The sequence below is a fragment of the Tessaracoccus flavus genome (genome assembly GCF_001997295.1).
GTDB lineage: Bacteria > Actinomycetota > Actinomycetes > Propionibacteriales > Propionibacteriaceae > Arachnia > Arachnia flava.
In genome coordinates this window covers 2,399,287-2,629,972 of record NZ_CP019605.1, presented here as the reverse complement: position 1 = coordinate 2,629,972, position 230,686 = coordinate 2,399,287, and the positions used below count along the sequence as shown (strand labels likewise).

Below are 230,686 nucleotides of genomic sequence, written 5' to 3'. Positions count from 1 at the left end.
CGCCGTCGCCGAGGACTATGCCGACGCCTATGGAGGGGTGGCGAAGCCGTTCGAGCGCTGGCTGCTGACCCGCGTGGCGGAGCTGGCCGGGCCGCATCAGCTGGCCGACGTCGGCGCCGGCCCCGGCGACGTCACCGCCTTCCTGGCCGAGGCCGGAGCGGCACCGACGGGGTTCGACGTGTCGCCGCGGATGGTGGAGGTGGCCCGGCAGAGGCACCCGGAGTTGGACTTCGAGGTGGGCGACCTGCGCCGCCTGCTCCGCCCCGGCACGGCCGCCGGGTGGGGCGCCGTCGTCAGCTGGTTCTCCCTCATCCACCTCGCGCCCAGCGAACTCACCCCCGCGGTCCGCGGGCTGGCCGAGACTCTTCTCCCCGACGGCGTGCTCGCGCTGGCCGTCAAGACCGGCAACGCCGTCGAGCAGCGCAGCCAGTGGCTGGGCCACGACGTGCGGATCGCGCAGGTGCTCCACGATCCGTCGGCGGTCCTCGGCGCTGTCCGCTCAGCCGGACTGACCGACCTGGAGGTCTACCTAACCGGTGAGGGGCAGGACCGGCTCTACGTGATCGGCCGACGCGAGTGAGCCCGACCATCAGACCGGCCACCAAGGATGATCTCCCGGCGGCCTCTGCGCTGTTCGGTGCAGCGTTCGAGACCACGCCGCAGTGGCGCTGGATGATCGAGGACGACGAGGCCAGGCACGCGGTGCTCCCGTCACTACTGCGCTCGACCCTCGCCCAGGGCCTCGCCCGCGGGCGGCTGGTGGTGGCCGACGACGACGGCGCACTGGCCGGCGTGGCGTGCTGGATGGCGCCGGGTAAGTGGCGGGTGCCGGCGTGGCGCGGTGCGACGTCGGTGCGCGAGGTCATCCCGCACGTCCGGTCGGGGGCGCTGCTGGGCTTCATCGAGCGCGGCAGGGTTGTCGACGGGGCGGCCAAGGCCGCCCATCCGGCGGAGCCGCACTGGTACCTCGGTGGGGTGGCGGTGGCGCCGTCGGAGCAGGGGAGAGGGCTCGGCGCACAGCTGATCCGCGAGGGCCTCAGCCACACGGGACAGCTCCCGGTCTATCTCGAATGCGAGGAGGGACTGGCGCACTACTACGAGACGTTCGGATTCCGCCGACGCCACCGCATCGATCCGGGTGGTGGGGCGCCCGCGCAGGCCGGGATGTGGCTCGAACCTGACTTTGGTACCTAGCGGGAGCCTGAATCGCCACAACCGACGGCTGTCGGGGCTAGCCTGAAGGCATGAATACCGTTCGCTGGGGCATCGTTGGGACAGGCGCCATCGCCCACGGCGTCGTAGGCGACTTCCAGTTCGTGCCGGGGGCTGAGCTGGCCGCCGTCGCTTCGCGGACCGAAAGCAAGGCCAAGGACTTCGCAGACCAGTACGGCATCCCCGGGGCGTTCGGCTCCTACCGTGCGATGCTGGAATCCGACGACGTCGATGTGGTCTACATCGCCACCCCCCATCCGCAGCACCGGGATATCGCGCTGGCAGCTATCGACAACGGCAAAGCCGTGCTGGTGGAGAAGGCCTTCACCGCGACTCTCAAGGGCACCCAGCAGGTGGTGGACGCCGCTCGCGCGAAGGGCGTGTTCGCCATGGAGGCCATGTGGACCCGGTTCCTCCCGGTGGTGGCGGCCGCCCGCGAGGTGGTTGCCTGGGGCCGCATCGGCGATGTGGTCGGCGTGCAGGGCGACCTCTATGCCTACCGCGAGTACCAGGCCGACCACCGGCTCTTCGCGCCCGAGCTGGGCGGCGGGGCGATCCTGGATCTGGGCGTCTACGTCGTCAACTTCGCGCAGGCGTTCCTGGGGGATGTCAAAGAGATCGACTCCCGCGCTCGTCTCTACCCCACTGGGGTGGACAAGGCCGTCACGATGAACCTCGTCCACGCGGCGGGCGGGCTGTCGTCGCTCACCTGCGGCTTCGACGGCCATGGCCCCGGCCGCATGATCGTCGTCGGGACGAAGGGGTGGATCGAGGTCGAGCCCCGGTTCCACCATCCGTCGATGATCACGGTGCACCGCAACGGCGTCCTGCCGCGCATCATCGAGGCGCTGCCCACCGGCCGCGGCTACAGCCACGAGTTCGCCGAGGTGACCGCCCGGATCGCGGCGGGCGAGACCGAGTCGCCGACGATGCCCCTGCGCGACACCCTCGAGGTGATGAAGGTCCTCGACAAGTGCCTCCACCAGGCGGGGATCACCCAGCGCGAGGCCGACGTCGATCTCGGCCCCTAGTTCCCTGAGCTTGTCGAAGGGTAACGGCCCCGTCCCCTTCCGCCGCCCGTGACACAAGGGCGGCGACAACGGGCACGGCCGTAACCCTTCGACAAGCTCAGGGAACGAGGACGACAAGCTCAGGGACCGATTCGACGCGCGCCGAGCGGCGTCAGGCCTTCGCGAGGTGGATCGTCAGGCCCAGGTCCTCGTCGACGTCCGTCGGGTCCGCCACGGCCGCCGTCTCCAGCTCCACCGCGAGCACCTCGTCGGCGATGAGCTGCCGGTGCGTCTCCACCGCCTCGGCGAGCTGACCGTCGGCCTCCACCGTCAAGACGATGCGATCCGAGACGTCGAGACCGTGCCGCTTGCGCGCCTCCTGGACGAAGCGGATCACCTCGCGGGAGAGGCCGGCCAGGATGAGCGCTGGGGTGAGCTCCAGATCGAGCGCCACCGTCTCTCCCTGCTCGTTGACCACCGACCAGCCCTCGCGGGGGCGCTCGCTCAGGATCACGTCGTCGGCGGTGAGCTCGATCGTCTCCCCGTCGAACTCGAACTCGGCCCGGCCCTTGTCCCGCAGCTCGCCGGCCAGCCAGGCCGCGTCGAGCTCCGCGATGGCGCCCGCCACCAGCGGCGTGCGCTTGGCGAAGCGCTTGCCGAGGTTGCGGAAGTTGCCCTTGGCCGAGTAATCGACGAGGTCGCCGGCGGACGCGAAGGATTCCACGGTCTCGACGTTCAGCTCCGCCTTGATCTCGTCGGTCAGCGCGGGGGTCAGCTTCTCGAAGATGGCGGTGGGCACCAGCATCCGGCTGAGCGGCTGGCGGATCTTCACCTTCGACTCGGCGCGCGCAGCGCGACCGAGCTCGACGGCGCGGCGCACCACCTCCATGGACTCGATGAGCGAGGCATCGATCAGCGACTCGTCGGCCGTCGGCCACGAAGCCAGGTGCACGGAGCTCGGACCCTCGGGGTTGGCGGCGTGGAAGAGGTCCTGCCAGACGCGTTCCGTGGTGAACGGCATGATCGGCGCGAGCAGCCGCGTGACGGTGTCGAGAGTCTCGTGCAGCGTCCACAGGGCGTCGTCGTCGCCGGCCCAGAAACGGCGACGGGAGCGGCGAACGTGCCAGTTGGACAGGGCGTCGACGAAGTTCGCCAGCAGCGTGCCGTAGCGCTGCGTGTCGAAGTTCTCCAGAGCGTCGGTGGCCTCCAGTACCAGCTGGTTCGTGACCGACGTGAGCCACCGGTCCAGCACGTGGCGCTCGGCGACCGCGGGGGCGTCGCCCGACGGCGTCCAGTCTGCGGCCCGTGCGTACAGGGAGTGGAAGGCGACGGTGTTCCAGTAGGTCAGCAGGACCTTGCGGACCGTCTCACCGATCGCCTGGTGGCCCACGCGACGGGCCGCCCAGGGCGATCCGGAGCACGCCATGAACCAGCGCACCGCGTCGGCTCCATGCTGATCCATGAGCGGGATGGGAAGCAGGATGTTGCCGAGGTGCTTGCTCATCTTGCGGCCGTCGTCGGCCAGGATGTGGCCGAGGCACACCACGTTGCGATAGCTCGACTTGCCGAACACCGCGGTGCCGACGGCCATGAGCGAGTAGAACCAGCCGCGGGTCTGGTCGATGGCCTCGCAGATGAAGTCCGCCGGGTAGCGCTCGGCGAAGACGTCCTCCGAGCCCTCCGCGTGCGGGTAGCCGAACTGCGCGAACGGCATGGCGCCGCTGTCGAACCACGCGTCGATGACCTCGGGGACGCGGCGCGACTCCTTGCCGCAGGTGGGGCAGTCGAAGGTGATGTCGTCGACGAAGGGACGATGGGGGTCCAGCTGGCTCTGGTCGGTGCCGGTCAGCTCCGACAGTTCGGCGCGCGAGCCGACGCACACCTGGTGGTCGTCCTCGCAGCGCCAGATCGGAAGCGGCGTCCCCCAGTAGCGGGTGCGGGACAGCGCCCAGTCGATGTTGTTGTTGAGCCAGTCACCGTAGCGCCCGTGCTTGACGTTGTCCGGGTACCAGGTGGTCGCCTCGTTCTCGGCGAGCAGCTCGTCCTTCAGCTGCGTGGTGCGGATGTACCACGACGGCATCGCGTAGTAGAGCAGCGCGGTGTGGCAGCGCCAGCAGTGGGGGTAGCTGTGCACGTAGTCGAGCACCCGGAACATGAGCCCGCGTCGCTCGAGGTCCTCCACGAGCACCTTGTCGGCATCCTTGAAGAACATCCCGCCCACCAGCGGGACGTCTGCCTCGAACTCGCCGGTCTTGGTGATCGGGTTGACGAACGGCAGGCCGTACGCGCGGCACACAGCCATGTCGTCCTCGCCGAAGGCGGGGGCCTGATGGACGAGGCCCGAGCCGTCCTCGGTGGTGACGTACTCGGCGAGCACGACGAAGTGGGCCTCGCCCTGGAACTCGACGAGCTCCAGCGGGCGCTGGTAGCCCCAGCGCTCCAGTTCCCTGCCGAGGAAGGAGTCCGTGAGCGTCCACTCCTCGCCCAGCACCTGCTCGGCGAGCGGTTCAGCGATGAGCAGCGACTTCTGCTCGGGATGGGTCGCCACCCGGTAGGTGACCTCGGGGTGCGCGGCGACGGCGGTGTTGCTGACCAGCGTCCACGGCGTCGTCGTCCAGACCAGCAGGTCGACGTCGCCGGCGAGCGGGCCGGAGGTGAGCGGGAAGCGCACGTAGATCGAGGGGTCGGTGACCTCCTCGTAGCCCTGCGCCAGCTCGTGGTCGGAGAGCCCGGTGCCGCAGCGCGGGCAGTAGGGCGCCACCCGGTAGTCCTCCTCCAGCAGCCCCTTGCCGTGGATCTGCTTGAGCGCCCACCACAGCGATTCGACGTACTGCGGCGTCATCGTCACGTAGGCGTCGTCGAGGTTGACCCAGTAACCCATCCGCTCGGTGAGTTCGGTCCACTCGTCGACGTGGCGCAGCACGGAGGAGCGGCACTTCGCGTTGAACTCCTCGACGCCGTACGCCTCGATGTCGGCCTTGCCGGAGAACCCGAGCTCCTTCTCGACGGCGAGCTCGACGGGCAGCCCGTGGCAGTCCCAGCCGGCCTTGCGTTCGACGTGGTAGCCCTGCATCGTCTTGAACCGCGGGAACATGTCCTTGAACACGCGCGCCTCGATGTGGTGGGCCCCCGGGGTGCCGTTGGCCGTGGGCGGGCCTTCGTAGAACGTCCAGGGCTCGCCGCCCCGGCTCTGCTCAAGGGACTGCGCGAAGGTGCCGCGCTCTTCCCAGAGCTTCAAGATGTCGTGCTCAAGAGCCGGGAAATCCACTTGCGCGGGCACGGCCTTGTAACCGGGGGAGCTGGTCATGGCGGTCCTTCTCATCGTCGTCGTCGCTGATGAGGGACGAGCTGGAAGCCCGCGGTACCACCCTCGTTGGGCGCGGCTGCGCCCCACTTGATTGCTGCCGCAGCCGGGTCTAGTGAGCGAGGTTCCCTCGCCGTTCTTCCGGCAGCTCCGAGGTGATGGCCTCATCGACGCCGTGCGGACTGGCCCATTATGCGCCAAGCCGACGCGGCACCCCAAACGGACGCCCGCGCGGCCGATAGCCTGACCGCATGGCCATCTTCAATGTTCCGCTCACCGAACTGCAGCAGCGACGCACGATCAAGTGGCGACGCTTCGAACCGGACGTGCTGCCGATGTTCGTCGCCGAGATGGACGCGCACCTCGCTGCACCAGTCCGGGAACGACTGGAACGGGCTCTCGCGATGGGCGACACCGGGTATCCCCAGCTGCCCGACTACCAGGAGGCGTTCGCCGACTTCGCTCAGTGGATGTGGGGCTGGAGCATCGAGCCGAAGCAGTTCAAGCTGGCCACCGACGTCGTCACGGGAATGCGCGAGGCCGTGCTGGGGCTCACCGCGCCCGGCGACGCCGTGGTGATCAACCCGCCGATCTACCCGCCGTTCCGCATGGTGAGCCCCGACCGCCACCTGGTGGAGGTGCCGCTCGGCGACGACGGCCGGCTCGATCTCGACGGCTTGGCCGAGGCCTTCGCGCGCCCTGAGACCACCGCGTACCTCCTGTGCTCCCCGCACAACCCGGCGGGCACGATCCACACGGTCGACGAGCTCACCGAGGTGGCCAGGCTGGCGAGCGAGCACGGCGTCGCCGTGATCTCGGACGAGATCCACGCGCCGCTGGCCGGCTCAGCCCACACCCCGTACCTGCAGGTGCCGGGTGCGGCCAACGCGCTGGTCGTGACGTCGGCGTCGAAGTCGTGGAACCTGGCGGCTGTGAAGGCCGCTCTGGTGATCGGCGAGCACGAGCTGCTGCGGAAGCTGGCGGGCACGATGCAGGACGGCGCCAGCTACTTCGGCATCCTGGCCCACTCCGAGGCGCTCTCGGAGGGCCGCGCATGGCTGGCGCAGGCGCAGTTGGAGATCGACGCCAACAAACGGCTCTTCGCCGACCTTCTCGCCGCGCGGCTGCCGCAGCTGTCGCACGAGCCGTCCGAAGGCACGTACCTGGCGTGGCTCGACTGCTCCGCGCTGGGTCTGGAGAACCCCGGTGCCCACTTCCACGAGGTGGGGCGGGTGCGGTTCAACCTCGGCAGCGAGTTCTCGCCCGCGCACCAGCAGTTCGTCCGGGTCAACCTCGCAACATCCCCGGCCATCATCGAGGAGGCCGTCGACCGCATGGCCCGCAGTCTCGACGGCGCCCCGCTCGGTCGCAGCGCCAACGGGTAGCCCCAAACGCCAACGGGTAGCCCCAAACGCCAATCGTTAGCTGGGAACGCCAACGGATAGAGGCAAACGCCAACGGATGCGGGAACACGCCAACCGCTAGACCGAGACGCCCCCGAGACTCAGCGACGCCCCGGATATATCGTCGGCGTCGCTGGGTCTTGGCGGCGAATCGCCTTATCAGTTGGCGTTATGGGCTGCGGGTTGGCGTGTTCCCCTATCCGTTGGCGTTTGTGCGCTTGTGGTTGGCGTTCCCGGCTACCGGTTGGCGTCGGCGTCTCCCGGTGGCGTTTCGTCTGTCGTGTTGGCGTTCGTGAGGTGAGGGTTCCCGTGCGGATGAGCGCTCGGGCTCGTACGCTGGCAGGGTGCGGCCCACGTGGGGCCGCACCGTCGCGAAGGAGGAACGACAGATGGTGCCCATCGCAGCTTGGAGGGTGACGTACACCCCGGGTGACTGGCTTGTTCTGGCCGGACCGACCACGGCGGTGGTCATGCTCCCGGCACCGTCGCGCGCGACGGCGGTCATCACGGAGCTGTGGGAGGACATCGTCCAGGCACGGTCGCTGGATGCGTTGCTCAAGTGCGTCGCCGACCTGGGACTCGACCGCATGCCCGACTTCGCGGCCTTCCACTGGGACAGCGACGGTCTGCACGGACTCACGCGCGGACTGGTCAAGGTGCTCGACGATCGGTCGGGCGAGACAGTCCTCGACGGTCGGGGCACCGTCACCTGGCGCGAAGAGCATTTGGGAGGGGAGCGCCGACTCCGCGTTGATCTGGGGTCGGGGGAGTCGCCCGATTCGGTGCAGCTTCCGCTCCTGGTGGGGGCCGCGACCGTGTCGTCGCTCACCCTCTCCACAGACTCCGATGACCTCGTGCGCTTTCCGTCCGCGGAGGGCACCGGGCTTCTCACACCCCTGGCGATACTCGACGACGCTGGCGATGAGGGGCAGGACGCTGACGAGATGGACCTCGCCGAGGCCAGCCCCGCAGCTGTCGACGACGATGCGTTCGACCACGAGCACGATCCGTACGACGACGACCATGATCCGTATGGCGACGAGGTCGATCTGTATGACGACGAGCCGATGTCCCAGCCGACCCCCTTCGCCGGCTTCTCGCCCATCCCGCCGCCGGCCAGTCCCGACGCCGACGAGCCCTTCCTGGCACCTCCGTTCGCGGCTGGGCTGAGCCCCGTCGCCGTGTTCGACGAACCGGCATCGCTCTCCTCGCCCTCGGCCGAGCACACCCTTGCCGCGCCCCAGTCAGATGAGGAGGACGACTCCGACCTCATCTTTTCGCTTGGCAGGTCGGCCGCAGCTCCCGATGCGCCGTTCAGCTCGGGCACCCCGGCGGACGCGCCCGCGCAGCCGGGCGGAGTGCTCGTCGTGACGTGCCTCAACGGACATCCGAACGAGCCTGGCGCTCGCCTCTGTCGGATCTGCATGGGTCCGGTGGACTCGAGCCGGGCCCAGCGGATGCCCCGTCCGGAACTCGCCGCCGTGCACACCACCCAGGGTCAGTTCGCCGAGGTAGGCGAGGGGGTCATCATCGGTAGGGCACCCGATCCGGCCAAGGGCCCGGCGGGGGCGACCGTGCTGAGGGTGACCAGCCCCAGCAACGACATCTCCCGCAGCCACCTCCTCGTCACGACCAGCGGCTGGTCCGTGCACGTGACGGACCTCAACTCGACCAACGGCACCACGGTGCTGCCGGTCAGCGGGCAGCCGTTCGCGCTGCGTGAGGGCGATTCGGTCGTCGTGGAACTGGGGACGGTGCTTGATCTGGGCGACGGGGTGTCGGTGCGGATCGAGCCGCCACGCGCCTGACCCAGCGCATCCCTTTCGGCTTCCGTTCGTCCTGAAGAATTGACTCGCCAGGCTCGTATAGCCGTCAGGACCTCATTTTCTCAGGATGAACGGGAGACCGCAGGGCTGCGGGGCGTTCCTTAGACCTCGGTGCGGTGGAAGTTCTGGAACGACCTGGACGCCGTCGGGCCGCGCTGACCCTGGTAGCGCGATCCGTACTGCGCCGAACCGTACGGATGCTCCGCCTCGGAGGTGAGCCTGAAGAAGCACAGCTGGCCGATCTTCATACCGGGGAAAAGTTTGACCGGCAGCGTCGCCATGTTGCTGAGCTCGAGCGTCACGTGCCCGGAGAACCCCGGGTCGATGAAGCCCGCCGTCGAGTGGGTGAGCAGACCCAGCCTGCCGAGCGAGGACTTGCCCTCCAACCGCGCCGCCACAGAGGTGCCGAGCGTCACCAGTTCGTAGGTCGACGCCAGCACGAACTCCCCGGATGGAGGATGAAGGGCTCAGTGGGGGACACCTCGATTAGGCGGGTCAGTTCGGACTGCTCCTGCGACGGATCGATCGAGGGGTAGCGGTGGTTCTCGAACACCCGGAAGTACTTGTCGAGCCGCACATCGATGCTGGCGGGCTGGACCATCTCCGGGTCCCAGGGGTCGAGCCGGATGTGGCCGTCGGCAACGTCGGCGCGGATGTCACGATCGCTCAGAAGCATGGAACGTGAGCCTAATGCCCCAGACGCTCCGCGGCCGCTGGTCTCGCGGGCATGGCGCGCCCAGCCGATTCGGGTGCCCTGGCCCAGGGAATAGACTCGGCCCGGGCGTGGTTGTACTCCTGGTCGGCGCCGTTGTTGACCGGGCGGCCCCAGCCCCAGCAGAAGGGGCATCCAGGAGCGGCTTATGAGTGTCGGACGAGGCATGGGCGGGGGCCGGATGATCGGCCGTCTCGCCGCAGATCCCGAAATCACCCACCACAAACTTGACCGCGGCACCGCCCGCAGAGTCATCGCCTATGGCGCACCCTTCAAGGGCCTCATCATCATCTTCATGCTGTCGGTCATCGTCGGCAGCGCGCTCTCCGTAGCGCCTCTACTTCTGTTCCAGCGCATCATCGACGACGGCGTACTCGCGGGCGACATCGAACTAATTGTCTGGCTCGCGCTCGCTGTGGCCGGGATGGCGCTCGGCTCCGCGGCGATCAGCCTCGTCGAGCGGTGGTGCTCGGCGCGCATCGGTGAGGGCCTCATCTACTCCATGCGAACGCAGATCTTCGATCACGTCATGCGCATGCCCATCGCCTTCTTCAGCCGTTCGCACACGGGCAAGCTCGTCTCCCGACTGCAGTCCGACGTCAACGGCGCGCAGCAGGCGTTCACCTCGACGTTGTCGACGCTGGTGAGCAACTCCGTCACGCTGGTCCTTGTGCTCGGTTCCATGCTCGTGCTGAGCTGGCCGCTCACCCTCGCCGCGCTCGTTCTGCTGCCGTTGTTCATGGTCCCGGCGCAGCTCGTGGGCCGGCGGCTGGCAGATCTGTCCCGCAACCGCATGCAGCAGCAGGCGGAGATGTCGGCGACGATGACCGAGCGCTTCTCCGTCTCGGGGGCCCTACTGGTGAAGCTGTTCGGCGACCCCGCCACCGAGCATCAGCAGTTCGCCCGGCAGGCACGTGACGTGGCGGACTCAGGGGTCAAGATCGCCATGGTGTCGCGGACCTTCATGACCGCGATGGCGCTGGTGGGAGCACTCGCCACCGCCATGTTCTACGGTTTCGGCGGCGTCGCCGCGGTGCGCGACCAGCTCACCGTCGGAACCCTCACCGCACTGGTGGCCCTGCTCGCCCGTCTCTATGGACCGCTCATGCAGCTCAGCAACCTGAGGGTCGACATCATGACGGCGTTGGTCAGCTTCGAGCGTGTCTTCGAGGTGCTCGACCTCGAGCCTCTCATCGTCGACGCACCGGACGCCGAAGAGGTCGACGGCCCACCAAGCGTGGTCTTCCGGGACGTGTGGTTCACCTACCCCGATGCCCACCAGGTCTCGCTCGCCTCACTGGAGCCGACGGCGGCGCTGGGGGAGTCGTCGCCGGACCCCGTGCTCCGCGGGGTCACGTTCGAGGCGCTGCCTGGGCAGACCGTCGCACTGGTCGGCCCGTCCGGCGCGGGAAAGACGACGATCACCCACCTGCTGTCACGCCTCTACGACGTCGACTCAGGCGTCGTGGAGATCGCCGGGAAGGATGTGCGCGGGGTGCAGTTGCAGTCGCTGCAGGAGCAGATCGGCTACGTCACGCAGGACGCGCACCTGTTCCACGACACCATCGAGGCGAACCTCCGCTACGCCAAGCCCGGAGCCTCGCAGGAAGAGCTCTGGGCGGCCCTGGAGTCCGCGCAGATCGCACAGCTGGTCCGTCGCCTCCCCGACGGTTTGAACACCGTGGTGGGGGAGCGCGGCTACCGCCTGAGCGGGGGAGAGCGTCAGCGCTTCGCGATCGCGCGGCTGCTGTTGAAAGCCCCGCCCATCCTGGTGCTCGATGAGGCGACGGCGCACCTGGATTCCGAGTCGGAGTCGCTGGTGCAGGACGCGCTGGACAACGCGCGGGAGGGGCGCACGTCCATCGTCATCGCGCATCGGCTGTCGACGGTCCGCCACGCGGACCAGATCCTGGTCGTCGAGGCGGGCAAGGTCGCCGAGAGCGGCACGCACTCCGAACTCCTCGCGACGGGCGGCCACTACGCGACGCTTTACGCCACCCAGTTCGCCGAGTGAGCCCGGATCAGCGGGTGAGGGCAACGGGTTCGTCCTGGGAAAATGACGTGCCAGCGCACATAGCGGCGTGGAGGCACATTTTCTCAGGGCGAATCACGAGGTTCCGCGAAGTTCAGTAGCCGCCGTCGCCCTCGTCGTCGATCTCGACGCCGTCTGCGCCGTCGAGGACCGCGCGGGTGCCGGAGAGGCCCAGGCGGGTGGCGCCAGCCTCGACCATCTCATTGGCGGAGGCGAAGTCGCGGATGCCGCCGCTGGCCTTGACGCCGAGACGTCCGCCGACGGTGTCGGCCATGAGCTTGACAGCGTGGGCTGAGGCGCCGCCTGCGGGGTGGAAGCCGGTGGAGGTCTTGACGTAATCGGCTCCCGCGGCCTCCGCGGCTTTGCAGGCTGCCACGATCTCGTCGTCGGTCAGGGCCGCCGACTCGATGATCACCTTCAGCAGCCCGGTGGTCGCCTCTCGTACGGCCCGGATCTCCTCTTCGACGGCGTCCGCGCGACCCTCCTTGAGCAGACCGATGTTGATGACCATGTCGATCTCGTCGGCGCCCAGCTTCGAGGATTCCGCGGCCTCGGCGGCCTTGGCGGCCGCCGTGTGGTTGCCCGACGGGAAGCCGCAGACGGTGGCGACCTTGACGTCGCCGAGTTCGTCGGTGATCGGCAGCATCGAGGGCGACACGCACACGGAGAAGACCCCCAATTCGCGGGCCTCGGCGACGAGGGCCGAGACCTGGGCGCGGGTGGCGTCGGTCTTGAGGAGCGTGTGGTCGACCATCTGCGCGAGCGCGGAGCGGGTGATCTGCATGGGAAAGTCCTTTCCAGGTAGAGCGACGATGCTACTCCGGGCAGCTGACGTTGGAGGGGGAGTGGCTGCGCAGACGCCCAGTCAGTGGAAGCTCCTCCCGCTTCCGTCCCGCCTCTGGGACAAGAAGGCGCAAGGACGGCAGGAATTCTGACTCGCACCGAATATTCCGGACGTTCTCCACTGGCGAACGGATTAACAACGCCACGCGGAGAAACGGTCAACCCGGGTTGTCCACGCGGAATTGGCGTCGAAACTCGATCGCATCATGTGGCAGCATTCTGCGCATGAGCTTGATTCCGGCCCGCGCCCGTTGGTTCGGCCGCGCGTGCAGAGACATCTGCGGATGTCGCTGTTGTCGTCGCTCGATGCGCTGACCCCGCGAGGGTCAAGGCTGCGGGGCACTCACCACGACGCGTGAGCCCCCCAGTACCTCCGGGGTAGATCTTCCCCTTTTGCTTGGCATTGTCTTCAATGCGAATTCTTCACGTCGTTTCTTCCATGCCCTTTTCACACTCAAGGATTTCCCATGATCATTTCTGGTCTCGCTATCGGGCTTCTGCTCGGCTTTGTTTTCCAACGGGGGCGCTTCTGCGTCACCGGCGCGTTCCGCGACGTCTGGCTGAGCGGCTCCAAACGCTGGCTGACAGCGTTCCTCCTCGCGATCCTCGTTCAGGCTGTCCTCGTCCAGGGGCTGCTCGGTCAGGACCTCATCGTCGCCAAGGTGCCGGCGATCGCCTGGCTCGGGGTCATCGGCGGTTCGTTCCTCTTCGGCATCGGCATCGTGCTGGCGGGTGGCTGCGCCACCGGCACCTACTACCGCTCCGGGGAGGGCCTCATCGGGTCGTGGATCGCCCTGGTCTTCTACGCCCTGCTCGCCTCATTCATGAAGTACGGGGCGTTGCAGCCCGTCACGACTGCGGCGCTGGCCGACAAGACCGAGCTCACCACCATCCACGACTCTCTGGGGATCAGCGCATGGCTGCTCGTCCTCGTGCTCGCGGGCGTCGTCGGCTGGCTGGTGTGGACGCAGCGGGTTGCGCGCCAGGTGGTGGCCCGTCCGGCGGCCCGCCGGTCCGGCCTGGCTCACCTCCTGCTCGAGCGTCCGTGGAGCCCCTACGCCTCGGCCATCCTCGTCGGCGTCATCGCCGCGGCTGCCTACCCGCTCTCGAACGCCACCGGCCGCAACTCCGGTCTCGGCATCACCACCCCGTCGGCCAACATCGTCAACTTCCTGGCCACCGGAGACGCGTCCCGCATCGACTGGGGCGTGCTGTTCGTCCTCGGCCTCATCCCCGGCTCCTACATCGCGGCCAAGCTCGCGGGCGAGTTCCGGCTCCGCGCTCCCGACGCGCCGACCGCCATCCGGGCCATCGCGGGCGGCTCCCTCATGGGCGTCGGTGCCGCGATCGCAGGTGGCTGCACCATCGGCAACGCCCTGGTGCAGACCGCTCTGTTCAGCTACCAGGGCTGGACCGCGTTCCTGTTCACCTTCCTCGGCGTCGGCTTCGCCGCCCGCTTCTTCGTCCAGACCCATCGCCGCGCTGGGGCGCAGGCCGTCCCCGTGGCCCCCAGCGACCTTGTCCGCGCCAACTGATCCGACTCATCCCAAGGACACGCCATGAGCATCTTCTCCCGTTTCACCAAGCCCCTCATCGCCCAGCCCGCCGAGGCCCCGGGAGGGTCCGTCACTGCCGTCGAGGATCGTCCGGACGGCTCCGGCCGTCAGTACCGCCTCGACACGATCGGTCAGGTCTGCCCCTTCCCGCTCGTCGAGGCCAAGCAGGCGATCAAGAGCCTCGACGTCGGCGACGAGCTGATCATCGACTTCGACTGCACCCAGGGAACGGACTCCATTCCGCACTGGGCCGCTGCCGCGGGCTATCCCGTGACCAACTTCGAGCAGGTCGGCGACGCCACGTGGACCATCACGGTGCAGAAGGCCTGATCTCAGATACCCCTCACCAGAATCGTGCAGGGCGCCCCCGACCCATCAGGGTCGGGGGCGTTGATTCGTGCCAGCGCCGCGAGTCGCTCCAACTGCTTGAGCCATCTCCCCGCTGAGCGAGAGCATTCACCGAACTAAGCGGGCTGCTTCGTCGATCGCGTGGAAAGGGCCTGTGCGATCAGCCAGGCGAATCCCACGATGGTCAGCAACCCAAGGGGCACGAAAAGTAGCATTCCGACTGCCCCTCCCACAACCAACAGCATCGGACCGACGACCCTTGCCTGGTCGTGTCGTCCTCGAGCGTGGGCAGACGTGACGAACACCGCGGCCAGCAGCAGGAGTCCCGAAAGTCCGGCGAGAGCCCACGGCCCCACAGCCAGGATGCGGGCGAGACTCCCGGCGCCCCCTCCTGACTCCGATGCCGCGTCGGCAGCGTAACCCGCCGCCACACCAAGGATCAGAGCTCCGAGCCCGGCTACTCCAGTGGCTACCCACAGAACGACGCTTCTTCCTCGAGTCATTTGCCCATCTCCCTAATTGCACAACGCAGCTGAAACCCCAATATCCCTTGTCGCTGCGCCAATTCTCCAGGTTCCACGAGGACTTGAAGGTTGTCACCGGGCGAGTGTCGTAATGGCAGTAGAACTGATTCCTCAGTGACGAGTTGTCCCAAACGCCCTTGCTTCGGGCTTCACTCCAGGCCGACCAGCGAGCCGCCGCTCCTGCCCCTCCGCGGCCCCACCACGTTGGATACACGTAGAAGCGACTGCCTCCATTGACAGAGTCGTACTTCCGCGTCACGCTGCTAATGAGCGCGATGCCGAGCCACGGATCCGTCGTCACAGGATACGCCGTGGAATCACCAGTGATGACATGTTGCGTCACCTTGGCACCTTCAAGGCTGAAATACGTTTTGACGTCAGCACCAGTAGCATCCACCGCCCAAGGGGTCGCCAGGCCGCCCAGCAACGAATCGTCCGCTCCGAAAACGAGAACGGTGCCATTCTCTGACAATTCGACCCGAGCCTCTGCGGGAACGCCAAGCTGGTACTCAAGGTCGTGGTCAGCTTCCGGCCCGCCAAGAACTGTCTGAAGCTGCACGGAGCCGTCGTCCAGCGCCTCTACCACGACGCCCTCGGTTCGTCCGTCAACTGACTCAAATACCACAGATCCATCATCCGTCGGAACACCGTCACTGAAGACAGCATTCTTCGGCAAGGAGATGGAAATCCCCTCGTCCTGGTCCGATACGGAAACCCCTGATCGGGGGTCCACTGGGACCTCAACATGGGCTACGTCTCCTTCGGCAACGAATGCCTCGGAACCCAGGGATCGCGTTTCCACAAGGATCATCTCGGTGCCGTGATCGGGCTCAACAGCCTCCCACCAGTATCGCAAGGTCGACCGGCCGCGCCCCCTCGTCGGCCTCAACCGCAGGCGATACCCCCACCAGGATCGCCACGCTGACGCTGAGAGCCGCTCCGAGTTTCAGCATCCTTGACATACTTCTCCGCAACAATCTGGGACCGCCTTCGGTCGTCTCGGGACAAGGTGTACCAGGCGAAGCGTTCAGTGCACGGGGCTGTGCCAGGGTGGAAGTTGAAGGATGACGCGAAAGTCTTCCTAGGTCGATTGGACGTTGCCAACAAGTGTCGGGCCCCTTAACGCGCCCCGTGACCAGTTCCCTCACCCCAACGAGCGGCCCCCGTCACCGCCGTTGAGGATCGTTCCGACGGTTCGGGCCGTCAGTAGCGTTTCGACACGATCGGTCAGCTCTGCACCTCCCAGTCCGTCGAAGCACAGCTGGCGATCGTGGACCACCACGGTGTGGAGGCCTGCGCATCGTTCAGCGCAGCTCAGCGAGACGCTGCTCCAACTGCTTGAGCCATCGCTGCTGAAAGGCATTTGCCCGATCGGGCAGGAGCATGGCTGCTTCCAGTCGGCTGACGGTTTCCGTGTGATCCCACACCCCTGACTCGACGAGGTGGCAGACCAGGTCCTGGACCTGTCCACCGCTCTGATGGTCGAGTGCGGCAGCCCCCAGGCCTGGCTTGACGGCCGCCTGGAACAGCAGCGGGAGCGTCACGACGTAGAGAGCGGGACACGCCTGGGGAGTGGGCACCGTCCAGTCCTGCGGCTCGCCCGCCCCCGGGGGCGACAGCGGATGCACGATGCGGGTGGCGAACTCCAGCCAGAGGTTGACTGCTCCGTCGTGCACGGGCGCGGGAATCAGACCCCGGCCCACCCACTCGAACATGATCGGATAGTGACCGTTCCGGTCCCAGTTCCTCGGGTTCCGCTGGTAAAGGGAGGCCCAGCCATCGACTATCGCGGCGAGCTCACCCTGGAAGATCTCGGGCAGGGTAGATGCCGCGCGTCGTGATACCGATGAGACACCGGCAGCTTTTGAGGCAGGCAACGACGCGAGGTGAGCGACCGTCACCGCATCCCAGTGCCCATCGCTGAGCTCGCCCTCCCAGTACGCGGAGGACTCTCCGGCGGGCGCCTTGGCCATCTCTCGGCGGAGTCGGCCGACGGCGGTGGCCGTCGCCCTGTCAATCTTTGGCTCAGCGAGCAAGACCTGACGTGTCTGCTCGAAGTCCCCTCTGACGATCAGCTCCAGGAGAGCAGGCCTACTCATGGGGGCAATAGTGGCTCACGCGGAGGTCACGGGCGCCCAGCCAACGGCAAGGTAATCCGGAATCGCGTGTCGCCGGGAGCCGAGTGGACCGACGCCGTGCCGCCGAACCCCTCGACGACTGCCTTGACGATCGCCAGCCCCAGGCCGGTCGAGTGGGCCGCGGAGTGTGCCCGGGAGTCGTCGGCACGCGCGAACCGTTCGAACACGTGGGGGAGGATCTCGGGAGGGATGCCGGCGCCGTCGTCGGCCACTTCGACGGTGGCCGTCGCCCCGTCCACCCACACCGAGGTCGTCACCGTGGTGCCGGCGGGGGTGTGGGTGCGGGCGTTGGACAGGAGGTTGACCATGACCTGCTGCAGCTGGTCGGCGTCTGCGAGCACCTCGACGGCGTCGTCGGGCAGGTTGAGCAGCCAGCGGTGGGTCCGCCCGGCGGCCTGTGCGTCGCTCACGGCGTTCAGCACCACCTCGACGACGTCGACCGGCCTCGGCTCGGGTGTGACCTCCGAGTCGAGGCGGGCCAGCAGGAGCAGGTCCTGAACGAGCTTCGTCATGCGCTCCGACTCGGCGCCGATGCGCCTGGTCGCGAAGGCGGCGTCCTGGGGGGTCGGGGCGCGGCCGGCGAGTTCGGCGTATCCGCGGATGGCGGCCAGGGGATTGCGGAGCTCGTGGGAGGCGTCGGCGACGAAGCGGCGCAGTTTGGCCTCCGACGCTTCGCGGGCGCCGAGCGCCTCCTCGACGCGCCCCAGCATCTGGTCGAACGCCTCGCTGAGCCGGGTCACCTCGTTGTTCTCTGGAAGCATCGGGCCCTGCATTCTGGGCACCTCGACGGTGCCGCGCGCGAGCTCCAGCCTGCTCACCTCGTCGGCGGTCTCGGTGAGCGCGACCAGCGGTTCGGTGGCCCGATCGATGACCGTGCGCGTGACGAGCGCCGTGGCCGACACCGCCACGAGGCTCACGCCCACCGCGAAGAGCGACAGCCAGAGCAGCGAGCGGTTGATGTCGCTGGTAGGGAGCCCCACCACGAGCTGGCCGGCTGGGGTGGTGTGGGCCTCCACCCGGTAGCCGCCGTACCCGGGCAGTGCGACGGTGTGCTTCTGATCGTCCGCGGGCACCTCCAGCAGAGCCTGGCCCGCTGCCGAGCTGATCGGCTCGAAGGCGCCGTCCCCGACGAGGCTGCCTAGCTCGGTGCCGTTGGGGAGCCGAAGCGCCATGATGGTGCCGCGCTGGATGCCTGGCGTCTCGATCCCGGGCACCGCGCCGCCGCCACCGGCCTGGCCCCCGAGCCCTTGGAGCACCTGGGTGGCTTCGAGTTCGGCGTCGAGCTGGCCGTAGAGGATCGACCGCGCCGCGACGACCGTGGCGAGGCTGACGAGCAGCGTCATGACGGCGACGGTGATGACCACCCGCGGCTGGAGTTGCGAGGCGAGCGTCCCCTTGGATCGGGTCATGAGACCGCGGGCCGCAGCACGTACCCGGCACCACGCATCGTGTGGATCATCGGCTCGCGGTTGGCGTCGATCTTCTTGCGCAGGTACGAGATGTAGAGCTCCACCACGTTGGCCTGGCCGCCGAAGTCGTAGTTCCAGACCCGGTCGAGGATCTGCGCCTTGGAGAGCACCCGCTTCGGGTTGCGCATGAGGAAACGCAGGAGCTCGAATTCGGTGGCGGTCAATGAGATCGGTTCCCCGGCCCGCGTCACCTCGCGGGACTCCTCGTCGAGGATGAGATCCCCGACGACGAGCTGGGTGTCGGGCCGGGCCGTGGTCGCGCCCGACCGGCGCAGCAGCCCACGCAGCCGGGCGATGAGCTCCTCGAGCGAGAAGGGCTTGGTGACGTAGTCGTCGCCGCCGGCGGTCAGGCCCGCGATCCGGTCGGTGACCCCGTCCTTCGCGGTGAGGAAGATCACGGGAACGTCGGGCTGCTCGGCGCGGATGCGGCGCATCACCTCGAGGCCGTCGAAGTCGGGCAACATGATGTCGAGGACCAGCGCGTCGGGATGCGTCTCGCGGGCCGCGCGGACGGCGTCGCCGCCGGTCGCGGCGGTGGTGACGTCCCAGCCCTCGTAGCGCATGGCCATGGACAGCAGCTCGATGAGGCTCGGTTCGTCGTCGACGGCGAGCACGCGGATCGGGGTGCCGTCGGGGCGGGTGAGGCTAGCCATGGTGCCACTGTGCCACGGGATCCACGGGCCGCGCTATGAGTCAGCTGTGAGGCGGCTGTGTGTCGTCGTCGGCGGCGGCGGGGGGCGGTTGCCGTGGCGGCGGCGCGGGGCTGATGAGCACGCCGTCCTCGTCGCGGGGCCGGATGAAGAGGTGGTCGAGGCCGGCGCGGCCGGAGCCGAACGCCAGGAGGATCAGCCCGACCCCTGCCTGGACGGCGTTGTACTCCCACCCGTTCTCGTGCGCGTAGAACCCGCTATCGGCCTTCGTGGTGAGGATGATCGCGGCGTTGAGCACCAGCATGCCGAGCCCGACCAGAGGAGTGGCCAGACCGAAGATGAGCAGAATGCCGCCGATGATCTCGAAGGCGACCGTGGCCACGGCGAGGCCGTAGGCGCTGGGCAGGCCGACCTCGGCGATGATGTCCATCTGTTCCTCGAGCCCCGTGACCTGCCAGCGGTGCCAGCCGTGGGCCACCAGCGTGACGCCGACGATGATCCGCGTGACCAGCAGAGCGAAGTCTCGGATGAACCTGAGGAACGGTGCCATCATTTGTCTCCCGGGGGTTGTTCGTCGGCGGTGCTGCCGCGGAACAGCTTGCCAGAGCTGCGGGCTCCGAGCCTCTCGAGGGCGAGGCGTCCCACCATCTGCTGGTTGGTCACCACACGCTGCGCCCGCCCGCCGGAGATGAAGGTGATGGCCCAGCTCACCAGCGTCGTGATGCGCTGCTTGAAGCCGGCGATGTAGAGCAGATGCAGGAACAGCCACGCCACCCAGGCGATGAAGCCGGTGAGCCGCAGCTTCCCGATCATCGCGACGGCGGCGAATTTCGAGATGGTGGCCATCGATCCCTTGTCGCGGTAGCGGAACGGGCCGGGGTCCGGGGCGCCCTCGACGCGGGCACGGATCTTCTTGACCGCATGGCGCGCGCCCTGGATGGCACCCTGCGCCACGCCGGGCACGCCGGGGACCGACATGAGGTCGCCGACGACGAACACCTCGGGGTGTCCCGGCAGGCTGAGGTCCTCATCGACGACGACGCGACCCGCGCGGTCGAGCGTCGCCTCCGACTGGTCGGCGAGCACCTGGCCCAGCTCGCTGCCCTGGACGCCCGCGGCCCACACCTTGCAGACCGAGTCGATCGTGTGGAGCTCGCCGTCCTTCGTCTTGTACGTCACCGACGTGCCGTCGAGGTCGGTGACCAGCGCGCCCAGGATGATCTCGACGCCGAGGTCCTCCAGCGTTTCCTGGGTGGCCGCGCCGAGCTTGGGCCCGAACGGCGGTAGTACCTGATCGGCGCCGTCGATGAGGATGACGCGCGCCTCGGCGGGGTCGATGGAACGGAACTCGTTGTTGAGGGTGCCGGCGGCAAGCTCACGGATCTGGCCGGCCATTTCGACGCCCGTGGGGCCAGCGCCGACGACGACGAAGGTGAGAAGGCGGCGTCGCTCGTCGGGGTCGGTGGTGAACTCGGCCACTTCGAACGCGTTGAAGATCCTGGCGCGCAGCTCGAGGGCGTCGTCGATGGTCTTCATGCCGGGCGCGAAGGTGGAGAAGTGCTGGTTGCCGAAGTACGACTGCCCGGCGCCCGACGCGACGATCAGCGAGTCGTAGGGGGTCTCCTTCTCGTCGTCGTGGAACCGCCACTTGACCACGCGGTTCGCCAGGTCGATGTCCTCGACGAGACCGAGCAGCACGGTGGTGTTGCGATGGCGGCGCAGCAGTTCCCTCGTGGCCGGGGCGATGTCGCCCTCGGACAGCATGCCGGTGGCCACCTGGTAGAGCAGCGGTTGGAAGAGGTGGTGGGTGGTGCGCGCGATGAGCGTCACATCCACGTCGGCGTGCTTGAGCGCCTTCGCGGCGAACAGGCCCCCGAAGCCGGAGCCGATGATGACGACGCGGTGTCTGGTCATGCGCTCGCCCCTTCGTGCAGCTGGATCAGGTTGCCGACGCCGTCGTCGAAGTTGATGGCGGTGCCGGACGGGTCGCTGAACCGCTCGCCGACGAACCGCACGCCCGCCGCCTTGAGCCGGTCGATCGCTGCGTCGAGGTCGTCGGTGCCGACCACGAGGGCGGGGAGGTTCTCCGCGCGCAGACCGTCCATGTAGGCCCTGGCGACGGGGTGGTCGCTCGGCTCCAGCAGGAGGCCGGTGGTCTGACCCTTGCCCGCCACGACGTAGACGTGGTGCTCGGGCATGGCGATCATCGTCTCGAAGCCCAGCACATCGGTGTAGAAGCGGTAGGCGAGGTCGGGATCGGTTACGTGCAGGCTGCACATCTTCAACTCCATCTGATCAGCGTAGCTTGCGGACCTCGTCGCGGACCCCGTCGAAAGTAGTCAATGCGGGAGAGCGTCGTCTTCGGCGCGTGCTGGGCAGGGGCTCGGCGGTACGCTGGTGCGGCTCAAGACAACGAAACGAGACCCCGTGCGCGTTCCCTCCGTGAGATCGGCCCCGAGCGGCCCGACGGCCCCCTGGCTGTGGGTCGCGGTGGGGCTCTGCGCGGTAGCGCTGCTCGTCGGAGTGCTGGCGGCCGACGCCGACGGGCTGCTTGAGACACCCGCCAGTTGGTGGCGGCCGGTGGCGACGTTGCCGTTGCACGCTGTGCTGCTGCTGGCGTGGTGGCAGTTGGGCCCTCGGTGGCGCCGGCCGCTGGTGACGGCGGCGCTGTGGTCGCTGCCCATGCTGTTCGCGCTGCCGATGCACTCGCGCGACGCCTACGCCTACGGGGCGGCTGGATGGCTCGTCAACCAGGGCCGCGACCCCTACACGACGCCGATCGGTCAGGCGGGGGAGCCGGGGCTGCTCGTCGGCGTGCACTGGCACGAGACCACGTCGGTCTACCCCGGGCTCTCGCTGGACCTGTTCGGCTGGCTCTCGCGGCTCACCGACGCCGACCTCTACTGGACGACGGTGGCGCTCCGGCTCCCGAACGTCGCGGCGCTGGTGATTCTGGCTCTCGTGTTGCCGCGGTTGGCGCGTCGCTTCGGGGTGGACGAGCGTCTGGTGCTGTGGGCAGGTCTGCTGAACCCGATCATGCTCGTGCAGTGGGTGGGCGGCGTGCACAACGACGCGCTGATGGTCGCGCTGGGCGTCGCCGCGTTCCTGGCGGTGACCGACCTCGGCTGGCGCGGGTGGCGCGGCCTCGTCGTCGCCGGTGTCCTGCTGGGGCTCGCGATGGGTATCAAGCAGTCCGCGGCGCTCTTCGGCCTCGGGGTGGTCGCGGTCGCGTGGTCGCTCCGGTATCCGCGGGTGGCGGGCTGGTGGCGGTTGGCCGCAGTGGCGGTGGTGCCAGGCTCGGTGACGGTGGCGACCTTCGTGCTGACGTCTCTCGGTCATGGCTTCGGCTGGAGCAATGACACCGCCGGCAGCCCGATCGAGGCGACGAGCAACGCGCCGTTGTCCTGGCTGGCGTCGTTCCTCCGTTACCGCGAGATCGTCTCGGAGGAGGTCGCCAACGGGTCGGTGGGGCTGCTGTCGACCATGCTGATCATCGTGGGCGTGATCCTCGCGTGGGTGAAGTTCGGGCCGAAGGGCGACGCCCGGGGCCGTCCGTGGGTGTTCGCCGCTGCGGTGGTGGCGGTGTTCTGCCTGGCCGCGCCAGCCCTGCAGCCGTGGTACCTCACCTGGCTTCTGCCGCTCTACCCGTTCGTGCGGGTGGGACCCCGCTGGCACCGCTGGTGGCAGGTGGCCGTCGCCGCTTTTGCGCTCCTGCCCGCGCTGCAGGACCTGCTGCCGCCGTACGTGTCGATGCTCATCGTCGGCGTGCCTCTGCTGCTTCTCTGGAGGCTGATGGTCCGCCGCGACGTCTCCCCGCTGCCGGCTTGACGCCTCCCCGAGTAGGGAGCGAGGGACGAGCGACCGTTTCTACGTCTCCCCGAGTAGGGAGCGAGGGACGAGCGACCGTATCGAGGGTCGTGCCGCGACGCCGCGCTGACTGGAGCCGGGCGCGCCGTGCGCGATCCCTTCCTGACGGGGGGATACTGGACACATGCCCAGTCGGTCCAACCTGGTGCTCGGCGTGGTTGCCGCGCTCGTCGTCATTCTCGCCGTCGTTGCGGCGGTGATCGGGACCTCCCGCTCGCCGCGGACGGCCGACCTCTCGACGCCGGCGGGCACCACCGAGGCCTACATCACGGCGGTCGTCAGCCAGGACCACGACGTAGTCGAGGACCTGCTCGACCCCGCGCTCGGCTGCACCTCCGAGCAGCTGTCGCAGATGTATCGGCCTTCCCGCGCGTCGCTGTCGATCGTCAACGCCGAGGCGACGGGCGAGACCGCCACCGTCGTCGTCGAGATCACCGAACACGGGCAGGGTCTCTTCGACGCCTGGGCTCACCGCGAGTCCTTCACGCTGCGGTTCGACGACGGGCGCTGGCTTGTCACCGGCGAACCGTGGCCCATCTACATGTGCAAGTGAGGCCACCATGATTACCGGCGCACTCGTCATCATCGTCGTGCTGGGGCTCGTGCTCGGCCTCGGCGGTTTCGCCTCGTCCGCGGTCCGCCACCGCTCCGCGGGCGCGGGTCTGGACCCCCGCAGCGTGCGCCGGTTCTTCCAGTACCTCATCCTGTTCGCTCTGGTGATCGTGTTCGCCGTCGGCGCCGCCGAGCTGATCGGCAGGCTGCTGGGCGCGCGCCCCGAGGGCTGGGAGGACAACGAGTACCAGCTGGCCCAGGCGTGGTCCTTCGTCGTGGTCGGAGCGCCGGCCGCGGGCCTGCTGGGGTGGTATAGCTTCCGGCAGCAGCGCTCCGAGACCGAAGAGCACGCCTCGGCGTGGGCCGCGGTCTATGTCACGCTGATGAGCCTCGTGGCGCTCGTGGCGGCCGCCGTGTCCCTCCAGGGAGTCCTTCGAGAACTGTTGGGAGAGCTGGCCTTCGACGCCGACGCCGCGGGAGCCCTTTTCGTGTGGGGTGCCGTCTGGTTCCTGCACTGGGCGTGGGCGCGCTGGCTGCTGGCCGACGGCCGCGACGGTCTGCACATTCTCGGCGGGTCCCTCGTCGGGCTGGCGCTGGCTGCTGGCGGCGCGATCTACCTGCTGGGGTCGGCCCTTGATGTCCTGATCCTGCGCACCGCCATCATCGGCAGCCCCGCGCTGACGCTCGCCGAGGCTGGAGCGGTCTTCGCATCGGGCGCTGCGGTCTGGGCGTGGTACTGGCTGCTCCACGGCGCCCGGCGTCCGCGGGAAACCATCTGGCTCACGCTGGTCCTGCTGTTCGGCGTCGGCGGGGGACTCGTCGTCGGGCTCGTCGCTGGCACGATGCTGCTGTGGAGTGTGCTGGTGTGGTTCCTGGGGGAGCCCGCGACGGCGACGGCCGCGCACCACTTCGCTTCGGCCCCCACGCAACTCGCGGCGCTCGTGATCGGCGCCGTTCTGTGGTGGTACCACCGCACGATCCTCGGGCAGGTCACCGGGCGGCCGGAGGTGCGTCGGGTCTATGAGTACCTGGTCGCCGGGCTCGCCCTCGTCGCATCCGCGGCAGGTGTCGGCACCGTCGTCGTGGCGCTGCTCGAGGCGGTCACGCCGGGGGTGGACATCGGCATGTCGATGGTCAACACCCTGCTGGCCGCAGTGACGCTGCTGCTCGTGGGCACGCCTGTGTGGTGGCTCCACTGGGCGATGGCGCAGCGCGCCTACGTGGCGGACCCGCCGTCGGAGGCGTCGTCCCCGTCCCGGCGTGTCTACCTTGCGGTCGTACTGGGCGTCTCCGCCATCGCGGCGATCGTCGCGCTCATCATGGTGGCTTTCACGGTGATCCAGGACCTCATCGCGGGGCAGCTCGGACTCGCGACGCTCAGGTCGATCCGCTACGGGCTGGGGGTCCTCCTTGCCGCTGCGGCAGTGGCGCTGTACCACGCGGTGCTCGTGCGGGGTGAGCGTGCGCTCAGCCGGGCGACGTCGTCGAGCACCGCCGTCCCCCGCTCGGTCCTGCTCATCGGGTGGTCCGGCGCGGATGTGACCCGGGATCTCGGAGCACCCATCACTGCGTGGCGGATCCTCGACGAGGAGGGGCCCGAGTGGGACCCCGAAGCGCTGGCCGCAGCCCTGGACGGCCACGCCGGCCAGGACGTCGTCGTCGTCCCGGGTCCCGACGGCCCCCGCGCCTTCGCCGTCGACAAGTCGGGGTGAGCGCCGCGGTTCCGGCCTGGGCGGGAAAGGGAGTTGAGCAAATGAGATGGGTGAACGAATCGCAACGCTGTTGCACCGGCGTGTCGCGACGTTGACCCATCTCACTTGCTCAACTCACCCCCCCCCGGGTGACCAGGCGCTGGGTGACCACGGCCGGGACCATGAATCTCAGGTCCGTGGAGGGAAACTAGACTGCGCCCATGCGCTACATCTCCACTCGCGACACCGAAGGCCGTGCCGGCAAGGGGTTCAGCGACATCCTGCTTGAAGGGCTCGCCGCCGACGGCGGCCTCTACCTGCCGGAGTCCTACCCCCAGGTTGACGCCGCGACGCTGGAGACCTGGCGCGAGCTACTCGCACACCAGGGGTACTCCGCGTTGGCGTTCGAGATCGTCCGCCTGTTCGTCGACGACATCCCCGAGGCCGACCTGCGCGGGATCGTCACCCGGGCCTACGACCCCGTCAAGTTCCTCGACCCCGCCGTCGTCCCGGTCACCCGACTGAGCGACGGGCTGTGGCTGGCCCACCTCAGCAACGGACCGTCGGCGGCGTTCAAGGACATGGCGATGCAGCTGCTCGGGGAGCTGTTCGCCTACGAGCTTGCCCGGCGCGGCGAGACCATCACGATCGTCGGCGCCACCAGCGGCGACACCGGCTCCTCCGCGGAGTACGCGCTCAAGGACAAGCCCGGCGTCCACGTGTTCATGCTGTCGCCGCGCGGCCGGATGACCCCGTTCCAGCAGGCGCAGATGTTCTCCATCGACGACGAGCGCATCGTCAACATCGCCGTCGACGGCGTGTTCGACGACTGCCAGGATCTGGTCAAGGAGATCAACGCGGACGCCGCGTTCAAGGCCCGCTACCGGATCGGGGCGGTCAACTCCATCAACTGGGCCCGGCTGATGGCCCAGGTGGTCTACTACTTCGCGGCCTGGCTGCAGGTCTCGGACGGGGGCCCGGTCAGCTTCTCCGTGCCGTCGGGCAACTTCGGCAACATCGCCGCCGGCCACATCGCGAGGCAGATGGGCCTCCCCATCCACCGGCTGATCCTGGCCACCAACGAGAACAACGTCCTGGAGGAGTTCTTCCGCACCGGGGTCTACCGCGTGCGGGGATCGGCCGAGACGCTCGCGACCAGCTCGCCGTCGATGGACATCTCCAAGGCTTCCAACTTCGAGCGGTTCGTCTTTGACCTGCTGGGCCGCGACGCCGCCCGCCTGCGCGAGCTGTTCGTCGACGATCTGGCCGACGGCGAGTTCGATCTGTCCGGCGCCGACGAGTTCCGGGGTCAGCTCGACCGGTTCGGGTTCGTGTCCGGGACCTCGACGCACCAGGACCGGCTCGCGCAGATCCGCCGCGTCTACGAGGCCGACAAGGTGACCATCGACCCGCACACCGCCGACGCGGTGCAGGTGGCGCAGACCAGCGGAGTTCAGGGCCCGATCGTCGTGCTGGAGACAGCGCTGCCGGTGAAGTTCGCGGACACCATCGTCGAGGCCATCGGCATGGTGCCCCCGCGACCGGCGCGCTTCGACGGCATCGAGGATCTACCGCGCCATGTCGTCGACCTGCCCTGCGACGTGGACGCCCTACGCAGCCTCATCGCGGAGCGGATGCCAGAGTTCAGCGGAGGCGCCAGCGAAGAGCCGGGGCGATAGTGGCAGGATTCGTACCGTCGTGACGATAGGGGGGACCTCAGATGTTCTGCGATTTGTGCGGTCAACGAACCTCGCCCGGTGTATGCCAGCATTGCGGACAAATCAACGGTGTGCTCGCCACGCCGACGATCCCAGAGGCCTCCTCGCCGGGGAGTCTGACGCCCAAAGCTGGAGATTTCCAACAGGAGACCCAGCTTCACTCACCCCCACCTGGCGATCAGCCGCCGATTCCGGCGCGATCGGAGACTCTGAGACAGGAACACGCAAGGCGACTCGCTCCGCGATTGCTAACTGCTCTCACGATGCTCGCCGTGGTGGCCGCCTCAGTATGGCTGCTCGTGCAGGGGCGGGCAGATCCCGACCTCGCCGCGCCTCTGCCCAGACCATCGGCTAGCAGCCATAGCGCCACGCCGTCCACGCCGGACGAACCCGCCAGTCCGACAACCCCAGATACGGAGGTCACAGCTACGGTCCCACCGGTCGAGGCACCGCCCCCCGTCGTTGAGACGGTCACGGTGACGGCGGCGCCAGCCACCGCGCTCCCCAGCACGGCGGCGTCTGTGGCGGCGCCCAGCTCTGCCAGCGGGCCAATCGGCCACGATGAGGCAGTTGCTTCCGTCCACTTGTACCTTGCCACGGCTGCTGGAAACCCCCGCGCAGGGTGGGATCTACTGACTACAGCTCGACAATCCCGGGAGGACTGGGCGAGCTATGAATCGTATTGGGGAGGGCTTTCGTCCGCGCGCGCTTCGGATGTTGTCTTCGATGCAGCGAAACAGAAAGTGCAGTTCACGCTCCACACCACGTCGGCCAGCGGTAGACAGGAAGCTGCCACGGCGGGATGGTGGGTCGCACGTCAAGACGGCCTTGTCAGGGTAGATGTCGCGGGCGGATCTGGTGGGCAGCAAGTAGCGGCGGAAGAAGCCTTGGAGGCGTACCGCCGCTTGGGCCTGGCAGATCTTCGCTACGACGAACGGTGGGTCCTTGTGCTTTCGGCGAAGTACCCAGGAAGTAGCGACCCGCTCCAGACAGCGGCCAACGGCTCCAATACGTTCTACTTCTCGGACATCCTCACGTTCCACGAGGATCTTGTTCAGCGCCTGTACGACGTGAACGTGAAAATGCTCCGCACGGCAGACTGGGGGAAACAAGGCGGAAGAGACCTATGGTTCACGGTCGCCGATCCTGGGGGGCTCACCTCTGCGGCTGAAGCGGAGGCATGGTGCGCCGCGCGGTTCCCCGAGCTGTCTGGCGAGGTTCTGCAAAACCAGTGCCTGCCGCGGAGGATGCGAGCACCCCACCACTCATGATGGTGCGCCCTACATCCACTTTTGGCCATTATTCGGGGCCGCGCCCTATTGAGCATCGCCGTTCGCTACGCTGTCAGGCGTCAGCGATGCGCCATGGGGGCTGCCACGCTGAGGGGAGAGTTCCATGCAGAGCGAGCACCCGTACGATCCGTTTGACAGCGGAGTGTCGGATGATTCCACGGACCCCTTCGCCCGGACCAGTCAAGAGGAACCCCTAATCGCGGAGGACCCCCTCGTTCTACAGCGTCGATCAGCCGGCGTTGCACGGAGTTCCTCGTCGGGGCCCAAAGCTCAGACCGCGAGTCCGTCGACTGGCCGAGGCTCTGCGCTTTTCCTGGCCGTGGGCGTTGCAGCGATGTTCTTGGGAGTCGTCACCTACGGGACGCTGGCGTCCGTGCGGCTGCACGGGAATGCCATCGATGACATGACTTTGATGCTCGCTCTGATGTCGGTCGCGCTCGTCGGCGTCCTTGCGGCGTTCGTGCTCTCGATCCTGTCGGTCGCTCGTCGTCGTGATGCCCGCTCCGGCATCGCTTTAGCCGCTTCGGTCGTGCTCCCCGTGGCGGCTACATCGCTTGGCATCGCCATCGGGATCCAGGTTTTGCAGTACAACATCGGCCACAGTATCGAGGCCCTCACATCATCGGCGGACGTGGCGGGCAGACTGATCACGCGTCTCCTTGAACTATTCGGCTGAAAAGGAGTCCGATGAGTCATGATCCGTTCGGTACCGATGATGGTGCCACAGCCGACGCCGTCAGCTTTGACGTAGGGCGCACCCCGCTGGTCTGGATTGTCAGTGCATTGGTAACTGCGGTTCTAGGGGGCGTTCTGGCGTTCATGGCGCAGGGCTGGGTGCTGTTGGGGGCTTGGTTCTTGGCTGGTCCGGCGTCGTTTGGGCTGATTGCTTTCTTTGTCAATCGCGATACACGTCAACGCCTCAAGCCTGTCTACGGTCAATCAACCCTGTTCCCAGCGCTCTACTGGATAGCGATTGGCATGACCATGGTCGCCGTTGTGTGGTGCGCCTACCAACTCGCGCTGTTTGTAGGGAAACTATGAGCCGAAACTGGCCGCAACTTCTCACTCTTGTGCTTGCTCTCGGCCTCGCGCTAAGCGCAGCCGTTTCACACGCCGACGAACCGGCCGATCGTGCGATAGATCGTTTTACGGCCTGCATGGCTGGGACAGGGCAGGGACAGCTAGTTCTCCTGTTCGACGAGTCGCTTAGCCTGAAGGAGTCTGACCCAGACGCGGGGCGAGTGCTCGCCGGCCGTTACCTGGTACAGCGATTGGCGAACCTGGCGGATCGATCAGAGCTCGACCTTCAAGTGATGCTTGCAGGGTTTGGGACCTCGTACCGTGACTATCAGTCGCAGTGGCGAACCTTAGCTGGAGCGGACCTGAACGGGCTCTTGACTGATCTGGAGTCCTTCGCGGATAGAAACACTGACAGCGGGACCGATTACTGGCTCGGGCTCGATGGTGCACGCAAGTCACTGGCCGACGTCAGGCTCACGGACGGAGCGGGTTGCCAGGCCATCTTCTTCTTCTCTGATGGCGAGCTGGACGTGTCTCTCAGCGCGGACGAACGCGCTGAGGGTGAGGCCAACCCACGACGGCCGTTCGCCCCCGACAATGACATGTCAACACGTGAGCGCGAACTGGCTGCCACGGCGGCCGCGGCTGAATCGCTGTGTCGCGCGGGCGGGCTGGCTGACCAGATCCGCTTGCAGGACATCGTCATGTTCGGGGTGGGACTCCACGGGGACGACCAGTCTGCCGACGCATTTGACCTCATGAGGAGGGTGGTCACAGGAGGGCGTGGGCAGGGAACCTGTGGGGCGCAGACTCAACCCGTCCCAGGAGACTTCGTCACTGCTGCCGATATCGACTCACTGATCTTCGCCTTCGACTCGGTGACGAGGCAGCGACCCGTCAACGAGACCGAGATCTGCCAAGGCGATGTCTGCCTAGCAGGTACCCATAATTTCGTCCTCGACGCGAGCGTTGAGAGAGTCGAGTTGCTGGGCTCTGCCGACGCTGACGGTATTGAGGTGCAACTCACTGCACCCGGGGGGGCGCAGGGGGACTCGTCAGGGGAGACCTCGAGAAACCACAGGCGCTCGATCTTTCAGGGGCGAGAGGCGAATACACCTGGCTCAGTGATCGCTCCTTCGTGGTCACGCTCGAAGCAGAGGACTCCGAGCAATGGGTTGGACAGTGGACGGTTACTTTCGTCGACCCAAACTCTGCCTCTGCGGGAAAGAAGGCTCGCACCAGCATCTACATTGCAGGCGACCTTACTCCGAGATTCGTGGAGCAAGACGAGCCTTTTCGCACAGGGGACTCCTACCCACTTCGGTTCGAGGTGATCAACTCAGCGGGTGACGCAGTTGATCCGAGCACCCTGCTAGGAGAGGTGGCACTGGACGTCTCGATACTGGGTGAAGACGGTGATCCACGCTCCCTTGCAACCCTCGGGGCCGACACCTTGAACGATGCGGTGGAACTGGACACAGAGGGCCTTGAGCCGGGCAAGCAGACGCTCAGAATGCGGCTGAATGTCACGACGGCCGACGCTGTCCTCAACAGCGGTGAATCCGTTTCGGGAACCGAGCTGACGCCCCAGGTGGTGGACGTGCCCCTCGTCATCGAACCTCCTCTTGGCTACCCAAGCTTGGATGGAATGGTGGACTTCGGGGCGGCGGAGGGGCCTCCGGCACTGTCAGCGACGCTGAAGGTCAAGGGACCGGGCTGCCTGTGGCTGGTCCCAAATTCAGCGGTGGTGGAGGCCTCGCCTGTTGAAGTCACTCAAGCATCCATCTCCTCGGCAAACTCCACGCCGGACTCGTGCTTCAGCGTCAGCGACGGTTTAGATGCGGAGTTGCCTCTGCTGCTCACCAGCGACGATGCTGGGAACGGCGCGCTGCAAGGTACTTTCGACGTCTCGATGATGCCGCTTGAGGGTGGCGAGACGCAGACTCTGCCAGTCCGGTTCACCGCCGAACTGAGCAAGGACCTCAACCCGACCTCCTTCTGGCTCACACTCGTAATCGCCGCGTTGTTCGGCCCAGGAATACCAATCCTTCTTGCGTACCTACTGAAGTTCCTGTTGGCCTCGAAGATCCCGCCAGGCGGCTTGCTCGCTGTTTCGATGGACGTCGAAGTCCACGATGGATCTGTGCTCCGCGATGGCAGACGCCTAGCCTGGCGGGCGGAGGACGCGCGGGAGTTCAAGTCGGTCACCGGCGGCGGCACGCGTCGCCTTGAGGTGGGTGGCGCCGTCCTCGTGGCAAGAATGGGCGCCTCCCCGTTCGGCTCAGGCTATGTTCTGGTCGAAGCCGGCGACCGCATCGGCGTGTCCAAGCATAAGCCGATGCCTCACGGCAGACGGCGCCAAGCCCTACTTCCGCTGGCTCTGACCGGCCAGTGGGTTGCACTGTTTACCCCAGGCGATCGCCAACACGTCGAGTTGCTCGTCTTGACCGCGCCTGGTGCCCGGCCTGAGGCTCGGGACGCACTGCTCGAGGACGCTGAGCGGCGCGTCCCTGCGTTGATCGACGAACTGGTTGAGGACGCAGGGGACACCGATACGCCCGGCAACGCGACAGCTGCAGCCGCAGGCGATCCCTTCGGGCTCGACGGAGGCAGTGCGGGATGGACACCTTCAGCGAGCCCACGCCTGACTGAAATCAAACGTGCCACAAGCGATCGTCCCAGCAAGCAGTCACCGCCGATGGCACCGCCGCCGCAGGCATCCGACGATCAATCGGGGTCATGGGATCCCTTCGCCAACTAGTTGAGGAGACAAGTCAATGGCATTCCTTCGTAGGTTCCTGGTCGTCGGATGCGGCGGATCTGGAGCCGCCACCCTGGCCCACATGATGGACGAGTTGAGTTCGGAGCTGGGCGCCCACGGCGTCGAGAAACTACCGGAGGGATGGCAGTTCGTCGAGGTCGACGTGCCCGTCACTCCGCAGGGCAACGCCTCCGGGATTGAGGGGGTCCAGGCGCGCGGCGGAAGCTACATCGGGTTGGGAGTCCAGGCCGGCCTGTACCCCGCCCTCGACAGCGCGATGGCCACCGGCCCACTACTCGACCGGTTCGCGCCGTGGGCGGTCCGCGACCCGGCGAAGTATCCAGTAGCCATCTCGGCTGGCGCCGGTCAGGTCCGGGCCATCGGACGGATGGTCACGCTGAATCGCTACAGCTACCTCCAGTCGAATCTGAGCGCAGCGTGGCAGCGGCTCAATTCATCCGCCGCACACACGGACATGTCCGGAGTGGCCGATGCTATGGGCTTCGAGTACCAGATGGGCGCCGATCCGCTCGTGTTCATAGTCTCCTCCATGGCGGGCGGGGCGGGCGCCTCTATGGCGCTCGACGTTGCACGGCTATTGGGCAACCTGCCCGGCTATCCGCACGGGCTAGTGGGGATGTTTATGGTGGCTGCCGACGTATTCAACTCGCTCCCGCGCAACGAACGGGCTGGCGTGAGGCCGAATTCCCTGGCCATGCTCGGCGAAATCGTGGCCGCGCAGACCAAGGCCTCCGTACCCACTGACACCACGGACATGCGCTCGGCTGGAGTGGTGGCCGATTCTGGTGCGGCGAGTCCTTTCATGAGGGTCTTCCCCGTGAGCGCCCACGTCGGGGCAACCCAGGCCCCGTTCGGAGACGGGACACCGAAGGACGTCTACAGGGGTCTAGGCCGGGGGCTGGCTGCTTTGATGCGATCTCCAGGTGCCTTGGCGCAGTATGAGGCGTTCGATCTGGTGAACCACTCATTCCTCACGCCTACGGTGCAGGCTTTCGGCTGGGACGAGTCGCCGAACCTGTTGGACTGGGGCTCGTTCGGATACAGCGCGCTCAGTATGGGCCGGGATCGGTACGCCGAATACGCGGCGCAACGATTGGCGCGCGGTGCCGTGGATCAGGCGCTGGAAGGGCACCTCCGCGACGCGGGTCCCGGCGACGATCCGGGCACCGTGCTCAAACGGCTCAACGCCCGTCTGTGGCCGCGGACCGCTGCGGCACTACAGCTACACGATCCCGAACAGCATCCTAGTTTCGGTTCGTGGCTTTCGACGTACGTGTGGCCCCAGAGCGCAACCCGGGCCCTCGCCGCAGACGTCGCCCAGGGTGCCGTTTCCAACATTCCGGCCGCCGACGGTCAGGACCCGGTGCAGTGGCTGGCGGAGGTCAGGCGGCACCTGAGCTTGGGATCGGACGAAGCCAAACGCTCCGTGTCGCGCCAGGTGAGGTCGTTCCTCTGGACCTATCAGGGCGAGTTGGTGAGCCGGGTGCAGGAGCAGGTCTCCACGGCGCTGGCGACCTACGGTATCCCGTTAGCTCTCGAGCATCTCAATACGCTGAGCTCCGAACTGGGACGGATGTCCCAACTCGCGAGCCAGGCGTCGGTATCCGCCCCTATTCTTGGTATGCCGGAGAAACTCAACCATTTAGTAGGAGCGATCCGCGGCAGAGTGGGCGACGGTGCGGCCCTCGGCGAAAGCCTCAGGGACGGATTGCTGGCCTCGGTTCAGCCTCACCTCTACGGAGAACTGGCCGCGGGGCTCGCGGAGATCTGGCGCGACTTCCGTGAGCATGTGCTGGACCCGATCGGCAAGGAGCTGACAGAGCGGCTCAGGATGCTCCGCTCGGCGGTTGACAACGCACGGGGTGGGCAGACCAGCCTGGCAGTGCTCGCTACCGCCGAATACGGGCAGTGGCCGGCTCCTGGGGAATCCAAGGTTTCTGAACGTTTCGCCCGCGCCTTCAACGAGATTCTCGTGACCTCGTCCGATGAGTACCTAGATCAGTTCTCAAGGGATGTGAGCCGTGCGCTGACTGAGGGTCCGTCACGCGAATTCGACCTTTGGCAGGCGGTGCTCTCAGGCGTGTGGGAGACGGCGGACGGCACCCAGCCCCCCGGCGGGCTGATTCGGGAGAGATCCGAATGGGTACCGGAGTACTTCGACGCGGACCCCGCGGGCAAACCTCTTGTGGCGCGCCCCCTGAACGTGGAAGCGACGTTGTCGCCCGAGGAGATCCTCGAGCGGGCCAGGGAGTTTGTGTGGCGTCGAGGTTCGTCTTTCCAGCAGTTCGCCAACGAGTCCCTGGCGGATTACGTCAACAACGCGCCGCTGGCCGATCAAGCGGTGCGTCGCAGCTTGATTGTGACGAAATTCCGGCAGGCGTTGAGCGCAGCGATGCCGTTGGCGGCACCGAGTCCGGAAGTGGTCGCAGCCCTGTACGGGGAGGCAGTGCTCTTCCGTTACAAGATCTCGGACATACCCTTCGAGCACGACCCGATTCTTCCGGATGCGTTGCGCAAGGTGGTTACTACGGATGCAACGATCGACCAGCCGACGACACTGGGTAACCTCAACGCCTCACTCAAGCCGCCGTCTTCGGTCAAGAAGATCGACATCTTCGGCTCGTATCAGAACTACCTGCCTATCTGCTTCAGTTCCGTTTTGGACCCCATTCGGGAACAGTGGGCGGCATCGACGAGCTCGACGCAGCGCATGCACTTCTGGGATGGCCGGCGAGCGCGTCCGCTACCGGCCGGGTTGCCCATGGGCGACCACGAGCGGCGCGCGATGGTGGCGGGCTGGTTCGTGGGACAGATCGTCGGGAAGGTCCGCTTCCCTGACGTGCAGCACCACGCGCAGAGCGAGTCTGTTGAGGTGTTCGACAACGTCACCAGCAAGTGGCTGCCATTTCCGTCTCCGATGCTTACATCATTCGCCCAGCGACGCAGCGTCGGTGATCTGCTGCCGTCAGTGCTAGAGGCCTACCTGGTGGCTATGCTTCAAGCGGGGGCCGGTGGCGAACCATTGTCGTCGTTGAAGCCGTATCACGCACTTCGCAGCCTGTACGACTCCTACGAAGTGCGGACCACGCAGGGGTGGATCGCCGCTGAGCTGGAGCTCGCACAGGTGCTCAGAGGTGAAGCGGACTTCCCCGGTACTTCAAGAGTGAAGGACCTGGCCACGCTGGACAGCCTTGACGAGCGGATCGAGGCCATTCGAGACTTCCTGACCCGGGCGCGGGGCAGTGTCCTGAAGCTGCGCGACTTCAAGGTTGGCAACAGGACGGATGCTGCCGCTGTCCCCGTGATCCGTGACCTCGTGAGCGACATTCTGTGGGCACTTGGCGACCTGGAGGAGCGCCTCGGGTCGGCAGCGGCCATCCCCTCCGAAACCCCGGGCACAGCCGCCGGGGCCGACATGTTCCAGGACGTACTCTAGTGGCGCGCGACATTTCGATCATTCTGGCCCCGCGCTCCTGCCTCGGTATCCAGTCCATCCTCACGGACTGGTCTGCGATGGGTCTGCTGGGCGACGTTCTTTGGGTGGATGCGGCTAGCGCGTCTTCACGTGGAGCGATACCTTGTTTGCGCATCGTCGAAGGTCGCCTAGAGGGGCTCTACCTCCAGTCAGCGTTGCCGGATGGCAACGCCTTGGTACGCCTAGGATCGCTTGTGCCGCTGGAAGGGGAGTCCACGGGCGATGATGCGGAATCTGCGCTGCTCCAGGCGATGCAGAGCTCAACCCAGGCCAGAGTCGTCCCAATCCGTATCTGCCTGCCGCGCCCGGCCAGAACCGGCTTCGCTCCCGCCGCGCGGTACGGTTGGCATAACTTGCTCGTGTCACCGGAGACGGCTCGAGGGCCCAGACGGGCTGTGGTTCCAGTCTCGCTGGACGATCCCTCGGAACGCGAGCGTCATGAAGCTGCGGCGGTGGCTGGGCTGCTCGGGCTCTGGGTTGCCACACCGGAGTCGCCCTTGGACCACGCTCAATCGCCAACCGGGCATGGGGTCAGGCTGGCACGCGTCGAGGCGCGCAGCTGGGAGACGGAAACGGCGGATCGTATTCTGGCGACCAGCACTTTGGAGTACGGGCAGAGTTTTCCAGCCGCCCGCACCACGTCTGGACCGATCACTTATGTCTCCAGCGACACAGCAGCCGCTGGTCAGATGGCCGATAAGGTGTGGGACGCTCACCGTGCCTCCTTCTCGAGTCCGCGCAAAGCGTTGCCCAGCGGGGTGCGTCGGCTGGGGATCGTCGACACCCTCAAGCTCTTCTGGTCGTTCCTCATCAAGGGGCTTGTGAACCCGCGGGCTTGGCTTTCAGCGAGGCTGGATGCGGTGAAGACCGAGGCAGCGGACCGCGTGGGCCGCGTACTCCTCGGCGACGATTCTGAGATCGAGGTGGTATGGGATCCGAAGCGGACACCGTCAAATATGGTCCTCCAACTTGAGGCGGCCGAACTATCCTCACGTCTGACCGCGCGGCTGGAACTGCCCCCGCTCGAGCCTGCTGGCACTTTTCCCGACGTATGGAACGACTACGCGGCCGGTGCGCTTACCCTCGGCGACGGCTTGGATCGCGGTCGGTTCGAAGCGATCCGGCTCGGTGCGCAGCTGGGCGTCGTGCGCTCACCAGCGAGCGTCGTCCCGACGTCCGAGCAGGCGTTCCGAGATGTCGATCCCGCGCTTGACGTCGACGCCTCCCTGCGCGTGGTACACGCTTTCGACCCGATCAGCCAGCGCAGGCTGGCTGAGCAACTGGGTGGCTTGGCTGGGGCAGAACACTATGGCTCACTCGCGCTGAAAACTCTTCGGCAGCTCGAAGCCTGGGTCGATGAGGTAGGGAACAACTCTTACGCGGCGCGATTTGGCCGGAAGCTTGCCGACCAGTTGGACCACCATCGCGGTGAGGTGGCCCGTATGGCAGAGGAGTTCACGGCACTTGAGCGCCTAGACGTGGGCCAAGAGCTCGCTGGCCGACAGCGGAACCTTGCTCGTGCGATCCGTCGGATTCTCGGCGTTGGCGTCTTACTGGCAGTGGTCGTCTCGGCGCTCGCCGTTTTCTCTGCGCTCGCGGCTCCGCTCTTGTGGATTCTTCTTGCCGGCATCTTTGTCTCCGTCATGGTCGCGGCCTTGGCTGCGTTCGTGAAGCGGCAGCGGCAGTTGTTCGAGGCACTTCATAAGCGTCAAGACCTCGCCGCCCATACGGAGGTGCTACGGGAAAACCTAAGGATTGCGCTGCGGGATGTCACACGCTGCAGTGAGGCCTACGAACAGTTCCTCTCCTGGAACCGAGTGCTGGGCGAGTTCCTGCACCGTCCATTCGGACGGGTTGCCAGCCAGGCGACGAGCTCACCGCTCCCCTCGGACCTGCCCGGCAACGTGGTGGTAGGTCAGCTCCAATATCAAGAGACTGATGTAGCCAGAGTGGTTGCTCGGCTCAAGGACCATGCCTACCCCTTGGGTTGGCTCGACCTTCCCTGGCGGGCGGCGCTCGCCTCCGCTGGGGAGCGGGTCGGCCCGGAGGGCCACAGCATCACGTCACAGCCGAAGCTGTTGCTGCGCGAACGTGCAGGAGTCCCGGAGTCGATGTTGGACAGGTGGGCCGACGTGGTGACATCTGACGGGGTGGGTTCGAGCGGGGCCGATCAGCTGTGGGCAAAGCTCAGCTCAGGACCCAAACAAGAGGCGCTGGCGCTCTCCGAAGTGCAAGGGCTCGTTCTTGACTACTCCGGTCGGCTCTCCACTACCGCGTCCGTGCTCGATGGGGTTGACGACCCTGCAGTACGAGGAAACGACATGGTCGGCGCTGTCCTTGATGATCAGGCGCGCGCGCAGGGCCTGAATCGGGTTGGTGGGGAGCCTTGGATCCGTGAGAGCTCCAACGGTCTACACCAGGTGGTGAGGATCGAATTCAGCGAAGGGCTCGAAACGACCGACCTCGCTTATCAGGCAACTCAGGAAGAAGCCCACGCCACCCCCCCCTGGGCTATGGACGACGTCCTGTGATTCACGCCATCACCTCACCCCGAAGTACTCAACGCTAGGAAGTGTGCAATGACTCAAGAGCTCGCCGGTCAGATCCTGTCTGAGCTGGAGCGGTATTGCGACCAGAACGATCTCGACGGCATGCAGCCGGCCCAACTCAAGCTGATGGCCATGGACGCGGTGAAGAACAACGGACTGCCGACGGAGGCCGTCGCGGCGCGAATCCCGCGCACGTACACCGACCATGCGCTACCCCTGTCGATGATCATCAACAGCGCTCTCGCACGGACTGGCACAGCCGAATCGGCGGCGTCATCTTCTTCAAGTGCGGGGAGTGCGCCGCCCCAGAGTTCTAATAAGCCCTCGACGGCGACGCGACAGGAACACTCCATTCCGGTGGCACTGCCGGACGCGAGTGAGGATCGGCAGTTCTTCCCGACACACGGGTCGGCTCTCCCCAAGTTTGTCAGCAGTGATCGGACTGTCCGGCATGAGGCGCGGGAGGAGTTGAGCCTTGAGATGATGGATTCCGGGTTTCTTCTGCGCTGGGATGCTCTTTCTGCCCCACACGTCATATATCGCGTGACCCGTTCTGAGGGTCGCGTCGACTTTCCCGAGTACAGCTCCTACACGGCGATAACCACCGATGCATCGTTGGTTGACGTTACCTTGCCTGACTGGCCCCGACTCCATTATCAGGTGTGGGCACACGGTTCGAACTCGACGGAGGAAGCACCTCTCACCCAGCCCGTGCTGTTGGCCGAGAGTTCTGTCGTGGTGCCGCCGCAGGATGTCTCGATTGCCCCCGATCAAGGTCGGGTCGTCGGCACTTGGCGAGACATCGGGGTTCGGCACGGTCGGGTTCAGGTGTACCGCAAACCGTTGCACGGGGCGCCGGGTCTACCCACGGACCCGCAATTCAGGGTTAACAGCGGTTCAGACAACGTCGCTGGGTTCGTCGATTCCGACGTGGAGAGTGGCAAACAGTACATCTATTCCGTTGGCGTCGAGCTGCTGAATGATGGCGTGGGCGAGATTTCTCCCTTCATCGAGCGTGTGGTCGAAGTGCCGCACAAGATTGAGCCGGTGCGCGACCTCGAGGTACAAGAGCGCCGCGACGAGAGGGGGGGGATTGTACTGGACATCCTGTGGACCCCTCCGGGGGCCGGCAGGGTCGACATCTACGTCACCAACGACCAGCCTGAGGCTGGCATCGACACGCAAGCGTATCCGGCGTCCACCCTTCAAGAGTTCAAGCTGGGCGAGCGGTTGAACTATCCCGTCACTGACCGCGTGGGGGACAAGGTTAGGATTCGCGACATTCCCTGGTATGAGGGCTGGAGTCGGGTGCACTTCACCGCCCTGACTAGCCTGGGAGATCGAATTCACCCATCGAGAACAGTCACCAAAGTGGCAACGCAGGTGGCGATTACCGAGGCGAAACTTCACCAGCGTGTTCGGCATCAAGTGGTCACGCTGACGTGGCCCACCAACACGGAGAAAGACGGGGGCGAGTACACTTTCGAGAAGGTCCAGGTGTTCCGATACCCTCTCGGTATCGATGCAGAAGCCGCGATCCAAGGCCAGCACCTAGCCAGCATCTCCGCAGACCACTACAACCGCGAGGGTGGGCTCGTGGTCGTGCTGGGGTCGCAACCATGCAACGTGGCGCTTGTCCCCGTGTCTATGCAGCAAGGACAGCAGGTCCAGGGAAGGCCCTACGTGCTCACCTACCCAGGGCTCAAGGTGGTTCATTACCAGATCAAGGGAGCCAAATCCATGGTCGCCTTCGGTAAGACCAGGAAGCTCAGCCTCAAGCTCCGCAGTCCGCAGCACCTGGGCACTCTGCCACCCCTGGTACTCGTGCACAATCCCGAGCGCCTTCCCCTAGACGCGTTGGATGGCCAGCGGGTGCAGGTCGGCGTAAAAGACGACGCCGAGGCCGTCGCGATGCCGAGCATCCGAGCTTCAGAGGTGGGCGAAGGCTGGACTGAAACGACATGGGAGGCGACGGTTCCCGCAACCGGGTACGTGCGGCTTATGGCAGACATCGGCCTTGACGAGCTGAATCAGTTCGCTGTGATCGATCCAGCTGTCGTTCAACTCAGGCTGGGCTAGGTCCATGAGGAGCGTCCAACTCCGTGCCCAACTGACCTACGCGTCGTATGAGTCCGAGGGCAGCGGAGGCTGGCAGACAAAGGATATTGTCGGCCAGTTGTTGCCAGAGGAGCAGTCCGTCCTCCTAGCAAACATCCCCACACGGCTGCCGAGCCCTGAAGCTGGAAGGTTCGTCACGCGTGAGGAGGCCGCGCTTTGGCCGCGGCGGCTCGCCCATCAGGTGCTAAAGGCCAGCGAATTCGCCTTTCCCGTGCTGATCCACAGTGTGTCAGCGGGCCAGGACCGCAGCGGTAGGCCCGGGAACGTCTTCACCCACTGCGCCATTCCAGCGCGGCCTCTTGAACGACCAGCTTTCGCGTGGCGGTCGAATTCCTGGCTGACGCCATTTGGGGCAGATGCGGTTGATGCGTCGTCGCTGACGGAGGGCGGAACCCTAAACATGGATATGTCCCCCAGCACCGTGGGTGTCTTCCTGGGGCAGGGCAAAGTCTGGCGCCCTGGGGTGCTCGCGGTCCTGCTCGACGCCCTGCACGCGCGGTTACGAGGGACCGGGCCACTTGTGGTGCTCATCGCTGGAGAAACCGACGAAGCAGCTGGATGGTTGCAGGCGGCTTCCCTGTGCATGTCCGGTCGAACGTCGCGCTCGTTTTACTTCTCCACGCTGGAGACTGCCCCCGTTGGAGACGAACTCGACGCGCAGGGTTTCCACTTAGTCTGCCTGCTCCCGGAGTTGCGCAAGACCGTCGAGCAATGGGGCAACGCAGTCGTGATCGATGCTGAAGAGAGCCCGAGCCTCGGTGTCCTTGGCGAAGCTCCGCACCTTACCACCCGCGGTGACGAGGTCGAGGTGACGCCGTGGTCAACGCTCATGTTCGAGGAGGTTGCGATGGCCCCCGACCTCGAGGCCTACGTGGCTGATCTCAACGCGCTTGAGCTTCAGATACCGGGCCGTGACTCGAACGATCCGGCGTGGTGGCTCGCGCTGCGCGCCTTTCTCCGTCCCGGGGCCGAGCTAGATGCGGCGCTGGTCCGTGTCGTCGCCCAGGCCGCCCCTCCCGGTGTGGCAGATACACCAGAACTGGCCGACGCAGTGCAGCGTGCCCTGCTCCGTTCCATGGGCGCCACAACCCAGGAGCGCTGGTCCGCACTTCAGAGCCTGGAGAAGGAGAGGTGCAGCACGCACATTCTTAGGCTGGCGACCGCGGCCTACCTGGACTCCGTATTTGCAGACCCAGCCTGGCTGGCCGACGCGCCGGACGTGGTGCCATCCTATAAACCCGGACTCCCATCCGGTGGCACCGCGCTGCGGGCCCGTGATCTCACCGCCAAGCTCTCCCGGCTCGACTCAGAATCAGCAACTCGCGCAGCTCTACGGTTCGTGGACCTCGTCGACCACCTGGGATGGCAGACCGTTCCCGACATTGCGGCCAGCGTCGAGGAGGCGGCCGACAAGGCGCTCGTTCCGGCTCTCCTCAAGACAGAGGGATTCGTGAAGAGTTGGGATGCCCACGCGCCGCGGAGGCCCTTGACCATCGCCCTGACTCAAGAAGTAGCATTGATCCTCGCGCCGACGACCAGGCTGCCAGGCCGAATACTAGATCGCTTGAAGATTGCTACGTTCGACTTCTTAACCTCGAACCGGGCCCTTGAGCCCGACAACCGCCGGTTTAACGCTCTCGGCCTCCAAGCTCTCGACGGTCTGGCAGGTAACAAAGCTGCGCTTTCAGAGGCAGATCGGCTGCGCCTCGACTTCATGGAGGTGTGGCGGGCGTGCCAGGAGCGCAGTCAAGGATGGCGGTCTAGCCGTTCGGACCCGGTCACGCTAACGCCGCAGCAAAGTGGAGAACTCCTAGCTGCCTGGGGTCGCTTCGTGCCGCGTCAGGTTCTTGATCGGTCGATTCTCAGCGCCGATGTGCAGGATCCAAAGCTTCGGCTGCTCCTGCAGCAGGTACTGCAATCTAGCTCGCAAGGTCACCGAAATCGAGTGGCCGCAGCGTACGAGACATTGGTCAGCGGCGACTGGAACCAGCCTTACCAACTGGCTAGCGTCCGATCGGTTTTCGATACGTTGACTACTTCAGCCGCGTCTGTGGGCGTCGTTCTCAATGAACAGATCCAAGGAATTTTGCTCGTCATGGCTACGACTGCGCTCGTCTCGCGTGCCGACAAGGATTTCGCCGTGCAGGTAAGGAATCGCCTCACCCAGCCCAAGCCCTCCGAGTCCATAATCCAGGATGGAGCGCAGTTCTTCGCTAGGTCGCTGCCCGGTGGAGACACATCGACCTTCGTTCGCTCTGTTCTTCCATACGTCGTAGATCAATCTCTGATCGGGCAAGATCCAGTGCGCTCCCTCCTTCTCGACTTTAAGCCGAGCGATGGCGACAGTGTCGTCGAGAGGCTCATTCGGGTCGCCTCGCTCGACCAGGAGGTTACTGAGGGTGCCATCGTTGAGGCGCTCGAATGGTATACCGCGAAAATGGGCGAAAAGGCCGCACAGGCCATCCACAGAAACGCCCTGCGTTGGTTCCGCCAGCGTGGCGTGATCAAGTCGGCCGGGCTCGGCGCAAAGCTCATGAAAGGACTAGGGGGCAGCAAATGAGACAGAGAACTGTGGGTCCGGGCGCGAGTCTTGTAGTGATTGGCACTGGGTTCGACGTAACCCTGAACCACGTGACGGACAGGGCGAGACTGCTGATCGCTTCAGCGCTGGGAGCACCAACCTCGTACGAGGTCGGACGAACGATCTACGTGGAGCCTGACGTCGACGGCGTCACGCTCCAGGTCGAATCCACAACCGGCCAGGACATGTCGCCGTCGGCGAAGGCGTTCATCACTCTCGCTCCGGTCGGCGGTCGGGAGCGCATCCTGCTGACCGATCTCGATGTGGGTGGGCACCGGGTGGTTGAAGTGGCGTCGCTGCGGGCTGTCGGTGACGGCAAGTCAGAGTTGTCCACGATCGGCGGAGCCAACGTGGAGACTCCGCCGCTGGTCCGTCAGGCACAGCTCTCAGCGGCGGGTGCACTGGGGCTCAGGGGAAACAAGCTTCGCTCGAGGCAGAGCATTGACATTGCGATAGTGATCGATGGCACAGCATCCATGCGCACATGGCTTCGAGAGGGCGCGCTGACGGCTGTCGCACAATGCATCTCCGGGGTCGATCTCGTGGTCGGGCACGATGAGAAGTTGGACCTGAGGGTAGCCGGCTCCCGCGATCCCTGGCGCTCAGTTGCCGCGATGGAGGTCTCGCAAGAAATTGAACGCCAATTCGCGTCAATCGGTCAGATCTCCAGAGTGGAGCTCTACGAACCGATCCCGTCAGGAGGACAGGCGTGGTGTGTAGTGACCGACCACGCCCCAGACGTCATCCCGGAAACTGTCGCGCTCATTATCGTGCTCTGCGGGCCGGGAGCGGACCGCGTTATCTCTGCGGTTAGCGGCGACCCACGCGTGTTCTGCTTAGAGGTGGACCCGTTCAGGCCAGCCAGCGTCCCCGCGCTCGACGAGGCCTCCGTGCATCGTCTGGTGAGTGCCACTTTGATGGCCTACCGCCTCGAAACTGAAGGAGAACAACCGTGAGCCAGTGTCCCCAGTGCTTCACACCGATCGGCGCGACACCCGCGCTCTATGTCTGCAAAGGCTCGTGCCCGGAGATCATCGATACGCAGTACACGGCATGGTTCGGCAGGGAGCGTAGATCCCGTCCGTTGACGGTCGTGACTGCGCCGGATGATCCGAAACTGGCGAAGAGGTGGCGGGCCGAGGAGAAGATTTCGTGCCGCAAGTGCAAACAGTCCGCCGTTAGGGTGTGCCCAACCTGCCACTTCGTGTTGCCGAGCGGATGGATGGATGCACGTGTGGTGTGCGTCGCACTCGCCGGACCTCGGTCCACAGGGAAGAGCGTATATATCGCTGTCATGGTGCAGAAGCTGGAGCGTCTCGTGGAGTCGCTGCGGTCCAAACTGACCCCGGTCGGAAGCACGCGCCACACCTATGACGAGAACTATCACAAGACCCTCATCGTTGCGCGCCAGATGATGGAGCCGACAGGGAGCGCCACAACCGGGAATTACCAGCAAGAACCACTGATCTATAGCCTCGGCAGGATTGGGCGAATGGAGCAGGAGTCCTATCTCGTGCTCCGCGATGTCGCAGGGGAAGACCTGGAGCGCAACCACCGCGAGTCGTATTTACAGTTCTTCCGCAACGCCTCGATGGTGCTATTCCACTTTGATCCCACTCAGATCGCGGAAGTTCGCAATGAGTTGAAGGGTCACTTGACGGACCTGAACGATGTGGGGATCAGGCCCGGCGCCGTTCTGGATAATCTCCTGGACATCCTTGGGGCCGCGCGGCCTAGACTCGCTGTCGTCCTGTCGAAGTTCGACACTCTGCAGCTCATCGGGGAGGGTGGGGCTACGGGAGACCAAGGCAGCGCCGGATCTTGGACCAAGCGCCTCGCCAACGTGGGAGCAGCCTTCAATCGCGAGGCGCCTGAGGATATGAGATACGACGAGGCTGACGGGCAGGTGCTTCACGAAGAGGCTCGATCACTACTCACCATGCTCGGTGCAGTCGGCATAGTCAATCAGCTGGAGCGTCCCGCGAAGGGAGGTCCAATGATTCACCGCTTCTTCGTGTCGTCTGCGCTTGGCGAGCCGCCTTTGAATAGGAGGACGAATCCCCGCGGGATCGCTCCGTTCCGGGTCCTAGACCCGATCAAGTGGGTGTTGGCTGCTGAGGGAGTTATCGAGAGGGTCGGGGGCGAGTGATGACGTCACAAACGCGCAACTGCGGTTGGTGTGGCCAGCGCAGGAGCGGTTCAGAACTTGCTTGTGAACTGTGTGGGATGGAGGGTCCCGCGAAGGGTGTTGCTCTTTCCGAGTCGACTGGCGGAACCATCGACGAAGGCCCCAAGCAGTTGCTGGGAGACCACTCATCGAAAGCGGGCAGAAAACGGGGAGTGCTAAGGGGACTGACACTTCTGACACTCCTCGGCGTTGGTTATTGGGTCTGGTGGGCCTGGGGCGACCAACTGATGGGAGCCGATGAGCCCGAGCCCACGCCAACCACCACGGCTGTTGCATCGCCCACCTACTCACCCCCGTTCCCCGGCGTGCCGGAGGAGGCGACAGACTGCCAGAACGGCACTGCTACCACGGGTAAGTCGAGTTGCGAGTTTGCGCAGGAGATACTCAAAGCTTACGGTGCAGTGCCGGCCGCGGACCGGCCGCAGGGAGCCACCGTCACCCTGCCCGCCGTGCCAGACCCCGTCAGGCAAAGCGCGTTTGACACGCAGTGCCTGGTCGGCAAACCCACCGTCACCTGTTTCGTCGGCCCAGAGAAGGTGTACATCCACGCCGGCTGAGGCGTAGCCGGCCGGCGCATTCTCGCCGGTTTCCGGCCAAGGCTTGATCCGCTCCACAAGAATGGCCGGATGGACGCTTACGAATTTCGAGGGGACTGGTCGGGCCAGCTGATCGCATCGGCGATCCACGCCGGGCACGACCTGCGCCCGGAAGTCGCCGACCTGATGATCCTCGACGAGGCCGACCGCCTGCGGGAAGAGGACCCCCACACCGACCGGATCGCCGCCCGTGCCCCGGCGCAGATCGTCGTGCACCGCTCCCGGTTCGAGATGGACCTCAACCGGGTGCGCGAGAAGACCGTCTACCGCAGCCCGGCCGACTGCTGGGACCTGGACGTCTGGAGTTCGGGGTCCCTGCCCGACGACGTCGTCGAGCGTTCGATGGAGGAGTACGACTCGTTCTTCGCCGCGCTCGCCGAGCGGCTCGACGAGGTGGCGGCCCGGGGCCCGTTCGTCCTCTATGACATCCACTCCTACAACCATCGCCGCGACGGGGCTGACGCCGAGCCGGCACCCGCGGAAGAGAACCCCGAGGTGAACCTCGGGACAGGGTCGGTCGACCACGTGACGTTCGGCGCCGTCGTCGGCGCGTTCCGTCAGACGATGCTCGACGAGGGCTTCGATGTGCGCGACAACGTCAAGTTCCTCGGCCAGAACCTGGCCTGGTTCGTCCACGGCCGCTATCCCGGCGTCGGCTGCGTGCTGGCCATCGAGTTCAAGAAGACCTTCATGGATGAGTGGACCGGCGAGGTGGACGAGGATCATCTGACCAGGCTCGGTGATGCGATCGAAAAGTCCTTCGGCCCCGTGCTGGAGGCCATGCCGCGATGACGCCCAACCCGCTGGCGAAGCTGGACCAGGCCATCGATCTGCAGCTGTCGCAGCTCAGCACCAGCTTCCGGTTCATCCTCGACGTCACGCCCATCGACGCCGAGGACGTCAAGGAGGCGTTCCTGGCCGGCGACGTCGTTGAGCCGACGTTCACCTACCGCGAGTACATCATCGACCCCGAGGTGCTCCAGACCGTGCTGCACAGCATCGACGTGGGGCGGGTCCAGGACACGACGGTGGCGTCCCTGCTCCGAAACAAGCACCGTGAGCTGGACCTCCAGCTGTCCATGCTGCGCTGCCGCAATTCAGCGGACTTCCGCAACCTCAGCATCGAGCTCTTCGGCGGCGTGCACAACGACCTGCTGACGGCGGCGGAGTCGATCCTCGAACGCGTCGAGCCGGCGCCGTGGGCGGGGGAGCGGCTGACCGCCGAGCAGTTCCTCGCGCTCGCGAACGAGGAGCTCGACTACTACCGCGAACTCGAGCCCGACGTCGACATCCACGCCGAGGTGCGTCACGACTCCACAGGCGTCATGGTGTCGGACAACCTGCTCATCATCGGGCCCGAGACGTTGGTCGCCGCCAACCGCGCCAACGCGCTCGTCCAGCATGAGGTGGGCACCCACCTGGTCACCCAGGTCAACGGCTCCCACCAGCCACTGCAGGTGATGGGCACCGGTCTCGCCGGCTACGACGAGACCCAGGAGGGTGTTGCGGTGCTGTCCGAGATCGCCGCGGGCGAGCTCACGGCGTCGCGCCTGCGTCAGCTCGCGGGGCGTGTCGTCACCGTCCACCGCATGCTTGTCGGCCATACCTTCCGCGAATGCTGGGAGGGCCTCGTCGACGACGGGTTCTCCCGCGGCGGTGGCTTCACCACGGTGATGCGCGTGTTCCGGTCGGGCGGGCTCACCAAGGACGCCTGCTACCTGCGCGGCCTCCTCGATCTGCTCGACCATCTGCGCCACGGCGGCGAGATCGACGCCTTCTTCCTCGGCAAGTTCTCCCTCCAGGATCTGCCTCTCATCGAAGAACTCAACGCCAGAGGCGTGCTCCACGAGCCCGTCATCCTGCCGCGCTGGTTCGATTCCTCCGCGGGTCGCGATCGACTCGACGCCGCGGCTCACCTCACCGACCCCGTCGACCTCATCCAAGGAGAAGCAGCATGAAGATCGGTTTCGTCGTCAACGACGTCATGACGGAGAAAGCCGTCTACACCACCACCCGCCTGGCCATGCAGGCCACGAACATGGGCCACGACACGTGGCTGCTGGGGATGGGCGATTTCGCCTACGAGCCCGACGGCTCGCTGAGTGCGAAGGCGAGGGGGGCGAAGGGGAGTAACTACCGCTCCCTCGAGCGGTTCCTCGAGGATGTCCAGAAGCCGGACATGGAGGAGTACATCACTCTTTCTGAGTTCGACGTCGTGATGCAGCGGGCCGATCCCGCCGACGACGCGAACCAGGCGCCGTGGGCCAACAACGCGGGGGTCGCGTTCGGTCAGCTCATCGCCTCGACCGGCACCCTCGTCGTCAACGACCCGGGGTCGCTCGCCAATGCGCTCTCCAAGGCCTACTTCCAGCACTTCCCGGAGGTGGTGCGCCCCCGGACGCTCATCTCGCGGGATGAGTCGCAGATCACGAAGTTCATCAAGTCCCTCGGTGGGAAGGCCGTCCTCAAGCCGCTGCAGGGGTCGGGCGGCAGCGGGGTCTTCCTCGTCAACACCGACGAGTCGCCGAACATGAGCCAGATCATCGAGGCCATCGGCCGCGACGGCTACATCGTCGCCCAGGAGTACCTGGAGGAGGCGAAGAACGGGGACGTGCGCATGTTCGTCATGAACGGCAAGCCGCTCAGGGTCAACGGGAAGTACGCCGCGTTCCGACGCCGGAGCAGCGGCTCTGACCTGCGGTCGAACATGTCGGCTGGCGGCAAGGCCGAGTCGGTGAAGGTGACCGACGAGATGCTGCGGATGGTCGAGGTCGTCCGCCCGAAGCTCGTGGCCGACGGCATGTTCCTCGTGGGCCTCGACATCGTCGGCGACAAGCTGATGGAGGTCAACGTCTTCAGCCCAGGTGGTCTCGGTAGCTGCCAGTCCCTCTACGAGGAGAACTTCGCGGCCCCGATCATCGAGGACCTCGAGCGGAAGCTGGAGATCCGTCGCCACTACAACGGGCAGCTCCGAAACATCGACCTCGCGTCGCTGTAGCTGGCCTGCTCCGGTGAGAGCGACCGTGAGGACGAGCGGTGACGCCCCTGCTCTGAAGGGGTCAGTTTGGTGACACGCGCGACCACAGTGGTCGTACATGTCGCTGAATGGCACCTTTCGGGACGTGCTGCCTTCCCTCACCCGCGGTGCCGGAACGGCGAACTGCCGTCAGCGTCAGCTCAAGCGTCGCGGACGACGTAGGTGGGGGCGGCGCTCGGCAGGGGAGAGGTGCACGTGAGGAGCGCGGGGTCGGCGCGCGCGACGTCGACCACCTCGACGTAGCGCGACTCCCCGACGAACACCTCGACCTCCGCCCAGCTCGCCTCGCGTCGCAGGACGTGGGTGCGCACGGCATCGAGCCGCGTCTCGCCGAGACGTTCCCGGACCGCGGCTTCGGCGGCCTGGGCCACCCAGGGCCGGATCGAGCGGCCGCGATGGAAGCGTGGGGTGAGATGCCCGGAGAGGTGCCGTTCGACGACATCGACGGCAGAGTCGGGCTCCATCCGCCCGTAGTAGTGACCGTCCGGCAGGGTGACCAGGTTCGCGGCGAACCGGTCACCACCCAGGTGCGACGATTCCCACACCAGGTCGGGCCACCGCCGGGCCAGCTCGGCCGCAACAGGCCGGCCTCGCTCCGCACAGCAGGCGTCGTGCCGACCGTGGGTGCAGACGAGAAGGACGGGGTCGACGTGCGGGGTGAGACCTACCCCTGCGCTGGACCCGATGCCGGACAGATCCAGTGAGGCCACGTCGTCGAGGCTCTCGACGGTGGTGGTCTGCGCCCAGCCGTGCGCGGCGTTGACGACGAAGATCCGACGGGGGGCCGGAGCCGAGCGGCCGGGCCGCCGGATGAGCAGGGGTCGGATACCGAATTCGCGCTCCCAGCTCTCCGCCAGCTGTCGCACCGGGTCGGGCACGCGGTAGCAGTTGAGCACCGCCGGGCCCCACGGCCCCGGCTCCTCCATGAGGAGGAACCTCGACACGGTCGACGCGGTGGCCGTCAGCGGCTCGCCGCGCTCCCTGCTGCCCGTCGAGCACCGGTAGCCACGGTCGGTCGAGGCGGGCTCGACCGACAGCGGAAGGCTGGAACGGGTCAACGCACCACTTCCAACAGCCCCTCACGAATGAGACGCTTCACGAGCACGACGGCGCTCCCGTCGTCGAGCTGGTCGCCGAGAAGTGCGGGGGTGAAGGCGCCCTCCTGGGCGAGGACGAGCTCGACGGTGTCGCGGAGATCGGCGGGCACCGTCACCACGCGATCGCCCAGGTAGAGGCCGAGACGGTCGCCGTCCTCGCGCAGCTGGCAGGTGCTCCCGGCGCGGCGGCGAATGGCGGAGGTGAGGCCGACGTCGGGGAGCGACAGCCTGTCCATCAATCCGCCGCCGAGCACGCTCTGTCGGCCGGACAAGAATGTCTGCTCGAACTGTTGAACGGCCTGCTCGGTGTCCGACCAGGCCAGCTGCCGGGCCACCTCGTCGAGCTTCTCCCTGAGCGTGGCGGCGATGGATGCGGAGTCACCGAAGACGTTGCCGGGCAACGGGTCGTCCATGGAGTTCACGATCGGGTCGACGATCTTCTTGACGAGGTCTCGCCAGAGGTACCGGTTGATCCCGAGGGTGACATGGAGCGACGCAGTGTTCTGGGTGCGGGCCATGTGGGGCGTACCGGTCGGCAGATACATCGAGGTGCCGGGCACCATCAACACCTGGCGGGCGCCGTTGTCGTCGTGAACCTCCCACTCCTTGGCGCCGTAGGTCTGGAAGACGATGACATCGTGGGAGTCGGAGTGAAGGGCGAAGCCCTGCGATCCTGGCGGGGTGAGGTAGGCGTTGGCCTGGCACGGGTGACCCAGCTGCTGCTCAAGTCCGCGAACGAGCTGGCGGAGGGGTTCCCAGTAGCGCTGGAGCCCCTGGAAGACGATGGTGGCGCCGTCGGCGAAGAGATCGAGGACCTTGCGTGAGTCGATGAGGCCGGTCATGGGTTTACCGGCGATCGTCGCCTGGCGGGTGTACCGCGATTCGGCCAGCACGGACCCGTCCTGCGCCATCCGGATCTGAGGCGTGCGAATGGCCGTCTGGGTGATGAGGTGGTCGGCCTGCTCAATGTCGAAGATCCCGGCCAGCTCGGTGGCCGGGATGGTGTGCACGTGGATCCGGCGACCCCACGCCTCCTCGAGGAAGGCGTGGGCGTCGCCGGTCAGCAGATCCAGCTGACTCATCGGTCAGGCGTCGGTGGCGTCCGCGTCGCCGCCGTCGGTGCTGTCGCCATCCACCACGTCGGTGCTGTCGCCGTCGGTGCCGTCGGCGTCGCCGCCGTCATGGCCGACGTTGCCGGCAGGGTTGTTGCGGTCAGAGGTTGATTCGAGTTCGCCGCCCGCGTGCGCGTCCGGCACGGTGCCGGCGGGGTTGTTGCGGTCGGAGGTGAGGATCTCGTCGTCTGAAAGGTGACGCTTGTCGGTCATGTGGACTCCTTCGGTGAGAGGTTGTGCGCCCATGCAGGCGCGCCGCCGGTCCAGAGGCGGCGTAATCGAGGCTAGTCGAGGGATGATCGCCGCGCAGCCGAACGCACGATCGCGACGGCGTCGCCAACGCCAGCGAGGGTAACCAGACGCCAACGAAGAGAACTGAACGCCAACGACGCCCGCGAGATCTCAGGGGCGTCGCTGGGTCGGGTTGGCGACGAGCTATTCGCGTTGGCGTTCGGCCGTCTCGGTTGGCGTTGCGTGCGGCGGGGTGGCGGTCAGGAGAAACCCAGGCCGATCAGGTGGTCGACGGTGAGGGCGACGCCGTCCTCGCTGCGGATGCGCTCGCCCACCTGCGCGGCGCGGTCGCGGAATCCCTCGTCCTCCGGGAAGTCGCGGAGCAGCGCGCCCAGACGCTCGGCCGAGAGCTTTCGAACGGGCAGCGGCGCCGGTCCGACGCCGAGGCGCTGCAGCCGCCAGCCGTGGTAGGGCTGATCGACGCCGTGCGGCACGGCCATACTGGGCACGCCCGCGCGAAGACCGTCGTGGGTTGTCCCCGAGCCGCCGTGGTGCACCACCGCCGCGCACCGAGGGAAGAGCCAGGCGTGCGGGACGGACCCGACCGCAAGCACGCGCTCGGAGACAGCACCGGGATCGACGCCGGGCGGGGCAATCGTCACCACCTTCCGGTCCGCGATCCGGGCCGCTGCCGACAGCATCGTCAGCGAGTCGAGATCGGCGCCGCCGGTCATGCTGCCGAAGCCCACGTAGACGGCTCCGGACCCGAGCCAGTGTGCGAGGTGGTCGTCGGGCTGGAAGTCCGGCACCGGGGCGGCGAGGAATCCGGTCTGGTGCACGTTGGCTGGCCAGTCCGACGCCGGCGGCACGAGGGTCGGGCTGGCCGCGACCACGATGGGGTGGCGGTCCGCCTCGACCGCCGCGCGTCTGACGCCGAGCCGGGGGAGCCCGAGCCGACGGCGCATCTCGCGCCCGAACGACAAGCCCACGCTCGAGCTCATCGTCCAGCCGAGCGCTGATCCCCACCGGTTGTAGCTGTCCAGCCGGGTGAAGTAGTTGTGCAGGAAGTGGCTCTCGGCGTGCCTGGTCGGCAGCAGCCCGCTGAAGACCAACGTGCCCACCTTGCGGTCGCCGGCCAGCGCGCTGGCGACGTCGCGGGTCAGCACACCGCTGAGGAGAGACTCCCCGGGCTTCAGAGCCGCGAGCACCGCGTCGCTCACGGCACCGGCGATCGCGGCGCTCCAGCTGTGCAACAGCACGGCCTGGCCAGGGCGGGAACCCGCGGCGAGGCGGCCGAGGTGGCCTCGCGTCGAGCCGATCGCATCCGCGATGCTCGCGTCCACGGGGACGAAGTCGGCGCCGAGTTCGGAGGCGACGTCGGCGTACTCCTTGAGCCCGACGACGCGGGCGCCGACCCCTGCCCGCTTGAGCGCACCGGCGAGCACGGCCGCAGGTTGGACGTCGCCGCGAGATCCGATGGCGAGGATCAGCATTGTGCCTCCTGACGCTGGATGCTGGCCAGCGTAGATCACCCGGAAGAATCCCAGCCCGCATGCGCCCTACGACAGAAAGAACCGGCGCGCGGCGTAGGGCCGCGCGCCGGTTCTTCTGGTGATCAGCTGCAGGCGGGCATGCTGACGGAAGTCCAGCTCGTCGTCTGGCTCGGCCTCGCCGTGGCCTCGATCGTCAGGCTGCCGGCTTCCTTGGCGGGCTTCCCGTTCAAGCGGACCTGAGCGGTCTGACCGGCTGCGAGAGTCACGTTGCGGTGGCCCGAAACCGAGTCAAGCCGAACGCTCTGCCTCTCGTCCGTCGGATTCGTCACGGTCACAATCACTCCAGCCGTGCACTGGGCGGACGTCACCTCGGCCTCCATCGCCTGGGCGCCGGTGTGGACACTCGGGGTGAGCGGCGTCGCCACCACCGAGACGAACCGGGCGGTGCCTCCCTCGCTGACGAGTGAGAGCCCCAGCGAGTTGGGATCGGGGAAGATCTGACTCGTGATCGTGCGGAGGCCGCCGTCGGCGAACACCTCGACCGACGACCTGTCGACGTAGACCGTGAAGGTCTGCCGTCCGTCCTCGTGGACCAGAGGTGCTGAATAGGCGGCCGCGAACTGGGGGTGGAACGAGTCCTCCCCGGCGCTCGTGCGGTCCACGACGAGTCGTCCCGCTGCAGTATCGATTCCGATCAGGGTGCCTTCGCCGCCCTCGTCTCCGAACGCGCTGTTGGTGCGGACGGCGACGCCGGCGAAGGTGGCGTCCTGCGGATCGACGGTGACCTCGAGCTTGTAGGCATCCGAGGACCAGGGCAGTGCGGTGGCAGTGTCTGCCACCGTGACGTTGGTGCGTCGTAGCCTGTCGGACTTCACTTCGAGAGACGCCAGTTCACGAACGGGCGCCTGCTCCAGTTCGTAGGCGCCGTCCACCAGTTGCAGGGTCAGTTCGCGGGGCAGCGCGTTGGCGCTACGCCACGGAGCGGTGGGGATGGCGTTGGCGTAGCGCCAGTCGTTCATCCACGCCATCATGATGCGTCGTCCGTCCGGCACGTTCGCGAACGAAATGGCCGCGTAGTAGTCGGGGCCCCAGTCGAGCCAGTCGTAGCTTTCGATGCGGCGGGGCTGCGCAGCATCGCTGGCGACGATGTCATCGACGAGGATGTGGCCCCAGCCGAAGCGGTTGTTGTCGACGATCATGATCTCGGCTTCGCTGCCGATGAACTCGGCGACGTCCCATGACGCCCAGTCGAGCGTCTCGGAGTTGTTGCCGGTGGCGCTGCGCACGACTTCACCGTCAACCACCAGGTTGACAGTGGTCTCGGATGAACGGGGCTGAGCAGGCTCGTCCCCGACCACCACGTGGTCCAAGGTCAGGTGGCCCCAGCCCCCTCCGACTTCGTCGACGATCCGGAGTGTGCCCTCGAGTCCGCGGAACTCCGCGACATCCCACGTCGTCCACTGAAGCGCGCCGGCGTCTTGGCCGGCTGCGGTGCGCACCACGTCACCGTCGACGATCAGCTCGAGTGCCAGACCCGGCCTTTCATGACCGCCGCCGATGAGGAAGGAGATGTAGTCGCCGCTGATTTCAAACGACGGCGAGGTGAGCGTGCCCTTATTGTCGTCGCCGTTGGGCCCGCCTTCCCAGGTGTTGATGCGGGCGTCGCCGATGTAGTAGTCGCCGCCGGCGGAGGAGGGGCTGCGGGTGGCCTGCAGATCGCCGGTACCCACCCAACCGATGTCGGCGAGGCTGGAACCGTCACGCAAGCCCTCGAACCCATTCCAGAGGAGGCTGCCGGCGGGTGGCTCATTGCCCATCTGGCCGCCCTCGACACGGGGATGGTTGCCGCCGCCCACGAGGAGGTTCAACCACGGCTGCTCAACCTCGAAGGGTGCCGACGTCATGGTGCCGGTGGGCCAGTCCCAGCCAACGAAGCTGTTGACCAGGCTGTCGCCGCGGTATCCCGCGACCTCCTGCTGATCACGCCAGGCCCCAGCCTGGGGGCCGTCGCCGAAGGGCCCGTTGAAGTCGCCCGACTCGTTGACGACGGTCCAGTCCGATTCGGCCCACGACCCGAACTCGAAGTCCTCGATGACCGTGCCAGGCACGGTCTCCTCGCCGGTCACGACGTTCTCGGCGGTGAAGGTCTCGCCGTCGAACTCGCCGACGAAGTACTGCGCGCCCGAGCCGCCCGCCGGCGAGCCGGGGTTGAGGTTGACGATCATGACCCACTTGGTCTCGTCGGCCCCTTCGACCGGGAGCGGGAACAGGTCCGGGACCTCCCAGATGCCGCCCGTAGCGTTGGCGGGCCCGAACGTGGAGAGGTAGCTCCAGTGGAGAAGGTCGTCAGACCGGTAGATCAGGACCTCGTGCGCCAGCGCCTCAACGGTCACCATCACCCAGTACGACTCCCCGGTCTCGGGTGACGTGTAGCGGAAGACCTTGGGATCGCGGAAGTTGTTCGACCCCCGGTCGAGCACGGGATTGCCCTCGTACTTCTCCCAGGTGTAGCCGCCGTCGAGCGAGTAGGCGACCGACTGCGCCTGGATCCCAGCCAGGGTCGGATGATCACCGGTGTACGCACTTGTGTAATGCGCGACGAGCGGGGGGTTGTCAGCCGTGCCGAGGCCGCTGGTGTTCTCGGTGTCGACCACGATGGAGCCGGAGAAGATGTCCTCGATCGATTGTCCGGCGTCGTTGAACGTCTGACCGATCGCCAACGGCTGCTCCACCCAGTTCACGAGGTCGGGGCTGGTGGCGTGGCCCCAGGACATGTTCCCCCAGGTGGCTGCCTGCGGGTTGTACTGGTAGTAGAGGTGGTACACCCCGTCGTGGTAGACGAGCCCGTTGGGGTCGTTCATCCAGTTGGTCTCCGGGCTGTAGTGGTACGCCGGACGGTAGGGCTCCTCGCCCAGATTCAGATCGGCCGCAGCCGGGACGGCAGCGGCGCCGATTGCCACCGCCAGGCCCAAAGAGGCCCGTAGGAGTCTTCGTAGCACGTGGGTTCCCTTCACTATGACAACGTTGTCAATTGGAGGTTAAGCGAGAGCGAGCTCCTTGTCAACAGCCTTTCCACCTTTCTGGCACTATGTCAGCATGTCAATGCACCTTCGTCGTCCCACCATGCGAGAGGTGGCGAGCGTGTCCGGGGTGGCGATCAAGACCGTCTCCCGCGTGATGCGGGGCGAGCCGAACGTGGCTCCGGCCACGGCGGAACGCGTGCGGAAGACAGCGAGGGATCTGGGCTACGTCATGCATAAGCAGGCGTCGGACCTCCGGCGGTTGGACGGCAGCCCCGGAGCCATCGGACTGCTCCTGTCGAGTGTGGGGAACGCCTTCGACTCCAAGGTCCACCGGGCCATTGAGCGGGTCGCCAACGAGGCCGGGATGATCACGCTGGCTGCCAGCACGGAGGACGACCCGGCCGTGGAGCTGGAGCGGCTGGAGGGATTCGTCGCGCGTCGGCTCGATGGGTTGGTTCTCATGACGGTGCGGGCTGATCATGATCTCCTGGTCCGAGAGATCGAGCGCGGTTTCCCTGTTGTGCTCGTCGATCGTCCGGCCAACGATCTGGACTGCGATACGGTCACCTCTGACAACGCCCAGGGAATCCTCGCCGCGGTCGATCACGTGAGATCCCGGGGTCACGAGCGGATCGCTTTCCTGGCCAACGTGCAAACCATCAGCACCTCGCGGGAGCGAGCAGCCGCCTTCCGCTCCGCCACTCAGGATCTGGTGGGGTGCAGCGCAATCACTGGTCTCACGACGGAGACGGAGGTCATCGCTGCAGTTGAGGGTCTGATGTCAGCAGAGGCTCCGCCAACCGCGATCATCTCGGGCCGCAACGACATTTCCATCGCTACGGTCCGGGCGCTGCAGAGGTTGGGACTGGAGGAGACGGTCGCTCTGGTCGGTTTCGACGAGGTTCCCCTGGCGGATCTGATCCGCCCCGGTCTCACCGTGATCGCGCAGGATCCCGACGCCATGGGCGAGTTGGCTGCACGGCGGCTCCTCGCGCGCATTCGTGGTGAGGAGTTGCCCGCCGAACATGTCACCGTGCCCACGCGTCTCATCGCTCGGGGGTCCGGGGAGATCAGGCCTCCCGCCAGGCAAGCCGACGACGGCCTTGCCGCGCAAGCTAGCGGGGCTTCGGGTATCGGGTCGCCCCTGTGACGGCACCAAGGACGTCCTCGTAGCTGACCTCGTCTGCGCGGAACGACCCGTTGTTGCGGCCGTGGCGCAGTACCTCGATTCGATCGGCTACTGCACGCACATCGTTGAGGTTGTGACTGATGAGGATGACGCCCAATCCGAGGTCGCGAAGGCCCTCGACGTGACTCAGCACCTCCGCAGTCTGGCTGACCGAAAGCGAGGCGGTCGGCTCGTCAAGGACAACGATGCGCGGATTGGCGACGAGGGTGCGGGCGATGGCGACGCACTGGCGTTGCCCGGCGGACAGACGGCTGAGTGGGGTGCGCAGATTGGGGATGCGGCTGTTCAATCGATCCAGGTAGTCGCGCGCCAGTTCCTCCATCCGCGCCTCGTCGAGAAGTCCGTCGGCGCGGATCAACTCGCGACCCAGGAAGAGATTCGACGGGACGTCGAGGGTCTCGACGAGTGCGAACTCCTGAAACACAGGTGCGATTCCCAGGTCCAACGCCGCTCTGGTGGACGGGAGGCTCACCGGCTCGCCGCCCAAGCGGATGTGGCCGCGGTCAGGTTGGTAGACGCCGGCGAGGGTGCGGGCAAGGGTTGACTTACCCGCCGCGTTATCGCCCACCAGGCCCACGACCTCGCCGGCGCCGACCGTGAGGTCCACGTCGACGAGCGCCTGTACGCCCCCGAAGGATTTATCCAGGGCTCGCACTTCCAGTAAGGGCTCGCTCACAGTCGTCCACCTCCCCTCGCCGTATCCGGCATCGGTACCAAGGACATCATGTCGAAGACGTAGGCGGCGGCGCCGAGAGTCTCGGCGGATTCATTGAGGTGACCCGCGCCGAGGAGCCCTTCAGCGCCGCGCAGCACTGGACGGGCCTCCAATGCGTCACGGATCGGGGAGAGAAGGATGTCCCCGGCTCTGGCCAGTGGGCCCCCCACTGAGATCCGATCAGGACCGAGCGCAGTCGCCAGGTCAGCCAGTGCGGAGCCGATTGCGGCACCCGCGTCAGAGATCACCTGCTGGCAGCCTGGGTCGCCGCCCTTGGCCGCAGACACGATGTCACGCAGAGACATGGGGCCGTGGCTGATCCGCAGCGACTCACGTAACGAGTCGATGGAGACCTCCGTATTCAGGCACCCGCGGCCGCCGCAGCGGCAGATGGCGCCACCTGGAGACACCCGCACGTGGCCAATGCCAGCCGCGGCGTGGGTCCCCACCCGAAGCACTGAACCTCGGATCACGATCGCGGAATCGGTCGTGTCCCCGACTCGCACATAGATTCCGCACTCCGTCCCCCTGAGGGCCCCCAGGCGAGCTTCGGCCGAGGCTGCGGCGTCGATCTCCCGGGTCACGAACACAGGGCGCCCGAGCCGCCGGCCCAGGGTGTCGGCGACGTCTACCCCGGCCCACGAGGGCAGACCAGGATCAGCGCCCACCCTGCCTCCGGCCGGCATCGCCACCCCCACGCCGACGAGGTCGTGGAGTCCTATTCCCCGTTCGCTTGTCAGTTCGGAGACAAGCAGTGCGGCACGGTCCAGGGTGGTGTCGAAGCGGTGAGCAGCGGGTAGAGGAAGGTGCTGGCGGGCGACCTCTCTGAGATTGGCGTCGACCAGAGTGACGTCCAGCGAGCGCGGCCCGGCATGGATTCCTGCGGTCATGGAATCGTTTCGCGCCAGCGTCACCAGTTGCGCGCGCCGCCCGGACCGGGTGGTCACGGAGGTTTCGACCGCGCCGTCCGCGACCAGTTGCCGAACGATGTTCGAAACCGTCGCGGGGGATAGCCCGGTGGCAGCAGCCAGTTCCACCTGGGTCAGCTGACCGTAGCGAGTGAGGGCGTTGAGAAGGCGCGCGCTGTTGGCTTCACGCAGGGACGCCTGCGATCCCGGCGCCTCGCCGTTCTCGGTCATCTTCAAACCATAGCAACCCCGCGTTCATCTGGTGAAGACATGGATCATGAGGTGATCGATCAGTGCGACGGCATTATGCCTTGTCAAGTCAAGTAAGTTCGCTCCGTGGATCGAGAGCGGGGCATGTGATGGGGCCAGATTCAGGCGGAGGCCGAAATTTCTTGGATTCAAGGGTTGACGCCAAGGGGTCGCGGATGTACTGTGATGACATCGTTGACATTGAGGCAGCGATGGTCGAAGGAGACACACATGATCGCTGAGAAGCCGCTACTCGAAATGCGCAACATCACCAAGCTGTTTCCTGGCGTGCGGGCACTCGACGACGTGAGCATGTCGGTGCGGCGCGCCGACGTGCATGCCATCTGTGGAGAGAACGGTGCGGGCAAGTCAACGCTCATGAAGGTGCTCTCTGGGGTCTACCCGCACGGCACATACGAGGGCGAGATCCTGCTCGAAGGAGAGGAGATGCGGTTCAACGGCATCAAGTCCTCCGAGGAGCAGGGCATCGTCATCATCCATCAGGAGCTGGCGCTGATCCCCGAGTTGTCCATCACGGAGAACATCTTCCTCGGCTCCGAGGTGATGAAGGGGGCGCTGATCGACTGGGAAGCTGCCCGGACGCAGGCAGTCGAACTGCTTGCCCGCGTCGGTATGGACATCAGCCCGGACACCCAGACCAAGACGCTGGGCGTCGGCCAGCAGCAATTGGTCGAAATTGCCAAGGCGCTGTCCAAGAACGTCCGGGTCCTCATCCTCGATGAGCCGACCTCCGCACTCAACGAGGATGATTCGGCTCATCTCCTCGACCTCATGCGAGGGCTGAAGGCGCGTGGCATCACCTGCTTGATGATCTCCCACAAGCTGAACGAGATCGCGGCCATCGCGGACGCCGTCACGGTGATCCGGGATGGGCGCACCGTCGAAACCTACGACGTCGTCGCCGGCAAGGTCGATGAGGACCGCATCATCCGCGCGATGGTGGGGCGTTCTCTCGAGAATCGCTACCCCCATCGCACCCCGAACATCGGCGAGACCCTCGCTGAGGTCCGGGGGTGGCGGGTCGAGCACCCCAGCATCCCTGGTCGTCTGATCGTGAAGGATGCGGACTTCACCGTCGCCCGCGGTGAGGTTGTCGGATTCGCCGGGCTCATGGGCGCCGGGCGGACCGAGCTGGCGCGGAGCATCTTCGGCCGCTCCTACGGCACCTACCTTTCTGGCGAACTGCTGATCGACGGCGTTCCCGTCGACAACAGCACGGTCGAGAAATCCATCGCTGCCGGCATCTCGTACGTGACCGAGGACCGCAAGACCCTTGGCCTCAATCTGATCGACGACATCAAGACCACAATTGTCTCCGCGAACCTGCGGGGGATCGTGCGTCGCCTACTGCTGCAGCCCCAGCTGGAGAACGCCGTCGCGGAGGGGTACCGCAAGGACCTTCGCATCAAGAGCCCGTCGGTCGACGTCGGGGTCGCGACGCTATCGGGTGGAAACCAGCAGAAGGTGGTCCTCAGCAAGTGGCTGTATCCGTCCCCGAAGCTGCTCATCCTCGACGAGCCCACCCGCGGCATCGACGTCGGTGCCAAGTACGAGATCTACAAGCTCATCCATCAACTCGCCGACGAGGGCAAGGGCGTCATCGTCATCTCGTCTGAGCTGCCCGAACTCCTGGGCATCTGCGACCGGATCTACACGATCTGCGAAGGCCGAATCACCGGCGATCTACTGGCCTCCGAGGCGGATCAGGAAACCCTGATGCGCCGCATGACAACCACCTCCACCGCGCCGGCGCTCCCGGCCCAACCCGCCTGACGGCCCAGCAATTCTAGGGAAGAACACCACGATGAGAGCTCTCAAACAAGTCTTCGGAGGAAACCTCCAGCAGTACACGATGGCGCTGGCACTGATCGCGCTCGTCGCTGTCTTCGACATCATCTCGGAGGGTCGCATGCTGACGTCCTCCAACTTCCAGAACCTGATCTCGGGCAACGCCTACGTTCTGATTCTGGCCATCGGGATGGTGATGGTCATCGTCATCGGCCAGATCGACCTCTCGGTTGGTTCCGTGGCGGGTTTCGTCGGCATGAGTGTCGCGATCTCGATCGCGCAGTACGGCTTCCCGTGGTGGGCAGGGCTCCTGCTCGGACTGCTGGTCGGCGTCGTCGTCGGCATGTGGCACGGGTTCTGGCTGGCCAAGATGGGTATCCCGGGCTTCATCACGACCTTGGCCGGAATGATGATCTTCCGCGGCCTCGTCATCTGGATGTCGAGCTCGATCTCCGTGCCGGTTCCTTCCGAGTTCTCGTTCCTCGGCGCCGGCTATCTCCCTGAATGGGGCCCAGCCTGGACCGGACTCAACAACTCGACCCTGTTGCTCGGCCTGCTGGCGCTGGCCTGGTTCGTCTACAGCGAGTTGAAGCGGCGCGGCCATGCGAAGGCACGCGGCGCGGAGATCCCGATGTGGGTGACGATCACCCGTTTGGCGCTGATCGCGCTCGTCATCGGGTACGTCACGTGGCTCTTCGGCAGCGGTCGGCCGGGCACTTCCTTCCCTGTCCCCGGTCTGATCCTGGTGTTGCTGGTGATCGTCTACCACGTCATCACGCAGCGCACACGTTTCGGCCGCCACATCTACGCCGTCGGCGGCAACAAGGCGGCAGCTGCCCTCTCCGGCGTCAACACCCAGCGGACGTACTTCCTCGTCATGACGAACATGAGCTTCCTTGCGGCGATCGCGGGCATCCTCTTCATCGGGCGCTCGACCGCGGCCGGGCCCTCCGACGGCACGATGTGGGAACTTGACGCCATCGCCGCGGTGTTCATCGGCGGAGCGGCAGTGTCCGGCGGCATCGGTACCGTCGTCGGCTCGATGATCGGCGGCCTTGTCATGGCCGTCCTCAACTCAGGACTCATGCTCATGGGGGTCGGCGCTGACCAGACGCAGGTCATCAAGGGTCTCGTCCTCCTCGCCGCCGTCGCGTTCGATGTGTACAACAAGAACCAGGGCAAGCCCTCGCTCATCGGCACGCTCATGCGTAACTTCGGCAAGAAGCCGGACCCCGCCGTGCAAGCCCCGACCAGGAGTGCGGTAGTCGCCGACTCAACCACCGACGTGCCGGTCGAAGGCCCGGCGGTCGACAGCAGGGACACCGTCCCGTCCTGAACCCGGTCGCCGGACGTCGGCCACCGAACCACTCATCTCACTCTCACCACCCTCACCCTGGGCAACCCTGCCCAAAAACTCCGAAAGGACCATCATGAAGCTCACCCGAACAACTGCGGTACTTGCTGCAGTGCTCGTCTCCACCCTGGGCCTCTCCGCCTGCGGCGGGGGCCGTGGCGCCGAGACCTCCGCTCCGGCGGCTCCGACCACGCAAGCCTCCGGCAGCCAGGCCGCAACCGACGGGGCCAGCGGCTCCGAGGGATTCGCGGCAGACGCCACCATCGGTGTGGCGTTGCCCTGGCTCGGCACCCAGAACTGGAAAGAGGCTGAGACCATGTTCGACGCCCAACTCCGCGAAGCTGGGTTCACCCCGCTGATCCAGACCGCCGACCAGAAGGTGCCGCAGCAGCAGCAGCAGATCGAAGCGATGATCGAGCAGGGCGCCAAGGTGATCGTCGTCGGACCGGTCGACGGCACCCAGCTTGGCTCCGTCCTCAGCAAGGCAAGCGATGCGGGCGTTGCGGTCATCGGCTACGACCGTCTCATCGAGAACACCGAAGCCGTCGACGCGGTGGTCCAGTTCGGCTCCATCCGCACCGGCGAGCTGCAGGGCGAGTCGCTCCTTGAGGGACTTGAGGCCACTGGCCCCGGCCCGTACAACATCGAGCTCTTCGGCGGTGGCCCGGCCGACCCCAACGCGCCGAACTTCTTCGAGGGTGCGATGAGCGTGCTCCAGCCCAAGATCGACGACGGCACCCTCGTGGTCGTCTCCGGCCAGACCGACTTCACCCAGGTGGCAACCCCGGACTGGGACAACGCGAAGGCGCAGGCCCGCATGGACTCCCTGCTCTCGGGCTTCTACGCCGATAAGGAGATCCACGGCGTGCTCTCGCCGAACGACGGCATCGCCCGTGCCATCCTCACCTCGGTGAAGCAGGCCGGCCAGACCACCATCCCCGTCGTCGACGGACTGGATGCCGAGAACGAATCCATCGTTTCCATCGCCAAGGGTGAGCAGTACTCCACGGTCGCGAAGCCCACGGACGCTCTCGTGGCCAAGACCGTCGAGCTCATCCAGGCCCTGCAGTCGGGCTCCGGTCTTCCTGCCGCCGATGCCCAGGAGCCCAACGGCGCCAAGGACGTGGACATCTACCAGCTCGACCCGGTCGTCGTGACCAAGGACAATGCGGCTGAGGTTTTCGCGGACGACGCCGATCGCCTCAAGCTCTTCGAGGACAACCTCGCCGGCTGACGCCTTCCTGAATACCGCCCGGATCTGGGCCGCGCCTTGGCGTGGCACACGATCCGGGCGGTTTCGCATGTCCGGGGGAGTTGTGCCCCCGTTCCCGCGTCGTGTGTCCGGGAGGAGGCGTAGGTTGGGGCTATGAGCCGAGATCTTCCCGAGCGTCGGATGCGGGCCGGCGACGCTGACCGTGACCAGGTACTCACCGTGGTGCAACGCGCCTACGAAGCGGGTCGGCTGGATCTCGAGGAGATGCGGGACAGGCAGGAGAAGGCACTGAAGGCCAGATTCACCGACGAGTTGCCCGCCCTCGTCGCCGACCTTCCAGAGGGCGTCGCGTTGGCAGTGCCCGACGGCGCCCCGGTGGTGCCCCGCCCGGATGATCTGCCCGACACCGGGCTGACCGACGCCGGGTTCGGTGTGTCCATCATGTCTGGCCGCGACGTCACGCTTCAGCGCGGCACCCGAGAGTTCTCAAACCTGGCCTTCTGGGGTGGCAACAACATCGATCTCACCTCCGCCATGGGGCCGGGCCGCATCGTCACCCTCACGTTGCACGCCATCATGGGCGGGAACGACGTCGTCGTTCCGGAGGGGGTCAGGGTGATCGATCAATCGGTGGCGATCATGGCCGGCAACGGGATTGCGGCGGAGGCACAGGGAGACGGGTCCAACGGAACCCTCGTGCTCAAGGGTTTCCTGTGGTGGGGCGGCAACGACGTGAAGCTCCGAGCCGCCAGGGACCCGCGCGGCTGAGCGCCTCCTCCGGCACCCCGGCTGGGGGACGTGTTCGCGGCGGCGTCGGTGCTGGGCGTGCTCGCCGGCTGGCCGTTGGGGCACCGGTTGGCGTTCGCGTCGCTGTGTTCGTCGTTGGCGGTGCAGCAGTTCGGCGGGTCGCTCGCGGCCCCCGGCTGGGGTGACATCTCCGACTGGTGGAGGTGCGTGAAGCTCCGCGCGGCCGACGGCGACGTGTCGGCGGCGGGCAAGCTCGAGCGCTACGGCTTTCTCGACGACCTGGTCCCGAAGCACCGGGTCCACGGCGTCCGCCGCGCGGAGGGCACCTTCGCCAGCGCCTCCGACGCCCACTGACCGCAGCCGGTTCCTGAGGGGCCCCCGCGCGAAGCCGGCGCCCCACGAAGGACGCTCAGCGGATGCCCGACGTCGTCAGCCCCTGCACCAGATAGCGCTGCAGGAACAGGAACACCGCGAGCATCGGCAGGATCGCGACCAGCGACCCCATGAACAGCTCCGGATAGCGCACCCCCTGGCTGGTCATGAACTGGCTCAACGCCACCTGGACCGTGCGGGTCGCGTCGCGGCCGATCAACGTGGGCCACAGGAACGCGTTCCATGACCCGATCAGGATGATCGTGCTCACCGCCGCGATGATGCCGGTGGAGTTCGGCGCGACGATCCGCCAGAACGCCGTCCACGGGTTGCACCCGTCGACGAGCGCCGCGTCCTCCAGTTCGACGGGGAAGTCCAGGAAGAACTGCCGGAACAGGTAGGTCGCGAACGCGGAGAACATGCCCGGGATCACCAGGCCCCGGAAGGTGTCGACCCAGCCCAGCTGCGCCGTCATGATGAACATCGGCAGGAACGTCGTCGTCGCCGGCACCATCAGCGTGAACAACGTCAGCCCGAGCAGGAACTTCGCCAGCCGGTGCGTGTAGCGGGCCAGCGCGTAGCCCGCCATGACGGACACGACGACGGTGCCGCCGGTCTGCAGCACCGCCATGATCCCGCTGTTGAGCATGGCCCGGCCGATGCCGATCGAGTCGTTGGCCAGCAGCGAGTCGAGGTTGGTCAGGTTGAACTGGTCGGGCAGCCAGTTCCAGCGCGGGGCGGTGATGTTGCCCTGCGTCGAGAACGCGTTGCGGACGATCACGTAGAACGGCAGCAGGAACAGCAGCGCCAGCGCGACCAGCACGCCGTAGCGCACCGACGTCAGCACCCGGTTGCCCTTCATCGCGCGCCCCTCCGCTCGTTGCGGCCGAGTACCCAGTTCTGGCCGAGGCCGAACACCACGATGATCGCGGTGAGGATGATGGTGCCCGCGCCGCCGACGCCGAGATCCTGCTGGCCGCCGCCGAAGGCGATGAGGTACAGATGCACCAGCGGGGGGCGACCATAGGGCGGGTACTGGCCGATCGAGCTCAGCATGTTGAAGAACTCGTCGAAGGCCTGGAAGGCGTTGATGAACAGCAGCATGAGGACGGCGACGCTCGCGGCCCGCAGTTGGGGCAGCGTGATCCAGCGCAGCAACCGCCAACCGGAGGCGCCGTCGAGGGCTGCCGCCTCGTACGTCTCGCGGGGGATCTGGTTGAGGCCGGCGATGAACAAGATCATGTAGAAGCCCACCTGCAGCCACAGGCGGACGCTCACCAGCGCGACCCAGTAGAGGTTGTTCCCACCGCCGAGCCAGTTCACCGGGTCGCCGCCGGCGCTGCGGATGAACGAGTTGATCATGCCGAAGCGGGCACCGTTGAAGAACACGAAGCGCCAGATGATGGCGGCGATGACGTAGCTGACCGCCGTCGGGATGAAGAACACCGACCGGAAGAACGCCTGACCGTACTTGAGGTTGTTCAGCAGCAGGGCGAGGCCCAGCGAGCACACGTAGGTGAGCGGCACGATGAAGATCGCGAAGATCGCGAACACCAGCAGCGAGTTGAGGAACAGCTTGTCCTGCAGCAGGTAGGCGTAGTTGCCCAGCCCCACGAACTTGGTGGGGGTGACGGTGTTGCGCGCGTCGAAGAACGACAGGTACGCGCTCCACGCGATGGGCACGTACACGAACGCCGCGAGCCCCAGGAAGAACGGCGCGACGAAGGCCAGGAACCACAGGTTGCGTCCCTGGCGTCCGCGCAGCCGCTTCAACATCGGGCAGGTTAGCCCTTCAGCTTGGCCAACTCGGTCTTGGCCTTCTCGGCGAAGCCGGCGAACTCGGCCTCCGGGTCGGCGTCGTTCTTGATGACGTTGCTGACGGCGGCGTTGAACGCGTCGCCCAGCGCACCCGACCACATGATGTCGTTGGTGAAGCCGTTCTCGGCGACGTACTTCGCGGCGTCCGCACCGGCGCCGTCGGCGAGCTTGTCGGCCTTGGGCACCAGCGCGACCTTGGCGGGCACGTGGGTGCCGTAGGCGTTGGAGAAGTCGACCTGCTTGTCCTCCTGGTCGATCCACAGCCACTTGACGAAGTCCTTGGCGGCCTGGACGTTCTTGCCCTTCGCCGCGACGCAGGCGCCGAACGCGCCGAACGGCACCACCGGGCGTCCCTTGGCACCGATCGCGGGGAACGCGATGACGCCGACGTCGTCGCCGTGGGCCTCCTTGATCGCGGGCAGCGACCACAGGCCGCCCCACTGGAACGCGGCCTCGCCGTTGACGAAGGCGCCCGGGTCGTACCATTCGGCCGACGCGGCCTGGAGGACTCCGCCAGACTTCGAGAAGTCGCGGTAGGCCACCAGCGCGTTGTAGAAGTCGTCGGTGAGGAACGCGGCCTCGGTGCGCTCCTCGTTGAGCTGCTCGTGGCCCGAGGCCCACAGCAGGATGGTGCCGAGCACGCCGACGCCGCCGTCGTTGCCGGCGAAGAAGCCGCCGATGTCGGAGGTCTTGACGGCGTTGGCGGCCGCGACGAGCTCCTCGAAGGTGGTGGGCACGGCGATGTTCTTCGCCTCGAGCAGCGAGGGCCGGTAGTACAGCAGCTGCATGTCGATGGTCTGCGGGACGCCGTAGATCTTGTCCTCGAACGTGAAGCGCTTGATGACGGCGGGGTTGAACTGGTCCTTGACCGGATCGATGATGTCGTTGAGGGGCTCAAGCTGACCCGAACGGATCATGTCGAGGCTGCCGCCCTGCTCCACCTCGAAGACGTCGGGGACGTCGTCGGTGAGCAGCTGGGCCGCGAGGATCTTGGCGTACTCGCCGGGGGTCCACTTCACCTCGACCTTGGCGCCGGTGTACTCGGCCGCGTACCTCTCGACGGCCTCCTTCACGCCGGCCTCGCCGTACTCGTGGTACCACTGCGTCAGCGTGACGTCGGAGGCGGGGGCCGAACCTGACGGGCTACCCGAGGGGGCGGTGCCGGTGGGCGATTCGGACGAAAGCGGGTTGTTGTTGCCACAGGCGGCGAGGACGGCGGCTGCCGAGAGACCGCCACCGGCGAGCAGGAGGGTGCGACGATTCAGGTTCATGGTCGAACTGTGGCACGGTTCGGGGTTGCAGGAAGGCCGCGTTCCACCGATTTCTCTCCTGGCGTACGGCTACCGGAACAGCTGGAGGATCAGCGGGGCCGCCGTCGACCCGCCGCTGTCGCCCACCTCGACGAACGACGCCACGGCGTACTTGTCGTTGTAGGCGATCATCCAGGCGTGGGTCTGCAGGGCGCCCGCCTTGCCCCACTGCGCGGTGCCCGTCTTGGCCCCGGTCATCACGCCCTTGAGTGACTTGTCGGTGCCGGAGTCGACCGTGGCCTTCATCATCGTCTGCAGCATCTCAGTTGCAGAGGACCGCAGGAAGAGCGACCAGCCAGGAACCACCCCGCGCACGTCGCTACGGACGCGCGCGGCTGAGCGCCTCTCTCCGGTAACCGGGGCCAGCACCTGGGCGGCGACCAGCCAGTTGAACGATCAACATGTGCAGGCCGTCTGGGCGCCCTGAATGCCATGAGGGTGTTTCCGTGCTCGTGAGCGCGAAATCGTTGCAGATTCGCTGCAAGCGCTTGTAATTTCTTGCAAGCGCTTTACAGACCGTGTTTTGCGTGGTTATGGTGTCCGGACCAGCTCTGGCGCACGGTGGCGCACGGGCGACGACACATAGCGACGAGGGAGTCACATGCAACCCATGAAGCGCCTGTTAGCAGCAGGTAGCGCTCTCGCCTTAGCGGCGAGTTCTCTGGTCATCGGTGTAGCTACACCGGCGGCCGCCGCAGTCAGCCCAGTGGTGGCTGGAAGTTTCCAGACACTGGCCGGCTGCGCAAGCGACTGGGACCCCGCCTGCACGGACACGGCATTGACCGATCCTGACGGCGACGGCGTCTACACGGGTACCTTCACGGTCCCCGCTGGCGAACAGAAGTTCAAGATCGTGCTGGACGGCGACTGGGACCAGGCTTACGGCCCCAACAACAACCGCGGTGGTGACGCGATCATCAATCCCGCCGCCGAGGTTGAGCTCACGTTCTCCTTCGATTCGGCCACCAACCGCGTGGGTGTCTCCGCGCCGTTGACGGACACCGGCACCGCCGTCGCAGGCGATGACGCGATCGCGCAGCCCGCCGTACGTCAGGGCGACGTGGAGAACTTCTACTTCGTGCTCACCGACCGCTTCGCCAACGGTGACCCCTCCAACGACACCGGCGGCATCGAGGGCGGCCGCCTCGACCACGGGTTCGACCCCACGCACAACGGCTTCTACCACGGCGGCGACATCGCCGGACTGGTGGATCAGCTCGACTACATCGAGGGGCTCGGCACCACCGCCATCTGGCTCACCCCGTCTTTCACCAACCGCGCCGTGCAGGGCGTGGACGCCGGCTACCACGGCTACTGGGTGACCGACTTCACCACCATCGACCCCCACCTGGGCGGCAATGAGGCGCTCACCGAGCTCACCACCGCCGCCCATGAGCGCGGCATGAAGGTGTACTTCGACATCATCACCAACCACACCGCCGACGGCATCGACTACGAAGAGGGCCAGTACACCTACATCGACACCGCCACCGAGCCGTACCGCAACGCGGCGGGCGAGCCCATCGACGTCGACGCGCTGGCGGGCTCCGACACCTGGCCGGCCCTCGACCCCGAGGTGTCGTTCGCGTACACGCCGGTCGCCCGCGAGGGCGTCGTCAAGACCCCGAGCTGGCTGAACGACCTCACGCTCTACCACAACCGCGGCAACTCGACCTGGAGCGGCGAATCCGTCACGCACGGCGACTTCGACGGCCTGGATGACCTCATGACCGAGCACCCGACCGTTGTCGACGGCATGATCGACATCTACAAGGCGTGGATGGACATGGGTATCGACGGCTTCCGCATCGACACCGTCAAGCACGTGAACTTCGAGTTCTGGGAGGAGTGGACCGACGCGATCAGCGATCACGCCGACGCCATCAACCCCGACTTCTTCATGTTCGGCGAGGTCTACGACGCCGATCCGGGCCTGCTCGCCCCGTACGTCCGCAAGACCGAGATGGACGCCACCCTGGACTTCGCGTTCCAGAGCCGCGCGACCAACTTCGCCAAGGGCTTCACCACCAAGGGCATGTCGGACCTCTTCACCGCCGACGACCTCTACCTGACGGCCGACACCTCCGCCGCCACGATCCCCACCTTCCTCGGCAACCACGACATGGGCCGCATCGGCTACCTCCTGGCCGGAAGCGACCAGCGTGAGGACCGCTCCGTCCTCGCCCACCAGCTCATGTACCTCACCCGCGGCCAGCCCGTCGTCTACTACGGCGACGAGCAGGGCTTCGTCGGCATCGGAAACGACAAGAGTGCCCGCCAGGACATGTTCGCCACCGAGGTCGACGAGTACGCCACGCAGCCCCTGCTCGACGGCACCATCGCCGGCTCGCAGGACCGCTACCTGACCGACGCCCGCCTCTACACCGAGATCGCCGAGCTCGCGCAGCTGCGTGAGGACAACCCGGCCCTCGCCGACGGCGCGCAGATCGAACTCCACATGACCGACGGTGCGGGCGTCTACGCCTTCAGCCGCGTCGACCGTGAAGAGAAGATCGAGTACGTCGTGGCGCTCAACAACGCCACCACCGACCAGACCGTCGACGTGAACACCCTCACGCCGTCGGCCGCCTACGCGCCGGTCTACAACGGCACCGCCGTCACCGCGACCGCTGACGGCGTCGTCGGGCTTACCGTCCCGGCCCTCTCTGCCGTGGTGCTGAAGGCCGACCGCACCGTCGCCGCCGGCGCCGGGGTGCCCACGCTCGGCCTCGCCGACGGCGCCTCGCTCTCGGGCGACACCGCCCCCGTCAGCGCCACCGTCACCGCCGACCGCTGGGCCGAGACCACCTTCGCCATGCGCGAGCTCGGCTCCACCGATTGGCAGACCATCGGCGTGGCCGAGGACGACACCCCGCGCGTCTTCGCCGACGTCTCGGCGCTGGCCACCGGCAGCCTCCTCGAGGTGCGCGCCGTGACCGTCGACGCCGCAGGCGCCATCGGTGGCGACTCCGCCCTGGCCGTCGTCGGCCAGGACCTGTCGCTGACCGCCACCGGCACCGATCCCGGCAACCCTGGAGACCTCGTGATCAGCGTGCCCGGCAGCATGAACGCCGCCATGGGTTGCGCCGGCGACTGGGAGCCCGGCTGCGCCGAGGCCCGTCTGTCGCTCGACGAGAACTCCGGCCTCTACACCGGCGCGTGGGACCTCCCCGCGGGCGCCTACGAGTGGAAGGTGGCCTACAACGGCTCCTGGGATGAGAACTACGGCGTGGACGGCGTCCCCGGCGGCGGAAACTTCTCGCTGACCACCGGTGGCCGCAACGTCACGTTCTTCCACAACCCCGACACCAAGCTGTCGTGGGCCGTCCACACCGACGACATCGTCACCCTGCCCGGTTCCTGGCAGGCCGCCCTGGGTTGCCCCGGGGACTGGCAGCCCGAGTGCCTGGCCACGGCGATGCGCCCCGTCGGCGACGGCACCTGGGTGTTCGAGACCGATCAGCTGCCCGCCGGCTCCTACGAGCTGAAGGTTGCCATCAACCGCAGCTGGGCCGAGAACTACGGCGTCGACGGCGCCCCCGACGGCGCCAACTACCAGCTCACCGTCAACGCCGGTGACGTGATCAAGGTCACCTACGACGAGACCACCCACGTGCTCACGTTCGAGCAGTCCAACCCGCCGCTCGCGGGCGTCGGGCAGGCGTGGGCGCAGTGGCTGACGCCGACCACCATCGCGTGGCCGCGCACTCTCGTCCAAGGCGATCCGGCAACGCTCAGCTTCGCGCTGCACCACTCCGCCGACGGCTCGGTGGACAACGACGCGACCGGCGGCGAGACCATCGATCTCACCTACGGTGGCGCTCTGCCGGCGGACCTCGTCGAGCAGTACCCGCACCTCAGCAACTACGTTGCGCTGACCCTCGCGGAGGCTGACGCGGCACGCGCCGCCGAGCTGCTCGAGGGCGAGCTCCTGGTGAGTGCCGCCGACGGCGACGAGCTGAAGGCGGCCACCGGGGTCCAGATCCCGGGCGTGCTCGACTCGCTCTACGGCGACGACCTCGCCGACGCGGATCTCGGCCCGGCCTGGGACGGCGACACCCTGACGCTGAGCGTCTGGGCGCCAACCGCCCAGGACGTGGCGCTGCTGCGCTGGCCGGCCGACGGCACGGGCGATCCCGTCCGCGTCGAGGCCACCCGCGCCGACGACGGCTCCTGGTCCGTCTCGGGCGACCGCACCTGGGAGGACGCCCAGTACCTGTGGGCGATCGACGTCTACGTGCCCAGCCTCGACGAGGTTGTCACCAACGAGGTGACCGACCCCTACTCGCTGGCGCTGACGCTGAACTCCACGCGGTCCGTCGTCGTCGACCTCGACAACCCCGAGCTCGCCCCCGAGCAGTGGGCCAGCACCGAGTCGCCGACCGTCCTCAACGACGCCTCGCGCGCGATCTGGGAGGTTCACGTCCGTGACTTCTCGATCCGCGACGAGACCGTCCCGGCCGAAGACCGCGGCACCTACAAGGCGTTCACCCACGCCGAGTCCGACGGCATGACCCACCTAGCCGAGCTGGCCGACGCCGGCATCGACACGGTGCACCTGCTGCCGACCTTCGACATCGCCACGATCGAGGAGGACCGGAGCAAGCAGCTGACCCCGGACATCCCGTCCGACGCCGGACCGGCTTCCGAGGAGCAGCAGGCGGCCGTGGCCGCGGTGGCCGATCAGGACGCGTTCAACTGGGGCTACGACCCGTTCCACTACACGACGCCGGAGGGCTCCTACGCCACCGACGCCAACCAGGTGGGCGGCGACCGGACCTACGAGTTCCGCCAGATGGTCGGGGCGCTCCACGCGACCGGCCTGCAGGTGGTGCTCGACAAGGTGTACAACCACACCGCGCAGAGCGGCCAGTCCGAGAAGTCGGTGCTGGACAAGGTTGTGCCGGGCTACTACCACCGCCTCAGCCTGAGCGGCACCGTCGAGACCTCGACCTGCTGCCAGAACATCGCGACCGAGCATGCTGCGGCCGAGAAGCTGATGGTCGACTCCGTGGTGACGTGGGCGAAGGACTACAAGGTCGACGGGTTCCGCTTCGACCTCATGGGTCACCACTCCCGCGCCAACATGGAGGCCGTGCGCGCCGCGCTGGACGAGCTGACGCTCGCCGAGGACGGCGTCGACGGGTCGTCGATCTACATCTACGGCGAAGGCTGGAACTTCGGCGAGGTGGCCGACAACGCCAGGTTCTACCAGGCGACGCAGGGCCAGCTCGACGGCACCGGCATCGGCGCGTTCAACGACCGGCTGCGTGACGCCGTCCACGGCGGCGGCCCGTTCGACGAGGATCACCGTGTCCTGCAGGGCTTCGGCACCGGGCTGTACACCGATCCGAACGGGCTCAACCCCGCGACGTCGGACGAGCAGCGCGCCTCGCTCATGCACGCGGCGGACCTCATCCGCATCGGCATGGCCGGCAACCTCGAGGACTACACCTTCGAGGCTGCCGACGGCACCGTCAAGCGCGGCGATCAGCTCGACTACAACGGCTCGCCCGCCGCCTACGCGACGATGCCGCAGGAGTCGGTCAACTACGTCGACGCGCATGACAACGAGACGCTGTACGACCTCGGCATCATGAAGCTGCCGGTCGACACGTCGATGGCTGACCGCGTGCGCATGAACACGGTCTCGCTCGCCACAGTGACGCTCGGACAGTCTCCGTCGTTCTGGCACGCGGGCACCGAGATCCTGCGCTCGAAGTCGCTCGATCGCGACTCCTACAACTCCGGCGACCACTTCAACGAGGTGGACTGGAGCCTGGCGGAGAACACCTTCGGCTCGGGCCTGCCGAGCGCGGAGAAGAACAGCGACAAGTGGCCGATCATGAAGCCGCTGCTCGAGAACCCCGACCTCAAGCCCGACACCGAGGCGATGACGGAAGCCAAGGCCCAGGCCCTGGACCTCCTGCGGCTGCGGAAGTCGACCCCGCTGCTCACCCTCGGCTCCGCCGATCTGGTGCACGAGCGGGTGACCTTCCCCAACGCCGGCGACGAGGCCATTCCCGGCCTCATCCTGATGGCGGTGGCCGACCACGGCTTCGAAACCGACGTCGACCCGGCCCTCGACGGGGTGCTGGTGGCCATCAACGGCACGCCGGACGCCATCGACGTGGCAGTGCCCGACCTGGCCGACTGGGATCTCGTCCTGAGCGACATCCAGGCGGACGGCTCGGACGAGGTGGTCAAGGCCACCGCGTTCGCCGACGGCACCCTGAGCATCCCCGCCCGCACGGCGGCGCTGCTCGTCGCGAAGTCGGCCGACGTCCCCGTCGACGACACGACCGGCCCGGTGATCACCCCGATCGCCCCGGTCCACGCGACGCAGGGCAAGAGCGTCACCGTCGAGGTCAAGGCCACCGACGACTCGCTCCCGCTGGTCTACTCGGCCACCGGCCTCCCCGCGGGGCTGGCGATCGATTCGGCCACCGGCGTCATCTCCGGCATCCCGACCGGGTACGGCACATTCCACGCGACGGTCACCGTGACGGATCAGGCGGGCAACGCCTCGTCCACGACGGTCCGCTTCAACGTGGCCCGGGCGCCGTACGTGTTCGTCCCGTCCGCGCCCTACACGAAGCCGGGAACGCACTTCGTGAACGGTCGCCAGTGGATGACCACCTGTGAGCCGTACTCGCAGACCGTCCGCTGCCGCACCCTCATCTGGGCGTCGGTGGTGAACCGGACCGGCAACACGTTCACGATCGAGCGGGGTTGGGCCTTCAACAACCTGACCTACCTGCCGTTCATGACCCGTCAGCAGTGGGCCAACAACCCGCTGGGACACACGGGGGAGTGGACTGCGGATGACGGCTCGAAGTGGCGCACTGAGTGTGACACTGCGCTGACCGGGGCCAACGGGTGCCGCACGTTCCGCTGGACCACTGTGTACAACGCGGTCAGGTCCGAGAAGAGTGGAGATTACGACTTCACTCAGGAGAACAAGTGGGTGTTCAACAACATGGTCATGTTCCGGCCGTGGTGATCAAACCCTGATTCGGGGGGAATAGGGGCCGGGGCCCCGTCGCTTGATGAGCGGCGGGGCCCCGGCCTTTTCTGTCGTCGGCAGTGGACATGGGTTCCCCCGAAAGGGTGGGATTTCCCACTGGGCAGGCAGCGCGGGCGGGGCGGCGTAATGTCGGGATCGCGGCCGCAGGTGGGCGCCGCCGACCACGAGAGAGGAGAGCGGACATGCTCAACGAAAGTGCCCTGGAAGCGATCATCAACGCGACGGTCTTCGACCGCAACGGCGAGAAGGTGGGGAAGGTCGGGCACCTCTACGTCGATGACCGGACGGGAAAGCCGAGCTGGGTGACGGTCAACACGGGCTTTTTCGGCTTGTCGGAGAGTTTCGTGCCGGTGGACGAGACGCTCACGGCCCACGAGGAGCGCATCGACGTGCCCTACGACAAGACCCACATCAAGGACGCTCCCCGGATTGACGCCGACGGTCACCTCGACCCCTCCCAGGAGGAAGAGTTGTACCGCTACTACGACCGCCACTACACCGACTACGACGGCATGGACCGCGACACGGTGGGCACCGACAGTGACGACGCGCACCGCCTTGCGGAGCCGTCCGCCTCTGCCGGGACCCTGCTAGCCGACTCAGGGCAGCCGAGCGACACCACGCTGACCGAGGAGGTGGAGACGCTGAAGGAGGAGCGGGCGGAGCACGACGAGATTCTGAGCGAACACATCGACCCCGACCGAGAGCGTGAGCAGTATCGCGGTGAGGTGTACCCCGACGATGTGCGCGCCGAGGACTTCCCTCCCAGCGACGCCTACGCCGACGACGTCCGCCGCGAGGTGCTGAGCGATGATGGGGGAGACTCCACGGCTGGCCACCTCCCGGGACCGGGCGACCACACCCGGTCGGACCCCTATGGGGACGAACCGCGTAGGGACGGTGTGCTCACCGACGACACGCGCACGGAGGACTTCGCCCCCGACGCTGACCTTCCACGGGGTGGCGTCGACGCCGATGACGTCGACTACTCCGGCCGGGACACGGTCACCCCGCGCGCTCGGCTCCGCCGCTACGAACGCAATCCGCGCCTCGGCGAGCCCGGCCTCGAGGACCTCCGCTGACCCCAACTCCGTTTCCTTGAGTAGCGGCCGTCTTCATCGTCCCCTCACCTGGAAGTGGGGCTTCTCCTTACCCACTCTGAAGGGGTCAATTTGGTGACACGCGCGGCCATAGTGGTCGTGCGTGTCGCTGAATGGCACCTTTCGGGACGTGTCGCTCGTCCCTCGCGGCCGCTACTCAGGGAGACGTCAGCGAGGGTTCACCCCGCTCCCGAATGTGGGAATAATCTATCCGGCGCAAGGGTTGAGTCTGGTGTACTCAACTTCAAACTTGAGCCGGGCGGGCTCAAGGCGCTAGGCTTGAGTGCAGCCCGCTCAAGGGAAACCACAACTTAGACATTCAACGTGTGAACAACACATTCCAACAGGAGGAACCCACATGGCTCGTGCAGTAGGCATCGACCTCGGCACCACCAACTCTGTCGTCGCCGTCCTCGAGGGCGGCGAGCCCACCGTCATCCCGAACGCCGAAGGCGCCCGCACCACCCCGTCGGTCGTCGCGTTCTCGAACTCCGGCGAGGTGCTCGTCGGCGAGGTCGCGAAGCGTCAGGCGGTCACCAACGTCGACCGCACCGTCCGTTCCGTCAAGCGCCACATGGGCACCGACTGGAAGGTCTCCATCGACAGCAAGGACTACCGTCCGCAGCAGATCAGCGCGTTTGTGCTGCAGAAGCTGAAGCGCGACGCCGAGGCGTACCTCGGCGAGTCGGTCACCAACGCCGTCATCACCGTCCCGGCGTACTTCTCCGACGCCGAGCGTCAGGCCACGAAGGAGGCCGGCGAGATCGCGGGCCTCACCGTCGACCGCATCATCAACGAGCCCACCGCCGCCGCGCTGGCCTACGGGCTCGACAAGGCCGACATGGAGCAGACCGTGCTCGTGTTCGACCTCGGTGGCGGCACGTTCGACGTCTCGCTGCTCGACATCGCCGACGGCGTGTTCGAGGTCAAGGCCACCAAGGGTGACAACCGCCTCGGCGGCGACGACTGGGACGCCGTCGTGGTCGACTGGCTCGTGACGCAGTTCAAGAACAAGCACGGCGTGGACCTGTCCAAGGACAAGATGGCCCGCCAGCGCCTCCAGGAGGCCGCTGAGCGCGCCAAGATCGAGCTGAGCTCCGCCTCTGAGACCTCGATCAACCTGCCCTACATCACCGCGTCGTCCGAGGGCCCGCTGCACTTGGACGAGAAGCTGACCCGCTCCGAGTTCCAGCGCATGACCCAGACGCTGCTCGACCGCTGCCGCGCGCCGTTCAACGCCGTCATCTCCGACGCCAAGACCTCCGTCGACAAGATCGACACGGTCCTGCTCGTCGGCGGCTCGACGCGCATGCCGGCCGTCGTGGACCTGGTGAAGGAGCTGACCGGTGGCAAGGAGCCCAACAAGGGCGTCAACCCCGACGAGGTTGTCGCTCTGGGCGCATCCCTGCAGGCCGGCGTGCTGAAGGGCGAGGTCAAGGACGTGCTGCTCCTCGACGTCACCCCGCTGTCGCTGGGCATCGAGACCAAGGGTGGCGTGATGACCAAGATCATCGAGCGCAACACCACCATCCCGACCAAGCGTTCCGAGGTGTTCACCACGGCCGAGGACAACCAGCCCGCCGTGATGATCCAGGTCTACCAGGGCGAGCGCGACTTCGCCCGCGACAACAAGAGCCTCGGCAACTTCGAGCTCACCGGGATCCTCCCGGCGCCGCGTTCGGTGCCGCAGATCGAGGTGACCTTCGACATCGACGCCAACGGCATCGTGCACGTCGCGGCCAAGGACCTCGCCACCGGCAAGGAGCAGTCGATGACTGTCACCGGCGGCTCGGCCCTCGGCAAGGAGGACATCGATCGGATGGTCAAGGACGCCGAGGCTCACGCCGAGGAGGACCGTCAGCGCCGCGAGGCCGTCGAGATGCGCAACGAGGGCGACGCCCTGGTGTTCCGCACCGAGAAGCTGCTGACCGAGCACGACGAGACCCTGACCGACGACGTCAAGGCCCCGGTCGTCGAGGCCACCGAGGCTCTCAAGGAGGCCCTGAAGGGCGAGGACAACGACGCGGTCAAGGCCGCCATCGACGACCTCAACACCAAGGCCGCCGCCATGGGCCAGTCGATCTACGCGGCCGCGCAGGCCAAGGCCCAGGCGGCCGAGGCCCCGGCAGACGGAGAGTCCGCAGCCCCCGAGGGCGAGGATGATGTCGTCGAGGCGGAGATCGTCGAAGAAGACGGCCAGGAAGGCAAGGACAACCAGTGACCGATTCGCAGTTCGTTCCGGACGGCGAGGCCGTGGATGAGGGCGTCGACCAGGCGCCCTCGTCCGAGGCTGCGGCCGAGACCCCGACCGACCGTTCCGATTCGACGGAGCAGCCCTCCGGCGACGACCGGACGGCCGAGCTGGAGGCTCTGGTGGCCGAGCGCACGCTGGACCTGCAGCGTCTCCAGGCTGAGTACGTCAACTACAAGAAGCGCGTCGACCGCGACCGCGACCTCGCCCGTCAGGCGGGCGTCGAGGCCGTCGTCAGCGACCTGATGCCGGTGCTCGATGCCATCACGCTCGCCAAGCAGCACGATGATGTTGCAGGCGGCTTCAAGATGGTCATCGACGAGCTGGAGAAGGTGACCACCAAGCACGGGCTGGTGACGTTCGGCGAGGTGGGCGAGGAATTCGACCCCAACCTGCACGACGCGCTGATGGCCGTGCCGCTGGACGAGCCGGTGACGGTCACCACCGTCAGCCAGGTCATGCAGCAGGGCTACCAGCTCAAGGGCCGGGTCATCCGCCCCGCCCGCGTCGCCGTTGCCAACCCCTGATCGCACAGAAAGGAGATGACCACAGATGAGTACTAAGGACTGGCTCGAAAAGGACTACTACAAGATTCTTGGCGTCTCCAAGACCGCGACCTCGGACGAGATCAAGAAGGCGTTCCGCAAGATCGCCCGGGACAATCATCCCGACCAGAACCCTGGCAACAAGGCGGCCGAGACGCGCTTCAAGGAGGCGTCTGAGGCCAACTCGGTGCTCAGTGACGCCGACAAGCGCAAGGAATACGACGAGGCCCGCAGCCTCTTCGGCGGTGGCTTCCGCTTCAACAAGCCGGGACAGCCCGGGGCCGCCGGGTTCGAGGACATCTTCCGCAACGCGGGAGGGGCCACGAACCCGGGCTTCGGGGATCTGTTCGGCGGGCTGTTCGGCGCGCACGACGGACCCACGCGTCGGGCCACCCAGCGTGGCCCGCGGCGTGGGGCCGACATCGAGGGTGACGTCACGATCAGCTTCGAGCAGGCCGTCGAGGGCGCCACGGTGACGATGCGGACGGTCTCCGACCGGCCCTGCCCCGGCTGCCGGGGGACTGGCGCCAAGGCGGGTACGCTGCCTCGAGTCTGCCCGACGTGCGAGGGGTCCGGCATGCAGTCGTCCCGCTCGGGCGGCGTGTTCCAGATGAGCGAGCCCTGCGTTGACTGCCTGGGGCGAGGACTGATCGTCGACGAGCCGTGCCCGGACTGTGACGGGTCCGGCCGGGGCCGCTCGACCAAGACCATGCAGGTTCGGATCCCGGCCGGTGTGTCCGACGGTCAGCGCATCCGAATCAAGGGCAAGGGCGCGGCTGGTGAGAACGGCGGCGCCCCCGGGGACCTCTACGTCGGGGTCAAGGTGACTCCGCACAAGCTGTTCGGCCGCAGCGGCTCGAACCTCACCCTCGAGGTGCCGGTGACGTTCACCGAGGCCTCCCTGGGCGCGGAGATCCAGGTCCCGACGCTGAGCGGCACCAAGATCAGGCTGCGCATCCCGCCGTCGACCCCCAACGGTCGCACGATGCGGGTGCGCGGAAAGGGTGCCCGCAAGCCCGATGGAACGATGGGTGACCTCCTCGTCACGATCGATGTGCAGGTGCCCGACGATCTGAGCGAGGAAGCGAAAGCGGCGCTGCAGGAGTACGCGGAGAAGGCCCACGAGACGAATCCGCGCGACGCCCTGTTCGGGTAGGTGAGCCATGACCTCTCTGCCACAGCCGTTCGATCCGGACGCCGCGGTCTTCACCGTCTCGGTGGCCGCGTCGCTCGCCGACATGCACGCGCAGACGCTGCGGGGCTACGACAGGCTCGGCCTGGTGGTCCCGCAGCGCTCGCGTGGTCGCGGTCGTCGGTACTCGCTGCGCGACATAGCGAAATTGCGGCACGTGCAGCACCTCAGCCAGAACGAGGGGATCAACCTCGAGGGAATCCGCCGCATCTTGGCGCTCGAGGAGCAGGTCGACGGTCTCCGTGATCAGGTGGAGCGGCTGACCGAGATGGTGCAGCGGCTCCAGGCCCACGGGGCCGGCGCACGACTGTTCACCGCGGAGAGCAGCGGCGCCGTCCACCGCGGACGTTTCCGCCCGGCCCCGCGGCTGGCGCTTCCGCCGTCGTCCCGCTGACGCGATGCCCCGCCCCCGGCTGCCATAACGCCAATCGTTTGCTGAGAACGCCAACTGTTTCACCGGTACGCCAGCGGTCCCGAGGCAGACGCCAACGATTCTCGAGAACGCCAACGGCTTGACCGGAACGCCAACGGTTTGACCGGTACGCCAGTGCGCCGTCCAACACGCCAACCATACCCATCGACGCCCCCGAGATCTCGCGGGCGTCGATGGGTATAGTCGGCGTAATGCCTTGTCGGTTGGCTTTTGGGTCTGTCGGTTGGCGTTCGCGTCTGTCCGTTGGCGTTCGCCTCTATCCGTTGGCGTGCCGGCCAACCCGTTGGCGTTCGCCTCTAGAGGTTGGCGTCACGGCCAACCGTTGGCGTTCCGGCCAAACCGTTGGCGTCACTACCCTGCCGTGGGCGTTCGCCGCAACAGGTGGGCGTTACCCCACTTGATTGTCGACGTCGGGCGCTTCTGCGCCTCTGGTCGCAGCTCAGCCCGCGAGCCGGCCGGCCTGTCGACGAAGGGCGCCGGCTAGCAGCACGGTCAGGGCAGCCTCGTCGTTGGCGGTCTGCCAGTCCCAGTGAATCACCCAGAGGCCGAGGGACCGGAGCGCCTCGTCGCGGCGCTTCTCCGCCATGATCGCCTGGGTGGGGGTCTGACCGGGGCGAAGTAGCTCCTCGTACTTCCCAGCACCGTCGACCTCGCCGACCAGTCCGTACTCGGGCCAGAAGAAATCGCTGCGGGCGACGAACACCCCGTCGGCGTCGAAGTGGTCGTACTGGAGCTCGGGAAGTGGGAGACCGGCTGTGCGCATGTGGTAGCGGCTGATGGATTCAGCCGGCGACTCGGCGCGGGCGTCACAGATCCGGATGATGTGCCGCGCTCGCCGGGTTCCGCGAAGCTTGGGATGAAGGGCGAGCGACGAGTAGAGGTCCGCCTCCGAGGTGCCCAGACGTAGCGCTGCGTCCACCGCCGCTAGGCCCCATCTGGGCTCGAGTGTGCGGGCGAGGTCTGACGCTGTTCTCGATAACGAGGTAACGGGACCATAAGAGCTGAGGCGGACTTCGTCGTCGTGGATCGGCGTGTGCCGAACGACGAGCTGCTTGCCGTGATCGCCGTGGCCGGGCGAACGCCTCGTCATCCAGACCCGGTCCAGGTACTCGGCCGGGACGGGGAGGCCGTGCAGGACCCCCGCCGAGGCGTGACTGATGACATTGCCGGCGTCGACGATGGGCACCGTCGCCCGGAGCAGCTGGAGGTGAGCGTCCATCCCCGCGGGGCGGTCGTACGAGTAGACCCCGTGGCGGACCCTGTGCAGACGACCGCTTCTGACGAGCGAACGGATCTCGTTCGGATCGTGCCCGCGGGCAACGAGGTCGGAGTGCCTGATCAGCGGCGCAATGCTCATGCCCGCATCATCTGCAGCGGCCCCACACTTTTCCCACGCCCCCGCACGCCTGTGGATAGCTCACCGGGGGCGCGCCCAACGGGTGTGGCAGACTTCTTGACATGAGCAAGCGCGCGAGTACGAAGTTGGCCGTCGTCGGGGCTGGCGCGGTGGGCACCTCGCTCGCCTACGCCGCACTGATCCGGGGCGTGGCCAGCGAGGTGGTGCTGCATGACATCAACGAGAAGAAGGTGCGAGCGGAAGCCCTCGATCTCGCGCACGGCAGCCAGTTCCTGCCCTCGGTCAGCATCGACGCGTCGGCTGACGTCGCCGTCACCGCAGGGTCCGACGTCGTCGTCGTGGCCGCCGGAGCCAAGCAGAAGCACGGCGAGACTCGGATGGATCTCGCCGAGCACACCGTGGATCTGATGAAGAAGATGATTCCGCCGCTCGTCGACGCGTCGCCCGAGGCTGTTTTCGTGATGGTGACCAACCCCGTCGATGTGACCACCCAGGCCGCGCTCAAGATCTCGGGTCTACCGGCAGGGCAGTTGTTCGGGTCGGGGACCGTCCTCGATTCGTCGCGCCTGCGCTGGCTCGTGGCGAAGGAGTGCGGGGTGGCGGTGGGCAACGTCCACGGCTACATCTGTGGGGAGCACGGCGACAGCGAGACGCCGCTCTGGAGCACCGCGGCGATCGGCGGGGTGCCTCTCAACGAGTGGGAGCATCAGACGGGCCAACTGGGCGAATCCAAGCGTGACGAGATCGCAGATCGCGTGGTGCGCGCCGCCTACGAGGTGATCGACGGCAAGGGTGCCACCAACTACGCCATCGGCCTCGCCGGCACCCGCATCATCCAGGCGATCCTCCGCGACGAAAACGCGGTGCTGTCCGTCTCGTCGCTGCTCGACGATTGGCACGGCATCAGCGACGTCTGCATGTCCGTGCCCCACATCCTCGGTGCCGGCGGCGTCCGCCAGGCGCTCCGGTTGCCCGTCTCCGACGACGAGCTCGACAAACTGCGCGCCAGCGCAGACTCGATCCGGAGCGTGGTGCGCCGCCTCGGGTTCTGAATCAGGGTCGAATGGGGGGAGTTCCGCCTGTGGCTGGCACCGATAGGGGGCAGACTAGGGAGAAAGCCGGAAGGAGCTTGCACATGACCGACTACAACACCGATAAGCCGCAGGGCGAGGGGATGTACGAGGACGCCGTCCACGACGCCGAATTCGTCCAGCCCGACGAGCAGCCGCGCCACGAGGACGTCGACAAGTCCGAGTCGCACCGCCCCAACCCCGATCAGCTGGGTGAGAACTTCAAGAAGCTGGCCAACGAGGCCGCCTATGCGGCCGTCGGCTTCGCTGGTCTGGTGGGCGAGAAGGCCAAGGAGTTCTACGAGGACCAGAAGCGCCAGTACGCCGAGACCCACCCGGACGCCGACCACGATCCCGGCGCGAAGGACTTCCTCGCGCAGTTGAGGGAGAAGATCGACAAGTTCGTCGACGAGCTGACCAAGGGCTACAAGGACATGGCAGACCGTGGCCGCGCCAAGGCCGATCGACCCGCCGACGGCAGTGCGCCGTCGGGCGATCCGGTGGACGTTCCATCCCAGCACGCGGAGGCAGACGCCTCGGTCGACCCCGAAGCCACGAACTACCCGGAGTGACGCCCGCCTAGCCGCCTGTCGAGCGACGCCAACGCCAACCAGACCCAGCGACGCCCGCGAGATTTCGCGGGCGTCGCTGGTTTTCGGCAGCGGTGGCTCTTCTCTGTTGGCGTTGGGTCCAAGCCGTTGGCGTCGGGTCGGAACCGTTGGCGTTGAGTCCAAGCCGTTGGCGTTTGGTCGAGACTGTTGGCAATGAGCGTGAAAGCCCACCCCGGCGGATACCTCGGGAGGGTCACCGATACGGTTTCAGCATGGAGATTGGTGTGCCCAAGGAGGCTGCCGACACGAGAGTCGCAGCCACCCCCAAGACGATCGAGGGGTTGCTCAAACTCGGCTACGAGGTGCTGGTGGAGGCGGGTGCGGGTGCGCTCGCTGCGTTCGACGACCAGCAGTACGCCGACGCCGGCGCGCGGGTCGTCGATACCGCCGAGGCCTGGGGTGCCGACATCGTCTTGACGGTCAACGCCCCGACGGCGGACCAGCTCGCGCTGGTCAGGCGCGGTGCGATCCTCTTCTCGTTCCTCTTCCCCCGGCAGAACCCCGACGTCGCCGACCAGTACGCAGCGCGGGGCATCACCGCCCTCAGCATGGACATGGTCCCGCGCACGTCGCGCGCGCAGTCACTCGACGCGCTGAGCGCCTTCGCCAACATCTCGGGCTACCGCGCCGTCGTCGAGGCGGCACACGCCTTCGGACGCTTCTTCACCGGGCAGGTGACCGCAGCCGGCAAGGTGCCCCCTGCGCGGGTCCTCGTCGCCGGGACGGGCGTCGCGGGCCTGGCTGCGATCGGGGCCGCGAACTCGATGGGCGCGGTGGTGAGCGCCACGGATGTGCGCCCCGAGACGGCCGAGCAGGTCGAATCGATGGGGGCCACCTTCCTCCACGTCGCGCAGGCCGATCAGGGCGTCAGCTCCGACGGCTACGCCAAGGAGGTGGGAGCCGACTACGCCGCGCGCGCCGCCGAGCTCTACGCCGAGCAGGCACCGGTCACCGACATCATCATCACGACCGCCGCCATCCCGGGCCGCCCGTCGCCGAAGCTCATCACCGCCGACATGGTGGACTCGATGAAGAACGGCTCCGTGATCGTCGACCTCGCGGCGCTGGGCGGTGGCAACTGCGAGCTCACCCGCCCCGGCGAGGCCTACACCACCGCCAACGGCGTCACGATCATCGGCTGGACCGACCTCGCGAGCCGGCTCCCGGGCCAGTCGTCCCAGCTGTACGGCACCAACCTCGTCAACGCGCTGGGCCTCATGACGCCGGAGAAGGACGGCCGCGCCGTCGTCGACTTCGACGACGAGGTGATCCGCACCATGACGGTGGCGCACGAGGGCGCAGTGACGTTCCCGCCGCCCGCGGTGCAGGTGGCGGCTGTTCCCGCGCCCGCCGCGAAGGAGGTGGCGCCGCTGCCCGCCGCGCCACCGAAGCCGCCCAGGCCCTGGTGGCACCAGGTGCTGGCCGTGGGGATCGGCTCGCTGGCCATGATCGGCGCGCTCACCTTCGCGCCGCCCGGATTGGTGGGTCTCTTCGGCATCTTCGTTGTCGCGGTGGTCGTCGGCTACTACGTCGTCTGGAACGTCACCCACGCCCTGCACACGCCGCTGATGAGCGTCACCAACGCCATCTCGGGCATCATCATCGTCGGCGCCATGACGCAACTGGCCAGCGACAGCTGGACCGTCAAGATCCTCGCGTTCATCGCCGTTCTCATCGCAAGCATCAACGTGTTCGGTGGCTTCACCGTCACGGCGCGGATGCTCAACATGTTCCGGAGGGCCTGACGCCATGCTGAGCAACTTCATCGACGCCACCTACATCGCCGCCGGCCTGATGTTCATCCTGGCTCTGGCCGGGCTGAGCCGGCACGAGACCGCCAAGAAGGGCAACGCCTTGGGCATCATGGGCATGGCGTTCGCCCTGATCGCGACGAACTTCGCCATCGCCTACACCGACTACGCCAACCACAACCTGCAGCCCGAATCGGCGGTCATGCTGTACGCGGCCATCGGCATCGGCGCGGTCATCGGCATCTGGCGAGCCCGGAAGGTCGAGATGACCGGCATGCCGGAGCTCATCGCCCTGCTGCACAGCTTCGTCGGCGCGGCCGCGGTGCTCGTCGGCTACAACGTGTACCTCGACAACCCGAACTCGGACGCGTTCCACTCGATCGAGGTCTACCTCGGCGTCTTCATCGGTGCGGTCACGTTCACCGGCTCGATCGTGGCGTGGGGCAAGCTCAACGGGCGCTTCGCGTCCAAGCCGCTCACGCTGCCGGCCCGGCACTGGCTGAACCTCGGGATCGTCGTCGCCCTCGCTCTGCTGGGCTGGTGGTTCGTGGCGAGCCATTCGATCCTCCCGCTGATCATCGCCACAGTTCTCTCGCTGCTGCTCGGCATCCACCTGGTCGCGGCCATCGGCGGCGCAGACATGCCGGTGGTCGTCTCGATGCTCAACTCGTACTCCGGCTGGGCCGCAGCGTTCAGCGGGTTCATGCTCGACATGAGCGTCCTCGTCATCACCGGCGCGCTCGTCGGCGCGTCTGGCGCGATCCTGAGCTACATCATGTGTCGCGCGATGAACCGCTCGTTCATCTCGGTCATCCTCGGCGGCTTCGGCGACGACACGTCCGGCTCCCAGGGCGCCGAGGACGGCGAGCACCGCGAGGCCTCGACGATGGAGGTCGCCGAGATGCTGGCCGACTCCAAGAGCGTCATCATCGTGCCCGGCTACGGCATGGCGGTCGCCCAGGCCCAGTACCCCGTCGCCGAGCTGACCGAGGCCCTGCAGGCGCGCGGCTGCCGGGTGCGCTTCGGCATCCACCCCGTCGCCGGCCGTCTGCCCGGGCACATGAACGTGCTGCTGGCCGAGGCCCACGTGCCCTACGACATCGTCGAGGAGATGGACGAGATCAACGACGACTTCTCCTCCACCGACGTCGTGCTCGTCATCGGCGCCAACGACACCGTCAACCCCGCCGCTGAGGAGCCCGGCCTGCCGATCTCCGGCATGCCGGTGCTGAAGGTGTGGGAGGCCGAAACCGTCGTCGTGTTCAAGCGCTCGATGAGCGCGGGCTACGCCGGCGTGCAGAACCCGCTGTTCTTCAAGGACAACACGGTGATGTGCTTCGGCGACGCCAAGACGAGCGTCTCGGCCATCAACGCCGCCCTGCCAGTCGCGGTCTGACTAGCGGCCTTACTGCTGCCCGGCCTGCCGCCGCGGCCGCTCGGGCTGGGGCTGGGGGAGCACGCGCAGGTAGGGTGGCCCCATGACCGAGCCGAGGCGCCCCAGGGAATCGGCCGGCCTCTTGGCCGGCCGGTACCTTCTGCACGAGCGCCTGGGGCGAGGCGGGATGGCGACGGTCTACCGTGCCACGGACCAGGTCCTCGGCCGCGCGGTGGCCGTGAAGGTGCTGGAGATCGTGCGCGAGGACGCCGACACCGCGGCGGAGCGATTCCGCAGGGAGGCCCGCGCGACTGCGGCGCTCAACCACCCCAACATCATCACGGTCTTCGACTCCGGCGTCGACGACGACCGACCGTTCATCGTCATGGAGCTGCTTCCTGGCGCCACCCTGGCCGAAGAACTGCGCGACCGCGGGCCGCTCCCCATCGACGAGGTGCGGGCGATCGCCCTGCAGGTCTGCGACGCGCTCGGGGCGGCGCACGACGCGGGGCTGGTCCATCGCGATATCAAGCCCGGCAACATTGCGCGAGCCGACACCGGTGACGTCAAGGTGCTCGACTTCGGGATCGCCCAGATCGTCGACGACGTGCTGGCGGCGGGCCACGCCCCGCTGACCGTCACCGGTGCGGTCCTCGGCACCTCCACGTACCTGGCCCCCGAGCAGGGCCAGGGGCAGCGGGTGGATCACCGCGCTGACATCTACGCGTTCGGTTGCGTGCTGTACGCGCTCCTGACGGGCGTGCCGCCCTACCAGGGCCCCACTCTCGTGGCGACGCTGCTCGCCCACCTCACCGACCCGATCCCCGACGTCGCTGCCGCGCGCCCTGATGCGCCTCCGACTATGGCGCGCGTCATCTCGGCGATGCTGGCCAAGAACCCAGACCACCGTCCGCAGAGCGCGGCTGACGTGGCGGCCGCGCTGGCAGCCTCGTCACAGCGCGAGGTCACCGCGATCCTGCCGGTGGTCCCGTCGCGGCAACCGGGGGACGAGGAGGAGACGTCCATCCGCGCCCTCGGCGGACTCTCGATGGTGGCACCCCAGCAATGGGGTGCCGCGGCCGAGGAGACGGGGGTCTACCGCCCGTTCGATGACGACGTCGAGCCGTCCGACGACAGGGATCGGCGGCGGGGCCTCCTACCGGCGCTCGTCGCCCTGCTTCTGGTGGCGGTGGCCGGTACCGCGCTGCTCCTCAACCGCGATGATCCGGGCGAGGCCGTCGGCGAACCTCTCGGTGAACCGACGCCCGTGGCCACCACCCTCAGCTCAATCCCCGGCGCGAGTCCCTCCTCGGCAGGACCTCCGTCCTCCACGGCGCCGGCGAGTCCAAGCCCCACATCCCTCCCATCAACCGCCTCTGCAGCGCCGCCCGCAGCGACGACCGCCCCCGTCGCGGTGGTCGAGCCGCCGGTCGAATCCCCGAGCGCTCCGACGGCAACGCAGGTGGCGGCGCCGGAGCCTGAGCCCGAGCCGGAGCCGGAGCCGGAACCGGAGCCGGAGCCCGAGCCAGAACCCGAGCCGGAGCCGGAGCCGGAGCCGGAACCAGAGCCCGAGCCGCCGGCGGTGGAGGAGAGCCAACAGCCGCAGCAGGTGGATGGGTCCCGCGTGCAGGCGGCCGCCGACCGGCTGAGCTCGGCCGTGCAGGACGCGACCACCAGCGGACAGTTCGACAAGGACGCGCGCAAGAGCGTTGATGCGGGGCTGCGCGACCTGGCCCGGGCGCTGCGTGAGGGCAACGATCAGGCGGCCTCTGACGCGCTCTCGTCGGTCGACGAAGCGCTCATTGCTTCAGGCCAGAAGGACGAGTTCGATGGGCTTCTCGCCTCATTGCGCAACTCTGTCGACGCCTGGAAGCGGTCGCTCTGACCGTCGCGCAAGCACACGCTGCTGCGCCGACACTCCACAGTTGCGCTCGACGCTGGCTCTGAGCGCGGCTTACCGCTCAGAGGTGTCATCGAGCGCAACTGTGGAGGGTTGAGCGGTGATGCACGATGAATTGAGTCAGTCCGACCGACAGGACGACGATCGCCGCCCCCTGATGTGGGGGCGGCGATCGGCTGCAGGGTCGTTACCCTTCGACAAGCTCAGGGAGCACGACGGACAAGCTCAGGGAGCACGACGGACAGGCTCAGGGACCAGTTCAGATCATGGGCTGGGTGTGCCAGATGCGCTGGATGTAGTCACGCATCGAGCGGTCCGAGCTGAAGAAGCCGGTGCGGGCGACGTTGAGGATCGACGAGCGGGTCCACGCAGCCTGGTCGGCGTACTTCTCCTCCACCTTGGCCTGGGCCGCGACGTACGACTCGAAGTCAGCCAGAGCCATGAAGCGGTCCTGGTGCAGCAGGTTGTGCACCACGGAGCCGAACATGTCCTGGTCGCCGTCGCTGAAGGCGCCGTTCATGACCATGTCTAGGGCGGCGCGGAGCTGCGGCTGCGACTCGTAGTAGGTGATCGGGTTGTAACCCTTGGCGCCGAGTTCAGCCACCGCGGGCTCGTCCATGCCGAAGAGGAAGAAGTGCTTGTCCCCGACCAGCTCGCGGATCTCGACGTTCGCGCCGTCGTCGGTGCCGATGGTCAGCGCCCCGTTGAGCGCGAACTTCATGTTGCCGGTGCCCGACGCCTCCATGCCGGCGAGCGAGATCTGCTCCGACAGGTCGGCGGCAGGGATCAGCTTCTCGGCCAGGGTGACGTTGTAGTTCGCGGGGAAGGCGACCTTAAGTCGACCCTCGAGCACGGGGTCGTTGTTGACCTTCTCGGCCACCTTGTTGATGAGGTGGATGGTGTCCTTGGCCATCTTGTACCCGGGGGCGGCCTTCGCGCCGAACACGACGGTGCGCGGGGTCAGGTCGGAGGCGGCGATCTTGCCGGAGACCACCTGTTCGTACAGCGAGATGATGTGCAGGAGCTTCAGCGACTGGCGCTTGTACTCGTGCAGGCGCTTGACCATGACGTCGAGCAGGTGGCCGTCGGGCAGCACGATGCCGTCGCGGGCCTCGAGCAGACTGGTGAGACGACGCTTGTTCCAGGCCTTGATCTCGCGGAACTTGTCCTGGAACTCCGGATCGTCGGCGTACGGCTCCAGTTCGCGGAGCCGCTCGAGGTCGGTCACCCAGCCGTTGCCGATGGTGTCGGAGATGAGGTCGGAGAGGTGCGGGTTGGCCATCTTGACGAAACGCCGCGGGGTGACGCCGTTGGTGACGTTGGTGAACTTCTCGGGCCACAGCTGCGAGAAGTCGGGCAGCACCTTGTCGCGGAGAAGCTGCGAGTGCAGCGCCGCAACGCCGTTGACCTTGGTGCCGGCGACGGTGGCGAGGTAGGCCATCCGCACGCCGCGCTCGGGGTGCTCCGCGATCATCGACATGCGACGGGCGCGGATCTCGTCGCCCGGGTAGGTTGCGCGCACCTCGGCGAGGAACTCGTCGTTGATCTGGAAGATGATCTCCAGGTGGCGCGGGAGCAGGCGGCCCAGGAGCTCGGTGGACCACACTTCGAGTGCTTCGGGGAGCAGGGTGTGGCAGGTGTAGGCGAAGCAGCTCTTCGTGACCTCCCACGCCTCGTCCCACTCGAAGCCCTGCTCGTCGACGAGGATGCGCATGAGCTCGGGCACCGCGATGACGGGGTGGGTGTCGTTGAGCTGGAAGATGATGCGATCGCTGAGGTTGTGCAGGTCGAAGCCCTCTTCGAGCTCGTTGTTGATGAAATCACGCAGCGAGCAGGCCACGAAGAAGTACTGCTGCTGCAGGCGCAGCTCCTTGCCCTGGGGCGTCGAGTCCTCGGGGTAGAGCACCTTGGAGATATTCTCTGCGAAGGTCTGGGCGCGCACGGCCTGGGCGTAGTCGCCGGCGTTGAAGATGCCCAGATCGAAGGCCTTCGTGGCCTGCGCGCTCCAGAGGCGCAGAGTGTTGACGCGGCCGTTGAGGTAGCCGGGCACCATGTAGTTGTAGGGCACCCCCAACACGTTCCAGGCCGGCACCCAGCGCGTGCGCTCGCGGCCGTCGTCGTCGGTGTACTTCTCGGTGTGACCGCCGAAGTCGACCTGGACGGAGGCCTCGGGGTGCGGGAACTCCCACGGGGAACCGAGCGACAGCCACGTGTCGGGCTGCTCCACCTGACGGCCGTCGACGAAGGTCTGGCGGAAGATGCCGTACTCGTAACGGATGCCGTAGCCGATGCACGGCACATCCATGGTGGCCAGCGAGTCGATGAAGCAGGCGGCGAGCCGTCCGAGGCCACCGTTGCCCAGCCCCGGCTCAACCTCCTGGGAGCGCAGGGTGGCGAGGTCGAGCCCGCAGAGCTCCAGACCCTTGTGCGCGATCTCGCCCAGGTCGGTGGCCAGCAGGGCGTTGCCGAGCTGGCGTCCGAGCAGGTACTCCGCCGACAGGTAGCCGACGGCCTTCACCTTGGCGTCGCGGGTCTTGCGGTTGGTCTCCAGCCAGCGGGCCATCAGGTAGTTCTTAACCGTGCTGGCCAGTGCGAGGTACTGGTCGTTGACGCTGGAGAGCGACAGCGTGACGCCCTGGTTGGTGTTGAGCTCGTGGAGGAACTCCCGCACGAAGCCGTCGACGGAGTGAGCTGGGGAGCTCACGGGCGCTGTGGCGAGGGGGTGCGTCGGGGTGGAGGCGGGCCCGTAGGTCCGCACATCGGTGTTGGGGGATTCGTCGGCGAGGAACGATCCGCGGAGTTGCGCTTGGTCTGGCATGGACTCAGACTAGTTCGGTCAGGGCGGTGAGTCACATCGGGGTCTGGCTCTTTCGCTGACTAGGGGCGATGTTGATTTGCTCGTTCAAAGTCGGGGTCGGTTCCGGGGGCTGCGGGGTCCAGCGCGAGTGGGGCGGACGGGTGCGGAGCACGTCGGCAACGCTGGGCTGGCGGCTGGGCCGCACCTGTGCAACGCGATTGCGCGCACAATGAAGGCCATTTGTCTAGGGGTTGCACCCCTGTGCAGACGGTCTTCGAGGAGTAGAATGATGCTTGGGCGGATGCTCATGGGGGGCGCGCCCGGAGGTCACAGAGATGACTGGACAAACGGTGAGACCGCATCTCGTCGAACGTCACGATCTGGCAGCTGACGCATTCCTGTTGGCCGGCCTGATCTTCCTGATTGGCATTCTGATTCAGACCTTCGCGGTCTTCGGCTTCGACGGCGAGGCCACCCTCTCGATGTGGACCGAGCTCATCGGCATGGCGGCCATCGTCGTCGCCGTGATCGGCGCCCCGCTCGCCGTTTGGGTGCTGCACGGACACCATCTCAAGATCCGCGACGCGCTCGGCGCGCTGCTGGGCCTCGTGGTCGGTGGTGTGGCCGGCATCGCCGTGTTCTTCCTGGTGTTCCAGCTCTGGCGATTCGTCCCCGCGGTCTTTGACCGTGACCAGTACGGACCGCTCGATCTCGGCATCCTGATGGCACTGGCCGCGGCCGGCTTCCTCGTCTGGCCTGTCAAGCGCGCGATCGTGGATCTGCGAGGTGAGCGTCGGCAGGTGCGGGTCGACGGGGTCCGGATCGGCGCATTGGCCGCCCTCGTGGCGGTCGTCCTGGTGAGCGTGTTCCTGGGCCAGGCCGAGGTGGGACTGTGGCTGGTGCCCATCGGTGCCGGGGCGGCGATGGCGATCATCGGGGCCGAACTGATCGAAGGACGGCTCGCGCGAAAGTCGGTGGCGACGGTCTGACCGCATGGTCACCCCCTTCAGGGTGACTACGCAGCCGGGACGCAGGGCTAGGCTCGCGGAATGGCCAGGTTGCTGTTTCTCGCCGTGGCGGTGGCGCTCGCGCTCACCGGTTGCGGGGTCCCCCGTGATCCCGACGGCACGCTTGAGCGGGCGCGGCAGCGCGGGCACCTCATCGTGGGGGCGTCCCACTCCGAACCTGTGCTGATGGTGGACGGCGACGACGTCAGTGGCCCAGAGGCCGAGCTCATCGAACAGTTCGCGGAGAGCCAGGGCCTCTCCGTGCGGTGGGTCCCGGGCGGCGAGGAGAAGCTCGTCGGGATGATCGAACACGGCGATGTCGACCTCATCGTCGGCGGCCTGACCGCCAAGTCTCCGTGGTCCGACAAGGTCGGGCTGACCCGCCCCTGGACTGAGGACGTCGACGACTACGGCAAGCCCAGCAAGCGGGTCGTGGCGGCCCCGCTGGGGGAGAACGCCCTCATCTCCGAGGTGGAGCGGTTCTTCGATGCGAGGCGGCAGCGATGAAGACATTCGGCGCCACCACCCTGCCGGACGAACAGCGCGAGGCGCTGCACAAGGCCAAGCGGCTGGAGTGGATCTCGATCGCCTACACCGTCGTCGCCGTCGCGCTGATCTATGCGGTCATGGGCAGTTCGCAGGCCATGAAGGCGGCCTGGATCGAGGACATGTTGGCCTTCCTGCCTCCGATCGCTTTCCTCATCGCCGCGCGGGCGGCGCGCCACGACCCTGACCACGACAACCCGTACGGCAAGCACCGCGCCGTCGGGGCGGCACACCTGGCCGCAGCCGTGGCGCTGCTCGCCATGGGTCTCTTCCTCGTGGCGGACTCGGCGATGACGCTGTTCACGGCGGAGCACCCCACGATCGGCACGCTCAACATCTTCGGGTACACGGTGTGGCAGGGCTGGCTCATGATCGGCGCGCTCATCGCCACCGGCATCCCCAACGTCCTGCTGGGCAGGGCCAAGATGAAGCTCGCCGAGCCGCTCCACGACAAGGTTCTGTTCGCCGATGCGGACATGAACAAGGCGGACTGGATGACCGCGTTCGCCGCCGTCGTCGGCGTCACGGGCATCGGGCTAGGGCTGTGGTGGTTGGACTCGGCGGTTGCCATCCTCATCGGCGCCGACATCGTCAAGGACGGCTTCAGCAACCTCCGTGGCGCCACCGGGGACCTGATGGACCGCCAGGCGCGGACTCACGACGACAAGGACGAGCATCCCCTCGTCAGCGAAGTGCGCGGGGTGGTGGACGGCCTGGCATGGGTGGCGGAGGCGCAGGTGCGGATGCGCGACGAGGGCCACGTGTTCCACACGGAGGTGTTCGTCGTGCCGCACGCTGAGCCGACGCTCGAGCTGCTGGAGTCGGCGCAGAAGGTTGCGTCGTCGCTGGACTGGAAGCTCGATGATCTGGTGATCGTCCCTGTCCGGGAGCTGCCGCGCCGCGAGGAGTGAGCGACGCACGCAGCTACGCTGTCCCCGATGCTCACCGCCCTCATCGTCTCGCTTCTTGCAGGCCTCGCCACCTCGGTCGGCGGCCTGCTCGTGGTCCAGCGTCGCGAACTGGGGCGCGAGTTCCTGGCAGTCGCGCTGGCCTTCGCCGCGGGGGCGATGCTGCTGATCTCCTTCATGCAGGTGTTGCCGCTGGGCATCGACTGGATGGCCGAAAGCCACACCTTGGCGACTGCCGAGGCCCTGGTGTTCGCGGCCTTCTTCGCGGGGATCGCTCTGGTGCTGGTCATCGACCGGCTGCTGCCGGCCTCCTTGAACCCAAGCGAGATCGAGGGCCGCGAGGGCGCGATGGACTTCCACGACGCCACCCGTAACAAACGGCTGCTCCGCAGTGGTCTCCTGGTCGCACTCGTGCTTGGCCTCCACAACTTCCCCGAGGGCATGGCCACGTTCTTCACGAGCTATCACGACCCCGCCGTGGGCGTCGCCCTGGCCATCGCCGTGGCCATTCACAACGTCCCGGAAGGGATCGCCGTTGCCGCTCCCGTCTACGCGGCCACGGGATCTCGGTCCAGGGCGTTCTGGTGGGCCACCGTGTCGGGGTTGACCGAGCCGCTGGGTGCGCTGCTGGCCGCGGCGTTGGTGAGCTGGCTGGTCCCCGAGTCCGTCCTCGGGATGTTCTATGGGATGGTCGCCGGGATGATGGTCTTTCTCGCACTCGACGAGATGCTGCAGGCGTCATGGCGCTACCAGACGGCCAAGCACCAGACGATCTACGGAATGCTCGCCGGCATGGCGACGGTGGCGACCAGCCTCGTGCTCTTCGCTGCGGCCTGAGCCCGATCGTGCGCCGCGGGCCCGCGGGATGGTCGATCGGTCCCCGCGATCAGCGTGGAACCGGTGACCACCGCTCGCCCGCGTAGGAGCGCCCCCAGAAGAGCTCCTCATAGTGCGTCGCGTTGATGAAGGCGGTGAGCATCGCTTCGCGGGTCGCGTCATCGGCGGAGTCAGCCGCCTCGTCGAGCAGCGAGATTGCTCTCCTCGTGTCCGCCTGGAAGGCGGGGTCGTTGTACGCGGCCACCCATGCGCCGTAGGGGTGGTCGGCCACATGTGCGGCGCTGGACGCTAGGCGATGACCGACGTCGGCGTACACCCAGAAGCACGGCAACACCGCTGCCACCCCGACGGCGTAGGGCTCGAAGGCCGTCGCCGCGAGGAGCGAGTTGACGTAGGCGCGGGTGGTGCCCGACGCCGTCGTCGACCGCGGCAGGTCCCGCAACCGTTCGTCGCTGAGCAGCGAGGCGTGCATGGCCACCTCGGCCGCCACTGCGCCGCTGGCGCTGGTGGCCCAGAACTGAGCTGCAGCCGAATGCGGGGCGCGCGCCGCGAGCATTGCCACCGCGCGGGTGTAGCCGCGCAAGTAGACGTCGTCCTGCGCCAGATACTCGACGAAGCGCGCCGGCTCCAGCGTGCCGTCGGCCAGCTCCAGGAGAAGGGGCAGCCGGTCGATCCGCTCACGGATCTGCGCGGTGGCGGCCCAGGCCCGCTCGGAGAAAGTGCCCGTCGGCCAGTCCATCTCAGCCCTCCCGCTGATCGACGGCGTGGTCCACGGGTCCGTGGCCGGAGCCAGGGGTGCGGCTGAGTTGCCAGCTCGAGCCCGACTCCAGCGCGCGCATGAGGTAGTCGCGGGCCTGCTCGACGGCCTCGAGGCTCACCCCGCTCGCGGTGGTGTCGCCGCGCAGCGCCGCGAAGGCAGCGATCGCCGAGCTGAGCGTGCACCCCGTCCCGTGGGTGTTGCGTGTGGCAATGCGGGGTCCGGTGAGGATCGCGATCTGATCGCCGTGAGCGAAGGCGTCGGTGAGGGTGGTGTCCGTGAGGTGACCGCCCTTGACCAGCGCGGCGCGGGCGCCGGCGGCGACCAGACCCCTGGCCTGCGCGATGATCCCCTTTTCGTCCGTGGCGGGTGCGCCGCCCAGGAGCACCGCGGCCTCCGGGACGTTCGGGGTGATGATGTCGGCCAGGCGCATGAGTCGGCCGCGGACCACGGAGGTGGCATCGTCGTCGAGCAGCCGGTCGCCCGATGTCGCGACCATCACCGGATCGAGCACGACGACGCCGAAATCCTCGCGTCGCTCCTCGAGCAGGTCGGCGACCGCGGAGGCCACCGCGGCGTTGGACAGCATCCCCAGCTTGGTGGCGGCCACCGGCAGGTCGTCGAGGACCGCTGTGACCTGGGCGCGGACAAACTCCGGCTCCACCGGCCGGGCGTCGAGGACCCCCTGCGTGTTCTGCACGGTGAGGCCGGCCAGCGCGGCGGTGCCGTAGACCCCGAGCGCTGCGAACGTCTTGAGGTCGGCCTGGATGCCCGCGCCGCCGCTGGGATCGGATCCGGCGATGCTGAGGGTGACGGTGGGGTTCATCGGTGGCTCCAGAGGGCGAGTAGCTGCTCCGCGGCGTGGCGGGGATCGGGGGAGGACGTGATGGCGGACACGACGCACAGGCCGTCGACGCCAGTTTCGATCACCGAGCCCGCGTTGACCAGGTTGATGCCGCCGATGGCCAGCGTCTTGGCCGCGCCCCGTGCGGCGAGGGTCAGGCGCGCGACCCCGTCAAGGCCGAGGGCCGGTGCCGTGTCTTCCTTCGTGGGCGTGGCCCAGACCGGGGACAGACCCAGCGCGTCGGCGGTGGGGTCCGCGAGTTCGGCGGCCAGTTGCTCGTCGTCGGAGATGCTGAGCCCGATGAGGAGCCCCTCGCCGAGGACGCGGCGCGCGCGCCGGACGTCGCCGTCGTCCTGGCCCTGATGAAAGTGGAGTCCGAGATCGGCTGCGACGGAGAGGCGGTCGTTGACCACGATGGCCGCGCGCCTTCCCGTCGCGTCGTGGGCGCGTTCGTTGGCCGCGACGCACCGCACGACGAGCTCGCGGTAGGCATCGTCGGGGAGCTCCTTGTCGCGGATCTGCACCACGCCGGCGCCGCCGGCGACGGCAGCCTCCACGAATCCCGGGACCTCATCGGGTCCGCCGGAGAGCGCGGTGTCCGTGACGTAGTAGAGACGCCAATCGACTGCGTCCGCGAGCCCGGGCCGTGCCTGCATCAGGCCTCCTCGACGCTGACCAGCGTCGCGACCTCGTCGGGGGTCAGCGTGTGGAGCGCGTCGATCCACGCCACCTGGAACGACCCGGGGGCGTTGGTCTGCTGGGCTGCGCGCGACCCCGCCGCCCCGAAGAGGGCGTGGGCGGCGACGACGGCCTCGTGGGCGGAGTGCCCCGAGCCGGACACTGCGCCGAGCGCAGCGGCCACGGTCGCGCCAAGGGCGCAGCCGGTTCCGATCACGAGCGGCATCAGCGGGCTGCCGCCGCTGATCCGCGTGACGCGGCCGCCGCTGATCACCACGTCGACGGGTCCGGAGATCGCGATGACGGCGCCGGTCTGCTCGCTCAGCTCACGTCCCGCGGCCAGGGCGTCGTCGGCAGTGTCGGTGGCATCTACCCCGCGCCCACCCGCAGAAGCCCCTGCGAGGCCGAGGATCTCTGACGCGTTGGCGCGAATGGCGGCGGGGCGGTGAGCGAGCAGATCGCGGGCCAGTTGGGTGCGGACCGGCAGGGCGCCCACGGCCACCGGATCGAGCACCCACGGAGTCCCCTCGCGCTCGGCGGCGGCGGCCGCGAGGCGCATGGCCCGGTGCTGCTCCGCCGATCCGTTGCCGACGTTGATGAGGAGCGCCGACGCCACCCCGGCGAAGATCTCTGCCTCCTCCGGCAGGTCGATCATCGCGGGGGCGGCGCCCACGGCCAGCAGGACGTTGGCGGTGATCTGCGGCACCACGGTGTTCGTCATGCAGTGGACGAGCGGCGTGCGGCTCCGCACGGCGGTGAGGATGGGGGAAACGGTCATGATGGCTCCCTTCGCTAGCACAACCTAGATCAGGTACTGCGGGTGTGTTCTCAGCCCCTCCGTCAGGGCACCCCGGCTCCACGAAGACTAGCAGGGCCGTCGTGAGCGACCGCCAGTCAGGTCACCAGGTCCGTACGCCCTTCCCGAAGCGGAGCGACCGGCGAACCGGCCGCGACGCGCTCGAGGCTGACGAGGACGTCCTCCAGAGCGACGGCGCCGTCCCGGAACCGCAACGTGAGCCCGGCTGTGCTCATCCGGGGCAGCACCGCGGCGATCAGGTGCGCGACGTTGGCCCGGGAGGTGGCGCCGTGGGTCACGTGGTCGCCGACGTCGAACTTGCGGGTGGCCTCCTCCTCGGTCAGCTGTCCGGGCGCGAGGATGGTCCACTGCAGCGGTGACGAGCGGAGGTGGTCGTCGGCGGCCGCCTTCGCGACAGCGTAGTGATGGAAGGGATTGTCCTGCGGCACCTCGTCGCGCCCAGAGCCGACGTAGGACACCATGATGAAGCGCGGGATGCCGCGGGCTGCGGCGGCATCGATGCTGCGGATCGCGGCGTCGCGGTCGACGGCATACGTGCGCTCAGGGTTGCCTCCGCCGGCACCGGCGGACCAGACGACGGCCTCGCTGCCGTCCAGCACCTCGCCGAGGGCGTCGGTATCCAGGGTCTCGACATCGGCGACGACGCAGTGGGCGCCCGTCTCCTCGACATCGCTCCGGTGGTCCTCGTTGCGCACCACCGACCTCACCTGGTGCCCCGATTCGCTGAGCATGGCTGCAGTGAGCAGTGCGATCTTGCCGTGTCCGCCGATGATGGTGATCTTCATGGCTTCGACGCTACCCGAGGTCGCCGGGCGTCGCCGGTCTTCGCAGAGGGCGGTCCGTGAGCTTGTCGTCCTCGTTCCCTGAGCTTGTCGAAGGGTTGCGGCCGTGACTGTGGTCGCCGCCCTGGTGGTCGGGGGCGGCGGTAGGGAGCGGGGCCGTGACCCTTCGACGGACGGGCTGCTCGCTGCGCTCGCTGGCCCTGCTCAGGGATCAACCCAGGTCCCTGAGCTTGTCCCTCCGTGTTCCCTGAGCTTGTCCCTCCGTGTTCCCTGAGCTTGTCGAAGGGTTGCGGCCTGGGCTGTGGTCGCCGCCCTTGTGGTCGGGGGCGGTGGTAGGGAGCGAGGTCGTTACCCTTCGACGGACGTTCCTCGCGCAGGCGCTCGTCACTGCTCAGGGACCACCCTTCGACGGACGGGCTGCTCGCTGCGCTCGCTGGCCCTGCTCAGGGATCAACCAAGGTCCCTGAGCATGTCCCTCCGTGTTCCCTGAGCTTGTCCCTCCGTGTTCCCTGAGCTTGTCGAAGGGTTACGGCCGTGACTGTGGTCGCCGCCCTGGTGGTCGGGGGCGGCGGTAGGGAGCGGGGCCGCCACCCTTCGACGGACGGGCTGCTCGCTGCGCTCGCCGGCCCTGCTCAGGGATCAACCCAGGTCCCTGAGCTTGTCCCTCCGTGTTCCCTGAGCTTGTCGAAGGGTTGCGGCCTGGGCTGTGGTCGCCGCCCTGGTGGTCGGGGGCGGCGGTAGGCCGCGGGCCGTAACCCTTCGACGGACGCTCGCTCGTTCCTCGCGAGCTGCTCAGGGACCGCCCTTCGACGGACGCTCACTCGTTCCTCGCGAGCTGCTCAGGGACCGATTCGACGGGCGCTCGCTCGTTCCTCGCAAGCTGCTCAGGGATCAGCGTCTCCTAGTAGCTGAGGCCGTAGCCGAAGGGGTGGAGGACGCCGCCGTCGGGATCCGGGATGTCCACCGGCAGCTTGCCTGTCGGGTTCACCTCGCCGGTGATGACGCGCACCAGGGCGCCCGTCGTTACCGGGGAGTAGGAGTAGGTGGCGATCTCGGCGGAGGCCTCGTAGTACGCGACGTCGTACGGGTTACGCACGGCCACCGCGACGACGGGCTTGCCCGTGGCGACGAGGGCGTGGACGAGTCGGGCCAGGGTCGCCTGTCGGCTGGAAACCTGATGGGTGAGCACCACGACCAGGTCGGAGGTCTCGGCAGCCGCGACGGCTGTGGCGATCTGGGCGGCGGTGGGACTCGTGTAGTTGAGCCGCGTGGTGGTCGCGCCGGCGGCGTCGAGCGCAGCCTTGACGTTGGCCGTCGTCGACACACCCCAGCCGGTGACGAGCACGCTCTTGCCGTCGACGGACATCGGCAGCGTGCCGTCGTTGTTGATCAGCGTGACTGTGCGGTCGGTGATGGCATCGGCAATGGCGAGATGCTCGGGCGCGCCGACGATGTCGTCGACGGCCGCCTGGTCGCACAGCGGCGCGGAGATGATACCGCGGCGGTGCTTCATCCGCAGGATGCGCTCGACCTTCTCGTCGATGAACTTCTCGCTCAGACGGCCGCTCCTGACGGCCTCGAGGATCGCGTCGCGGGCCAGGAGAGGCGCCGGGGACATCAGCAGGATGTCGACCCCGGCCTCGAGGGCGCGGACGGCCACTTCCTCGTCGCCGTACTTCTCCCGGACGCCGGCCATATCGAGGGCGTCGGTGATGATGACGCCGTCAAAGCCGAGCTCCTCGCGGAGCACGCCCGTCAGGATGGGCTTGGAGAGCGAGGCGGGGTCACCCGAGTCGTCCAGCGCCGGCATCAGCAGGTGCGCGGTCATGATCATGTCGACCCCGGCGTCGATCGCTGCCTTGAACGGCGGTGCGTCGAGCTGCTCCCACTCGTCACGGCTGTGGGTGATGAGCGGTAGTCCGTAGTGGGAGTCGACGGCGGTGTCGCCGTGGCCGGGGAAGTGCTTGGCCGAGGCCGAGACGTTGCCGTCCTCCTGGTAGCCGCGCACCTGGGTGGCCACCATCTCGGCGGCCAGGTGGGGGTCGGAGCTGAAGGACCGGACACCGATCACCGGGTTGTCGGGGTTGACGTTGACGTCGGCGACGGGGGCGAAGTTGGTATTGATGCCGACGGCGCGCAGCTCCTCACCGGTGATGGCCGCCGCGGTGCGGGCGTCGTCCACGGAGCGGCCGGCGCCGAGCGCCATGGAGCCCGGGAACTGGGTGGCGGGCGGGCCGAAGCGGGTGACGATTCCCTGCTCCTGGTCGGTCGCGATGATGAGCGGCACTCCGGTCTTGGTGCCAACCGGCTTGCCCTTACCGCGGGTGGTGCGGGTCTCCATCGCGGCCCGCTGGAGTCCGTTGGTCAGCTCGCAGACGCCCTCTGGGCCGTTGGCGTAGCTGTTGGTCCAGGCGAAGTAGATGACGCCGCCGAGGTGCAGCTCGCGGATGACGTCGGCCGCCTTCGCGATGCCGAATCTCTCTGCGTTCCTCGCGTCGTCCGCGTTGGGGTCGGTGCCGTAGACCGGTTGGACCTGCAGTTGGCCGACCTTCTCTTCCAGGATCATTCGCGCAACCGTTGAGCGAACGAATCCCGTCACGTTGGCGCGCGCGGGGACGACCCCCGCGACCGCGCTGGCGGCGAGGGCTCCGGCGCCCATGCCGATGAGTTGACGACGGGTGAAGTTGGGCATTATGTGCTCCCTTCTCGGTGCGCCCGTCCAGACGCACCTGGCCAGCTTCGCACTGCGAATCGCATTTGGCTAGGCCTTCGGCGGAATAGTCGTCGAAGTACAGCTCATCTCCCACGGAGCCACTAGCGTGGTGGGTGACCCGAGGAGGAACGATGAGCGGCGCCGCCGAAGTGCATCCCAACGCAACGCTGACCCCCACCAAGATCGAACTTCTGCAGCGCTGGCTGCCGACCCAGGACTGGTTCCGGGGCGACGCCGAACGGGTGCGGCAAGCGACGCGATTCAGGCTCGTCGACCCCGACGGGGCGGTGGGCCTGGACGCGATCATCGCGGCGGCAGGGGAGGCCGCCTATTTCGTTCCGCTCACCTGGCGCGACGCCCCGCTGGAGGGGGCCACGCTGGTCGGCACCCTCGAGCACTCCGAGCTCGGCACCAGGTACGGGTACGACGCCACGACCGACCCTGTGTTCCGTACCGAGGTCGAGCGGGTGATCAGGGAGGCCGACTCGCACTCCGAGATCCACGACCAGGCCGGCAACGCGCTCCCGCTCGACTCAACGGCATCGGGGAGCGGGGTGGTTGGTGAGCCAGCCGGTGAGATATTGGACTTCGTCCGGGTCCTCGACCGGGCCGCCGACGTACCCATCGACGCCGTCGGCACGCTGACCGTGGCCTGGACCGACGACGAGGGCCCCCGCAGCGACGTCGTGGCGCTGCTGCGCTGAGCCGGGCCCGCCTCGAGGCGGAGGGCCGGCCAGGGCCGGGGGTCAGTCGGCGTAGCTGGCGACGGTCTCGCGGAGGGCGTCGATGCTGCCCTGGTAGCGGGGGAGGGCGCAGGAGTCGAGGTCGTCGAGCATCAGCTGCAACCGCCTCAGCACCGGAGGAATGTCGCGGGCGAAGTGCGCGAGCTCCTGGACGCTCAAGGTGAGCAGCGTCTCGACGTCGGAGCCCTGGGCGACCACGCGGACCACGCCGTCGTCGTCGGCGATGTACGGGCTCGGCACAACCCGCTGCACGATGACGCGGAGCAGCCTGTGAAGCTCGTTGATGACCTGGTTCGCCGTGGTCGGGTCGTTGGTGCCGGGGGACAGGGCGCGGTCGCCGATGTCGACGAGCTGTCGGAAGCCGAAGGAGACGTCCTGCCGGGTGGTCCGCTCCGTCGCCAGGCGCATCGCGGAGGCGAGTCTCGACTGGGCATCCTCGTCCCACCCTTCGCCCCAGAAGGTCGCAAGAGGCTGGCCGTGGGTGACGAACGCGCCCAGCGACCTCTCCAGCACGATGACCCCTTCAAGCTCCCCGGCCAGCCTGACGAGCTCTGGCAGGTCGATCTCGTCCAGGTGACCGTGGCGTTCGCCGACCTGGATCCTGGTGGAGGGGGTGCCCGCCGTGGGCGACCAGGTGGGGCCGGCCCCGCCGTTCTCGTCCTGTCCGGGGAGTACGCGCTCGATCAGCCGCAGTGTGCGGTCGCCGATCCTTGAGATCACCTTGCTGACCTGGATGGACTCGGTGATGTGGCGCACGAACGCGAGGAAGAGACCGACGCAGCCGATGGCCATGAGGAACGCAAAGGTCACCGACACCCGCGGCACGAAGCCGGACGAGTCGTCGGTCTCGTTCAGGATCGCCCGCAACGCGATGAGCGAGAAGACGAACGTGGCGATGAACATGCCGAAGGTGGCCTGCACCACCCGGCTCTCGAGGAACGAGCCCAGGATCCGCGGGGTGAAGCTGCTGGAGGCCAGCTGCAGGACGACCATCGTGATGGAGAACACGACGCCGACGGTGGAGATGGTGGCCGACGCGATGGTCGTCAGCGCGCCCCGTGCGGCGTCCGCACCTCCCGGGAACACCCAGAACATCCAGCCCCGTAGCTCCTTGTCCAGCTCGGGCAGCACCAACGCCATCGCCAGCGCGCCCAGCGTCATAGCGACGGGCAGCACCCAGAACGGTTGCCACATCCGGTCCCAGAGGGTCGCCTGCTCGATGGCGTTGACGGAGCCGCGAGATCGTGAGGTAGCCATACCTGATCTTGGCACGACGCCGGGGGTGCGCGGGCCGCCGCGTCTCGGGTTGGCGACGGCTACCTAGTCAGTGCTGCGCGCAGACGAGCCGCGTACTCGGCCGCCTCCGTCTCCGCGTACCGGGTCCTGGGCCAGAAGAAGCCGCGGAGACCGTCGCCCCTGGTCCTGGGCACCACGTGGACGTGGAGGTGGGGGACGGATTGGCTCACCACCGTGTTGATGGCCGTGAAGCTCCCTTGCGCACCGAGAGCCTCCTCCATCGCGTTGGCGACGCGCTGCACGACGCCGAACAGGGGCGAAATGAGTTCGGCCGGGAGGTCCAGAAGAGTGTCGACGTGGGTGATCGGGCAGACCAGCACGTGTCCCTTGAAGACCGGTCGATGGTCGAGGAACGCGATGACGGTGTCATCTCGGTAGACGACGTCGGCGTCTACGGCCCCCGCGACGACGCCGCACACCACATCGCGATCCCCGGGGTCCATCGCCCAAGTGTGACAAGGTTCACGGTCAAAAATCCATAGGCGTTGGACCGGCGTTCGCCAGCCGTCCTGCTGAGCGAGTCCCCGTGTCCCCTGAGCTTGTCGAGTCCCGTGCTCCCTGAGCTTGTCGAGTCCCGTGCTCCCTGAGCTTGTCGAGTCCCGTGCTCCCTGAGCTTGTCGAAGGGTAACGGCCGTGCAGGTGGCCGCCGCCCCTGCGGCAACGGGCGGCGGTAGGACACAGGGCCGTTACCCTTCGACAAGCTCAGGGACCAGGTGACAAGCTCAGGGAACGGGCGGCGGTAGGACACAGGGCCGTTACCCTTCGACAAGCTCAGGGACCAGGTGACAAGCTCAGAGACCACCAGGTCAGTCGCGGATGATCATCGCCAGACCGCCGAAGGCGGGCAGTTCGATGTTGAAGCCGCGCAGCGCATCGACGGTGCCGACCTTTCTGCGCGTGCTGAGGTCGAAGACGCGCCCCTCGGGGAGCAGCTCCGACTGGATGCGCGCGTCGATCTTCTCCGCGCTGAAGTTGACCGCGGTCACTTGGATGGCGCCGATCTCCAGCTCGTTGACCAGCACGAGCAGCGACTTGTGGCCGACCTCCGGCACGTCGACGAGCTTGGCCGAGTCGATGCCGTTGCGCTTGCGCACCCGCAGCACCTGCGCGAGCCGGTTGGCGAAGGAGTTGTCCTTCTTCAGCTGCTCGGTCACCGAGCCGTAGAGCGCGCGGGCCCGCGGCATGCCGGACGCTGAGCGCTTCGCGTCGGGCGCCACGCCGAGGAGGTCGTAGGCGCCGCGCTCGATCCAGCGGGTGTCGCCCGAGGCGATGAGGCTCTTCACCTCGTCGCGGGCCAGCGGCAGCGCGCCGACGAGATCCCAGCCCGACAGCGCGAAGACCCCGGGCTGCCAGGCGTTGTACATGCACAGCAGGAGGTGCGCGTTGGTGATCCGACGGACGTCGGCGTCGGTGATCTCGTCCAGGTCGGTGATGCCGAGGGACGCGGTGATGATCGACGCCGTGGTGCTCGCGATCCCGTTCTGGGTGAAGATCGCGTTGTAGGGGGCGGCGTCGCCGGTCAGTGTGTCGCGCATGGTCTGCCGGATGTGCTCGGCGAGGTCGGCGCCCCGGTACTCCTCCCCGCCCAGCGTGTAGACGTCGTCGCGGTGCGCCGCGGCGAAGTGCACGAGCTCGTAGGTGAGCTCGTCGTGGTTTTGGAGCGCGTGCACCAGCGATGCCTGGTCGACGCCGATCTCCATGGCCTCACGCAGCACCAGGCGCAGGAACTCCGTGTCGCCGGTGGCCAGCGCTACCTGCGCGGCGGGACGCGTGATGAAGTCGTAGCTGAGGTCCGGGCCGACGGCGCCGGTTCGCTTGATGTCGTCGATGGCGAGGTTCAGCTCCTGGAACGTGAAGCCGCCCACCTTGCGCACCAGCGACCCGATCATCTGGTTGGCCGCCTGGGACAGGGGGTGCCCCTCCGACCAGGCGGGCTGGCGGTTGAGTGTCTTCTCGACGCCGAGGAAGCCGTTCGCGTCGAGGCGGAGCCCACCCGACCCGAGATCGAGCAACGAATGCATCGCATCGCCCATGACGAGCCGCATCCCGGCGCACGTGGGGTCGAGCCAGTTGATGGTGGGCTGCCCCTCCTTGAAGTAGTGGAGGTAGACCCAGCGGCGCATCACTCCGCGGAAGTCGCGGATCGGTGGGGTGACCGACCAGTTGGTCTCCTTCACGCCGGGCTCGTAGAAGATGACTCGCTGGAGGGCGCCGATGATCAGGCCCTCGTCGGCCAGCGCCTGCTCGACGTCGGGCGTCAGATTGATCGAGTCTCGCCCCTCGGGGACGTCGGGCAGCAGGTGCCAGGACGACTCGGGGATGTCGATCATGTGATAGACGCCGGGGTAGTCGCGGTAGTTCAGCTCAGCTAGGCGGAAGTCCGCTCCCTTGCCGGTGTGGCCGGGGACGATGTCGTCGATGATGGTGCCGTTGTGCTTGGCGGCGGTCTCGCACATCTCGCGGTACTGGTCTTCGGTGCCGAAGAGGGGGTCGATCGCCATCGACATCCGGTCGAAGTGGCCGTCGACGCTCGGCGTGGGCTCCCAGCCGTGCAGTCCTCCCGCCAACTTCACTGGGCCGGTGTGGACGGCGTCGATGCCGATCTTCGAGAACGCCGCCCACAGCTCCGCGGAGCCGAGCGCGCCGAGGAACGATTCTCCCGGGCCGGTGATGTGGGACAACGGGTAGGCGGTGTACCAGACCGACGCCCGCTGCAGGGCCGCGCGGGGGTTGGGGTGCGCGTAGGGGTTGGACCACATCCGGTGATCGCCGGCCAGCTGGCGGGAGACGCGCTTGGCGTCGTGCAGCATCGACTGCTCCTCGAGCCACTCGACGTAGGCGCGGTTGGAGCTGCTCGGTTCGAGCGGCGCCACGATGGGGCTCGAGTCCAGCTTCTTCCGGCGGGCGTGGGGCCGCAGACGCGCCGGTCGCGCAGCGAAGCGGGCTTCGTCGAAGCTGAGCTCGGGGAGGACGTCGGCTGATTCCGGGTCCGTCGCAGGTTCTGGTTGTTCCGTCACCTCGCCGGGCTGTTCGGGTGCCTGCGCCGTCAGCTCGACGGTGGGCTCGGTTCCTTCGCTGCGGGTGTTCATTTCAGAAAGGTTACTGGGTTTGCAGCGGCCATCAGGCGTGCGGACCTAAGCCGCAGAGAGCCGGGGCCGGGGGAGGCCGCAACAGCGGGAATACCGAAGGGTCTTCTGGGGTTGAGTGAGATAGACTCAACTTTGAAAACCATGCACGAGGAGATCTGAGTGAACACCGAACGTCTAACGACGAAGTCGCGCGACGCCGTCACTGCGGCGGTCCGCCAAGCTCTGACCAACGGAAACCCCAACACCGAACCCGTCCACCTGCTGCACGGACTCCTGCTGACGCCCGACAACACGGTCGGCGGGCTCATCGACGCCGCCGGGGGAGACGCGCAGCGCGTCGACGCCAGCGCCGTCGAGGCGATCGGGAAGCTGCCGTCCACGTCGGGCAGTTCCGTCAGCCAGCCTGCGATCTCGGGGCCCTTGGCCCGGGTACTCGCGTCCGCAGAGACGCTGGCCGACACCCTGGGCGACGATTTCGTCGCCACCGAGCACCTGCTCATCGGGTTGGCGACCGTCGCCTCCGACGCCAAGACCATCCTTGAGCGGGCGGGTGTGACCGCCGACGGACTGAAGGCCCAGTTCGAGGCCTCCCGCGGGGGTAAGCGCGTCACCTCGGCGGAGTCCGAGGGTGGCGAATCCGTGCTGGAGAAGTACTCCATCGATCTCACCGAGCGCGCCCGCAGCGGCAAGCTCGACCCCGTCATCGGCCGTGACTCGGAGATCCGCCGCGTCGTCCAGGTGCTGGCGCGACGCACCAAGAACAACCCCGTCCTGATCGGCGAGCCCGGCGTCGGCAAGACCGCCGTCGTCGAGGGGCTCGCCCAGCGCCTGGTCGCGGGGGATGTTCCTGACTCGCTCCGGGGACGTCGGCTGGTCTCGCTCGACCTTGCCTCGATGGTCGCCGGCGCGAAGTATCGCGGCGAGTTCGAGGAGCGCCTCAAGGCGGTTCTCGCGGAGATCCGCGACGCCGAGGGCCAGGTGATCACCTTCATCGACGAGCTGCACACCGTCGTCGGGGCCGGCGCCTCCGGGGAGGGTGCGATGGACGCGGGCAACATGCTCAAACCCATGCTCGCCCGGGGTGAGCTCCGCATGATCGGCGCGACGACGCTGGACGAGTACCGCGAGCGGATCGAGAAGGATCCGGCGCTGGAGCGGCGCTTCCAGCAGGTCTACGTGGGGGAGCCGTCGGTCGACGACACCGTCGCAATCCTGCGGGGACTCCGCGAGCGCTATGAGGCGCACCACAAGGTGCGCATCACCGACTCGGCACTGGTGGCCGCGGCCACCCTGTCGGACCGCTACATCACGTCGCGCCAGCTCCCCGACAAGGCCATCGATCTGATCGACGAGGCGGCCTCGCGGCTGCGCATGGAGATCGACTCCTCACCCGAGGAGATCGACATGCTGCGCCGCGACGTCGACCGGATGACCATGCAGGCCTTCCACCTCGAGAAGGAGGACGACGAAGCCTCGGCAGAGAGGCTCGCCGCCCTCCGCAGCGAGCTGGCCGACGCGCAGGAGAGGCTGCGTGGGCTGGAGACGCTGTGGGAGTCCGAGAAGTCCAGCCTCAACCGGGTCGGCGATCTCAAGGAGCAGATCGACCAGTTGCGTGGCGAGGCGGAGAAGGCGCAGCGCGAGGGCGACCTCGCGAAGGCGTCGGAGATCAGCTACGGCCAGATCCCTGCACTCGAACGCGAGCTGGCCGCGGCGGAGCAGAACGACGCCACGCCGTCGATGGTTTCCGAGGAGGTCAGCGCGACCGACGTCGCCGAGGTGGTGTCGGCCTGGACCGGCATCCCGGTGGGTCGGATGCTGCAGGGCGAGTCGGAGAAGCTCCTGCACATGGAGGAGCGGATCGGCGCGCGCCTGATCGGCCAGCGCGCCGCTGTCACGGCGGTCTCCGACGCGGTGCGGCGCTCCCGGGCGGGCATCTCGGACCCGAATCGACCGACCGGATCGTTCCTCTTCCTCGGCCCGACGGGCGTGGGGAAGACGGAGCTCGCCAAGTCGCTCGCCGACTTCCTGTTCGACGACGAGACGGCGCTGGTGCGCATCGACATGAGCGAGTATTCGGAGAAGCACTCCGTGGCGCGCCTCGTCGGGGCGCCTCCCGGCTACATCGGGTACGAAGAGGGCGGCCAGCTCACCGAGGCTGTGCGTCGGCGGCCGTACTCCGTCGTGCTGCTCGACGAGGTGGAGAAGGCGCACCCCGATCTGTTCAACATCCTGCTGCAGGTACTCGACGACGGCCGCCTGACCGACGGCCAGGGACGGACCGTGGACTTCCGCAACACACTGCTCATCCTTACCTCCAACCTGGGCAGCCAGTTCATGGCCGACCCGCTGCTGGACGTGGAGTCGAAGCGCGAGTCGGTCATGGGGATCGTGCGGCAGGCGTTCAGGCCCGAGTTCCTCAACCGGCTCGACGACGTTGTGCTGTTCGACGCCCTGACCAGCGATGAGCTGGCCCGGATCGTCGACATCCAGCTTGATCGGCTCAACCGCCGCCTGCAGTCCCGGCGGATCATCGTCGAAGTCACCGACGCCGCCAAGGCTTGGCTCGGCGAGGTGGGCTTCGACCCGGTGTACGGTGCCAGGCCGCTGCGTCGGCTGGTGCAGACCACGATCGAGGACGCCCTGGCGCGTGGCCTGCTGTCGGGCGAGATCACGGATGGCAGCACGGTCCGCTTCGATCGCGTCGACGACGGGATCGGCCTGGTCTGACAGGGAGACGATGGGGGCGCCGGGAGACCGGCGCCCCCATCGCCGTTCCCAGTCCGGGCTGACTACGTCGCCTGGCCGACCGGTGGGTAGGCTGAGCCCATGACTGGTGGGCCGCACGAATTCCGCATCGGCGACCGCGAGCGCGACGACGCCGTGCGGTTGCTGAGCGATCACCACTCAGCTGGACGCCTCACCGTCGATGAGTTCAGCGACCGGATGGCGAAGGCGCTGGAGGCGCGCACCATGCCGGAGCTGCAGGGTCTGTTCTCCGACCTGCCCGGCCCTCGCCCCGGTGCAGTGCCTCCGATGCCACCCCCGCCCGCCGCCATGGAGGCCTACGGCGCCATGGAGAATTACGGGGAGCCCCCTACCGCCGACCCGACGCCCTGGTACGCGCAGTGGTGGATGATCCTCGTCGCCGTCGGCTTCACCGTGGTCTTCGACGGCAGTTTCGGGTTCATCATCCCGATGATGGCGATCTGGCTGTGGGTGATCTACCCCTCGATGCAGAAGCGGAACCGTTACCAGCAGGTGCAGATGCCGCGACGTCCCCTGACGGTGGAGGAGCAGCAGCGGGTGATGGCGGAGGTCCGGGTCGGCCGCAAGATCCAGGCCATCAAGCTCTACCGGGAACTCACCGGCGCGGGCCTCAAGGAGGCGAAGGACACCGTCGACGAGTGGGAACGCCGCCAGATCGGCTACTGACCGGGCCGGGTCTCGCGCGCTCCCTGAGCAGAGACGAGCGCTTTGCGCGAGGAGCGTCCGTCGAAGGGTCACGACCTCGTCGTCAACCGCCGCCCCTGACCCCTCGGCGTGGCACCCGGTCTGCCGTGGTTGGATGGTGGGCATGACTCTCCACGATGTGCGGCGCGACTACTCGGGTGAGGCGCTCCCCGACGATCTCGCGGGGTTCGACCCCTGGCTCTTTCTCCAGGGCTGGGTCGATGACGCGCTCGAGGCCGACGAGGCGGAGCCAACGGCGATGGTCCTCTCGACGTCGGGCGCGGACGGGCGTCCCCGGTCCCGCGTGGTGCTCGCCAAAGAGGTGACACCGTCGGGGATCGTGTTCTTCACTCATCTCGATTCGCCCAAGGGTCGCGAGATCGCGGCTGCCCCCGGGGCGTCGGCAGTGTTCTGGTGGCCGACGCTCATGCGGCAGGTCCGCGTGGTCGGCGCCGTCGAGCGCCTCACCCGCGAGGACGACGAGGCGTATTTCGCCTCGCGGCCCCGACCCAGCCAGGTGGGTGCCTGGGCCTCGCACCAGTCTGCGCCGCTGGCCAGCCGGGAGGACCTGAAGAAGGCTGTGGCTGAAGCGGAGTCCCGATTTTCGGGCGGCCCGGTGCCCTGCCCGCCCAACTGGGGTGGCTATCGCATCGTCGCGGACGAGATCGAGTTCTGGCAGGGCCAGCCGAGCCGCCTGAACGACCGGGTCCGGTGCACGGTGGACAGCGACGGGTGGTCCTGCACTCGCCTGCAGCCATGAGGGCCCCCAACGCCGATAATCAGGTCAGGCGGGCGCGCCGGGACGGATCGTGACTTCGCTCACAGCGGGCCAGGACCAGTCGACGTCGACAGCACTGTCTAGGTCGTCGGCGAGGTACTGGCCCAACACGGCCAGCCGGCCCTCGACGATGTCCAGGTACAGGCGGTGCGTCCGGCCATCGCGGGTGAACTCCGCCGACACCGGCCAGGTGAACTCGCCCAGCAGCGTGCCCGGCAGCGACTCGTCGACGAGGATCGTCAGCGGCCATTCCGGATCCTCCACGAGGACGGTGGCGGAGGCGAGTTGAGCCTCCAGCACCTCACGCTGATAGCCGTCGACCGCCTGCAGCATGGAGGCGATGAGATCTCGGATCCCTCCGGGGAGGGGTGCCTCGACCAGAGGGACGCTGACGTCGTCGTGCGGGCTGGGCTGCAGTTCTGTCAGGTACGCCGCGAAGGCCCCGGCGGCGGTGAATGCGGCCATCCAACGCCGGGGGTGCCTGACGCGGACGTGGCGTAGGGCGCGCACCAGCCGGGCGTCGGTCCTGGTGGCCCAGTCCCGCGTGACGAAGACCGTCCCTGCTGTCGTGGCCGCGAGCATCAGCCGGGCGCGCAGGCTGAGCGTTCCATCACCCGGGCTGGCGAGCATCTCGACGGCGCCGAGCCCGGCGCACGCGGCCCAGAAGGCCGTGTGCCGGGAGCCTTCGAGCTTGGCCGGATCTACCAGCGTCAGACCTCCCCAGGCCGCCGCGCGGCCCAACGCCAGCGCCATCCCGCGAGCCTCGCGCCGGTTGTGGGGTAGGAACACGGACTCCGCCATGGTGTGGTCTCCTCTCGCTGCACCCACGCTACCCTCCGGGCTCGAGCGGCGGGTGGTCGGACCAACTAGACCCGGTCAGCTGGGACGAAGTTCGAGCAGACGAGCGCCGGGCCCGTCTTCGAGGACCCAGATGGCACCGTCGGGGCCCTCGGACAGCGCACGGATACGGGAGCCCATCGGCCAGTTCTCAGCCTCGGTGGCGGTCTCGCCGTCGAGGTCGACGCGGATCAGGACCTCGCCGGAGAGGCCGCCGATGAAGGCGTCCCCGGTCCAGGCCGGAAACAGGGTGCCCTGATAAATCATGAGCGAGCCCGGGGAGATCGACGGGGTCCAGAAGACCTTGGGGGGTTCGAAGCCGTCCCCGTCGGTGTGGTCGGGAATCTCCCCGCCGCCATAGTGGGAGCCGTTGGACGCCACCGGCCAGCCGTAGTTGGCACCGGGCTGGATGAGGTTGAGCTCGTCGCCCCCCTTGGGCCCCATTTCCGTCGACCAGAGGCGACCGTCGGCGTCGAAGGCCAAGCCCAGCGGATTGCGGTGCCCCATCGAGTAGAACTGCTGGGCCACAGGGGCGTCCTCGCCGGAGAACGGGTTGTCGGCGGCGGGCTGGCCGTCGAGAGTGAGCCGCAGGATCTTGCCCAGCGTCGAGTCGAGCTCCTGGGCCGGATCCATCTTCTGGCGGTCTCCGGAGGAGACGAACAGGTGGTCGTCCTGGATGGCCAGGCGGTGGGCGAAGTGGCCGTCGCCATCGACCTTCGGTCGCTGCTCCCAGATGACCGCGACGTCGCTGAGGGCGGCGGCGGAAACGTCGAGCTTCGCGGTGCCGACCACGGCGCCGGTGCCGCCGTCACCGGCCTCGACCCAGCTGAGATACACGGTGCCGTCGGTGGTGAACGTGGGCCCGGGGATGACGTCGCCGAGACCGCCCTGCCCCGCGACGACGACCTCAGGTACGCCCGAGACCTCCCTGACGCCGGAGGCGTCACGCAGTTTCATGGTGCCGCCGCGTTCCGTGATGACGAGGGCGTCTGTGCCGGGTAGCCAGGCCATGGCCCACGGCTCGTCGAAGGTGTCATGCACCGTGACCTCGAGCTCGTGGGTCTCGGGGACGGCCGAGGCGGCGCTGGTGGCCGGCGAGGGCGACTGCGCGGTGGTCGCTGAAGTGGTGGCCGACGGGCTCGCCGCGGGGGCAGACGTGGTGGGGCCCACCGTCGACGGCGGAGCGGTGGCGGGCTCGGGGGTGCCCGAGCAGGCGACGAGTGCGAGGGTGGCCAGAGCAACGGGAGCCAGCTTTCTCATGCATCGACGCTACCCGGATCTGTCAAGCTAGCTGTCTCCGAGGCGCATCCAGGTCTCTCCTCGGGCCCGTAACCCGAGGGTTACAGCTCGGGCTCCCATGAAGCCCAGGGTGAAAGAGCCCCACAGCCACAGCAGCGCGGGAAGCCCTGTCTCCAGCCTGAGCGCGATCAGTGCCAGAGGCGCATACACCACCAGCGTGATGAGGCCTGCCTTGGCGAGGTAGGGGCCGTCGCCGGCCCCGATCAGTACGCCGTCGAGGAGGTACACGTAGCCCGCGAGCCCGAGCGTCAGGCCGACGACGAACAACAGCTGAGCGACGAGGCGGCGCACCTCCGGGTCCGTGGAGAAGAACGCGGCGATCGGTTCGCGGGTTGCGATGGCGGCTACCCCGAGGACGAGACCGCCGATTACCGACCACCGCATCATGAGCCTCGTCGAGGCCCGGGCGTCGTCCCGGTCTCCGGCCCCCAACGCCGTCGCAATGATCGTCTGCCCCGCGATCGCGATGGCGTCCAGGGCGTAGGCGAGGAGGTTCCAGACGTTCATGGCGATGTGGTGGGCGGCCAGCCCCGCAGCGCCTTGGACGGCGGCCACGTAGGTGGTCAGCAGCAGTGCGGCCCGCAGCGTCACGGTGCGCAGCCAGAGTGGGAATCCCACGGCGAGGCTCTGCCGCATCTGCGTGAGCGAGGGTGCCAGCCGCAGTCCCGTGGCGCGGCGTGCCACCAGAACCGCCGCGGTCACCCCCAGCAGGGTCTCGGCCAGGGCGGTGCCGAGCGCGGCCCCCGCGATTCCCATGCCGAAGCCGTAGACGAACGTGACATTGAGCGCCAGGTTGAGCACCGCCACTGAGACGGAGAGGACGAGCGGGGTCCGGGCGTCGGCCAGGCCGCGGAAGGTGCCTGTGGCGGCCAGCATGACGAGCATGAGCGGCAGCCCGGGCAGCGACCAGCGCAGGTAGGTGACTGCATGGGGCAGCACGTCGGGGGTCGCGCCCAGGGCGGAGGACAACCAGGGCGCGGCCACCCACATGACCACCGCCAGCACGGCACCCATGGCCGCTCCCAGCCACATGGCCTGGACCCCTAGTTCGATGCCGCGCTGGCGCCGGCCGGCCCCCACCTGTCGGGCAACGACCGACGTCGACCCGTAGGCCAGGAAGACCGAGAGCCCGACGACGGTGAGCAGAAGCCCGCTGCCGATGCCGAGACCGGCGAGCGGCAGGGTGCCGAGGCGCCCGACGATCCAGGTGTCGGCCAGCAGCATGAGGGGATGCGCGAGGAGGGCGGCGAACGCGGGCACCGCCAAAGCAAGGACGCGGCGGCTCAGACTCATGGCGCACGAGAGTCTATGCCGGGCGCGGCACGGTGCAACTCTCCGGCCCACAGCCCCTCTTGACCGACAGAACCGGGTGAGAGGACGCTCGACGCACCCTCTGAGCGTGGCACCACGCCGAGGGCCTTCGTCGAGCGGGCCTACACCCGGTCACTCGCGGGTACGGAGGCTGGGGGAACAGTGCCGACGGGCTCACCGGAGGCACCGGTGGGAGGGCGGGCAGGCTAACCTCATCGGATGGACCGTCTCCACCCCGACCCCGAGCATCCCGGAGCCTTCTGGGTCCGGTTCGGGCCGACGGGGCAGAGCTGGGTCGACCCTGCCCGCCCCGACTTCCTCGCGTTCGAATACGTGCAGCACATCGCGATGCTGCTCGACCACACGGTGCTCGACGCCCCGCCGGAGCGGAGGCTCCGGGTGGTCCACATCGGCGGCGCGGGGATGAGCCTGCCTCGGTGGATCGCCTGGCGCCGACCGCACACGGCCCAGGTGGTGTGCGAGCCGGATGCCGAACTCACGGAGGAGGTGCGGCGGAAGCTGCCGCTGCCTCCCCGGTCGGGGATCAAGGTTCGCGACGTCGACGGCCGGGCGGGGCTGGCGGCCATGCCCGACGAGTGGGCAGACGTCGTCATCGTCGACGCCTTCGACGGGGCCCAGGTGCCGGGCGAACTAGCGACTGCCGAGGCCCTCGACCATCTCCGTCGCGTGGTGCGCGATGAGGCGGTGGTGATCTACAACGTCACCGACCGCGCGCCGTTCGACTGGGGAAAGCGCCTGGCAGGAGGCCTGGCGGAACGGTGGCCGCACCTGATGATCGGGATGGAACCAGTGGTCGCCAAGGGCAAGCGATTCGGCAACGTCGTGATGGCCGCGAGCGTGGCGCGTCCGGACGCCAAAGGCGTCGAACGCGAGTCGCTGAAGCTGACGATCGGCTACCGGTGGCTGACGGGACGAGACGCGCGCGCCTGGCCCGGTGGCGCGCTTCCGTTGACCGACGCCACCGCCGAGCCGTCACCTGGACCCCTGGGGCGCGGCTGGTGAGCTCCGGACCCTGAGCTTGTCGAAGGGTGACGGCCGCGGCTGTGGTCGCCGCCATCGGGGCACACCCCCATTGCCTTTCAGCCCTCATGACCACCGGATCATGGTCACTTACGCTCCCGTAACCTACGGTCGCGTAAGGTGGGTGCATGACCGCATCCGGGCTTGTCGCCCAGCCCAAGGGCACCAGCAGCCTCGCGAAGCGCGCGCTGACTGGCCTGGGCAAGGGCGCCCGCCGGGTGGCTGAGGCCATCGCAACTCCGCTGGTGCCGGAGGATTTCCTCGACCTCATCGACCCGCTCCGCTCCGGGGCGGACCTGCGCGGCCGCATCGTCTCCGTCACCCCTGAGGGCCCCGGCGCCACCACGATCGTCATTCGCCCGGGCCGCGGCTGGCGCACCCACACCCCGGGCCAGTACACCCGGATCGGCTTCGACATCAACGGAGTGCGGCTCTGGCGCGCCTACTCCATCACGAGCCGGCTCGGCGGAGACACGATCAGCGTCACCGTCCGCGCGATTCCAGACGGCAAGGTGAGCAATGCGGTGCGCTCGCTCGGCCCCGGCACCGTCGTCCACCTCGACCAGGCCACGGGCGACTTCGTCCTCCCGCAGCCGCCGCCCCCGGCAGCCCTGTTCCTCACGGCGGGCTCCGGCATCACGCCGATCATCGGCATCCTCCGCAACTCTCCGCTCCCGGCCGACGTCGTCGTCGTCCACTCGGCACCAACCGTTCGAGACGCCATGTTCCTGGCCGAACTGCGCGCCCTCGAGGCGGCCGGCCGCATCCGGCTCGTCACCCGCTTCACGGCGACCGACGGCATCCTCACGCCCGACCAACTCGACGACGTGGTCGCCGATTGGCGCGACCGACACACCTGGGCGTGCGGACCCGCCGCCCTGCTGGACGACGCGGAGGCCCACTGGGCCCTCAACGGCCTGAGCCGCCTCCTGCACACTGAACGGTTCCGCCCGACGATCGTTGCGGTGGGCGACGGAGGTGAGGTCACGTTCACGACGTCGGGGGTGGTCGTCGAGGCGGACGCCGCCACCACGCTGCTCGACGCCGGCGAGGAAGCCGGCGTGCTCATGCCGTCGGGCTGCCGAATGGGGATCTGCTTCAACTGCGTCCTGCCGCTGACCGACGGCAGCGTCCGCGACCTCCGCTCAGGAGAGGTCACCACAGCCATCGATCAAGACCCTGTCCGTATTCAGACCTGCATCTCGGCCGCCGCAGGCCCGTGCCGGATCACCATCTAGGAATCACCATGACCACAACGGCGACCCGTCCCAACCGCATCACCACCACGACCCCGCAGGCTCGCGCCGACGTCTCGTCGAGCGGCAAGGCGAACCCCATCGCCCACCTGAGCCCGGCCGACATCGAGGCGATCGGACGTGAACTCGACGAGCTGCGCGATGAGGTGCTGGCCAGCCGCGGCGCGTCCGACGCCGCCTACATCCGCAAGGTCATCCGCACTCAGCGCATCCTCGAGGCTGGCAGCCGGATCGTGCTGCTGTTCTCGAAGTTCCCGCCCGCCTTCTTCGGGGGCACCGCCGGGCTGACCGTGGCCAAGATCATCGAGAACACCGAGATCGGCCACAACATCCTCCACGGGCAGTGGGACTGGATGCGCGACGACAAGATCCACTCCAGCACCTGGGAGTGGGACTTCGCCTCGCCTGCGGAGCAGTGGAAGCGCTCGCACAACGTCGAGCACCATACCTACACCAACGTCGTCGGCATGGACAACGACCTGGGCTACAACATCCTGCGCGTCGACCCCGACCAGGAGTGGGAGTTCAAGCACGTGTTCCAGCCGGTCACGAACTTCTTCACCGCGTTGTTCTTCGAGTACGGCATCGCCGCGTACGACCTGAAGCTCAAGGAGTGGAAGGACGGCAGCCACCCGCACGAGGAGTTCATGGCCGACCTCAAGGTGGTGCTGGCGAAGATGCGCAAGCAGATGACGAAGGATTATCTCGTCCACCCATTGCTCTCGGGCACCTCGGCCCTGTCGACCCTGGCCGCGAACGCGATCGCCAACACGCTGCGCAACGTCTGGACGCACTCCGTGATCTTCTGCGGCCACTTCCCCGAGGGGGTGGAGACCTTCGAAACCGAGTCCATCGAGGGGGAGACCCGCGGCGAGTGGTACGTCCGCCAGATGCTGGGCTCGGCAAACATCTCCGGCTCGAAGCTCATGCACATCATGACGGGCAACCTGTCCCACCAGATCGAGCACCACCTCTTCCCGGACCTGCCCAGCAACCGGTACTCCCAGATCGCCCCTCGCATCCGCGACCTCATGGAACGCCACGGCCTGCGCTACGTCACGGGGCCGCTGCCCGTGCAGGTGGCCTCGGCCTGGCGCAAGGTGTTCAGGTACTCCCTGCCGAACAAGCGCGACGGGGTCAGCCAGTGGCGTGAGGTTGCCGAGACGGCCCGCGAGGCCATCGGCGAGGCGGTGCGCAACACCCGCGGGATGTGGCGCCCTCGTCGGGCGGCCGTGACGGCCTGACCTGAGCTGGGTTTCGCGCCTCACTGACGACGCGGAAGGGGCGGCGGACCAACGTCCACCGACCCTTACTGCGTCCCTACGGGTTACTCGTCGAAGACGTCGGGGTGATCCTCGAGCCAGGCCTCGACGGCCTCGAGCTCCTCGCCCTCCTCGTACTCGTTGAGGATCATGTTCTCCAGCGAGGCGAACTCCTCTTCGTCCACCAGGAAGTCGCTCACCCACTGCGCGATCTCGGGGTGCTCCTCGGAGAAGCCCACCGTCGCCACGTAGTGCATTCCCTCGGTCTCACCGAAGGCGCCCTGAGGATCCTCGAGCGGCCGCACGTTGAACTCGGTGGCCGCCCAGTACGGCGCCCAGAGCGTGACCACGATCTCTTCCTGGGAATCGATCGCGCCCTTCAGCTCGGCGAGCATCGCGGTGGTCGACGACGTGACGAACTCCATGGACTGATCCAGCCCGTACGCGGGCAGCACATCCTCCTGGACCTGCTTCGTCAGACCGGCTCCGGCCTCGATCCCGATGATGCGGCCGTCGAGCGCCTCGGCGTGGTCGGGGATCTCGTCGATGGACGTGATCGCGCTGTACTCGGGGACCGCGAGGAAGTTCCCGGCGCCCTCGTAGTAGGGGCCGAGGTCCTCGAGCTGGTCGCCGAACTCGTTCATGAAGGCGGCGTGGTTGCGCTCGGCCCATGCCGAGGCGTAGACGTCGATATCACCCTCGGCGACGCCGGCGAACAGCAGCGGGGGCTCACCGACGTCCTCCCACTCGACCTCGTAGCCGAGTTCCTCGGCCTTGTAGGTCATGAGGGCGGCCGCCACTCTCGTATCCGACCACGGCGGGATGTAGCCGATCGAGATCTCCTTGTCTCCGGCCTCGGTCTCCGCGCAGGCGGCCAACCCGAGGGCCATCGTTCCGGCCAACAGAGCGCCGCCGATTCTGCGGACTGCGTTGGTGGTCATGGTGGTGATTCCTTTCGGTTGCGTCACGCGACGGTCGCCGCGCGTTGCCAGCTGGCGCTGGATGCAGACAGGGGGAGCAACGCTTCGCGATGCTCCCCCTGTGAGGGTCTGTGGGTCAGGACGCGGGAAGGACGTCCGCGTTGCCTTCGAGCCACGCCTCGATGGCCTCGGCCTCCTGGCCTTCTTCGTACTGGTTGACGACGGTGTCCTCGAGGGCGCCGTACTGTTCGTCATTCAGCTGAAGCTCGCTGATCCACTCAGCGGCCTCCGGGTGATCCTCGGAGAAGCCGGAGCGGGCGAGGAAGTGGAGGCCTTCGGCCTCGCCGAGTGCGCCCTCGGGGTCTTCGAGGTCGCGCATCCCGAACTCGCTGTTGGCCCAGAAGGGACGCCACAGCGTGACGACGATCTCTTCCTCGTTGTCGACGGCCTTGCTCAGCTCAGCGAGCATGGCGGTGGTCGACGAGGTGACGAGCTCCCAGTCATCCAGCCCGTACTGGGGGATGACCTGCTCCTGCGAGGCCTTGGTGAGACCGGCGCCGGGCTCGATACCGATGATCCGGCTGTCGAGGGCGTCCGCGTAGTCCGGGATGTCCTCGATCGAGGTGATCTCGCTGTACTCGGGTACGGCCCAGGTCAGCTTGGCGTTGTCGTAGTAGGAGCCGAGGTCCTCGATGCTGTCGGAGTACTCCTCCATGAACGAGGCGTGGGTGACCTCGGGCCAGGCGGACGGGTACATGTCGATGTCGCCCTGAGCGAGGCCCGCGTAGAGCGGTCCGGGCTCGCTGAGCTCCTCCATCTCGACTTCGTAGCCCATCTCCTCGAGCTTGTTCTCGAGCAGGTAGGCGGTCGAGCGGCCGTCGGTCCAGGACGGGATGAAGCCGAGCGTGATGGTGCCCTTGTCCTCGGTGCCGGTGGTGCCGGTCTCCGTCGTGTCGTCGGTGCCGCAGGCGGCCATGGTCGCGGTCATGGCGACGCCGAGAGCAGCGATGCCGAACTTTCGAATTCCAGTGGTGAACATGTGGTTCCTTTCGGTATCACGCAGCGGTGGCTGCGTGGATGCTCTTTGCTGTGCGCTTCTTCTTCCAAGTCGCGAGCAGCGAAGAGCTGTGGTCTGCAGGGGCCCCGAGCGCCGAGGTGAAGCGGTCAAGGAAGATCGCGAGGAACACGATCGCGAGACCTGCCTCGGCACCCTTGGCGATGTTGATGGTGGCGAGCGCGGAGACGACCTCCTTGCCGAGGCCGTCGGCCCCGACCATGCCGGCGATGACAGCCATGGAGAGGGCCAGCATGATGACCTGGTTGACGCCGGCCATGATGCTTCTAACGGCCAGGGGCAACTGGATCCCGGTCAGGATCTCCCAGTCCGTGGCGCCGAAGCTCTGCCCAGCCTCCACCGTCTCGGAGTCGACCTGGCGGATCCCGAGTTCGGTGAGCCGGACCCCGGGGGGCAGGGCGAAGATGATGGTGGAGAAGAGGCCGGGCACGACGCCGATGGAGAAGAACGTCACGGCCGGGATGAGGTAGACGAAGGCCGGCATGGTCTGCATCAGGTCGAGGACCGGACGCAGGATGGCGCTGACCGTGTCGCTCCTGGCAGCCCAGATCCCCAGCGGCACGGCGATGATCACCGCCGTGAGCGTCGCGATCAGGACGAGCGCCAGCGTCTGCATGGCCTGCTCCCACTGGTTCATCGAGATGATCAGCAGGAACGAGATGGCCACGCCCACGGCAAGTTTCCAGGAGCGCACGAGCCAGCTCAGCAGCCCGAAGATGGCCACCATGATCAGCGGGTGCGGCAGCAGGAGCAGCCAGGCCAGCCCCTCGGTGACCGAGGTGCCGGCGTCGCTGATGACGTCGAGGAGCGCGTCGAGGTTGGTGGTGATCCAGTCGATGCCTGAGTCGATCCACTGGCCGACGGGGATGCGTGGCACAAGGCCGGTGTCGAGGAGGGTCATGCGCCGATTCCTTCCAGGTCAGCCTGGTCGTTGAGGACGGGATCGTCCTCGACGTCGCTGGTCGCGGCCTGCCCCGCGGCGGCCAGCAGCGTGACGCGGGGGATGACGCCGACGACGCGCTCATGCCCGTCGAGGACCACCAGGGGGGCCCGGTGCTGGGCGGAGAGCTCGAAAAGCTCGTTGATGGCGGTGTCCTCTTGGACGGTGTGCATCTCGTGGACGTCGGAGAACGGCAGCTCTCGCTGGCCCGTGCGGACAGCCCGAGCGACGTCCTCTTCCCAGACGAAGCCCTTCGGCGTGCGGTCACGGCCGACGACGAGCAGCCAGGATGGCTGATGCTCACGAAGCAGCTTGTGGGCGGCCTGCGGGCCCTGGTCGCTGCCGAGGACGGCGTACGGGGGCTCCGCGATGCTGCCGGCGGTGAGGACCCGCGTCCGGTCGACGTCGGCGACGAAGCGCGCGACGTAGTTGGAGGCGGGATCGTTGAGGATGTCCTCGGCGGTGCCGATCTGTTCGATCCGGCCGTCGCGCATCATCGCGATGCGGTCGCCGAGCCGCATGGCCTCGTTGAGGTCGTGCGTGATGAACAAGATGGTCTTGTCCAGCTTGCGCTGCAGCTCGATGAGCTGGTCCTGCATGCCGCGCCGGATCAGCGGATCGAGGGCCGAGAAGGCCTCGTCCATGAGCAGGATGTCGGTCTCGCTCGCCAGAGCGCGGGCCAGGCCGACGCGCTGCTGCATTCCGCCGGAGAGCTCCCCGGGCTTGTAGCCGCCCCAGCCGTCGAGGTCCGCCATCTTGAGCGCCTCGTCGGCCTTGGCCTCGCGGTCGATCCGGTTGAGGCCCTGGATCTTCAGGCCATAGGCGACGTTCTCACCGACTGTGCGGTGGGGGAGCAGCGCGAAGTGCTGGAAGACCATCGAGATGTTCTCGCGGCGCACCTTGCGGAGCGCCGGCTTGCTGAGCTTCCCCAGGTCGTTGCCGTGGATGATCATCTCGCCCGCAGTCATGGGAAGGAGCCCGTTGACCATGCGGATGAGGGTTGACTTGCCGGAGCCCGACAGCCCCATGACGACGAAGATCTCGCCGGGTTCCACCTCGAAGCTCGCGTCGATGACGGCGGCGGTGAGACCCTGCTTGCGCAGGTCGTCGCGGGTGGCGCCCTCGTTGAGTCTGGTGACGCCGGATTCGGGGCGTCGGCCGAAGATCTTGTAGACGTGAGAGGCCTGGATCGCGCTCACATCACTCCTTGGTGCCGGAAACGGGTTGACGTGCCCGGCCGAGATCATGCGATCCCAGCGGACGACCCCGACCGAGAACGCGGCGAAATCCGGGTGCTGGGAGCACTCATCTGCGCAGGGCGCGCCGCAAGGTCGGGGTATACCACCGTCCCGAGAAGCGGAGGGTGAGTCAAACTGAAGGCGCTTGAGCCGACGATTTGCGGCCACTTTCTCAGGAAAGGAGTCCTCGGGCCGTGGTAGTCAGCGCTGCGACCACGGCGGAGGTCTAATAATTCGCTAAGAATCTCTCAGGAAGGGGCGCCGGGCGCGGGAAGAGGCCCGACGGCGGGGGTGATCGCGCGCCCCGCGTCGGCTGGCCTCAGCCTGGCTCAGGGTGGTGCCGACGCCAATCGGGCCGAGCGAAGGCCGGCGGGAATCAGCGACGCCCGCGAGATATCGCGGGCGTCGCTCAGTGTCGCCGGCTCATCCGGCTGCTTGTTGGCGTTTCGGTCTCCGCGGCGTCAGTCGACGAGGCCCTCGTCGGCCAGCCAGTCACGGGCGATGTCGGCCGCGGGTAGCTGCTCCTGCACGCTGCGGGCGTTGAGCGAGACGAGATCCTCGGCGCTCATCGCGTCGCTCACCTCGTTGATGACGGAAGCGGCGGCGTCGTCGACGTCGTCGCTGGCGAGTGGCACGACGTGGGAGGCGAGGAACAGCCCCTTGTCGTCCTCGAGGGAAACCAGGTCGTTCTCCTGGATGGTGGGGTCGGCGGTGTAGATGATGGCCAGTTGGATGTCGCCGTCGTTCAGTGCCTTGACGGTCAGCGGGCCGCCGCCGTCTTCGATCGGGGTGAACGCTGCGTCGACGCCGTAGACATCCTTCAGGCCCTGCGGGCCGTTGGGCCGCGACTCCGCCTCGGAGTTCGCGCCCAGGGTCAGCGGGGTGTCGACGTTGGCGAGGTCGCTGACCTGCTCCAGATCCCACTCGTCGGCGAAGGCGCGGGTCACGGTGTAGGAGTCTTGGTCGGTCGCCTCGGACTGGTCCAGCACACGCAGTCCGTCCGGGACGACCCCCTCGAGCGCCTCGTAGACCTCGTCGGACAGGCGCTCCTCCGGCTCCGGCGACCAGTACTGGAGCAGCGGCCCGGTGTACTCGGGGAAGAGGTCGATCGCGCCCGACTCGATCTCGGGGAGGTATGCCTCGCGCTGCCCGATCCGGAACTGGCGGTCGACGGTGTACCCCTCGGCCTCCAATGCCTGCGCGTAGGCCTCGGCGATGATCTCGTTGGAGTAGTAGTCCTGGGAGCCGACGACGATCGTCTGGCTCGGCTGACTACCGTCGGGCTCACTGGTGGACAGCGGATCGCCGCCGCCGCAGCTGGCCAGGGCCAGGACGGAGACAAGGGCAACGGGGAGGGTGAAGCGTCTGCTCATGGAGCGAATCTACCCGGTGGCTAGCGCCCTTGTCTGCGTCCGACCAGGCCAGGCTTTGCGGGAGGCGATCCGCTGGAAGACTGCGAAGAGGATCTCGAGCGCGAGCGCCAAGACGATGACGACGAGGCTGCCTCCGAGCATCTGCGGGTAGTCGCGGCTCTTGAGCCCCGCGAAGAGGTAGCGCCCGAGGCCGAAATCGGCCGTGTAGGCAGCCAGCGTCGCCGTGGCCACCACCTGGAGCGTCGCAGCGCGGAGGCCGCCGAGGATGACGGGCAGCGCAAGCGGCACCTCCACGGTGAGCAGCACCTGCGCGGGTGAGTGGCCGACGGCGCGCGCCGCCGCCGGGATGCTCGAGTCGATCGCCTGGACCCCCGAATAGGTGCCGGCCAACAACGATGGCAGCGCGAGCACCACGAGAGTCAGCAGCGGAGCCTCCAACCCGATGCCGAGCCACAGCCCGAACAAGGTCAGCAGCCCGAGTGAGGGGATGGCCCGCGCGCCGCCTGCCACCGCTCCGACGACGCCGGCCCCGCGCCCGGTGTGGCCCACCAGCAGCCCCGCGGGGATCGCCACGGCGGCTGCGATGCAGACCGCAGCGGCCGTGATGAGCAGGTGCTCCAGGAGGCGCGTGGGCAGCCCGGATGGGCCGGTCCAGTTCGCGGGGTCGGCGAGCCACGCCGCGGCGTCGGCGAAGAGGTTCACGCCGTCACCGCCGTGGGCTTCACGCGGGCAGGTGTCCGTCGCCAGGGGGTCAGCGCACGCCCGACCGCCAGCAGCAGCGCATCCAGCACCAGGGCCAGCACGACGGTGAGCACGACCCCCGTGACCACCTCTGCGGTGATGCCGCGCTGGAAGCCGTCGGTGAGCAGCGTGCCGAGGTTCGGCACCCCGACCAGCGCGCCGATGGTGACGAGCCCGACCGTCGACACGGTCACCACGCGCGTCCCCGCAACGATCACGGGCACGGCAAGCGGCAGCTCGACGCGCCAGAACACGCTGCGCGGAGAGTGCCCGATGGCGACGGCTGCGTCGCTCACCGTCGTGTCGACCGAGGAGAAGGCGTCTGCAGCCGAGCGGACGAGCAGGGCGACTCCGTAGATGGTCAGCGCGATGATCATGGTGGCGGACGAACGGATCGACGTGCCGGTCAGGGCCGGGATCACGATGAGCAGCGGCAGCGCGGGGATGGCGTACAGGAGGCTCGCGAACCCGAGGACGGTCCCGCCCGCTCGCGGGCGGCGGTGCGCGAGCCGGCCGAGCGGCACGGAGATGAGCACGCTCGCGACGATCGCCGGCACCGCGAGCAGGAGATGTGCCCACAGCAGTTCGAGGGCCCACCCCCAGTTGTAGGTGAGCCAGGTCACGTGACCACGCCCAGGGCCTTGCCGTCGCCGTCGACGACGAGTGTTCGCCCGTGCGCGGTGACCACGCTCAGCTGACGCTCGGCGCGATCGGCGCCGATGAAGGTGCGGACGAACTGATCGGCGGGTTCGGCGAGGATCTCGGCGGGCGTGCCGAGCTGAGCGATGTCGGCGCCCGGCCTGAGCACCGCCACCTGATCGCCCAGCCGGAAGGCCTCGTCGACGTCGTGGGTGACGAACACGATCGTCTTGCCGAGCTCAGCCTGGAGCCGGAGCAGCTCGTCCTGAAGCTCGCGGCGGACGATGGGGTCCACCGCGCCGAACGGTTCGTCCATCAGGAGGATGTTCGGGTCGGTGGCCAGGGCGCGGGCCACGCCCACCCGTTGCTGCTGGCCTCCGGACAGTTGCCCTGGGTATCGCGCTGCGAGGGCAGGATCGAGCCCGACCCGCTCGAGCAGCTGCGCTGCGTCGGCGAGGGCCTGGCGTCGGGGAACGCCCCGCAAACGCGGAACGGTGGCGACGTTGTCGCCGACGGTGCGGTGGGGGAGCAGCCCGGCGCTCTGGAGCACGTAGCCGATCGACCGACGCAGCTGCACGGGGTCGCGGGAGAGCACGTCATCGCCGTCGATGCGGACCTGACCGGACGTGGGGTCCACCATCCGGTTGACCATCCGCATGAGGGTGGTCTTGCCGCACCCGGAGGAGCCCAGCAGCACCATCGTCGTGTGGGAGGGGATGGTCAGCGAGAAGTTGTCGACCGCGACGGTGCCGTCCGGATAGACCTTGGAGACGCTGTCGAACTCAATCACGCGTTCGAGCATAAGCGCCGGGGGACTCCGACGGGGCCAGTCCCGTAACGCGACGACGGCAGGCTGGCAGAACCTGTCCCATGACACCTGAGCTTGTCGACGCAAGGTCCCTGAGCTTGTCGAAGGGTTGGAGGCTACGACCCTTCGACGGGCGGGCTGCTCGCAGAGCTCGCTGGCCCTGCTCAGGGAGCGGTGGGGACGGCGGGCTGCTCGCAGAGCTCGCTGGCCCTGCTCAGGGAGCGGTGGGGACGGCGGGCTGCTCGTAGAGCTCGCTGGCCCTGCTCAGGGAGCGGTGGGGACGGCGGGCTGCTCGTAGAGCTCGCTGCTGTTCTGCGTGTCGATGACGACGAGCGCACGTTCACCCACGGTCGCCTCCCGGATACTGCTCGCGCCACCAACCGTCGGTGATCGTCACGGGGACGGTCCGCTTGTGCCGACTGCGCCACCAGACCTGCTCGATCCGCTCGGCCGCCGCGTCCGGCACCTCCCGGCCCTCGAGATAGTCGTCGATGTGGTCGTACGAGATGCCGAGCTCCACCTCGTCGGGCTGCCCCGCCTTATCGTCCAGGAGGTCGGCGGTCGGGACTTTGGCCCATATCCTCTCCGGGGCGCCGAGGTGGCGCAGCAGGTGGCGGTTCTGCCTCTTGTTGAGTCCGAACAACGGCAGGATGTCGGCGCCGCCGTCGCCGAACTTGGTGAAGAATCCCATCACTGACTCGGCACCGTGATCGGTCCCGATCACCAGCATCCGGTTGTCTCCGGCCACCGCGTACTGCGCCACCATGCGGAGGCGCGCCTTGACGTTGCCCTTGTTGAAGTCGCTGATCTCACGTCCGACCGAGGCCGAATACTCCGACTCGAACGCGTCGACGGCGTCGCCGATGTTGAACGTCACCTCACGGTCGGCGGCAACGAAGTCCATCGCCTCTACGGCGTCCGCCTCGTCGTGCTGGATGCGATAGGGCAGACGTATGGCGACGAAGGTGGCCTCGCGCCCCTCCTGCCGTACCCGTTCGACGGCGGATTGGGCGAGGCGACCCGCCAGGGTCGAGTCCAGCCCGCCGGAGATCCCCAGCACGTATCCGGCGGTTCCCGTCGCCGTGAGGTAGTCCGCGAGGAACTGGATGCGGGCCTCAACCTCCTCTGCGGGGTCAATCTCCGGCTTGACGCCGAACTCTTGGACGATGAGCTTCTGGAGCGGTCTCATGAGGCTTATTGTGGCCGATACCGGTGTGCGGTGCTACGCCCGAAGGGGAGCGACACCCCACAACTCAACTCCTTCGGCGGGCCTAGGTGCGATCACGATCGGACGAACCCGCTGTACTTGCGCTCGACGCAGGGTCTCAGCGTGGAACCCCGCTCAGAGGTGTCGTCGAGCGTACTTCCAGAGGGTTGGGCCCCGGAGGACGCCCGGCGGGGAGACTAGAGTCGTGACCTGACGGTTACGGAAGGACTGGACCGATGATCGATCTTCCGCCCATCACCTGGCAGATGGTGCTCACAGGGTTGGCTGTGGTGCTGGCCGGCATCCTGGTCAGCTATGTGGCCCGGTTCCTCGCAGCACGTCTGTTGTCGCTGCGTGACCGGAGCCCGAGTTCTGTGCGCGTGTTCTCGCAGGTCATTCAGGTAGTCATCATCATCCTGACCGTCGCGGCCGCTATGACGGTGGTCTTCCCCAGCGTCAAACCGGTTGACGTGCTCGGTGGTATCACGATCATCTCTCTGGCCGCCGGTATCGCGTTCCAGACTGTGCTAGGGAACATGTTCGCCGGGATGGTGATCCTCGCCCGCGACCGCTTCCGGGTGGGCGACCAGATCCGCATCTTCGATCACGCCGGGACAGTCAGCGAGATGGGGCTCTCCCACACCTCGCTGCGGACCTTCGACGGGCGTCTGGTGGTGATCCCGAACTCGGCCCTGCATTCCGAACTCGTGACGGTCCAGACCGGGTATGAGCGCGTTCGCTCCACCGTCAACGTCGACCTCGACGACGCCGTCGACCTCGGGAAGGCGAGGGAGGTGGCGCTGGAAGCGATGAAGTGCATCCCCTCCGTGCTCGAGGATCCGGCGCCAGATGCGTTGCTGCGCGAGATCGGCACCGCGACGGTGCGGATGGAGCTGCGCTTCTGGTCGGGCGCGCGACAGCTTGAGACTCGAACGGCCCAGGATGCGGTCATCCAGAGCGTGGTGGAGGCGTTCCGCACCCACGACGTCAAGTCGGGCGACGAGGTGGTGACGGTCAAGCTCGTCTCGGGAGTCCCCGGTGCGCCTCAGACCCCGGCCGGGTAGTAGTCGACGTTGCCGCAGCCGGGACACCTCTGGGCGTAGCCGTCGAGAACAGCCTGAGCGCCGAATTCCCGTTTGGCCTTGAGGTACCCCTCGCGATCGAGGTGGCTGGCCTGAGCGGGATCGATCGCCTGGGTCGTGGCTTCGCACTCGAGACAGGGGACGTCCCCCTGGATGTCGAGGTATTGGGATTCGAAGTCCTCTCCGATGATGGAGAAGTTCGGACACTCGGTGCACACCCAGGACATCAGGATGTCGCCAACGTCGAGATCCAGATCGAACAGGACGTCGTCGACCTCAGCCGGATACGTCTCGATCAGTTCCTCTGGTTCGATCCACTGCACCGGTGACGCGCAGTAGTCGCAGGTCTGCAGGCTCATGTCACGGATGAACTCTTCGAGGAGAGGGTCTTCGGCGTCGAAAGCCAGGTCGATCTCGTCGTCCTCGTCGACGCCGAAAACCGCATCGTCGACGGGGGCTTGGACTGCGCCCGCCTCCTTGAGCTGGTGTCGCTTAGGTCGTTTCGCCATGGGTAGCCCTTCCGTCCTGACCCAATTGTGCCCCCTTAATCACCGCCGCGTTGCCGCTCCCGCGCCGTAGCGTGCGGCCCCGATGAGCGCCGCTGTCTCGCCGACCGCGCCTGGGAGGATCCGGGGTGCCTGGACATCCAGATGGTGGAAGTGGGACATGACCGACGGCTCGAACCACCGCAGGATCAGGTCCCACGATCTGGCGATGGAACCCCCGACCACGAGAAGGTCGGTCTCGAAAGCGATCAGGTAGGGCGCGAGGGTCTCCGCGAGCGAGGCGTAGGCAGCAGAGAGGGTGTGGACGGCAGTCGGATCGCCGGAGCGCGCCTGATCAGCGATCTCGTGCACGTCCAGCTCCTGCCCGCTCGCGGCTGCGTGGGCTGCGATGATCGCGCGACGCGAAAAAGTCTCCTCAATAGGCCGGCCGTCGTGTTCCAGAAGATAGACCCAACCGTTGGGTGGGACGCCGGGCCCGGCCGTCACGGGGCTACCGTCCTGGAGGAAGACCGACCCGACGCCGGTGCCCAGGGTCAGCGCCACCATGCGTCGCGGTCGACCGAGCAACTCGTACTGGCCAATCCCGTATGCCGTCACATCGTTGAGGAACGTCACCGACCCGCTCCCCAGTCGTCGGGCCAACTCGTCACCGACCCGTACGCCGCGCAGAGACCCGAACTTCGCCACTCCCTCGAAGTCGCCGATGCCCCGGTCGTAGTCGAAGGGGCCGGGTATCGCGACGACGAGAGGCTTTGCGCGCGCCTCGTCGCCCAGCCCGGCGACGGCCGCGGTGAACGACTTGAGGAGCGTCTCCGCGTCAGCGGAACTGTCGATCTCGACCCGTTCGGCGTGCGCGACGTGGGGCGGGGCAAGGTCGACGAGGGCGGCGGTGACATGCGTGCCACCGACCTCCAGCACGGGGTACATCGGTGAGGGCTCAGTCGGTGCGGCCGGTGAAGCGCAGATCCTCGCCGGTGACGGATCGCGGAAAGTCGGTGCCCCTGACGAACGCGGTAAGCGTCGCACATTCGCCGACGCCGTCCGCGGGCCTGATCGTGTACTCGCCGACGGCGGCAGGCACGATGAAGGTTTCGGCGTAGTGCACCTCGTACGGCTCGAACGCCCCGGTCGGGCTCTCCACGATGGCCGCGCGCCCCTCGACCAGGTTGATGACGTGCACCGTCGACCTCGTGTCCCGCAGGGTCGGAACGCTGAACCAGTGGCGCACCGTGTTGATGAACTCGAGTTCGTGCAGGCCGGTGCGTTCGATCCGGTAGCCGTCTCCCTCGTCCAGCAGCTCGATTCGGTTGATGAGATTCCTCTCGACCCACTCCTTGTCGCGATCCCACTGGACGTTCGGGCGGGCATGATGCAGGTGGACGGGGCGGGGCCTGCCGTCGAGTCCGACCCGGTCCCAGTCCCACATCTTGAAGGTGAAGATGTAGGAGGTGGCGGAGATCTCCAGCACCATCGTGTTGCGCGTCGAGCAGTGGATGGTCCCCGCGGGGATCAACACGTGGTCGTGCTTCTTCGAGGGGAACCTGTTGACGAACTTCTCGTCGGGAAACGTGCTTTCGCCGCGCTGGGCCCTCTCCAACGCGTCGAACATCTCGTCGAAGTCCGCGCCGGGCTTGCGGCCGAGGTAGACCCCTCCGTCCTCACCGACGTCGAGCAGGTAGTAGCTCTCATCCTGGGTGTACTTCATCCCGAACTTCTCCTGGATGTATCCGGTCAACGGATGCACCTGGAGGGAGAGGTTGCCGCCACCCATGGTGTCGAGGAAGTCGAACCGGATGGGGAAGTCGGCCCCGAACCGGGCGAAGGTGCCCGGCCCCAACAACTCGATCGGCTTGCGCAGCACCAGGTTCATCGACGGCATCTCTACACGGACGCCGTCGATGTCCAGCGCCAGAGAGTTCTCCTCCGGCACGCAGTCGAACGCCCATGCGTAGTTGGGCACGTCGCCGTCCAGACCGAGGACCTCCTGCATCCAGTGGCCACCCCAGACTCCGGGGTCGAAGTACGGCACCACGCGGAAGGGGCGCGTGACCGCCTGATCGAGGGCCGAGCGGAAGGTGTCGCCGGTGATCAGTTTGGGCTCGTCCGTGGTCGTGTCCAGGAGGTAGTCCAGGCTGTCGTACAGCTGCTTCTTGTGGCGATCGGCCATGCGCCACTCCACGAAGAAGCCGCGCTTGTACTTGCGCAGGATGTCCTCGTCGTGGTTGGCCGAGCGCCAATTGGGCAAGCCCGCCCGCATGCGCAGCTGGATCTCCCAGCGGGGCATGTCGGCGAGCACCATGAGGTCCGGCTCCGGAGCCGCCAGGGCGGCCCCCCAACCGACCAGCACCACGGGTCCCTCTCTCTCCGCAACCCGATGCCGCAACGCTTCGAGGCGCTCGGCGTCGTACAGATCAGCCAGGTTGTGGTGGGTCATGAAGCCGAAGACGCGGTCGTCGCCGAGGTTGCTCGCTATCAGAGCGTCGATGTCGTCGATCGGCTTCGCCGCCTGGTCGGGGACGTTGATCACGTGCTCGAAGACGCCCTCCAGTGCCCGGTGCACGGCCTCCTCGTCCACCCCGGGGTAGCAGTCGACGACGACGACGGCGCGATCCGTCCGCGATGCGGCCGCGGCCAGCTCAGCCCAGACGTCGTCGCCGACGAAGACCGGGGTGCCGGTCGGCTGGGGGAGACGCGGGTCAGTGTCGTAATTCGGCTGAGCGGCTTGCATCGGGAACTCCTTCGTTACTCCTCAGGTTTGGTAACGATACCAAGATTCCATCCGCCGGGCTAGACGCGAGCCTGCCTATTCGCGTTGCCCGACCACGACGCCGACGGAGGGGAGCGTCGTGGTCATGGGGGGCGTGCTGTCGCGATGGTCGATCCGTCGAAGTGCGAGTTCGCCGGCGATTCTCCCCATGGCGCGGGCGTCGTGCTCGATGAGCGTCAGCGGGTAGGGCACGAGGTCCGCCAGCTCGAAGGAGTCGAAGCCCACGAGCGGTGGCCTGTCCTCCCATGTCGCCCAGCGGTTGCGCTCCTGGAGCAGGACGCGGAGCACGTGGACGGTGTAGCGGTTGTTGGTGGTGAAGAATGCGCGTGGCGGTTGGTCGAGGTCGAGGAGCCTCCGGGTGGCCGCCATCACCGGTTCTCTCTCGGCGGGGAGCCGCTCCACCAGATCTGGACGGATGTCGAGCCCGGCGTCGGCGTGGGCGAGCGCAAAGCCGCGGTACCTCCGTGCGGCTGTGGCGATCGAATCCGGTCCGCCGATGAAGGCCATCGGGTGTTCGCCCTGGCGAAGTTTGTCGGACAGGACCGCCCGCACGCCGTCGATGTCGTCCACGAGCACCGTGTCGACGCCGCCCTGGTCGATGGACCGGGACGCCAGGACGATGGGCATGCCTGCCGCGGCCGCGCGGCTGAGGTGGGGGGCGTCGGTGCTGGCAGGCACGACGATGAGCCCCTCGATCTGCCGGGCGACAAGGTCCTTCACCAGCTGGGCCTCGAGGCGGGGGTCGTTGTGGGAGATGCCGGTGATGATGAGCCGGCCGGCCTCCTGCGCAGCCGACTCGATCCCGAGGAGCACCTGGGCGTAGTAGGGATTGTCGATGTTCGTGATGATCACCCCGAGTAGCCCGGAGCGCTGGCCCGGGCGCATCAGCCGGGCGGCCTCGTTGCGCGAGTAGCCCAGCGTCTTGACCGCAGCCTGGACCCGACGCACCATCGCGGGGGAGACCCCGTCGCCGCCGGCGACCACCCGGGAGGCTGTCATAGGGGAGACGCCCGCGAGTTCGGCGACGTTCTTGAGCGTGGGCTTCTTGGTCGTTGAGCCCCGGGGCCGATCCATGTGGTTCATCCTAGGCCGCCGCCTTTCCTCGGCCTCAAATCTAGCCTAGGCAAGCCCGAATCCGCGTGGTATCGTTACCAAATCGACGGGCATGACTGCCCCTATTCACATCGAGGTGATGCACGATGAAGTACCGACCACTCACCACCAAGGCAGCTGCCGGCCTGGCTGCGCTGGCGCTGACCAGCACCGGCGTCATGGTGTTCGGCCAGACGGCCACGGCGGCCCCGGCGACGACCCAACGCGAATGTTCCCTCGTCCAGGAGGAGCTTGTCGTGACGTCCGCTGAGCCCAACGACAGGACCGAGCAGTTCGCCAACTACGGCGACACGTCGGGCCGCTGGGTGGGTGCCGACTCCACCTACTCGGTGCAACTCAAGGACGGATCAACGGCCTGGCTCTTCTCCGACACGGTCCTCGGCACCGTCGTCGACGGCGCCCTGGACATGGACACGCTCGGCTTCATCAACAACTCGATCGTCCTGGAGCGCGGCGGGGAGCTGGGGCCCACCGTGACCGGCGGCACCGAGGCCGACCCGCAGGCGATCTTCGGGCCTCCGGCGGCGGACTCCTGGTACTGGCTGGGTGCCGGCTACGCGGCACCCAACGGTGACCTGCAGATCGGCATCAACCGCTACGACAAGTTCGGCCCTGGACAGTGGGACTGGGCCTGGGACCACACCGCCATCGGCACCGTCGATCCCAAGACATGGGAAGTCACGGACGTGACGACGGTCGACGTCGACTCCAACGTGCAGTGGACCTCCTGGTACGAGCGAACCCAGGGCAAGACCTACATCTACGGCGTCGATGATCAGGGGGCACTGAAGCAGGCGCACGTCGCCCGCGTGGCCGGGCACGACATCTCCCGCGTCGACAAGTGGGAGTACTGGACGGGCTCCGAGTGGAGCCGAGACGCGGCGGACTCTGCGCCGATCCTCGACCACGTCGCCAACGAGTTCTCGGTCACCGAGTTCCGCGACGGCTACCTGCTGGTGACCCACGACACCTCCGAGCTCTTCTCGAGCAAGGTCGTGGCCTACACCTCCTGCGATCCGACCGGGCCGTTCGTCAACAAGACCCACCTGTTCTCCACCCCTGAGACCGGGCTCTGGGGGTCGTACGGCGATCCGAACGTCTTCACGTACAACTCGCACGTCCATCCGCAGTTCAGCGACGACGACACGTTGCTGGTGAGCTACAACGTCAACACGTTCGACAACGAGCACATCTTCGACGACGTGACGATCTACCGCCCCCGATTCTGGACCGTCACCGTGGCGGACTCCGAGACCACCAACTGACCCCCCTTAGGAGGGAAACCATGATCACATTCAAGAAAGCTCTGACGGCGACGGCGCTGGCCAGTGCCCTGCTTCTGACTGCCTGTGGGGGCGACGGCGATGACCCCGCGCCCGGCGCCACCGACCCTGCGATGACCACCCCGGCAGCCACCTCCGGCGAGACCACCGGTGGCGAGACCACGGGCGCCGGCGAAGCGCCTGCGGCATCCGGCACGATCAACTTCTTCACCGACAAGGCGGCCTGGGAGCCGTCCTTCGAAGAGATGAATGCCGCCAGCGGCGACATCGACCTGGAGTTCACGGGCTACTCCGACCCGGTTGCGTACGACACGTACATCCGCCAGGCCTTCCGCACCGATGACAAGCCGGACCTCTTCACGTGGCACACCGGCGGCAAGCTCCAAGAGCTCGCAGAGCAGGGTCTCGTCGCGGAGACCACCGACATCTGGGCAGAAGCCGAGAGCGAGGGCCTCGTGCCCGAGGGCCTCAAGGACCAGTACACCTACGACGGCAAGCAGTACTGCGTGCCGTTGAACGTGGCCTACTGGGCGGTCTACTACAACAAGCAGATCTTCGACGACAACGGCCTCACGCCCCCCACCACGTGGGAAGAGATGGAGACTGTCATGCAGACGCTCCGCGACGCGGGCGTGACCCCCTTCCACCAGATGAACATCATCTTCGAGTTCGTCTACTTCCAGGCACTCCTGGCGGGACAGGACCCGGACACGTACCTCGGGATCCTTGACGGCAGCGCGAGCTACACCGACGAGGACGTCAACGTCGCCGTCGACAAGTGGGAAGAGATGATCAACCGGGGCGACTTCATCGACCCGGGCGTCACCGGCGATCCGCAGGCGCTCCTCATGAACGGCGATGTGGCGATGGCCTACTTCGGCACGTTCTTCACGGGCCAGCTGACGGCGATCGACGCCGTGTCGGGTGAGGACTACGGGATCTTCATGTTCCCGAACCTCAACCCCGACACCGAGGAGCAGCCGATGATCCTCGAGACCGGGCCGCTGTGTGTGGGCGCGGGCTCGGAGAATGAGGACACCGCCCTGGCGTACTCGAAGTGGTGGCTGACCACCGACGCCCAGACCGCATGGTCGCAGAGCCGTGGAGACGTGAGCTTCAACCCGAACGTCGAGATCGAGGATCCCGAGCTGAGCGCCCTGGTGGAGGCCGTCAACGACGGTACGCGCATCCTGCCCCGCTACCTCGAGGGCAGCCCGCAGCCCGTCTACCAGCTCTCCACTGAGCTCTTCGGCGCGTTCGTGACCAGCCCGAGTGATCCGCGAGGCATGCAGGAGCGTCTGCAAGCCGCTGCCGACGATTACTGGGCCCAGCAGTAAGAAAGCGGTGGGCGGTGCGGCCGACGGGGGGATCGGCCGCACCGCCCGCTCTCTGTGCGCCACCGGATCCTCGGCATCGACGGGGACCGCGGCGCACCGGACAACATCGCGAGAATCCCCGGCCCTGAGGATCGCCACACCGCCCGTGGCGATGCTCACCGCTTCAGACCACGCTGAGACGACCGACCGGCGGCGTTTGAGGACTGAGGAACCGAGGTAGGAAGACACATGAGCACCACACCAGACACCGCGCGGCCCAAGGGCTACGGAAGCAAACGCAGACGCCAGGAGCGCGCCACGGCCACGGCCTTCCTGGCTCCTGCGCTCATCCTCTGCGGACTCCTCCTCTACGCCCCGTTTCTCTACACGTCGTATCTGTCGTTGACCGAGTACAACGGGCTGGGTGACCCCGAGTTCGTGGGTCTGGACAAGTTCGAGCAGCTCTTCCAGGACCCGAACATCCTCACCTCCATGCTGAACACCTTCATGTGGGTGGTGGGCACGCTGGTCATGCCGGTCGGGTTGGGGCTCGTCATCGCGGTGCTCGCGCACGGACTCAAGGGGTCGTTCTGGTTCCGGCTGCCGTTCCTGCTTCCCTACGCCATCTCCGGCATCGCCGTCGGCGTCATCTTCGCCTTCATCCTGCAGACCAACGGGGCACTCACCCAGGCGCTCGAGCTGTTCAACCTCCCGTTCGCGGACTCACGGTGGCTGCTCGATTGGCCGCTCAACACTTTCGTCATGATTCTCGCCGCCACGTGGCAGGGGGCCGGCGTCAATGCGCTCCTCTTCGGCGTGGGACTGCAGTCGATCCCCAAGGAGCCCCTCGAGGCCGCGAGGGTCGACGGCGCCACGGGCTGGAGCCTGTTCAAGAACATCACGTGGCCAATGCTCGCCCCGATGACCACCGTGGTCGTCGGGCTCAGCATCGTGGGATCGCTCAAGACGTTCGACATCGTCTGGGGCATGACCAAGGGCGGTCCCGGCCGGGCGTCCGAGACGCTGGCCATCACCATGTACAAGTCGAGCTTCATGCTGAACGACTACGGTCTGGGCGCGGCCGTCGCGCTGCTGCTCACGATCGTGACCGTGTCGGCGTCGTTGCTCTACCTGAGGCGCCAGCTCGCGCCGGCGAGGGAGTTCTGACATGCAACTGGCACGCAAACTCATCCTGATCGTCCTCGGCATCATCTGGCTCATCCCCATCTATCTGATGGTGATCAACGCCGCCAAGCTGTCGTCCGATTACGGCAACGCCACGGTCTGGATCCCGACGGATCTCAGCGGGCTGCTGCAGAACTTCGCGGATGCGCTGGACCGGGGACGCATCGCCCGCGGCCTCACCTCGACCTTCATCTACTCGATCGTCTCACCGCTCATCGCCGTGATCGTGGGCGCGATGGCGGGCTTCGCGATCGTCGCGCTCAAGGTCAAGCGCGCCTTCATGTGGTTCGTCCTCATCTTCAGCGCGACCGTGTTCCCGATCCAGATGGTGCTCATGCCGCTGTTCATCGGCTACGTGGAGGTCGGCATCTTCGACTCTCGCCTTGGCATGATCCTCATCTACACCGTGATCTCAGTGCCGTTCTCCGCGTTCGTTCTGCGAAACTTCTTCTCCGGCATCGCCCACCAGGTCTACGAGGCCGCCGCCCTGGACGGTGCCAGCGCGTTCCAGACCTTCTTCCGGATCTACCTGCCGATGTCCAAGTCGGCGCTGTTCGCAGTGTTCATCCTCCAGGCCACGTTCATCTGGAACGACCTGCTCCTGGGCCTGTCCCTGTCGCAGGACCAGGACGTCCGTCCCGTCATGACGACGCTGGCTGCGATGCAGACCACCTACGGCGGCTCCACCATGCCCGTCGTTCTGGCCGGCGGCCTGCTGGTCTCGCTGCCCACCATCGTCTTGTTCCTCTTCACCCAGCGCTATTTCACGCAGGGCCTCGCGCTCGGTCAGTACTAGGAGATACATGTCCATCCCCACAGTTGAGAGCTTCACCAGCGCCACCGTCGGTGACCGCTACGACGACATGATCAACCCGTCAGGTCTCACGAACCACGTCGTGGTGGCGCAGGTCGACCACGACGTCCTTGCCGTGCGCTCGGTCAACATGCCCCCCGTCTCCCAGGGCGACTGCGTCACGGGCCGCCTCTACCTCGACGGACGGCTCGCGCAGAGCTATGGGGAGCCGGTTGAGCACGCCTGGCGTCCCGACCGCGTGACCCGGGCCACCGAGATCAATGGATGGCGGATCGAGACGGTGACGGTGGTGCCGCCCGGTCACCCCGGGGTGGCGGTGCAGATCTCCGTCACCAACACAGATCCCCAGGAGCGGGACCTCGATCTGGGTGTGTGGATCGACTCCGAGGTGGTCAAGGCCGTGCCGTGGCGTCGCGCTGAACCGCCCCGAGGGCACAACAAGCAGTCCCGCGAGGGGGCCAGGCGCAGAGGGCGGCCCGCGTCGCCGCCGAAGGGCATGGCCTTCTTCGGGGCGCTGGAGCCGACGGCGGACGTCTCCTGCCTGCAGGGACTCATCGACGTCGACGGTGCGGACGTGGAGGACACCTCCACTGTGGATCGGATGATCCGCGTCCGATCGAGCGTCGCGCCGGGGGAACACTGGCGCGGGGCGTTCGTGCTGGTGATCGGAGACGAGGGCGCCGACGTCGACGCCTCCTTCGACGCGATCGCCGCCGATGTCGACGGCGCTGTCGCCTCCGCGGAGGCCGAGTGGAACCGCGAGCTGGAGGACCTGTTCAGCACCGACGGAGACCTCACCTCCGGCTCGCTACCGGTCCTCGAGACCAGCAACGACGCGCTGCGCCAGCTTTACTGGTGGGGAGCCATGGGGGTGCTGTGGTTCCGGCGGGAGAACCCGGCCGGTGTGCGGAGGCGCCACTATGACACGCTGATGCCGAAGTACTGGCAGACCACCACGTTCATCTGGGATTACTCGCTGTCCTCGCTCGTGCATGCGCTGAACGACCCGGAGGAGATGCGCGAGCAGATCCTGCACTGGATCGGCCTGGACATCAACGAACATTTCGGCACCGAATGGCTGACCGGCGGGCCGGCCGGCAACTGGTACTCGGTCAACCAGTACGCGATGGTCCGGCTCGTCAACGACTACGTCAACGCCACCGGTGACGTCGGCTTCCTCGACCATCGGGTCGACGGCGGCCAGACGGTGGGCGACCACGTGCGGGAGTGGGCCGTCGAATGGCGCAACAAGCGGGTGGGCTCACCCCTGGCCGACTACGGCGAGATCGACAACCTGCTGGAGTGCGTCTCGACGTACGTGCACGAGGTCGCCTCCCTCAACGCCGCGAACGTCTGGTGCATGCGTACCGCCGCCGCCCTCACCCGCCGTCAGGCGGGGCTGAGCGGGTCCGCCGATACCGCTCTGGCGAAGGAGGCCGACGCTCTGGAGAAGTCAGCCGACCAGCTCATCCCCGAGATCATCAACCTCTACCGTCGGGGCGAGGGGTTCTTCAACGCCCGCCATCCCGACGGCACCCTCGTTCCGGTCATGCACTGCTACGACTTCTCGACGGTCGGCACCACCATCGCGCACGATCTTCCGGACTCCGCTCGGAAGCAGATGGTCCGCTTCTTCGTCGAGCATCTCCGCACGCCGTCGTGGATGCGTGCGCTGTCCGCCTCGGACAGCAACGCGGGGTTCTCCGTTCGCCCCGATCACCAGTGGAACGGGGCCTATCCGGCCTGGCCCGCGGATTCAGCTCGGGCGGCGATCCAGCTCGGCAGCCCCGAGACCGTCGCCGAGTGGCTCCCCGGGCTCGCCCGGAGCACGCGCCAGGGGCCACCCGGGCAGGCACACATGGTCGAGGAGGTCGTCGACCTCGTCGATGGTGGATCGAGGAAGGCACCTCCCCACTTCCCCTACCTCACCGACTGGGCGTGCTCGTCGGCCGGGGCGTGGTGCGAGCTCGTGATCGAGTCGATCTTCGGTGTTGCGCTGGGCCCGGACGGTTCCGTGACCGCCCGGCCGGTGCTCGAGCATTTCGATCCGGAGGCGCGGCTGATCGGGCTCCGCATCGCCGGGGTGACCTACGACGCCGATGCGGACGGGGTGCGACGCCGCGAGGAGGAGTCGGCCAGCTGATGTGGCGGATGCGAAACCCCCGGATGGACTACGCCTGGGGGTCGGCGGCTGCGATCCCCGAGTTCCTCGGCGAGGAACCGACAGGCCGTCCCGTCGCGGAGGTCTGGATGGGCGCGCACCCGAAGGCGCCGTCGAGCCTGGTGGACTTCCACGGCGCCGACGTGCCGCTCGACGTGGCCATTCGTGACCACCCCGAGGAACTGCTGGGGGCCGATGTTCTCACCAGGTTCGGCCCACGGCTGCCCTTTCTGGTCAAGCTGCTGGCGGCCGGGAAGCCGCTCTCGCTGCAGGTCCATCCCGCCGCCGATCTCGCCGCTGAGGGCTTCGCCCGGGAGGAGGCCGCCGGCCTTCCGCTGGAGGCCTCCGAACGGACCTTCAAGGACGAGCACCACAAGCCCGAGGTGATGATCGCCCTGGCGCACACCGAGACATTGGCAGGACTGCGCCGGACGGACGCGAGCGGGGCGCTCCTCGAGCGGATCGGCGGGCCGTGGGCGCGGCGCGTGTCTGGCCTCCTCGACGAGGACGATCTCCGCCCAGCCCTGAAGGCACTCCTCTCCGGGGACGCGTGGGCCGCACATCGCTCTGCGGTCCTGGCCCGCTGCGCTGAACTGGGGGAGGAGGATCGCGCCTACGCACTGGTTGGAGAGTTGGACCGGCACTTTCCGGGCGACAGCGGTGCTGCGGCTCCGTTGATGCTGAACGTCGTCCACTACGGGCCGGGTGAGGCTCTGTTCGTGCCCACCGGCCAGATCCACGCCCACATCTCCGGGTTCGGAGTGGAGGTGATGGCCGCCTCGGACAATGTCATCCGCGCGGGGCTGACTCCCAAGCACATCGACCGGGAGGCGCTGTTCGAGGCGTTGGCGCCGACGCCCGCGGAGCCGCTGCTGAAGCAGACGGTCGAGGGATCGCCCCTGGCGCTCCCAGCCGATGAGTTCCAGGTGGTGGTCGGGGAGGGGGCCGTCCCCGCGAGTCCGGCGGCCCGCATCATCGTGACGCTCGCCCCCGGCGCCGTGGCGGGCCTCGGCGATCTGGGTCGGGGTGCCGGCGCGTTCATCGAGCCGCTCGCGGAGACTCGGGCGGGTGGCCGAGCCCTGACGGTCAGCGTGCCGGCGATAACTGGCGGGCCCTGAACGGCGTCGAATATCGCCGCTTGTCAGCGCGGCGCCCAGGCGTGGGTGAAGATGGGCCCATGCGATCCATCTGGTTTGATCTTCATTCCGACTCCGCCCGGCCCTCGGGCGCCAGGCTCGACGGGCTGAAAGCCCAGGTCGTCGTCGCCGGGGCCGGCCTCACCGGGCTCGCCACCGCCGTGCTGCTGGCACGGTCGGGGCAAGAGGTCATTCTCCTCGAGGACCGGCGCGTGGGGGCGGTCACCACCGGGCACACCACCGCGAAGCTCTCGCTGCTCCAGGGGAGCGTCTACTCCGAGATCCTCAAGCGGAACTCCGAGGAGGTCTTGGCCGCGTACCTCGAGGGCAACCGGGAGGGGCAGGCGTGGCTGACCCGGTACATGGACGACCGGGGAATCGCGTATCAGCGCAGGGACGCCTGGACCTTCGCGATGACGCAGGACGGCCTGAAGGATCTCGGCGCCGAGTTCGACGCCTGCCACGCCGTCGGACTGGACCTCCAGCAGCCTGCGGAGACCGAACTTCCCTTCCCTGTGGAGGGGGCGCTCCGGCTGCCGGATCAGGTCCAGATCGACCCGGTGGCCGTGCTGGAGTCCCTCAGGACTGAGTTCGTCGAGCACGGCGGCAGGCTGTTCGAAGGCGTCAGGGTGACCGACGCCACCTCGTCGTCGCCGGTGGAGGTGACGACCACCCGCGGGACCGTCACGGCCGGCCGCCTGGTCCTGGCCACCGGCTCCCCGATCCTCGACCGGGGCGGCCACTTTGCGAAGCTCGTGCCGCAACGCTCCTACGTGACCACCTACCGGGTGCCGGGTGCCATCCCTCAGGGGATGTACCTGAGCGTCGACGAGCCGACGCGCTCGCTCCGCACCGTCCCGACGCCGGACGGCGAGCTGCTGATGGTCGGCGGGAACGGGCACATCACCGGGCGGGCGGACTACGAGTCGCTCGCCGTCGAGGACCTCGTCGCGTGGACGACCCGCTACTTCCCGGGCGCCGAGTTGACCCACTCGTGGTCGGCGCAGGACTACCAGCCGCATGACCGGCTCCCGTTCGCCGGCCCCCTTCCGCGGGGCGGGGGCGCCATCTACGCTGCCACCGGCTTCAACAAGTGGGGGATGGCCAACGCCATCGCAGCGGCGTTGAACCTCAGCCAGCAGATCCTCGGCGGGTCCATGGAATGGGCCGACACGCTGAACAACCGCCCGGTGCAGCCCCGCACGATGATGACGGGGATCAAGGAGACCGCAGGAGTGGCCGGAGAACTGGTCAAGGAGTGGGCGACGGCGGAGCTCAAGGCGCTCCCGGACGAGCCTCCGGAGGAGGGCGACGGCGTCGTCGGCCGCGACGGCGTGCAGCCCGTTGGCATGTCGACGGTGGACGGCGAGACCTGCAAGGTCTCAGGAGTGTGTACCCACATGGGCGGGGTGCTGCGCTGGAACGACGCCGAGCGCTCCTGGGACTGCCCGCTCCACGGTTCGCGCTTCGCAGCCGACGGCACCAGGCTCGAGGGGCCCGCGGTGGAGGATCTGGAGAAGCTCGGCTAGCCCGGGTGGTGCGGCCGGCGACGGCCGCGTGTGAGCGCCAGAAAAAAAAGTTTCCGGGTGCTGTTGACATTCGCGGAGTGATACGTTTAGCCTTCGTTATACGCATAACCAAGGCGGAGGGATTCGATGAAGAATCGGCCAACCATGAACGACGTCGCAGCTGAGGCCGGCGTCTCACAGGCGACTGTGTCCATGGTTCTCAACCAGTCACAGGCCGGACGCGTGTCCGCCGAGACGTCGCAGCGGGTGCTCGATGCGGCGAAGAAGCTGGGGTTCCGCACCAACGTCCATGCCAAGGTGCTCCGCGAGGGCAAGTCGCGCATGATCGGGCTGATCGGTGACGAGGTCGCCACCACGCCGTTCGCCGGGGAGATGATCCTCGGCGCGCAGCAGGAGGCGTGGCGACGGGGGCACGTGCTGCTCACCGTCGACACGGCGGGCGACTCGCGCCTTGAGCAGGCCGCCATCTCCATGATGCAGAGCTACCGGGTCGCGGGCGTCATCTACGCCGCCATGTATCACCGCCGCCTCGACGTGCCGACGGGGCTGTCGGGGATCCCCACGGTCTGCCTCAACGCGCAGGATCCCGCAGGGAGCGTGACCAGCGTCTTCCCTGACGAGGAGGCGGGCGGCCGGGCAGCGGCCCGCGTGCTGCTGGAGGCGGGGCACCGCGACATCGGCATGATCAATATCGGCCCCGAAGGCTCGACCCTCCCCGCCGCCAGCGGTCGCCTCAAGGGTTTCATCGAGACGCTCGACGCCGAGGGGGTGCCGTTTCGCGCCGAGTGGCTGCGCTTCGGCACCGGTGGCTACGAGGACGGGCTCCGAGGAGGTCTTGAACTCCTGACCCTGGAGCAGCGCCCCCGGGCGATCTTCTGTGCCAACGACCGGACCGCGCTCGGTCTCTACTACGCCGCGGAGCGGCTGGGGCTCTCGGTCCCCGACGACGTCAGCGTCGTCGGGTTCGACAACCAGGCTTTGCTGACCCCCATGTTCCAACCCGCCCTCACGACGTTCCAGCTCCCGCTCGCGGAGATGGGGCGCCTCGCGGTCGCCGAAGTCCTGAACCGTGGTTCGGAGACCAAGCGTCTCGCCGTCGAATGTTCCCCTCAACTCCGCCAATCCGTCGCGTCCGTGAAGGTCTACTCATGACGTCCATCTCCACCACAACCACCGCGCCCGAGCCCACCTCGGCGCTCGATCCAGGCCCGACGCGACGCCGCGTCTCACGGCGGAGGTCGATCCTCCGATCGTGGCAGTTATACGTATTACTGCTGCCGGGCATCATCTACCTCCTCATCTTCAAGTACTGGCCGATGTACGGAGCGCAGATCGCGTTTCGCAACTACAACCCGGCCGACGGGTTCACCGGCAGCCCCTGGGTCGGTCTGCAGCACTTCGAGCGCTTCATCAACTCGTTCCAGTTCCGCGACCTGCTGGTCAACACCCTGACGATCAACACCGTCGGGCTCCTCGTGGCGTTCCCGGTACCGATCATCCTGGCGCTCATCGTCAACCAGCTGCCCTCGGAGCGGTTCAAGAAGTTCATCCAGACGGTGCTGTACTCGCCGTCGTTCATCTCCGTCGTTGTCGTCGTCGGCATGATCTTCCTGCTGTTCAGCCCCAGCTCCGGCATCGTCAACAACGTCCTCACCCTGTCCGGCGCTGAGCCCGTCTTCTTCATGGGCGACCCAGAGTGGTTCCGGCCCCTCTACATCGGCTCGGACGTCTGGCAGAACGCCGGCTTCTCGATGATCATCTACCTCGCGGCGCTCACGGCCATCGACCCGTCGCTCCACGAGGCCGCCAAGATGGACGGGGCGAACAAGTTCCGCCGAATCTGGCACATCGACATCCCAGGCATCCTGCCCGTCGTCACGATCCTCTTCGTGCTGGCCATCGGCAACATCTTCAACCTCGGCTTCGAGAAGGTCTACCTGATGCAGACCCCGCTCAACCTCGAAACCTCCGAGATCATCAACACCTACGTGTACAAGGCGGGCCTCCAGCAGGCGCAGTTCAGCTACTCCGCTGCGATCGGGCTGTTCAACTCCGTCCTCAACCTCATCCTTCTCGTGACGTTCAACTATGTCGCCAAGAAGGCCAACCAATCGTCCCTCTGGTGAGCTCCATGACTACGACATCAGCGCCCCTGGCCGCCTCGTCCTCCTTCGAGAAGCGCGACGGCTTCCTCAGCCGCATCGCCGACCCCACCTTCAACATCGTCACGGTCGGGCTGCTTCTGCTCGCCGCGGCGGCGATCATCTACCCGCTCTACTTCATCGTCATCGCGTCGGTGAGCGACCCCAACCTCATCGCACAGGGCAAGGTCTGGCTCTTCCCGCAGGGCTTCACGCTGGAGGGCTACGAGACGCTCTTCAAGAACGACGCCCTGGTGCGCGGCTTCGGCAACTCGCTGCTCTACACCGGAGTCGGCACGCTGGTCAGCGTCTCGATCATCCTGTGCACCGGCTACGCCCTGTCCCGCCGCGACATGCCCGGACGCAACTTCTTCATGATCCTGTTCATCATCACGATGTTCTTCGACGGCGGCCTGATCGCCCGCTACCTCGTCGTCCGCGACCTCGGCCTGCTCAACACCATGTGGGCAGTGATCCTGCCCGGCGCCGTCGGCGTCTGGAATCTGATCATCGCCCGCACCTTCTTCGAGACCAACGTCCCGGCGGAACTCCGCGAAGCCGCCCAGATCGACGGCGCCAACGACTTCCGCTTCTTCTTCAAAGTGGCGCTACCCCTGACCAAGCCCCTGATCGCGCTGATGGCCATGACCCACATCGTGGCGTACTGGAACTCCTACTTCGACGCGATGATCTACCTCAACGACGAATCGATGTACCCGCTGCAACTGGTGCTGCGCAACGTGCTCATCCAGTCACAGGCCTCCGCCTCCCTGGACACCGGCTCCATCGACTCCTACGCCGCCGCCCAGCGTCTGGGCGAACTGATCAAATACGGAATGATCGTCGTCTCCACGGTGCCCCTGCTCATCATCTTCCCCTTCCTCCAGAAGTACTTCGTCAAGGGCGCCACCCTCGGCGCGCTCAAGTGACCCAATCCACCCCCGAAAGGAAACAACCATCATGATCAAGCGCCGCAGCCTCCTGGCTGGATTCGCCGCTCTCGCTGTGTCCGGCATCGTCGCCGGCTGCTCCAACGGTTCCTCCGACGGCAACCTCCCCGCCGACGAATCCGACGCGTTCGGCTTCAAGGCCGAAGGCCTCCCCATCGTCGAGAAGACCCTGCCGCTCACGTTCTCCGGCACCAAATCCGCCCTCGCGCCCGACTACGAGACGATGGAACTGGTCCAGCGCTGGAAGAACGACACCAACATCGACATCACCTGGGACAACCTCCCAGACAACGTGTACGCAGAACGCAAGAACCTCATGCTCGCCTCGGGTGACCTGCCCGACGCGCTGTTCAACACGGGCCTGAGTGACGCTGAGGTCGTCACCAACGGCTCCAACGGCACCCTCATCCCGCTTGAGGGACTGATCGACGAGCACGCACCTATCCTCAAGGGCATCCTCGACAAGCGCCCCGACATCCGCGGGGCCATCACCGCCTCTGACGGCCACATCTACACGTTGCCCGCAGTGGAGGAACTCGGCATCCTCGCCTTCCCGAACTTCCTGTTCGTGAACAAGACCTGGCTCGACGAAGCCGGCCTCCCGGTGCCCACCACCATTGATGAGTACGAGGCGGCCCTCCGCGCCTTCAAGGAGCGCGGCCAGGGCACCATCCCGCTGTCGTTCCGGGTGGATTCCTTCGCCGCCAACGTGGCAGACCTCATCGCGGCCATCGGTGGCCTGCCCGACAACAACGACCACCGCATCGTCCAGGACGGCAAGGTCATCTTCACTGCTGTGCGCGACGAATGGCGCACCGCCGTCAAGAAGCTCGGTGAGTGGTACCAAGAGGGCCTCATCGACCCTGAGAGCTTCTCGCAGGACGATCCCACCTACCTCGCCAAGGGCAAGGCCGACCCGATGAGCCTCGGTTCGTTCATCTGGTGGGAGATGAAGGAGGCTGTGGGCGAGGACCGCGTGGCCGACTACGCGCACGTCGGCGTGCTCAAGGGCTTCGACGGCAAGCAGCGGGCCTCGGTGTCGAACTACGCCGAGATCAACAGGGGCGCGTTCGCGATCACCAGCGCCAACAAGTACCCGGCCGCCACCATGCGCTGGGCCGACCGCCTGTACGACCCGGTCATGTCGGCGGAGACCCGCTGGGGCCCGATCGGCGTGACGCTGGAGGAGAACGCCGACGGCATCCTCGTCCAGATCCCCGCCAAGGCGGGCGAGTCCGAGGGCGAGCGTCGCCAGAAGGTGGCGCCGGGCGGCCCCTGCATCACCACGCGCGAGCACTTCGAGACCGTTGTGGCCCCCGAGCCCCGCGCCAAGGAGCGCCAGGAGATGGTGGCCGAGTTCTACGAGCCCTACCGCGCCAACGACGCCTACCCGCCGGTCATGCTGAGCAACGAGGAACTTCAGCAGATCAACGATCCGCAGACGGAGATCAACACTCTCGTCGGCCGCAAGTTCGCTACCTGGATCGTCGAGGGAACCATCGACGCCGAATGGGACGCCTACGTCGCCCAGCTCGAGCAGATGGGCCTGTCCAAGGTCATGGAGGTCTACCAGGCCGCCTACGACCGCTACAAGAGCGCCTGATCACCCACCAGTCAGAAAAGGTCTGATCGATGCACGACACCCCCCACTACCGCCCCGAGTTGCACTTCACCCCCGAAGGCACCTGGATGAACGACCCGAACGGGTTGCTCTTCCACAAGGGGCGCTACCACCTGTTCTTCCAGAACAACCCGACCGGGCGCACCTGGGGAAACATCAGTTGGGGGCACGCCGTCTCGACCGACCTCCTCACCTGGGAGGAACTGCCGGTGGCCATCCCCGCCACTGCCGAGGAGATGGCCTTCTCCGGCTCCGTCGTCTGGGACCGACTGAACACGTCGGGCCTGGGCGACGGACCGGAGGGTCCGCTGGTGGCCCTGTTCACCAGCTCCTACACCGCCCTCGACCCGAGCCGGCCCGGGCAGCAGGCCCAGTCGATCGCCTACAGCGTCGACGACGGCCTGACCTGGACCCGCTATGACCGCAACCCCGTGCTCGAGCGTGGATCGTCGGACTTCCGCGACCCGAAGGTGTCGTGGCATGAGCCCAGCGGGCGATGGGTGATGGTCACGGTGGAGGCCGTCGACCGGCAGGTCCTCATCCATTCGTCGGCCGACCTTCTCACCTGGACCCACGAGAGCAGCGTCGGGCCGCTTGGGGAGGAGGGGCTCCTGTGGGAGTGCCCCGACCTTGTCGAGGTGCCGGTCGAGGGCACTGCGACCTCGCGCTGGGTTCTCCTGCTCAGCACCAACCCGGGCGGGTTCTCCGGCGGATCCGGGATGCGCTACCTCGTCGGCGACTTCGACGGCGCCAGCTTCGCCCCGGATGAGGCAGGGTGGCGGTGGCTGGACTATGGACCCGACTTCTATGCGGCCGTCTCGTTCCACGGCCTGAGGGACCCGTTGATCCTCGGGTGGATGAGCAACTGGTCCTACGCCAACGACACCCCCACCCATCCGTGGCAGTCGGCGATGACGCTCGCCCGCCGGGTCACGCTCGTCGAGACGGAGCTCGGGCCGGTCCTTCGGCAGAGGCCGGTCCTCCCCGAGGTCATCCCCGCCGGGGTGATGCGGGTGGACGTCGAGCTGTCCGAGGGCGACGCGCTGATCCTCGAGTCGGGTTTCGGGGAGTTCTCAAGCCGCTGCGTGGTGCACCGTGGCGCGGACGGGGCACTGGTCGTCGACCGCAGCGACGCCGATCCGCACGCGGTCCACACCGGATTCCCTGCCACGTCACCCATCCCGCTTCCCGCGGGGCCCGTCTCGGGGGTCCTCATCGAGGACCACGGCCTCATCGAGCTCTTCCTCCTCGACGGCCTCGTCACCGTCGCGCTCCAGACCTTCCCCCACCCGGGGCCGGTCCGGGTGCGTCAGCTCGGCGCCGACGACAGGGCGCGGGCCACGTCGTCGCCCGCCTGAGCGATGACGTCCAGGTCGCCGACCACGATGAGCCGGTCGGTGGCACGGGAGAGGCCGACGTACATGCGTTCCTTGAACCGTTCGCCGGTGCCGTCCTCGTTGACGCACAGCACCACGGCCCGCCGCTCGAGGCCCTTGAAGCCGAGGACGTGCCCGTAGAAGACCAACTCCTCGTCCCAGAAGGTGTCCCAGTAACCCTTCTGGCCCTGGAGCTCCTGACGGCTCACCTGCTCCGGGTGTCGCCGGCCGGTGGTCAACAGCGCGACATGGCCCTCGTGCCAACCCTCGTCCAGCAGCGCCTCCACCATGTCGTCGGCGACGCTGACGGCGTCCTCGGGTGAGGTCTGGATGTGCGACACCTCCGGACCGTCGCCGCCGTCGAGCCGCATGCGCATCAGGGCCAACGGCTGAAACACCTTCGCGATCTGCCGGGTGTTGCGCAGGTTGTGATCCAGCACGAGGGAAACCAGGGGCACGGGAGGGCGGCCGAAGCGTTTGAACAGACGCTGGCCCTCGTCGGAGAAGACGAACAGCCCCCCGTCCTCCTCGTCCCGCAGGGAGGTGATGAGCGGATCCCACCAGGTGTCCGCGAAGTCCTGCGCCTCGTCGACGACGAACGAATCGAACCGCTGCTTGGGAGGCAGGACGGCCGCCCGCTCAGTCATCAGGTGGGGAAGCCGCTCCTCCCAGAAGGCGTGATCATCCCGCGAACCCGACGCGATGCCCCACTGGTTGGCGAGGTCCTCGAACGTGCCGACGAACGCGGGCCTGTCCTTGTAGTGCCAGGTGGCGACGACGCGGCGGAAGTGGCTCGCCAGACCGATCGAGTAACACACGAGCGCGACCCGCTCACGCTCACCTGCCCGTCCGCCGGCGAGATGCCGGGCCTTGATCAGTGCCAGCGCCGTCTTGCCGCTGCCCGCACCGCCTCGGACCTCGACCCTCCGGAGCATGCGGATGGCGTCGATGATGAGGCCCTGTTCCTGGGTGAGCCGGTCGGCGCGCGCCTGCCGCTCGTCGGAGGCCGCCTCGACGTCTGGCGCGGCGTCGGTGCCGCGGGCCGTCAGGATGTCGATCAGTACGTCGCACGCCTCCTCCGAAGGGGGAGTGCAGTGCGTCTCGTACCCCGGCGGTACGGTCCGCAGCCGCTCGGCCAGGCAGGGGAGGTCGATCTTGTCGTGGATCATCCAGCGCGGGCAATCCGGGAGGGACAGGTCGGGGCCCAGTTTCGTGAACGGGGTGACGACCCCGTGCAGGAAGCGCGCCCGGCCGAAGGACCGCGTGGTCCAGCGCAGATCGGAGCTGAGGTAGGACCACAAGGCGTAGCGGGTGTCGCGGGCCTGGGCCACCGGATCGATGGCGACGGTCCCACCGTCTCGTTGCATCGTCCAACGGCCGTCGGTGAGCCCCACCCCCGAGCCCTTCACCTCGAGGACGGCGACGCCTGTGCCGGGCATGACGACGATGAGGTCGGCCTCGTGATCCTTCTTCTCGTCGGTCAGTCGGTAGTTGGCGATCAGCGTGTCGTCGGGTCGAAGAGTCTCCCGCAGTGCGCTCCACACGACGCGCTCGGACTCCGTCGTGAACAGCGGGTCCTCAGGTATCAAGTGCGGCATGGGGCCACGCTAGCGGCGCCGCGACCGCTCGGCAGCGTCTCCGCTCAGCCTGGCTCAACGCTCCTGGCGCAGCCGCGCCTCCTCCTTCAGCACCTTCTGATGGGTCTCGCGCTCGCGCACCAGCCAGTCCGGGGGGTCGGCGAGCAGTTCGCCGATCTCGTCGGCGGTGAGCGCCTCCGTGACGCCAGCCCGGGCGAGCCCCGACCTCGAGACTCCGAGCTTCTGGGCGACGACGTCGCGGGGGAAGGGCCCGTTGCGGCGAAGCTCGATCAGCCAGGCCGGGGGATTGTCGCGGAGCTCGTCCAACTCGTCTCGGGTGAGCGAGGCGGTGCGGAACTCCTCGGGCGCGGCGGGCAGGTAGATGCCCAGCTTGGCGGCGGCCGTGGCCGGCTTCAGGGTTTGGCTCATGCCCCGAGCATAGAGCGCGAATCCTTAGCGTGGATCCAGGCTTAGGTGCCGGCCCATCGAGGCGACTCGTGACGCTCCCCACGCGTAGGCGTGGAGTAGCCTCGGCGTCGTGACCGATCGCCAGCCACCAGCACCAAACGTGCTCCGCGTCGGCTTCGTGCCCGGGGTCACCCTCACCAAATGGCGCCGTATCTGGGCCGAAAGGTTCCGCCAGCCGCTCGAGGTGGTCGAGGTGGAGCAGGACAACCAGCGTCGGGCCCTGCTGAGCGACGACGTCGACATGTGCTTCGTGCGCCTCCCCGTCGATAGGGAGGGTCTGCACGTCATCCCCCTCTATGACGAGCAGCCGGTGCTCTGGCTGAGCAAGGACCACCTGCTGGCCGCGCTCGACGAAGTGACCGCCGACGACCTCGCCGACGTCCGCGTCATCCACGACTCCCAGCCCGAGAGCATCGAGTTGGCCGCCTACTCGGCGGCCGTCCTTCGAGTGCCGATGTCGATCGCCCGCACTGGTAGCCGCAGGGACATGCTGTATCTCCCGGTCGTCGACGCCGAGCCCACCACGATCGGGCTGGCGTGGCTGACGGACAACCCCAACCCGCTGATCGAGGAGTTCATCGGAGTGGTGCGGGGGCGCACGGTCAACAGCACCCGCACGACGCAGGCCCGTGGCGGGGTCGAGAGCCCGCAGCGGCCGCGGAAGAACCCCGCTCCGGGAGGGCCAGCCTCCAAGACGCGGGGCGCCAAGCGTCCCCGGCGTCGGTAGTGGGGCGGTGCGCCCCACCCGCGCGTCGCGACTCAGGGAGCCTCTGCGATCGCGCATGCGCTTGTCAACCGCATGCATAGGTCAGCGCGTCGGGCAGCGGAAGTGCCCGCCACCCGCTGTAGCCTGACCTCATGAAGAGGCTCCGCGCGCTGGTGCTCAGCACAGAGCGCAGCAGGGGCGCGCTCTCGGCCGTCCGGTCGCTCAGGCAATCCGGCTGGACTGTCGGCGTCGGTACCCCGACGGCGCACGGCATGCTCTCGGCCTCCCGAGCGGTATCGGCGGCCCACCTCGTGCCGAAGCCCCGCGGCCAGGCCCGCGATTTCGTCGCCGCCACCAACCAGGCCATCGCGGCTGGTGGCTACGACGTCTTGTTCGGCGGCACCGACGACTTCATGGCCGCACTGTCCGCCTACCGCGGCGACCTCGACGCGGCGGTGGCCCACCCCGACTATCCGGCGGTCCGGAGCGCGCTGGACAAACTCGAACTCACCCGGCTGGCTGGCGAGGTTGGACTCTCGGCACCGCGGACCCACGCGGCCACCGACGACCTGCGTCGATCGTGGCGTGGCGCCGTCGTCGTCAAGTGCCGGTCGCACTGGACCCCGGGGCGCACCAAGGCGCACCGGATCGAGACCAAGCTGTATCCAGACATGGACTCCGCCTGGCCGCGCATCGAACACATCCGCGCCGCCGGCGAGGAGGCCATCGTGCAGGAGGCGATCGACGGGCGGCTCAGCGCGCTCATCGGTGTCTACCGCGACGGACGCCTGGACGCGCGCGTTCAGCAGGAAGCCTCAGCTGTGTGGCCGATCCCCAGTGGAGTGTCGACCCGGGCCGTGACGGTCCCCGTCGACGCAGACCTGGCTCGACGCAGCGAGGCGCTCCTCGAGCGGCTCGGCTGGTCAGGGCTCGTCGAACTCCAGTTCCTCACCGGCGCAGACGGTCTGCCCAGGCTCATCGACCTCAACGGGCGCTTCTTCGGGTCCATGTCGCTGACCAACGCCGCGCGGCCGGGCGTGCCCGACCTCTGGGGGCGCTGGACCCTCGGTGGACCGGTCGATCCTCTGTCGGATGCCCCGCCCGGGCATCGCTACACATGGCTGGCGGGTGACCTCCGCCGCGCCAGGGTCGAACGCAGGGGTGGCCTGGCCAGGGACCTTCTCGGCACCCTGCGGTGGGCCTCTTCCGCGACGGACAGCGTCCTCAGCGTCCGTGACCTGCCACCGGCGTTGCAGCTGGTGACCGACCGGTTCACCCGCGAGGACGCCGTCGACCCCGGCGCACCTGCCGAAGTGCGTCACGGAACACGGCTAGCTCCGGGCTGCGCAACATAACCAGACCGGCCGCGTAGACCCCCACCACCGCAAGGCCGATGGCAAGGGCACTGACGAGCGCCGGCAGGTCGTCGGTCACGTGCCGTGCTGCCCACCCGGCCCCGCTCGACGCCACCGCCAGGCCTGTCGCCCGACCGAGAAGCCCGGCGGCGGGGCGGAGCGCCACGCCGTCGTGCCGTCGACGGAGCAACCAGGTGTTGAGCACCGCGGCCGCGCCGACCGAGATCGACGTGGCGAGCGCGATCCCCGCGGCCCCCATCACAGGGGCGAGCAGCAGGTCTCCCGCCAGATTGAGCACCATCGCGAAGACCCCGATGGTCACCGGGGTGCGGGAGTCGCCGACGGCGTACGACGCGCGGACCATCAACAGCCGGATGCTCAGGGCCAGGAGGGCGGGCACGTACCAGACCATCGCGTCCGCGGTCTGGGCCACGGCGTCGCTGTCGAACGCTCCGTACCCGAAGACGATGGCGACGGCAGGCTTGGCGGCGATGATCAGCACGACGCTGATCGGCGTCAGCACCGTGATGATCAGCGCGAGCCCCCGCCCGACCAGGCGCCGGACCTCGGCGCGGTCCTTGGCCGCCGCCCCGAGCGCGGGGTAGAGGGGGACCAGCAGGGAGGCGACCAGGAGGGTCTGCGGCAGGTCGATCAGCCGCCACGCGTAGGACAGGGCGGTGATGGTGCCGTCGGCCAACGTCGACCCGACGGCGCGGTCGACCATCGTGTTGACGTTGCCGAGCGCGCTGCCCACCAGCATCGCCGGCATCAGCCGGGCGATCTCCCGGAACCCCGGGTCGGAGACCTCGAGGCGGGGCCGCAGCCTGACCCGGGCGGCGCGCAGGGGGATCAGTTGCAGCAGCAACCGCGCGGCCGACCCGACGACGAACCCGACCGCGAGGGCGGAGATGCCGTACCGGGGGCCGAACAGTCCCGCCGTGGCGATCATCACGATGTTGAACGGGACCCCCTCCAGCGCAGACCAGCCGAAGCGTCCATGGACCTGGGCCAGGCTCGCGAAGAGGTTGGTCCCGGCGACCAAGACCGTCGCGACCAGCAGAATCCGGGTGAGCTGAGCCGTCAGCTCCGCCTGCGGCCCGTCGAATCCCGGAGCGATCGCCGTCGTGACCGGTCCGGCGAAGATGGCCATGAGGATGCCGAGCACGCCCAGCACAAGGACGGTGATGGTAAAGGCCGTGTCGAACCCGCGGTGCCCTGCGCAGCGGTCGGTTTCGCCGGCGGCCTCGCGCGACGTGACCGGCACGGATGAGCGGGCCATGGCACCGGCGACCAGCGCGATGATGATGTTGAGGAGCCCCTGAGCGGCCAGGTACGAGTCGAGCTCCGGGCTGGCGCCGAAGACCGCCGCGATGACGACGTCGCGGACGAACCCCAGGAGCGTGGAGACGAGCGTGAGCGCGGTGACCAGAAGTGCAGCGTTCGCGACGCTCCATCTGCGCTGTGGTGAGCTCATGACGCCTTCGGCTGGGGGACTGAACGTGCGATCCGACCCTACTGGACGGTCGCCTCGCAGTAGAGCTGCCGGGTGTGCGACACAATAGGGCCCGTGAAAGCCAGACGCGCCGCACAGACAGAGGGCATCTCCCCGCTGGCGGTCCTGGGCGCTGTCGTGCTGGTGGTGCTGCTGATCGCCGGTGGCTGGGCGGCCTGGCAGTTCTGGGGGGCCAACCTGGTCGCGGCTGACGACGCGGCCGAGAGCGTGGTGTCGTTGCGCGACGGCTGGTCGGCCTCTCCGGCCGTGCCCGACCCGGACGCCGACCCCGAGGCGCCCCCCGCGGTCAGCCAACCGGCGATGGGCGAGCCGGCGTGGGTGCTGCGGATCCCTCGGTTGAATCTTGAGTGGCCGATCGTCGCGGGCGTCGACGAGGCGGACCTGCGCAACGGCGTCGGCTGGTACCCGTCGACGGCGCTGCCGGGGCAGGCTGGCAACTTCGCCCTGGCCGGGCGGCGCACGACCGAGGGCGCGCCCTTCCGCGATCTGCTGACGCTCGGCGAAGGGGACGAGGTGATCGTCGAGACCAGGGCCGCGGTATTCACCTACACGATCACAGCCGCCCCCGCCGCGTTGACCGTCGCCCGCTCCGAGAGCTGGGTGCTCGACCCCGTGCCAGGCCACACTGACGTCGTGCCCACCCGGGCGCTCATCACCTTGACCACCGAAGAAGACCTTGCGCCGTCCGACGACATCTCCGTCGGGTTCGGCACGCTGACCATGACGGAGACGAAATGACAGATCGCACCGAGCTCATCGAGCACATCAAGCACCTCGCCGTCGTCCACGGCAGGGTGACCCTGGCCTCGGGCAAGGAGGCGGATTACTACGTGGACATGCGCCGCGTCACCCTCGACGGCGCGGCGTCACCGCTCGTCGGACGGGTGATGAACGACCTGGTCTCCGACCTGGAGTTCGACGCCGTCGGGGGGCTCACCCTGGGCGCAGACCCGGTGGCGACCGCGATGCTGCACGCACGTGCCGCGGCGGGCGGCCGGCTGGACGCTTTCGTCGTGCGCAAGCAGAGCAAGGCACACGGGCTGCAGCGCCAGATCGAAGGCACCGAGGTGTCGGGCCGTCGCGTGCTGGTGGTCGAGGATACGTCCACGACGGGCGGGTCCGCCCTGACCGCCGTCGAGGCGGTGCGCGAAGCCGGGGGAGAGGTGGTCGCGGTCGCTGTGGTGGTGGATCGAGGCACCGGCGCGGCCGAGCGTATTGCTGAGGCAGGGCTCGAGTACCGCTACGCCGTCGGATTGGCTGACCTGGGGTTGTAGACGCGGGGGTCCAACGACCCTCTCGTGCCCGCCCGTCGGCAGATCGTAGGAGATGCCCGCCGAGCAGGAAATATGTGGCGGCGAACAGGCTTGTTCGATCGTCGCTGCGCTACCGTGAGTCTCGACCGATAGGAGACTTCCATGCCCCCATGGCTGATTGTGATCATCGTCCTGCTCGTCATCGCTCTCGCGGTGGTCGGCTGGGGCGTCGCCACCTACAACGGCTTCGTGCGCAGCCGTAACCTCATCCAGGAGTCCTGGCGGCAGATCGACGTGGAGTTGAACCGTCGCTACGAGCTGATCCCCAACCTGGTCGAGACCGTCCGCGGCTACGCGGCCCACGAGCGGAACACCCTTGAGCAGATCACGGCGCTGCGCAACAACGCCAGGGCGCTCGCCGGGCAGTCCGGCGGCCAGCCCACCGAGCAGCGCGCCGCCGTCGAGCAGGAGCTGACGCAGGCGGTGCACAACCTGCTGGTGTCAGTGGAGGCCTACCCGGATCTGAAGTCCAACACGAACTTCATCGAGCTGCAGCGCGAGCTGACCGATACCGAGGACCGGATCGCGGCCGCCCGCCGGTTCTACAACGCCAACGTGCGCGACTACAACACGCGCATCGAGTCGGTGCCCAGCAACGTGATCGCGAACTTCGCCAACTTCGAGAAGGCGACGTACTTCGAGGTCAACGATCCGATGGTTCGCCAGGCCCCCGACGTCAACTTCGGGGAGATCTCGCAGCGCCCCGCGGGGGCCCCTGAGCAGCAGCAGATCGACGCCCCCCGTCAGGGCGAGTTCCAGCAGCCGTACCAGGCGCCGCAGCAGCAGCCGGCGCCGCAGCAGCAGCCGGCACCGCAGCAGCAGCCGGCCACCCCTCCCCAGCAGCAGAATCAGCAGGGCGGCTACCAGCCGCCGTTCACCAGCTGAGCGCTCTGCCGAACCCGTAGAGACCCGCCCTCCCCCGGGGCGGGTCTCTACTCGTTTCGGGGCACGCCGTCGTTGCCCGCGCGATCGGGCAGGGGATAGTTGACACTTCAATCATTCTTGGGTAGTGTTGATTTCAACAACCCGGAAAGGACCCCGCTCATGCAGCTCAACGAACTCAACGGCACCTACGTGCTCGACCCCACCCACACCACCCTCTCCTTCGTGACCCGCCACGCCATGGTCACCAAGGTTCGCGGCTCCTTCGAGGAGTTCGAGGGGCAGGCCGTCATCGACGCCGCCAACCCGCAGGCCACCACCCTCGAGGTGAAGATCAACCCGGCCTCGGTCAACACCCGCAACGAGGACCGCGACAACCACGTGCGCTCCGCCGACTTCTTCGACGTCGAGAAGTACCCGACCTGGACCTTCGTCGGCACCAGCTACGCCGTTCAGGGCGACACCGTCGAGGTGACGGGCGACCTGACCATCAAGGACATCACGCGCTCGATCACCATCCCGCTCGAGTACCAGGGCTCGGCCAAGGACCCCTTCGGCAACGACCGGGTGGGCTTCGAGGGCTCGGTGCAGGTGAACCGCTCCGACTTCGGCCTCACCTGGAACGCCGCGCTGGAGACCGGCGGCTTCCTCGTCTCCGACAAGATCACGCTCGAGTTCGAGATCTCGGCCATCAAGCAGGCCTGATCCCTCAAGCAGCGTCAGCGCCCCGGCCCCAACGGCCGGGGCGCTGTCTCTTTCCCCGGGGGACGGGAGGTGCGACGATGGCCTCGAGAGGTGTGCGATGAAGTTCGACGTCAAGAAGGACCGCAAGGATCTCTACCAGCCGCGGGCGGGCGAGATCGTCGAGGCCGACGTGCCGCTCATGCGGTTCCTTGCGATCGACGGCCACGGCGACCCCAACTCGGCGCCGGCCTACGAAAGCGGGCTACAAGCCCTCTATTCCACCGCCTACGCGATCAAATTCGCCTTCCGGGATCGCACGGGCGACGACTTCGTCGTCGGGCCGCTGGAAGGTCTCTGGTACGCCGACGACCCGGCGGTCTTCGCGTCCGGCGAGAAGAGCGAGTGGAAGTGGACCATCATGCTGCCTCTCCCCGACGCCGTCGTCGACGCGGACGCCACCGCCGGGTTCGGGTCGGCCGCTGCGAAGAAGCCGGACCTGCCGATCGCGGAGCTGCGGATCCAGGAGTTGCGGGAGGGGCGTTGCCTCCAGGTCATGCACACAGGCGCCTACGCCGACGAGGGACCGGTCATCGCGCGCCTCCACGCTCGGATGGAGGCAGCGGGTCTTACCTGGAACGGCCCTCACCACGAGATCTACCTGAGTGACCCTCGTCGCGTAGCCCCGGACAAGCTGAGGACGGTCCTGCGGCAGCCTGTTCGTCCCGTGTGAGCCCCGAGCCGGTCGACGGCACGCCAACGGGCAGCACGGAACGCCAACGGGCAGGGGATAACGCCAACGGGCAGCACGGAACGCCAACGGGCAGGGGATAACGCCAACGGGCAGCACGCAACGCCAACCGGCAGGGGAGAACGCCAACCGGCAGGGGATAACGCCAACCGGGAAACGATGATGCCCGCGAGACTCAGCGACGCCCGCGATATCTCAGGGGCGTCCCTGGGTCTTGTCGGCATTAGGTCTTGTCAGTTGGCGTTGGGGCTATCCGCTGGCGTTACTGGCTGTCCGCTGGCGTCGACGCCTCTCAGCTGGCGAGAACTCGTCAGCGTCGGCGTTCACGTGTCTTCCGTTGGCGTTCGGGCAGAACGGGCAAGCGATCTCATGGTCTTCCTTGGCGTCGAAGGTTCGTTGCGGACCCGATGCGTCAGTCAGCACGTTCCGTGCCCGCCCTGGCCCGGAGGATCCAGGGAGCAGAGAGCAGCGCGAATGCTCAGAACTCTTGATCCGTCCGGCATACTTTCGTCCATGACTAACGCCACTACGGAGGGTTCCAAACGCACGCGTCTCGGGGGTAGACCCCGATGACGCCCGTCGTATCTCTGCTTGTCGGAATCGTGGTGGTGCTCGGTATCACCGCAGCCACCGGCTACTTCGTAGCCCAGGAGTTCGCCTACATGGCCGTCGACCGGTCCCAGCTCGGGAGCCGGGCGAAGGCCGGTGACAAGAAGGCCTCCAACACTCTGGAGATCACCCGCCGCACCTCGTTCATGCTGTCCGGGGCCCAGCTCGGCATCACCGTCACCGGCCTGCTGGTCGGCTACGTCGCCGAGCCGCTCATCGGCCAGGCCATCGGCTCGCTCATCTCCGGCGGGGCTCTCACGGCCGTGTCCGTGGCGATCGGCGGGTTCATCGCGATCGCCCTGTCGACCATCATCCAGATGCTGTTCGGCGAGCTCTTCCCCAAGAACTACGCGATCGCGCGCTCGGCGCGGGTGGCCGACGCCCTCACGCCGTCGACGAGGTTGTACCTCAAGCTCTTCGGACCGCTGATCTGGGTCTTCGACAGGTCCGCCGAGCTGCTGCTCCGGGCTCTCAAGATCGAGCCCGTCCACGACGTCGAGTCCGCGGCCTCGGCGGACGACCTCGAACGCGTCGTCGCCGCCTCCCGCGACTCGGGCACGCTCTCCCCGGAACTCGCCGCCATCGTCGATCGCGTCATTGACTTTCCGCGGCGCGATGCCGAGCACGCCATGGTGCCGCGGGTGCAGGTCGACGTGGTCCACGACGACACGCCGATCGGCGAGGTCCGCACCCTGATGGCCACGGGCCACACCCGTTACCCGGTGCTCGACGAGCGCGGCGACGCCATCGGACTCGTGCAGATGGTCGACGTCCTGGACCGGCCGGTCAACGACCCGGCGCCGGTCAGCGCCATCATGCGCGACGCCGTACGCGTCTCGGAGTTCACCGACCTCCCGACGACCGAACAGTTGCTCCGCCAGTCCGGACAGGAGTTGGCCTGCGTGGTCGACGAGTTCGGGTCCTTCGTCGGGATCGTCACGCTGGAGGACCTTGCGGAGGAGATCGTCGGGGAACTGACCGACGAGCACGACCCCGACGACCCCGGCTATCTCCCTCAGGAGGGCGACGGCATCTGGGTCATGCCCGGCGACGTGCACGTCGACGAGGTGGAGCGGGCCATCGGCTTGAAGCTGCCGCAGGGAGACTACGAGACGATCGCCGGGCTGGTCATCCACGCCGTCGGTGACCTGCCCGACGTCGGCGCCGTCATCGACCTGACCCTGGAGCCGAACGTGGCCCAGCTCGCCCTGGACGACGACGCGCCTTCGCGGCACGTCGAGATCGAAGTCCTGGCTGTCGAGCGGCACGTGCCCTCACGGGTCCGGGTCAGCCTCCCCGAAGGAGACAACGCGTGATTCCGCTCGCCATGGGCGGCCTTGCCGTCACTGCCTGGACCGTCATCATCATCGCGCTCAGCGCCTTCTTCGTTGCCGTCGAGTTCGCCCTCATGGCCGCCAAGCAGCACCGCCTGGAGGAGCGAGCCACCACCGCCGCGGGGCGGGCGGCGCTCAAGAACTCCCACGAGCTCACCCTGCTGCTGGCCGGGTCCCAGCTGGGGATCACCGTGTGCACGCTGGCGTTGGGAGCCATCACCAAGCCGGCGGTCCACCACGCGATCACCCCGTGGCTGGAGCGACTGGGGCTCCCGCTGGGTGTGGCCGACGTGGTCAGCTTCGTGCTGGCGCTCATCGTCGTCACCTTCCTCCACCTCGTGGTCGGAGAGATGGCGCCGAAGTCGTGGGCCATCGCCCACCCGGAGGACTCGTCGGTGCTGCTGGCCATCCCGATGCGGATGTTCATGTTCCTGGCGCGCCCGGTGCTCAAAGCGATGAACGCCTCGGCCAACTGGCTGGTCCGGAAGGCCGGAGCCACCCCAGTGGACGGTCTGTCCGCCAGCCAGGACGCCGCCGGGCTGCGGCAGTTGGTCGAGCACTCCGCCAACGTCGGGGCCCTCGACGTGCGCTACCGCGCCTCGCTCACCTCGGTGCTGACGCTTCGCGACCAGAAGGTTCGCGATCTGCTGCCTGAGGGCCAGGAACTCGCGGCCGTCGGGCCCGATGGGACGCTTGCCGATGTGCAGTCGGTGACCCGCCAGCACGGGCACCTGCGCGTGCTCGTGCGGGACGGCGGCACCACCGTCGGCGTCGTGCACGTCCGCGACACGCTGAGCGAACCGGACCTCTCGCGCCCGGCCGTCGAATTGGCCCGACCGCCGGTCTTCGTGCCCGCCGAGCGCGGACTGGCCGCAGTGCTGGCGGAGATCCGCCAGGCCCGCACGCAGATCGCGGTGGTGACCGATGGCGATCGGGAGATCGGTGTCATCACGCTGGCGGACGTGCTGCCTGGGCTCATGCCGTCGGCGATCGTCGAGACGGGGCTGACCGCCACGGCGCCTGAAGTGGCACCGGGGCGGGTGTGAGCGAGGACCCTACGGCGCCGACGGTCGGGGTGGGTCCGCACCCCCTCCCGTGGCCGACCGGTGACCACCTCGACCCTGAGCTGCTGGCTGAGGGCGACCGCCGAAACGTCGTCGACAGGTACCGCTACTGGAAGCTCGAGGCCATCGTCGACGATCTGGACCGGACGCGGGTACCCCTGCACGTGGCGATTCAGAACTGGGAGCACGACTTCAACATCGGATCGATGGTCCGCACGGCCAACGCGTTCAATGTGGCGGCCGTGCACATAGTCGGAAAGAAGAGGTGGAACCGGCGCGGCGCCATGGTGACGGACCGTTACCTCCACGTCGTCCATCACGACGACGAGGCCAGTTTGTTCGAGCATCTGGAGCGCCTCGGCGTGACGCCCGTGGGAGTCGACAACTTTGAGGGCTCGGTCCCACTCGAGGCCGAGCGGTTGCCGGAGCGGTGCTGCCTGATCTTCGGTTCGGAGGGGCCCGGCCTGACCGACGATATGGTCGCCGGGTGCGACCGCCTGGTCGCCATCACCCAGCGCGGTTCCACCCGGTCGATGAACGCCGGCGCGGCCGCAGCGATCGCCATGTACCACTGGTCGCTGCAGCACACCGGCGCGAGCGTGCCCGAGCGCTAGAGTGACGCCCATGCAGTCAGAGCGATTTGCGGTGGGCCTCACCCCGCTGCCGACAGCGGCGCGGGTCACCCGCCAGCGAAGCGCACTGCGGATGCGAATCCTCAGCACCGTGATCTCGATGGCGCTCCTCGTTGCGATCATCTGGTTCCTCGGCCGCGACTGGTCGACGGCGTGGACCGTCGGTTTGGTCATCGCCTGGGTGGCGTCCTCGGCGTTCTGGTTCGTCTTGTCCGTCGTGGGACTGCAGCGGGCGAAGAGGGATCTGGCCAGCATCGATGAAGGGGTGGCGTTCTATCTCGACCCGCAAGGAATCGAGTTCGTGCACCCGACGCCCGCGCGGATCTCCTGGCAGGAGCTGAGCGCGCTCAAGCTGGTCGGTCGCAACTTCGGCGCCGGCCCTTCGATCGTTGCGGAGGCGGGCGGTCGGCGAGTCGCGGGGGTACCCGTGAGCTTCCTCGATGCCAGCCCCGCGGTCATCGACTCAGCCGCACGGGCCTACTCCCTGGGTAGGGCGAACCTGGACACCGCGGCGCTCGACCATCTGCTGTGACCCCGCCCTCCCGCCTCGGGACGTGACCCGATAGGCTTGCCGGGCAAGCTTTCGAAAGAGAAAAGGGGCTCCCATGCCAGTTGCAACTCCTGAGGTCTATGCCGAGATGCTCGACCGCGCCAAGGCAGGCAAGTTCGCCTACCCGGCCATCAACGTCAGCTCTTCGCAGACGCTCCATGCTGCCCTTCAGGGCTTCGCCGAGGCGGGCTCCGACGGCATCCTCCAGGTTTCGACCGGTGGCGCAGAGTACTTCTCCGGCCCGACCATCAAGGACAAGGTAACCGGTGCTGCCGCGTTCGCCGCGTTCGCCCAGGAGGTCGCGAAGAACTACCCGATCACCGTCGCCCTGCACACCGACCACTGCCCGAAGGACAAGCTGGACAGCTTCGTCCGTCCGCTGCTGGCTCTCTCCGAGGAGCGCGTCGCCAAGGGTCAGCTTCCGCTGTTCCAGTCCCACATGTGGGACGGCTCCGCGGTGCCGATGGAGGAGAACCTCCAGATCGCTGACGAGCTCCTCGCCCGTTGCGCGGCTGCCAACATCATCCTCGAGATCGAGGTCGGCGTCGTCGGTGGCGAAGAGGACGGCGTCGCGGCCGAGATCAACGACAAGCTCTACACCACCGTCGAGGACGGCATGCGCACCGTCGAGGTGCTGGGTCTTGGCGAGAAGGGCCGCTACATCACGGCTCTGACCTTCGGCAACGTGCACGGCGTGTACAAGCCGGGCGCTGTCAAGCTCCGTCCCGAGGTCCTCAAGGAGATCCAGGACGCCGTCGGCCAGAAGCACGGCAAGGAGTCGCCGTTCGATCTCGTCTTCCACGGCGGCTCGGGCTCGACAGCGCAGGAGATCTCCGACGCGGTCGACTACGGCGTCATCAAGATGAACATCGACACCGACACGCAGTACGCGTTCACCCGCCCGGTCGTCGAGCACATGTTCCGTAACTACGACGGCGTGCTCAAGATCGACGGCGAGGTCGGCAACAAGAAGATGTACGACCCGCGCGCCTGGGGCAAGGCGGCGGAGGCCGGCATGGCCGCCCGCGTCGTCGAGGCCTGCCAGCAGCTGCGTTCGGCAGGGCAGTCGCTCAGCGCCAAGTGAACTGAGACGTAAAGCCGCGTACGCGGCCGGTTACCGCAAGGTGACCGGCCGCGTTTGCTTTCCCCCCGACGACTACCAGTCTTTGAAGACTGGTAGCTCAGGGGTGGCGCACCGTCGGGTTGGGAAAGGAGAATATGTCCAGAGGTCGATTTCTTGGGGGCCAGCGCTGTGTGCCGCAGCGACTGAGACCTCAGCGTCGTTCCCGGGGCGGTGGTCGAATTGGGCACCCCCAGGGAACGCTTTTTGTGCACCCACAGGTCGAGTGATGCCCTCGTCGCCAGCACTGGTCGCCCAACGCCAACGGGGAGGGGTCAACGCCAACCGCCAACGGGCAGGGGTGAACGCCAACCGACCACGCGAAACGCCAACCGATAGCTCATGACGCCCCCGAGACCCAGAGTCGCCGGTGATATAGCGCGGGCGACGCTGGCTCTCGTCGGCGTTAGGGCTTGCCAGTTGGCGTTTCCGTCTATCCGTTGGCGTTGGGGCTCCTCAGTTGGCGTTTCCGCCTGTCCGTTGGCGTTCGCGCAGGTGGGTTGGCGTTCACCCCTCCTGGTTGGCGTTTCGTGCACCGGAGTGACTCATGGGCTGTGGGACGACAAGGCCTCACGCAGCGAGACGCGGGAGCGGAGGCCGGTCTTGGTCAGTGCGTTGTGCACGTGGTACTCGGCCGTCCGTACCGTGACGAAGAGCCGCTCGGCGATCTCCCGGTTGGAGAGCCCTTCGGCCACGAGCAGCGCGATCTCACGCTCGCGGGTGGTCAGGCGGGACAGTAGAGACGGGCCCGGCTCCGGGTCGGGTGCATCGCCGAGCGCGACGACGTGGGCGTTGAGTCGTTCGGCCCACCGCACAGCGCCGCAGCGGTTGAGCAGCGCGTGCGCAGACCTGAGGTCGGTCAGCAGCGTCCCTGGGGTCCGTCCGGTCCGCCGAGCCAGTGCGGCAGTGTCCTCGGCCAGCAATGCCTGATAGAGGTGCAGGCCGCCGGAGGGGTTCTCGGTCACCTGCCGATCGAGGTGCTGCCGGGCCAAGGTGAAGTGGGCCTCCGCCTCGTCCAGCCTCCCGTCGTGGACGGCCAACAGGCCATCGCAGTGGGCCAGTACGTAGGCGGTGGCGACGGCCTCGTAGGGGGCGCGCGTCGCCAGGGCGCGAGCGTCGACGGCCCGCGCGCGGTGTCCAGCGGCGAGCAGCGAGCCGACCAGCAGGACGACGGTGGGGAACGCGCCGATGTAGCCGATGAGGTCCTGCTCCCAGAGCGGACCCACGAGACGAGCCAGCTCAGGGGTGACGCCCTCCTGGCACACGTGTGCCCAGCTCTCCGTGAACCGGTGGCACGCGTCCGCGAGGCTCACCGTCCGGTCAGGGCGTTGCCAGTCGAGGTAGCGCGCCACGACGTCGGACTCGCCGCGGCAGGCAGGCACCAGCGCCGCGAGCGCGAACGCCTGGTGCCAGTAGGGCTGCTGGAGCATGTCGAGCGTCGTGCCGAGCTGGCGGGACGCCAGCGCGTCCGCCTGATCCCACTCGCCGGCGTTGAACCTGATGAAGATCAGAGCCACCGAGGCCTGCATGTGAAGCATCGGAATCTGGGCTACTCCCGAGGTGAGTGAGGCGACGGCCCTGCCCGTCCGGCCGGCCGCGAATTCCAGGATGCCGAGCATCACGGTTGCGGACGACACCAACAGTTCACTGCCGGGCTGACCGGCCAGGGAGTCACGCATGGCGGCAAGCCCGGGGATCCTGTCCTCCGGGATCAGGGAGGTGTTGAGGAGATGATGGACCGTCATGTCCAGCGCCAAGGCCAGTGCGGTGAGTTCATAGCCGACGAGAGCGGGCGCCTGCTGTGCCTGCTCCCGGAGCGCTGCGACGATCGGATCGAACACGACGGCCGTCTCGGGCGCGGTCTGCATCGCCGCCTGCGCGGTGATGTGGACGGCGGTGTAGGCGAGGATGAGAAGTTCGCGAAGCTCCGTGATGGAGGTGGGGTCGAGGTGCCCGAGCTGCGCTGCTGCTGGACGGAAGACGCCCTTGTCCAGATCGAGTAACGCCAGCGCACAGGCCCGCGTCACCGAGCTCGGCAGGTTGCTGACGTGGGAGGCCAGGTCGCGCAGGCGCGCAATCCGGCCTGACCGGACGATCGACAGGAGGACGTCGTCGAGGAACCGGTCCTCCAGTCGCAGTGCGAGCAGAGACAACCGGTACGCGAGGTCGGGGTCGCCCTGCGCCTGGGCGTCGCGGATCCGGGCATCCAGTTCGCGCGACAGGGTCTCCCGCTCGGCCGGCTCTGTGGCCAAGGTCCGGTGCTCCAGGGCCGCCACTCCATCCAGCACCTGGGCCAGCGCCCGGTGGGTCGCCCGCCGATCGGTCACGGTGGCGCGATCCAGCACCGCCTCCTGGGCCAGGCGGTGCCTGATCCGCAGTCGTCCGGGGATGCTGCGATCGACCAGACCGGTTTCCATGAGGGTCGCGGTGCTGACCTCGGGGAGGCCCAACGCTGCGAGAAGTTCGGCCACCTGGTCCGAGTTGAGCTCGGGGCTCTGCGCGAGTCCGATGAGCGCGTACCGGACCGACGGCGAGGCGCCGTCGAGGGCTCTGGAGGCATGGTGGGAGAGCAGTCCGGCGTCGGGCACTTGAGCAGTGAGGGCCTCAAGCGCACCCGTCAGCCCGCCGGGGTGGCCCTGCGATGGGAGTTGGGCCACGAGAGAGGCGAGGAGGGAGGGGTATCCGCCGGTGCTGGTCATCACCTGCCGCAGGATGTCCCCCTCGATGGGGACGCCGACGCGTGCCCGCAGGAACTGCGCCACCGCCGCCTCCTCCAGCGGTTTCAACCGGTGGATCTGGCCGCGTTCGCCCGAGCTCAGCAGGAGCAACAGCCGCTCGGTGAGAGGGCCCGGATCCGGGCTGCTGGTCAGCACCACCCACACCGGGAGGCGCGCGGAGCGGCGTGCCACCTGCCACAGCGCGCGCTGGGAGTCGGTGTCCATCCAGTGCGCATCGTCGATGAGGAGTCGGGTTGGGCCGGCCGCCTCGAGGGCGCGGAGCAGACTCTGTGCCGGATCCTTGCCGAGAGAGCCGCCCAGTTGTGCTGTCAGGTCAGCGACGGCACCCAGCGGATGGTGTGCGTCGTCGGGGTACAGATCCAGGGTGATCGCATCAGGCCCGATCGCAGTCCGCGCCAGGGCCGACTTGCCGACCCCGTCCGCCCCGACGATCCACGACACCCGCGCTGCTTCGCGGTAGGCGCGCCGCGCCTCCGCCAAGGCACTCAGGTCAGCGTCTCGACCGACGAGCACGGCACCACCTCCTTGCAGGGTGAATCTATCGGCTAGCCTCGTGCTTTCATGACGGTGGGTGGACTGTAGCGGCCTGAGATGGCGAAAGTGCTCCTGACTTGGGATGATGTGACTTGTCTAGAGAAACATCGACCAACAAGAAGGAGCACCTTCGAGGTGAAGAGTACCGGCTCATATCCCAGGGTTCATGTCGATACCGCCAAGGTGACCGCGGTCGGGCAGGCGGGCGGGATCCTGCTGACCGAAACCATCCGCGCGGCCGGCCTGGATCTGGCCCTGTCGGAGGCGATGTCACGGTGGCGGAGACCGTTGGCGATCCACGACCCGGGCAAGATCATCTGTGATCTGGCGGTGTCGCTGGTGCTCGGCGGTGAAGCGTTGAGTGACCTCGCTACCCTGCGCGCGGAACCGGGGGTCTACGGCCCGGTGGCGTCGGACCCGACTGTGTCCCGCCTCATCGCGACCCTGGCCGAGGACGCGGAGGCGCCACTCATCGCCTGACAGCGGAGAACCTCTGTACGGATTCTCGCTCCGCAGCCTCGAAGGGCGCCTGGACGACGGCCCGCGTCGTGAGCCTGAAGTAGGCGGCGTCTCCCAGGCACGTCCCACCCCGGTTCTCCCCAAACGGCGCGGCTGTGCAGTGCATCCTTCTCGGCGCGACTTCGGATTCGCCGCGTCGCTATGCCCGCGCTTTGACCGTGACGGACGCCGAGGCGGCGGGTTTCACACCGAAACGGTGGATGGCGGCAAGCAAGGCGAGCGTCAGCAGTGACGAGGCTGCGCCCCAGTGGGCGTCAGCTAGGTCTTTCGTGTTCCAGAGAGTCAAGCCCACCTCGTAGACGTAGTTCGCGGCGACGATCACCCCGGTGGCCACCGCGAGCTCGCGAATCTTGGCACCCATCACCAGCCTGATCGTGCCATAGACCACGATGACCGCGTACGAGATGAGCACGTTGGACGCGTGACCATAGAACCCGAATACCAGGCCGTCAAAGCCGGCCAGACGCATCTCGGGGTCGACGTAGCCAACGGCTGCCAGTCCGGCGATTCCGAAGACCAGAGAGTAGACGACAAACGCCCAAGGCTTGAGTTCGAAAGTGGCTGTCGACATCATGTAGTCAGTATGCCCCGACAAGCATCACGGTCAGGCTAGGCCTCGATCGTTCATGGCGGAGTGAGCGACGCGTGCTGCAGATAGGCCGGAGTGCCTTCTGACTACGGGATACTTGGACATGCGACTGTTCAAAACCCCTGAAGCGGAAGCTACTCCGTAGGTGAAGCGTACTTCGTGGTCCACCGGTATGTCCGTGACCGGCGATGGCGGCGCGGTGATCGCCCACGCCGGCAGCATCGGCCGTGATCCCGTCCGAGGCGGCGACCCGCGCCAGCGCGTTGCACAGCAGCCAGCCGAGCGCCTTGACGTGTTCCGGTCGTGCACCGTGAGATGAACTGGCAACTCCACCCCGATCGAGGCGGTGATCGTGGACTGGTGCGCCCCGCCTTCCGGCGTCAGCGACACCCCCCGACGGCGTAACGGCGAAGACGAACGAGGCCGCCGGCTCGCGGAGACGGCGCCGTCGGACCTGCTGATCGCCACCGCGATCGCCGAGCGTGACCCCGAGGGCGCCCGGTTCCTGATGATGCGCCACGTGCGCACCACCAGAGAGTGGCTGGAGGGCATCTGGCCGGAGCCTCTTGTCACGTGACCGTCAGACCTGAGTTCCACAACTGAGGCCTGATTTAATGCCCCGCTCGGCGAGGGATCTTGGCGAGGATGGCTTCGGCTTCGGCGGTGAGGCGTGGTTGGGCCTGGATGGGCTGGCCGGCGATGGTGATCGTGACGCTCTGGAGGGGTCGAAGTGTCTGCACGAGGCGCTTGATGCTGACGCCGGTCTGGTCTTGGAGGTGCCGGGCGACCGCGAGCGCAGCGAACACGATGGTGAGGTGGGCCTCGATCGGTTCGCGTTTGCGGTGGAAGACCGGTCTGGTTTGGAGGCTCTTCCCAGATGAGGGTGTAGCGCACGTCGCGCGGAGGGCCGGCACGGCTGCTGGACATGGTCGGAGGACGCTCCAAGCAGGCGTTCAAGACCTGGCTGGCCGACCGCCCGCAGGAGTGGCGCGACGGCGTGGAGGTGGTCGCGATGGACGGCTTCACCGGGTTCAAGACCGCCGCCGTCGAGGAACTGCCCGACGTGGTGACCGTGCTAGATCCCTTCCACGTCACGCGCCTCGCTGGCGAGGCGCTCGATGAGTGCCGACGACGAGTTCAGCAGGCCATCTGTGGGCACCGCGGCCGCGCGGCGGGCGTCTACCGCGTGGTCTTCGAGTACGCAGATGGCAGCCTCAAGGTGCTCGAGGGAGACGCGCAGGCCGAGGGCCCCGTCTGGGCCGGTGAGGCTGAGAAGGTCGGCGGGAGCGACTTCCTCAATCAGGTGCGGGGCCGCTGGCTCGATCAGCGGCTGGCCGTCGGAGGGCCAGATGAAGAGGCGATCATCCACTCGATGGCCTGCCCCGCACCCGACCACTACCTCGTGGCCCACCCCCTCGAGGACGTTCTGGCGGGCTGGATCTGCGACGCCTCCTCCGCCGAGGTCTGGCAGTCGGCGCTGGAGCCGAGCCTCGCCCAGCAGATCGCGGGCGAGATCCGCGACAATTCCACCCCCGTCGACGGCAACCTGCCCATCACCGATGTCTCGGTGTCGCTGATGGTGCCCTGGGGCGAGGCCACCCCCCTTCGCATGCTGACCAACGAGCCCGGCTTCCTCTGGGTCTCCGAGCAGGGGGCCATGCAGTATCAGCCCTCTGCCGACGTGGAGCGGGAGATCGCCAGCCTCCTGAACGCCTGACGACGACGCTGACGCCGGCTCCCCGATCCGCCGGCCGGCCCCACCTCCCTGGGGCCGGCCGGTTTGTGCATCCCGCGCCCCAGCTAGTGGCCGACGGTTAGGGCTCATCGTGAGCAATCAGCCCCAGCGACGGTGTGTCGGCGGGCGGCGCGGCGACGCCGAACCTCGGCCATGGAAGATTGGTGCCAGATCGTGTCAACCAGACCGGCAGCCCGAGGCGTGTTAGAAGGCACAAGGAGGTGTCCATGACTGAGCACCAGGTCGACGAGGCCATCGGATTCGAGCGATTCGTCGCTCGCCGTGGCCGCGATCTCTGGCGCGCAGCCTGGCTGCTGACCAACGACTCGCAACACGCGGAGGATCTGGTGCAGACCGCACTGGCCAAGACGTGGGGTCGTTACGACGCGATCGGCAACGATGCGCAGTTTGAGGCCTACGTCCGCACGACCATCTACCGCACGTTCGTGTCGTGGTGGCGCAAGATGAGCTGGCGCAACGAGCGCCCGAGCGAAACCTTGGCGGATTCGGCCTCAGCTGAGGGCTCGGCCCATCTCAGGATGGATCTCATGCGTGCCCTCGACGAGCTGCCCAGAATGCAGCGCGCGGTGCTGGTCCTGCAGTACTTCGAGGACCTGTCGATCGACGAGATCGCCAAGCAACTCGGCGTCAGCAGCGGGACGGTCAAGACACACTCCAGTCGGGGACGCGCAGCCTTGCGCGATTCCGCCCATCTCATCGAAGCTGGAGTTCTGACATGAATGACAAGCTCTCCGACGCCTTCAAGAGCGTCATCCCCGAGCCGCCGCCGACGACGGGATGGGTCGCCGGCGCCCGCCGCAAGCGGCGCAACACCCGCCTCGCGATCAGCGGAGTGGCGGCCGCCGCCGTCGTAGCCCTGGCGATCCCGGTGGCCCTCAACCTGCCATCCGTCCGCGAGCCGCTCGTGGCCTCCCCGGCGCCCACGCCGAGCGCCACGGCCTCGAGCGAACCCACCCAGACGCCGAGCGTCGCGCCCACCCAGACCTCCTCTCCCGAGCCGACGATCGCGCTGACGGACATCCCGAGTCCTGACCCCGTCGAGAGTCCTGGCGCGCCCAGTGAGCCAGGCCCTACGTTGGAGCCGGCTGGTTCCGATGTGCCCGGATCATGGGCCTGCTACAACGAGGACGGCCGCGCTCCGCTGCTCAACGCGAACACGGGGGAGGACCTTCCCACAGGCGTGGGACGAGCGTTCCTCTGCGGCGACGGACACGAGGGGTTCGGGGTCGTCGGGCCCCTCGACCCGCTGGTGATCGAGCCTGACCGGATCATCGAACTCTTTGAGGCGCAGCCCGAGTACGTGGAGGTCCCGGACTGCGGCTATGAGGCGTCGGACCCCTACCGGATCGTCTTGGAGTACCTGAATGGCGACAAGTGGATCATCAGTGGTTACGGCGAGGAGTGTCAGCCCCTCACTGACGGCACCACCCAGAAGGCCGGGGAGGGCTTCCGTGACAAGGTCGTAGCCCTCTGGCAGGAGCAACGCGCAGCGGTCAGCCCCCCGGCTCCGCCAGCCGCAACCGACGCCCTCAACTGTGCGCCGGCTCAGTACCCGATGATTCCGATGACCCTCGGCGACGCAACTGCGGGGATCTTCTGCTCCCAGCTCGATCAGGAGGATCCCGTCGAGAAGGTCGTGCTCGCACCGGAGCTCGTGGACCGTCTGGTCCAGGCCGCGACCAGCGAGGCGGTGGCCGGGTACCCGGAAGCGGCCCCGGGCGAGGCGTCGGGCACGCTGATCCTGACCAACGGGTGGGGAGACATCTTCCCCGTGATGCGCCACGGAGACCAGTACGCCTATGTGGGTGACTCAGAGATGATGGTCTGGACGCCGCAGGACGAGTTGGCACAGGCGCTTGACAACGCCTTTGGCTGAGAGCCCGTCGCGGAGGAGGCCCCGATTTGACGTTGGCGCGAGGCCCTGACTAAAGAAGGTCGAGCCGCGAAAGCGACAGCCCAAGCCAAAAGCCCTAGCCAAATGGGGTTTGCGGCGGCTATACAACTCAATCAGCCAGTCAGAGCGATTTGACCGGCCGAGACGAGATGCTGACACCTCGTGTCACTAGGGGCGGGGGTTTGCCCTGGTCAGGTGCCTTTGGGGGCTCTTCCCAGATGAGGGTGTAGCGCAACGTCGCGCGGCGGGTCGGCGCGTCGGTGGCCGGATAGAGGTCGAGGTCTCCCGAGGATGAGAGCTCCTACACACTCAGCCCGAAAGACCTCGACGTGCACGACGCTACCGTCGGCGGGCGCGCTGATGCGTTCGCCAGCCCCGATTTGACTGCCTTCTGCCGCCTCGACGAACTCGGCTTCGTTGTCACCGGGCAGCGACTCGAGCCGGATCGTGCCGTATTGGCCTGCCAGTTATCGAGGCTAGCCCTGACGAATGCCGTCCGGGTTCGGCCGATGGCAGTGATTCGTCACAGTTCGGTAACGAGGGGTTCCGTCGCAGCCGAACGTGAGATAGCGTTAACATCTGTGTCGAGATAAGCGCGAGGAAGCGTTCTCGACGCGGCCAGTACGAAGGAGTACGCGTGACCAAGCTGTTAGAGCTGAAGAACGTCTCGAAGACGTTCCCCGGCGTCAAGGCGCTGCAGAACGTGCACCTGGACCTCAACGCCGGCGAGGTGCTGGGGCTGTGCGGCGAGAACGGCGCAGGCAAGTCCACCCTCATGAAGGTGCTCACCGGCATCTACAAACCGGACCCCGGTGCGGAGATCTGGTTGCAGGGCGAAAAGGTCCAGGTGCGAGACGTCAACCACGCCCGCGACCTGGGTCTGTCGATCATCCACCAGGAACTCAACATGGTGCCCGACCTCACGGTCGCGCAGAACCTCTACCTCGGCCGGCCCGGCAGCCACAAGGCCGGATGGGTCAACGACGCCCAGATGAACCGTGACGCGGGCGAGCTGTTCGACAAGCTTGGCATGTCGGTCGATCCGAAGGCCCGGATCGGGGATCTGTCCGTGGCCCGGCAGCAGATGGTGGAGATCGCCAGGGCGCTGTCCTACAACTCACGGATCCTCGTCATGGACGAGCCGACCGCGGCCCTCACCATCGCCGAGACCGAGGCCCTGTTCGGCATGATCCGTGACTTCGTCACCCCCGAGACCGGCCTCATCTACATCTCCCACCGCATGCCGGAGATCGAGGAGATCACCGACCGCGTCTCGGTCCTGCGTGACGGCCAGTACGTCGGCACCGTCACCACCGACGAGGTGGAGATGCGCGAGATCATCTCGATGATGGTCGGCCGCGAGGTGTCGGGCGACGCACGGCCGCGCAACAAGGTGACCTCCGACGAGATCGTCCTCAGCGTGCGTGACCTCAACACCAAGAAGCTGCTGCACGACATCAACTTCGACGTCCGGCGGGGCGAGATCCTCGGGTTCGCCGGCCTCATGGGGGCGGGGCGCACGGAGGTGGCCCGGTGCGTCTTCGGGGCTGACCCCCGCACGAGCGGCGAGATCCACGTCAACGGCAAGAAAGTGGACATCCGTACCGCCGCCGACGGCGTCCGCGCCGGAATCGGCTACCTCTCGGAGGACCGCAAGACCTTCGGCCTCCTGCTGGATCAGGACATCAAGGCCAACACCGTCATGGCGGCGATGAAGGACTTCAACATCGGAGGGTTCATCCTCGATAACAAGATCCGCACGGTGGGCACCGAGTACTCCGACAGGCTCCGCGTAAAGACCCCGTCGGTCAACCAGCTGCTCGGGAAACTGTCCGGCGGCAACCAGCAGAAGGTGGTTATCGCCAAATGGCTGGTCCGCAACTGTGACGTGCTGATCTTCGACGAACCGACCCGCGGCATCGACGTCGGGGCGAAAGAGGAGATCTACGCCCTGCTCGAGCAACTGTGCGAGCAGGGCAAAGGCATCGTGATGATCTCCTCCGAGCTGCCCGAGGTGCTCCGGATGAGCCATCGGATCGCCGTCATGGCCCATGGCCGCATCACCGGCATCCTCGAGAACGAGGACGCCACCCAGGAAAACATCATGGAGCTTGCCACGGTCGGCAAAGCCCAGCTGAATGGAGAAGTAGCGTGAGCACCACCACCCAGCCCACCCCGGTCGGTGAGCAGTCGTCGATGTCGCGGATTCTGCGCTCATCGATCCAGCAGGTGTTCGTCTTCGCGGCGCTCATCCTCATCTACATCTTCTTCATGATCTTCGCTCCCAACTTCGCGCAGCCGACGATCGCACTGGACATCGTCCAGCAGTCGGCCTACGTCGGCGTCATGGCACTGGGAGCGACGTTCGTCATCGCGACGGGCGGCATCGACCTGTCCGTGGGCACGGGCATGACCTTCGCCGCCGTCATGGCAGGCGTCTTCCTCTCGGGAGACTGGATGAACCTCCCATTGGCCGCAGGTCTCCTCCTCACGCTCCTGGTCGGTGCCGTTGTCGGACTCATCAACGGGCTGAACATCTCCTACCTCGGTCTGCCGCCGTTCATCGCCACCCTGGCGATGATGATGGTGGCGCGTGGCCTGGCCCTCGTCATCTCGGACAAGTCGACGATCAGCATCAAGAACTCCGGATACATCTGGCTCGCCTCGGGCGAGCTCATCCCCGGCGTCAAGAACGCCATCTTGATCTTCATCATCATGGCGATCATCGCTGCGGTACTTCTCAACAAGACGCTGCTCGGTCGCTACGCGCTGGCCATCGGCTCCAATGAGGAGGCCACCCGTCTGTCGGGCGTCAACGTCAAGTTCTGGAAGACGATGGTCTACATCGCCGCCGGCGTCTTCATGGCGCTCGGTGCCATCCTCTACTCGGCCCGCTTCGGCTTCGTCCAGCCGGCCGAGGGAGTGGGCTTCGAGCTCAACGTCATCGCCGCCGTCGTGATCGGCGGCACCTCGCTCTCCGGCGGCCGGGCCAACATCATCGGCACGGTTGTCGGCGCCCTCATCATGGAGACCCTCCGCAAGGGTCTCCAGATGATGGGCATCGCCCAGGAATGGCAGCTGGTCGTCACCGGCATCGTCGTCCTGATCGCCGTGTTCGTCGACATTGTCCGCCGCAAGCGCCAATCCACCGTCTAACCGCCACCACCCACAACTTCATTCCATGTCCGGGAGGGCGGTCCTCCCACCAACGAAAGGAAAACCGCCATGCGCAATCTGCGCTCTGCACTGGCCCTCACGTCCGTGCTCGCCCTAGGCCTCACCGCCTGCGGCACCTCAACCGACGAGACCACCAACGAGCCGGCTCCGGCCGAGACCACGGCCGCGGCCCCGGAGACCACGGCCGCCGAAACCGAAACCACGCCGGCCGAGACCGAGCCCACCGATTCCGAGCCCGCTGAGGCCGGAGACGTCCCCAAGGGCAACGGCGAGACCATCTACCTCGTCTCCAAGGGATTCCAGCACCGCTTCTGGCAGGCGGTGAAGGAGGGCGCCGAGCAGGCCGGTCAGGAGTACAACTACACGATCGAGTTCGTCGGTCCTCAGGACGAGACCAAGGTGACCGAGCAGCTTGACATGCTCAAGACCGCCCTCGACAGCCAGCCCGCGGCCATCGGCCTGGCGGCGCTGGACTCGGGCGCGGCAGAGAGCCTGCTGACCGAGATCCAGGCCGCCAACATCCCGATCATCGCGTTCGACTCCGGCGTCGACTCGGACATCCCGCTGACCACCGTGTCGACGGACAACACCGCCGCCGCGGCCGAGGCCGCAAAGCACATGGCCGAGCTCATCGGAAACACCGGCACCGTCGGCCTGATCTGCCACGACCAGACCTCCGCCACCGGCAAGCAGCGTTGCGACGGCTTCCAGGACTGGATGGCCGAGAATGCGCCCGACATCACCGTGCTCGAGCCCCAGGTGGCCGGCGAAGTCGGCCTCGCGGCCAACACCGCCAAGTCGATGATCCAGGCCAACCCGGACCTCGTCGGTATCTACGGCACCAACGAGGCCGCCGCCACCGGTGCCATCCAGGGCGCCAACGAGTCCGGCAAGGAAGGCCTCACCGTGGTCGGGTTCGACTCCGGTAAGACACAGCTCGAGGCCATCCGCAACGGCTCGCAGGCCGGCGCAGTCACCCAGTCCCCGGTCCTCATGGGCTACGAGACCGTCGTCGCCGCCATCAAGGCCATCAACGGACAGGAGCTCCCGGAGACCATCGACTCCGGCTTCGCCTGGTACGACGCCTCCAACATCGACGATCCCGAGATCGCCGGCAACCTCTACGAGTGACCGCCACGCGGGGGAGGGGCCCGTCCAGGTCCTTCCCCCGCCCTCAACCCCGGGGCACCTGCTGCCAAAGCCCGATCGGGCGGCGGCGGGAGGTGCCCCTCATCCTTCCCGGTCTGTGGGAAGGCCACGTGGCAGAGGCCCGGCCTGCTGCGAGTGATCACCGCCGGACACTGAAGACCTACACGCAAACAAGAGAAGAAGGTGTGTTTCGTGACCAACTATCCGAAGATCGGCATCCGTCCCATCATCGACGGCCGACGCAACGGCGTCCGCGAGAGCCTCGAAGACCAGACGATGAACATGGCGATCGCGGTGAAGGAGTTGTACGAAGCGGAGCTCCGCTACCCCGACGGTAGTCCTGTCCAGGTGGTGATCGCTGACAGCACGATCGGGCGCGTCCCCGAGGCGCAGGCCGCCGCCGCGAAGTTCAAGGCCGAGAACGTCGGGCTCACCTTGTCGGTGACCCCCTGCTGGGCCTACGGCTCCGAAACGATCGACATGGATCGGACAATCCCGCACGCGATCTGGGGGTTCAACGGTTCCGAGCGTCCCGGCGCCGTCTATCTGGCGGCCGCCCTCGCCGGCCACGCCCAGTTGGGCATCCCCGCCTTCGGCATCTACGGCGAGGAGGTCCGCGACGCCGACGACCCGTCCATCCCCGACGACGTCCGCCAGCGGCTGCTCGACTACGCCGTAGCCGGGCTCGCGGTGGCGCAGATGAAGGGAAAGTCGTTCCTCTCCATCGGCGGAGTGTCGATGGGCATCGCCGGCTGCGTGGTGAAGGAGGAGTTCTGGAACTACTGGCTGGGCATGCGCAATGAGTACGTCGACATGGTCGAGATCGAGCGCCGCATCCAGCTCGGCATCTACGACAAGGACGAGTACGAGGTCGCCTACGCGTGGGTGCGCGAGAACCTCAAGCAGGGCGAGGACTTCAACCCCGAGGAGTGGCAACGCTCCGAAGAGGACCACGAGAAGTGGTGGGAGTACATCGTCAAGACTGTCCTCGTCGGGCGCGACCTGATGGTCGGCAACCCCAAGCTGGCGGAGCTCGGCTTCGGCGAGGAGGCGCTCGGCCACGGGGCCATCCTGTCCGGCTTCCAGGGCCAGCGTCAGTGGACCGACTTCCTCCCCAACGGCGACCTCATGGAGACGCTGCTCAACACCAGCTTCGACTGGAACGGCAAGCGGGCTCCGTACCTGCAGGCCACCGAGAACGACGGACTCAACGGCGCGTCGATGCTCTTCAACTACCTGCTGACGAACCGGGCCCAGATCTTCTCCGACGTGCGCACCTACTGGAGCGCCGACGCCATCGAGCGGGTCACCGGCCACCGTCCCGAGGGGCGCGCCGCCGGCGGCCTCATCGACCTGCGCAACTCTGGCGCGACAACGCTCGACGGCACGTTCGCCGCGAAGGATGGGGACGGTAACAACGTCATCAAGCCCTGGTGGGACCTCACCGACGAGGACATGCAGGCCATGATGGACGAGACCACGTTCCATCCGGCCAACACCGGCTACTTCCGCGGCGGCGGCTTCTCGACTCACTTCCGCTCCGCGGGCGAGGTGCCGGTGACGATGACGCGCATCAACTGGATCGACGGCCTCGGCCCGGTCCTGCAGCTGGCTGAGGGCTACACCGTCGAACTGCCCGACGAGGTGGCCAAGACCATCGAGCTGCGCACCGACCCCGGCTGGCCGACGACGTGGTTCGTGCCCAACATCACCGGTGAGGGGGCATTCACCAGCGTCTACGACGTCATGAACGCGTGGGGGTCCAACCACGGCGCGATCAGCTACGGCCACATCGGTCACCAGCTGATCACGATGGCGGCGATGCTGCGCATCCCGGTCAACATGCACAACGTCGAGCGGGAGCGGATCTTCCGCCCGAAGAACTGGCTGGGCTTCGGCACGGTCGACCTCGAGGGTGCCGACTACCGCGCGTGCGCACAGTTCGGTCCGCTCTACAACTAGTACGAGGATCTAGGCGTCGCCCCAGATCCCACGAGAACTCGCTCGCGAGCTGCTCTGGGAGGGCCGGAAACCGGGACACCGGGATCGGCCCTCCCAGTCGCGGGCGGTCTACACAACTCAATGACGGGGGGACCAGCCCTCCGTAACCGCGCCCAGGAAGCACCATCAGGAGGAACCAGTGGACACCCCGACAGCGCTCGCCGTCGACCTCGGGTCGTCGTCGGGACGCATCATCGCAGGCACTCTGCGCGACGGCGCGATCGATGAGGTCGAGGTGCACCGCTTCCCGCACGAGGCGCGCGAAGTGGACGGCTATCTCTGCTGGGATCTGGACCACATCTGGAGTGAGGTGGTGGAAGGGCTCCGGGAGGCGGTCAAACAATTCCCCGATGCCGAGAGCGTGTCAGTCGACACCTGGGGGGTCGACTTCGCACTCCTGGGCCCTGACGGCCGACGACTCGGTCCCGCCGTCGCTTACCGCGATGAGCGAACGACGCGTACCCTCGTGCGCTTCCAGGAGCGGCTGAACGACGAGTCCGCCTGGGCGGCCACCGGCATCGCGCCCGCCACCATCAACGCCGCCAACCAACTGTTCGCCCTGATCGCCGAGGAGCCGACCCTCGCCGAGCAGGTGGACCAGTTCCTCTTCCTGCCGGACTACTTCACCTACCTGCTCACCGGCGAGCTGGTGTGGTCGCGCTCGATCGCGTCGACGTCGGGGCTCTGCCGCCCGGGCGCCCGCGACTTCAGCGACGAGGTGTTCGGCGCGCTCGGCATCCCGCGCCGCTGGGCGGGCGCAGTCACCCCCGAGCACGACGTCGTCGGCCCCTGCCGGATCGAGGGACTCACGCAGCTGACGGTGGTCCGCGCCGGGGCCCACGACACAGCCTGCGCGGTGCACGCGCTGCAACGCGACCCCTCGGGGGAGACCTATTTCCTCAGCTGCGGGTCGTGGTCGGTGCTCGGCGTGCTGCGCGACGACCCGCTCCTGAGCGATGAGGCGCGTGCCCTCGGGCTCACCAACGAAGCCCGGGCTGACGCGGGCCTTCGCCCGCTGTTCAACATCACCGGTCTTTGGATCCTTCAGGAATGCCAGCGCGAGTGGCGAGCCGAGGGCGGGGTGCACGACATCGTCGAATTGATCGCTCTGGCTGAGGATGCTCCCTCGACGGGGTACCACATCGATCCGGACGAGCCTCAGTTCGCCCTGCCGAAGGACATGCCCAACCGAGTCACCAGGGCGTTGGCAGCGCAGGGCGCGGACGTCGCGTCGTTCACGGAGGGAGACATTGTGCGCGTGATCCTGGAGAGCCTGGCCCGACGCTATGCGCGTGGTGTCGCGGATCTGGCTGATCTCACCGGCAGCGCACCGCAGCAGCTCAATCTCATGGGCGGAGGATCCCGCAACCGGTTGCTGTGCCAGCTCACCGCAGACGCGCTGCGGGTGCCCGTCATCGCGGGACCCGCGGAGGCGTCGTCGCTGGGGTCGCTGCTGGCGCAGTTCGAGATCATGGGGCGGGTCAACGCGACGTCGCGTAACGCTGTCATCGCAAAGTCGGCCCGCACCGTCGTCTTCGAGCCCAGCCATGAGTAGGCGCGCCCCTCGGGCCAACCTGCGCGACATCGCCGAGGTGGCAGGCGTGTCCATGCAGACGGCCTCGCGGGTGGTGCGTGGGGTCGACACCGTGGCCGAGGCCACCCGCGAGCGCGTCCTGCGGGCCGTCCGAGAGCTCAACTATCAACCCAACCTGGCTGCACGGTCTCTCTCCGCACGCCGCACGGGGTCGGTGCACGTCATCGACGCAGTGCCGCTCTACCACGGGCACGCCACCACGTTCGTCGCGGTGTGCCAGCACCTGTCGGCTCTGGACCTGCACGTCTCCATCACTGTGATCAGGACCGACGACTTCGAGTCGCTGGCGTTGACCGACCTGGTGCCGGTCGGTGCGGATGGCGTGATCGTGCTGGGCGGCCGGTCCGAGTCGAACGGCTGGGTGTCGAGGGTCGCGGCGGCTGTGCCGACGGTCTACGTCGGTCAGGCGGAGGCGCTGCCCGACACGGTCGTCGGGGTGGCCGTCGATCATCATCGCGGCGCATCTCTGGCGGTTGAGCACCTTGTGGAGCGGGGCGCCCGGCGGATCGTCCATGTCGCTGGTCCGCAGGACTGGAACGACGCACAGCTCCGTCGCGAGGGCTACGAGGAGGCCTGTCGTGCGGCGGGTATCGAGCCGACTGTGCTGCACGCCGATTCGTGGGAGGCGGCCGCGGCAGGCCCTCTCATCGACGAGCTACCCCCGGACACGGACGCCATTTTCGCCGCCAACGATCAGCTGGCGTTGCGCTGCCTCCAGGGGCTCCAGCGCTCGGGACGTTCAGTGCCCGGCGACGTCCGCGTGGTGGGGTTCGACGACGCGCCCGGCGCCGACTCCTACCTCCCTCCGCTGACCACCATCCGGCAGGACTTCAAGACCGTGGGGGAGCGCGCCGCGGCCGCCCTCGGGCAGCTGTTGGACGGCGGTCATCCAGCCGCCGAGCTCATCGTCCCCACTCTCGTCGTCCGCGAATCCACCTAGGAAGGCAATCTCAATGCTCAACGGACCACTCATCCACCCCGAACTGCTCGACGCACTGGGCCGCGCCGGGCACGGCAGCAAGATCCTCATCACCGACGGCAACTACCCGCACGAGACGGGGGCACCGGCCCGGGCACGCAGGATCTATCTGAACCTGGCGCCCGGGTTGCTCGGCGTCGGCCAGATCCTCGACGTGCTGAAGCAGGCCGTGCCGATTGAGCAGGCCGGCATCATGACGCCCGCGCCCGACGCTCCGCCGGAACTGCGCCCCGACAAGATCGAGGCGCACGACGAGTACCGTGCCGCCCTGCCCGGTGTCGAGTTCGTCGAGATCTCGCGCTGGGACTTCTACGACGAGGCGAAGAAGGACGATGTCGGCATCGTCATCGCCTCAGGCGAGCAGCGCATCTACGCGAACCTGCTCCTCACCATCGGCGTCCGGCAGCCCTGATCCCTTCCAGCTTCCTCACCTGGAAGTGGGGCTTCTCTTTACCCACTCTGAAGGGGTCAGTTTGGTGACGCGCGCGACCATAGTGGTCGTACATGTCGTTGAACGGCACCCTTCGGGACGCGCTGCCTTCCCTCACCCACGGTGCCGGAACGGCGGGGAAGCTGAGTAGCGGCCGCGAACAGCGAGCGGCCGGCCCACCACGTCCCCCTGAGTAGCGGCCGCGAGGGACGAGCGGCCGTGTATCGAAGGGCTCGTGACTTTCCTGTTTTCTCGAGTCGGTGAGACGTCGTGGGACGCCCCTCGATACGGTCGCTCGTTCCTCGCTCTCTACTCGGGGAGACGGGAGGGCCGGCCGCTCGTTCCTCGCTCCCTGTTCAACGTCTCCCTGAGTAGCGGCCGCGAGGGACGAGCGGCCGTGTATCGAAGGGCTCGTGACCTTCCTGTTTTCTCGAGTCGGTGAGACGTCGTGGGACGCCCCTCGATACGGTCGCTCGTTCCTCGCTCCCTACTCGGGGAGACGGGAGGGCCGGTCGCTCTTTCCTCGCTCCGTACTCGGGGAGACGGGAGGGCCGGTCGCTCGTTCCTCGCTCCCTACTCAGAGCGACGGGTTTGCGGTCGCTTGTTCCTTGCCTCTGGAGACCGAGGGTCAGGGGATGCGCTTGGTCCACTCGTCGGAGGAGAACTTCGTCTCCACCAGGTGCTTGGCCTTGGCGAGCTCGTCGTCGGTGTAGTCGCGGCGCGCGGTCTCGTAGCGCCCCTCGAAGTGGGTGAGAAAGGCCTCGAGGATCTCATCGCGGGGGAGCTGGGTCTGGGAGCGTAACGGGTCGACGCGCTTGTTCGCCGACTTCGTGCCCTTGTCGGACAGCTTCTCCCGACCGATCCGCAGGACCTCGAGCATCTTGTCCGCATCGATGTCGTACGCCATCGTCACGTGGTGAACCACCACTCCGCCGGTCACACGGCGCTGGGCCGCACCGGCGATCTTCCCCTCGTCCGAGGCGATGTCGTTTAGCGGCACGTAGCGCGCGTTGACGCCCAGCTCCGCCAACGCGCCCATGACCCACTGGTCGAGGAACTCGTAGGAGCGCTCGAAGCTGAGGCCCTCAACGAGGGAGGCTGGGACGACCAGCGAGTAGGTCACGCAGTTGCCCGGCTCCATGAACATCGCCCCGCCACCGGTGATGCGGCGCACGACGTTGATGCCGTGCTTGGCGCGGCCCTCGTCGTCGATCTCGTTGCGGTAGCTCTGGAACGAGCCGATCACCACGAGCGGCTGATCCCAATCCCAGATGCGCAGGCTGGGGTTGATCTCCCCGCGAGCCAATTCGCCGGCAATGACCTCGTCGAGGGCCACGTGCATGCGCGGATCCATCGTCACCGGACCGATGACGTCGAAGGTGTGATCGGACCAGTCCGTGGCGTGGCCGAGCGCCCGCCGCACCGCGATGCCCACCGCCTCGGCGTTGAAGCCGATCATTCGGGTCTCGGGGGAGAGCCGCGCGGTGATGGCGGCGGCGAGATCGGCAACCGAGGCGTTCTCTGGCATCCCGAGCAGGGCGCCGTTGATGTCGTCCAGCGCCTCGTCGGGTTCGAGGAAGAAGTCTCCGGAGATGAACGCCTCCGTCAGCCGACCGTCCTCGGTCTGGACATCGACTGCGACGAGCTTGCCGCCAGGAACCTTGTATTCGCCACGCATGCCTCCGAGCTTAGCGACGGTCCCCAGCGCGGCCGTCGCGCGGACCCTCAGGCGTGGATGGGGTCCCCGCCCACCCCGGTACGCTCGTCCATATGCGTCGCCTCACCACCGCCCTCGCCAGCCTCTCCGGCGGAGCCGCCCTCGGGGTGCTGGGGGTGGCGGGTTACACGGCCTGGAGTCTCAACGGTCCGCGTCGGCCCTGGCCGGACTACGCTTTCACCCCTTTCGAAGTCCGCGCCGACAGCGAGGACGTCCGCTTCGCAACCGCCGACGGGGTGGGGCTCGCGGGCTGGTGGCTCGACCAGCCCGGGTCGGGCACCGTCGTCATCTGCGCCCACGGGCACCGGGGCACGAAGTCGGACATGCTCGGCATCGGATCGGGGCTGTGGCGTGCCGGCCACACCGTGCTGCTGTTCGACTTCCGCGGCAACGGGGATTCCGATGACGGTCCCCAGTCGCTCTCCCACCACGAACAGGCCGACCTGAGAGCGGCCATCGACCTGGCCTCGTCGCGCCGTCCCGACGCGCGGATCGTCGTGGTCGGCTTCTCGATGGGCGCCTCGACAGCCATCCTGGAGGGCGCCACCGACCCGAGGGTCGCGGCGTTCGTGCTCGACTCGCCGTTCTCGACGATGGGCGAGGTGGTGGCCGCGAACTACCGCCGATACCGGCTGCCGTCGGAACCCATAGTCCCCCTAGCAGACCTGATCAACCGCCTCCGCTACGGGTATTCCTACGCGCAGGTGCGGCCCCTCGACGCTGCCCCGGCGCTCGCGCCGCGGCCAGTGTTGCTCATCCACGGCACCGACGACCGCGTCATCCCGTATGACCACGCTGTCCAACTGGCCCGCGCCGCTGGACCCAACTGTGAGTTGGTGACCTTCGAGGGCGTGGACCACTGCGGTGCGTACTTCGAGGACCGCCAGGGCTATATCGACCGCGTCGCCCGGTTCCTCGACGCAGCCGTCGGGCGGGCGAGGCGTTGAGCAAATGAGATGGGTCAACGTCGCGACACGCCGGTGTAACAGTGTTTCTATTCGTTGACCCATCTCACTTGCTCAACGCCTTCCCCGACCGTTCAGGGGAGTTCGGTGGTGCCGTAGATGGCCTTCCAGTCCTTGATGAAGTCGTCGACGGCGCGGTCGATGTCCGGGGCCGAGAGAGCGGCCCGGAGCAGCTTGGGTGACAGCGTGACCGCGTCGGCGCCGGACTCGAGCGCGTGCGAGACCTGGGCCACGTTCTTGAAGCTCGCCGCCATGATCTTGCCGGGGGCGTCGAACCGCTTGATGAACCCGGCCAGCACCTCGATGGTGCCGCGGGTGTCGATGTCGAGGCTCTGCATCCGGTTGTAATAGGGGGCGAGGTAGTCCACCCCCGTCGCGATGGCGAGGAAGCCCTGCGTCTTCGAGTAGATCGCGGTGGCGGTCACCTTGACGCCCTCCTCCTTGAGGTGACGCATCGCCGCGATTCCCGCCTCGGTGGTGGGGATCTTCGGGTAGACGTCCGCGTCGATCTTGTCGAGTAGGCGGTGGGCATCGTCGATCATGCCCTGGGCGGTCTTCGCCAGGACCTGCACGTGGAGGGTCCGGTTCGGCCCAATGATCTCCCGGATCCGACGCATGTGTGGGTAGAAGTCGATCTTCCCCTCCGCCTTGAGGATGGAGGGGTTGGTGGTTACGCCGGTGACCGGGTAGATGGGGGTGAGGCGCTCGATGTCGTCGAGGTTGGCGGTGTCGAACAAGATGTCCATGTCTCAATCTCAGCACTCCGGCCGGGAGCGCACGAGGTCGAGGTCGTTTTGGCCATCCGTCTCGCCGCCTATCCAACGGCTCGCGCGAGGGCGGCTCATCAGTCGGCGCGGCCTTGAGGGACGCCCCCTCGATACGGTCGCTCGTTCCTCGTTCCCTACTCGGGGAGACGGGTTCACGGTCGCGCGCTACTTGGGGAGCCGCGGTGACCGACTGGAAGGGTTGAGTCGGGCGACGGCGGCGGAGAGGAGGGTCGCGAACGTGCACCAGGCTGCGTAGGCCCCGAAGGCCGCAGCCTTGCCCTCGCCCGCAGAGGCCGCGCGGCGCGACAGGTCGGCCGACGACGCGGCGAGCACCGCAGCGCCCGCCGTCGCAAGCGGCGGGTTCTTTGCACGGAAGAACAGCCCGCTCCATGCGGCGTTCAGCACGAGGTTGGCGGCCAGCGCCCTCCCGAAACCCTGCGCCTCGTCGGCGCGATCGTCCTCGTGGAGGTCCGCGATCGTCGCGGTGCCCGCCACTGTGATCAGCGCGTACAGCGCAGTCCAGACGACGGGGAAGGCCACGGGCGGGGGCTGGAAGACGGGCTTGCGCAGCCGTCGGTACCAGGCGCTGTCCGGCGCTGTGAGCAGCGAGCCCGCGACGGCCGTGGCCGCAACGCCGGCACCCACCTTGAAGAGGGTGCGCGACCAACGGTGGGGGTCCACCCCGTCCGTGGCGCGACGCACGGCCGCGTCGAACCCCAGCACACCCCCGGGAGGATCGCCCAACAGAGTGGCGGCGTCGTCCTCGCTCTTGACCGCCTCGTGAATGAGGCTGCCGACGAGTGGCTTAGCGATCCCGGAATCCACCGGGGTCACCACCCCCACCCAGTGGGAGGCGAGCCACGGGGTCAGCACAGGCACCGTACCGATGATCCGGGGGAGCAGCCCGGTCGCGCGTGCATAGCGCCGCATCATGTCCCGGTACGTGAGGATCTCGTCCATGCCGATGTCGATGGTGCGGTTCACCTGCGGATCCAGCTCCGCGGCGCGGACGAGGTAGTGCACGACGTCGTCGATCGCGATCGGCTGGATCCGGTTGCGCAGCCACTTCGGGCCGATCGCGACGGGCAGTCGCTCGGTGAGGTGCCGCAGCATGTCGAACGACGCCGACCCGTCGCCCAGCACGACGCCCGCCTGCAGCACGGCCGTCGGAACGCCGGAAGCGAGCAGAATGTCGCCCACCTCGACCCGCGACGCGAGGTGCGTCGACAGGGGTCCCTCGGGGTGCAACCCGCTGAGGTAGACGAGGCGGCCCACTCCCTGCGCCACCGCCGCCTCGGCGAACGTGTGCGCCATGCGGCGGTCGCGCTCGCGGTAGTCGCCCTGACCGTCCATTGAATGGAGGAGGTAGTACGCCACCTGCACGCCGTCGAGGGCGGCCCGGACGTCATCGGGGTCGGTGGCGTCGCCCTGGGCCACCTCGACGAGGTCGCGCCAGTCGCCCTGCAGCTTGCTGGGGGTGCGGGCGAGGACCCGCACGTGCCAGCCGGCGTCGAGCAGCGCCGGGACGAGTTGGGCGCCGACGTAGCCGGATGCTCCCGTGACGAGGGCGGTGCGTTGAGTCATGTCAACCTCCAGGGGTGAGGATCGGGGGGAGCAGGAAGAGCATGCCGAGCGACCAGGTCAGGTGCGAGGCGATCGGCCCGAGGACGCCGCCGGTCACCCGTCGTTGGGCGGCGGTGAGGAGTCCCAGGCACAGCGCGGCGAACGTGAGCAGCGGCACGCCCGAGAAGAGGGTGGAGGCCGCGTACAGGAGTGTGGACCCGATGCCGTTGAAGCGGCTGTCGAGCGAGGCGTAGACGGCGCCGCGGAAGAACAGCTCCTCTGCGATGCCGTTGATGACGGTCACCAACGCCACCACCCACAGCGAGCCGAACCGGGCGTGGTCGAGGAGGTCGAGCACCGGGCCGCGAAGCAGCGGGATCTGCTCGACGACGAGGGCTCCGGCCAGGAAGATGCCCATGAGGCCAAGGCCGAGCAGGATGCCCTGCACGACACCTCTGCTGCGGCCGCCGTCGCGCGTATGCCCCTCTCCGAGGTGAAGGGGGCCGGAGACGAGCGCCCCGACCGTCCAGATGGCCGCCACACCGAGCGTCGCGGCGTAGAACAGGGGATCGCCGGGGCGGACGGCGAGCGCCAGGCCGAGCGCGACCGCACCGATGACCAGCGTCACCCCCACCACGATCCGCCGACGACGGCGGGACTCAGGCGTCTCGTCGCGTTGACGCTCCACCGGCCGAACCAGCGACGCGGAGAGGAAGGCGCGGACTTCGCGCACGACGGTGGGGATCGGCATCAGGCGCAGGCCAGCCTCGAGCGGGGGTTGGTCATGGCGGGCCTCCTAGCAGTCACCGCCAGCCTATTGCGGAGCGCAGGGCCGGACAAGGATTGCAAACGAAAGGCGCCCCCCGTCGCCGGGGGGCGCCTGCTCGTCAGGACGAGGACCGGACCGTTGGTCCGGTGCTCAACTCAGCGGCCGTAGCTGCCGAACATGACGATGTTGTTGAACACCCACTTGTTCTCCTGGCCGAACTCGTAGCGGCCGTCGTCGCCCTTGGTCGCCGTGTACACGGTGGTCCAACGGAACGAACGGCAGGCGGCAGGTGCACGATACGGGAGAGGTCTGATGTCTCGATAGCCTCGTTGGCGAGATAGTCATTCCGAGTGCGCGGACTAGCCCTTGCGCCGCCGTTGCGCGTTTTCGCGGGCCCCGCTGCAGAGGTCGAGTGAAGGTGGTAGCGTGTCGTAGCGAAAGAACTTCGCAAGCATTTCGAAAGCGTGGCGAAACCTCATGACCGTTGACCGGGCCGACCGCGAGGGGGCGATCCTCGCGCGCCTCTCGGGTGAAGGAGCCCTCACCGTGTCCGCGCTGGCCACCGACCTCGGCGTCTCCGAGGTGACGATCCGTGGCGACCTCCGGGCGCTGGAGGAGCAGGGCATGCTCGTGCGCACCAGGGGTGGGGCTCGCCCGACGACCCTGAAGTCGATCCTGCAGCGCGAGAAGCTGAACGTCGAGCTCAAGCAGCGCATCGCGACAGCGGCGGCGGCGATGGTCCGCGACGACGACAACGTCATGATCGAGGCCGGCACCACGACGGCCCTCGTCGCGCGACTGCTGGCCGGCCGGGCGGGTGTCCAGATCGTCACCAACTCCGCCCTGGTTTTCAACAACGCGCGGATCAATCCGTCGGTCAGCGTGATCCTCACCGGAGGCGTTTTCCGCCGCGAGTCCGAGTCGTTCGTGGGGCCGCTCGCCGAGCGCGCGGTCGGCGACTTCAACGCGCGCCTCGCGTTCCTGGGCACCGACGGCTTCTCCCCTGAGCGGGGGCTGACCACACGCTTCGTCGAGGGCGGCCAGGTGGCGGCCCTGATGCGGGGCCGCGCCGAGGAGACCTGGCTGCTCGCGGACTCCACCAAGTTCGGCCAGGCCGGCTTCGTCAGCTTCCTCCCGTTGGCCGGGATCACCGGCGTCATCACCGACGACGGACTGCCCCCCGGCGCCGTCGAATCACTTGAAGAGCACACCCGCGTGCTCGTCGTCTAGGTAAAGGAACACCCCATGGCAACCGTCGTAGTCATGCCACAGCTCGGCAACAGCGTCGAGTCGTGCCTGATCGTGTCGTGGCTGGTGGCGGTCGGCGACGCCGTCGCCGAGAACGCCATCGTCTGCGAGGTCGAGACTGACAAGGCCTCGATGGAGGTGCCCAGCACCGCAGCGGGCACCGTGCTCGCGCTCCTGTGGGACGAGGGCGACGACGTGCCCGTCAAGGAGCCGCTGCTCGTCGTCGGCGCCGCTGGTGAGGACCCGAAGGCCGCCCTCGCCGAGATCGGCTGGTCGGGCGCGGGCGACGATGGCTCTGCCAGGTCCACAGAGGAACCCGCCGCCGTCGACGACGAGCCCTCCGCTCCGGCAGCGGACGATGCGCCGCGAACGGCGGCCACCGGGGCCTCCAGCCCGCGGGCCCGGGCGCTCGCCCAGGCCAACTCCCTCGACATCGCGTCGGTGAGCGAGGGTTCCGGCCCCGGCGGTCGCGTGATCGAGCGCGACGTGCGCGCGGCCCTGTCCAACTCCACGGCCGCGGCTGCCCGCGCCGGGGCGCACGGCTCGGACGCCGCCGGCACCGGAATCGGCGGCCGGATCACCACCGGGGACCTCGCGGCACCGACGGAACCCGCCGCTGAGGCAACCCCGGCCACCGCTGCTGCTTCGGGTCGCGAGTATCCGGGACCCTCCACCGCGACACCGCTCAAGGGCGTCCGGAAGGTGATCGCCGAGCGCATGATGCACTCGCTGGCCAGCTCGGCCCAGCTCACCTACACGACGACGGCACGCGCCGCCGGCCTGCTCGCTCTGCGCGCGAAGCTCAAGGGCTCGCCGGAGGAGCTGGGGCTGAACGGCGTCACGATCGGCGACCTCGTGGGCTTCGCCGCCATCAAGACTGCAGCCAAACACACCAACCACAACGCGCACCTTGCCGACGGCACGCTCACCACGTTCGAGAACGTCCACCTGGGCATGGCCGTCGACACGCCGCGCGGCCTGCTCGTTCCCACGGTCCGCAACGCGAACCAGATGAGCCTGCGCGAGTTCTCCGCCACCAGCAAGGAGCTCGCCTTCGCCGCCATCGACGGCAGGATCGACCCCGACCTGCTGGCGGGTGCCACCTTCACGGTCTCCAACCTCGGCGGCTTCGGGATCGAGAGCTTCACCCCGCTCCTCAACGTGCCGCAGGTGGCGATCCTCGGCGTCGACGCGATCTTCCCGCGCGCCGTGATCCACGACGACGGCACGGTGGGGGCGGAGCAGCGCATCGGCTTCTCGCTCACCGCCGACCACCGCGTCATCGACGGCGCCGACGCGGCCCGATTCCTGCAGGACCTGGTCAAGTACGTCGAGAACATCGACATCACGGTGCTGGGCTGAGAGAGGCGACACGAATGAGTGAGACGAACTTCGACGTCATCGTCCTGGGTGGCGGCCCCGGCGGTTACATCGCGGCCGAGCGCCTCGGCCACGCGAAGAAGAAGGTGCTGCTGATCGAGGCCGAGGCCCTCGGCGGGACCTGCCTCAACGTCGGCTGCATCCCCACCAAGGCACTGCTCGGCGCCGCGAAGACCTACGACCATGCCCGGCATGCCGGGGCGCAGGGCGTCCACGCCCCGGACATCACCGTCGACTGGGCCGAGATGCAGGCCTGGAAAGCCAAGACAGTCAGCACCCTCGTCGGAGGGGTCGGGGCGGCCGAGAAGAAGGCCGGCGTCACCGTCGTCAAGGGACACGGCAGGTTCGACGGGCCCGGGCGAGTCACCGTCGGCGAGGAAACCTACTCAGCCCGCCACGTCATCCTGGCCACCGGATCGGTGCCCGTCATGCCGCCCATCCCGGGGGCCGCGGACAACCCCGCGGTGGTCGATTCCACCGGACTGCTCGCCATCGAGGAGATCCCCGCCCGACTCGCCGTCATCGGCGGGGGAGTCATCGGCCTGGAGTTCGCCAGCCTCTTTGCGATGCTGGGCTCCGAGGTCACTGTGATCGAGATGCTGCCCGAGATCGTCCCCTTCATGGACGACGACCTGGCCGCCCAGCTCCGCAAAGGACTGGCCGACGTCTCGTTCCAGCTGGAGTCCAGGGTCACCGCCATCGACGGCGGCGTCGTCCGGTACTCGGCAAAGGACGGCTCCGAGCAGTCCGTCGAGGCCGAGGTCGTGCTGATGGCGGTCGGTCGGCGACCGGCTGTGCAGGGCTGGGGCGCCGAGAACACCGGCCTCGAGCACTCGGGCAAGGGCGTAGTGGTCGACGAGCGGATGCGCACCAACCTGCCCAACGTGTGGGCGGTCGGCGACGTGACGGGCAGATCGCTCCTCGCGCACGCCGCCTACCGCATGGGCGAGATCGCTGCGGCCAACATCCTGGACCCCGACGCGCACCTGCGCGGCGAGCGGATGCGCTGGAACACCATCCCCTGGGCCGTGTACTCGAACCCCGAGGCCGCCGGCATCGGGGCCACTGAGTCCCAGGCGCGGGCCGAGGGTCGCGCCGTCGGCACCGTGACCGTGCCCGGCTACCTGTCCGGGCGTTTCGTCGCCGAGGCGGGCGTCAAGGCACCCGGGGCCTGCAAGCTGGTCTACGACTCCACCACGGGCCAGGTGCTCGGCGTCAACGTCCTCGGCACCTACGCGTCCGAAACGATCTGGGGCGCCTCCGTGGTGCTCGAGACCGAACTCAGCATCCACGACCTCCGCCAGGTCGTCTACCCCCACCCCACCGTCAGCGAACTCATCCGAGAGGCGGCCTGGGCCGCCCAGGTCTGAGAAAGTCAAGAGGAGACACCCCACATGCCCCGCAATCTCGTCGTCGACCCGAGCAACGTCCGCTCCACGTCGGCCATCACCGCCCCGAGCATCCCGGTCAACCAGTACCAGCCCGACTTCGAGGCGGAACTGGCCACGCACGGGAAGGAGGGTCTCATCGACATCCTCCACGACATGATCGCCGTGCGTCAGTTCGAGACGATGCTCAACTCGATCAAGACCACCGGAGCCTGGAACGGCGTGGAGTACAACCACCGCGGCCCGGCGCACCTGTCCATCGGGCAGGAGTCCGCCGTCGTCGGGCAGGCGTCGCAGCTGGACCCGACCGATTTCGTCTTCGGCTCCCACCGCAGCCACGGCGAGATCCTCGCCAAGTGCTTCTCGGCAGCCCGCAAGCTGGACCCCGCCGAGCTCGAGAGGATCATGAAGGAGTTCCTCGACGGCGAGACGCTGGGTCTCGCGGAGCGGGTCAGCAACGACGATCTCGCCGACCTGGCCGAGAACTTCATCGTCTACGGCACGGTGGCGGAGACCTTCGCGCGCAGCGCCGGCTTCAACCGCGGCCTCGGCGGCTCCATGCACGCCTTCTTCGCCCCCTTCGGCTCGATGCCCAACAACGCCATCGTCGGCGGGTCGGCAGACATCGCCACCGGGTCGGCGATGTTCAAGCGCATCAACGAGCAGCCGGGCATCGTCATCGCCAACATCGGCGACGCCTCGATGGGCTGCGGCCCCGTCTGGGAGGCCATGATGATCGCGGCGATGGATCAGTACCGCACACTCTGGGACAAGGGCGGGAACCCCCCGATCTGGTTCAACTTCTTCAACAACTTCTACGGCATGGGCGGCCAGACCTCCGGCGAGACGATGGGCTACGACATCCTCGCCCGCGTCGGCGCCGGCGTGAACCCCGAGGCCATGCACTCCGAGCGCGTCGACGGCCTCAATCCGCTGGCCGTTGCCGACGCCGTCGCCCGCAAGCGGAAGATTCTCGAGTCGGGCCGCGGCCCGGTGCTCACCGACACCATCACGTACCGCTTCTCCGGCCACTCGCCGTCCGACGCCTCGAGCTACCGCTCGAAGGAGGAGGTCGAGCTCTGGGAGCAGCACGACGGCCTGAAGAACTACGCCGCCTACCTCATCGACAACGGCGTGCTGACCTCCGACGACGTCGACGCGATGCAGGCGAAGTTCGACGAGCGGCTCACCAAGGTGATCGCGCTCGCCACTCAGGGGGAGGACGTGTCGCCGCGCGTGCACATGGACTTCATCGAGACCGTGATGTACTCCGGTGGCAACAAGCCGTCGCTCGACGAGACCCGCGAGCCCGAGCTGCTGCAGCCGCTCGAGGAGAACGCGCGTGTGAAGTCGCTCGCCGGCAAGGCGCGCTACTACAAGGACAAGGACGGCAAGCCCGTCTCGAAGGCGAAGACCTTCTCTTACCGCGACGCGCTGTTCGAGGCCGTCGCCCACGGCTTCGCGACCGACCCGACGATGGCCGCCTGGGGCGAGGAGAACCGCGACTGGGGCGGCGCCTTCGCCGTCTACCGCGGCCTCACCGAGCTCCTGCCCTACCACCGGCTGTTCAACTCGCCCATCTCCGAGGCCGCCATCATCGGCGCGGGCGTGGGCTACGCCCTGTCAGGCGGCCGCGCGCTCGTCGAGCTGATGTACTGCGACTTCCTCGGCCGCGCCGGCGACGAGATCTTCAACCAGGCCCCGAAGTGGCAGGCCATGTCCGGTGGCCTGTTGCAGATGCCGCTGGTCATGCGTGTCTCGGTTGGCGCCAAGTACGGCGCCCAGCATTCGCAGGACTGGTCGGCGCTCACCGCGCACATGCCGGGGCTCAAGGTCTACTACCCGGCGACGCCCTACGACGCCAAGGGCATGATGAACCTCGCGCTGCGGGGCACCGATCCGGTGATGTTCTTCGAGTCCCAGAAGCTCTACGACATCGGCGAGCAGTTCGTCACCGACGGCGTCCCGGCCGACTACTACGAGGTGCCCGAGGGCGAACCGGTGGTCCGCCGCGAAGGCAAGGACCTGACGCTCGCCGTCATCGGCCCGACGCTCTACCCCGTCCTGGAGACCGCCGAGGTGCTGGAGAAGAAGTACAGCCTGTCCGCGGAGGTCATCGACCTGCGGTTCCTGGTGCCCCTCAACCTCGACCCGATCGTCGAGTCGGTGAAGAAGACCGGCCGCCTCGTGCTGGCCACCGACGCCGTCAACCGCGGTTCGTTCCTCCACAACGTCGCCTCGTCTGTGCAGGAGCTGGCCTTCGACCACCTCGACGCGCCGGTCGTCGTCGTGGGGTCGCGCAACGCGATCACGCCCGCCGCCGAACTGGAGGACGAGTACTTCCCCCAGGTGGAGTGGCTCCTCGACACCATCCACGAGAAGATCCTGCCGCTGCGGGACCACACCCCGACCACCACGCAGACCAACGGCGAGCTCGCTCGACGCTGGCGCCATGGTCTCTGACCGAGCTGAAGAAGGACTTCGATGCGCACGATCAACGAACCCACCCGGACTCCCGGCGAGCGGGTAGCGGCTCTGCAGGACTACCTCGCCGGTAAGCCGCAGTTCCCCGACTTCGTCACCGAGTCGAACAATCACGTCCACACCATCTACAGCTTCAGCCCGTACACCCCCGCTATGGCGGCGCTCAAGGCGCGGGAGGCCGGGCTGATGGTGGTGGGATCGGTCGACCACGACTCGGCAGCGGCCGCCGGTGAACTCACCGCGGCCGCCGCACTTCTGGGCATGGGGTCGGTCACCGGCTTCGAGTGCCGGGTGTATCTGTACTCGGCCGAGGAGGTGGAGCAGGGCACCGCCCCGCTCCACGACCGCAAGCTCAACAACCCCGACACCGCCGGCATCGCCTACATGACGGTCCAGGCCATCCCTGCCCGCTCCCGCGACGCCGTCGCCGACTTCCTCAAGCCCATCCGCGAGGCGCGGCTCCGGCGGACTGCGGCGATGGTCGATCGGGCCAACGCCATCCTGGAACCGCTCGGCGCGGAGCTGATCGACCTGGAGACCCACATCGTCGGTCGGTCGCAGTTCCTCGCCGGGGGCACGATCACTGAGCGGCACCTGCTCGCGGCCATGGCCGGCATGCTGATCGCACGCTTCGGCAGGGGTGAGTCCCTGGTGGACGGGCTGCGGGAGATGGGGCTGAACCCGTCAGGCGCGCTGGCCGACAGGCTCGCCGACGAGGACAACCCGCACCTCACGTTCGACCTCCTCGGCGTCATGAAGGCGGAGTTCCTCGACCAGATCTACGTTGTGCCGGACCGCACGGAGTGCCCGACGATGGCCGAGGTCGTCGCCTTCGCCCGCGAGATCGACGCGATCCCGGCCTACGCCTACCTGGGCGACGTGACCGCGTCGCCGACGGGCGATAAGAAGGCGGAGAAGTTCGAGGACGACTTCCTCGAGGAGCTGTTCGGCGAGCTGCAGCGGCTCGGGATGCCGGCCGTCACCTACATGCCCCCGCGCAACACCCCCGAGCAGATGGCCCGCATCGCCGAGCTTGCGCGAGAGCACGGCATGGTCGAGGTGTCGGGCGTCGACATCAACACCCCCCGGCAGCAGTTCAACTGCCCCGAACTGCAGCGCTCCGAGCTCGCGCATCTGAACGAGGCGACCTGGGCGCTGGTCGCGCACGAGAAGCTCGCCGACCTCGACGGCAGCCTGGGCCTGTTCGCGCCCGACTCGCCGGTGGCGTCGCTGGCGTTGGTGGATCGGGTGGGCCGCTACGCGGAGCTCGGCCGCGCGCTGGTGCGTGACGGGCTCACCGTCGTCGAGGCGGCCGAACGTCTGCGGGGGTCTGGGTCATGACGTTGCTGGAGATCGCGCCGCTGGTGCGGGGCGCCTACCTCGCCCGGCATGGCGCCCCGGTGCTCGTTTCGCACACGCCCGGGGGTGGGGAGTCACCGGCGCAGGTTCGGGCAGGCAGCGCCGACGACCTGCCTGCGGCTCTCGCCGAAGCCGAGCTTCCGCTGCCGGGTGGGGTCGTCGTCGAGGTGGGTGAGGAACAGGTCGCGTTCTCCGTGCGCACCCTCGGTGAGGTGAACCGTCTACCGGGTGCCCGGGATACCGAGGCGCGTAGCGCGGCCTCCCGCTCGGCCGTCGTGTCGGGCAAGGTGGCCGTGGTCACGGGTGGGGCGCAGGGTTTCGGCGCGGAGATCGTCCACGGGCTGGTGGACTCCGGCGCGTTCGTCTACATCGCCGATCTGAACGGCGACGGCGCATCCGCACTGGCCGCCGAGGTGGGCGATCACCGCGCCGCGGCGATCACCGTCAACGTGGCCGACGAGGCGTCGGTGCAGGCCATGGCCGAACAGATCGCGGCGACCACCGGCGGTCTCGACCTGGTGGTGTCCAACGCCGGGATCGTGCGCGCCGGAAGCGTGCTGGAGCAGGACCTGTCGTCGTTCGCGCTGACCACCGACATCAACTACACGGCGTTCTTCCTCGTCACCAAGCACCTCGGCCGGCTGCTGGCTGCCCAGCACCGCACGGCCCCCGATTGGCTCACCGACGTCATCCAGATCAACTCCAAGTCCGGGCTGACCGGCTCGAACAAGAACGGCGCCTACGCGGGCTCGAAGTTCGGCGGGCTCGGCCTGGTGCAGAGCTTCGCGCTGGAGCTCGTCGAGCACGGAGTCAAGGTCAACGCGATCTGCCCCGGCAACTTCTACGACGGCCCGCTGTGGTCCGACCCCGACAAGGGGCTGTTCGTGCAGTACCTGCGCTCCGGCAAGGTGCCCGGCGCCACGACGGTCGACGAGGTGCGCGAGTTCTACGAGTCGAAGGTGCCGCTGCGTCGCGGCACCACAGGCGCGGATGTGATGCGGGCGGTGTACTACATCGTCGAGCAGGCCTACGAGACCGGCCAGGCCGTCCCCGTCACCGGCGGACAGGTGATGCTGAGCAGCTGATAGGCGCTCGGCCGTCAGATCTGACAGCGACTACGCCACCAGATCCGCCGGTCGACGACCCCTGGCGCTCGATAGTCGCAGGGCGGTCAGGCCACGACGTTGCGCAGGCTCCCCCAGCGAGCAGCGCCCGGACGTTCGTGGCAATGAGGTCGTCGACACCCACTGGACGCCCTCCGGCGTTGTGGGGCGTCAGCAGGACGTTCGGCGCATCCCAGAGCGGGGAGTCAGGCGGGAGTGGTTCGGTCTGCATCACATCCAGCGCGGCCCCGCCCAGGCGACCCGAAGCCAGAGCGTCGAGGAGCGCCGTTTCGTCGACGGTGACGCCGCGGCCAACGTTGACGAGGTAGGCGTCGCGCTTGAGCTGCCGCAGGCGCTCGGCGTTCAGTGCGTTCTCAGTGTGCTCTGAGGCCGGCAGCAGCATGACGAGGATGTCTGTGCGCGCCAGTTCGGCGGCGAGCCCGGAATCGTCGACGACGCGGAACCCTGCGCGCTCACCGGCCGACCTGGCGGCCCCGGTGACCGTTGCCCCCATGGCGGCCAGGAGGGGGGCCAGCGTCGTGCCGATGGAGCCGAACCCCCAGATCAGGACGCGGGCGTCGAGCATCGTCGTGATGGGACCTGCCGGGCGCAAGGGCTGCGCGCCGGCCAACTCGGTGGCCCACCGGTGTTCGCGCTGGGCGGCGAGGGACTGCGGGACGCGCCGGACGAGCGCCAGGACGAGGGCGAGCGCGTGCTCGGAAACGGTCTGGTCGTGCAGGCCGACACCTGAGCAGATGGTGACGTCCGGGCCGAACCCGACCCGGAGCAGCTGGTCGGGGCCCGCCATCAGACCCTGGACCAGCCGGAGGTTTGGCATGTGCTGGGCGGCCTCACGCAGGTGCCGACCGCGGTTGCCCCAGACCACGAGCACTTCGGCGTCCCGGTGCTCCACCGGCACCGGTTGCTCGGGGTCGTAGGCGATCGCCTCGACGCCGGGCGGGAGCTGCGGATCCAAGGGGAGGCTGGAGGGGAGGAGGACCTTGAGACGCTCTGCTGACATGACCCGATCCTAGGGAACCCCGACCGCACTCAACTGACGACGGCGACAGCGAAAAGGCGGGGGCCCGAACAAGTATGAGTTGCTCGGGCCCCCTAGGGGTGATTCGCGGAGGGCGACCTCGCGGATCTGGAAGGACGCTCGGGTATTTCTCCGTCCGCCTCGCCCGGCGGACCCACGAGCCGCAGCCCGTGAAACGGAGGAAGAAGAGCTGTTCCTTCCCGGTTGACCCGTGGGGGACGACCCCGCAGGTCTGGATGGGATCGCGGCCCCACCGTCTCGTCTCGACGGTCCCGGCGACTTACGTCAGCCTGGGAGGGGGGCTTTGAGGACCCATCCGGGTGACGAAGAGAAGCGACTCTTCTGTCGAGGACGATCCGCCGTGCCGTCCGCTCGCCGCCTGCGAGCCCTTCCAACTATCGAAAGAAGGTAGGGACGGTGGTTTGACTGTCCTCCGCACTCCGGGGAGTGCGTAAGAGATGTCTACTCCTCTCCTGCAGGACCCGCAAGGGCTTTCGCGATATTGATGCAAACATCCCAGTCCCGTCGGCGTGTCGGAATTGACAAGTAAAGGTGCGCTGTCCGGTTGTGGGAAGGGCGTGTCGCTGCGGGCCCCATGTCCCAGCCGACGATAGAAGTGACGTGTCCAGTCCGGGCCACGTATGAGGTGGCCCGGACTGATCATTGTCCCGGCCGTCGACCTCAAGGGGTGGCCGAGGTCGGCGTACAAGTCGTGGCACCCGTTTCCGGCGAACGGTTGGCGTTTTCGCTTCCCGGTTGGCGTTCGCCTCCGCCCGTTGGCGTTTCCTTCTTCGGAGTGGCGTCCGGGCCAGTCATTCGCTGACGGAAAGCAGCCGGTGAGAAAGGCACCCCAAAGGGTGAGATTGGTCGAACCCCTAGGCAATGGCCTGCTTTGCCCCTAACCTGAAGGTCCGTTCAACCTAGCTTTTAGGAGGCACTATGGGTTTCGGTGATGAAGTCAAGGAGACCGTTGGCAAGGCCAAGGAAGGTCTCGGGGACGCATTCGACAACGAAGATCTCCGTCGCGACGGTCAGCAGGACCGCATCGAGGCAAACGTGAACGACATGGCCGACGACGTCAAGGACGCCGCCGACCGGAAGCACGCTGACGCCAAGGGTGGATTCGCTGACGCCGTGGAGGACGTCAAGGACAAGTTCGACGGCAACCCCCGCACCTGATCTGACCTCTTGAGAGAAACGGGACCGCCCACGCTGGGCGGTCCCGTTTCCGTTTCTTCTGCAGACCCTCGCTCAGCCGCGAAGGGCGGCGGTGGACCCGCGCACCACCAGGTGGGTGGGGAGGCGGAGGTGCGGCTCGTCGAGATCGCGGCCGGCCAGCAGTTCGAGCATCGTCTTGAGCGCCAGGGCCCCGATGCTCCGCAGTGGCTGGGCGACCGTCGTGAGGCCCGGCACATGCCACGAGGCTTCGGGGACGTCGTCAAAGCCGACGACGGACAGGTCGTCCGGTACCACCATTTTGCGCGACGCCGCCGCCGTCATCACCTGGATTGCGGAGACGTCGTTGGCCGCCACAATGGCCGTCGGACGCTCTGGATGGTCGAGCAATGCTGCGGCCGGGAGTACAGCGCCCACTCCGGAGTAGTCGCCCACCTGGACCAGCGACTCGTCCACGACGAGGCCGGCCTCGGCCATCGCAGCGCGGAATCCCTGTTCACGGGCGGCCGCCGAGGCCAGGTCGTCGCGTCCACCGAGGTAACCGATGCGCGAGTGCCCCAGTTCGATCAGATGCCGGACTGCGGAGCGGGTCCCTCCCTCGTCGTCGACTGCGACGGAGGGGATGGTGGGGAGCGCCTCTTGCGGGTCCACCGCGACCACGGGAAAGGTTCCGGAGTCGGCGGCGACGCTGGGGGTGACGATGATCGCTCCGTCGATGAGGCTGCCGGCCAATCGACCGAGCAGCTTCTGTTCCCATCCCGTGGGGGCGTGGGGATTGTGCGAGGCGCCGGCCCAGGCCATGATCTCGTGCTCGGTGCCTTCAGCGGCCCGGCCGATGCCCTTCAGGACTTCGGCCGAGTATGGCTCGAACTGGCTCACCAGCACCCCGATCACGCCGGTTCGGCGGGCGCGCAGCGATTGCGCCCCCACGTTGCCGACGTAACCCAACTCGTCGATGACCCGTTGGACACGGAGCTGGGTGGCGGGGGCGATCCCGTCGCGGCCATTCATCACCTTCGAGATGGTCGAGACGGACACCCCGGCCGCCCGCGCCACATCGGTGATGGTCACTCTGCGCATCTCGCACTCCGTCGGATAGTCCCGCCGCCGTCAGCCCTTGATCGCACCGGTCAGGCCGCCGACGATCCGGCGCTCGAAGACGCTGAAGAACAGGAGCGCTGGCAGCATGGACAACGACGTGAACGCGAGGACCGCAGCCGTGTTGACGGAGTACTGCGAGGCGAACGCCTGCACGCCCAGGGGAAGGGTGTACTTCGCGGGATCGCTGAGGATGAACAACGGCAGCATGTAGTTGTTCCATGCCCCGATGAACGCGAGGATGCCCGTCGTGATGACGCCCGGCAGCGACAGCGGCAGCACCATGCGGAAGAAGAATCCCACGCGCCCGGAGCCGTCGATCATCGCGGCCTCCTCGATCTCCTTCGGGATGGCCCGCAGGAATGGCACCAGGATGATGACGGTGACCGGGAGCGCGAAGCCGATCTGGGGCAGGATGATGCCCGCCAGGGTGTTCGTGAGCCCCAGGGACCGGATGAGGATGTACAGCGGCGTGATCGCCACGGTCATCGGGAACATCAGACCGGCCGCGAACAGCGAGAACATGGCGTTGCGGCCACGGAAGTTGTAGCGGGCGATGACGTAGCTGGCGGCAAGCGCGAGCGAGACGCAGCCCACGGTGGTGAGCACGGCGGAGATCACCGAGTTTCCGAACTGCTGCCAGAACGTCCCGGCGGTCAGGACTTCGGTGTAGTTGCTGAACACCCAGGGGTTGGGCATCCCGGACGGATCAGTGGTGATCTGCGCGTTGCTCCGGAACCCGCCCAGGATGATGTAGAGCACGGGCCCGATGCAGATCGCGATCAGGACGGTGGCGATGAGGTAGACGCTGGGCTTGCCCCACGGCACGGACGACTTGCGGCTGGTGCCACCGTAGGGGCGGCGAGCCTTCCTGCCGCGGGAGGTGAGAGCGACCTGGGACATCAGAACTTGTCCTTTCCGGGCTTCTCGGTGAGGGCCCCTTCCGTGTCGCGGCGCAGCACGAAGCGCTGATAGGTGAGCGCGATCACCAGGGAGATGAGGAAGATGACGACGGCGACTGCGTTGCCGTAGCCGTAGTTACCCGTGAGCCTGCCCTCGCGGACCATGTACGTGGCCATCGTGGAGGTCCCCGCGGTGTCCGCAACGTACTGGCCCCAGATGATGTACACCAGATCGAACAGCTGCAGTGAGCCGATGATGGACAAGAAGGCCCAGATGCGGATGGTGGGTCCCAGCAGGGGGAGCGTGATTGAACGCTGGATCTGCCAGTAGGACGCACCATCGACAGCCGCTGCCTCGTAGAGCTCGTCGGGGATGCCCTGCATGCCCGCGAGCATGAGGATGACCGCGAAGCCGATGTACTTCCAGGAGATGATGACCATCAGGGTCCAGATGGCGATCTTCGGGTCGGCGATCCAGTCGGCCTGGAGCGACTCCAGCCCGATCTTGCCGAGGAAGTCGTTCACCGCGCCGGTGGTCTGTAGCATCAGTCCCCAGCCCGTGCCGACGATGACCTCGGCGATGACGTAGGGCACGAAGATGAGCACCCGGATCAGCGAGCGGCCCTTGATCTGTTGGTTGAGCAGCAGCGCGAACGCGATCGCGATGGGGCCTTGCATGACCAGCGACAGCACGACGATGAAGGCGTTGTGCTGCATCGCCGACAGGAAGAGCTGATCGGTGAGGATCGTCACGTAGTTCTGAAGCCCGATGAAGTCGGTGGGCGGGCCGAAGCCCTTCCACCGGAAGAAGCCGTAGTAGGCGGCCATGAACACGGGGAAGATGACGAAGCCTGAGAACATCACGATCGCTGGCCCGGCGAGGAGAATGATCTCCCCGCGCTTCAGCCAATCCGCCCGTCCTACACGGGGCCGACCGGCTCGGGCCGACGCCGTGATGGCGCCGGCCCGAGCAGTAGTGGGGTCAGTCACGACCAGCCTCCGTGTCAGCCCTTGGCGGCTGCGGACTCCACCGAGGAGACGATGTCCTCGGGGGTGCCCTGGCCGGCGAGCATGTTGACGACGCCTGCGTTGAGGGCGTTTCCGACGTTCTGGCCGAGCATCGTGTCGAGCCAGACGGTCATGTAGGCGGCGTCCGAGTAGGCGCCGAGGATGTCCTGCAGGGCGGGATCGCTGACAGCCTCAGCAGCTTCCGCATTTGCAGGCAACGTGTTGAACGCCTCTGCGTAACCCTCCTGCTGCTCCTTCTCCGCGTAGAAGTTCATGAAGTCTGCGCAGACCTCAGGAGCGTCGATGTGGCAGGAGTAGCCGTCAGCGCCACCCATCATCGCGGTCGGGTCACCCTCGCCGCCTTCGATGGCGGGGAACGGGAACCAGCCGAGGTCGGGCAGCGGCTGCTCGTCGGGGGTGAGCGATGCGATGACGCCGGGGTTCCAGGCACCCATGAGTTCCATGGCGGCCTGCTTGTTGGCCAACAGGCCTGCGGAGCTACCGGCGCCCTGCTGGGCGGACGTCGTCAGGAAGCCCTGGTTGAAGGGCTCGGTGTCGGCGAATTCCTTCAGGTTCTGGCCGGCCTCGAGCCAGCACGGGTCGCTGAAGTCCTGGGCAGCGGCGCCCTCGATGGTCTCCTGGCTGCACTGACGCAGCACGAAGAAGTAGTACCAGTGCGCTGCAGGCCAGGCGTCCTTGCCGCCAAGCGCGATGGGCGAGATGCCCGCTTCCTTGAGCTTGGCGACTGCGTCGTTCAGTTCGTCGATCGTCTCCGGGGTGCCTTCGATCCCGGCCTGCTCGAACAGATCCTTGCTGTAGAAGATGCCGCCGGGCAGCAGCGACGTGGGCAGACCGTAGATCTTGCCGTCGACGTTGAACGTGTTGACGACACCCTCGCCGTAGGCAGCCTTGGTCTCCTCGGAGAGCTTGTCCGTGACGTCCATGATCTGGTTGGCCGCCACCATGTCGGCGAGCTTGCCACCGCCGCGGGCCATGAACAGGTCCGGCGCGTCGCCGGCGTTGAGCGCGGTCTGGAGGCGCCCGTCCATGTCTTCGTTCTGGATGACCTGGATCTCCCAGGAGACGTTCGGGTGCTCCTCGGAGAACGCGGCCGTGGTTTCCTCCCAGTAGGCCTTGCCGGGCCCGGTGGTGGCGTTGTGCCAGAAGCTCAGGGTCACCGGCTCCTGTGCTTCGGTGGCAGACGTGGTCTCGCCGCCGGTGGCCGGGGTCTCGGCTCCTGTGGTGGGGGTATCTGTGGTACCGCCGCCACATCCTGTAAGGATCAGAGCGGCGATAGCCGTTCCGATGAGGGCCTTCTTCATCGTGGTTCCTCCTAGTCAACTTTGACTTTGCAGCATTTGATTGTGCCGTGAGACTAATGATGTACTCTGGAATCGTGGTTGTCAAACGTTTTCGATAACGTTTTCGTAACCACCGCGTCGAGGGACGCGACACATCAGATCAACGGCGATGGAGCTGACATGAACCTCTGGGAGCAGACCGACCGACCCTTCGACGAGCGCGTGGAGGCACTGCTCGACGAGATGACCACAGCCGAGATGGCGGGTCAGCTCGGCGCGTTCTGGCCCCGGCCCAAGGAGCGCAAGGAGGGTGGCGGCGAGGTCGCGCCCATGGAATCCGTCATGTCGAGCGGGGAGTTCGAAGAGGTCAGCCGGGATGGGCTCGGCCACCTGACCCGCGTCTTCGGCAGTGCGCCGGTGGCCGTCGAGGAGGGAGTGGCGAACCTCGCGCGCTTCCAGGCGCAGGTGGTCGAGCGCTCCCGATTCGGCATCCCCGCCATCGCGCACGAGGAGTGCCTGACCGGGCTGACCGCATGGGGGGCCACCGTCTACCCGGCCGCGATTGCCTGGGGCGCCACCTTCGACCCGGATCTCATCGAGGAGATGGCGGCCGCTATCGGGCAGGACATGGCTGCGCTCGGCGTGCACCAGGGCCTGTCCCCGCTCCTCGACGTGGTGCGCGACTACCGCTGGGGCCGCGTGGAGGAGACCATCGGCGAGGACCCGCTTCTGGTCGGCTCGTTGGGCGCCGCCTATGTCCGCGGGCTCCAGGGCGCCGGCGTCGACGCCACGCTCAAGCACTTCGTCGGCTACTCGGCCTCCCGGGCAGGGCGCAACCACGCGCCGGTCAGCATCGGGACGCGCGAACTTGAAGACATCCTTCTCCCGCCGTTCGAGATGGCCGTGCGGGAGGGGGGAGTCGCCAGCGTCATGAACTCCTATTCGGACCTCGACGGTGTCCCGGCCGCAGCGAGCCGTCACCTCCTCACCCACGTGCTGCGCGAGCGTTGGGGCTTCACCGGAACCGTCGTGTCCGACTACTGGTCTGTGAGCTTCCTGCAGGGCATGCACCGCGTCGTCGACGATCTCACCGAGGCGGGCGCGCTCAGCCTGCGCGCCGGCATGGATGTCGAGCTGCCCGAGACCGGCGCCTTCGGGCACCTGGCCGAGGCCATCGACAGGGGCTTGCTCAGCGAGGCCGAGCTGCGCGAGGCCACGCGGCGGGTTCTGCTGCAGAAGGCGAAGCTCGGGCTGCTGGATCCGGACTGGGATCCGCAGACGGCCGGTGCGGCCACCGACCTCGACAGCCCCCGCAACCGGGACATCGCCCGCCGGGTCGCGGAGGAATCCATCGTCCTCCTGGCGAACGAGCAGGAACTGCTTCCGCTGCGAGCCGAGAAGATCGCGCTGGTCGGCCCCATCGCCTCCGACGCGTTGACGTTCCTGGGCTGCTACTCATTCCCCAACCACGTCATGCAGCGCCATCCCGACATGAGCACCGGCCTCGACATGGTCACGCTCGCCGACGCCGTCCGCGCGGAGTTCGCCGACGCCGAGGTGGCCGTCGAGGCGGGTGTGCCCATCCTCGACCCCGACACCTCGGGGATCGCCGCCGCCGTCGAGGCCGCGAAGGCTGCTGAGGTGGCAATCGTCGCCGTGGGGGACAAGGCCGGGATGTTCGGCCACGGCACCTCCGGAGAGGGGTGCGACGTTGTGGACCTGCGCCTGCCCGGCGCGCAGGCCGCCCTCGTCGAGGCCGTCCTCGACACCGGCACGCCAACGGTGCTGCTCGTCGTCTCGGGTCGCCCGTACTCGCTCGGCGCGTTCGCCGACCGTGCGGCCGCCATCGTCCAGGCCTTCATGCCCGGCGCCGAGGGCGGCATGGCGATGGCCGGGGTCCTCTCCGGCCGCGTGAACCCCGTCGGCAAGCTGCCCGTCGGCATCCCGGACCACCCGGGTGGCCAGCCCGGCACCTACATCGCGCCCCCGCTGGGCTGGTTCTCCGACGGCGTGTCCAATCTGGACCCGAGGCCACTCTTCCCGTTCGGCCACGGCCGCTCCTACACCACCTACGAGGTTTCCGGCCTCGAGCTCTCCGCCGACGAGGTCACCACCGACGGCGAACTGACCGTCACGGCCACCGTCACGAACACGGGCGACCGGGCGGGTGCCGAGGTGGTGCAGGTGTACCTGTCGGATCTGACCGGCCAGGTGGTCCGCCCGCTCAAGCAGCTCGTCGCGTACGTGAAGGTGCCGCTGGAGGCAGGGGAGTCGCGCACGGTGACATTCGGCCTGCACACCGACCTGATGAGCTTCACCGGCCTCGACAAGACCCGCATCGTCGAGCCCGGCGCGATGGAGGTCAAGGTCGGCTCCAGCAGCGAGGATCTGCCGCTTGCCGGCGGCTTCACGCTGACCGGTGACGTGCGCGAAGTGGCGGAGGGCCGAGTGCTGCTGCCGACGATCTCCCTGGGTTCCCTAGGCTGAGCGCATGGCATTCTTCGACCTCTCGCCGGCTGAGCTGGCCAGCTACGCACCCGACCTCGACGAGCCCGCGGACTTCGACGAGTTCTGGACCCGCACGTTCGACGAGCACGGCGCCGGCCCGCTCGACTTCACGTGCGAGCCCGTCGAGACGCACCTCACAGTGCTCGACGCCTTCGAGATCAGCTGGCGCGGCTTCGACGGTCACCGGGTGTACGGCTGGCTGGCGCTGCCCAACGGCGTCGACGGGCCGTTGCCCGCCGTCGTGCAGTACACCGGCTACTCCATGGGCCGCGGCATGCCGTTCGAGAACATCCAGTTCGCCGTCGGCGGCTACGCGCAGTTCGTGATCGACGCGCGGGGCCAAGGGTGGCGCAATGGCAGCACCAAGCTCGGCAGCGAGGACCCAGGGCTCAGGACGTCGGGCAGCGTGCCCGGCTTCATGACCGCAGGGGTCCTCAACGCCGAGGGCTACTACTACCGACGCCTGTTCGTCGACGCCGTGCGGCTGGCCGAGGCCGCCGCCGGCCACGATCGGGTGGACGCCGGGAGGCTGTTCGTCACCGGTGGCAGCCAGGGCGGCGCGATGGCGCTGGCGGTGGCCGGGTTGGCCCAGCTTCGTGGCGTGCAGATCGCGGGCTGCGCTCCCGAGGTGCCCTTCATGTGCCACTTCACCAGGGCCATCGGCCTGACCGACGCCTACCCCTACAAGGAGGTCGCCGATTACCTGGCGTCGTACCCTCAGCGGCAGCGCCAGGTGATGCGGACCCTGTCGTACTTCGACGGAATGTCGATGGCCGCTCGGGCGACCATGCCCGGGCTGTTCTCCGTGGGGCTCATGGACCAGATCACTCCGCCGTCGACGGTCTACGCGGCCTACCACCACTACGCGGGGGAGAAGGCGATCGAGGTCTACCCGTTCAACGGGCACGAGGGTGGCACCACGTATCAGCTGAAGCAGATCCATCACTGGCTCGCGGAGCTCCTCGGCGAACGGTAGCCATGATCCAGGACAGGCCGCCCACCGCGGCGGCCCATCGTTTGTCTGCGCCCGGGGGTGGCGAACGTGAGGCCAGCGTACGCAGGGTCGGGCTCGACGTCGCGAAGTACCTAGCCGAGCTGGGCTCCGGGCGGCGGCTTATAACACCAAGGGACGCCCCTGCAATGAGGGGGGTCGCCCTGATCGTGCACTAGGCCCCGTGATTGGATAGACCCCATGAGTGCGCGAAAAATCGGCGTAACGGAGCTGGCTCTCCGGGACGCGCATCAGAGTTTGATGGCAACCCGCATGGCTATGGAAGACATGGTCGATGCGTGCGAGGACATCGACCAGGCAGGCTACTGGTCGGTGGAATGTTGGGGCGGCGCGACCTTCGACGCCTGCATCCGCTTCCTCAACGAGGACCCCTGGAAGCGTCTGCGGACCTTCCGCGAGCTGATGCCCAACTCGCGGCTGCAGATGCTGCTGCGCGGGCAGAACCTTCTCGGCTACCGCCACTACGAGGACATGGTGGTCGAGAAGTTCGTCGAGAAGTCGGCAGAGAACGGCATGGATGTGTTCCGCGTGTTCGACGCCCTCAACGATCCCCGCAACATGGCCAAGGCCATGCAGGCGGTCAAGGATGTGGGCAAGCACGCCCAGGGCACCATCTGCTACACGATCTCTCCCGTCCACACCGTCGAGGGCTACATCAAGCTTGCCGGCCAGCTCATCGACATGGGCGCCGAGTCGATCGCGCTGAAGGACATGGCGGCGCTCCTGCAGCCGCAGCCCGCCTACGACATCGTGCGCGGCATCAAGGAGACCTACGGCGACATCCAGATCAACGTCCACTGCCACTCGACGACCGGAGTGACGCTGGTTTCGCTGATGAAGGCCATCGAGGCGGGCGCCGACGTCGTCGACACCGCGATCTCGTCCATGTCGCTCGGCCCCGGTCACAACCCGACCGAGTCGCTCGTCGCGATGCTCGAGGGCACCGGCTACGAGACCGGCCTCGACATGGAGCGGCTGCTGCGGATCCGCGACCACTTCGCCGAGGTGCGGCCCAAGTACGCCGAGTTCGAGTCGGCGACCCTGGTTGACACCGACATCTTCTCCTCCCAGATCCCCGGCGGCATGCTGTCGAACATGGAATCCCAGCTGAAGGCACAGGGTGCGGGCGACCGCATCCGCGAGGTGATGCTCGAGGTGCCCAAGGTGAAGGCCGACGCGGGACACCCGCCGCTCGTGACCCCGTCGTCGCAGATCGTCGGCACCCAGGCCGTGTTCAACGTCCTCATGGGCCGCTACAAGGTGATGACCGGCGAGTTCGCCGACCTCATGCTCGGCTACTACGGCGAGTGCCTGGGCGAGCGAAACGCTGAGGTTGTCGAGATGGCCAAGGCGCAGGCGAAGAAGGACGTCATCGCCGACCGCCCCGCAGACCACCTCGATCCCGAATGGGGCGCCCTGGAAGCGGCGGCTGCGAAGCTCGAGGGCTTCGACGGCTCGGCGGAGGACGTGCTCACCAACGCCATGTTCCCCGGTGTCGCGCCCAAGTTCTTCGAGACCCGCCACGAGGGACCCAAGAACGTCAGCAAGACCCCAGCGCAGTTGGCCGCCGAGCGCGCCAAGGCGTCGGGCGATCGCCCCGGGATCACCGGCCCTGTCCAGTACAACGTCAAGATTGCCGGCCGCGAACACAGCGTCTCGGTCGAACCGGTCTAAGGAGAACAATGGCTCACCAGTACACGATGGCCGAGCGCCTGGAGCAGCTCGCTGAGCGTCGCGCCAAGGTCGAGGCCGGCGGCGGCGAAGACAAGCTCGAGAAGCAGCGCGCCAAGGGCAAGCTGACCGCTCGCGACCGCGTTGCCGCGCTGCTCGACGAGGGCTCGTTCCAGGAGACCGGCGCCTTCCGGCGCAACCGCACCACCACCTTCGGGATGGACAAGGCGGACATGCCCGCCGACGGCGTGGTCACCGGCTCCGGCTCCGTCCTCGGACGCCCCATCCACATCGCCTCGCAGGACTTCACCGTCATGGGTGGCTCCGCGGGCGAGGCCCACTCCATCAAGGTCACCGAGGCGCTCCGGGCGTCGCTGCAGACCGGCACGCCGTTCGTCTTCATCAACGATTCGGGCGGCGCCCGTGTGCAGGAGGGCATCGACTCCCTCTCCGGCTACGGCAAGGTGTTCTACGCCAACGTCCTGCTGTCGGGTGCCGTGCCGCAGATCTCGATCATCGCCGGCCCCTGCGCCGGTGGCGCTGCGTACTCCCCGGCGTTGACCGACTTCATCATCCAGACCCGCAAGGCCCACATGTTCATCACGGGCCCCGGCGTGATCAAGCAGGTCACCGGAGAGGACGTCACCCAGGACGCACTCGGCGGCGCGGACGCCCACATGGGTCGCTCCGGCGTCGTCCACTTCGTCGCCGACGATGACGAGCAGGCCATCCTGATCGCGAAGAAGCTGCTGAGCTTCCTGCCCCAGAACAACACCGAGGACGCGCCGGTCGTCAACCCCGACGACACGGTCGAGCCCAACGAGAAGTTGCGCGACATCATCCCGGTCCAGGGGAACAAGGGCTACGACGTCCGCGACGTCATCGCCGAGATCGTCGACCACCGCGACTTCCTCGAGGTCCAGGCCGGCTGGGCGATGAACATCGTCGTCGGCTTCGGCCGGGTCGTCGGGCGCACGGTCGGCATCATCGCGAACCAGCCCAGTGTCATGTCTGGCGTGCTCGATATCGACTCTTCCGACAAGGCCTCGAAGTTCGTCCGCTTCTGCAACGCCTTCAACATCCCGGTGCTGAACCTCGTCGACGTCCCGGGCTTCCTGCCGGGCGTGGCGCAGGAGCACAACGGCATCATCCGCCACGGCGCGAAGATGCTCTACGCCTACTCGGCGGCGACCGTCCCGAAGATCACCGTCGTGTTGCGCAAGGCCTACGGCGGCGCCTACCTGGCGATGTGCTCGAAGGACCTCGGGGCTGACAAGGTGTTCGCCTGGCCGACCGCGGAGATCGCGGTGATGGGCGCGGAGGGCGCGGCCAACGTCGTGTTCCGCCGCGAGATCGATGCGGCCGAGGACAAGGACTCCAGGCGTGCCGAGCTCGTCGAGGAGTACCGCGAGACGTTCTCGACGCCCTACATGGCGGCGAGCCGCGGTCTGGTTGATGACATCATCGATCCTGCCGACACCCGCCGTCAGATCGCCATGGCTCTGGAACTTCTCGTCGGGAAGCGCGAAGTCCGCCCGGCCAAGAAGCACGGCCTCGGCCCGGCCTGATCGGATCACCATGGAAGACACGAATCTGCAGGAGCTCCGCGACGCGGTTGCGGCGCTCACTGCCCAGGTCAAGGCACTCGAGGACAGGGTCTCGCAGCTGGAGTCCCAGCACGAGATCCCGGAGTCCGACCTCGTCGCCATCGGCGCCGCAGTCGCGGCGTACTTCGGCCACAAGGCCAAGGTGCGCGCCATCCGCTACGGCTCCCAGAGCCGGTGGGCTGCCGCCTCGCGCGGCCGCGTCCACGACCGTTCCGTCCCGCACGTTCGCTAAGGAAACACAATGAAGCTCAAGGTGACCGTCAACCAGACGGAATACGAGATCGACGTCGAGGTCGAAGAGGAACAGCCCCAGGGGCTGGGCCCGATCGTCATCGGCGTCAACGCAGGCTCTAACCCCATCCCGACGAAGGCATCCGTCAGCGCCGTCAGTTCGAACGCCGTCGTCGCACCGCTGGCCGGCTCCGTGGCACGCATCCTCGTCTCCGAAGGCGACGAGATCGAGGCCGGACAGGTGCTGCTCGTCCTGGAAGCCATGAAGATGGAGACCGAGATCACCGCACCTGCTGCGGGCACCGTGGCCGCCATCCTCGTCGGCCCGGGCGAAGCAGTCCAGGGCGGCCAGGCTCTGATCGAGTTCTGACATCCCAGCGCGACGGCCGCGCGGCGATCCACTCGTCGCGTGGCCGTCGCTGTTTCGCGTTCAAGCGACTGCGAGTCCCGCCCAGATCGCGACATCGCCTGCCTCTCCAGGGCCCTTCTGAGACGCTAGAGGTATGACCGACTTCACGTTCGCGACGGCCGCCAAGATTCGTTTCGGGGCGGGGGCAGCCGCAGAGCTGCCCGCCTTCTCTGCGGAGCTGGGGGAGCGCGTCTTCCTCGTCACTGGGGCCAACCCGCAGCGCACGGAGAACCTTGCCGGGAAGCTGTCGGTGGTCGGCACGTTCGGTGTGGCGGACGAACCCACGTTCAACGACGCGCGTGCCGCGGTCGCCGAGGCCCGCGCCGCGAAGGCCGACCAGGTTGTCGGCATCGGTGGCGGTGCCGTGTTGGACCTCGCCAAGGCGGTAGCGGCCCTCGCGGTCGACGGCGGCGACCCGATGGACCACGCGGAGGTGATCGGAGCGGGACGGTCCATGCCCGCCCGCGGATTGCCGTTCATCGCAGTGCCGACGACGGCTGGGACCGGATCCGAGGTGACCGCCAACGCCGTCTTGACGTCGCAGGAGCATCGAGTGAAGGTGTCGCTGCGCTCGCCGGCCATGCTGGCGAAAGTGGCCGTCGTCGATCCTGAGCTCACGGTCACCTGCCCGGCGGACGTGACGATGTACTCGGGCATCGATGCGCTGACCCAGTGCCTTGAGCCGCTCACCTCCCGCTTCACCAATCCCATGGTGGAGGCGCTCGCGCTCGCGGGCCTTCGCGCCGCAGGTCGGTCTCTTCTGCGCGCCGTCGACCAGGGCGAAGACCTCGAGGCGCGCAGCGACATGGCTTTCTGTTCGCTCATGGGAGGCTTGTCGCTCGCCAATGCCAAACTCGGTGCCGTGCACGGTCTGGCCGGAGTCCTGGGTGGCGTCACCGGGGCACCGCACGGCGCGATCTGCGCGGCGCTGCTGGAACCGGTCACGGCCGGCAACATCGCGGCGCTGCTGGAGCGGGCTCCGAAGCACCTGGCCTTGGCCGGATACCTCAACGCTGCGGAGGCCCTGACCGGGCACCGTCAGATCGAGGCGCTCGGTACCTGGCTGGGGGAGTTGGAGCATCAGTTGGACCTGCCCGGTCTGGACGATCTGGGCCTCGATCGCTTCGACCACGGAGCCGTGGTGGATCAGGCCATGAAGGCCAGTTCCATGAAGGGGAACCCCATCGACCTGACGAGGGACGAGCTGCTGGCCATCCTCGACGCGGCTGCGTGACGGCGATGGGGCAGGCCACCATTCGGCGAGTCGCCCCGTCGGATCCCGACGTGGCGACGCTGCTCGACGAGTACTTCAGCGATCGTGCTGCCACCTGGGCCGGCGAGGGGCTGGGGTATCAGCGCCGCCCCGCCAACCTCAGCGAAGGCGTGATCCTGCTCGTCGACGTCGACGGGTCGACGGCCGGGATCGGCGGGCTCAGGCACGTCCCGAGCGACTCCGGGTCGTGGTGGGAGGTCAAGCACATGTACATCCGGCCCGCTGCGCGCCGGTCCGGTCTCGGCAGAGCGCTGATCGACGCGCTGGAGGCGGAAGCCAGGCGCCTGGGCGCAACCGACCTGGTGCTCGACACTCACCACAGCTTGGTGGCGGCAGTCTCGCTGTACGAGGGGGCAGGCTTTCGCGCAACGGAGGCGTTCAACGACAACCCGAACGCCACCCGTTGGTTCCGCAAACCGCTGTTGCCTCGACCCTGATCCAGGGCTGGTCTCCAGCCCCGGGTCAAACGCCAACCGACAACGCGAAACGCCAACCGACATCCGGTGGTGCCCGCGAGAATAAGCGACGCCCGCGAGATATCGCGGGCGTGGCTGAGGGTCGTCGGCCTTCGGGGCTGTCGGTTGGCGGTTCCGTCTATCCGTTGGCGTTCGCGCTTCTCGGTTGGCGTTACGAGCTCGACGACTGGGGTCAGTTGTCCTGGGAGTAGACCAGTACCGAGTAGGGGCCGACCGACACGTTGCCGTGCCAGTCCATCCCGTCGGCGTCCTCGTGGTAGGCCTCCATGTCGTGGCTCTCGTAGTTGCCGAACAGGCCGCTGTAGATCGTGGCGTCGGAGTTGAAGCGCAGTTTCCAGAGGCCCCCGCTCGGAAGACCCACCCGGCGGTACTCCTGGGGTTCGGCCGACAGGTTGGCCACGACGACGACGTCATCGCCGGGACCGTGATCCAGCCAACGCTGGAAGACCAGCAGGTTGGAGTCCTCGTTGATGTGGTGGATGTTCACGCCCCGGCCGGTGAGGCCACGAGTGACGCCCCAGCGGTTGAGCCGCAGATCGATGAGGTCGGCGTAGAGACGCGCGATGCCGGAGAAGTCGTCGCGGCGGCGCCAGTCCAGCGGAACGTCGTCGCGGAACCAGGCGCCCTCGAGGAACTCCTGGCCCTGGAACATCATCGGGATACCCGGTGACGTCATCACCAGGGCGGCTCCGATGGTGGAGCGCTTCTGGGAGGGCCACCCGGCTGCGTTGTCGGGCTCGATCTCCTGCGGTACGCGGGCGCTCCCGTTGGCCACCTCGTCGTGCGACTCGGTGTAGATGACGCGCTCCAAGGGGTCGCCGTAGTGATGGGCGATGGCGTCGGCGAGGGCCTGGATGGAGCGTTGAGCATCGTCCGGGTTGATGAGCTCGGCGCGCACCGGGTGGACGAAGGCGGCGTCCCACTGCGCGTGGAAGCCGGCGCCGTCGGTGTTGTCCTCGGTGATCAGCGGGTTCTTGTGCAGATCCTCGGCGATCGTGATGCGACCCGGGAACTCGTTGCGCACAGCATCCGTGATGCGTCGCATGAGCGACCATCCCTCGGCGAGGTAGGAGCCCTGGTGGGAGTACATGTGGGGCACCATGTCGAGCCGCAAGCCGTCCACACGGTAGTCACGCAGCCACATGAGGGCGTTGTCGACGATGAAGTTGCGCACCTCTTCGCGGCCGTAGTCGGGGCGGGTGTCGCCCCAGGGGGTTTCCGAACGGTCGTCGTTGTAGAAGTAGATGCCGCCCTTGCCGTTCTCCTGCCAGCCGTCGAAGGCCCAGAGATCCAGATCGGAGGGGCCGAAGTGGTTGTACACGACGTCCTGAATCACGGCGATGCCCCGCTGGTGGCACTCTTTGATGAACTTCTTGTACTCGTTCGGCCCGCCGTAAGCGCTCTCGACCGCGAAGATGTGCGCCGGGTTGTAGCCCCAGGACATGTCGCCCGCGAACTCGGCCACCGGCATGACCTCGATGGCGTTGACGCCCAGATCCACGAGATGGTCGAGCCGGCCGACGGCGTCGGTGAGGTTACCCACCCAGTCGCCCTTGTCCGTGAACGTGCCGATGTGCATTTCGTAGATCACCAGCTCGTGGTGGGGAGGGCAGTTGGCCTGCACGTCCTCCCAGTCGAAGCTGTCGTGGTCGTAGATGACGCCGTTGCCCACCGAGTTGGTCACCTGAAGGGCGTAGGGGTCTACCCGGGAGAAGCTGTTGTCGCCGTTGGTGATCTGGTACTTGTACTCGTGCCCGGGCTGGGCGCCCTTGACGAAGCCGTACCAGTAGCCGTTGCCCTCGTGATCAAGCGCATTGGCGGAGTCGTTCCAGTCGTTGAAATCGCCCACGACGGCGACGCTGTCGGCGTTGGGCGCCCACACCCTGAAGGCGACGCCTCCCTCGGCAGGGATCGCCCCCATCCCAGCGATCGTCTGGAGAGATTCAGTCACGGAGCGTCCTTTCGGAAAACGGGTCAACAGCACATTATGCGCGCTCGGGATATCAATTCGTCAATCAGCTCTGCCGCTACGGGCGGCTGCGCTGCGGCGCACTGAGCATCGGCCCTAGTAGTCTGACTGGGAGTCGTTGGAAGGGGACGCGAGGATGGCAGAAGACGGGGTGGCGCCGCAGCCCGAGGGCGAAGCGACCGGAGCTCTCCCAGAGCACGATCCCAACGAGCCCGTCGACCGGGCAGAGGTCATCGGCTCGGGAATGCGAACGCTCGCCATCTGGTCCGGCTACTTCCTGCTGGTGGCGGCAGCGACGCTGGTGATCGGGTGGGTCTTCAGCAAGTTCTGGGAGGGGCTGCTGCCGGTCGTGCTGGCGCTGCTCGTGGCGTCGGTGCTGTGGCCGGTCACTGCCGCACTCAAACGCATCGGGGTTCCGTACGCACTGGGTGCGGCGATCTCGCTCCTCGGCGGCATAGGAATCTTCGCTGGGCTCATCTCACTCATTGCCCCGGGTGTGGCCAGCCAATGGCCCGATCTGTCCTCGCGCGCAGTGCAGGGAGTGCGTAGGCTCCAGGAATGGGCGGCCGGGCCTCCGCTCAACCTGCGCGACGAGCAGTTGAACGAGTGGATCACCCAGGGTCTCGACTTCCTCCAGGCGCGCAGTGGCGACATCGCCTCACAGGCGCTCAGCCTGGGCGGCAGCCTTGGCAGCGGCGTCGTCACGATGCTTCTGACCTTGGTGCTCACCTTCTTCTTCCTGAAGGACGGCCACCAGTTCCTCGCCCTCGTCCGTCGGGTGGTCGGACGACGAGCCGGGTTCCACGCCACCGAATTGTTGACGCGTCTGTGGCTCACCGTGTCGGGCTACATCCGCACCCAGGCCATCGTCAGCTTCGTGGACGCGCTGTTCATCGGCCTCGGTCTGCTGGTGCTCGGCGTCCCGCTCGCATTCCCGCTCACGGTCCTGACCTTCATCGCCGGGTTCATTCCGATCGTTGGCGCTTTCACGGCGGGCGCTCTGGCCGTCCTGGTGGCCCTCGTCTCGAATGGACTGACCACAGCGGCCCTCGTGCTCGGCCTCATCATCCTGGTCCAGCAGATTGAGGGAAATGTCCTGCAGCCCCTGCTCCAGTCGAAGGTCATGCAGTTGCACCCCGTCGTCGTGATGCTGGCAGTGCTGCTGGGCGCCGCATGGTTCAACATCATCGGCGCGTTCCTCGCGGTGCCGGTGGCTGCGGCGATCGCCGTCTTCCTGCGCTACCTGGGAGATCTCATCGACCTGCGTACCGGGGAACGCTCCTCCGACGACATCGACTGGGCCACCGACGACGGCAAGTCCGTCGGCTGGGAATGGGAAAAGGCCGCTGTCTTCTTCAGGGCGATCCTGCGCAAGAATCGGCCGGACAACAGCGGGGACGCTGTCCTCACAGACGCCGGCGCGGGCCTCGACGAGGCGGAGCGCGCCACGATCCGCAGCCGGCTGCGACGGCTGGCACGTCGACGCAACACCCACGACGCCTGATCCGATTGATGGCGGCTGCCTGCGCGTGCAGACCGTCCGTCGAGTCGGTCCCTGAGCAGTGACGAGCGCTCGCGCGAGGAACGTCCGTCGAAGGGTTACGGCCCCGTTCCCTACCGCCGCCCCGACCGCTAGGGCGGCGACCACAGCCCTGGCCGTAACGACAAGCTCAGGGGCCAGGTTCCTGAGCAGTGATAACGACACCGCTCCGTCTAACGACGCCGAAGGGCCCCGGCCGTGAGGCGGGGCCCTTCGAGTGGTGATTATCAGAGTGGACCGAGAGCTACTTCTTGCCCTGGTTCTTGACGGCCTCGATGGACGCCTTGGCGGCTTCGGGGTCGAGGTAGCGTCCGCCCGGCGTCACCGGCTTGTAGTCCTCGTCGAGCTCGTAGTAGAGCGGGATGCCGGTGGGGATGTTGAGGCCGGCGATCTCCTCATCGGAGATCCCGTCCAGGTGCTTGACGAGAGCCCGGAGCGAGTTGCCGTGGGCGGTGACGAGCACCGTCTTGCCCTCGGCGAGATCGGGGACGATGTGCGCCTCCCAGTAGGGCAGGAGCCGTGCCACGACGTCCTTGAGGCACTCTGTACGGGGGCGATCGGCCTCGGGGATGTCGGCGTAGCGCGGGTCATGGTGCTGGCTGAACTCGTCGTCGACGTCGATCGGCGGCGGGGGAGTGTCGTAGCTGCGGCGCCACAGCATGAACTGCTCCTCACCGTACTGCTCGAGCGTCTGGGCCTTGTCCTTGCCCTGGAGGGCGCCGTAGTGACGCTCGTTGAGGCGCCAGTGGCGGCGCACCGGGATCCAGTGGCGATCGCAGCCGTCCAGGGCGATGTTCGCCGTGTGGATCGCGCGGCGGAGCAGGGACGTGTGCAGCACGTCGGGGAGCAGGCCCTCGGCCTTGAGCAGCCCGGCAGCGGCCTCGGCCTCACCGACGCCCTTTTCGTTGATGTCGACGTCCACCCAGCCGGTGAACAGGTTCTTGGCGTTCCATTCGCTCTCGCCATGGCGGAGCAGGATCAACTTCGCGGTCATGGGACAACCCTACAGCCACGGTGCCGGCCGGTAGGGAGGGGTCAGGTGCCGCCCTCGGCCGCCACAGCGGCCGCCGCACGCTGCGCGACGTCCGGATCGAGGTAGCGCGGGGAGCCGGGTCGGCCGTCGGAGAACTCCAGGGTCAACGGATGACCGGCCGGGATGTTGAGGTCCTCCACCTCCCGGTCGCTCAGCCCGAGCACGACGTCGGCCAGCGCGCGCAGGGTGTTGCCGTGGGCGACGACGAAGACGGTGCGGCCTGCGACCAGGTCGGGGTGTACATCCTCGTCCCACCAGGGGCGGACCCGCTCGATGACGTCTGCCAGGGATTCCCCCACCCCGGCAGGGAGCGAGCCGCGCTCGGCCACCGGCGCAGGATCGGTCCAAGAGGCCACCTGCTCGGCGGTGGCGTGAGGTGGGCGACCGTTGATGGTGCGGCGCCATTCGTGGAAGGCGTGGTCGCCATAGCGGTGGCGGGCCTCCCTCTTCGGTAGGTCGGTGAGCACGCCGTAGGCCCGCTCGACCAGCCGCCACGTCGAGCGCGGATCGAAGTCCTCCAGACCCAGGTGGGACAGGAGCAACTCAGTGGTGCGGAGCGAGCGCAGCATCGTCGATTGCCACACCACGTCGGGTCGAAGGTCGGCTCCTCGGATGAGGTCAGCCGCGACCGCCACCTGCGCCTCACCAGCGGGGGTGAGGCCGGCGTCGAGCAGCCCGGTGAAAACCTGCTGTGCGTTGTAGGTGGACTCGCCGTGGCGGAGCAGCATCAGGGTTCCCATGGGGCCATTCTTCCTGACGCTCCGCCCAAGCCGCTCGAGGCGACGCGGTCAACCATGGCCAGACGCGTCAGGCGTTCGGCCAGTCCTCGCCCTCCGGAACCTGGCCCGTCATGATGTAGATGACTCGACGGCCGACGGCGACGGCGTGGTCGGCGAAGCGCTCGAAGTAGCGTCCGAGCAGCGCGACGTCGACGGCGCCTTCGATCGAGATGTCGGAATCCTCGCTCAGCATGAGGGTGAACTGTTCACGACGCAGCTCATCCATCCGGGAGTCGATCTCGGCGAGCCGGTGGGCACCCTTGACGTCGCGTGCCGCCATCGATAGCCGGGCGAGATCGATGATCTCGATGGCGATGGACGCCATCTCCCTGAATCCGGCCTCGAATCGCTCGGGCACTGCAGTGGCGGGGTAGCGGAGTCGGGCGATCTTGGCCACGTGCGCGGCAAGGTCGCCCATGCGGGCCAGTTCGAACACCACGCGGATGGCGGAGACGATCGTGCGCAGTTCGCCTGCGACCGGGGCCTGGAGCGCGAGCAGGGAGAGGCACTTGTACTCCATCTCCTCGTGCATGCGGTCGAGTTCGATGTCCTTGCTGATGACCGACTCGGCGAGGCCGAGATCGGCGGACAGCAGGGACTCCGACGCGTCCCTGATGGCCACTTCGACGAGCCCGGCCATGTGGACGAGGCTGTCGAGGATCGAGTCGAGTTCCTCGTGGTAGCTGGTGCGCATGGTGGGCTCCTCTATGAGACGGGCAGAACAACAGGCAAGTCTAGCCGGGGCCGACTCTCTGAGGAGGTTTCCAGCGCGGTCCAACGGGCGTGTTGACTGCGGGTGACGATCGGGTGAACGGGGCGTGAAGTCTCGGGGCACGGGCTTTGGTGAGTGCGATCGGTGGCCAGGGGCACCAGCCCGGACCATATGATGATCGACATGCACCCCGCCCTCGCAGGCCTCATCGGCGCAGGTCTGGCTCTGACCTGCTGCCTGTTCGTCTATCTGGTGTACCGCGGGCGCGAGGGGTGGCGTCAGCTCGAGGCGCAGCGGCAGGCCGAGAAGGCGTCTGCAGAGCTCCGCGACGTGTTGTCCACCGTCGCATCGGGCGCGCTCCTCGTGGGTCCGCACGACGAGATTCTGATGGTGAACGAAGCGGGGGAGGCGCTCGGACTGGCGCGCGGAAACCGCGTCGGTTTCCCGGAACTGCTGGATCGGGTCAGGGCGGTGCGCAGCTCGGGGGAGCAGTACCGAGGGCCGATCGTCCGGGCCGCACACCCGGGCGTCGAGGGACTTGAGCTCGCCGCGCGGGTCTCACCGATGGTGGATGACAACGTACTGGTCATCGCCGACGACGAGTCCGCCCAACGCCGCGTCGACGCCGTCCGCCGAGACTTCGTCGCCAACATCTCGCACGAACTGAAAACCCCGATCGGTGCCGTGAGCGTTCTGGCGGAGGCCATCGAGGCGGCCAGCGACGATCCGGAGTCGGTCCAGCGCTTCGCGACCCGAATGCAGGTCGAGGCCGCACGGCTGGCTGAGCTGGTCAATCAGATCATCGACCTGTCCCGCCTCCAATCGTCCGATCCGATGCTGACGCGCGAGCTCGTCGCCGTCGACGAGATCGTCAGTGAGGCGATCGCGCGGTCCCAGGAGCGGGCCAACAAGCGTCACGTGAACCTGATTCTCGCCAGCACCGCCCGAGTGTCGGTCATGGGCGACCGCTGGCAGCTCGTTGACGCCGTCAGCAACCTGGTGCAAAACGCCATCAACTACTCCGACGAGCGGGCCAGGGTCGCGGTGAGCGTCATTCCCACCACCGTTGACGGGGTGCCCGTCGTCGAGATCAAGGTCTCCGACAACGGCATCGGTATCAGGCCGGAGGACCAGGAGCGCATCTTCGAGCGGTTCTACCGGGTCGACTACGGACGCTCGCGGCAGAGCGGCGGCACGGGGCTGGGCCTGTCGATCGTGCGCCACATCGCAGTGGCCCACGGCGGGTCCGTGCGCGTCTGGTCCCGACCCGGCCAGGGCTCCACCTTCACCTTGCAGCTACCCGCCCACCCGGGCGATCAACCCGACACGGAGGAATCCAGTTCATGACGCGCATCCTGATCATCGAGGACGAGGACTCCTACCGCGACGCCACCAGCTTCATGCTGCGCAAGGAGGGGTTCGAGGTCGCCACCGCGGCCGACGGCGCCGAGGGACTCGCCGAGTACGACCGTTCGGGCGCGGACCTCGTCCTGCTCGACCTCATGATGCCGGGCATGTCGGGCGTCGAGGTGTGCCGGCAGCTCCGGTCGCGGGGGAACGTCGCGATCGTCATGGTGACGGCGCGGGACTCGGAAGTGGACAAGGTGGTGGGTCTGGAGATCGGTGCCGACGACTACGTCACGAAGCCGTTCAGCCACCGGGAGCTGGTTGCCCGCATCCGGGCGGTGCTGCGTCGGGGCCAGGACCAGGTGCTGCTGCCCGAGGTGGTTGAGGCAGACGGCGTGCGCGTCGACGTGGAGCGCCACCAGGTGACCGTCGACGGGGTGGAGGTGCGCTTCGCGCTACGCGAATTCGAGCTGCTCGAGCTGCTGCTGCGCAACGCCGGCCGGGTGATGACCCGCGGCCAGCTGATCGACCGGATCTGGGGCAGCGACTATGTGGGCGACACGAAGACGCTCGACGTCCACATCAAGCGGCTCCGCAGCAAGATCGAAAAGGACCCTGCCAACCCGCAGCGGCTGATCACCGTGCGGGGGCTCGGCTACAAGTACGAGGGGTGACCGGGGTCAGGCCCTGGCCTGTTCCCACGCCTCGACGAAGTCCGAGTGCTCGGAGGAGTAGACAGGCACGAGCATGTCGACGGCGCCGCCGTCGGCCAAGTTGACGGTGACATCAGCGAGACGACCCACCGTGAGCCCTTCGGCGGGGAAGGAACTGTCGGTGCCGTCGATCAACACTGTCTGACCCTTGGGGATGTCCACCTCGAACGCCAACTCCTGAGGCTCGCCGTAGGTGCCGTCGGGCTGCTCGGGCGAGTACGTGATGCCAGTGACCTGAGTGTCCTCATCGCGGGAGGCGATGCCCCCGAGCAGAACGGCGTCGCTGCCGTCGGTGAGGATCAGAACATTGCGCAGTTTGACCCCGCCCAGGTCCTCCTGGACGCCGGCGGCCGGCGGAGCGTCGTACTGCCACTGTCCGGCGGTGCACGCACTAAGCGAGACGGCGATGGCCGCGGACGCGACCGCAGCGACCAGTCGGCTGGGGCTCTTGCTCATGGATCCTCCGGGTGGGGGCGTAGGTGTGCCCATCCTAACCATGTGCACGGGCGTTGGCGACGCGCTTTCACGGTCGGGGTGCTTCGCCCGGAAATGGACCCTGGGCCCGGCGCAGCCTCCCCTGGTAGGATGGGCCATTAGAAAGGGGTCTGAAACAATATGACTTTTTCTATCGGCGAGACGGTGGTTTACCCCAATCATGGGACGGCTGTCATTGAAGACATCGAGAACAAGACCATCAAGGGCGAAGACAAGCTCTACCTGGTGCTGAGGGTTATCGGCCAGAACGATCTGGTGATCAGTGTTCCTGCCTGCAACCTCGATCTGGTCGGCGTGCGCGACGTCGTGGACGCGGACGGCCTGGAGCAGGTGTTCTCCGTGCTTCGCGCCGAGCACACCGAGGAACCCTCCAACTGGTCGCGCCGCTTCAAGGCAAACATGGAGAAGCTGCACTCGGGCAACGTCATCAAGGTGTCCGAGGTCGTGCGCGACCTGTGGCGTCGCGACCGCGACAAGGGCCTGTCGGCCGGGGAGAAGCGCATGCTGGCCAAGGCACGCTCCATCCTCGTCGCAGAGCTGGCGCTGGCCGAGAAGGTCGATGAGGACAAGGCCGAGGTCATGCTCGACGAGGTCCTCGCCTCCTGACCCCCGTGCACTCTACTGATCAACCGGTCGTCGCCGTTCTGGTGGCGGCCGGTTCCGGTTCCCGCCTCGGCGCCGCCGTCCCGAAGGCGCTGGTCGAGTTGGCGGGTGTGCCGCTGGTCCGGCTTTCCGCCGAGGCGCTCGTCGCCGGCGGCGTGCAGCAGGTGGTCGTGACGATCCCCGGCGGTATGGACGCGCCGTTCGAGCAGGCGCTGGCAGGGCTGCGGGCGCCACTCAGGATAGTTGCGGGCGGTTCGACGAGGCAGGAATCGGTACGGCTGGGCCTGAAGGCGCTCAATGCGTCCGACGACGCCGTCGTGCTTGTTCATGACGCGGCGAGAGCGCTGGTGCCGCCGGCGCTCGTGGCCTCCGTCGTCGAGGCGATAGCCGACGGCGCAGCAGCCGCGGTGCCGGTCCTGCCCGTGACGGACTCGATTCGGCAACTGACAGCTTCCGGCTCCGTCGTCGTCGATCGCTCGGCGCTGCGGGCCGTGCAGACGCCGCAGGCCGCGCGACTCGGGGCTCTCCGGGACGCCCACGAGCACGCCCGTGTCCGTGGGCTCGAGGTCACAGATGACGCCGCCGTGTGTGAGCTGGTAGGACTCGACGTGACGCTCGTTCCCGGGCACTCCGACGCCATGAAGGTGACCACGCCCGCGGACCTCGTCGTCGCCACGGCAATCCTGGAAGAGAGGCGCCGTCCATGAGGGTCGGTATTGGAACGGACGTCCACCGTCTGGAGCGCGGGGTACCCATGTGGGTGGCGGGTCTCCACTTTCCCGAGGAGGAGGCCGGCCTCTCGGGGCACTCCGACGGCGACGTCGCGGCCCACGCGGCGTGCGACGCGCTGCTGAGCGCGGCGGGCCTCGGCGATCTGGGATCCAACTACGGGACCTCCGCCCCCGAATGGGCCGGTGCCAGTGGCGCCGCGTTCCTGGCCGAGACGGCGCGGCGGGTGCGCGCCGCGGGCTTCGACATCGCGAACGTCGCCGTCCAGGTGATCGGGAACAGACCGAAGATGGCTCCCAGGCGCGCCGAGGCGGAGGCGGCGATGAGCGCCGCCCTGGACGCACCTGTGACGGTGAGCGCGACGACGACCGACGGCCTCGGCCTGACCGGCCGCGGTGAGGGTGTTGCCGCGATGGCCGTCGCGTTGCTGGCTACTGGTCGCTCCCCGAAAGACTGACAACTTTCGGCGGTGCCGGCAGCCCGAAGATTGCTCCTGCCAGAGCCTAGGCTGGTGGTCGGACCGATCCCAGGAGCGTCAGTTGAGCAAACTCCCAGCAGAGGGTGGCCGAGGCAGCCATGTGTGGAGCCACGACCGCTCGGCATCCGAACGGGTGCGTCGCGGCGCTCGGAAACTCGGCCCCTACATCGTTGTGGCGGCGGTGCTGCTGGCCCTCGTCGTCGGGATGATGGTGTTCTTCCTTCTCCGTCAGGACGACGGGGGCAGGGCGTGCCCGCCGACGGCGGGTCTGGGCGTCGTGGTGGTCCGGTACTAGGCTGGGGTCCGAGGGGGAATCCGGATGAACCGAGAGAGGGCTGCTGGCCGCATCGTCGCCGCCGTGGCGGTTCTGGTCGCCGTGGCGGCGGTCGTCGCTGTCCTGGCGCTGAGCGGTGGCAACTCCGTCCCGTCCCCGGGCCCCACCGTCGCCCCGTCCTTAGAGCCGTCTGCGTCCGCGCTGACGACTCCATCCGACGGCGTGACGCAACCGGACGTGACGGCGACGACCGTGGACGCCTTGACTCCGAGCGAATCGTTGGCCGCCTCGTGGACCCAGACCACGCAGGCTGCGAGCGGGCCCGAAGTCATGAGCGCGTCGGAGGCGCCGCCGCCCGGAGCTGCCACTGAGGCGCTCGATCCGGACGCGTCGGCGAAGGCGGAGCTCAGCGCCGCCGACACCTTGCCGTCGGGCCAACTCGCGCTGGAGGATCTGCCGTCCACCGTCGGGCTATGGTCGGCCGACGACGAACTGGGGCCCGTCGCCTACACCAAGGCGGGCGGAAGCCCGGAGGACACCATCACGGTGACCTCACTCGGTGCCGACAGCATGGGGCTCGATCACTGGCGCAGTTCCATGACTGACGCCACTGCTATCGACGGTGGCCTCTGTGGCCTCGTCGGTGGCGTCGCCGCCTGCGTCCTACCGTCGCAACGGTACGGCGAGGTGATGCTCTTCGGGACCGACGGCGTCGGCGTCGCCGACGTTCGCGAGGTCGCGACCGGGGTGAGCTCAGCCGTCAACTCGTGACCGCCGAGCCCGCCCCCTGGATCAGCGCCGATCCGGGATCCAGCGTCAGAGCTCCAGGCCCGGGTACAGCGGGTGCAGGTTGAGCAGTCGCTGAGCCTCCGCCAGAGAGCCGTCACGGGCGTCGTCGGTCAGGTCGTACTTGGCCTTGCTCGGCTCGCCCTTGCTCGTGGTGGTCGGGGTGGTCGAGCCGAGAACGCCGGCGATCATGTCGGCGACCGCGTCCATGTCGGAGGCGGTGAAGCCACGCGAGGTCAGGGCGGGGGTGCCCAGACGGACGCCGGTGGTGTACCAGGCTCCGTTCGGATCGTTCGGCACGGCATTGCGGTTGGTGACGATACCCGACTCGAGGAGCGCGGACTCGGCCTGCCGGCCGGTGAGCCCGAACGAGCGCACATCCATCAGCACGAGGTGGTTGTCCGTGCCGCCGGTGACGAGGTCGACGCCACGGCGGAGGAGGCCCTCGGCCAGCGCCTGTGCGTTGTCGGCCACAGCCTGCGCGTAGGTCTGGAATTCGGCAGTGCGGGCCTCGGCCAGCGCGACGGCCTTGGCCGCCATGACGTTGGACAACGGCCCACCAAGCACGAGCGGGCAGCCTCGATCCACCGACGGTGCGTACTCGCCGGTAGCCAGGACCATGCCGCCTCGCGGGCCGCGGAGCGACTTGTGCGTGGTGGTGGTGACGACGTCCGCGTAGGGCACCGGATCCTCCTCGCCGGTGAACACCTTGCCCGCCACCAAGCCGGCGAAGTGGGCCATGTCGACCATGAGGACGGCGCCCACCTCGTCGGCGATGTCGCGCATCTTGGCGAAGTTCACCCGGCGCGGGTAGGCGGAGTAGCCGGCCACAAGGATGAGCGGGCGGAACTCCCGCGCCTGCGCCCGGATCACGTCGTAGTCGAGGAGTTGGGTTTCGGGATCGGTCCCGTAGGAGCGCTGGTGGAACATCTTGCCGGAGACGTTGGGGCGGAATCCGTGCGTCAGGTGGCCGCCGGCGTCCAGCGACATGCCGAGCAGCCGCTGCTCGCCGAAGCGACGCCGCAGGGTCTCCCAGTCGGCCTCGGTGAGGTCGGCCACGCCCTTCGCGCCGAACTCGGCGAGCGCGGGGGACTCCACCTTGTGCGCCAGGATCGCCCAGTAGGCGGTGAGGTTGGCGTCGATGCCCGAGTGGGGCTGGACGTAGGCGTACTCGGCACCGAAGAGCTCGCGAGCGTGCTCAGCGGCGACCGCCTCGACGGTGTCGACATTCTGGCACCCCGCGTAGAAGCGGTGACCGACCGTGCCCTCGGCGTACTTGTCGCTCAGCCAGGTGCCCATGGTTGCGAGCACGGGGAGGCTGGCGTAGTTCTCCGACGCGATGAGCTTCAGCGACGCGCGCTGGTCGGTGAGCTCCTGACGGGTCGCGGCTGCGATGCGGGGCTCCACCTCCTCGATCGCGCTCAACAAGGTGCGGTAGGCCGACGAGATCGACTCGAGATCGCTCACAATTCTCCTCAGAAGCGGTGTGTGGGGACCAATCTAGTATCCGCCCCCGAGGATGACGAAGCTCAGCGGCTCCGGCGCCGCCAGATGGACGTCGAGACTGATGCCTGAGCCCGTCCGGAACGGCACCGCTCAGGGAGCGGTAACGCCCGTGCGCTGCTGATTCACCTCGTAGAGCGCGATCGCGGCGGCGACCGATGCGTTGAGCGACTCGACGGCCGAGCCGATCGGGATGTTGACGAGCTGGTCGCAGTGCTCCCGCACCAGACGGGCGAGGCCCTCGTCCTCGGACCCGACGACGATGAGCAGGGGTCCGTCCAGACCGGCCGCGCCGGAGATCGGCACCTCGCCCTCGCCGGCGAGGCCGATGATGGTGAACCCCATCTTGGCGGCCTGCTCGAGCGCGCGGTTCAGATTGGTCGCCATCGCGATGGGCAGCCGGGCTGCCGCTCCGGCGGAGGTCTTCCAGGCCGCGGCTGTCATCGACGCCGAACGACGTGACGGGATGATCGCACCCGTGGCGCCGAAGGCCGCGGCGGAACGGATGATCGCGCCGAGGTTACGCGGGTCGGTGATGCCGTCAAGCGCGACGACGATGCCATCGCTGTCCAGGGCATCGGCCAGCACGTCCTCCGGGTCGGCGTACTCGTAGGCAGGGAGTTGCAGGGCGACCCCCTGGTGGACGAGCCCGCCGGTGACCCGATCGAGTTCGGCCCGGGTCACCTGCAGCATGGGCAGTCCGTGCTCGGCCGTGAACCTGAGGATGTCGCGCAGCCTGTCGTCGCGGTCCGCGCCTTCGGCAACGTAGGCCTGCTTCACCGGCAGACCGGCCGTCAGCGCTTCGTAGACCGGGTTGCGGCCCACCACCCAGTCGGCTCCGACGGCGGACTTCCGCGCGGCCTTCGGCTTGGCCTGGGTGCGCCGCTGAGCGGCCTGCTTCGCCTTGTACGCCTTGTGGTAGGGCCTGTCCTCAGCCTTGGGCGTCGGGCCCTTGCCCTCGAGTGACCGGCGGATACGACCGCCCGATCCGGCGGTCTTACCCTTGCCCTTGCTGGTTGCGCCGCGTCGCGACGAGTTGCCTGCCATTACTTCTTCTCCAAGCTCCAGCGGGGCCCCGCCGGGGTGTCTGTGATCACGAGGCCGAGGTCGGCCAGGGTGTCGCGGATCGCGTCTGCGGCTGCCCAGTCCTTCGCTTCGCGGGCCTTGGCGCGCTGCGCGAGCAGCGCACCGACCAGCCCGTCGACGACGGGGGTGAGGTCGCTGCCCGCGGCCTTGCCAGCCCACTCGGGTGCCTCGGGGTGGATGCCGAACACGTTCAGCATCTGCGTGACTGCCGCCGCGAAGGACCTTGCCCTCACGGCGTCGCCATCGGCGATCGCCTGGTTCCCGCCCCGGATCGCGTCGAAGAGCGACGCGGTGGCGGCCGGCGTGCTGAGGTCGTCGTTCATCGCCTGGATGAACGCGGCGTACTGCGCAACGCTCTGTGGGTCCGGCGTGCCCTCGTCGGTGGCGAGGAACTCGCGGGCGCGCTCCACGAAGGAGTCGACGCGCTCGATGGCCTTCTCGGCCTCGGCCAGGGAACCTCGGGTGCCGTCGTCGGCGGGGGAGAACTCGATCGTCGATCGGTAGTGGGGGGCCAGCAGGAAGAACCTCACGGCCCGCGGGTTGTACGTCTTGGTCACCTCGGACACCTGGGCGGTGTTGCCGAGCGACTTGCTCATCTTCTCCCCGGCCATGGTCACCCAGGCGTTGTGCATCCAGTAGCGCGCGAAACCGTGGCCGGCGGCGGCGGACTGGGCGAGCTCGTTCTCGTGATGGGGGAAGCGCAGGTCGATGCCGCCCCCGTGGATGTCGAAGGTGTCGCCGAGGTACTTACCAGCCATCGCGGAGCACTCGAGGTGCCAGCCGGGCCGGCCGCGACCCCAGGGCGACGGCCAGGAGGCCGTCGTCGGCTCACCCTCCTTGTGGCCCTTCCAGAGGGCGAAGTCGCGCGGGTCGCGCTTGCCGCGAGGGTCGGCGTCGGCGGCCGCTTCCATCTCGTCGACCTTCATCCCTGACAGCTCGCCGTACCTGGGCCAGCTCTTGACGTCGAAGTAGACGTCACCGGAGCCGTCGGGGGCCGGGTAGGCGTGGCCGCGATCGATGAGGACCTGGGTGAGCTCGATCATCTCGGGGATGTGCCCGGTCGCGCGCGGCTCGTACGTGGGAGGCTTGCACCCGAGGGCGGCGTAGGCCTCGTGGAGCTCCCGCTCGAAGTGGTAGGCGTGCGCGAACCATTCCACGCCCGCCTCGGCGGACTTCGCGAGGATCTTGTCGTCGATGTCGGTGACGTTGGCCACCACGGTGACGTCGAGGCCCTCGTGCTCCAGCCAGCGTCGCAGGACGTCGAAGACAACCTCCTTGCGGATGTGCCCGAGATGCGGTGACGCCTGGACCGTGAGCCCGCAGTGGTAGATGCCCACCTTCCCCGCGACGAGGGGCACGAACTCGCGCGTGGATCGCGTGGCGGTGTCATAGAGCTTCAGGGTCACGGTGGGAGTCTACCGGCGCAGAGGCACGGGACCGGATTCGAGCAAATGAGATGGGTCGACGAATCCAAACGCCGTTACCTCGGCGTGTCGCAGCGTTGACCCATCTCACTTGCTCAACTCACCCCTCAGACCCGGGCGGGTACGGTGGGTCGGGTGAGTATCGACGTGCAGATCTGGTCCGACATCGCGTGCCCCTGGTGCTACATCGGGAAGCGGCGGTTCGAGCGGGCGCTGGAGGGGTTCGAGCATCGCGACGAGGTGCGCGTCACCTGGCGGAGCTACCAGTTGGACCCCACGCTGCCGCAGCACGATCCCCGCTCCGAGGTCGAGTACCTCGTCCAGGCCAAGGGGCTGCCGCGGGCGACGGTCGAACAGATGGTCGCCCACGTCGGCGAGCAGGCCAGGGGCGAAGGACTGGAGTACAACTTCGACGCGCTCGTCGTGGCCAACTCCCGGCGCGCGCACCGGGTCCTCCAGGCCGCCAAGGCGGCCGATGCAGCCGACGGCGACACCCGGACAGGGACGTTGAAGGAGGCGCTGCTGGCCGCGCACTTCGTCGACGGCGAAGACATCGGCGACGTCGAGGTGCTCACCCGCTTGGCCGCCCAGGCCGGCATCGACCAGGCCGAGACCCGCGCCGCCGTCGACTCCGCGACGCTCGACGACGCCGTCGAGCGCGACATCCGGGAGGCGGGCGAGATCGGCGTTCGTGGCGTGCCGTTCTTCGTGTTCGCCGGCAAGTACGGCGTCTCCGGTGCCCAGCCCCCGGAGGTGTTCAGCCAGGCGCTGGAGACGGTGTGGAGCGAGCGAGGACAGGGTCTGGTGACCCTCGAGGGAGCCGACGGCGAATCGTGCGGGCCGGAAGGCTGCGACTGACTGTGCCGGATCGGCGGCCGGCACCGTAGCCAGGACGTCCGATCCGTGCTTCTCTAGAGCCATGAACAGACGTCTAGACCATCTGGCCGCCTCGCAGTACGACCTGGTCAGTGCGCCGCTGGAGCGCTGGATCCTCGGACCGCAGCGGCCGTGGATAGCGTCGCGCTCTTCCGGCGAGGTGCTGGAGGTGGGCGTCGGCACTGGTGCGAACTTCCCCCACTACGCGGGCGACGTGCGGCTCACAGCACTGGAGCTCAGCCCCGGCATGCTGGCCCAGGCCAAGGCCAAAGCCGAAACCCTGGGACTCGACGTGAGGTTCATCGAGGGCGACGCGCAGGAGCTTCCCTTCGAGGAGGCGACCTTCGACACCGTGGTCAGCACCTTTGCGCTGTGCGGGATCCCCGACAACCGACTCGCGATCGCGGAGATGGTGCGTGTGTTGCGGCCCGGCGGCTCGCTCGTGCTGGCGGACCACGTCGTGTCGACGGTGGCACCGGTCCGCTGGGCGCAGCGGGCGCTGGAGACCATCACGATCCGGACCAACGGGGAGTACTTCACGCGCCGCCAGCTCCCTATCGTCGAGGAGTTCGGGATGCGTGTCGTCGACTCCGACCGCCACCAGCTCGGCGCCATCGAGAGGTTGCACGCGGTCAAGCCCTGCTAGGGGCCGGGTCGCCTCAGCCGGCGGTGTGTGCCAGCGTCGCGAGGAGCGCCCGTGCGTAGGCGTTCTCCGGATCCCGGTCGGCGAACTCAGCGCCGTCGTCGAGTGACACGACGAAGCCCGCGTCATCACGGCTCAGCGAGCGGAAGTGCCGGCCGAGGGCGGTCCGCAGCTGCCCCTCGTCGGGCAGCCAGACCGTTTTCTCTTGGGCGATCGAGTCGAGCGCCCACTCCGTGGTGCCGTTGAAGGCGAAGATGGTGCCGCTCTCGAGTTCGCGCGCCTCGATGACCATGTCGGCGAGGTGGAAGACGTCGTCGACGAGTTCGGCCGAGGTCACGACGAACCGGTCTCCGGAGCGTGGCTGCCACTGGAGGCCTGCGTCGCGGAGCTGGAGTGCGAGGGTCAGATCAATCATCACGGCCAGCGTACGCGCCGCCACCTACTGATTCTTCTGCTTGGCGGCGGCTTTGGCGCGCAGCGCGTTGATGTCGAAGCCCGCCATGACCGGCACGTCAGGGTCGTTGGCCTCGTCCTCCCACGGGTCGTAGGGCTTGTCGTCGTCGTCTTCGACGAACCCCTGGGAAGGGTCGTACTTGTTGACGAGTTCTCCGCCCACCGGCTGGAGGTCGCCCATCTGCTCGTCGGGCAGGTTGGTGAGGATCTCGTGGATGTACCCCGACGCCGCCTCATCGGTCGGCACTTCACGATTCTCCCGTTGGGACTGGTACCAGCGGTAGTCGAGGACCTCGTGGAAGAACTGGGCGGCGTCGCGCTTGCCGCGCAGTTCGGCGGGGATGCGGTTGACGGCGGGCTCGAACACCTCGACAAGCCACTTGTGGGCCGCTACCGATTCCGGCGCGTTGGGCGCCCACTTGGCGCGGTACGTGTCCATGTCGTTGAGAAGGCGGCGGGCCTGGTGCTCCTCCGCGTCCAGCCCGGTGAGGCGCATGAGGCGGCGCGTGTGGTGGCCGGCCTCGACGACCTTGGGCTTCATCCTGATCCTGCGGTCGGTCGGGGAGGTGTCGACGTCGATCTCCGCGACGTCGAAGCCCAGCGCGTTGAGCCGCCGGACCCGGCCCTCCAGCCGGTACAGCTCCGACTCGTCGAACTCCTCCACGCCCGTGAGCTCAGCCCAAAGCTGCTGGTAGCGGTCTTCGATGGTGCCGACGAGCCACTCCGGGTCGAGCGACGCGTCGAGGATGCCGCCCGCCTCCAGGTCGAGGAACTCGCCGTAGAGGTTCGTCCGCGCGATCTGCAGGTCGTGGGCGCGCTGCCCGTCGGTCAGCTGGTCGTGCAGCTCGCCGGTTTCCGCGTCGACGAGGTAGGCGGCGAACTCCCCGGCGTCGCGGCGAAACAGGATGTTCGACAGCGACACGTCGCCCCAGTAGAAACCCGTCAGATGCAGGCGTGCGAACAAGGCGACCATGGCGTCGAGCAGGCGGGTGACCGTCTCGTGCTTGACGCCCGGGTAGAAGAGCGAGCGATAGGGCAGGGAGAAGGCCAGGTGACGGGTGAGGAGGATCGGGTCCAGCGGTTCCCCGTCGCGGTCGACCCGTCCGAGCACCACGCCCACCGGGTCCACCGAGGGGACCCCGAGCCGCCGCAGCTCAGTGAGCATCCGGTACTCCTGGACGGCGACCTCCTCAAGGATCTCCTTGGCCGCGAAGATCTCGTCACCGACGGTGAGGAAGCGCACGACGTGCCGCGAGATGCCCCGCGGCAGCGCCACGAGGTGCTGTGCCGGCCACTCGGCCAGCGGCAGATGCCACGGCAGCCGAATGAGATCGGAGTCGGGCTTTGCGGCAAGGAACCTGGGCACCTCGTCAGTCTACCGGTGCCGGAGCGAAACAGCCGTTGGAGAGGTGTCCTCGCGCCGGAATCAGCGGGCGCGGTCCAGCGCCTCGGCCACGACGGCGACGAGATCGTCGGGAGACTCCAGCCCAATGCTGAAGCGGAGGAGGCCGTCGCCGATCCCGGCGGCCGCGCGGGCCTCGTCGGTCATCCCGGCGTGGGTCATCCTCGCCGGGTGGCAGACGAGCGACTCGATGCCGCCGAGCGACTCGGCGAGGTGGAAGATCGGCAATCCCTCGAGGAATCGGGTCACCGCATCGACTCCGCCCGTGAGGTCGATGCTGAAGAGCGAGCCGAAGCCGTCCTGCTGCCTGGCCGCGACGTCGTGGCCGGGGTGGTCGGTCAGCCCGGGGTAGTGCACCGCCGCCACCGCCGGATGACCGTTGCACGCCTCCACGAGGGTGGCGGCGTTCTCCTGGTGTACCCGCATGCGGGCATCAAGCGTCCGCAGCCCACGCAGCGTCTGGTAGGCGTCAAACGGGCTGCCGGTGAGGCCCAGCACGTTGGCCCACTGACGCAGCAGTTCGTGGTGCTCAGCGGTGGCGGCAACGGCCACCCCGCCGACGACGTCGGAGTGGCCGTTGAGGAACTTGGTGGTGGAGTGGATGACGATGTCGACGCCGTGCTCGAGCGGCCGCTGCAACAGGGGCGAGAGGAACGTGTTGTCGGCCGCCACGAGCGCCCCGGCCCGGTGGGCGGCCTCGGTCGTGCTGGCGAGGTCGGTGATCCGCAGCAGTGGGTTCGATGGGGTCTCGATCCACACCAGGGCCGGGGAGCGGTCGAGCGCCGCCGCGAGCGCGGGCTCGTCGTTGAAGTCGACGAAGTCAACCGTCAGCCTGCCCCGATCAGCCAGGAAGGCGAACAGCCGCCAGCTGCCGCCGTAGCAGTCGTGTGGGACCACCACCCGTCCACCCACCGGCACCAGCGCCTCGACGACGAGGGTGATCGCGGCCAGCCCGGTCGCGACGACAGTCCCGCCTGCGCCACCCTCCAGGGTCGCGATCGCGTCGGCCAGCAGGTCTCGCGTCGGGTTCCCCGAGCGTGAGTAGTCGTACTCGCGGGGGCGGTCGTAGGCCTCGAACGTGAAGTTCGTCGTCAGGTAGAGCGGCGGGACGACGGCTCCGTAAGCGGGGTCGGCTCCCAGCCCGGTGCGCATCCCGCGCGTCCAGCGTCCAAGCTCAGCCATGTCGGGGTCTCCTCTGGTCGGTCGTCGACACTCTAGTGTCCGCGGAACCCCTCGCTGCTCCAGCTTCGCTGCTGGCGGACGGGTTCCCCGCGCAGCACAAAGACGAGGGCCCCGGAAATCCGGGGCCCTCGCGGTGTGACGTCGGTGCGCTCAGGAGAGGCGGGCCTCGGTCTTGTTGCTGAACACGTGGACCTGGTCGTCCGGCGCGGTGAGGCGGACGGCCTCGCCCTTGTGCGGGGCGGTGCGGCCGGCGACACGGGCGACGAACTGCTGGGCGTTGACCAGCTGGTCGTCGGGCACGCCTGCCAGGGTCCCGTACAGGTAGGAGTCGGCGCCGAGGTCCTCGACGACGGCGATATCGAGGGCAATGCCCTCGTCTGCGACGCGGAAGGCCTCGGGACGGATACCGACTGTGAGGGTCTCCTCGCCGTTCGCCCGGGACAGCACATCGCGGGGCACCGGGACGACGTAGTCGCCCACCTGGACGCCGTTCTCGACGCGCTTGCCCGAGATGAGGTTCATGGCGGGGGAGCCGATGAAGCCTGCGACGAAGAGGTTCTTCGGGGTGTCGTAGAGCGCGAGCGGGGTGTCGACCTGCTGGAGGACGCCGTCCTTCATCACCGCGACGCGGTCACCCATCGTCATGGCCTCGACCTGGTCGTGGGTCACGTAGACGGTGGTGACGCCGAGTCGCTGCTGGAGAGCGGCGATCTGGGTGCGGGTCGAGACGCGCAGCTTGGCGTCGAGGTTCGACAGGGGCTCGTCCATGAGGAACACCTGGGGCTGACGCACGATGGCGCGGCCCATGGCGACGCGCTGGCGCTGGCCACCGGAGAGAGCCTTGGGCTTGCGGTTGAGGAAGTCCTCGAGGCCGAGCAGGTGAGCGGCCTCCTGGACGCGCTTCTGGCGATCAGCCTTGGGCACGTTCTGCATCTTCAGGGCGAAGCCCATGTTGTCCGCGACGGTCATGTGCGGGTACAGGGCGTAGTTCTGGAAGACCATCGCGATGTCGCGATCCTTGGGGGGAGGTCCGTCACATCGCGGTCACCGATGTAGATGGAGCCGGAGTTGACCTCTTCGAGGCCTGCCAGCATGCGAAGCGAGGTGGACTTACCGCAACCCGAGGGGCCGACGAGAACCATGAACTCGCCGTCTTCGATCTCGAGGTTGAGCTTGTTGACTGCGGGGCGGTCAGAACCGGGGTAGACCCGGGATGCGTCCCGATAGCTAACGGTGGCCATGCCACATTCCTTTCCACGGGCAGGTACGTGCCCGACGATCCTTAGTGGATAGGAACCTAGGTTTAGGTACCTGACGTTGATCCTAACACCGTCGGGATCAGCACTTGCAAGACGGGGTCCACGACGGCTTGAGGTTGCTCGTGTCGGACCGGAGCGGGAAAGCCTCGGGCGACCTGGTCGTCGGGAGGGGTCGGCATTGATGTCCCGTACCATTCACCCCGTGACTGACGAGCGCCCCGACGACGACCCGCAGCCGCCTGCGCCCGAGCCGGAGTCGGCGCCGTCGGAGCCCGGCCAGAGCATCAGCGACGGGGAGCCCGCCGAGAAGGAGTGGT

188 protein-coding genes, 6 pseudogenes and 1 riboswitch (2 of these 195 running past the window's edge) are annotated in these 230,686 nt (G+C 67.5%); of the genes and pseudogenes, 119 read left to right on the top strand and 75 right to left on the bottom strand.

What is annotated here, in order from left to right; genetic code table 11:
* The 3 genes in view from RPIT_RS12105 to RPIT_RS12095 are tightly spaced (at most 50 nt apart) and all read left to right on the top strand, a layout consistent with a single transcriptional unit that may run on beyond the window.
* Positions 1–580: the end of a DUF480 domain-containing protein gene (locus tag RPIT_RS12105; protein ID WP_218121603.1), read on the top strand. 596 nt of this gene lie to the left of the window's left edge; only the last 580 of its 1,176 coding nucleotides appear in the window; its start codon lies beyond the left edge, outside the window; its stop codon occupies positions 578–580.
* Positions 577–1,194 carry a GNAT family N-acetyltransferase gene (locus RPIT_RS12100; protein WP_077343656.1) on the top strand — a complete coding sequence of 206 codons (618 nt, stop codon included), beginning with the start codon at positions 577–579 and terminating at the stop codon, positions 1,192–1,194. Before RPIT_RS12105 ends, RPIT_RS12100 begins: the two co-directional genes overlap by 4 nt.
* A gap of 50 nt (positions 1,195–1,244) precedes the next feature.
* Entirely contained in the window at positions 1,245–2,243 is a 999-nt protein-coding gene (locus RPIT_RS12095; RefSeq protein WP_077343654.1) for a Gfo/Idh/MocA family protein, read from the top strand.
* Between the two features lie 151 nt (positions 2,244–2,394).
* On the opposite strand, the gene ileS is transcribed toward RPIT_RS12095, so the two are convergent.
* Positions 2,395–5,529: an isoleucine--tRNA ligase gene (gene ileS, locus RPIT_RS12090; protein WP_077343652.1), complete on the bottom strand. Its 3,135-nt coding sequence runs from the start codon at positions 5,527–5,529 to the stop codon at positions 2,395–2,397.
* A 248-nt stretch (positions 5,530–5,777) separates the two neighbouring features.
* Here ileS and RPIT_RS12085 point away from each other — a divergent pair, with 248 nt between their 5' ends.
* Together RPIT_RS12085 and RPIT_RS12080 are read left to right on the top strand one after the other, a co-directional pair.
* The gene (locus tag RPIT_RS12085; protein WP_077343650.1) at positions 5,778–6,911 is read left to right on the top strand and encodes a MalY/PatB family protein; all 1,134 of its coding nucleotides are present in this window, start codon (positions 5,778–5,780) and stop codon (positions 6,909–6,911) included.
* A 362-nt stretch (positions 6,912–7,273) separates the two neighbouring features.
* Complete coding sequence (locus RPIT_RS12080; RefSeq protein ID WP_077343648.1) at positions 7,274–8,737, top strand: FHA domain-containing protein; 1,464 nt, start codon at positions 7,274–7,276, stop codon at positions 8,735–8,737.
* 119 nt (positions 8,738–8,856) lie between these two features.
* Here the strand turns inward: RPIT_RS12080 and dcd are convergent.
* Positions 8,857–9,431: pseudogene (gene dcd, locus RPIT_RS12075) on the bottom strand (dCTP deaminase).
* Positions 9,432–9,615: 184 nt separating this feature from the next.
* Between dcd and RPIT_RS12070 the strand changes: the two are divergent.
* Positions 9,616–11,481, top strand: a complete 1,866-nt coding sequence (locus RPIT_RS12070; RefSeq protein ID WP_077343646.1) for an ABC transporter ATP-binding protein — start codon at positions 9,616–9,618, stop codon at positions 11,479–11,481.
* Between the two features lie 112 nt (positions 11,482–11,593).
* Here RPIT_RS12070 and deoC read toward each other — a convergent pair whose 3' ends face one another.
* Positions 11,594–12,283 carry a deoxyribose-phosphate aldolase gene (gene deoC / locus RPIT_RS12065; protein ID WP_077343644.1) on the bottom strand — a complete coding sequence of 230 codons (690 nt, stop codon included), beginning with the start codon at positions 12,281–12,283 and terminating at the stop codon, positions 11,594–11,596.
* A gap of 526 nt (positions 12,284–12,809) precedes the next feature.
* On the opposite strand from deoC, the gene RPIT_RS12060 reads away from it, so the two are divergent.
* Positions 12,810–13,877 (top strand): YeeE/YedE family protein, encoded by a 1,068-nt coding sequence (locus tag RPIT_RS12060; RefSeq protein ID WP_093664926.1) that lies wholly within the window; start codon positions 12,810–12,812, stop codon positions 13,875–13,877.
* A 24-nt stretch (positions 13,878–13,901) separates the two neighbouring features.
* The gene (locus tag RPIT_RS15820) at positions 13,902–14,228 is read left to right on the top strand and encodes a sulfurtransferase TusA family protein (RefSeq protein ID WP_093664928.1); all 327 of its coding nucleotides are present in this window, start codon (positions 13,902–13,904) and stop codon (positions 14,226–14,228) included.
* A gap of 126 nt (positions 14,229–14,354) precedes the next feature.
* Here the strand turns inward: RPIT_RS15820 and RPIT_RS16175 are convergent, their stop codons facing one another.
* From RPIT_RS16175 to RPIT_RS12025, 7 genes are all read right to left on the bottom strand, one after another.
* Positions 14,355–15,581, bottom strand: a complete 1,227-nt coding sequence (locus tag RPIT_RS16175; protein ID WP_077343641.1) for a DUF2599 domain-containing protein — start codon at positions 15,579–15,581, stop codon at positions 14,355–14,357.
* A gap of 493 nt (positions 15,582–16,074) precedes the next feature.
* Entirely contained in the window at positions 16,075–16,869 is a 795-nt protein-coding gene (locus tag RPIT_RS12050) for a hypothetical protein (RefSeq protein ID WP_077343639.1), read from the bottom strand.
* Between the two features lie 26 nt (positions 16,870–16,895).
* Positions 16,896–18,317 carry a sensor histidine kinase gene (locus RPIT_RS12045; RefSeq protein ID WP_077343637.1) on the bottom strand — a complete coding sequence of 474 codons (1,422 nt, stop codon included), beginning with the start codon at positions 18,315–18,317 and terminating at the stop codon, positions 16,896–16,898.
* Positions 18,314–19,030 carry a response regulator transcription factor gene (locus RPIT_RS12040; RefSeq protein ID WP_077343635.1) on the bottom strand — a complete coding sequence of 239 codons (717 nt, stop codon included), beginning with the start codon at positions 19,028–19,030 and terminating at the stop codon, positions 18,314–18,316. Before RPIT_RS12040 ends, RPIT_RS12045 begins: the two co-directional genes overlap by 4 nt.
* 40 nt (positions 19,031–19,070) lie before the next feature.
* Positions 19,071–19,580: a DoxX family protein gene (locus RPIT_RS12035; protein WP_077343633.1), complete on the bottom strand. Its 510-nt coding sequence runs from the start codon at positions 19,578–19,580 to the stop codon at positions 19,071–19,073.
* Positions 19,577–20,941: an NAD(P)/FAD-dependent oxidoreductase gene (locus RPIT_RS12030; RefSeq protein WP_077343632.1), complete on the bottom strand. Its 1,365-nt coding sequence runs from the start codon at positions 20,939–20,941 to the stop codon at positions 19,577–19,579. Before RPIT_RS12030 ends, RPIT_RS12035 begins: the two co-directional genes overlap by 4 nt.
* Positions 20,938–21,318 (bottom strand): VOC family protein, encoded by a 381-nt coding sequence (locus RPIT_RS12025; protein ID WP_077343631.1) that lies wholly within the window; start codon positions 21,316–21,318, stop codon positions 20,938–20,940. Before RPIT_RS12025 ends, RPIT_RS12030 begins: the two co-directional genes overlap by 4 nt.
* 136 nt (positions 21,319–21,454) lie before the next feature.
* Between RPIT_RS12025 and mptB the strand changes: the two genes are divergently transcribed.
* The 18 genes from mptB (at position 21,455) to RPIT_RS11930 (ending at position 48,454) form a co-directional block, all read left to right on the top strand.
* Positions 21,455–22,855: a polyprenol phosphomannose-dependent alpha 1,6 mannosyltransferase MptB gene (gene mptB, locus RPIT_RS12020; RefSeq protein ID WP_077343630.1), complete on the top strand. Its 1,401-nt coding sequence runs from the start codon at positions 21,455–21,457 to the stop codon at positions 22,853–22,855.
* A gap of 163 nt (positions 22,856–23,018) precedes the next feature.
* A complete protein-coding gene (locus tag RPIT_RS12015; RefSeq protein WP_077343628.1) occupies positions 23,019–23,447 on the top strand; it encodes a hypothetical protein in 429 nt (142 codons plus the stop codon).
* 7 nt (positions 23,448–23,454) lie between these two features.
* The gene (locus tag RPIT_RS12010; RefSeq protein WP_077343626.1) at positions 23,455–25,158 is read left to right on the top strand and encodes a DUF5671 domain-containing protein; all 1,704 of its coding nucleotides are present in this window, start codon (positions 23,455–23,457) and stop codon (positions 25,156–25,158) included.
* 200 nt (positions 25,159–25,358) lie between these two features.
* The gene (gene thrC / locus RPIT_RS12005) at positions 25,359–26,816 is read left to right on the top strand and encodes a threonine synthase (protein WP_077343624.1); all 1,458 of its coding nucleotides are present in this window, start codon (positions 25,359–25,361) and stop codon (positions 26,814–26,816) included.
* Positions 26,817–27,598: 782 nt separating this feature from the next.
* Positions 27,599–28,126, top strand: coding sequence for a hypothetical protein (locus tag RPIT_RS12000; protein WP_077343622.1), 528 nt, complete (start codon positions 27,599–27,601; stop codon positions 28,124–28,126).
* Between the two features lie 124 nt (positions 28,127–28,250).
* Positions 28,251–28,823: a hypothetical protein gene (locus tag RPIT_RS15070; protein WP_143028249.1), complete on the top strand. Its 573-nt coding sequence runs from the start codon at positions 28,251–28,253 to the stop codon at positions 28,821–28,823.
* A gap of 11 nt (positions 28,824–28,834) precedes the next feature.
* Positions 28,835–29,188, top strand: a complete 354-nt coding sequence (locus tag RPIT_RS11990; RefSeq protein WP_077343618.1) for a hypothetical protein — start codon at positions 28,835–28,837, stop codon at positions 29,186–29,188.
* A gap of 1,117 nt (positions 29,189–30,305) precedes the next feature.
* Positions 30,306–31,928, top strand: a complete 1,623-nt coding sequence (locus tag RPIT_RS11980) for a hypothetical protein (protein ID WP_157633351.1) — start codon at positions 30,306–30,308, stop codon at positions 31,926–31,928.
* Positions 31,929–31,944: 16 nt separating this feature from the next.
* Complete coding sequence (locus RPIT_RS11975) at positions 31,945–35,385, top strand: tubulin-like doman-containing protein (RefSeq protein ID WP_077343612.1); 3,441 nt, start codon at positions 31,945–31,947, stop codon at positions 35,383–35,385.
* Complete coding sequence (locus RPIT_RS11970; RefSeq protein ID WP_143028251.1) at positions 35,385–37,955, top strand: hypothetical protein; 2,571 nt, start codon at positions 35,385–35,387, stop codon at positions 37,953–37,955. Before RPIT_RS11975 ends, RPIT_RS11970 begins: the two co-directional genes overlap by 1 nt.
* Before the next feature lie 48 nt (positions 37,956–38,003).
* The gene (locus tag RPIT_RS11965; RefSeq protein WP_077343607.1) at positions 38,004–40,052 is read left to right on the top strand and encodes a SaeA-related protein; all 2,049 of its coding nucleotides are present in this window, start codon (positions 38,004–38,006) and stop codon (positions 40,050–40,052) included.
* Between the two features lie 4 nt (positions 40,053–40,056).
* The gene (locus RPIT_RS11960) at positions 40,057–42,651 is read left to right on the top strand and encodes a GAP1-N2 domain-containing protein (RefSeq protein WP_077343605.1); all 2,595 of its coding nucleotides are present in this window, start codon (positions 40,057–40,059) and stop codon (positions 42,649–42,651) included.
* Positions 42,648–43,628 (top strand): hypothetical protein, encoded by a 981-nt coding sequence (locus tag RPIT_RS11955; RefSeq protein WP_143028252.1) that lies wholly within the window; start codon positions 42,648–42,650, stop codon positions 43,626–43,628. The genes RPIT_RS11960 and RPIT_RS11955 overlap by 4 nt, the downstream gene beginning before the upstream one ends.
* Positions 43,625–44,821, top strand: coding sequence for a TRAFAC clade GTPase domain-containing protein (locus RPIT_RS11950; protein WP_077343600.1), 1,197 nt, complete (start codon positions 43,625–43,627; stop codon positions 44,819–44,821). Before RPIT_RS11955 ends, RPIT_RS11950 begins: the two co-directional genes overlap by 4 nt.
* 77 nt (positions 44,822–44,898) lie before the next feature.
* Positions 44,899–45,417, top strand: coding sequence for a hypothetical protein (locus RPIT_RS11945; protein ID WP_143028253.1), 519 nt, complete (start codon positions 44,899–44,901; stop codon positions 45,415–45,417).
* A gap of 69 nt (positions 45,418–45,486) precedes the next feature.
* Positions 45,487–46,248: an N-formylglutamate amidohydrolase gene (locus tag RPIT_RS11940; RefSeq protein WP_077343595.1), complete on the top strand. Its 762-nt coding sequence runs from the start codon at positions 45,487–45,489 to the stop codon at positions 46,246–46,248.
* A complete protein-coding gene (locus RPIT_RS11935; RefSeq protein ID WP_077343592.1) occupies positions 46,245–47,414 on the top strand; it encodes a tyrosine/phenylalanine carboxypeptidase domain-containing protein in 1,170 nt (389 codons plus the stop codon). The genes RPIT_RS11940 and RPIT_RS11935 overlap by 4 nt, the downstream gene beginning before the upstream one ends.
* Positions 47,411–48,454 carry a glutathione synthetase gene (locus tag RPIT_RS11930; protein WP_077343589.1) on the top strand — a complete coding sequence of 348 codons (1,044 nt, stop codon included), beginning with the start codon at positions 47,411–47,413 and terminating at the stop codon, positions 48,452–48,454. The genes RPIT_RS11935 and RPIT_RS11930 overlap by 4 nt, the downstream gene beginning before the upstream one ends.
* A gap of 179 nt (positions 48,455–48,633) precedes the next feature.
* Here RPIT_RS11930 and RPIT_RS11925 read toward each other — a convergent pair whose 3' ends face one another.
* From RPIT_RS11925 to RPIT_RS11905, 5 genes are all read right to left on the bottom strand, one after another.
* Positions 48,634–49,551, bottom strand: a complete 918-nt coding sequence (locus tag RPIT_RS11925) for a sucrase ferredoxin (protein WP_077343586.1) — start codon at positions 49,549–49,551, stop codon at positions 48,634–48,636.
* Positions 49,548–50,672 carry a JmjC domain-containing protein gene (locus RPIT_RS11920; protein ID WP_077343583.1) on the bottom strand — a complete coding sequence of 375 codons (1,125 nt, stop codon included), beginning with the start codon at positions 50,670–50,672 and terminating at the stop codon, positions 49,548–49,550. The genes RPIT_RS11925 and RPIT_RS11920 overlap by 4 nt, the downstream gene beginning before the upstream one ends.
* A gap of 3 nt (positions 50,673–50,675) precedes the next feature.
* Positions 50,676–50,915 carry a hypothetical protein gene (locus RPIT_RS11915; protein WP_077343581.1) on the bottom strand — a complete coding sequence of 80 codons (240 nt, stop codon included), beginning with the start codon at positions 50,913–50,915 and terminating at the stop codon, positions 50,676–50,678.
* A 278-nt stretch (positions 50,916–51,193) separates the two neighbouring features.
* Positions 51,194–52,426 (bottom strand): nucleotide disphospho-sugar-binding domain-containing protein, encoded by a 1,233-nt coding sequence (locus RPIT_RS11910; RefSeq protein WP_077343578.1) that lies wholly within the window; start codon positions 52,424–52,426, stop codon positions 51,194–51,196.
* A 122-nt stretch (positions 52,427–52,548) separates the two neighbouring features.
* Entirely contained in the window at positions 52,549–55,386 is a 2,838-nt protein-coding gene (locus tag RPIT_RS11905) for a glycoside hydrolase family 32 protein (protein ID WP_226996264.1), read from the bottom strand.
* Positions 55,387–55,522: 136 nt separating this feature from the next.
* On the opposite strand from RPIT_RS11905, the gene RPIT_RS11900 reads away from it, so the two are divergent.
* Positions 55,523–56,599: a LacI family DNA-binding transcriptional regulator gene (locus tag RPIT_RS11900; RefSeq protein WP_077343575.1), complete on the top strand. Its 1,077-nt coding sequence runs from the start codon at positions 55,523–55,525 to the stop codon at positions 56,597–56,599.
* Here the strand turns inward: RPIT_RS11900 and RPIT_RS11895 are convergent.
* Positions 56,565–57,314 (bottom strand): ATP-binding cassette domain-containing protein, encoded by a 750-nt coding sequence (locus RPIT_RS11895; protein WP_077343572.1) that lies wholly within the window; start codon positions 57,312–57,314, stop codon positions 56,565–56,567. The genes RPIT_RS11900 and RPIT_RS11895 overlap by 35 nt on opposite strands.
* Entirely contained in the window at positions 57,311–58,492 is a 1,182-nt protein-coding gene (locus tag RPIT_RS11890) for an ROK family transcriptional regulator (protein ID WP_077343569.1), read from the bottom strand. Before RPIT_RS11890 ends, RPIT_RS11895 begins: the two co-directional genes overlap by 4 nt.
* A 249-nt stretch (positions 58,493–58,741) precedes the next feature.
* Here RPIT_RS11890 and mmsA point away from each other — a divergent pair, with 249 nt between their 5' ends.
* From mmsA to RPIT_RS11865, 5 genes are all read left to right on the top strand, one after another.
* The gene (gene mmsA / locus RPIT_RS11885) at positions 58,742–60,304 is read left to right on the top strand and encodes a multiple monosaccharide ABC transporter ATP-binding protein (protein WP_077343567.1); all 1,563 of its coding nucleotides are present in this window, start codon (positions 58,742–58,744) and stop codon (positions 60,302–60,304) included.
* 31 nt (positions 60,305–60,335) lie between these two features.
* A complete protein-coding gene (locus tag RPIT_RS11880; protein WP_077343564.1) occupies positions 60,336–61,655 on the top strand; it encodes a sugar ABC transporter permease in 1,320 nt (439 codons plus the stop codon).
* Between the two features lie 94 nt (positions 61,656–61,749).
* Entirely contained in the window at positions 61,750–62,907 is a 1,158-nt protein-coding gene (locus tag RPIT_RS11875; protein WP_077343561.1) for a substrate-binding domain-containing protein, read from the top strand.
* Between the two features lie 132 nt (positions 62,908–63,039).
* Positions 63,040–63,654 carry a DUF1707 SHOCT-like domain-containing protein gene (locus RPIT_RS11870; RefSeq protein ID WP_077343558.1) on the top strand — a complete coding sequence of 205 codons (615 nt, stop codon included), beginning with the start codon at positions 63,040–63,042 and terminating at the stop codon, positions 63,652–63,654.
* Positions 63,655–63,684: 30 nt separating this feature from the next.
* A complete protein-coding gene (locus RPIT_RS11865; RefSeq protein ID WP_077343555.1) occupies positions 63,685–63,987 on the top strand; it encodes a hypothetical protein in 303 nt (100 codons plus the stop codon).
* Between the two features lie 55 nt (positions 63,988–64,042).
* Here RPIT_RS11865 and RPIT_RS11860 read toward each other — a convergent pair whose 3' ends face one another.
* From RPIT_RS11860 to RPIT_RS11845, 4 genes are all read right to left on the bottom strand, one after another.
* On the bottom strand, positions 64,043–64,867 hold the full coding sequence (locus RPIT_RS11860) for a carbohydrate ABC transporter permease (RefSeq protein WP_077343552.1): 825 nt from the start codon (positions 64,865–64,867) through the stop codon (positions 64,043–64,045).
* Positions 64,864–65,781: a carbohydrate ABC transporter permease gene (locus tag RPIT_RS11855; RefSeq protein WP_077343549.1), complete on the bottom strand. Its 918-nt coding sequence runs from the start codon at positions 65,779–65,781 to the stop codon at positions 64,864–64,866. Before RPIT_RS11855 ends, RPIT_RS11860 begins: the two co-directional genes overlap by 4 nt.
* An 8-nt stretch (positions 65,782–65,789) precedes the next feature.
* Positions 65,790–67,094 carry an ABC transporter substrate-binding protein gene (locus RPIT_RS11850; protein ID WP_077343546.1) on the bottom strand — a complete coding sequence of 435 codons (1,305 nt, stop codon included), beginning with the start codon at positions 67,092–67,094 and terminating at the stop codon, positions 65,790–65,792.
* 69 nt (positions 67,095–67,163) lie between these two features.
* Positions 67,164–67,394, bottom strand: coding sequence for a penicillin-binding transpeptidase domain-containing protein (locus RPIT_RS11845; protein ID WP_077343543.1), 231 nt, complete (start codon positions 67,392–67,394; stop codon positions 67,164–67,166).
* Positions 67,395–67,743: 349 nt separating this feature from the next.
* Here RPIT_RS11845 and pulA point away from each other — a divergent pair, with 349 nt between their 5' ends.
* The 6 genes from pulA to RPIT_RS11815 all read left to right on the top strand — a co-directional run bounded on the left by pulA (position 67,744) and on the right by RPIT_RS11815 (position 79,642).
* Complete coding sequence (pulA, locus tag RPIT_RS15975) at positions 67,744–74,136, top strand: pullulanase-type alpha-1,6-glucosidase (RefSeq protein ID WP_261340779.1); 6,393 nt, start codon at positions 67,744–67,746, stop codon at positions 74,134–74,136.
* 206 nt (positions 74,137–74,342) lie between these two features.
* On the top strand, positions 74,343–75,242 hold the full coding sequence (locus RPIT_RS11835) for a PRC-barrel domain-containing protein (RefSeq protein ID WP_162274550.1): 900 nt from the start codon (positions 74,343–74,345) through the stop codon (positions 75,240–75,242).
* Positions 75,243–75,618: 376 nt separating this feature from the next.
* Entirely contained in the window at positions 75,619–77,481 is a 1,863-nt protein-coding gene (dnaK, locus tag RPIT_RS11830) for a molecular chaperone DnaK (RefSeq protein ID WP_077343534.1), read from the top strand.
* A complete protein-coding gene (locus tag RPIT_RS11825) occupies positions 77,478–78,038 on the top strand; it encodes a nucleotide exchange factor GrpE (RefSeq protein WP_077343531.1) in 561 nt (186 codons plus the stop codon). Before dnaK ends, RPIT_RS11825 begins: the two co-directional genes overlap by 4 nt.
* 25 nt (positions 78,039–78,063) lie before the next feature.
* Positions 78,064–79,212: a molecular chaperone DnaJ gene (dnaJ, locus tag RPIT_RS11820; RefSeq protein WP_077343529.1), complete on the top strand. Its 1,149-nt coding sequence runs from the start codon at positions 78,064–78,066 to the stop codon at positions 79,210–79,212.
* A 7-nt stretch (positions 79,213–79,219) separates the two neighbouring features.
* Positions 79,220–79,642, top strand: a complete 423-nt coding sequence (locus RPIT_RS11815; RefSeq protein WP_077343527.1) for a heat shock protein transcriptional repressor HspR — start codon at positions 79,220–79,222, stop codon at positions 79,640–79,642.
* A 478-nt stretch (positions 79,643–80,120) separates the two neighbouring features.
* Here RPIT_RS11815 and RPIT_RS11810 read toward each other — a convergent pair whose 3' ends face one another.
* Entirely contained in the window at positions 80,121–81,038 is a 918-nt protein-coding gene (locus RPIT_RS11810; protein ID WP_077343525.1) for a type IV toxin-antitoxin system AbiEi family antitoxin domain-containing protein, read from the bottom strand.
* Positions 81,039–81,139: 101 nt separating this feature from the next.
* Between RPIT_RS11810 and RPIT_RS11805 the strand changes: the two genes are divergently transcribed.
* The 5 genes from RPIT_RS11805 to RPIT_RS15445 all read left to right on the top strand — a co-directional run bounded on the left by RPIT_RS11805 (position 81,140) and on the right by RPIT_RS15445 (position 87,730).
* A complete protein-coding gene (locus tag RPIT_RS11805; protein ID WP_077343523.1) occupies positions 81,140–82,090 on the top strand; it encodes an L-lactate dehydrogenase in 951 nt (316 codons plus the stop codon).
* A gap of 83 nt (positions 82,091–82,173) precedes the next feature.
* On the top strand, positions 82,174–82,680 hold the full coding sequence (locus RPIT_RS11800; protein ID WP_077343520.1) for a hypothetical protein: 507 nt from the start codon (positions 82,174–82,176) through the stop codon (positions 82,678–82,680).
* 251 nt (positions 82,681–82,931) lie between these two features.
* On the top strand, positions 82,932–84,464 hold the full coding sequence (locus RPIT_RS11795; RefSeq protein WP_077343517.1) for a Re/Si-specific NAD(P)(+) transhydrogenase subunit alpha: 1,533 nt from the start codon (positions 82,932–82,934) through the stop codon (positions 84,462–84,464).
* A 4-nt stretch (positions 84,465–84,468) separates the two neighbouring features.
* Positions 84,469–85,866, top strand: coding sequence for a Re/Si-specific NAD(P)(+) transhydrogenase subunit beta (gene pntB, locus RPIT_RS11790; protein ID WP_077343514.1), 1,398 nt, complete (start codon positions 84,469–84,471; stop codon positions 85,864–85,866).
* A gap of 82 nt (positions 85,867–85,948) precedes the next feature.
* A complete protein-coding gene (locus RPIT_RS15445; RefSeq protein ID WP_077343512.1) occupies positions 85,949–87,730 on the top strand; it encodes a serine/threonine-protein kinase in 1,782 nt (593 codons plus the stop codon).
* Between the two features lie 274 nt (positions 87,731–88,004).
* On the opposite strand, the gene RPIT_RS11780 is transcribed toward RPIT_RS15445, so the two are convergent.
* Positions 88,005–90,563 carry a glycogen/starch/alpha-glucan phosphorylase gene (locus RPIT_RS11780; protein ID WP_077343509.1) on the bottom strand — a complete coding sequence of 853 codons (2,559 nt, stop codon included), beginning with the start codon at positions 90,561–90,563 and terminating at the stop codon, positions 88,005–88,007.
* 314 nt (positions 90,564–90,877) lie between these two features.
* Between RPIT_RS11780 and RPIT_RS11775 the strand changes: the two genes are divergently transcribed.
* From RPIT_RS11775 to zupT, 4 genes are read left to right on the top strand one after another with little or no spacing between them, the layout of a single operon-like run.
* Positions 90,878–91,531 carry a hypothetical protein gene (locus RPIT_RS11775; RefSeq protein WP_143028255.1) on the top strand — a complete coding sequence of 218 codons (654 nt, stop codon included), beginning with the start codon at positions 90,878–90,880 and terminating at the stop codon, positions 91,529–91,531.
* 60 nt (positions 91,532–91,591) lie between these two features.
* Complete coding sequence (locus RPIT_RS11770; protein WP_077343503.1) at positions 91,592–92,056, top strand: transporter substrate-binding domain-containing protein; 465 nt, start codon at positions 91,592–91,594, stop codon at positions 92,054–92,056.
* A complete protein-coding gene (locus RPIT_RS11765) occupies positions 92,053–93,006 on the top strand; it encodes a cation efflux transmembrane domain-containing protein (RefSeq protein WP_077343499.1) in 954 nt (317 codons plus the stop codon). The genes RPIT_RS11770 and RPIT_RS11765 overlap by 4 nt, the downstream gene beginning before the upstream one ends.
* Before the next feature lie 27 nt (positions 93,007–93,033).
* Positions 93,034–93,840 (top strand): zinc transporter ZupT, encoded by an 807-nt coding sequence (zupT, locus tag RPIT_RS11760; RefSeq protein WP_077343496.1) that lies wholly within the window; start codon positions 93,034–93,036, stop codon positions 93,838–93,840.
* Between the two features lie 49 nt (positions 93,841–93,889).
* Here the strand turns inward: zupT and RPIT_RS11755 are convergent, their stop codons facing one another.
* From RPIT_RS11755 to RPIT_RS11730, 6 genes are all read right to left on the bottom strand, one after another.
* A complete protein-coding gene (locus RPIT_RS11755) occupies positions 93,890–94,579 on the bottom strand; it encodes a TenA family protein (protein WP_077343493.1) in 690 nt (229 codons plus the stop codon).
* A 1-nt stretch (position 94,580) separates the two neighbouring features.
* On the bottom strand, positions 94,581–95,423 hold the full coding sequence (gene thiD, locus RPIT_RS11750) for a bifunctional hydroxymethylpyrimidine kinase/phosphomethylpyrimidine kinase (protein ID WP_077343490.1): 843 nt from the start codon (positions 95,421–95,423) through the stop codon (positions 94,581–94,583).
* Positions 95,420–96,097 (bottom strand): thiamine phosphate synthase, encoded by a 678-nt coding sequence (thiE, locus tag RPIT_RS11745; RefSeq protein ID WP_077343487.1) that lies wholly within the window; start codon positions 96,095–96,097, stop codon positions 95,420–95,422. Before thiE ends, thiD begins: the two co-directional genes overlap by 4 nt.
* Positions 96,097–96,897: a hydroxyethylthiazole kinase gene (gene thiM / locus RPIT_RS11740; RefSeq protein WP_077343484.1), complete on the bottom strand. Its 801-nt coding sequence runs from the start codon at positions 96,895–96,897 to the stop codon at positions 96,097–96,099. The genes thiE and thiM overlap by 1 nt, the downstream gene beginning before the upstream one ends.
* A riboswitch (TPP riboswitch) is annotated at positions 96,887–96,982 on the bottom strand. It overlaps the preceding gene by 11 nt.
* 31 nt (positions 96,983–97,013) lie before the next feature.
* Positions 97,014–97,721, bottom strand: a complete 708-nt coding sequence (locus RPIT_RS11735; protein ID WP_077343480.1) for an SDR family oxidoreductase — start codon at positions 97,719–97,721, stop codon at positions 97,014–97,016.
* An 898-nt stretch (positions 97,722–98,619) separates the two neighbouring features.
* Positions 98,620–100,410: a glycoside hydrolase family 3 protein gene (locus tag RPIT_RS11730; protein ID WP_093664934.1), complete on the bottom strand. Its 1,791-nt coding sequence runs from the start codon at positions 100,408–100,410 to the stop codon at positions 98,620–98,622.
* Between the two features lie 152 nt (positions 100,411–100,562).
* On the opposite strand from RPIT_RS11730, the gene RPIT_RS11725 reads away from it, so the two are divergent.
* A complete protein-coding gene (locus RPIT_RS11725) occupies positions 100,563–101,135 on the top strand; it encodes a maltokinase N-terminal cap-like domain-containing protein (RefSeq protein ID WP_077343477.1) in 573 nt (190 codons plus the stop codon).
* 42 nt (positions 101,136–101,177) lie between these two features.
* Here RPIT_RS11725 and RPIT_RS11720 read toward each other — a convergent pair whose 3' ends face one another.
* The 3 genes from RPIT_RS11720 to treS form a co-directional block, all read right to left on the bottom strand.
* Positions 101,178–102,431 (bottom strand): DUF2254 domain-containing protein, encoded by a 1,254-nt coding sequence (locus tag RPIT_RS11720; RefSeq protein WP_077343474.1) that lies wholly within the window; start codon positions 102,429–102,431, stop codon positions 101,178–101,180.
* 59 nt (positions 102,432–102,490) lie between these two features.
* Positions 102,491–102,913, bottom strand: coding sequence for an HIT family protein (locus RPIT_RS11715; RefSeq protein WP_077343472.1), 423 nt, complete (start codon positions 102,911–102,913; stop codon positions 102,491–102,493).
* A gap of 363 nt (positions 102,914–103,276) precedes the next feature.
* Positions 103,277–105,559, bottom strand: coding sequence for a maltose alpha-D-glucosyltransferase (gene treS, locus RPIT_RS11710; RefSeq protein ID WP_077343470.1), 2,283 nt, complete (start codon positions 105,557–105,559; stop codon positions 103,277–103,279).
* Positions 105,560–105,718: 159 nt separating this feature from the next.
* Between treS and clpB the strand changes: the two genes are divergently transcribed.
* The 3 genes from clpB (at position 105,719) to pdxH (ending at position 109,769) form a co-directional block, all read left to right on the top strand.
* Positions 105,719–108,286 (top strand): ATP-dependent chaperone ClpB, encoded by a 2,568-nt coding sequence (gene clpB, locus RPIT_RS11705; RefSeq protein WP_077343468.1) that lies wholly within the window; start codon positions 105,719–105,721, stop codon positions 108,284–108,286.
* 99 nt (positions 108,287–108,385) lie between these two features.
* Positions 108,386–108,991, top strand: a complete 606-nt coding sequence (locus RPIT_RS11700; RefSeq protein WP_077344321.1) for a DUF1707 SHOCT-like domain-containing protein — start codon at positions 108,386–108,388, stop codon at positions 108,989–108,991.
* A gap of 142 nt (positions 108,992–109,133) precedes the next feature.
* Positions 109,134–109,769, top strand: coding sequence for a pyridoxamine 5'-phosphate oxidase (gene pdxH, locus RPIT_RS11695; RefSeq protein ID WP_162274549.1), 636 nt, complete (start codon positions 109,134–109,136; stop codon positions 109,767–109,769).
* Positions 109,770–109,793: 24 nt separating this feature from the next.
* Here pdxH and RPIT_RS11690 read toward each other — a convergent pair whose 3' ends face one another.
* From RPIT_RS11690 to RPIT_RS11680, 3 genes are all read right to left on the bottom strand, one after another.
* A complete protein-coding gene (locus tag RPIT_RS11690) occupies positions 109,794–110,588 on the bottom strand; it encodes a hypothetical protein (protein ID WP_143028256.1) in 795 nt (264 codons plus the stop codon).
* A gap of 75 nt (positions 110,589–110,663) precedes the next feature.
* A complete protein-coding gene (locus RPIT_RS11685; protein WP_093664936.1) occupies positions 110,664–111,884 on the bottom strand; it encodes a PQQ-dependent sugar dehydrogenase in 1,221 nt (406 codons plus the stop codon).
* 27 nt (positions 111,885–111,911) lie between these two features.
* Positions 111,912–113,216: an MATE family efflux transporter gene (locus tag RPIT_RS11680; protein WP_077343459.1), complete on the bottom strand. Its 1,305-nt coding sequence runs from the start codon at positions 113,214–113,216 to the stop codon at positions 111,912–111,914.
* 237 nt (positions 113,217–113,453) lie between these two features.
* Here RPIT_RS11680 and RPIT_RS11675 point away from each other — a divergent pair, with 237 nt between their 5' ends.
* From RPIT_RS11675 to RPIT_RS11665, 3 genes are all read left to right on the top strand, one after another.
* Positions 113,454–114,257 carry a spermidine synthase gene (locus tag RPIT_RS11675; RefSeq protein ID WP_077343456.1) on the top strand — a complete coding sequence of 268 codons (804 nt, stop codon included), beginning with the start codon at positions 113,454–113,456 and terminating at the stop codon, positions 114,255–114,257.
* A 146-nt stretch (positions 114,258–114,403) separates the two neighbouring features.
* Positions 114,404–115,513 carry a ferredoxin reductase gene (locus RPIT_RS11670; RefSeq protein ID WP_077343454.1) on the top strand — a complete coding sequence of 370 codons (1,110 nt, stop codon included), beginning with the start codon at positions 114,404–114,406 and terminating at the stop codon, positions 115,511–115,513.
* Positions 115,514–115,521: 8 nt separating this feature from the next.
* The gene (locus RPIT_RS11665) at positions 115,522–116,775 is read left to right on the top strand and encodes a fatty acid desaturase family protein (protein ID WP_077343451.1); all 1,254 of its coding nucleotides are present in this window, start codon (positions 115,522–115,524) and stop codon (positions 116,773–116,775) included.
* Between the two features lie 83 nt (positions 116,776–116,858).
* On the opposite strand, the gene RPIT_RS11660 is transcribed toward RPIT_RS11665, so the two are convergent.
* From RPIT_RS11660 to nadE, 9 genes are all read right to left on the bottom strand, one after another.
* Positions 116,859–117,734 (bottom strand): glycine betaine ABC transporter substrate-binding protein, encoded by an 876-nt coding sequence (locus RPIT_RS11660; RefSeq protein WP_077343448.1) that lies wholly within the window; start codon positions 117,732–117,734, stop codon positions 116,859–116,861.
* Between the two features lie 115 nt (positions 117,735–117,849).
* On the bottom strand, positions 117,850–118,752 hold the full coding sequence (locus RPIT_RS11655) for a glycine betaine ABC transporter substrate-binding protein (RefSeq protein ID WP_077343446.1): 903 nt from the start codon (positions 118,750–118,752) through the stop codon (positions 117,850–117,852).
* A 16-nt stretch (positions 118,753–118,768) separates the two neighbouring features.
* Complete coding sequence (locus RPIT_RS11650; protein ID WP_077343444.1) at positions 118,769–119,689, bottom strand: ABC transporter permease; 921 nt, start codon at positions 119,687–119,689, stop codon at positions 118,769–118,771.
* Positions 119,686–120,927, bottom strand: coding sequence for a quaternary amine ABC transporter ATP-binding protein (locus RPIT_RS11645; RefSeq protein ID WP_093664938.1), 1,242 nt, complete (start codon positions 120,925–120,927; stop codon positions 119,686–119,688). The genes RPIT_RS11650 and RPIT_RS11645 overlap by 4 nt, the downstream gene beginning before the upstream one ends.
* Positions 120,928–121,427: 500 nt before the next feature.
* Positions 121,428–122,339 (bottom strand): glycine betaine ABC transporter substrate-binding protein, encoded by a 912-nt coding sequence (locus RPIT_RS11640; protein ID WP_093664940.1) that lies wholly within the window; start codon positions 122,337–122,339, stop codon positions 121,428–121,430.
* A gap of 9 nt (positions 122,340–122,348) precedes the next feature.
* On the bottom strand, positions 122,349–123,041 hold the full coding sequence (locus RPIT_RS11635) for an ABC transporter permease (protein WP_077343436.1): 693 nt from the start codon (positions 123,039–123,041) through the stop codon (positions 122,349–122,351).
* Complete coding sequence (locus RPIT_RS11630) at positions 123,038–123,703, bottom strand: ABC transporter permease (protein WP_077343433.1); 666 nt, start codon at positions 123,701–123,703, stop codon at positions 123,038–123,040. Before RPIT_RS11630 ends, RPIT_RS11635 begins: the two co-directional genes overlap by 4 nt.
* Entirely contained in the window at positions 123,700–124,509 is an 810-nt protein-coding gene (locus tag RPIT_RS11625) for an ABC transporter ATP-binding protein (protein WP_077344319.1), read from the bottom strand. The genes RPIT_RS11630 and RPIT_RS11625 overlap by 4 nt, the downstream gene beginning before the upstream one ends.
* 358 nt (positions 124,510–124,867) lie before the next feature.
* Entirely contained in the window at positions 124,868–125,716 is an 849-nt protein-coding gene (gene nadE, locus RPIT_RS11620) for an ammonia-dependent NAD(+) synthetase (RefSeq protein WP_077343430.1), read from the bottom strand.
* A gap of 254 nt (positions 125,717–125,970) precedes the next feature.
* Here nadE and RPIT_RS11615 point away from each other — a divergent pair, with 254 nt between their 5' ends.
* Entirely contained in the window at positions 125,971–126,798 is an 828-nt protein-coding gene (locus tag RPIT_RS11615; RefSeq protein WP_077343427.1) for a mechanosensitive ion channel family protein, read from the top strand.
* On the opposite strand, the gene RPIT_RS11610 is transcribed toward RPIT_RS11615, so the two are convergent.
* From RPIT_RS11610 to RPIT_RS11595, 4 genes are all read right to left on the bottom strand, one after another.
* Positions 126,780–127,325 (bottom strand): hypothetical protein, encoded by a 546-nt coding sequence (locus RPIT_RS11610; protein WP_077343424.1) that lies wholly within the window; start codon positions 127,323–127,325, stop codon positions 126,780–126,782. The two genes, RPIT_RS11615 and RPIT_RS11610, sit on opposite strands and share 19 nt — an antisense overlap.
* A gap of 39 nt (positions 127,326–127,364) precedes the next feature.
* Complete coding sequence (locus RPIT_RS11605; RefSeq protein WP_077343420.1) at positions 127,365–128,249, bottom strand: ROK family protein; 885 nt, start codon at positions 128,247–128,249, stop codon at positions 127,365–127,367.
* A gap of 10 nt (positions 128,250–128,259) precedes the next feature.
* Positions 128,260–130,050, bottom strand: coding sequence for a class I mannose-6-phosphate isomerase (locus tag RPIT_RS11600; protein WP_077343417.1), 1,791 nt, complete (start codon positions 130,048–130,050; stop codon positions 128,260–128,262).
* A 75-nt stretch (positions 130,051–130,125) separates the two neighbouring features.
* On the bottom strand, positions 130,126–131,163 hold the full coding sequence (locus RPIT_RS11595; protein ID WP_162274548.1) for a LacI family DNA-binding transcriptional regulator: 1,038 nt from the start codon (positions 131,161–131,163) through the stop codon (positions 130,126–130,128).
* A 125-nt stretch (positions 131,164–131,288) separates the two neighbouring features.
* On the opposite strand from RPIT_RS11595, the gene RPIT_RS11590 reads away from it, so the two are divergent.
* The 12 genes from RPIT_RS11590 to RPIT_RS11535 all read left to right on the top strand — a co-directional run bounded on the left by RPIT_RS11590 (position 131,289) and on the right by RPIT_RS11535 (position 146,696).
* Positions 131,289–132,467 carry a DUF4185 domain-containing protein gene (locus RPIT_RS11590; RefSeq protein WP_077343411.1) on the top strand — a complete coding sequence of 393 codons (1,179 nt, stop codon included), beginning with the start codon at positions 131,289–131,291 and terminating at the stop codon, positions 132,465–132,467.
* Between the two features lie 20 nt (positions 132,468–132,487).
* The gene (locus RPIT_RS11585; protein WP_218121604.1) at positions 132,488–133,822 is read left to right on the top strand and encodes an ABC transporter substrate-binding protein; all 1,335 of its coding nucleotides are present in this window, start codon (positions 132,488–132,490) and stop codon (positions 133,820–133,822) included.
* A gap of 228 nt (positions 133,823–134,050) precedes the next feature.
* A complete protein-coding gene (locus tag RPIT_RS11580) occupies positions 134,051–134,968 on the top strand; it encodes a carbohydrate ABC transporter permease (protein WP_077343409.1) in 918 nt (305 codons plus the stop codon).
* A 1-nt stretch (position 134,969) separates the two neighbouring features.
* Entirely contained in the window at positions 134,970–135,782 is an 813-nt protein-coding gene (locus tag RPIT_RS11575; protein ID WP_077343406.1) for a carbohydrate ABC transporter permease, read from the top strand.
* Between the two features lie 7 nt (positions 135,783–135,789).
* The gene (locus tag RPIT_RS11570) at positions 135,790–137,943 is read left to right on the top strand and encodes a glucosidase family protein (protein ID WP_077343404.1); all 2,154 of its coding nucleotides are present in this window, start codon (positions 135,790–135,792) and stop codon (positions 137,941–137,943) included.
* On the top strand, positions 137,943–139,079 hold the full coding sequence (gene manA / locus RPIT_RS11565; protein ID WP_077343402.1) for a mannose-6-phosphate isomerase, class I: 1,137 nt from the start codon (positions 137,943–137,945) through the stop codon (positions 139,077–139,079). The genes RPIT_RS11570 and manA overlap by 1 nt, the downstream gene beginning before the upstream one ends.
* Before the next feature lie 59 nt (positions 139,080–139,138).
* Positions 139,139–140,626, top strand: a complete 1,488-nt coding sequence (locus tag RPIT_RS11560) for an FAD-dependent oxidoreductase (protein WP_077343400.1) — start codon at positions 139,139–139,141, stop codon at positions 140,624–140,626.
* 126 nt (positions 140,627–140,752) lie between these two features.
* A complete protein-coding gene (locus RPIT_RS11555) occupies positions 140,753–141,778 on the top strand; it encodes a LacI family DNA-binding transcriptional regulator (protein WP_077343398.1) in 1,026 nt (341 codons plus the stop codon).
* Complete coding sequence (locus tag RPIT_RS11550; RefSeq protein ID WP_077343396.1) at positions 141,775–142,752, top strand: ABC transporter permease; 978 nt, start codon at positions 141,775–141,777, stop codon at positions 142,750–142,752. The genes RPIT_RS11555 and RPIT_RS11550 overlap by 4 nt, the downstream gene beginning before the upstream one ends.
* 5 nt (positions 142,753–142,757) lie before the next feature.
* Positions 142,758–143,696 (top strand): carbohydrate ABC transporter permease, encoded by a 939-nt coding sequence (locus tag RPIT_RS11545; RefSeq protein ID WP_077343394.1) that lies wholly within the window; start codon positions 142,758–142,760, stop codon positions 143,694–143,696.
* A 31-nt stretch (positions 143,697–143,727) separates the two neighbouring features.
* Positions 143,728–145,320 carry an extracellular solute-binding protein gene (locus tag RPIT_RS11540; RefSeq protein ID WP_077343392.1) on the top strand — a complete coding sequence of 531 codons (1,593 nt, stop codon included), beginning with the start codon at positions 143,728–143,730 and terminating at the stop codon, positions 145,318–145,320.
* Positions 145,321–145,349: 29 nt separating this feature from the next.
* Positions 145,350–146,696 (top strand): glycoside hydrolase family 32 protein, encoded by a 1,347-nt coding sequence (locus RPIT_RS11535; RefSeq protein ID WP_077343389.1) that lies wholly within the window; start codon positions 145,350–145,352, stop codon positions 146,694–146,696.
* Here RPIT_RS11535 and RPIT_RS11530 read toward each other — a convergent pair.
* Both RPIT_RS11530 and RPIT_RS11525 read right to left on the bottom strand, forming a co-directional pair.
* Positions 146,648–148,312 carry a nuclease-related domain-containing DEAD/DEAH box helicase gene (locus RPIT_RS11530; RefSeq protein ID WP_077343386.1) on the bottom strand — a complete coding sequence of 555 codons (1,665 nt, stop codon included), beginning with the start codon at positions 148,310–148,312 and terminating at the stop codon, positions 146,648–146,650. The genes RPIT_RS11535 and RPIT_RS11530 overlap by 49 nt on opposite strands.
* Before the next feature lie 54 nt (positions 148,313–148,366).
* Positions 148,367–148,720 carry a DUF5997 family protein gene (locus RPIT_RS11525; RefSeq protein ID WP_077343383.1) on the bottom strand — a complete coding sequence of 118 codons (354 nt, stop codon included), beginning with the start codon at positions 148,718–148,720 and terminating at the stop codon, positions 148,367–148,369.
* A 109-nt stretch (positions 148,721–148,829) separates the two neighbouring features.
* On the opposite strand from RPIT_RS11525, the gene RPIT_RS11520 reads away from it, so the two are divergent.
* Both RPIT_RS11520 and RPIT_RS11515 read left to right on the top strand, forming a co-directional pair.
* Positions 148,830–149,486 carry a LysR substrate-binding domain-containing protein gene (locus RPIT_RS11520; RefSeq protein ID WP_226996262.1) on the top strand — a complete coding sequence of 219 codons (657 nt, stop codon included), beginning with the start codon at positions 148,830–148,832 and terminating at the stop codon, positions 149,484–149,486.
* A gap of 131 nt (positions 149,487–149,617) precedes the next feature.
* Positions 149,618–150,820, top strand: a complete 1,203-nt coding sequence (locus tag RPIT_RS11515; RefSeq protein WP_077343380.1) for an ATP-grasp domain-containing protein — start codon at positions 149,618–149,620, stop codon at positions 150,818–150,820.
* On the opposite strand, the gene murJ is transcribed toward RPIT_RS11515, so the two are convergent.
* Complete coding sequence (gene murJ / locus RPIT_RS11510) at positions 150,738–152,294, bottom strand: murein biosynthesis integral membrane protein MurJ (RefSeq protein WP_077343377.1); 1,557 nt, start codon at positions 152,292–152,294, stop codon at positions 150,738–150,740. The genes RPIT_RS11515 and murJ overlap by 83 nt on opposite strands.
* A 93-nt stretch (positions 152,295–152,387) precedes the next feature.
* Between murJ and RPIT_RS11505 the strand changes: the two genes are divergently transcribed.
* From RPIT_RS11505 to fbaA, 10 genes are all read left to right on the top strand, one after another.
* Positions 152,388–153,071 (top strand): sortase, encoded by a 684-nt coding sequence (locus RPIT_RS11505; protein WP_077343375.1) that lies wholly within the window; start codon positions 152,388–152,390, stop codon positions 153,069–153,071.
* Positions 153,068–153,607 (top strand): orotate phosphoribosyltransferase, encoded by a 540-nt coding sequence (gene pyrE, locus RPIT_RS11500; RefSeq protein ID WP_077343372.1) that lies wholly within the window; start codon positions 153,068–153,070, stop codon positions 153,605–153,607. The genes RPIT_RS11505 and pyrE overlap by 4 nt, the downstream gene beginning before the upstream one ends.
* Positions 153,608–153,748: 141 nt before the next feature.
* Positions 153,749–154,531: a LemA family protein gene (locus RPIT_RS11495; protein WP_077343369.1), complete on the top strand. Its 783-nt coding sequence runs from the start codon at positions 153,749–153,751 to the stop codon at positions 154,529–154,531.
* A gap of 159 nt (positions 154,532–154,690) precedes the next feature.
* Positions 154,691–155,233, top strand: a complete 543-nt coding sequence (locus RPIT_RS11490) for a YceI family protein (RefSeq protein ID WP_077343366.1) — start codon at positions 154,691–154,693, stop codon at positions 155,231–155,233.
* Between the two features lie 97 nt (positions 155,234–155,330).
* Entirely contained in the window at positions 155,331–155,942 is a 612-nt protein-coding gene (locus tag RPIT_RS11485; RefSeq protein ID WP_077343364.1) for a GyrI-like domain-containing protein, read from the top strand.
* Positions 155,943–156,529: 587 nt separating this feature from the next.
* Positions 156,530–157,885, top strand: a complete 1,356-nt coding sequence (locus tag RPIT_RS11480) for a hemolysin family protein (RefSeq protein WP_077343361.1) — start codon at positions 156,530–156,532, stop codon at positions 157,883–157,885.
* The gene (locus RPIT_RS11475; RefSeq protein WP_218121605.1) at positions 157,882–158,949 is read left to right on the top strand and encodes a CNNM domain-containing protein; all 1,068 of its coding nucleotides are present in this window, start codon (positions 157,882–157,884) and stop codon (positions 158,947–158,949) included. The genes RPIT_RS11480 and RPIT_RS11475 overlap by 4 nt, the downstream gene beginning before the upstream one ends.
* On the top strand, positions 158,946–159,581 hold the full coding sequence (locus RPIT_RS11470) for a TrmH family RNA methyltransferase (RefSeq protein WP_077343358.1): 636 nt from the start codon (positions 158,946–158,948) through the stop codon (positions 159,579–159,581). The genes RPIT_RS11475 and RPIT_RS11470 overlap by 4 nt, the downstream gene beginning before the upstream one ends.
* A gap of 10 nt (positions 159,582–159,591) precedes the next feature.
* Positions 159,592–160,131: a hypothetical protein gene (locus RPIT_RS11465; RefSeq protein ID WP_077343355.1), complete on the top strand. Its 540-nt coding sequence runs from the start codon at positions 159,592–159,594 to the stop codon at positions 160,129–160,131.
* A gap of 73 nt (positions 160,132–160,204) precedes the next feature.
* Positions 160,205–161,233: a class II fructose-bisphosphate aldolase gene (gene fbaA, locus RPIT_RS11460; RefSeq protein ID WP_077343352.1), complete on the top strand. Its 1,029-nt coding sequence runs from the start codon at positions 160,205–160,207 to the stop codon at positions 161,231–161,233.
* 581 nt (positions 161,234–161,814) lie between these two features.
* Here fbaA and RPIT_RS11455 read toward each other — a convergent pair.
* Positions 161,815–164,520 (bottom strand): helix-turn-helix transcriptional regulator, encoded by a 2,706-nt coding sequence (locus RPIT_RS11455; RefSeq protein ID WP_077343349.1) that lies wholly within the window; start codon positions 164,518–164,520, stop codon positions 161,815–161,817.
* 156 nt (positions 164,521–164,676) lie between these two features.
* Between RPIT_RS11455 and RPIT_RS11450 the strand changes: the two are divergent.
* A pseudogene (locus tag RPIT_RS11450) lies at positions 164,677–165,006 on the top strand (transposase); the annotation flags it as partial.
* Between the two features lie 193 nt (positions 165,007–165,199).
* Here RPIT_RS11450 and RPIT_RS11445 read toward each other — a convergent pair.
* Positions 165,200–165,634, bottom strand: a complete 435-nt coding sequence (locus RPIT_RS11445) for a hypothetical protein (protein WP_077343343.1) — start codon at positions 165,632–165,634, stop codon at positions 165,200–165,202.
* Positions 165,635–166,001: 367 nt separating this feature from the next.
* On the opposite strand from RPIT_RS11445, the gene RPIT_RS11440 reads away from it, so the two are divergent.
* Positions 166,002–166,226, top strand: a complete 225-nt coding sequence (locus tag RPIT_RS11440; RefSeq protein WP_077343340.1) for a hypothetical protein — start codon at positions 166,002–166,004, stop codon at positions 166,224–166,226.
* Positions 166,227–166,260: 34 nt separating this feature from the next.
* Here RPIT_RS11440 and RPIT_RS16170 read toward each other — a convergent pair.
* Positions 166,261–166,515, bottom strand: a pseudogene (locus tag RPIT_RS16170) (IS1634 family transposase); the annotation flags it as partial.
* Between the two features lie 38 nt (positions 166,516–166,553).
* Between RPIT_RS16170 and RPIT_RS11430 the strand changes: the two are divergent.
* From RPIT_RS11430 to RPIT_RS11380, 11 genes and pseudogenes are all read left to right on the top strand, one after another.
* Positions 166,554–166,817 (top strand): annotated as a pseudogene (locus tag RPIT_RS11430) (ISL3 family transposase); the annotation flags it as partial.
* Positions 166,818–167,611: 794 nt separating this feature from the next.
* Positions 167,612–168,124 (top strand): SigE family RNA polymerase sigma factor, encoded by a 513-nt coding sequence (locus RPIT_RS11425; protein ID WP_077342173.1) that lies wholly within the window; start codon positions 167,612–167,614, stop codon positions 168,122–168,124.
* Positions 168,121–169,281: a hypothetical protein gene (locus tag RPIT_RS11415; protein ID WP_093665149.1), complete on the top strand. Its 1,161-nt coding sequence runs from the start codon at positions 168,121–168,123 to the stop codon at positions 169,279–169,281. Before RPIT_RS11425 ends, RPIT_RS11415 begins: the two co-directional genes overlap by 4 nt.
* A gap of 347 nt (positions 169,282–169,628) precedes the next feature.
* Positions 169,629–169,769, top strand: a pseudogene (locus RPIT_RS15060) (ISL3 family transposase); the annotation flags it as partial.
* Between the two features lie 167 nt (positions 169,770–169,936).
* Positions 169,937–171,454, top strand: coding sequence for a sugar ABC transporter ATP-binding protein (locus RPIT_RS11410; RefSeq protein ID WP_077343334.1), 1,518 nt, complete (start codon positions 169,937–169,939; stop codon positions 171,452–171,454).
* Positions 171,451–172,455 (top strand): ABC transporter permease, encoded by a 1,005-nt coding sequence (locus RPIT_RS11405; RefSeq protein ID WP_226996261.1) that lies wholly within the window; start codon positions 171,451–171,453, stop codon positions 172,453–172,455. Before RPIT_RS11410 ends, RPIT_RS11405 begins: the two co-directional genes overlap by 4 nt.
* A 69-nt stretch (positions 172,456–172,524) precedes the next feature.
* Positions 172,525–173,607: an ABC transporter substrate-binding protein gene (locus RPIT_RS11400; RefSeq protein WP_077343331.1), complete on the top strand. Its 1,083-nt coding sequence runs from the start codon at positions 172,525–172,527 to the stop codon at positions 173,605–173,607.
* A 210-nt stretch (positions 173,608–173,817) separates the two neighbouring features.
* Positions 173,818–175,587 (top strand): L-fucose isomerase, encoded by a 1,770-nt coding sequence (locus RPIT_RS11395; protein ID WP_077343329.1) that lies wholly within the window; start codon positions 173,818–173,820, stop codon positions 175,585–175,587.
* A gap of 178 nt (positions 175,588–175,765) precedes the next feature.
* A complete protein-coding gene (locus RPIT_RS11390) occupies positions 175,766–177,181 on the top strand; it encodes a rhamnulokinase (RefSeq protein WP_077343327.1) in 1,416 nt (471 codons plus the stop codon).
* Positions 177,174–178,160: a LacI family DNA-binding transcriptional regulator gene (locus tag RPIT_RS11385; protein ID WP_077343325.1), complete on the top strand. Its 987-nt coding sequence runs from the start codon at positions 177,174–177,176 to the stop codon at positions 178,158–178,160. Before RPIT_RS11390 ends, RPIT_RS11385 begins: the two co-directional genes overlap by 8 nt.
* 13 nt (positions 178,161–178,173) lie before the next feature.
* Positions 178,174–178,611 (top strand): RbsD/FucU family protein, encoded by a 438-nt coding sequence (locus RPIT_RS11380; RefSeq protein ID WP_077343323.1) that lies wholly within the window; start codon positions 178,174–178,176, stop codon positions 178,609–178,611.
* Positions 178,612–179,257: 646 nt separating this feature from the next.
* Here the strand turns inward: RPIT_RS11380 and RPIT_RS11375 are convergent.
* Entirely contained in the window at positions 179,258–180,307 is a 1,050-nt protein-coding gene (locus tag RPIT_RS11375; RefSeq protein ID WP_077343320.1) for a lipoate--protein ligase family protein, read from the bottom strand.
* Positions 180,308–180,399: 92 nt separating this feature from the next.
* Here RPIT_RS11375 and RPIT_RS11370 point away from each other — a divergent pair, with 92 nt between their 5' ends.
* Positions 180,400–181,293 (top strand): alpha/beta hydrolase, encoded by an 894-nt coding sequence (locus tag RPIT_RS11370; protein WP_077343317.1) that lies wholly within the window; start codon positions 180,400–180,402, stop codon positions 181,291–181,293.
* 92 nt (positions 181,294–181,385) lie between these two features.
* On the opposite strand, the gene RPIT_RS11365 is transcribed toward RPIT_RS11370, so the two are convergent.
* The 3 genes from RPIT_RS11365 to RPIT_RS11355 all read right to left on the bottom strand — a co-directional run bounded on the left by RPIT_RS11365 (position 181,386) and on the right by RPIT_RS11355 (position 184,392).
* Positions 181,386–182,057 (bottom strand): fructose-6-phosphate aldolase, encoded by a 672-nt coding sequence (locus RPIT_RS11365; RefSeq protein WP_077343314.1) that lies wholly within the window; start codon positions 182,055–182,057, stop codon positions 181,386–181,388.
* A 186-nt stretch (positions 182,058–182,243) separates the two neighbouring features.
* Complete coding sequence (locus RPIT_RS11360) at positions 182,244–183,662, bottom strand: tryptophan-rich sensory protein (RefSeq protein ID WP_077343311.1); 1,419 nt, start codon at positions 183,660–183,662, stop codon at positions 182,244–182,246.
* Position 183,663: 1 nt separating this feature from the next.
* Entirely contained in the window at positions 183,664–184,392 is a 729-nt protein-coding gene (locus RPIT_RS11355) for a CPBP family intramembrane glutamic endopeptidase (protein WP_077343308.1), read from the bottom strand.
* 495 nt (positions 184,393–184,887) lie between these two features.
* Here RPIT_RS11355 and RPIT_RS11350 point away from each other — a divergent pair, with 495 nt between their 5' ends.
* From RPIT_RS11350 to RPIT_RS11325, 6 genes are read left to right on the top strand one after another with little or no spacing between them, the layout of a single operon-like run.
* Positions 184,888–185,640, top strand: coding sequence for a DeoR/GlpR family DNA-binding transcription regulator (locus RPIT_RS11350; RefSeq protein WP_077343305.1), 753 nt, complete (start codon positions 184,888–184,890; stop codon positions 185,638–185,640).
* Positions 185,641–185,655: 15 nt separating this feature from the next.
* Complete coding sequence (locus tag RPIT_RS11345; protein ID WP_077343303.1) at positions 185,656–187,020, top strand: dihydrolipoamide acetyltransferase family protein; 1,365 nt, start codon at positions 185,656–185,658, stop codon at positions 187,018–187,020.
* A gap of 14 nt (positions 187,021–187,034) precedes the next feature.
* On the top strand, positions 187,035–188,408 hold the full coding sequence (gene lpdA / locus RPIT_RS11340) for a dihydrolipoyl dehydrogenase (protein WP_077343301.1): 1,374 nt from the start codon (positions 187,035–187,037) through the stop codon (positions 188,406–188,408).
* A 24-nt stretch (positions 188,409–188,432) separates the two neighbouring features.
* Positions 188,433–190,889, top strand: coding sequence for an alpha-ketoacid dehydrogenase subunit alpha/beta (locus RPIT_RS11335; protein ID WP_077343299.1), 2,457 nt, complete (start codon positions 188,433–188,435; stop codon positions 190,887–190,889).
* 21 nt (positions 190,890–190,910) lie between these two features.
* Positions 190,911–192,251, top strand: a complete 1,341-nt coding sequence (locus RPIT_RS11330; RefSeq protein ID WP_077343297.1) for a histidinol-phosphatase — start codon at positions 190,911–190,913, stop codon at positions 192,249–192,251.
* Complete coding sequence (locus RPIT_RS11325) at positions 192,248–193,354, top strand: SDR family NAD(P)-dependent oxidoreductase (RefSeq protein ID WP_077343295.1); 1,107 nt, start codon at positions 192,248–192,250, stop codon at positions 193,352–193,354. The genes RPIT_RS11330 and RPIT_RS11325 overlap by 4 nt, the downstream gene beginning before the upstream one ends.
* On the opposite strand, the gene RPIT_RS11320 is transcribed toward RPIT_RS11325, so the two are convergent.
* Positions 193,323–194,393 (bottom strand): phosphoglycerate dehydrogenase, encoded by a 1,071-nt coding sequence (locus RPIT_RS11320; protein ID WP_077343293.1) that lies wholly within the window; start codon positions 194,391–194,393, stop codon positions 193,323–193,325. The two genes, RPIT_RS11325 and RPIT_RS11320, sit on opposite strands and share 32 nt — an antisense overlap.
* A gap of 957 nt (positions 194,394–195,350) precedes the next feature.
* Here RPIT_RS11320 and RPIT_RS11315 point away from each other — a divergent pair.
* Positions 195,351–195,590 carry a CsbD family protein gene (locus RPIT_RS11315; RefSeq protein WP_077343291.1) on the top strand — a complete coding sequence of 80 codons (240 nt, stop codon included), beginning with the start codon at positions 195,351–195,353 and terminating at the stop codon, positions 195,588–195,590.
* 72 nt (positions 195,591–195,662) lie between these two features.
* Here the strand turns inward: RPIT_RS11315 and RPIT_RS11310 are convergent, their stop codons facing one another.
* Genes RPIT_RS11310 through RPIT_RS11295 form a run of 4 tightly spaced genes read right to left on the bottom strand, consistent with a single transcriptional unit; the run spans position 195,663 to position 199,917 of the window.
* Complete coding sequence (locus tag RPIT_RS11310) at positions 195,663–196,667, bottom strand: LacI family DNA-binding transcriptional regulator (protein ID WP_077343289.1); 1,005 nt, start codon at positions 196,665–196,667, stop codon at positions 195,663–195,665.
* 30 nt (positions 196,668–196,697) lie between these two features.
* The gene (locus tag RPIT_RS11305) at positions 196,698–197,588 is read right to left on the bottom strand and encodes a carbohydrate ABC transporter permease (protein ID WP_077343287.1); all 891 of its coding nucleotides are present in this window, start codon (positions 197,586–197,588) and stop codon (positions 196,698–196,700) included.
* Positions 197,588–198,577 (bottom strand): carbohydrate ABC transporter permease, encoded by a 990-nt coding sequence (locus RPIT_RS11300; RefSeq protein WP_226996260.1) that lies wholly within the window; start codon positions 198,575–198,577, stop codon positions 197,588–197,590. Before RPIT_RS11300 ends, RPIT_RS11305 begins: the two co-directional genes overlap by 1 nt.
* A gap of 14 nt (positions 198,578–198,591) precedes the next feature.
* Positions 198,592–199,917, bottom strand: a complete 1,326-nt coding sequence (locus tag RPIT_RS11295; RefSeq protein ID WP_077343283.1) for an extracellular solute-binding protein — start codon at positions 199,915–199,917, stop codon at positions 198,592–198,594.
* Between the two features lie 159 nt (positions 199,918–200,076).
* Here RPIT_RS11295 and RPIT_RS11290 point away from each other — a divergent pair, with 159 nt between their 5' ends.
* From RPIT_RS11290 to RPIT_RS11250, 8 genes are all read left to right on the top strand, one after another.
* Positions 200,077–202,383 carry a beta-glucosidase gene (locus RPIT_RS11290; protein ID WP_077343281.1) on the top strand — a complete coding sequence of 769 codons (2,307 nt, stop codon included), beginning with the start codon at positions 200,077–200,079 and terminating at the stop codon, positions 202,381–202,383.
* 4 nt (positions 202,384–202,387) lie between these two features.
* Entirely contained in the window at positions 202,388–203,380 is a 993-nt protein-coding gene (locus RPIT_RS11285; protein WP_077343279.1) for an acetylxylan esterase, read from the top strand.
* Between the two features lie 216 nt (positions 203,381–203,596).
* Positions 203,597–205,090, top strand: a complete 1,494-nt coding sequence (locus RPIT_RS11275; protein ID WP_077343275.1) for a methylmalonyl-CoA carboxytransferase subunit 5S — start codon at positions 203,597–203,599, stop codon at positions 205,088–205,090.
* An 8-nt stretch (positions 205,091–205,098) separates the two neighbouring features.
* Positions 205,099–206,655, top strand: coding sequence for an acyl-CoA carboxylase subunit beta (locus tag RPIT_RS11270; protein WP_077343273.1), 1,557 nt, complete (start codon positions 205,099–205,101; stop codon positions 206,653–206,655).
* Between the two features lie 10 nt (positions 206,656–206,665).
* Positions 206,666–206,926: a hypothetical protein gene (locus RPIT_RS11265; protein ID WP_077343271.1), complete on the top strand. Its 261-nt coding sequence runs from the start codon at positions 206,666–206,668 to the stop codon at positions 206,924–206,926.
* A 9-nt stretch (positions 206,927–206,935) separates the two neighbouring features.
* A complete protein-coding gene (locus tag RPIT_RS11260; protein ID WP_077343269.1) occupies positions 206,936–207,295 on the top strand; it encodes a biotin/lipoyl-containing protein in 360 nt (119 codons plus the stop codon).
* 133 nt (positions 207,296–207,428) lie between these two features.
* Positions 207,429–208,568, top strand: coding sequence for an iron-containing alcohol dehydrogenase (locus RPIT_RS11255; protein WP_077343267.1), 1,140 nt, complete (start codon positions 207,429–207,431; stop codon positions 208,566–208,568).
* Positions 208,569–208,618: 50 nt separating this feature from the next.
* Positions 208,619–209,044, top strand: a complete 426-nt coding sequence (locus tag RPIT_RS11250; RefSeq protein WP_162274547.1) for a GNAT family N-acetyltransferase — start codon at positions 208,619–208,621, stop codon at positions 209,042–209,044.
* A 211-nt stretch (positions 209,045–209,255) separates the two neighbouring features.
* On the opposite strand, the gene RPIT_RS11245 is transcribed toward RPIT_RS11250, so the two are convergent.
* Positions 209,256–211,034 carry an alpha-amylase family glycosyl hydrolase gene (locus RPIT_RS11245; protein WP_226996259.1) on the bottom strand — a complete coding sequence of 593 codons (1,779 nt, stop codon included), beginning with the start codon at positions 211,032–211,034 and terminating at the stop codon, positions 209,256–209,258.
* 154 nt (positions 211,035–211,188) lie between these two features.
* Here RPIT_RS11245 and RPIT_RS11240 point away from each other — a divergent pair, with 154 nt between their 5' ends.
* Entirely contained in the window at positions 211,189–212,556 is a 1,368-nt protein-coding gene (locus tag RPIT_RS11240; RefSeq protein ID WP_077343263.1) for an AI-2E family transporter, read from the top strand.
* A gap of 280 nt (positions 212,557–212,836) precedes the next feature.
* Here the strand turns inward: RPIT_RS11240 and RPIT_RS11235 are convergent, their stop codons facing one another.
* From RPIT_RS11235 to phoU, 3 genes are all read right to left on the bottom strand, one after another.
* Positions 212,837–213,586, bottom strand: a complete 750-nt coding sequence (locus tag RPIT_RS11235; RefSeq protein WP_077343261.1) for a phosphoglyceromutase — start codon at positions 213,584–213,586, stop codon at positions 212,837–212,839.
* Positions 213,587–213,627: 41 nt separating this feature from the next.
* Positions 213,628–214,365, bottom strand: a complete 738-nt coding sequence (locus tag RPIT_RS11230; protein ID WP_077343259.1) for a 2,3-bisphosphoglycerate-dependent phosphoglycerate mutase — start codon at positions 214,363–214,365, stop codon at positions 213,628–213,630.
* 67 nt (positions 214,366–214,432) lie between these two features.
* Entirely contained in the window at positions 214,433–215,098 is a 666-nt protein-coding gene (gene phoU, locus RPIT_RS11225; RefSeq protein ID WP_077343257.1) for a phosphate signaling complex protein PhoU, read from the bottom strand.
* A gap of 201 nt (positions 215,099–215,299) precedes the next feature.
* Here phoU and RPIT_RS11220 point away from each other — a divergent pair, with 201 nt between their 5' ends.
* Together RPIT_RS11220 and RPIT_RS11215 are read left to right on the top strand one after the other, a co-directional pair.
* A complete protein-coding gene (locus tag RPIT_RS11220; RefSeq protein WP_162274546.1) occupies positions 215,300–216,463 on the top strand; it encodes a sensor histidine kinase in 1,164 nt (387 codons plus the stop codon).
* The gene (locus RPIT_RS11215) at positions 216,460–217,137 is read left to right on the top strand and encodes a response regulator transcription factor (RefSeq protein ID WP_077343253.1); all 678 of its coding nucleotides are present in this window, start codon (positions 216,460–216,462) and stop codon (positions 217,135–217,137) included. Before RPIT_RS11220 ends, RPIT_RS11215 begins: the two co-directional genes overlap by 4 nt.
* A gap of 6 nt (positions 217,138–217,143) precedes the next feature.
* On the opposite strand, the gene RPIT_RS11210 is transcribed toward RPIT_RS11215, so the two are convergent.
* Positions 217,144–217,632 (bottom strand): hypothetical protein, encoded by a 489-nt coding sequence (locus RPIT_RS11210; RefSeq protein ID WP_077343251.1) that lies wholly within the window; start codon positions 217,630–217,632, stop codon positions 217,144–217,146.
* A gap of 159 nt (positions 217,633–217,791) precedes the next feature.
* On the opposite strand from RPIT_RS11210, the gene RPIT_RS11205 reads away from it, so the two are divergent.
* The 5 genes from RPIT_RS11205 to RPIT_RS11185 all read left to right on the top strand — a co-directional run bounded on the left by RPIT_RS11205 (position 217,792) and on the right by RPIT_RS11185 (position 220,526).
* Positions 217,792–218,277, top strand: coding sequence for a CarD family transcriptional regulator (locus RPIT_RS11205; protein ID WP_077343249.1), 486 nt, complete (start codon positions 217,792–217,794; stop codon positions 218,275–218,277).
* A 5-nt stretch (positions 218,278–218,282) separates the two neighbouring features.
* Positions 218,283–218,981 (top strand): 2-C-methyl-D-erythritol 4-phosphate cytidylyltransferase, encoded by a 699-nt coding sequence (gene ispD / locus RPIT_RS11200; protein ID WP_077343247.1) that lies wholly within the window; start codon positions 218,283–218,285, stop codon positions 218,979–218,981.
* A complete protein-coding gene (gene ispF, locus RPIT_RS11195; protein ID WP_077343245.1) occupies positions 218,978–219,460 on the top strand; it encodes a 2-C-methyl-D-erythritol 2,4-cyclodiphosphate synthase in 483 nt (160 codons plus the stop codon). Before ispD ends, ispF begins: the two co-directional genes overlap by 4 nt.
* Positions 219,461–219,542: 82 nt before the next feature.
* Complete coding sequence (locus tag RPIT_RS11190) at positions 219,543–219,776, top strand: hypothetical protein (RefSeq protein WP_143028182.1); 234 nt, start codon at positions 219,543–219,545, stop codon at positions 219,774–219,776.
* A gap of 24 nt (positions 219,777–219,800) precedes the next feature.
* Positions 219,801–220,526, top strand: a complete 726-nt coding sequence (locus RPIT_RS11185; RefSeq protein ID WP_077343241.1) for a hypothetical protein — start codon at positions 219,801–219,803, stop codon at positions 220,524–220,526.
* A gap of 45 nt (positions 220,527–220,571) precedes the next feature.
* On the opposite strand, the gene RPIT_RS11180 is transcribed toward RPIT_RS11185, so the two are convergent.
* From RPIT_RS11180 to cysS, 3 genes are all read right to left on the bottom strand, one after another.
* On the bottom strand, positions 220,572–222,008 hold the full coding sequence (locus tag RPIT_RS11180) for a glycine hydroxymethyltransferase (protein WP_077343239.1): 1,437 nt from the start codon (positions 222,006–222,008) through the stop codon (positions 220,572–220,574).
* A gap of 129 nt (positions 222,009–222,137) precedes the next feature.
* Positions 222,138–223,091, bottom strand: a complete 954-nt coding sequence (gene rlmB, locus RPIT_RS11175) for a 23S rRNA (guanosine(2251)-2'-O)-methyltransferase RlmB (RefSeq protein ID WP_077343237.1) — start codon at positions 223,089–223,091, stop codon at positions 222,138–222,140.
* Positions 223,091–224,536, bottom strand: coding sequence for a cysteine--tRNA ligase (gene cysS, locus RPIT_RS11170; protein ID WP_077343235.1), 1,446 nt, complete (start codon positions 224,534–224,536; stop codon positions 223,091–223,093). Before cysS ends, rlmB begins: the two co-directional genes overlap by 1 nt.
* A gap of 153 nt (positions 224,537–224,689) precedes the next feature.
* On the opposite strand from cysS, the gene RPIT_RS11165 reads away from it, so the two are divergent.
* Together RPIT_RS11165 and RPIT_RS11160 are read left to right on the top strand one after the other, a co-directional pair.
* Entirely contained in the window at positions 224,690–225,412 is a 723-nt protein-coding gene (locus tag RPIT_RS11165; protein WP_218121534.1) for a DsbA family oxidoreductase, read from the top strand.
* A gap of 61 nt (positions 225,413–225,473) precedes the next feature.
* Positions 225,474–226,076: a class I SAM-dependent methyltransferase gene (locus RPIT_RS11160; protein ID WP_077343233.1), complete on the top strand. Its 603-nt coding sequence runs from the start codon at positions 225,474–225,476 to the stop codon at positions 226,074–226,076.
* 13 nt (positions 226,077–226,089) lie between these two features.
* Here RPIT_RS11160 and RPIT_RS11155 read toward each other — a convergent pair whose 3' ends face one another.
* The 4 genes and pseudogenes from RPIT_RS11155 to RPIT_RS11140 form a co-directional block, all read right to left on the bottom strand.
* Complete coding sequence (locus tag RPIT_RS11155) at positions 226,090–226,488, bottom strand: hypothetical protein (RefSeq protein ID WP_077344312.1); 399 nt, start codon at positions 226,486–226,488, stop codon at positions 226,090–226,092.
* A 24-nt stretch (positions 226,489–226,512) separates the two neighbouring features.
* On the bottom strand, positions 226,513–227,892 hold the full coding sequence (locus RPIT_RS11150) for a DUF4032 domain-containing protein (RefSeq protein ID WP_077343231.1): 1,380 nt from the start codon (positions 227,890–227,892) through the stop codon (positions 226,513–226,515).
* A gap of 60 nt (positions 227,893–227,952) precedes the next feature.
* The gene (metB, locus tag RPIT_RS11145; protein ID WP_077343229.1) at positions 227,953–229,110 is read right to left on the bottom strand and encodes a cystathionine gamma-synthase; all 1,158 of its coding nucleotides are present in this window, start codon (positions 229,108–229,110) and stop codon (positions 227,953–227,955) included.
* A 150-nt stretch (positions 229,111–229,260) separates the two neighbouring features.
* Positions 229,261–230,351, bottom strand: a pseudogene (locus RPIT_RS11140) (ABC transporter ATP-binding protein).
* Positions 230,352–230,571: 220 nt separating this feature from the next.
* On the opposite strand from RPIT_RS11140, the gene RPIT_RS11135 reads away from it, so the two are divergent.
* A protein-coding gene (locus tag RPIT_RS11135) for a DedA family protein (protein WP_226996258.1) crosses the window boundary here: on the top strand, positions 230,572–230,686 show its 5' end (the start). Its footprint extends 695 nt past the window's final position; 115 of the gene's 810 nt are visible here — the first part of the coding sequence; its start codon is at positions 230,572–230,574; the stop codon falls past the right edge of the window.

Bases quoted from the DNA above. Each gene is read 5' to 3' on its own strand.
- RPIT_RS12095 (WP_077343654.1), top strand. From the start codon at position 1,245: ATGAATACCGTTCGCTGGGGCATCGTTGGGACAGGCGCCATCGCCCAC.
- ileS (WP_077343652.1), bottom strand. From the start codon at position 5,529: ATGACCAGCTCCCCCGGTTACAAGGCCGTGCCCGCGCAAGTGGATTTC.
- RPIT_RS12085 (WP_077343650.1), top strand. From the start codon at position 5,778: ATGGCCATCTTCAATGTTCCGCTCACCGAACTGCAGCAGCGACGCACG.
- RPIT_RS12070 (WP_077343646.1), top strand. From the start codon at position 9,616: ATGAGTGTCGGACGAGGCATGGGCGGGGGCCGGATGATCGGCCGTCTC.
- deoC (WP_077343644.1), bottom strand. From the start codon at position 12,283: ATGCAGATCACCCGCTCCGCGCTCGCGCAGATGGTCGACCACACGCTC.
- RPIT_RS12060 (WP_093664926.1), top strand. From the start codon at position 12,810: ATGATCATTTCTGGTCTCGCTATCGGGCTTCTGCTCGGCTTTGTTTTC.
- RPIT_RS15820 (WP_093664928.1), top strand. From the start codon at position 13,902: ATGAGCATCTTCTCCCGTTTCACCAAGCCCCTCATCGCCCAGCCCGCC.
- RPIT_RS16175 (WP_077343641.1), bottom strand. From the start codon at position 15,581: ATGATCCTTGTGGAAACGCGATCCCTGGGTTCCGAGGCATTCGTTGCC.
- RPIT_RS12050 (WP_077343639.1), bottom strand. From the start codon at position 16,869: ATGAGTAGGCCTGCTCTCCTGGAGCTGATCGTCAGAGGGGACTTCGAG.
- RPIT_RS12045 (WP_077343637.1), bottom strand. From the start codon at position 18,317: ATGACCCGATCCAAGGGGACGCTCGCCTCGCAACTCCAGCCGCGGGTG.
- RPIT_RS12040 (WP_077343635.1), bottom strand. From the start codon at position 19,030: ATGGCTAGCCTCACCCGCCCCGACGGCACCCCGATCCGCGTGCTCGCC.
- RPIT_RS12035 (WP_077343633.1), bottom strand. From the start codon at position 19,580: ATGATGGCACCGTTCCTCAGGTTCATCCGAGACTTCGCTCTGCTGGTC.
- RPIT_RS12030 (WP_077343632.1), bottom strand. From the start codon at position 20,941: ATGACCAGACACCGCGTCGTCATCATCGGCTCCGGCTTCGGGGGCCTG.
- RPIT_RS12025 (WP_077343631.1), bottom strand. From the start codon at position 21,318: ATGGAGTTGAAGATGTGCAGCCTGCACGTAACCGATCCCGACCTCGCC.
- RPIT_RS12015 (WP_077343628.1), top strand. From the start codon at position 23,019: ATGCCCAGTCGGTCCAACCTGGTGCTCGGCGTGGTTGCCGCGCTCGTC.
- RPIT_RS12010 (WP_077343626.1), top strand. From the start codon at position 23,455: ATGATTACCGGCGCACTCGTCATCATCGTCGTGCTGGGGCTCGTGCTC.
- thrC (WP_077343624.1), top strand. From the start codon at position 25,359: ATGCGCTACATCTCCACTCGCGACACCGAAGGCCGTGCCGGCAAGGGG.
- RPIT_RS15070 (WP_143028249.1), top strand. From the start codon at position 28,251: ATGCAGAGCGAGCACCCGTACGATCCGTTTGACAGCGGAGTGTCGGAT.
- RPIT_RS11990 (WP_077343618.1), top strand. From the start codon at position 28,835: ATGAGTCATGATCCGTTCGGTACCGATGATGGTGCCACAGCCGACGCC.
- RPIT_RS11975 (WP_077343612.1), top strand. From the start codon at position 31,945: ATGGCATTCCTTCGTAGGTTCCTGGTCGTCGGATGCGGCGGATCTGGA.
- RPIT_RS11965 (WP_077343607.1), top strand. From the start codon at position 38,004: ATGACTCAAGAGCTCGCCGGTCAGATCCTGTCTGAGCTGGAGCGGTAT.
- RPIT_RS11960 (WP_077343605.1), top strand. From the start codon at position 40,057: ATGAGGAGCGTCCAACTCCGTGCCCAACTGACCTACGCGTCGTATGAG.
- RPIT_RS11955 (WP_143028252.1), top strand. From the start codon at position 42,648: ATGAGACAGAGAACTGTGGGTCCGGGCGCGAGTCTTGTAGTGATTGGC.
- RPIT_RS11945 (WP_143028253.1), top strand. From the start codon at position 44,899: ATGGAGGGTCCCGCGAAGGGTGTTGCTCTTTCCGAGTCGACTGGCGGA.
- RPIT_RS11940 (WP_077343595.1), top strand. From the start codon at position 45,487: ATGGACGCTTACGAATTTCGAGGGGACTGGTCGGGCCAGCTGATCGCA.
- RPIT_RS11935 (WP_077343592.1), top strand. From the start codon at position 46,245: ATGACGCCCAACCCGCTGGCGAAGCTGGACCAGGCCATCGATCTGCAG.
- RPIT_RS11930 (WP_077343589.1), top strand. From the start codon at position 47,411: ATGAAGATCGGTTTCGTCGTCAACGACGTCATGACGGAGAAAGCCGTC.
- RPIT_RS11920 (WP_077343583.1), bottom strand. From the start codon at position 50,672: ATGAGTCAGCTGGATCTGCTGACCGGCGACGCCCACGCCTTCCTCGAG.
- RPIT_RS11915 (WP_077343581.1), bottom strand. From the start codon at position 50,915: ATGACCGACAAGCGTCACCTTTCAGACGACGAGATCCTCACCTCCGAC.
- RPIT_RS11910 (WP_077343578.1), bottom strand. From the start codon at position 52,426: ATGCTGATCCTCGCCATCGGATCTCGCGGCGACGTCCAACCTGCGGCC.
- RPIT_RS11900 (WP_077343575.1), top strand. From the start codon at position 55,523: ATGTCAATGCACCTTCGTCGTCCCACCATGCGAGAGGTGGCGAGCGTG.
- RPIT_RS11890 (WP_077343569.1), bottom strand. From the start codon at position 58,492: ATGACCGAGAACGGCGAGGCGCCGGGATCGCAGGCGTCCCTGCGTGAA.
- mmsA (WP_077343567.1), top strand. From the start codon at position 58,742: ATGATCGCTGAGAAGCCGCTACTCGAAATGCGCAACATCACCAAGCTG.
- RPIT_RS11880 (WP_077343564.1), top strand. From the start codon at position 60,336: ATGAGAGCTCTCAAACAAGTCTTCGGAGGAAACCTCCAGCAGTACACG.
- RPIT_RS11875 (WP_077343561.1), top strand. From the start codon at position 61,750: ATGAAGCTCACCCGAACAACTGCGGTACTTGCTGCAGTGCTCGTCTCC.
- RPIT_RS11870 (WP_077343558.1), top strand. From the start codon at position 63,040: ATGAGCCGAGATCTTCCCGAGCGTCGGATGCGGGCCGGCGACGCTGAC.
- RPIT_RS11860 (WP_077343552.1), bottom strand. From the start codon at position 64,867: ATGAAGGGCAACCGGGTGCTGACGTCGGTGCGCTACGGCGTGCTGGTC.
- RPIT_RS11855 (WP_077343549.1), bottom strand. From the start codon at position 65,781: ATGTTGAAGCGGCTGCGCGGACGCCAGGGACGCAACCTGTGGTTCCTG.
- RPIT_RS11850 (WP_077343546.1), bottom strand. From the start codon at position 67,094: ATGAACCTGAATCGTCGCACCCTCCTGCTCGCCGGTGGCGGTCTCTCG.
- RPIT_RS11845 (WP_077343543.1), bottom strand. From the start codon at position 67,394: ATGCTGCAGACGATGATGAAGGCCACGGTCGACTCCGGCACCGACAAG.
- pulA (WP_261340779.1), top strand. From the start codon at position 67,744: ATGAAGCGCCTGTTAGCAGCAGGTAGCGCTCTCGCCTTAGCGGCGAGT.
- RPIT_RS11835 (WP_162274550.1), top strand. From the start codon at position 74,343: ATGCTCAACGAAAGTGCCCTGGAAGCGATCATCAACGCGACGGTCTTC.
- dnaK (WP_077343534.1), top strand. From the start codon at position 75,619: ATGGCTCGTGCAGTAGGCATCGACCTCGGCACCACCAACTCTGTCGTC.
- dnaJ (WP_077343529.1), top strand. From the start codon at position 78,064: ATGAGTACTAAGGACTGGCTCGAAAAGGACTACTACAAGATTCTTGGC.
- RPIT_RS11815 (WP_077343527.1), top strand. From the start codon at position 79,220: ATGACCTCTCTGCCACAGCCGTTCGATCCGGACGCCGCGGTCTTCACC.
- RPIT_RS11810 (WP_077343525.1), bottom strand. From the start codon at position 81,038: ATGAGCATTGCGCCGCTGATCAGGCACTCCGACCTCGTTGCCCGCGGG.
- RPIT_RS11805 (WP_077343523.1), top strand. From the start codon at position 81,140: ATGAGCAAGCGCGCGAGTACGAAGTTGGCCGTCGTCGGGGCTGGCGCG.
- RPIT_RS11800 (WP_077343520.1), top strand. From the start codon at position 82,174: ATGACCGACTACAACACCGATAAGCCGCAGGGCGAGGGGATGTACGAG.
- RPIT_RS11795 (WP_077343517.1), top strand. From the start codon at position 82,932: ATGGAGATTGGTGTGCCCAAGGAGGCTGCCGACACGAGAGTCGCAGCC.
- pntB (WP_077343514.1), top strand. From the start codon at position 84,469: ATGCTGAGCAACTTCATCGACGCCACCTACATCGCCGCCGGCCTGATG.
- RPIT_RS15445 (WP_077343512.1), top strand. From the start codon at position 85,949: ATGACCGAGCCGAGGCGCCCCAGGGAATCGGCCGGCCTCTTGGCCGGC.
- RPIT_RS11780 (WP_077343509.1), bottom strand. From the start codon at position 90,563: ATGCCAGACCAAGCGCAACTCCGCGGATCGTTCCTCGCCGACGAATCC.
- RPIT_RS11775 (WP_143028255.1), top strand. From the start codon at position 90,878: ATGACTGGACAAACGGTGAGACCGCATCTCGTCGAACGTCACGATCTG.
- RPIT_RS11770 (WP_077343503.1), top strand. From the start codon at position 91,592: ATGGCCAGGTTGCTGTTTCTCGCCGTGGCGGTGGCGCTCGCGCTCACC.
- RPIT_RS11765 (WP_077343499.1), top strand. From the start codon at position 92,053: ATGAAGACATTCGGCGCCACCACCCTGCCGGACGAACAGCGCGAGGCG.
- zupT (WP_077343496.1), top strand. From the start codon at position 93,034: ATGCTCACCGCCCTCATCGTCTCGCTTCTTGCAGGCCTCGCCACCTCG.
- RPIT_RS11755 (WP_077343493.1), bottom strand. From the start codon at position 94,579: ATGGACTGGCCGACGGGCACTTTCTCCGAGCGGGCCTGGGCCGCCACC.
- thiD (WP_077343490.1), bottom strand. From the start codon at position 95,423: ATGAACCCCACCGTCACCCTCAGCATCGCCGGATCCGATCCCAGCGGC.
- thiE (WP_077343487.1), bottom strand. From the start codon at position 96,097: ATGCAGGCACGGCCCGGGCTCGCGGACGCAGTCGATTGGCGTCTCTAC.
- thiM (WP_077343484.1), bottom strand. From the start codon at position 96,897: ATGACCGTTTCCCCCATCCTCACCGCCGTGCGGAGCCGCACGCCGCTC.
- RPIT_RS11735 (WP_077343480.1), bottom strand. From the start codon at position 97,721: ATGAAGATCACCATCATCGGCGGACACGGCAAGATCGCACTGCTCACT.
- RPIT_RS11730 (WP_093664934.1), bottom strand. From the start codon at position 100,410: ATGCCCAACTTCACCCGTCGTCAACTCATCGGCATGGGCGCCGGAGCC.
- RPIT_RS11725 (WP_077343477.1), top strand. From the start codon at position 100,563: ATGAGCGGCGCCGCCGAAGTGCATCCCAACGCAACGCTGACCCCCACC.
- RPIT_RS11720 (WP_077343474.1), bottom strand. From the start codon at position 102,431: ATGGCTACCTCACGATCTCGCGGCTCCGTCAACGCCATCGAGCAGGCG.
- RPIT_RS11715 (WP_077343472.1), bottom strand. From the start codon at position 102,913: ATGGACCCCGGGGATCGCGATGTGGTGTGCGGCGTCGTCGCGGGGGCC.
- treS (WP_077343470.1), bottom strand. From the start codon at position 105,559: ATGAACACCCGCAGCGAAGGAACCGAGCCCACCGTCGAGCTGACGGCG.
- RPIT_RS11700 (WP_077344321.1), top strand. From the start codon at position 108,386: ATGACTGGTGGGCCGCACGAATTCCGCATCGGCGACCGCGAGCGCGAC.
- pdxH (WP_162274549.1), top strand. From the start codon at position 109,134: ATGACTCTCCACGATGTGCGGCGCGACTACTCGGGTGAGGCGCTCCCC.
- RPIT_RS11690 (WP_143028256.1), bottom strand. From the start codon at position 110,588: ATGGCGGAGTCCGTGTTCCTACCCCACAACCGGCGCGAGGCTCGCGGG.
- RPIT_RS11685 (WP_093664936.1), bottom strand. From the start codon at position 111,884: ATGAGAAAGCTGGCTCCCGTTGCTCTGGCCACCCTCGCACTCGTCGCC.
- RPIT_RS11680 (WP_077343459.1), bottom strand. From the start codon at position 113,216: ATGAGTCTGAGCCGCCGCGTCCTTGCTTTGGCGGTGCCCGCGTTCGCC.
- RPIT_RS11675 (WP_077343456.1), top strand. From the start codon at position 113,454: ATGGACCGTCTCCACCCCGACCCCGAGCATCCCGGAGCCTTCTGGGTC.
- RPIT_RS11670 (WP_077343454.1), top strand. From the start codon at position 114,404: ATGACCGCATCCGGGCTTGTCGCCCAGCCCAAGGGCACCAGCAGCCTC.
- RPIT_RS11665 (WP_077343451.1), top strand. From the start codon at position 115,522: ATGACCACAACGGCGACCCGTCCCAACCGCATCACCACCACGACCCCG.
- RPIT_RS11660 (WP_077343448.1), bottom strand. From the start codon at position 117,734: ATGACCACCAACGCAGTCCGCAGAATCGGCGGCGCTCTGTTGGCCGGA.
- RPIT_RS11655 (WP_077343446.1), bottom strand. From the start codon at position 118,752: ATGTTCACCACTGGAATTCGAAAGTTCGGCATCGCTGCTCTCGGCGTC.
- RPIT_RS11650 (WP_077343444.1), bottom strand. From the start codon at position 119,689: ATGACCCTCCTCGACACCGGCCTTGTGCCACGCATCCCCGTCGGCCAG.
- RPIT_RS11640 (WP_093664940.1), bottom strand. From the start codon at position 122,339: ATGAGCAGACGCTTCACCCTCCCCGTTGCCCTTGTCTCCGTCCTGGCC.
- nadE (WP_077343430.1), bottom strand. From the start codon at position 125,716: ATGAGACCGCTCCAGAAGCTCATCGTCCAAGAGTTCGGCGTCAAGCCG.
- RPIT_RS11615 (WP_077343427.1), top strand. From the start codon at position 125,971: ATGATCGATCTTCCGCCCATCACCTGGCAGATGGTGCTCACAGGGTTG.
- RPIT_RS11610 (WP_077343424.1), bottom strand. From the start codon at position 127,325: ATGGCGAAACGACCTAAGCGACACCAGCTCAAGGAGGCGGGCGCAGTC.
- RPIT_RS11605 (WP_077343420.1), bottom strand. From the start codon at position 128,249: ATGTACCCCGTGCTGGAGGTCGGTGGCACGCATGTCACCGCCGCCCTC.
- RPIT_RS11600 (WP_077343417.1), bottom strand. From the start codon at position 130,050: ATGCAAGCCGCTCAGCCGAATTACGACACTGACCCGCGTCTCCCCCAG.
- RPIT_RS11595 (WP_162274548.1), bottom strand. From the start codon at position 131,163: ATGGATCGGCCCCGGGGCTCAACGACCAAGAAGCCCACGCTCAAGAAC.
- RPIT_RS11590 (WP_077343411.1), top strand. From the start codon at position 131,289: ATGAAGTACCGACCACTCACCACCAAGGCAGCTGCCGGCCTGGCTGCG.
- RPIT_RS11585 (WP_218121604.1), top strand. From the start codon at position 132,488: ATGATCACATTCAAGAAAGCTCTGACGGCGACGGCGCTGGCCAGTGCC.
- RPIT_RS11580 (WP_077343409.1), top strand. From the start codon at position 134,051: ATGAGCACCACACCAGACACCGCGCGGCCCAAGGGCTACGGAAGCAAA.
- RPIT_RS11575 (WP_077343406.1), top strand. From the start codon at position 134,970: ATGCAACTGGCACGCAAACTCATCCTGATCGTCCTCGGCATCATCTGG.
- RPIT_RS11570 (WP_077343404.1), top strand. From the start codon at position 135,790: ATGTCCATCCCCACAGTTGAGAGCTTCACCAGCGCCACCGTCGGTGAC.
- manA (WP_077343402.1), top strand. From the start codon at position 137,943: ATGTGGCGGATGCGAAACCCCCGGATGGACTACGCCTGGGGGTCGGCG.
- RPIT_RS11560 (WP_077343400.1), top strand. From the start codon at position 139,139: ATGCGATCCATCTGGTTTGATCTTCATTCCGACTCCGCCCGGCCCTCG.
- RPIT_RS11555 (WP_077343398.1), top strand. From the start codon at position 140,753: ATGAAGAATCGGCCAACCATGAACGACGTCGCAGCTGAGGCCGGCGTC.
- RPIT_RS11550 (WP_077343396.1), top strand. From the start codon at position 141,775: ATGACGTCCATCTCCACCACAACCACCGCGCCCGAGCCCACCTCGGCG.
- RPIT_RS11545 (WP_077343394.1), top strand. From the start codon at position 142,758: ATGACTACGACATCAGCGCCCCTGGCCGCCTCGTCCTCCTTCGAGAAG.
- RPIT_RS11540 (WP_077343392.1), top strand. From the start codon at position 143,728: ATGATCAAGCGCCGCAGCCTCCTGGCTGGATTCGCCGCTCTCGCTGTG.
- RPIT_RS11535 (WP_077343389.1), top strand. From the start codon at position 145,350: ATGCACGACACCCCCCACTACCGCCCCGAGTTGCACTTCACCCCCGAA.
- RPIT_RS11530 (WP_077343386.1), bottom strand. From the start codon at position 148,312: ATGCCGCACTTGATACCTGAGGACCCGCTGTTCACGACGGAGTCCGAG.
- RPIT_RS11525 (WP_077343383.1), bottom strand. From the start codon at position 148,720: ATGAGCCAAACCCTGAAGCCGGCCACGGCCGCCGCCAAGCTGGGCATC.
- RPIT_RS11515 (WP_077343380.1), top strand. From the start codon at position 149,618: ATGAAGAGGCTCCGCGCGCTGGTGCTCAGCACAGAGCGCAGCAGGGGC.
- murJ (WP_077343377.1), bottom strand. From the start codon at position 152,294: ATGAGCTCACCACAGCGCAGATGGAGCGTCGCGAACGCTGCACTTCTG.
- pyrE (WP_077343372.1), top strand. From the start codon at position 153,068: ATGACAGATCGCACCGAGCTCATCGAGCACATCAAGCACCTCGCCGTC.
- RPIT_RS11495 (WP_077343369.1), top strand. From the start codon at position 153,749: ATGCCCCCATGGCTGATTGTGATCATCGTCCTGCTCGTCATCGCTCTC.
- RPIT_RS11490 (WP_077343366.1), top strand. From the start codon at position 154,691: ATGCAGCTCAACGAACTCAACGGCACCTACGTGCTCGACCCCACCCAC.
- RPIT_RS11485 (WP_077343364.1), top strand. From the start codon at position 155,331: ATGAAGTTCGACGTCAAGAAGGACCGCAAGGATCTCTACCAGCCGCGG.
- RPIT_RS11480 (WP_077343361.1), top strand. From the start codon at position 156,530: ATGACGCCCGTCGTATCTCTGCTTGTCGGAATCGTGGTGGTGCTCGGT.
- RPIT_RS11465 (WP_077343355.1), top strand. From the start codon at position 159,592: ATGCAGTCAGAGCGATTTGCGGTGGGCCTCACCCCGCTGCCGACAGCG.
- fbaA (WP_077343352.1), top strand. From the start codon at position 160,205: ATGCCAGTTGCAACTCCTGAGGTCTATGCCGAGATGCTCGACCGCGCC.
- RPIT_RS11445 (WP_077343343.1), bottom strand. From the start codon at position 165,634: ATGATGTCGACAGCCACTTTCGAACTCAAGCCTTGGGCGTTTGTCGTC.
- RPIT_RS11425 (WP_077342173.1), top strand. From the start codon at position 167,612: ATGACTGAGCACCAGGTCGACGAGGCCATCGGATTCGAGCGATTCGTC.
- RPIT_RS11415 (WP_093665149.1), top strand. From the start codon at position 168,121: ATGAATGACAAGCTCTCCGACGCCTTCAAGAGCGTCATCCCCGAGCCG.
- RPIT_RS11400 (WP_077343331.1), top strand. From the start codon at position 172,525: ATGCGCAATCTGCGCTCTGCACTGGCCCTCACGTCCGTGCTCGCCCTA.
- RPIT_RS11385 (WP_077343325.1), top strand. From the start codon at position 177,174: ATGAGTAGGCGCGCCCCTCGGGCCAACCTGCGCGACATCGCCGAGGTG.
- RPIT_RS11380 (WP_077343323.1), top strand. From the start codon at position 178,174: ATGCTCAACGGACCACTCATCCACCCCGAACTGCTCGACGCACTGGGC.
- RPIT_RS11375 (WP_077343320.1), bottom strand. From the start codon at position 180,307: ATGCGTGGCGAATACAAGGTTCCTGGCGGCAAGCTCGTCGCAGTCGAT.
- RPIT_RS11370 (WP_077343317.1), top strand. From the start codon at position 180,400: ATGCGTCGCCTCACCACCGCCCTCGCCAGCCTCTCCGGCGGAGCCGCC.
- RPIT_RS11365 (WP_077343314.1), bottom strand. From the start codon at position 182,057: ATGGACATCTTGTTCGACACCGCCAACCTCGACGACATCGAGCGCCTC.
- RPIT_RS11360 (WP_077343311.1), bottom strand. From the start codon at position 183,662: ATGACTCAACGCACCGCCCTCGTCACGGGAGCATCCGGCTACGTCGGC.
- RPIT_RS11355 (WP_077343308.1), bottom strand. From the start codon at position 184,392: ATGCCGATCCCCACCGTCGTGCGCGAAGTCCGCGCCTTCCTCTCCGCG.
- RPIT_RS11350 (WP_077343305.1), top strand. From the start codon at position 184,888: ATGACCGTTGACCGGGCCGACCGCGAGGGGGCGATCCTCGCGCGCCTC.
- RPIT_RS11345 (WP_077343303.1), top strand. From the start codon at position 185,656: ATGGCAACCGTCGTAGTCATGCCACAGCTCGGCAACAGCGTCGAGTCG.
- lpdA (WP_077343301.1), top strand. From the start codon at position 187,035: ATGAGTGAGACGAACTTCGACGTCATCGTCCTGGGTGGCGGCCCCGGC.
- RPIT_RS11335 (WP_077343299.1), top strand. From the start codon at position 188,433: ATGCCCCGCAATCTCGTCGTCGACCCGAGCAACGTCCGCTCCACGTCG.
- RPIT_RS11330 (WP_077343297.1), top strand. From the start codon at position 190,911: ATGCGCACGATCAACGAACCCACCCGGACTCCCGGCGAGCGGGTAGCG.
- RPIT_RS11325 (WP_077343295.1), top strand. From the start codon at position 192,248: ATGACGTTGCTGGAGATCGCGCCGCTGGTGCGGGGCGCCTACCTCGCC.
- RPIT_RS11320 (WP_077343293.1), bottom strand. From the start codon at position 194,393: ATGTCAGCAGAGCGTCTCAAGGTCCTCCTCCCCTCCAGCCTCCCCTTG.
- RPIT_RS11315 (WP_077343291.1), top strand. From the start codon at position 195,351: ATGGGTTTCGGTGATGAAGTCAAGGAGACCGTTGGCAAGGCCAAGGAA.
- RPIT_RS11310 (WP_077343289.1), bottom strand. From the start codon at position 196,667: ATGCGCAGAGTGACCATCACCGATGTGGCGCGGGCGGCCGGGGTGTCC.
- RPIT_RS11305 (WP_077343287.1), bottom strand. From the start codon at position 197,588: ATGTCCCAGGTCGCTCTCACCTCCCGCGGCAGGAAGGCTCGCCGCCCC.
- RPIT_RS11295 (WP_077343283.1), bottom strand. From the start codon at position 199,917: ATGAAGAAGGCCCTCATCGGAACGGCTATCGCCGCTCTGATCCTTACA.
- RPIT_RS11290 (WP_077343281.1), top strand. From the start codon at position 200,077: ATGAACCTCTGGGAGCAGACCGACCGACCCTTCGACGAGCGCGTGGAG.
- RPIT_RS11285 (WP_077343279.1), top strand. From the start codon at position 202,388: ATGGCATTCTTCGACCTCTCGCCGGCTGAGCTGGCCAGCTACGCACCC.
- RPIT_RS11275 (WP_077343275.1), top strand. From the start codon at position 203,597: ATGAGTGCGCGAAAAATCGGCGTAACGGAGCTGGCTCTCCGGGACGCG.
- RPIT_RS11270 (WP_077343273.1), top strand. From the start codon at position 205,099: ATGGCTCACCAGTACACGATGGCCGAGCGCCTGGAGCAGCTCGCTGAG.
- RPIT_RS11265 (WP_077343271.1), top strand. From the start codon at position 206,666: ATGGAAGACACGAATCTGCAGGAGCTCCGCGACGCGGTTGCGGCGCTC.
- RPIT_RS11260 (WP_077343269.1), top strand. From the start codon at position 206,936: ATGAAGCTCAAGGTGACCGTCAACCAGACGGAATACGAGATCGACGTC.
- RPIT_RS11255 (WP_077343267.1), top strand. From the start codon at position 207,429: ATGACCGACTTCACGTTCGCGACGGCCGCCAAGATTCGTTTCGGGGCG.
- RPIT_RS11240 (WP_077343263.1), top strand. From the start codon at position 211,189: ATGGCAGAAGACGGGGTGGCGCCGCAGCCCGAGGGCGAAGCGACCGGA.
- RPIT_RS11235 (WP_077343261.1), bottom strand. From the start codon at position 213,586: ATGACCGCGAAGTTGATCCTGCTCCGCCATGGCGAGAGCGAATGGAAC.
- RPIT_RS11230 (WP_077343259.1), bottom strand. From the start codon at position 214,365: ATGGGAACCCTGATGCTGCTCCGCCACGGCGAGTCCACCTACAACGCA.
- phoU (WP_077343257.1), bottom strand. From the start codon at position 215,098: ATGCGCACCAGCTACCACGAGGAACTCGACTCGATCCTCGACAGCCTC.
- RPIT_RS11220 (WP_162274546.1), top strand. From the start codon at position 215,300: ATGCACCCCGCCCTCGCAGGCCTCATCGGCGCAGGTCTGGCTCTGACC.
- RPIT_RS11215 (WP_077343253.1), top strand. From the start codon at position 216,460: ATGACGCGCATCCTGATCATCGAGGACGAGGACTCCTACCGCGACGCC.
- RPIT_RS11210 (WP_077343251.1), bottom strand. From the start codon at position 217,632: ATGAGCAAGAGCCCCAGCCGACTGGTCGCTGCGGTCGCGTCCGCGGCC.
- RPIT_RS11205 (WP_077343249.1), top strand. From the start codon at position 217,792: ATGACTTTTTCTATCGGCGAGACGGTGGTTTACCCCAATCATGGGACG.
- ispF (WP_077343245.1), top strand. From the start codon at position 218,978: ATGAGGGTCGGTATTGGAACGGACGTCCACCGTCTGGAGCGCGGGGTA.
- RPIT_RS11185 (WP_077343241.1), top strand. From the start codon at position 219,801: ATGAACCGAGAGAGGGCTGCTGGCCGCATCGTCGCCGCCGTGGCGGTT.
- rlmB (WP_077343237.1), bottom strand. From the start codon at position 223,091: ATGGCAGGCAACTCGTCGCGACGCGGCGCAACCAGCAAGGGCAAGGGT.
- RPIT_RS11160 (WP_077343233.1), top strand. From the start codon at position 225,474: ATGAACAGACGTCTAGACCATCTGGCCGCCTCGCAGTACGACCTGGTC.
- RPIT_RS11155 (WP_077344312.1), bottom strand. From the start codon at position 226,488: ATGATTGATCTGACCCTCGCACTCCAGCTCCGCGACGCAGGCCTCCAG.
- metB (WP_077343229.1), bottom strand. From the start codon at position 229,110: ATGGCTGAGCTTGGACGCTGGACGCGCGGGATGCGCACCGGGCTGGGA.